The organism is Pseudomonas sp. B1(2018) (genome assembly GCF_003097365.1).
Taxonomy (GTDB): domain Bacteria; phylum Pseudomonadota; class Gammaproteobacteria; order Pseudomonadales; family Pseudomonadaceae; genus Aquipseudomonas; species Aquipseudomonas laurylsulfatiphila.
The window spans coordinates 338,409-551,125 of record NZ_PYUK01000002.1 but is presented as its reverse complement, the minus strand read 5'-3'; the positions used below and the strand labels follow the sequence as shown (position 1 = coordinate 551,125).

Annotated in this window: 196 protein-coding genes and 1 pseudogene (1 of these 197 only partly in view); 104 read left to right on the top strand and 93 right to left on the bottom strand. The window is 59.7% G+C overall.

Translation table 11 applies throughout. The features are described 5' to 3' along the window. Positions 1-550 precede the first annotated feature (550 nt). Both C9422_RS05065 and C9422_RS05060 read right to left on the bottom strand, forming a co-directional pair. A complete protein-coding gene (locus tag C9422_RS05065) occupies positions 551-1,771 on the bottom strand; it encodes a CaiB/BaiF CoA-transferase family protein (RefSeq protein WP_116579889.1) in 1,221 nt (406 codons plus the stop codon). 13 nt (positions 1,772-1,784) lie between these two features. After that, positions 1,785-2,966 carry an acyl-CoA dehydrogenase gene (locus tag C9422_RS05060; RefSeq protein WP_007969743.1) on the bottom strand — a complete coding sequence of 394 codons (1,182 nt, stop codon included), beginning with the start codon at positions 2,964-2,966 and terminating at the stop codon, positions 1,785-1,787. Positions 2,967-3,123: 157 nt separating this feature from the next. Here C9422_RS05060 and C9422_RS05055 point away from each other — a divergent pair, with 157 nt between their 5' ends. From C9422_RS05055 to C9422_RS05005, 11 genes are all read left to right on the top strand, one after another. After that, positions 3,124-4,023: a LysR family transcriptional regulator gene (locus C9422_RS05055; RefSeq protein WP_116579888.1), complete on the top strand. Its 900-nt coding sequence runs from the start codon at positions 3,124-3,126 to the stop codon at positions 4,021-4,023. Positions 4,024-4,458: 435 nt separating this feature from the next. Then, the gene (locus tag C9422_RS05050; RefSeq protein ID WP_116579887.1) at positions 4,459-5,580 is read left to right on the top strand and encodes a Re/Si-specific NAD(P)(+) transhydrogenase subunit alpha; all 1,122 of its coding nucleotides are present in this window, start codon (positions 4,459-4,461) and stop codon (positions 5,578-5,580) included. 11 nt (positions 5,581-5,591) lie between these two features. Continuing rightward, the gene (locus C9422_RS05045; RefSeq protein WP_053152987.1) at positions 5,592-5,942 is read left to right on the top strand and encodes an NAD(P) transhydrogenase subunit alpha; all 351 of its coding nucleotides are present in this window, start codon (positions 5,592-5,594) and stop codon (positions 5,940-5,942) included. Continuing rightward, on the top strand, positions 5,939-7,372 hold the full coding sequence (locus tag C9422_RS05040; RefSeq protein ID WP_007969748.1) for an NAD(P)(+) transhydrogenase (Re/Si-specific) subunit beta: 1,434 nt from the start codon (positions 5,939-5,941) through the stop codon (positions 7,370-7,372). Before C9422_RS05045 ends, C9422_RS05040 begins: the two co-directional genes overlap by 4 nt. A gap of 213 nt (positions 7,373-7,585) precedes the next feature. Continuing rightward, positions 7,586-9,079: an acetyl-CoA hydrolase/transferase family protein gene (locus tag C9422_RS05035; protein WP_095967831.1), complete on the top strand. Its 1,494-nt coding sequence runs from the start codon at positions 7,586-7,588 to the stop codon at positions 9,077-9,079. Between the two features lie 320 nt (positions 9,080-9,399). Continuing rightward, the gene (locus C9422_RS05030; RefSeq protein ID WP_007969750.1) at positions 9,400-9,615 is read left to right on the top strand and encodes a DUF1127 domain-containing protein; all 216 of its coding nucleotides are present in this window, start codon (positions 9,400-9,402) and stop codon (positions 9,613-9,615) included. A gap of 258 nt (positions 9,616-9,873) precedes the next feature. Then, on the top strand, positions 9,874-10,083 hold the full coding sequence (locus C9422_RS05025) for a DUF1127 domain-containing protein (RefSeq protein ID WP_116579896.1): 210 nt from the start codon (positions 9,874-9,876) through the stop codon (positions 10,081-10,083). 145 nt (positions 10,084-10,228) lie between these two features. Continuing rightward, entirely contained in the window at positions 10,229-10,549 is a 321-nt protein-coding gene (locus tag C9422_RS05020) for a DUF2388 domain-containing protein (RefSeq protein WP_095967832.1), read from the top strand. A gap of 107 nt (positions 10,550-10,656) precedes the next feature. Further along, the gene (locus C9422_RS05015; protein WP_116579886.1) at positions 10,657-10,974 is read left to right on the top strand and encodes a DUF2388 domain-containing protein; all 318 of its coding nucleotides are present in this window, start codon (positions 10,657-10,659) and stop codon (positions 10,972-10,974) included. A 28-nt stretch (positions 10,975-11,002) separates the two neighbouring features. Further along, the gene (locus C9422_RS05010) at positions 11,003-11,323 is read left to right on the top strand and encodes a DUF2388 domain-containing protein (protein WP_007969755.1); all 321 of its coding nucleotides are present in this window, start codon (positions 11,003-11,005) and stop codon (positions 11,321-11,323) included. Continuing rightward, the gene (locus C9422_RS05005; RefSeq protein WP_116579885.1) at positions 11,320-13,281 is read left to right on the top strand and encodes a DUF4105 domain-containing protein; all 1,962 of its coding nucleotides are present in this window, start codon (positions 11,320-11,322) and stop codon (positions 13,279-13,281) included. The genes C9422_RS05010 and C9422_RS05005 overlap by 4 nt, the downstream gene beginning before the upstream one ends. Before the next feature lie 82 nt (positions 13,282-13,363). Here C9422_RS05005 and trpA read toward each other — a convergent pair whose 3' ends face one another. Together trpA and trpB are read right to left on the bottom strand one after the other, a co-directional pair. After that, positions 13,364-14,176: a tryptophan synthase subunit alpha gene (gene trpA / locus C9422_RS05000; RefSeq protein WP_015092933.1), complete on the bottom strand. Its 813-nt coding sequence runs from the start codon at positions 14,174-14,176 to the stop codon at positions 13,364-13,366. Further along, entirely contained in the window at positions 14,176-15,411 is a 1,236-nt protein-coding gene (gene trpB, locus C9422_RS04995) for a tryptophan synthase subunit beta (RefSeq protein ID WP_116579884.1), read from the bottom strand. The genes trpA and trpB overlap by 1 nt, the downstream gene beginning before the upstream one ends. A gap of 124 nt (positions 15,412-15,535) precedes the next feature. On the opposite strand from trpB, the gene C9422_RS04990 reads away from it, so the two are divergent. Next, positions 15,536-16,429 carry a LysR family transcriptional regulator gene (locus C9422_RS04990; protein WP_116579883.1) on the top strand — a complete coding sequence of 298 codons (894 nt, stop codon included), beginning with the start codon at positions 15,536-15,538 and terminating at the stop codon, positions 16,427-16,429. Here the strand turns inward: C9422_RS04990 and C9422_RS04985 are convergent. Next, entirely contained in the window at positions 16,426-16,749 is a 324-nt protein-coding gene (locus C9422_RS04985) for a YqjD family protein (protein WP_007969764.1), read from the bottom strand. The two genes, C9422_RS04990 and C9422_RS04985, sit on opposite strands and share 4 nt — an antisense overlap. 157 nt (positions 16,750-16,906) lie before the next feature. On the opposite strand from C9422_RS04985, the gene C9422_RS04980 reads away from it, so the two are divergent. Together C9422_RS04980 and C9422_RS04975 are read left to right on the top strand one after the other, a co-directional pair. After that, positions 16,907-17,122, top strand: a complete 216-nt coding sequence (locus tag C9422_RS04980) for a dodecin (protein WP_015092929.1) — start codon at positions 16,907-16,909, stop codon at positions 17,120-17,122. Positions 17,123-17,243: 121 nt separating this feature from the next. Continuing rightward, complete coding sequence (locus C9422_RS04975) at positions 17,244-17,468, top strand: DUF1161 domain-containing protein (protein WP_116579882.1); 225 nt, start codon at positions 17,244-17,246, stop codon at positions 17,466-17,468. A gap of 68 nt (positions 17,469-17,536) precedes the next feature. Here C9422_RS04975 and C9422_RS04970 read toward each other — a convergent pair whose 3' ends face one another. After that, positions 17,537-18,538 carry an LLM class flavin-dependent oxidoreductase gene (locus tag C9422_RS04970; RefSeq protein ID WP_116579881.1) on the bottom strand — a complete coding sequence of 334 codons (1,002 nt, stop codon included), beginning with the start codon at positions 18,536-18,538 and terminating at the stop codon, positions 17,537-17,539. 239 nt (positions 18,539-18,777) lie between these two features. Here C9422_RS04970 and C9422_RS04965 point away from each other — a divergent pair, with 239 nt between their 5' ends. Then, positions 18,778-19,209, top strand: a complete 432-nt coding sequence (locus tag C9422_RS04965; RefSeq protein WP_116579880.1) for an OsmC family protein — start codon at positions 18,778-18,780, stop codon at positions 19,207-19,209. A gap of 180 nt (positions 19,210-19,389) precedes the next feature. Then, entirely contained in the window at positions 19,390-19,623 is a 234-nt protein-coding gene (locus C9422_RS04960) for a DUF1161 domain-containing protein (RefSeq protein WP_116579879.1), read from the top strand. 4 nt (positions 19,624-19,627) lie between these two features. Here the strand turns inward: C9422_RS04960 and C9422_RS04955 are convergent, their stop codons facing one another. Then, the gene (locus tag C9422_RS04955; protein WP_116579878.1) at positions 19,628-20,047 is read right to left on the bottom strand and encodes a hypothetical protein; all 420 of its coding nucleotides are present in this window, start codon (positions 20,045-20,047) and stop codon (positions 19,628-19,630) included. 40 nt (positions 20,048-20,087) lie between these two features. Then, complete coding sequence (locus C9422_RS04950; protein ID WP_116579877.1) at positions 20,088-20,510, bottom strand: hypothetical protein; 423 nt, start codon at positions 20,508-20,510, stop codon at positions 20,088-20,090. 59 nt (positions 20,511-20,569) lie between these two features. Between C9422_RS04950 and C9422_RS04945 the strand changes: the two genes are divergently transcribed. Further along, on the top strand, positions 20,570-21,667 hold the full coding sequence (locus tag C9422_RS04945) for an aminopeptidase (RefSeq protein ID WP_116579876.1): 1,098 nt from the start codon (positions 20,570-20,572) through the stop codon (positions 21,665-21,667). On the opposite strand, the gene C9422_RS04940 is transcribed toward C9422_RS04945, so the two are convergent. From C9422_RS04940 to C9422_RS04925, 4 genes are all read right to left on the bottom strand, one after another. Then, complete coding sequence (locus C9422_RS04940) at positions 21,649-22,878, bottom strand: nucleoside recognition domain-containing protein (protein WP_116579875.1); 1,230 nt, start codon at positions 22,876-22,878, stop codon at positions 21,649-21,651. The two genes, C9422_RS04945 and C9422_RS04940, sit on opposite strands and share 19 nt — an antisense overlap. Positions 22,879-23,091: 213 nt before the next feature. Further along, complete coding sequence (gltP, locus tag C9422_RS04935) at positions 23,092-24,423, bottom strand: glutamate/aspartate:proton symporter GltP (protein ID WP_007969779.1); 1,332 nt, start codon at positions 24,421-24,423, stop codon at positions 23,092-23,094. 842 nt (positions 24,424-25,265) lie between these two features. Then, positions 25,266-25,430 carry a DUF1328 domain-containing protein gene (locus C9422_RS04930; protein WP_003177151.1) on the bottom strand — a complete coding sequence of 55 codons (165 nt, stop codon included), beginning with the start codon at positions 25,428-25,430 and terminating at the stop codon, positions 25,266-25,268. A 72-nt stretch (positions 25,431-25,502) separates the two neighbouring features. Further along, positions 25,503-25,790 carry a hypothetical protein gene (locus tag C9422_RS04925; RefSeq protein ID WP_116579874.1) on the bottom strand — a complete coding sequence of 96 codons (288 nt, stop codon included), beginning with the start codon at positions 25,788-25,790 and terminating at the stop codon, positions 25,503-25,505. 438 nt (positions 25,791-26,228) lie between these two features. Between C9422_RS04925 and algB the strand changes: the two genes are divergently transcribed. Then, the gene (gene algB, locus C9422_RS04920; protein WP_007969783.1) at positions 26,229-27,575 is read left to right on the top strand and encodes a sigma-54-dependent response regulator transcription factor AlgB; all 1,347 of its coding nucleotides are present in this window, start codon (positions 26,229-26,231) and stop codon (positions 27,573-27,575) included. A 10-nt stretch (positions 27,576-27,585) separates the two neighbouring features. Continuing rightward, positions 27,586-29,376, top strand: a complete 1,791-nt coding sequence (locus C9422_RS04915; RefSeq protein ID WP_116579873.1) for an ATP-binding protein — start codon at positions 27,586-27,588, stop codon at positions 29,374-29,376. A gap of 7 nt (positions 29,377-29,383) precedes the next feature. On the opposite strand, the gene C9422_RS04910 is transcribed toward C9422_RS04915, so the two are convergent. The 7 genes from C9422_RS04910 to C9422_RS04875 all read right to left on the bottom strand — a co-directional run bounded on the left by C9422_RS04910 (position 29,384) and on the right by C9422_RS04875 (position 36,648). After that, positions 29,384-31,000: an EAL domain-containing protein gene (locus C9422_RS04910; protein WP_116579872.1), complete on the bottom strand. Its 1,617-nt coding sequence runs from the start codon at positions 30,998-31,000 to the stop codon at positions 29,384-29,386. Positions 31,001-31,076: 76 nt separating this feature from the next. Then, entirely contained in the window at positions 31,077-31,856 is a 780-nt protein-coding gene (locus tag C9422_RS04905) for an N-acetylmuramoyl-L-alanine amidase (RefSeq protein WP_116579871.1), read from the bottom strand. A gap of 104 nt (positions 31,857-31,960) precedes the next feature. After that, positions 31,961-33,952 (bottom strand): GGDEF domain-containing protein, encoded by a 1,992-nt coding sequence (locus C9422_RS04900; RefSeq protein ID WP_116579870.1) that lies wholly within the window; start codon positions 33,950-33,952, stop codon positions 31,961-31,963. Beyond that, the gene (locus C9422_RS04895) at positions 33,949-34,827 is read right to left on the bottom strand and encodes an endonuclease/exonuclease/phosphatase family protein (RefSeq protein WP_007969788.1); all 879 of its coding nucleotides are present in this window, start codon (positions 34,825-34,827) and stop codon (positions 33,949-33,951) included. The genes C9422_RS04900 and C9422_RS04895 overlap by 4 nt, the downstream gene beginning before the upstream one ends. Positions 34,828-34,841: 14 nt before the next feature. After that, on the bottom strand, positions 34,842-35,483 hold the full coding sequence (locus tag C9422_RS04890) for a thiol:disulfide interchange protein DsbA/DsbL (RefSeq protein ID WP_116579869.1): 642 nt from the start codon (positions 35,481-35,483) through the stop codon (positions 34,842-34,844). 199 nt (positions 35,484-35,682) lie between these two features. Next, on the bottom strand, positions 35,683-36,312 hold the full coding sequence (locus tag C9422_RS04880) for a cytochrome c (RefSeq protein WP_116579868.1): 630 nt from the start codon (positions 36,310-36,312) through the stop codon (positions 35,683-35,685). Between the two features lie 45 nt (positions 36,313-36,357). After that, positions 36,358-36,648: a cytochrome c5 family protein gene (locus tag C9422_RS04875; protein ID WP_104450419.1), complete on the bottom strand. Its 291-nt coding sequence runs from the start codon at positions 36,646-36,648 to the stop codon at positions 36,358-36,360. A gap of 191 nt (positions 36,649-36,839) precedes the next feature. On the opposite strand from C9422_RS04875, the gene yihA reads away from it, so the two are divergent. After that, on the top strand, positions 36,840-37,484 hold the full coding sequence (gene yihA, locus C9422_RS04870) for a ribosome biogenesis GTP-binding protein YihA/YsxC (protein ID WP_102674491.1): 645 nt from the start codon (positions 36,840-36,842) through the stop codon (positions 37,482-37,484). A 347-nt stretch (positions 37,485-37,831) separates the two neighbouring features. Here yihA and polA read toward each other — a convergent pair whose 3' ends face one another. Beyond that, a complete protein-coding gene (polA, locus tag C9422_RS04865) occupies positions 37,832-40,636 on the bottom strand; it encodes a DNA polymerase I (protein WP_116579867.1) in 2,805 nt (934 codons plus the stop codon). 74 nt (positions 40,637-40,710) lie between these two features. Between polA and C9422_RS04860 the strand changes: the two genes are divergently transcribed. Both C9422_RS04860 and C9422_RS04855 read left to right on the top strand, forming a co-directional pair. Continuing rightward, positions 40,711-40,998, top strand: a complete 288-nt coding sequence (locus C9422_RS04860; RefSeq protein WP_007989414.1) for a DUF2782 domain-containing protein — start codon at positions 40,711-40,713, stop codon at positions 40,996-40,998. 60 nt (positions 40,999-41,058) lie between these two features. Continuing rightward, positions 41,059-42,009 carry a homoserine kinase gene (locus C9422_RS04855; protein ID WP_007989412.1) on the top strand — a complete coding sequence of 317 codons (951 nt, stop codon included), beginning with the start codon at positions 41,059-41,061 and terminating at the stop codon, positions 42,007-42,009. Between the two features lie 84 nt (positions 42,010-42,093). Here C9422_RS04855 and znuA read toward each other — a convergent pair whose 3' ends face one another. Next, on the bottom strand, positions 42,094-43,014 hold the full coding sequence (gene znuA, locus C9422_RS04850) for a zinc ABC transporter substrate-binding protein ZnuA (RefSeq protein WP_178082411.1): 921 nt from the start codon (positions 43,012-43,014) through the stop codon (positions 42,094-42,096). 66 nt (positions 43,015-43,080) lie between these two features. Here znuA and zur point away from each other — a divergent pair, with 66 nt between their 5' ends. Genes zur through C9422_RS04830 form a run of 4 tightly spaced genes read left to right on the top strand, consistent with a single transcriptional unit; the run spans position 43,081 to position 45,883 of the window. After that, the gene (gene zur / locus C9422_RS04845) at positions 43,081-43,563 is read left to right on the top strand and encodes a zinc uptake transcriptional repressor Zur (protein ID WP_007969799.1); all 483 of its coding nucleotides are present in this window, start codon (positions 43,081-43,083) and stop codon (positions 43,561-43,563) included. Then, a complete protein-coding gene (gene znuC / locus C9422_RS04840; RefSeq protein ID WP_007969800.1) occupies positions 43,563-44,348 on the top strand; it encodes a zinc ABC transporter ATP-binding protein ZnuC in 786 nt (261 codons plus the stop codon). Before zur ends, znuC begins: the two co-directional genes overlap by 1 nt. Continuing rightward, positions 44,341-45,129, top strand: coding sequence for a zinc ABC transporter permease subunit ZnuB (gene znuB, locus C9422_RS04835; protein ID WP_007969802.1), 789 nt, complete (start codon positions 44,341-44,343; stop codon positions 45,127-45,129). Before znuC ends, znuB begins: the two co-directional genes overlap by 8 nt. Positions 45,130-45,166: 37 nt before the next feature. Further along, positions 45,167-45,883, top strand: coding sequence for a PA5502 family lipoprotein (locus C9422_RS04830; RefSeq protein WP_116579865.1), 717 nt, complete (start codon positions 45,167-45,169; stop codon positions 45,881-45,883). Positions 45,884-46,004: 121 nt separating this feature from the next. On the opposite strand, the gene katE is transcribed toward C9422_RS04830, so the two are convergent. Continuing rightward, complete coding sequence (katE, locus tag C9422_RS04825; RefSeq protein WP_116579864.1) at positions 46,005-48,143, bottom strand: catalase HPII; 2,139 nt, start codon at positions 48,141-48,143, stop codon at positions 46,005-46,007. Positions 48,144-48,353: 210 nt separating this feature from the next. On the opposite strand from katE, the gene C9422_RS04820 reads away from it, so the two are divergent. The 3 genes from C9422_RS04820 to C9422_RS04810 are packed head-to-tail and all read left to right on the top strand — an operon-like array spanning position 48,354 to position 50,869. Continuing rightward, positions 48,354-49,361: a methionine ABC transporter ATP-binding protein gene (locus tag C9422_RS04820; RefSeq protein ID WP_102701561.1), complete on the top strand. Its 1,008-nt coding sequence runs from the start codon at positions 48,354-48,356 to the stop codon at positions 49,359-49,361. Beyond that, positions 49,361-50,035, top strand: coding sequence for a methionine ABC transporter permease (locus C9422_RS04815; protein ID WP_104450411.1), 675 nt, complete (start codon positions 49,361-49,363; stop codon positions 50,033-50,035). Before C9422_RS04820 ends, C9422_RS04815 begins: the two co-directional genes overlap by 1 nt. Positions 50,036-50,095: 60 nt before the next feature. Next, complete coding sequence (locus C9422_RS04810) at positions 50,096-50,869, top strand: MetQ/NlpA family ABC transporter substrate-binding protein (protein ID WP_007969811.1); 774 nt, start codon at positions 50,096-50,098, stop codon at positions 50,867-50,869. 172 nt (positions 50,870-51,041) lie between these two features. Here the strand turns inward: C9422_RS04810 and C9422_RS04805 are convergent, their stop codons facing one another. Genes C9422_RS04805 through C9422_RS04785 form a run of 5 tightly spaced genes read right to left on the bottom strand, consistent with a single transcriptional unit; the run spans position 51,042 to position 54,944 of the window. Continuing rightward, positions 51,042-51,677 (bottom strand): SCO family protein, encoded by a 636-nt coding sequence (locus C9422_RS04805; protein ID WP_116579863.1) that lies wholly within the window; start codon positions 51,675-51,677, stop codon positions 51,042-51,044. Beyond that, positions 51,674-52,573, bottom strand: a complete 900-nt coding sequence (gene cyoE, locus C9422_RS04800; protein WP_007969813.1) for a heme o synthase — start codon at positions 52,571-52,573, stop codon at positions 51,674-51,676. Before cyoE ends, C9422_RS04805 begins: the two co-directional genes overlap by 4 nt. Then, positions 52,561-53,634: a heme A synthase gene (locus tag C9422_RS04795; RefSeq protein ID WP_116579862.1), complete on the bottom strand. Its 1,074-nt coding sequence runs from the start codon at positions 53,632-53,634 to the stop codon at positions 52,561-52,563. The genes cyoE and C9422_RS04795 overlap by 13 nt, the downstream gene beginning before the upstream one ends. A 10-nt stretch (positions 53,635-53,644) precedes the next feature. Next, positions 53,645-54,238 carry a hypothetical protein gene (locus tag C9422_RS04790; protein ID WP_116579894.1) on the bottom strand — a complete coding sequence of 198 codons (594 nt, stop codon included), beginning with the start codon at positions 54,236-54,238 and terminating at the stop codon, positions 53,645-53,647. Next, a complete protein-coding gene (locus C9422_RS04785; RefSeq protein WP_116579861.1) occupies positions 54,204-54,944 on the bottom strand; it encodes an SURF1 family protein in 741 nt (246 codons plus the stop codon). The genes C9422_RS04790 and C9422_RS04785 overlap by 35 nt, the downstream gene beginning before the upstream one ends. 72 nt (positions 54,945-55,016) lie before the next feature. Here C9422_RS04785 and C9422_RS04780 point away from each other — a divergent pair, with 72 nt between their 5' ends. Then, positions 55,017-55,220 carry a twin transmembrane helix small protein gene (locus C9422_RS04780; protein WP_102702117.1) on the top strand — a complete coding sequence of 68 codons (204 nt, stop codon included), beginning with the start codon at positions 55,017-55,019 and terminating at the stop codon, positions 55,218-55,220. Positions 55,221-55,253: 33 nt separating this feature from the next. Here C9422_RS04780 and C9422_RS04775 read toward each other — a convergent pair whose 3' ends face one another. From C9422_RS04775 to coxB, 4 genes are all read right to left on the bottom strand, one after another. After that, positions 55,254-56,141, bottom strand: coding sequence for a cytochrome c oxidase subunit 3 (locus C9422_RS04775; protein WP_007969818.1), 888 nt, complete (start codon positions 56,139-56,141; stop codon positions 55,254-55,256). A 25-nt stretch (positions 56,142-56,166) separates the two neighbouring features. Further along, entirely contained in the window at positions 56,167-56,718 is a 552-nt protein-coding gene (locus C9422_RS04770; RefSeq protein WP_116579860.1) for a cytochrome c oxidase assembly protein, read from the bottom strand. A gap of 138 nt (positions 56,719-56,856) precedes the next feature. Then, positions 56,857-58,449 (bottom strand): cytochrome c oxidase subunit I, encoded by a 1,593-nt coding sequence (gene ctaD / locus C9422_RS04765; RefSeq protein WP_007969820.1) that lies wholly within the window; start codon positions 58,447-58,449, stop codon positions 56,857-56,859. Positions 58,450-58,531: 82 nt separating this feature from the next. After that, positions 58,532-59,659, bottom strand: a complete 1,128-nt coding sequence (gene coxB / locus C9422_RS04760) for a cytochrome c oxidase subunit II (protein WP_007969821.1) — start codon at positions 59,657-59,659, stop codon at positions 58,532-58,534. A gap of 369 nt (positions 59,660-60,028) precedes the next feature. Here coxB and C9422_RS04755 point away from each other — a divergent pair, with 369 nt between their 5' ends. Next, entirely contained in the window at positions 60,029-60,679 is a 651-nt protein-coding gene (locus C9422_RS04755) for a hypothetical protein (RefSeq protein ID WP_116579859.1), read from the top strand. Positions 60,680-60,788: 109 nt separating this feature from the next. Here the strand turns inward: C9422_RS04755 and C9422_RS04750 are convergent, their stop codons facing one another. From C9422_RS04750 to C9422_RS04740, 3 genes are all read right to left on the bottom strand, one after another. Further along, complete coding sequence (locus tag C9422_RS04750; protein ID WP_116579858.1) at positions 60,789-62,315, bottom strand: SulP family inorganic anion transporter; 1,527 nt, start codon at positions 62,313-62,315, stop codon at positions 60,789-60,791. Between the two features lie 90 nt (positions 62,316-62,405). Further along, a complete protein-coding gene (locus C9422_RS04745) occupies positions 62,406-63,137 on the bottom strand; it encodes a carbonic anhydrase (protein ID WP_007969824.1) in 732 nt (243 codons plus the stop codon). Positions 63,138-63,381: 244 nt separating this feature from the next. Then, complete coding sequence (locus C9422_RS04740; protein ID WP_116579857.1) at positions 63,382-64,440, bottom strand: PA0069 family radical SAM protein; 1,059 nt, start codon at positions 64,438-64,440, stop codon at positions 63,382-63,384. A 208-nt stretch (positions 64,441-64,648) separates the two neighbouring features. Here C9422_RS04740 and C9422_RS04735 point away from each other — a divergent pair, with 208 nt between their 5' ends. Next, positions 64,649-64,954, top strand: coding sequence for a hypothetical protein (locus tag C9422_RS04735; protein ID WP_116579856.1), 306 nt, complete (start codon positions 64,649-64,651; stop codon positions 64,952-64,954). 221 nt (positions 64,955-65,175) lie between these two features. After that, on the top strand, positions 65,176-65,820 hold the full coding sequence (locus C9422_RS04730; RefSeq protein WP_178082410.1) for a dual specificity protein phosphatase family protein: 645 nt from the start codon (positions 65,176-65,178) through the stop codon (positions 65,818-65,820). Between the two features lie 205 nt (positions 65,821-66,025). Here the strand turns inward: C9422_RS04730 and C9422_RS04725 are convergent, their stop codons facing one another. Then, positions 66,026-66,313 carry a YheV family putative zinc ribbon protein gene (locus tag C9422_RS04725; protein ID WP_007969831.1) on the bottom strand — a complete coding sequence of 96 codons (288 nt, stop codon included), beginning with the start codon at positions 66,311-66,313 and terminating at the stop codon, positions 66,026-66,028. Then, entirely contained in the window at positions 66,310-68,361 is a 2,052-nt protein-coding gene (gene prlC / locus C9422_RS04720; protein WP_116579854.1) for an oligopeptidase A, read from the bottom strand. The genes C9422_RS04725 and prlC overlap by 4 nt, the downstream gene beginning before the upstream one ends. A gap of 88 nt (positions 68,362-68,449) precedes the next feature. Between prlC and C9422_RS04715 the strand changes: the two genes are divergently transcribed. From C9422_RS04715 to C9422_RS32470, 3 genes and pseudogenes are all read left to right on the top strand, one after another. Continuing rightward, positions 68,450-68,995: a gamma carbonic anhydrase family protein gene (locus tag C9422_RS04715; protein ID WP_056726737.1), complete on the top strand. Its 546-nt coding sequence runs from the start codon at positions 68,450-68,452 to the stop codon at positions 68,993-68,995. 26 nt (positions 68,996-69,021) lie between these two features. Further along, positions 69,022-69,669 (top strand): HAD family hydrolase, encoded by a 648-nt coding sequence (locus tag C9422_RS04710; protein ID WP_116579853.1) that lies wholly within the window; start codon positions 69,022-69,024, stop codon positions 69,667-69,669. A gap of 35 nt (positions 69,670-69,704) precedes the next feature. After that, a pseudogene (locus C9422_RS32470) lies at positions 69,705-69,782 on the top strand (outer membrane lipoprotein carrier protein LolA); the annotation flags it as partial. A gap of 18 nt (positions 69,783-69,800) precedes the next feature. Here C9422_RS32470 and C9422_RS04705 read toward each other — a convergent pair. From C9422_RS04705 to C9422_RS04660, 9 genes are all read right to left on the bottom strand, one after another. Beyond that, complete coding sequence (locus tag C9422_RS04705; protein WP_116579852.1) at positions 69,801-70,427, bottom strand: ABC-type transport auxiliary lipoprotein family protein; 627 nt, start codon at positions 70,425-70,427, stop codon at positions 69,801-69,803. Continuing rightward, complete coding sequence (locus C9422_RS04700; RefSeq protein ID WP_116579851.1) at positions 70,424-71,362, bottom strand: MlaD family protein; 939 nt, start codon at positions 71,360-71,362, stop codon at positions 70,424-70,426. The genes C9422_RS04705 and C9422_RS04700 overlap by 4 nt, the downstream gene beginning before the upstream one ends. A gap of 1 nt (position 71,363) precedes the next feature. Then, positions 71,364-72,167, bottom strand: coding sequence for an ABC transporter ATP-binding protein (locus tag C9422_RS04695; RefSeq protein WP_007969839.1), 804 nt, complete (start codon positions 72,165-72,167; stop codon positions 71,364-71,366). Next, a complete protein-coding gene (locus tag C9422_RS04690; RefSeq protein WP_116579850.1) occupies positions 72,164-73,312 on the bottom strand; it encodes an ABC transporter permease in 1,149 nt (382 codons plus the stop codon). The genes C9422_RS04695 and C9422_RS04690 overlap by 4 nt, the downstream gene beginning before the upstream one ends. Before the next feature lie 54 nt (positions 73,313-73,366). Next, positions 73,367-74,395 carry a DUF5924 family protein gene (locus C9422_RS04685; protein WP_116579849.1) on the bottom strand — a complete coding sequence of 343 codons (1,029 nt, stop codon included), beginning with the start codon at positions 74,393-74,395 and terminating at the stop codon, positions 73,367-73,369. 246 nt (positions 74,396-74,641) lie between these two features. Further along, complete coding sequence (locus C9422_RS04680) at positions 74,642-76,018, bottom strand: pitrilysin family protein (RefSeq protein WP_116579848.1); 1,377 nt, start codon at positions 76,016-76,018, stop codon at positions 74,642-74,644. A gap of 56 nt (positions 76,019-76,074) precedes the next feature. After that, entirely contained in the window at positions 76,075-77,733 is a 1,659-nt protein-coding gene (locus C9422_RS04675) for a Na/Pi cotransporter family protein (RefSeq protein WP_116579847.1), read from the bottom strand. 293 nt (positions 77,734-78,026) lie between these two features. Further along, a complete protein-coding gene (locus tag C9422_RS04665; protein WP_102669504.1) occupies positions 78,027-78,794 on the bottom strand; it encodes a TerC family protein in 768 nt (255 codons plus the stop codon). Positions 78,795-78,879: 85 nt separating this feature from the next. Continuing rightward, a complete protein-coding gene (locus C9422_RS04660) occupies positions 78,880-80,187 on the bottom strand; it encodes a CitMHS family transporter (protein ID WP_116579845.1) in 1,308 nt (435 codons plus the stop codon). 397 nt (positions 80,188-80,584) lie between these two features. On the opposite strand from C9422_RS04660, the gene C9422_RS04655 reads away from it, so the two are divergent. Continuing rightward, positions 80,585-80,986, top strand: a complete 402-nt coding sequence (locus C9422_RS04655) for a GFA family protein (protein WP_116579844.1) — start codon at positions 80,585-80,587, stop codon at positions 80,984-80,986. Here the strand turns inward: C9422_RS04655 and C9422_RS04650 are convergent, their stop codons facing one another. Then, positions 80,987-81,313, bottom strand: a complete 327-nt coding sequence (locus C9422_RS04650) for a DOPA 4,5-dioxygenase family protein (protein ID WP_007969848.1) — start codon at positions 81,311-81,313, stop codon at positions 80,987-80,989. An 83-nt stretch (positions 81,314-81,396) separates the two neighbouring features. Here C9422_RS04650 and C9422_RS04645 point away from each other — a divergent pair, with 83 nt between their 5' ends. After that, complete coding sequence (locus tag C9422_RS04645) at positions 81,397-82,062, top strand: NAD(P)-dependent oxidoreductase (protein ID WP_007969850.1); 666 nt, start codon at positions 81,397-81,399, stop codon at positions 82,060-82,062. Positions 82,063-82,105: 43 nt separating this feature from the next. Here C9422_RS04645 and C9422_RS04640 read toward each other — a convergent pair whose 3' ends face one another. After that, complete coding sequence (locus C9422_RS04640; RefSeq protein WP_116579843.1) at positions 82,106-83,056, bottom strand: LysR family transcriptional regulator; 951 nt, start codon at positions 83,054-83,056, stop codon at positions 82,106-82,108. Between the two features lie 114 nt (positions 83,057-83,170). On the opposite strand from C9422_RS04640, the gene betC reads away from it, so the two are divergent. From betC to C9422_RS04625, 3 genes are all read left to right on the top strand, one after another. Next, positions 83,171-84,685, top strand: a complete 1,515-nt coding sequence (betC, locus tag C9422_RS04635; protein ID WP_116579842.1) for a choline-sulfatase — start codon at positions 83,171-83,173, stop codon at positions 84,683-84,685. Between the two features lie 15 nt (positions 84,686-84,700). Beyond that, complete coding sequence (gene choX / locus C9422_RS04630) at positions 84,701-85,621, top strand: choline ABC transporter substrate-binding protein (protein ID WP_116579841.1); 921 nt, start codon at positions 84,701-84,703, stop codon at positions 85,619-85,621. Between the two features lie 155 nt (positions 85,622-85,776). Further along, the gene (locus C9422_RS04625; RefSeq protein ID WP_116579840.1) at positions 85,777-87,345 is read left to right on the top strand and encodes a SulP family inorganic anion transporter; all 1,569 of its coding nucleotides are present in this window, start codon (positions 85,777-85,779) and stop codon (positions 87,343-87,345) included. A 78-nt stretch (positions 87,346-87,423) separates the two neighbouring features. On the opposite strand, the gene aroE is transcribed toward C9422_RS04625, so the two are convergent. Beyond that, positions 87,424-88,245: a shikimate dehydrogenase gene (gene aroE, locus C9422_RS04620; RefSeq protein WP_116579839.1), complete on the bottom strand. Its 822-nt coding sequence runs from the start codon at positions 88,243-88,245 to the stop codon at positions 87,424-87,426. A 13-nt stretch (positions 88,246-88,258) separates the two neighbouring features. Then, a complete protein-coding gene (hemF, locus tag C9422_RS04615) occupies positions 88,259-89,173 on the bottom strand; it encodes an oxygen-dependent coproporphyrinogen oxidase (RefSeq protein ID WP_007969862.1) in 915 nt (304 codons plus the stop codon). Between the two features lie 163 nt (positions 89,174-89,336). Here hemF and C9422_RS04610 point away from each other — a divergent pair, with 163 nt between their 5' ends. Beyond that, positions 89,337-90,314 carry an NADPH:quinone reductase gene (locus C9422_RS04610; RefSeq protein ID WP_007969863.1) on the top strand — a complete coding sequence of 326 codons (978 nt, stop codon included), beginning with the start codon at positions 89,337-89,339 and terminating at the stop codon, positions 90,312-90,314. A gap of 116 nt (positions 90,315-90,430) precedes the next feature. Here the strand turns inward: C9422_RS04610 and C9422_RS04605 are convergent, their stop codons facing one another. The 3 genes from C9422_RS04605 to C9422_RS04595 all read right to left on the bottom strand — a co-directional run bounded on the left by C9422_RS04605 (position 90,431) and on the right by C9422_RS04595 (position 93,055). Then, the gene (locus tag C9422_RS04605) at positions 90,431-90,988 is read right to left on the bottom strand and encodes an L-threonylcarbamoyladenylate synthase (protein ID WP_007969864.1); all 558 of its coding nucleotides are present in this window, start codon (positions 90,986-90,988) and stop codon (positions 90,431-90,433) included. Positions 90,989-91,042: 54 nt separating this feature from the next. Further along, positions 91,043-92,149, bottom strand: a complete 1,107-nt coding sequence (gene dprA, locus C9422_RS04600) for a DNA-processing protein DprA (protein ID WP_116579838.1) — start codon at positions 92,147-92,149, stop codon at positions 91,043-91,045. 81 nt (positions 92,150-92,230) lie between these two features. Further along, positions 92,231-93,055: a peptidoglycan-binding protein gene (locus C9422_RS04595; RefSeq protein ID WP_116579837.1), complete on the bottom strand. Its 825-nt coding sequence runs from the start codon at positions 93,053-93,055 to the stop codon at positions 92,231-92,233. 187 nt (positions 93,056-93,242) lie between these two features. Here C9422_RS04595 and def point away from each other — a divergent pair, with 187 nt between their 5' ends. The 5 genes from def to C9422_RS04570 all read left to right on the top strand — a co-directional run bounded on the left by def (position 93,243) and on the right by C9422_RS04570 (position 97,900). Beyond that, entirely contained in the window at positions 93,243-93,749 is a 507-nt protein-coding gene (gene def / locus C9422_RS04590) for a peptide deformylase (protein ID WP_007969867.1), read from the top strand. A 57-nt stretch (positions 93,750-93,806) separates the two neighbouring features. Then, positions 93,807-94,766 (top strand): methionyl-tRNA formyltransferase, encoded by a 960-nt coding sequence (gene fmt, locus C9422_RS04585; protein WP_116579836.1) that lies wholly within the window; start codon positions 93,807-93,809, stop codon positions 94,764-94,766. Next, positions 94,763-96,073, top strand: coding sequence for a 16S rRNA (cytosine(967)-C(5))-methyltransferase RsmB (gene rsmB / locus C9422_RS04580; protein WP_116579835.1), 1,311 nt, complete (start codon positions 94,763-94,765; stop codon positions 96,071-96,073). The genes fmt and rsmB overlap by 4 nt, the downstream gene beginning before the upstream one ends. 22 nt (positions 96,074-96,095) lie before the next feature. Further along, positions 96,096-97,472: a Trk system potassium transporter TrkA gene (gene trkA / locus C9422_RS04575; protein ID WP_116579834.1), complete on the top strand. Its 1,377-nt coding sequence runs from the start codon at positions 96,096-96,098 to the stop codon at positions 97,470-97,472. A gap of 110 nt (positions 97,473-97,582) precedes the next feature. Continuing rightward, the gene (locus tag C9422_RS04570) at positions 97,583-97,900 is read left to right on the top strand and encodes a tetratricopeptide repeat protein (protein WP_116579833.1); all 318 of its coding nucleotides are present in this window, start codon (positions 97,583-97,585) and stop codon (positions 97,898-97,900) included. Here C9422_RS04570 and C9422_RS04565 read toward each other — a convergent pair. The 3 genes from C9422_RS04565 to C9422_RS04555 all read right to left on the bottom strand — a co-directional run bounded on the left by C9422_RS04565 (position 97,891) and on the right by C9422_RS04555 (position 99,688). Further along, positions 97,891-98,130 (bottom strand): PilZ domain-containing protein, encoded by a 240-nt coding sequence (locus tag C9422_RS04565; RefSeq protein WP_015092855.1) that lies wholly within the window; start codon positions 98,128-98,130, stop codon positions 97,891-97,893. The two genes, C9422_RS04570 and C9422_RS04565, sit on opposite strands and share 10 nt — an antisense overlap. A 72-nt stretch (positions 98,131-98,202) precedes the next feature. Then, the gene (locus C9422_RS04560) at positions 98,203-99,090 is read right to left on the bottom strand and encodes a lysophospholipid acyltransferase (RefSeq protein ID WP_116579832.1); all 888 of its coding nucleotides are present in this window, start codon (positions 99,088-99,090) and stop codon (positions 98,203-98,205) included. A gap of 40 nt (positions 99,091-99,130) precedes the next feature. Further along, positions 99,131-99,688 carry a DNA-3-methyladenine glycosylase I gene (locus C9422_RS04555; RefSeq protein WP_116579831.1) on the bottom strand — a complete coding sequence of 186 codons (558 nt, stop codon included), beginning with the start codon at positions 99,686-99,688 and terminating at the stop codon, positions 99,131-99,133. Between the two features lie 81 nt (positions 99,689-99,769). Between C9422_RS04555 and glyQ the strand changes: the two genes are divergently transcribed. The 4 genes from glyQ (at position 99,770) to C9422_RS04535 (ending at position 104,190) form a co-directional block, all read left to right on the top strand. Beyond that, positions 99,770-100,723 (top strand): glycine--tRNA ligase subunit alpha, encoded by a 954-nt coding sequence (glyQ, locus tag C9422_RS04550; RefSeq protein ID WP_003187265.1) that lies wholly within the window; start codon positions 99,770-99,772, stop codon positions 100,721-100,723. Beyond that, a complete protein-coding gene (gene glyS / locus C9422_RS04545) occupies positions 100,720-102,774 on the top strand; it encodes a glycine--tRNA ligase subunit beta (protein WP_104450371.1) in 2,055 nt (684 codons plus the stop codon). Before glyQ ends, glyS begins: the two co-directional genes overlap by 4 nt. A 6-nt stretch (positions 102,775-102,780) precedes the next feature. Next, entirely contained in the window at positions 102,781-103,320 is a 540-nt protein-coding gene (gmhB, locus tag C9422_RS04540) for a D-glycero-beta-D-manno-heptose 1,7-bisphosphate 7-phosphatase (protein WP_007969879.1), read from the top strand. A 90-nt stretch (positions 103,321-103,410) separates the two neighbouring features. After that, complete coding sequence (locus C9422_RS04535; RefSeq protein ID WP_104450370.1) at positions 103,411-104,190, top strand: 1-acyl-sn-glycerol-3-phosphate acyltransferase; 780 nt, start codon at positions 103,411-103,413, stop codon at positions 104,188-104,190. Positions 104,191-104,514: 324 nt separating this feature from the next. Here C9422_RS04535 and gyrB read toward each other — a convergent pair whose 3' ends face one another. The 4 genes from gyrB to dnaA are packed head-to-tail and all read right to left on the bottom strand — an operon-like array spanning position 104,515 to position 110,728. Beyond that, positions 104,515-106,932, bottom strand: a complete 2,418-nt coding sequence (gene gyrB, locus C9422_RS04530; protein WP_007969881.1) for a DNA topoisomerase (ATP-hydrolyzing) subunit B — start codon at positions 106,930-106,932, stop codon at positions 104,515-104,517. A 5-nt stretch (positions 106,933-106,937) separates the two neighbouring features. Beyond that, the gene (gene recF, locus C9422_RS04525; protein WP_007969883.1) at positions 106,938-108,041 is read right to left on the bottom strand and encodes a DNA replication/repair protein RecF; all 1,104 of its coding nucleotides are present in this window, start codon (positions 108,039-108,041) and stop codon (positions 106,938-106,940) included. 20 nt (positions 108,042-108,061) lie between these two features. Next, positions 108,062-109,165, bottom strand: a complete 1,104-nt coding sequence (gene dnaN, locus C9422_RS04520) for a DNA polymerase III subunit beta (RefSeq protein ID WP_007969885.1) — start codon at positions 109,163-109,165, stop codon at positions 108,062-108,064. A 39-nt stretch (positions 109,166-109,204) separates the two neighbouring features. Continuing rightward, positions 109,205-110,728 carry a chromosomal replication initiator protein DnaA gene (gene dnaA, locus C9422_RS04515; RefSeq protein WP_116579830.1) on the bottom strand — a complete coding sequence of 508 codons (1,524 nt, stop codon included), beginning with the start codon at positions 110,726-110,728 and terminating at the stop codon, positions 109,205-109,207. Positions 110,729-111,294: 566 nt separating this feature from the next. Between dnaA and rpmH the strand changes: the two genes are divergently transcribed. From rpmH to glmS, 21 genes are all read left to right on the top strand, one after another. Continuing rightward, positions 111,295-111,429 (top strand): 50S ribosomal protein L34, encoded by a 135-nt coding sequence (gene rpmH, locus C9422_RS04510; RefSeq protein ID WP_003213577.1) that lies wholly within the window; start codon positions 111,295-111,297, stop codon positions 111,427-111,429. A 16-nt stretch (positions 111,430-111,445) separates the two neighbouring features. Continuing rightward, positions 111,446-111,847, top strand: coding sequence for a ribonuclease P protein component (rnpA, locus tag C9422_RS04505; RefSeq protein ID WP_015097448.1), 402 nt, complete (start codon positions 111,446-111,448; stop codon positions 111,845-111,847). Next, the gene (gene yidD, locus C9422_RS04500) at positions 111,840-112,085 is read left to right on the top strand and encodes a membrane protein insertion efficiency factor YidD (protein ID WP_010207715.1); all 246 of its coding nucleotides are present in this window, start codon (positions 111,840-111,842) and stop codon (positions 112,083-112,085) included. The genes rnpA and yidD overlap by 8 nt, the downstream gene beginning before the upstream one ends. A gap of 2 nt (positions 112,086-112,087) precedes the next feature. Continuing rightward, positions 112,088-113,767, top strand: coding sequence for a membrane protein insertase YidC (yidC, locus tag C9422_RS04495; protein ID WP_116579829.1), 1,680 nt, complete (start codon positions 112,088-112,090; stop codon positions 113,765-113,767). A gap of 79 nt (positions 113,768-113,846) precedes the next feature. After that, the gene (gene mnmE, locus C9422_RS04490) at positions 113,847-115,217 is read left to right on the top strand and encodes a tRNA uridine-5-carboxymethylaminomethyl(34) synthesis GTPase MnmE (RefSeq protein WP_116579828.1); all 1,371 of its coding nucleotides are present in this window, start codon (positions 113,847-113,849) and stop codon (positions 115,215-115,217) included. Between the two features lie 551 nt (positions 115,218-115,768). Then, positions 115,769-117,667: a tRNA uridine-5-carboxymethylaminomethyl(34) synthesis enzyme MnmG gene (gene mnmG / locus C9422_RS04480; RefSeq protein WP_116579893.1), complete on the top strand. Its 1,899-nt coding sequence runs from the start codon at positions 115,769-115,771 to the stop codon at positions 117,665-117,667. Then, positions 117,664-118,308, top strand: a complete 645-nt coding sequence (rsmG, locus tag C9422_RS04475) for a 16S rRNA (guanine(527)-N(7))-methyltransferase RsmG (RefSeq protein ID WP_007969895.1) — start codon at positions 117,664-117,666, stop codon at positions 118,306-118,308. Before mnmG ends, rsmG begins: the two co-directional genes overlap by 4 nt. An 18-nt stretch (positions 118,309-118,326) precedes the next feature. Further along, positions 118,327-119,124, top strand: coding sequence for a ParA family protein (locus C9422_RS04470; RefSeq protein ID WP_007969897.1), 798 nt, complete (start codon positions 118,327-118,329; stop codon positions 119,122-119,124). Between the two features lie 9 nt (positions 119,125-119,133). Further along, on the top strand, positions 119,134-120,006 hold the full coding sequence (locus C9422_RS04465) for a ParB/RepB/Spo0J family partition protein (RefSeq protein ID WP_102700984.1): 873 nt from the start codon (positions 119,134-119,136) through the stop codon (positions 120,004-120,006). A gap of 148 nt (positions 120,007-120,154) precedes the next feature. Continuing rightward, the gene (locus C9422_RS04460; protein WP_007969901.1) at positions 120,155-120,562 is read left to right on the top strand and encodes a F0F1 ATP synthase subunit I; all 408 of its coding nucleotides are present in this window, start codon (positions 120,155-120,157) and stop codon (positions 120,560-120,562) included. A gap of 16 nt (positions 120,563-120,578) precedes the next feature. Then, positions 120,579-121,448 (top strand): F0F1 ATP synthase subunit A, encoded by an 870-nt coding sequence (gene atpB, locus C9422_RS04455; protein ID WP_104450363.1) that lies wholly within the window; start codon positions 120,579-120,581, stop codon positions 121,446-121,448. A gap of 134 nt (positions 121,449-121,582) precedes the next feature. Continuing rightward, positions 121,583-121,840 (top strand): F0F1 ATP synthase subunit C, encoded by a 258-nt coding sequence (atpE, locus tag C9422_RS04450; RefSeq protein ID WP_003097235.1) that lies wholly within the window; start codon positions 121,583-121,585, stop codon positions 121,838-121,840. A gap of 58 nt (positions 121,841-121,898) precedes the next feature. Next, entirely contained in the window at positions 121,899-122,369 is a 471-nt protein-coding gene (locus C9422_RS04445; RefSeq protein ID WP_007969903.1) for a F0F1 ATP synthase subunit B, read from the top strand. Between the two features lie 12 nt (positions 122,370-122,381). Further along, positions 122,382-122,918 (top strand): F0F1 ATP synthase subunit delta, encoded by a 537-nt coding sequence (locus C9422_RS04440; RefSeq protein WP_007985049.1) that lies wholly within the window; start codon positions 122,382-122,384, stop codon positions 122,916-122,918. Positions 122,919-122,939: 21 nt separating this feature from the next. Further along, positions 122,940-124,484, top strand: a complete 1,545-nt coding sequence (atpA, locus tag C9422_RS04435) for a F0F1 ATP synthase subunit alpha (protein ID WP_007969905.1) — start codon at positions 122,940-122,942, stop codon at positions 124,482-124,484. Positions 124,485-124,534: 50 nt separating this feature from the next. Then, on the top strand, positions 124,535-125,395 hold the full coding sequence (gene atpG, locus C9422_RS04430) for a F0F1 ATP synthase subunit gamma (RefSeq protein ID WP_007934344.1): 861 nt from the start codon (positions 124,535-124,537) through the stop codon (positions 125,393-125,395). Positions 125,396-125,422: 27 nt separating this feature from the next. Beyond that, a complete protein-coding gene (gene atpD / locus C9422_RS04425; RefSeq protein ID WP_007969907.1) occupies positions 125,423-126,799 on the top strand; it encodes a F0F1 ATP synthase subunit beta in 1,377 nt (458 codons plus the stop codon). 45 nt (positions 126,800-126,844) lie between these two features. Next, positions 126,845-127,270 (top strand): F0F1 ATP synthase subunit epsilon, encoded by a 426-nt coding sequence (locus C9422_RS04420; RefSeq protein ID WP_007969909.1) that lies wholly within the window; start codon positions 126,845-126,847, stop codon positions 127,268-127,270. 113 nt (positions 127,271-127,383) lie between these two features. Next, positions 127,384-128,751 (top strand): bifunctional UDP-N-acetylglucosamine diphosphorylase/glucosamine-1-phosphate N-acetyltransferase GlmU, encoded by a 1,368-nt coding sequence (gene glmU / locus C9422_RS04415; protein ID WP_116579827.1) that lies wholly within the window; start codon positions 127,384-127,386, stop codon positions 128,749-128,751. Positions 128,752-128,953: 202 nt separating this feature from the next. Further along, a complete protein-coding gene (locus C9422_RS04410; RefSeq protein ID WP_007969913.1) occupies positions 128,954-129,730 on the top strand; it encodes a DeoR family transcriptional regulator in 777 nt (258 codons plus the stop codon). 1 nt (position 129,731) lies between these two features. Beyond that, entirely contained in the window at positions 129,732-131,564 is a 1,833-nt protein-coding gene (glmS, locus tag C9422_RS04405) for a glutamine--fructose-6-phosphate transaminase (isomerizing) (protein WP_116579826.1), read from the top strand. Between the two features lie 45 nt (positions 131,565-131,609). Here glmS and C9422_RS04400 read toward each other — a convergent pair whose 3' ends face one another. Genes C9422_RS04400 through C9422_RS04385 form a run of 4 tightly spaced genes read right to left on the bottom strand, consistent with a single transcriptional unit; the run spans position 131,610 to position 136,419 of the window. Then, positions 131,610-132,635, bottom strand: coding sequence for a DUF2955 domain-containing protein (locus tag C9422_RS04400; RefSeq protein ID WP_116579825.1), 1,026 nt, complete (start codon positions 132,633-132,635; stop codon positions 131,610-131,612). Then, a complete protein-coding gene (locus tag C9422_RS04395) occupies positions 132,625-133,743 on the bottom strand; it encodes an HlyD family secretion protein (RefSeq protein WP_116579824.1) in 1,119 nt (372 codons plus the stop codon). The genes C9422_RS04400 and C9422_RS04395 overlap by 11 nt, the downstream gene beginning before the upstream one ends. Beyond that, the gene (locus tag C9422_RS04390; RefSeq protein WP_007969917.1) at positions 133,736-135,247 is read right to left on the bottom strand and encodes an efflux transporter outer membrane subunit; all 1,512 of its coding nucleotides are present in this window, start codon (positions 135,245-135,247) and stop codon (positions 133,736-133,738) included. The genes C9422_RS04395 and C9422_RS04390 overlap by 8 nt, the downstream gene beginning before the upstream one ends. 14 nt (positions 135,248-135,261) lie before the next feature. Beyond that, positions 135,262-136,419, bottom strand: coding sequence for an AI-2E family transporter (locus tag C9422_RS04385; RefSeq protein ID WP_116579823.1), 1,158 nt, complete (start codon positions 136,417-136,419; stop codon positions 135,262-135,264). Positions 136,420-136,994: 575 nt separating this feature from the next. On the opposite strand from C9422_RS04385, the gene C9422_RS04380 reads away from it, so the two are divergent. From C9422_RS04380 to C9422_RS04360, 5 genes are all read left to right on the top strand, one after another. Then, entirely contained in the window at positions 136,995-137,897 is a 903-nt protein-coding gene (locus tag C9422_RS04380; protein WP_007969919.1) for a LysR family transcriptional regulator, read from the top strand. Between the two features lie 126 nt (positions 137,898-138,023). Continuing rightward, complete coding sequence (locus C9422_RS04375) at positions 138,024-138,650, top strand: glutathione S-transferase family protein (protein ID WP_116579822.1); 627 nt, start codon at positions 138,024-138,026, stop codon at positions 138,648-138,650. A gap of 63 nt (positions 138,651-138,713) precedes the next feature. Continuing rightward, positions 138,714-140,744 carry a pyridoxamine 5'-phosphate oxidase family protein gene (locus C9422_RS04370; protein ID WP_116579821.1) on the top strand — a complete coding sequence of 677 codons (2,031 nt, stop codon included), beginning with the start codon at positions 138,714-138,716 and terminating at the stop codon, positions 140,742-140,744. Between the two features lie 287 nt (positions 140,745-141,031). Continuing rightward, complete coding sequence (locus C9422_RS04365) at positions 141,032-142,228, top strand: DUF3142 domain-containing protein (protein WP_116579820.1); 1,197 nt, start codon at positions 141,032-141,034, stop codon at positions 142,226-142,228. Next, the gene (locus tag C9422_RS04360; protein ID WP_116579819.1) at positions 142,215-144,332 is read left to right on the top strand and encodes a hypothetical protein; all 2,118 of its coding nucleotides are present in this window, start codon (positions 142,215-142,217) and stop codon (positions 144,330-144,332) included. The genes C9422_RS04365 and C9422_RS04360 overlap by 14 nt, the downstream gene beginning before the upstream one ends. Positions 144,333-144,335: 3 nt before the next feature. Here the strand turns inward: C9422_RS04360 and C9422_RS04355 are convergent, their stop codons facing one another. Continuing rightward, positions 144,336-144,965, bottom strand: a complete 630-nt coding sequence (locus C9422_RS04355) for a LysE family translocator (RefSeq protein ID WP_116579818.1) — start codon at positions 144,963-144,965, stop codon at positions 144,336-144,338. A gap of 146 nt (positions 144,966-145,111) precedes the next feature. Between C9422_RS04355 and C9422_RS04350 the strand changes: the two genes are divergently transcribed. Then, positions 145,112-145,585, top strand: coding sequence for an Lrp/AsnC family transcriptional regulator (locus tag C9422_RS04350; protein WP_116579817.1), 474 nt, complete (start codon positions 145,112-145,114; stop codon positions 145,583-145,585). Positions 145,586-145,696: 111 nt separating this feature from the next. Here the strand turns inward: C9422_RS04350 and lpdA are convergent, their stop codons facing one another. After that, positions 145,697-147,097 (bottom strand): dihydrolipoyl dehydrogenase, encoded by a 1,401-nt coding sequence (gene lpdA / locus C9422_RS04345; RefSeq protein ID WP_116579816.1) that lies wholly within the window; start codon positions 147,095-147,097, stop codon positions 145,697-145,699. 210 nt (positions 147,098-147,307) lie between these two features. On the opposite strand from lpdA, the gene hflK (C9422_RS04340) reads away from it, so the two are divergent. The 5 genes from hflK (C9422_RS04340) to cfaB all read left to right on the top strand — a co-directional run bounded on the left by hflK (C9422_RS04340) (position 147,308) and on the right by cfaB (position 154,671). Further along, positions 147,308-149,266, top strand: a complete 1,959-nt coding sequence (gene hflK / locus C9422_RS04340; RefSeq protein ID WP_116579815.1) for a protease modulator HflK — start codon at positions 147,308-147,310, stop codon at positions 149,264-149,266. Then, positions 149,263-150,306 (top strand): protease modulator HflC, encoded by a 1,044-nt coding sequence (gene hflC, locus C9422_RS04335; protein WP_116579814.1) that lies wholly within the window; start codon positions 149,263-149,265, stop codon positions 150,304-150,306. The genes hflK (C9422_RS04340) and hflC overlap by 4 nt, the downstream gene beginning before the upstream one ends. Continuing rightward, positions 150,303-151,361, top strand: coding sequence for a protease modulator HflK (hflK, locus tag C9422_RS04330; protein WP_116579813.1), 1,059 nt, complete (start codon positions 150,303-150,305; stop codon positions 151,359-151,361). The genes hflC and hflK (C9422_RS04330) overlap by 4 nt, the downstream gene beginning before the upstream one ends. Next, the gene (locus tag C9422_RS04325; RefSeq protein WP_116579812.1) at positions 151,358-153,268 is read left to right on the top strand and encodes a cation-translocating P-type ATPase; all 1,911 of its coding nucleotides are present in this window, start codon (positions 151,358-151,360) and stop codon (positions 153,266-153,268) included. Before hflK (C9422_RS04330) ends, C9422_RS04325 begins: the two co-directional genes overlap by 4 nt. 218 nt (positions 153,269-153,486) lie before the next feature. Continuing rightward, positions 153,487-154,671, top strand: a complete 1,185-nt coding sequence (gene cfaB / locus C9422_RS04320; RefSeq protein WP_116579811.1) for a C17 cyclopropane fatty acid synthase CfaB — start codon at positions 153,487-153,489, stop codon at positions 154,669-154,671. Here the strand turns inward: cfaB and cls are convergent. After that, positions 154,668-156,107 carry a cardiolipin synthase gene (cls, locus tag C9422_RS04315; protein WP_116579810.1) on the bottom strand — a complete coding sequence of 480 codons (1,440 nt, stop codon included), beginning with the start codon at positions 156,105-156,107 and terminating at the stop codon, positions 154,668-154,670. The two genes, cfaB and cls, sit on opposite strands and share 4 nt — an antisense overlap. A gap of 131 nt (positions 156,108-156,238) precedes the next feature. On the opposite strand from cls, the gene C9422_RS04310 reads away from it, so the two are divergent. Then, positions 156,239-156,760, top strand: coding sequence for a DUF3617 domain-containing protein (locus tag C9422_RS04310; protein ID WP_116579809.1), 522 nt, complete (start codon positions 156,239-156,241; stop codon positions 156,758-156,760). Between the two features lie 97 nt (positions 156,761-156,857). On the opposite strand, the gene C9422_RS04305 is transcribed toward C9422_RS04310, so the two are convergent. From C9422_RS04305 to C9422_RS04290, 4 genes are all read right to left on the bottom strand, one after another. Then, positions 156,858-157,736: a His/Gly/Thr/Pro-type tRNA ligase C-terminal domain-containing protein gene (locus C9422_RS04305; protein ID WP_116579892.1), complete on the bottom strand. Its 879-nt coding sequence runs from the start codon at positions 157,734-157,736 to the stop codon at positions 156,858-156,860. A gap of 145 nt (positions 157,737-157,881) precedes the next feature. Then, the gene (locus C9422_RS04300) at positions 157,882-158,442 is read right to left on the bottom strand and encodes a DapH/DapD/GlmU-related protein (protein WP_116579808.1); all 561 of its coding nucleotides are present in this window, start codon (positions 158,440-158,442) and stop codon (positions 157,882-157,884) included. Next, the gene (folE2, locus tag C9422_RS04295; protein ID WP_116579807.1) at positions 158,439-159,365 is read right to left on the bottom strand and encodes a GTP cyclohydrolase FolE2; all 927 of its coding nucleotides are present in this window, start codon (positions 159,363-159,365) and stop codon (positions 158,439-158,441) included. Before folE2 ends, C9422_RS04300 begins: the two co-directional genes overlap by 4 nt. 180 nt (positions 159,366-159,545) lie before the next feature. Next, positions 159,546-159,923, bottom strand: coding sequence for a glutamine synthetase (locus C9422_RS04290; protein WP_116579806.1), 378 nt, complete (start codon positions 159,921-159,923; stop codon positions 159,546-159,548). 141 nt (positions 159,924-160,064) lie between these two features. On the opposite strand from C9422_RS04290, the gene zigA reads away from it, so the two are divergent. Continuing rightward, positions 160,065-161,270: a zinc metallochaperone GTPase ZigA gene (gene zigA / locus C9422_RS04285; protein WP_116579805.1), complete on the top strand. Its 1,206-nt coding sequence runs from the start codon at positions 160,065-160,067 to the stop codon at positions 161,268-161,270. A gap of 15 nt (positions 161,271-161,285) precedes the next feature. On the opposite strand, the gene C9422_RS04280 is transcribed toward zigA, so the two are convergent. Beyond that, entirely contained in the window at positions 161,286-161,642 is a 357-nt protein-coding gene (locus C9422_RS04280; protein WP_116579804.1) for an NADH:ubiquinone oxidoreductase, read from the bottom strand. 27 nt (positions 161,643-161,669) lie between these two features. On the opposite strand from C9422_RS04280, the gene C9422_RS04275 reads away from it, so the two are divergent. Then, a complete protein-coding gene (locus tag C9422_RS04275; protein ID WP_116579803.1) occupies positions 161,670-162,641 on the top strand; it encodes a GTP-binding protein in 972 nt (323 codons plus the stop codon). Between the two features lie 4 nt (positions 162,642-162,645). Here C9422_RS04275 and C9422_RS04270 read toward each other — a convergent pair whose 3' ends face one another. Continuing rightward, the gene (locus C9422_RS04270) at positions 162,646-163,059 is read right to left on the bottom strand and encodes a DUF3301 domain-containing protein (protein WP_007971681.1); all 414 of its coding nucleotides are present in this window, start codon (positions 163,057-163,059) and stop codon (positions 162,646-162,648) included. Positions 163,060-163,178: 119 nt separating this feature from the next. Between C9422_RS04270 and pdxY the strand changes: the two genes are divergently transcribed. Continuing rightward, positions 163,179-164,051: a pyridoxal kinase PdxY gene (gene pdxY, locus C9422_RS04265; RefSeq protein WP_116579802.1), complete on the top strand. Its 873-nt coding sequence runs from the start codon at positions 163,179-163,181 to the stop codon at positions 164,049-164,051. A 145-nt stretch (positions 164,052-164,196) separates the two neighbouring features. Here the strand turns inward: pdxY and C9422_RS04260 are convergent, their stop codons facing one another. After that, complete coding sequence (locus C9422_RS04260; RefSeq protein ID WP_007971685.1) at positions 164,197-164,679, bottom strand: acyl-CoA thioesterase; 483 nt, start codon at positions 164,677-164,679, stop codon at positions 164,197-164,199. 286 nt (positions 164,680-164,965) lie between these two features. Here C9422_RS04260 and C9422_RS04255 point away from each other — a divergent pair, with 286 nt between their 5' ends. Next, positions 164,966-166,729 carry a cation:proton antiporter gene (locus C9422_RS04255; protein ID WP_116579801.1) on the top strand — a complete coding sequence of 588 codons (1,764 nt, stop codon included), beginning with the start codon at positions 164,966-164,968 and terminating at the stop codon, positions 166,727-166,729. Between the two features lie 22 nt (positions 166,730-166,751). On the opposite strand, the gene C9422_RS04250 is transcribed toward C9422_RS04255, so the two are convergent. From C9422_RS04250 to uvrD, 4 genes are all read right to left on the bottom strand, one after another. Continuing rightward, positions 166,752-167,159: an SMI1/KNR4 family protein gene (locus C9422_RS04250; RefSeq protein WP_003187120.1), complete on the bottom strand. Its 408-nt coding sequence runs from the start codon at positions 167,157-167,159 to the stop codon at positions 166,752-166,754. Between the two features lie 138 nt (positions 167,160-167,297). Next, positions 167,298-168,176, bottom strand: a complete 879-nt coding sequence (locus C9422_RS04245; RefSeq protein WP_095964377.1) for a Tim44 domain-containing protein — start codon at positions 168,174-168,176, stop codon at positions 167,298-167,300. 179 nt (positions 168,177-168,355) lie between these two features. Beyond that, positions 168,356-168,796, bottom strand: coding sequence for an EamA family transporter (locus C9422_RS04240; protein WP_116579800.1), 441 nt, complete (start codon positions 168,794-168,796; stop codon positions 168,356-168,358). 146 nt (positions 168,797-168,942) lie between these two features. Beyond that, a complete protein-coding gene (gene uvrD / locus C9422_RS04235; protein WP_007971693.1) occupies positions 168,943-171,126 on the bottom strand; it encodes a DNA helicase II in 2,184 nt (727 codons plus the stop codon). 257 nt (positions 171,127-171,383) lie between these two features. On the opposite strand from uvrD, the gene C9422_RS04230 reads away from it, so the two are divergent. Continuing rightward, positions 171,384-174,254, top strand: a complete 2,871-nt coding sequence (locus C9422_RS04230) for an EAL domain-containing protein (protein ID WP_116579799.1) — start codon at positions 171,384-171,386, stop codon at positions 174,252-174,254. A gap of 63 nt (positions 174,255-174,317) precedes the next feature. On the opposite strand, the gene C9422_RS04225 is transcribed toward C9422_RS04230, so the two are convergent. Next, entirely contained in the window at positions 174,318-174,632 is a 315-nt protein-coding gene (locus C9422_RS04225; protein WP_116579798.1) for a hypothetical protein, read from the bottom strand. 351 nt (positions 174,633-174,983) lie between these two features. Between C9422_RS04225 and hexR the strand changes: the two genes are divergently transcribed. Continuing rightward, positions 174,984-175,850, top strand: a complete 867-nt coding sequence (gene hexR / locus C9422_RS04220) for a transcriptional regulator HexR (protein WP_007954250.1) — start codon at positions 174,984-174,986, stop codon at positions 175,848-175,850. Positions 175,851-176,065: 215 nt separating this feature from the next. Further along, positions 176,066-176,275, top strand: a complete 210-nt coding sequence (locus C9422_RS04210) for a PA3496 family putative envelope integrity protein (RefSeq protein WP_116579797.1) — start codon at positions 176,066-176,068, stop codon at positions 176,273-176,275. Here C9422_RS04210 and C9422_RS04205 read toward each other — a convergent pair. Continuing rightward, entirely contained in the window at positions 176,217-177,179 is a 963-nt protein-coding gene (locus C9422_RS04205) for a LysR family transcriptional regulator (RefSeq protein WP_116579796.1), read from the bottom strand. The genes C9422_RS04210 and C9422_RS04205 overlap by 59 nt on opposite strands. Before the next feature lie 192 nt (positions 177,180-177,371). Here C9422_RS04205 and C9422_RS04200 point away from each other — a divergent pair, with 192 nt between their 5' ends. The 4 genes from C9422_RS04200 to C9422_RS04185 all read left to right on the top strand — a co-directional run bounded on the left by C9422_RS04200 (position 177,372) and on the right by C9422_RS04185 (position 182,561). Further along, positions 177,372-178,787, top strand: a complete 1,416-nt coding sequence (locus C9422_RS04200; RefSeq protein WP_007971702.1) for an acetyl-CoA carboxylase biotin carboxylase subunit — start codon at positions 177,372-177,374, stop codon at positions 178,785-178,787. Between the two features lie 11 nt (positions 178,788-178,798). Further along, a complete protein-coding gene (gene oadA / locus C9422_RS04195) occupies positions 178,799-180,607 on the top strand; it encodes a sodium-extruding oxaloacetate decarboxylase subunit alpha (RefSeq protein ID WP_116579795.1) in 1,809 nt (602 codons plus the stop codon). A gap of 326 nt (positions 180,608-180,933) precedes the next feature. Further along, positions 180,934-182,286, top strand: coding sequence for a HipA domain-containing protein (locus tag C9422_RS04190; protein ID WP_116579794.1), 1,353 nt, complete (start codon positions 180,934-180,936; stop codon positions 182,284-182,286). After that, complete coding sequence (locus tag C9422_RS04185) at positions 182,283-182,561, top strand: helix-turn-helix domain-containing protein (protein WP_116579793.1); 279 nt, start codon at positions 182,283-182,285, stop codon at positions 182,559-182,561. The genes C9422_RS04190 and C9422_RS04185 overlap by 4 nt, the downstream gene beginning before the upstream one ends. 123 nt (positions 182,562-182,684) lie before the next feature. Here the strand turns inward: C9422_RS04185 and C9422_RS04180 are convergent, their stop codons facing one another. Genes C9422_RS04180 through C9422_RS04170 form a run of 3 tightly spaced genes read right to left on the bottom strand, consistent with a single transcriptional unit; the run spans position 182,685 to position 184,454 of the window. Further along, the gene (locus C9422_RS04180; protein WP_116579792.1) at positions 182,685-183,356 is read right to left on the bottom strand and encodes a GNAT family N-acetyltransferase; all 672 of its coding nucleotides are present in this window, start codon (positions 183,354-183,356) and stop codon (positions 182,685-182,687) included. 17 nt (positions 183,357-183,373) lie between these two features. After that, a complete protein-coding gene (locus C9422_RS04175) occupies positions 183,374-183,820 on the bottom strand; it encodes a GNAT family N-acetyltransferase (RefSeq protein WP_116579791.1) in 447 nt (148 codons plus the stop codon). Between the two features lie 10 nt (positions 183,821-183,830). Further along, positions 183,831-184,454, bottom strand: a complete 624-nt coding sequence (locus C9422_RS04170; RefSeq protein ID WP_007971713.1) for an FMN-binding negative transcriptional regulator — start codon at positions 184,452-184,454, stop codon at positions 183,831-183,833. Positions 184,455-184,546: 92 nt separating this feature from the next. Between C9422_RS04170 and C9422_RS04165 the strand changes: the two genes are divergently transcribed. Next, complete coding sequence (locus C9422_RS04165; protein ID WP_116579790.1) at positions 184,547-186,100, top strand: PLP-dependent aminotransferase family protein; 1,554 nt, start codon at positions 184,547-184,549, stop codon at positions 186,098-186,100. A gap of 35 nt (positions 186,101-186,135) precedes the next feature. Here the strand turns inward: C9422_RS04165 and C9422_RS04160 are convergent, their stop codons facing one another. From C9422_RS04160 to aspA, 8 genes are all read right to left on the bottom strand, one after another. Continuing rightward, complete coding sequence (locus tag C9422_RS04160; protein WP_116579789.1) at positions 186,136-190,671, bottom strand: hypothetical protein; 4,536 nt, start codon at positions 190,669-190,671, stop codon at positions 186,136-186,138. Between the two features lie 22 nt (positions 190,672-190,693). Next, a complete protein-coding gene (locus C9422_RS04155; RefSeq protein WP_116579788.1) occupies positions 190,694-195,298 on the bottom strand; it encodes a dermonecrotic toxin domain-containing protein in 4,605 nt (1,534 codons plus the stop codon). Between the two features lie 161 nt (positions 195,299-195,459). Further along, a complete protein-coding gene (locus C9422_RS04150; RefSeq protein WP_116579787.1) occupies positions 195,460-196,560 on the bottom strand; it encodes a polyamine ABC transporter substrate-binding protein in 1,101 nt (366 codons plus the stop codon). Between the two features lie 12 nt (positions 196,561-196,572). Beyond that, positions 196,573-197,604, bottom strand: a complete 1,032-nt coding sequence (locus C9422_RS04145) for a histone deacetylase family protein (RefSeq protein ID WP_116579786.1) — start codon at positions 197,602-197,604, stop codon at positions 196,573-196,575. 172 nt (positions 197,605-197,776) lie between these two features. Continuing rightward, a complete protein-coding gene (locus C9422_RS04140; protein WP_116579785.1) occupies positions 197,777-198,769 on the bottom strand; it encodes an AraC family transcriptional regulator in 993 nt (330 codons plus the stop codon). A gap of 163 nt (positions 198,770-198,932) precedes the next feature. Beyond that, positions 198,933-199,937: an asparaginase gene (locus tag C9422_RS04135; protein WP_116579784.1), complete on the bottom strand. Its 1,005-nt coding sequence runs from the start codon at positions 199,935-199,937 to the stop codon at positions 198,933-198,935. 167 nt (positions 199,938-200,104) lie between these two features. Next, positions 200,105-201,556, bottom strand: a complete 1,452-nt coding sequence (locus tag C9422_RS04130; protein WP_116579783.1) for a sodium:alanine symporter family protein — start codon at positions 201,554-201,556, stop codon at positions 200,105-200,107. Positions 201,557-201,980: 424 nt separating this feature from the next. Continuing rightward, positions 201,981-203,405: an aspartate ammonia-lyase gene (aspA, locus tag C9422_RS04125; protein WP_003229645.1), complete on the bottom strand. Its 1,425-nt coding sequence runs from the start codon at positions 203,403-203,405 to the stop codon at positions 201,981-201,983. Positions 203,406-203,585: 180 nt separating this feature from the next. On the opposite strand from aspA, the gene C9422_RS04120 reads away from it, so the two are divergent. After that, the gene (locus C9422_RS04120) at positions 203,586-204,497 is read left to right on the top strand and encodes a LysR substrate-binding domain-containing protein (RefSeq protein ID WP_116579782.1); all 912 of its coding nucleotides are present in this window, start codon (positions 203,586-203,588) and stop codon (positions 204,495-204,497) included. A gap of 59 nt (positions 204,498-204,556) precedes the next feature. Here the strand turns inward: C9422_RS04120 and C9422_RS04115 are convergent, their stop codons facing one another. Then, on the bottom strand, positions 204,557-205,117 hold the full coding sequence (locus C9422_RS04115) for a hypothetical protein (RefSeq protein ID WP_116579781.1): 561 nt from the start codon (positions 205,115-205,117) through the stop codon (positions 204,557-204,559). A gap of 395 nt (positions 205,118-205,512) precedes the next feature. Here C9422_RS04115 and purE point away from each other — a divergent pair, with 395 nt between their 5' ends. The 4 genes from purE (at position 205,513) to C9422_RS04095 (ending at position 208,074) form a co-directional block, all read left to right on the top strand. Beyond that, a complete protein-coding gene (gene purE / locus C9422_RS04110; RefSeq protein WP_046818578.1) occupies positions 205,513-206,004 on the top strand; it encodes a 5-(carboxyamino)imidazole ribonucleotide mutase in 492 nt (163 codons plus the stop codon). 11 nt (positions 206,005-206,015) lie between these two features. After that, positions 206,016-207,098 carry a 5-(carboxyamino)imidazole ribonucleotide synthase gene (locus C9422_RS04105; protein ID WP_116579780.1) on the top strand — a complete coding sequence of 361 codons (1,083 nt, stop codon included), beginning with the start codon at positions 206,016-206,018 and terminating at the stop codon, positions 207,096-207,098. Positions 207,099-207,204: 106 nt separating this feature from the next. Next, positions 207,205-207,450 carry a GlsB/YeaQ/YmgE family stress response membrane protein gene (locus tag C9422_RS04100; protein WP_095964360.1) on the top strand — a complete coding sequence of 82 codons (246 nt, stop codon included), beginning with the start codon at positions 207,205-207,207 and terminating at the stop codon, positions 207,448-207,450. Positions 207,451-207,537: 87 nt separating this feature from the next. Beyond that, positions 207,538-208,074: a DUF3299 domain-containing protein gene (locus tag C9422_RS04095; protein WP_116579779.1), complete on the top strand. Its 537-nt coding sequence runs from the start codon at positions 207,538-207,540 to the stop codon at positions 208,072-208,074. Positions 208,075-208,136: 62 nt separating this feature from the next. On the opposite strand, the gene C9422_RS04090 is transcribed toward C9422_RS04095, so the two are convergent. Both C9422_RS04090 and C9422_RS04085 read right to left on the bottom strand, forming a co-directional pair. Continuing rightward, positions 208,137-209,036: a D-hexose-6-phosphate mutarotase gene (locus C9422_RS04090; RefSeq protein WP_116579778.1), complete on the bottom strand. Its 900-nt coding sequence runs from the start codon at positions 209,034-209,036 to the stop codon at positions 208,137-208,139. A 68-nt stretch (positions 209,037-209,104) separates the two neighbouring features. After that, positions 209,105-209,509 carry an acyl-CoA thioesterase gene (locus C9422_RS04085; protein WP_007942704.1) on the bottom strand — a complete coding sequence of 135 codons (405 nt, stop codon included), beginning with the start codon at positions 209,507-209,509 and terminating at the stop codon, positions 209,105-209,107. A 363-nt stretch (positions 209,510-209,872) separates the two neighbouring features. Between C9422_RS04085 and C9422_RS04080 the strand changes: the two genes are divergently transcribed. The 3 genes from C9422_RS04080 to C9422_RS04070 all read left to right on the top strand — a co-directional run. Then, positions 209,873-211,171, top strand: coding sequence for an MFS transporter (locus tag C9422_RS04080; protein ID WP_116579777.1), 1,299 nt, complete (start codon positions 209,873-209,875; stop codon positions 211,169-211,171). A gap of 258 nt (positions 211,172-211,429) precedes the next feature. Further along, a complete protein-coding gene (locus tag C9422_RS04075) occupies positions 211,430-212,431 on the top strand; it encodes a phosphate ABC transporter substrate-binding protein PstS (protein ID WP_116579776.1) in 1,002 nt (333 codons plus the stop codon). A gap of 238 nt (positions 212,432-212,669) precedes the next feature. Next, positions 212,670-212,717, top strand: the 5' portion of a protein-coding gene (locus C9422_RS04070) for an ABC transporter permease subunit (RefSeq protein ID WP_116579775.1). Its footprint extends 2,235 nt past the window's final position; 48 of the gene's 2,283 nt are visible here — the first part of the coding sequence; the start codon lies at positions 212,670-212,672; its stop codon lies beyond the right edge, outside the window.

Below are 212,717 nucleotides of genomic sequence, written 5' to 3'. Positions count from 1 at the left end.
GCTCAGCAATCGTTGGTTACATCTTTGATTTCTCGCGGAGTAACTTGTGATGCTGATAATCTGTTGACTAGCAGTCTGACTCCACAAGCACCCACACGAATTGCTTGATTCAGTTGTTAAAGAGCGGTTGGTTAAGAGCTTTTCGTCTCAACCGAGGCGCGCATTCTACAGCAGCCTCATTTACTGTCAAGTGATTTTTTTCAGAAGTTTTCAAGGAATCCTTAACAACTTTAACCACTTGCGCCTTCGATCTCTCGTCAGCGGGAGGCGAATTCTACAGCGTTACTCGCTGCTGTCAACACCTCTTTTTCAACTTCCTTGGCGCTTCGATGACCTGAAGCAACCTGCTGCCGAAAACTGCGTAACTCTTTGTTTATCAAGGAGTTTTCCGTTTCGACTGCGCCGGAAGTGGGGCGAATTATAGGCCTCCAGAATCTGCCGTCAAGCACTGATTTTGCTTTTCTATCAACAACTTGCAGAAAGCGCCAAAACGCCAGATTTGAAGGCTATATAGAGAAGCAAAAACGCTTCCCTATATAGAAGAGAGCAATCAGAGCACGCCAGACGCCTTGAGCGCAGACACCGCTCCAGCATCCAGCCCCAGGACCCGATGCAATACCTCCTGCGTATGCTCACCCAGCAGAGGTGGCGCAAACCGGTACTCCACCGGGGTTTCGGACAGGCGAATAGGGCTCGCCACCTGAGGCACCATTCCCGCCAGCGCGTGCGGCAGCTCGATGGCCAAGCCGCGCGCCTTGACCTGAGGATCGGCAAACATCTGCGCCAGGTCATTGATAGGCCCGCAAGGCACGCCCGCCTGCTCCAGCTGCGCCACCCATTCAGCGGTGGTCTTGAACACCGTTGCCTGGCGGATCAGCGGAATCAGCAGCGCGCGGTTCGCCACCCGCAACTTGTTGGTGGCAAAACGCGGATCGTCCGCCCACTGCGACTGCCCGGCCACTTCCGCGAACTTGCGGAACTGCCCGTCGTTCCCGACGGTAAGGATGAAATCGCCATCCGCCGTAGGAAAATCCTGATAGGGCACAATGTTCGGATGAGCATTACCCAAGCGTTTAGGCGCATTGCCTGTCGTCAGGTAGTTCATGGCCTGGTTGGCCAGGCAGGCCACCTGCACGTCCAGCAGCGCCATGTCGATATGCTGACCACCGCCGTCGTGATCCCGATGCGCCAGCGCAGCCAGGATCGCCACAGTCGAGTACAGCCCGGTCAGAATGTCCGTCAGCGCCACGCCAACCTTCACCGGCCCCGCGCCTTCTTCGCCTTCAGGTCGCCCCGTGAGACTCATGAGACCGCCCAGCCCCTGGATCATGAAGTCATAACCCGCACGCTTGGCGTAAGGACCGGTCTGGCCAAACCCGGTGATCGAGCAATAGATCAGGTCCGGATTGATCGCCTTCAGCGATTCATAGTCCAGGCCATAGGCCGCCAGACCACCAACCTTGAAGTTTTCGATCAGGATGTCCGACTTCGCCGCCAGCTCACGCACCAGCTTCTGCCCTTCGGGGCGAGTGAAGTCGATGGTGACCGATTGCTTGTTGCGATTGGCCGACAGGTAATAGGCGGCCTCGCTGGTGTTTTCCCCATAAGCGTCTTTAAGGAAGGGTGGCCCCCAGGCGCGCGTGTCATCACCGTTACCGGGGCGCTCGACCTTGATCACTTCAGCGCCGAGGTCGGCCAGGATCTGCCCGGACCAAGGCCCGGCCAGCACCCGCGATAAATCCAGTACCCGTAGATGCGATAGCGCGCCCATGGACGTCCTCCTGTTAATAGAAGGCCTGGATGCCGGTTTGCGCACGACCGAGGATCAGCGCGTGGACGTCATGAGTACCTTCATAGGTATTCACCACTTCCAGGTTCACCAGGTGGCGAGCAACGCCGAACTCATCGGAGATGCCATTGCCACCCAACATATCGCGAGCCATGCGCGCGATGTCCAGGGACTTGCCGCAGGAGTTGCGCTTCATCATCGAAGTGATTTCGACCGCCGCAGTGCCCTCATCCTTCATACGACCCAGACGCAGGCAGCCTTGCAGCGCCATGGTGATTTCGGTCTGCATGTCGGCCAGCTTCTTCTGGATCAACTGAGTGGCTGCCAATGGACGGCCGAACTGTTGACGATCCAGGGTGTACTGGCGAGCGGTGTGCCAGCAGAACTCGGCCGCACCCAGTGCGCCCCAGGAGATGCCGTACCGTGCCGAGTTGAGGCAGGTGAAAGGACCTTTCAGGCCACGGACATCCGGGAAGATGTTCTCTTCCGGCACGAACACGTTGTCCATGACGATTTCACCGGTGATCGATGCCCGCAGGCCAACCTTGCCGTGAATCGCCGGAGCGCTCAGGCCTTTCCAGCCTTTCTCCAGAACAAAGCCGCGGATGTCGCCGGCATCGTCCTTGCCCCAGACCACGAACACATCGGCAATCGGGCTGTTGGTGATCCACATCTTGCTGCCAGTGAGGCTGTAGCCGCCTTCCACTTTGCGTGCACGAGTGATCATCGCGCCCGGGTCGGAACCGTGGTTAGGCTCGGTCAGGCCGAAGCAGCCGATCCACTCGCCCGAGGCCAGTTTCGGCAGGTACTTCTGCTTCTGCGCTTCGGTACCGAACTCATTGATCGGCACCATCACCAGCGAGGACTGAACGCTCATCATCGAGCGATAACCGGAGTCGATACGCTCGACTTCACGGGCGATCAGTCCATAGCTGACGTAGTTCAGGCCGCTGCCACCGTACTGCTCCGGGATGGTTGCACCCAACAGACCCACTTCGCCCATTTCGCGGAAGATCGCCGGATCGGTCTTCTCATGGCGGAAAGCTTCAAGAATGCGCGGCGCCAGGCTCTGCTGCGCGAACTGCGCAGCCGTGTCGCGAATCATGCGTTCTTCTTCAGTGAGCTGTTGATCCAGCAGCAGGGGATCGATCCAGTTGAAGCTAGCTTTACCGCCCATGAGTGTGTCCTCTCGAATCGGGTCAAATAACGTGGAGTGATCCTAGGCCTGGATCGACGCTACGGCAAACGAGGATTTCGCATACTGTTGTGCTAATTTCTCACTCCGAAACGTCGCAAAAGAGCTTTTATGCGATGCATTAGTGAGGTTGACGTACATGCGCAGGAAGATACCCAGCACCACCGCCCTGATCAGCTTCGAGGCCGCGGCGCGCCATGAAAGCTTCACCAAGGCCGCCCAGGAGCTTTCGCTGACCCAGGGGGCGATTTGCCGACAGATCGCCAGCCTTGAAGAGTTCCTCAGCGTAGAACTGTTCCGACGTTCGCGGCGTGGAGTGAAGCTGACGGAGGCCGGACTTTCCTACAGCCGCCGGGTCGCCACTCAACTGGATGCGGTTGAGCGCGACACCCTGTCCGTGATGGGCCAGCAGGGCACCAACGTAATCGAATTGGCCGTGGTCCCGACATTCGGTACCCAATGGCTGCTGCCACGACTCAAGGACTTCCAGCACAAGCACCCGGAAGTGACGGTCAACCTGACCAACCGCACACGCCCGTTCCTGTTCGCCGACACTGATTTCGATGCCGCGATCTACTTCGGCGACGCGGATTGGTCGGGTACAGAATCTCACAGGCTGATGGGTGAAAATCCGATGCCCGTTTGCAGCCCCAACCTGCTCGCAAACAAGACCAGCCTTACGCCCGGCGAAATCGCCGATTTGCCCCTGCTGCAACAAACCACCCGTCCTTATGCCTGGCGCCAGTGGTTCGATTCCCAACACCTGAATGTCCCGCGAGACATGACAGGCCCCCGCTACGAGCTATTCTCCATGCTCGCCCAGGCGGCCATGCATGACATGGGCATTGCCCTGATTCCGCCGTTCCTGATTCAAAGGGAGTTGAAAGAAAAACGCCTGGTAATCGCCAACCCGCAAGCACTGTCCAGCATCAAGGCTTATTACCTGATGATTCCTGAGCGAAAGGTCGAATCCGCGTCTTTGAGGGCATTTCGTGACTGGCTGGTAAACCAGGCGCACAGCTACAGCTTAGAGGAGTAAAGGCTCCCCCACGTTACTTGACCCCGTAGTCAGCAAAATAAAAGCCCTACAGATATACGGATTTGTCGCATAACAGCAAACTGTATCGAGAAGTCGTACAAACGTCCCACAAGCGCCTGATCATGCGGCTTTGCGCCACTATTTCGAGGCGATGCCGCATCATTCATACGGCCGATGTATAAATTCTTCAATTTCGACCAGAATCCTTGTAAAGCACGGTCTGCAAGGGATCGAGCCGGTTGGTTGCGACATTCGGTCACGGGGTGACTTGTAGTTAATTTTCCGTCACCCGTCATAATCCCTTGAAGGGCACAAAGTTCGCCTGCAAAATGCCGCGCCCCGCCCTGATTTGGCGGGATCGTGCTGATCGGCCGCCCCAGCCGCACCATCCGTAGTGCATGGGTTTACTCAATAAGATCACGCAGGAGATTTGACGTGCACATTGGTGTTCCTCTCGAAACCCAGACCGGTGAAACACGGGTTGCTGCAACCCCGGAAACCATCAAGAAGCTGATCAGCCAGGGTCATAAGGTCACTGTACAAAGCGGCGCCGGCGTTAATGCCAGTGTTGTCGACAGTGCCTATGAAGCGGCAGGCGCAACCATTGGCAGCGCCAATGATGCGTTTGGAGCAGAGCTGATTTTGAAGGTGGTCGCCCCCAGCGACAGCGAGCTGGCGCTGATTAAAAGCGGCACCGTTGTGGTGGGTATGCTCAATCCGTTCAACAACGAAACCATCGCCAAGATGGCCGAGTGCGGCATTACCGCCTTCGCCCTGGAGGCTGCGCCACGTACCTCCCGCGCCCAAAGCCTGGATGTGCTGTCGTCGCAAGCCAACATTGCCGGTTACAAGGCTGTCTTGCTGGCCGCTCACCATTACCCTCGTTTCATGCCGATGTTGATGACGGCTGCGGGCACCGTGAAAGCGGCGCGCGTGCTGATCCTGGGTGCCGGCGTGGCCGGATTGCAGGCCATTGCTACGGCAAAACGCCTGGGTGCGGTGATCGAAGCCTCCGACGTGCGTCCTGCGGTGAAAGAGCAGATCGAATCCCTCGGCGCGAAATTCGTCGACGTGCCTTACGAGACCGACGAAGAGCGTGAATGCGCCGTTGGTGTCGGTGGTTACGCCCGGCCGATGCCGGCCAGCTGGATGCAGCGTCAGGCCGCAGCCGTGCACGAGCGCGCCAAACAAGCTGACATCGTCATCACCACAGCACTGATTCCCGGCCGCAAGGCACCGACGCTGCTCAGCGTAGAAACCGTGGCACAGATGAAACCGGGCTCGGTGGTCATCGACCTCGCGGCCGCCCAGGGCGGTAACTGCCCGCTGACGGTGGCCGATCAGGTGGTCGTCGAAAATGGCGTGACCATTGTTGGCCCGACCAACCTGGCGGGCGCAGTGGCGGCCGATGCTTCGGCGCTGTACGCACGCAACCTGCTGGACTTCATGAAACTGTTGTTCGATAAAGAAGGACAACTGGTGATCAACCTTGAAGACGATATCGTCGCCGCGTGCCTGATGTGCCGCGACGGCCAGATCGTGCGCAAGAACGGCTGAGGATAAAAACAATGGAAGACATGCTGATCTCTCACGGTATCTACAACCTGATCATCTTCGTGCTGGCCATCTATGTCGGCTACCACGTGGTCTGGAACGTTACACCTGCACTGCACACGCCTCTGATGGCTGTCACCAACGCCATCTCGGCCATCGTGATCGTCGGCGCCATGCTCGCCGCCGCCCTCACTGTGACCCCGCTGGGCAAGACCATGGGCACCCTGGCCGTGGCCCTGGCCGCGGTCAACGTATTTGGTGGCTTCCTGGTCACCCGGCGCATGCTGGAAATGTTCAAGAAGAAAGCGGCCAAAGCTCCGGCTGCCAAGGCCGAAGCAGTCAAGGCTGAGGTGCAGCAAGCATGAGCATGAACCTGGTTACGTCCCTGTATTTGATCGCCTCGGTCTGCTTTATCCAGGCGCTCAAGGGCCTTTCGCACCCCACCACGTCGCGTCGCGGCAATCTGTTCGGCATGCTCGGCATGGGCCTGGCGATCCTCACCACGGTCGGCCTGATCTACAAGCTCGGTGCCGAGCTGGCCCATGACGGCATCGTCTACGTGATCGTCGGCCTGCTGATCGGCGGCACTGCCGGTTCGATCATGGCCAAACGCGTTGAAATGACCAAGATGCCCGAGCTGGTCGCCTTCATGCACAGCATGATCGGCCTGGCTGCGGTGTTCATCGCCATTGCGGCGGTCGTCGAGCCGCAGTCGCTGGGCATCGTTGCGCAACTGGGTGACGCGATCCCGGCCGGTAACCGCCTGGAACTGTTCCTCGGTGCCGCCATTGGTGCGATCACCTTCTCCGGTTCGGTAATCGCCTTCGGCAAGCTGTCGGGCAAGTACAAGTTCCGTCTGTTCCAGGGCGCACCGGTACAGTTCACCGGTCAACACAAACTGAACCTGCTGCTGGGCGTGGCTACCCTGGGCCTGGGCATCACCTTCATGTTGACCGGCGACCTCAGCGCCTTCGCCTTGATGCTGGCCCTGGCCTTCATCATGGGTGTGCTGATCATCATCCCGATCGGTGGCGCGGACATGCCAGTGGTCGTGTCGATGCTCAACAGCTACTCCGGCTGGGCAGCCGCAGGTATCGGCTTCTCGCTGAACAACTCGATGCTGATCATCGCGGGTTCGCTGGTAGGTTCGTCCGGTGCGATCCTCTCGTACATCATGTGCAAGGCGATGAACCGCTCCTTCTTTAATGTACTGCTCGGCGGTTTCGGCAATACAGCCGATGCAGGTCCGGCAGGCGCCAAGGAAGCCCGTCCGGTGAAATCCGGTTCGGCTGACGACGCGACTTTCCTGCTGACCAACGCCGACACCGTGATCATCGTTCCGGGCTATGGTCTGGCGGTAGCACGGGCGCAGCACGCGTTGAAGGAACTGACCGAGAAGCTGACCCATCGCGGCGTGACCGTGAAGTACGCGATCCACCCGGTTGCCGGTCGTATGCCGGGCCACATGAACGTGTTGCTGGCCGAGGCCGAAGTGCCTTACGACCAGGTGTTCGAGATGGAAGACATCAACTCCGAGTTCGGTCAGGCCGACGTGGTGCTGGTGTTGGGCGCCAACGACGTGGTCAACCCGGCCGCGAAGAACGATCCGAAATCGCCGATTGCCGGCATGCCGATCCTCGAGGCGTTCAAGGCCAAGACCATCATCGTCAACAAGCGTTCGATGGCCAGCGGCTATGCCGGCCTGGACAACGAACTGTTCTACCTGGACAAAACCATGATGGTGTTCGGTGACGCCAAAAAGGTCATCGAAGACATGGTAAAAGCCGTCGACTAAACCTCTGCGGCACACAGAACGCCCCGACTCGTCGGGGCGTTTTTGTTTGCGCAAATCGTCGGACAAACTATTCTTTTATTACCGATCCGGTAACGGTGTTTTGCTTGAAAGGCCCGGAATAGACGCCTCGATTGCGACCTTGGTAGCGGGACAGAAGTCGACGCAATTCACTAGACTGCACGTCCTGCTACCTGTTGCCCGAGATAACAATCCATGTACCGTGACCGTATTCGCCTGCCTTCGTTGTTGGACAAAGTGATGAGCGCTGCCGACGCTGCCGCTCTGATTGAGGACGGCATGACCGTCGGCATGAGTGGCTTCACTCGCGCTGGCGAAGCCAAGGCCGTTCCTCAGGCGCTGGCCGAGCGCGCCAAGGTCACGCCGCTGAAGATCAGCCTCATGACTGGCGCCAGCCTGGGCAACGACCTCGATAAGCAGTTGACCGAAGCTGGCGTACTGTCGCGACGCATGCCGTTTCAGGTCGACAGCACCCTGCGCAAGGCGATCAACGCCGGTGAAGTCATGTTCATCGACCAGCACTTGTCGGAAACCGTGGAGCAATTGCGCAACCAGCAATTGAAACTGCCGGACATTGCCGTGATTGAAGCCGTTGCGATCACCGAACAAGGGCATATCGTGCCAACCACCTCGGTAGGCAACTCGGCCAGCTTCGCGATTTTCGCCAAGCACGTGATCGTCGAGATCAACATGGCGCACAATCCGAACCTCGAAGGTCTGCACGACATCTATATCCCGACCTATCGCCCGACCCGCACTCCGATCCCATTGGTCAGAGTCGACGACCGCATTGGCAGCACCGCCATCCCGATTCCGGCGGAAAAAATCGTCGCCATCGTGGTCACCAATCAGGCTGACTCACCCTCCACGGTGCTGGCGCCAGACGCCGAAACCCAAGCCATTGCCGACCACCTGATCGACTTCTTCAAACAGGAAGTGGCCGCCGGACGCATGACCAACAAGCTCGGTCCGCTACAAGCCGGTATCGGCACTATCGCCAACTCGGTGATGTGTGGCCTGATCGACTCGCCGTTCGAAGACCTGACGATGTATTCCGAGGTGCTGCAGGACTCGACTTTCGACCTGATCGACGCCGGTAAGCTGAGCTTTGCTTCGGGTAGCTCGATCACCCTGTCGAGCCGGCGCAACGCCGATGTGTTCGGCAACCTGGAGCGCTATAAGGACAAACTCGTCCTGCGCCCGCAGGAAATCTCCAACCACCCTGAAGTCGTGCGCCGCCTCGGCATCATCGGCATCAACACGGCGCTGGAGTTCGACATCTACGGCAACGTCAACTCCACCCACGTCTGCGGCACCCGGATGATGAACGGCATCGGCGGCTCGGGCGATTTTGCGCGCAACGCGCACCTGTCCGTGTTCGTGACCAAGTCGATCGCCAAGGGCGGTGCGATCTCCAGCGTGGTGCCGATGGTCAGCCATGTCGACCATACCGAACATGATGTCGACATCCTCGTGACCGAAGTGGGCCTGGCAGACTTGCGAGGCCTGGCGCCCAGGGAGCGTGCCCGGGTGATCATCGACAAGTGCGTGCACCCGGATTACCGCCAGGCGCTGAATGATTACTTCACTGCAGCGTGCGCCATCGGCGGACACACCCCGCACATCCTGCGTGACGCACTCAGTTGGCACATAAACCTGGAAGAAACCGGGCACATGCTGAAGAAGTAATTGCTACAGATAGCAGCTGGCGCAAACACAGTTTCGCCAGCTTGCCCTTGCCGCCCTCGCAATATGAAAAAAACTGTACTGCTGTACTGGTCATTTCCTACGGAAAATTCCTACCTCATCGGGGTAAAACAGCATTTTTGCACTTAAACAGTGCAGACAAGTACAGTTGCCTCAATTTCGACCAGTACACCCCCTATAAACAGTTAACTGAGCTCTCACAATACAGATGAACTGTATCTACAGAGACTAGGCAAACAAGAGGATCATGGGCACCAGTTAAACCACTACCTAATCCCGCCACAAGCGGAAGGATGACCACCATGGAACGTACACTCAGTTCCGATCTGTTTTTCGAAGACACTGCTGCAAAAACCCAGGCTTCCCTGCCTCTGCGCGTTATCGCCAACCTGATGTTGTGGCAGCGCCGCATTACCAGCCGCCATCAACTGGCTCGCCTGGATTCGCGTCTGCTGGCTGACGCCGGGATTAGCGAAGCACAACGCTACGAAGAGCTGAGCAAGCCGTTCTGGCGCTAAGTTAGCGTCGCTGGCTCTGACCTTAAGGTCCACCGCCAGCAACCCGAATTGAAAAAACAGAACCCGTCGTGGGCAACCACGACGGGTTTTGTCGTTTTGGCCCGGCAAACCCGGTCTTACAGAAGACTATCCTGACAACCAGTACAGTTTTCAATAACAACAAACTGCATGAGTACAATTTAGCCTCTGTGTGTCTGTAGTGACTATTCGGCGGGTGTCAGCATGGAGCTCTCCACTTATCAGGACAGGGACCGTGCCATGAAGAACGTACAGGATTTTTCCATTCCATCGGTTCAATCGAGACCTTGCCAGCAGAGGCTTCGAGGGCTGCTCAAAGGGCTCTGCGCCAGCCTGGAAAGGGCGAGAACGCGACGTTTGCTGGCTCAACTCGATGATCGCCAGCTAGCGGATCTGGGTATCAGCCACGCCGACCGCAGCAATGAATTGGATAAACCGTTCTGGCGCTGACTTCCTGCGTGCAGGGCCGGGACTGTTCGAACCGACACAGACAGGCCTAATATCACTTCAGAACGTGGCGAACGCCGAGTGCCTGGCGTCTGACTTTGCAGACACTGCGCCATATTTCAAATGGTCTACCAAAAGGAGTTACCCCATGTCCCGTCTTCGCCTGCTTAGCGCCGCGGCCCTGTTTGCCGTGGCTGCCAGTGCCCAAGCCACCAGCTTCATCGTGACCACGGATGCTGTGGTCAACGCGCTCAAGGCCACTTCCGATGCGACCACCAACATCGTTTCGTCGTCGTTCAAGGATGACAAGATCGTCCTCGCCGCCCGTGACGACGCCGCCAGCTTCGTCGCCAGCGAAGGCTCCATCCGCGGTGTGAAGCTGGAAAGCGCCCTCGATCACATTCGCCATAAGGCGCCACAACTGAGTGCAACAGACGCACAACTGGCGCAGGCGATCCTGACGATCTAAACGGCGGTACAGACATGGGGCACGTCCGGCGTGCCCCAATGTTTCGGCGCTGGCTCTAGACCGGCCCTTGCGCTAGCCTTGGGACTCACTTTCAACTGTCGAGCCTCATGCGTTTTCCTTCCCGCTTCCTGATCACGCCAGTCTTTCTCGCCCTCGGTTACTGCGCATCAGCCCACGCTTATGACGCCTTCAACCTGTCCACCCAGGGCACCGTCGCCAGTGGTTACGCCACAAGCCTCGTGACCTCCGCCCCCTTCGACCATAAACTACTGCTCGCCGCCCACGATGATGCCGCGGCATTCATTGCCAGTGACGGCCAACTGAGAGGCGCACGATTGGAGTCGGCCCTTCGGTATCTGCGCCAGACCCAGGCAAAACTTCATGCCAGCGACCTTGAACTGGCGCAAGCAATTCTCGTCCAATAGTTATCCCTGCTTTTCTGGAGTTCGTTCCATGCGTAACCCGCTGATTGCTGCCATCCTCGGCCTGTTGCTGTTGGCCGATGTGGCCCAGGCACATACTCTGGTTGCCACCAGTAACATCCTGATCCGTGCGACCCAGCGCACCCTCGATTTCACCTCCGACACCACCACGTCCATTCGCGATTCGAAAATCGTACGCGAAGCCCAGGACGACGCCGCCAGTTTCGTCGCCAGCGATGGCGACATTCGTGGCGCTCACCTGGAGTCCGCTTTCAACTTGCTGCGCACCCGCGTGCCGGAAGCGCGCGACGCCAGCGATCAGGATCTCGCCGAAGCCATCCTCGCACTGTGAGGTGTCCACGCGCCTGGCTGCTGACCGGGGCCCTGTTGCTGCTCGGCAACACGGCCCACGCAGGCCTGCAGTTACAACTCAAGACCGAAGGCCTGACGCCCGCGCAACAGCAAGCCAGCCAGGCGTTGCTTGATGAAGCCATGCAGGCGCTGCCACCACGCTTCATCGAGCAAATGGACCGGCGTATCGTCGTCGGCTGGACCGATGACATGCCGCGCAATGCCTACGGCCAGGCATCGCTGGTGTCCCAGCTCGATCTGAACCGCAACCTGCTGGACGGCCTCACCGATGGCAGCGCCGCGAGCAAAAAAACCCATCGCCCCCATGGCACCGTGCGCCGGGAAATGCTGGCCACTGTGTTGCACGAGCTGACTCACATCTACGACCGTTCGCGCCTGTGGCCGGATGACGAGCGCAAGCTGATTCAGCGCTGCACCCGGCGCAACAACAGCTCAGGGCTGGTTGGCATACCCGACCAATGTCGGGGCCAGTCCGATCGGCGCTTTACCCTCAGCGACGATCCGCGCCTGCTCGACCTGGCCGGCTGGCAGCAATACGTAGGCCGTCGGGGTGAACGCGAACAGCACAATCGCCAGATCGCCCGCAGTCCGGATATCTACGAGACCAGCAGTCCCAAGGAGTTCGTCGCGGTCAACATGGAGTATTTCCTCCTCGACCCGAGCTACGCCTGCCGCCGTCCCGCACTGTATCGCTACTACAAAGAGCATTTCGGCTGGGCACCTGCCGCCAGTGATACCTGCAGCAAAACCGTCGCGTTCCTCAATGCCGGCAACGACTTCGCCAAGACACCGCTGGGGCAGGTCGATCCGGAGCGGGTCTATGCCGTTGACTATCTGCTGGCCGAGGCCAACCAGAACCTGTTCAGCCGCTGGGGCCACAGCATGCTGCGTCTGGTGATCTGCGCGCCGGGCCGCCCCCGTGGCCCGGATTGTCGGCTGGACCTGGACCAGCATCTGGTGCTGTCGTATCGCGCCTTCGTCGGCGACGTACAGTTGTCGAGCTGGGATGGCCTGGTCGGCAAATACCCGTCGCGGTTGTTTATCCTGCCGCTGTCCCAGGTCATCGACGAATATACCAAGACCGAACTGCGCAGCCTGGCCTCCGTGCCCCTGAACCTGTCGCGCACAGAAATTGAAGACGTGGTGGAACGTGCTGCCGAGATGCACTGGAGCTACGACGGCAACTACTTCTTCCTGTCGAACAACTGCGCAGTGGAAGAACTGAAATTGCTGCGTGGCGGCACCAACAACCCGAAACTGGTAGGGCTCGACAACATCATGCCCAACGGTTTGCTGGAAGTGCTCAAAGGTCGAGGGCTGGCAGACACCAGTGTGCTGGACGATCCGCGGGAAGCCTTGCGCCTGGGTTATCGTTTCGATTCCTTCCGCGAACGCTATCAGGCGATGTTCGAAATCCTGAAAAAGCACTTGCCGATCAAACAGGAAACCGTCGAAGAGTGGCTGGACTTGAAAGCCGCGGAACGTCGGCAATGGTTCGAGCAGGCGGACCTGCGCACCAGCGCGGCGTTGCTCCTGCTGGAACAGGCCAGTTTCCGTCAGCAGTTGCTGCTGGCTCAGGATGAAGTGAAGCAGCGCTATCTGGGCGCCCGGGAACTGCAAAATGGCGGCATGGACAAGGCCAACGAGACGCTCAAGGACATTCTCGCCAACAGTGGCTTCCTCAGCCGTCCTGCGGAACTGCTGGGCACCAACGGTTATGGCTTGCCACAGCCGAGCGAGTGGGAGCATCTGGAATCGGAAAGCAGCCAGCGCCAGAAGCAGCTGCTGGCGCTGTCCGGAGACCTGGACAAGGAGGTGAGAGCGTTGCTCGAACCGGGTCGTGCCGCCGAAATGGCTGCCAACGAAGCCAACGTGAAGCAGATCGGCGAGCACCTGCGCAAACTGCACAAGGCAGCAGGCGGCATAGAGTTGCCTTGACCCGCAACCTTGTAGGAGCAAGCTCGCTCCCACAAGGTTTACAGCGTTTTGCTGTTCAGTCTCTTAATCAGGAGCGTTGCCTTCAGCTCACGCGGGCCTTACGCACGCCTTCGGCCAATGCCGAGCACAGGCTCAGCACGCCATCCACGGCTTGTTCCGGGGACGTGGCATTGGCGATGTGATCGATCAACGCCGAGCCCACCACCACGCCATCAGCCAGGCGTGCAATGGACGCTGCCTGTTCCGGAGTCCGGATACCGAAACCGATGCTGATCGGCAGGTCGGTATGGCGGCGCAGACGGGCGACCGCTTCCTCGACGTGTTCCAGCGTGGCGGCACCGGCGCCGGTCACACCGGCCACCGAGACGTAGTAGACGAAACCGGAGCTGCCGTTGAGAACGGTCGGCAGGCGCACATCGTCGGTGGTCGGCGTGGTCAGGCGGATGAAGTCCAGGCCCGCAGCCTGCGCCGGGTCACACAGCTCGCCGTTATGCTCCGGCGGCAGGTCGACCACGATCAGGCCATCAACGCCGGCCTCTTTGGCTTCGGCGATGAAGCGCGGTACACCGTACATGTGGATCGGGTTGAAATACCCCATCAGCACCAGCGGCGTTTCGTTGTTGTCCTGGCGGAACTCGCGAACCATTTGCAGGGTTTTCGCCAGATTCTGCTTGGCACCCAACGCACGGATGTTGGCGAGCTGGATAGCCGGCCCGTCAGCCATCGGGTCGGTGAAGGGCATGCCCAACTCGATCACATCGGCGCCAGCCGCCGGCAAGCCCTTGAGGATGGCCAGGGAGGTGTCATAGCCCGGGTCGCCAGCGGTCACGAAAGTCACCAGGGCGGCGCGGTTCTGTTCCTTGAGTTCGGCAAAACGCGTTTGCAGGCGGCTCATCAGTGTTTCTCCTGCTTGGATTGCTCGTGTTGAGAGTGTTCCATGTGGTGCATCACGGTCTGCATGTCTTTGTCGCCACGGCCGGACAGGTTGACCACCATCAGGTGATCCTTTGGCAGGGTCGGTGCACGCTTGAATACTTCAGCCAGGGCATGGGCGCTTTCCAGGGCCGGGATGATCCCTTCCAGGCGGCAGCACTGGTGGAATGCGGCGAGGGCTTCGTCGTCAGTCACCGAGGTGTACTGAACGCGGCCGATGTCGTGCAACCAGGCGTGCTCCGGGCCGATGCCCGGGTAGTCGAGGCCGGCGGAGATCGAGTGGGCATCGATGATCTGGCCATCGTCGTCCTGCAGCAGGAACGTGCGGTTGCCATGCAGCACGCCTGGAACGCCGCCGTTCAGGCTGGCCGCATGCTTGCCGGTCTCGATGCCGTAACCGGCCGCTTCAACGCCGATGATCTCGACACTCTTGTCGTCCAGGAACGGATGGAACAGGCCCATGGCGTTGGAGCCACCGCCAATGCACGCTACCAGGCTGTCCGGCAGGCGACCTTCCTGGGCTTGCAACTGCTCGCGGGTTTCCTTGCCGATCACGGCCTGGAAGTCGCGGACCATCGCCGGGTAAGGGTGCGGACCGGCCACGGTGCCGATCAGGTAGAAGGTGCTGTCGACGTTGGTCACCCAGTCACGCAGGGCTTCGTTCATTGCATCCTTCAGCGTGCCGGTGCCGGCGACCACCGGGATAACCTCGGCGCCCAGCAGCTTCATGCGGAACACGTTGGCCTGCTGGCGTTCGATGTCAGTGGTGCCCATGTAGATCACGCAATCCAGGCCGAAACGCGCAGCCACGGTGGCCGTCGCCACGCCGTGCATGCCGGCGCCGGTCTCGGCGATGATGCGCTTCTTGCCCATGCGCCGCGCCAGCAGGATCTGGCCGATGCAGTTGTTGATCTTGTGCGCGCCGGTGTGGTTCAGCTCTTCGCGCTTGAGATAGATCTTCGCGCCGCCACAGAACTCGGTCAGACGCTCGGCGAAGTACAACGGGCTTGGACGTCCGACGTAGTCGCGCTGGAAGTAGGCCAGTTCTTCCTTGAATGCAGGATCTTCCTTGGCCAACTCATATTCACGGGCCAGGTCGAGGATCAACGGCATCAGGGTTTCGGCGACATAGCGGCCACCGAACGCGCCAAACAGGCCGTTGGCATCAGGGCCGTTGCGCAGATTAGTCTGGGTCATTTGGCGCTCCAGTTGAATGCGTGAAGTGATGCATAAAGAGATAGTGGGCTTCACTCTACCCCTGACGCCCCGGCCTGAAAACCGATAAGATCGCCACAACCTGTCAGGAAAACTCACAGATCCCATGAGCCATGACCTTCCTCCGCTGAATGCGCTTCGCGCCTTCGAAGCCACTGCCCGCTTGAACAGCGTCAGTCAGGCCGCCGAGCAGCTGCATGTCACCCATGGTGCGGTCAGCCGGCAGCTCAAGGTGCTTGAAGAACACCTCGGCGTCAGCCTGTTCATCAAGGACGGTCGCGGCCTGAAACTCACAGATGCCGGCTTGCGCCTGCGTGACGCCAGCAGTGAAGCCTTCGAGCACCTGCGCAGCGTCTGCGCGGAACTCACACAAAGCACGGCCGATGCTCCGTTCGTGCTCGGTTGTTCGGGAAGCCTGCTGGCGCGCTGGTTTATTCCGCGACTGGGGAGACTCAATGCCGACCTGCCGGACCTGCGCCTGCACCTGTCGGCCGGAGAAGGCGATCTCGATCCGCGAAGACCGGGACTGGATGCCTTGCTGGTCTTTGCCGAGCCCCCCTGGCCGGCGGACATGCAGGTTTTCGAACTGGCCAGCGAACGTATCGGTCCGGTCATGAGCCCTCGGTTCGCCGGCTACGAGCGGCTCAAGCAAGCGCCGGAAAGCGCACTGCTGTACGAACCCTTGCTGCACACCACCTCACGCCCGCAAGCCTGGCCAAACTGGGCGCAACAATGCGGCCTCGACGCCAGGGCACTGAAGTACGGTCAGGGATTCGAACATTTGTATTACTTGCTGGAAGCCGCCGTCGCGGGGCTGGGCGTGGCGATTGCCCCCGAACCCTTGGTGGCGGAGGACTTGAAGGCCGGCCGCCTGGTTGCGCCATGGGGCTTCAGTGAAACCCCGGCACAACTGGCGTTGTGGCTACCCAAGCGCGCCGCGGACGGACGCGCCCGGCAACTGGCGCAGTGGCTGAAAAACGAGCTGCGCCGGGTAGATTAATCGCGCTTGCACAATAGATAAGCGGCCAGCAGGCCCAATGCGCCCACGGCGACACCGGCTGTAGTCCAGGGGTGCTCCTGGGCGTAGTCCCGGGTGGCAATCCCTGTTTCGCGGGTTTTGACCTTGACCTCTTCATAGGCGTCGGCCAGCAGATGGCGCGAGTGCTTCAAGGCATTCTCGGCGTTGCTTTTCAGGGTCTTGAGGGTTTTACGCGACTCGTCCGAGGCGTCGTCCTTCAGGCTTTCCAAAGACTTGAGCAGACTCTCGATCTCGGCTTCCATGCTTTGCAATGAGGCTTTGCGTAACGAGGTGTTGGCCATGGTGGCTCTCCTGCATTGGTGATGAGTGGCGTGTGTTGGTTGGGACTTCAGAGGTTCGAGAAAGTGCAGAAAATCTGAACTTCACTCTCAGAACGGCCAACAGAAGAAATAGGAAAAATCACTGCTAGGCTGTAATTCACACGCCAAGGAGAACGCCATGTCTGACCATCACACCTACAAGAAAGTCGAGCTGGTCGGCTCGTCCACCAGCAGTATCGAAGATGCGATCAACAACGCCCTGACCGAAGCCAGCAAAAGCATCAAGTACATGGAATGGTTTGAAGTCACCGAGACCCGTGGGCACATCAGGGACGGCAAGGCTGCGCACTTTCAGGTGACCCTGAAAGTCGGATTCCGGATTGCCAGCAGCTGACTTTGGGCTAATCTTCTGAACTTGCACGCCAGCCGAATGCCATAGGGAAGGGCAAAGCGCTGCATGAGTGCGTCCGGCTGACGGCTGGTTACCCCTATGATCCGACCAGGGAATGCAACCGATGAAGAAGTTTATGTTGGTAGTAGGTTTGTTGAGCCTTGCGGGGACCGCATTGGCGGATGGTGGCAAGCCATGCGAAGAGTTGAAAGCCGAAATCGCAGCGAAACTTGATGCCAAGGGCGTTTCCGGTTATTCGCTGGAGATTGTCGATAAAGGTAGCGCCGCTGGCGGAAAAGTTGTTGGTAAATGCGAAAAGGGCGCCAAAGTAATCGTCTATAAAAAGTAGGCCGATTCTCGCCTGAAAGAAAAAGCCGACGCCCTGGCGCCGGCTTTTTCATGCCTGTCGTTTGTGTATCAGCCGCGCATGACCTGCGCCAGCAGCTCGTAGGAATGCAGGCGATCCGCATGCTCGTACAGGTCACAGGTGAAAATCAGCTCGTCAGCCTGGGTCTGTTCGATCAGGACCTCGAGTTTGGCGCGGATTTTCTGTGGGCTGCCAATCATGGCCAGACCCAGAAAGTCGTGCACAGCCTCTTTCTCATGGGGCAGCCACAGGCCGTCCATGGTCTTCACCGGCGGACGCTGTACCAGGCTTTGGCCGCGCATCAGGGCGAGAATCCGCTGGAACACCGAAGTTGCCAGGTAATCGGCCTGCTCGTCGGTATCGGCTGCCACCAATGGCACGCCGAGCATTACGTAGGGTTTATCCAAAACGGCTGAGGGCTTGAAGTGATTGCGGTAGACCCGAATCGCTTCATGCATGTAGCGCGGCGCGAAATGCGAAGCGAAGGCGTAGGGCAAACCGCGCTCACCGGCCAGCTGTGCACTGAACAGGCTCGATCCCAACAACCAGACCGGCACATTGGTTCCGGTTCCCGGCATGGCGATGATCCGCTGATCCGGGGTACGTGGCCCGAGGTAGCGCACCAGTTCCGCCACATCTTCCGGGAAGTCGTCGGCACTGCCGGAGCGCTCGCGGCGCAATGCACGTGCGGTCATCTGGTCGGAACCGGGGGCGCGCCCCAGGCCCAGATCAATCCGGCCCGGATAAAGGCTTTCCAGGGTGCCGAACTGCTCGGCAATCACCAAGGGTGCGTGGTTGGGCAACATCACCCCGCCTGAACCGACTCGAATGGTCGATGTACCACCGGCCAGATAACCGAGCAGTACCGAGGTCGCGGAACTGGCGATGCCGTCCATGTTGTGGTGTTCAGCCACCCAGAAGCGGTTGTAACCGAACTTCTCGACATGCTGCGCCAGGTCCAGCGAGTTGCGCAGCGACTGGGCCGCGCTGCCGTTCTCGCGCACCGGCACCAGATCGAGGGTCGAGAACTTGATATCGGACAGTCGTTTCATAAACCTGCTTCTCCAATTGAGGGCGCAGGTTTGTTCTTGCGAACGCAAACCTGCCGAATCCTAAAGCGTGTTCATGCAATGTGGGCATATACCCGAGTTTCAATAGCCAGGTAAAAAATCCCGCGAAAAAAGCAGATTGATCGGACGAAGTGAACTTTGACCCTTCGTCTATCCTCACAACCCTGGCAACCGAAAACCCTGCAGGCGTGACCTTTCGCGCCGACCTTTAGGAGACTGGCATGGCTATCGTCAAGAAAGCATCGGCCCATTGGGAAGGTGACCTGAAAACCGGCATCGGCTCGATTTCCACAGAAACCGGAGTGCTCCGGGAAGCCCCCTACGGCTTCAAGGCACGCTTCGAAGGCGGCCGGGGCACCAACCCGGAAGAGTTGATCGGCGCAGCCCACGCCGGCTGTTTCTCCATGGCGTTCTCCATGATCCTCGGTGACGCCGGCCTGAAGGCCGATAGCATCGATACCCAGGCAGAAGTCACTCTGGATCAAGTGGACGGCGGTTTTGCGATCACCGCAGTGAAATTGATTCTGCAGGCGAAAATCCCCGGGGCCAGCCAGGCGCAGTTCGAAGAACTCAGCAACAAGGCCAAAGAGGGCTGCCCGGTGTCCAAAGTGCTGAATGCAAAGATCAGCCTGGAGGCAACATTGGTCAGCTAGATCTTCATTGAATCGAAAAGATCGCAGCCTTGCGCAACCTGCCGGGATCATTCGGCAAGAGATGCCCAAGGCTGCGATCTTTTTTGCGTCGTGACAGATTTGCCCGCTAATAATATGGTCGAATAAATGACAGCAGCGAAAACCCGTGTATAGGCGTGCTGCCTCAAAGGAGCTTCAACCATGAAACGTTTTACCTTGGCGGTTATCTGTTGCGCACTGGCCACGTCGGCCCTTGCAGCACCGAAACCCTGCGAAGAACTCAAGGCCGAGATCGAAGCCAAGATCCAGGCCAGTGGCGTCACTTCCTACACGCTTGAAATCGTCACCAACGACGAAGTGCACGACCAGAACATGGTCGTTGGCTCGTGCGAAAACGGCACCAAAAAAATCATCTACCAGAAGAACGACCGCTGACATCTCACATCAGGCAGTAGGCTTCGACGTCTTCAGCGACGATCTCGCGCTTGGCGTTGTACAGCCGGGCGCCGGGGGTAAGCGCAATGGAGCGGCCCTCGAGCACATAACGCTGACCGGCTTCGAAATGATCGTAACGGATGGTCAGGTAGCACAGCCGTTCAGAGGGACCGCTCATCATGCCCAATCCGCCGCCGGGGACTTCAAAGTCGAAACGCACGATCAGTTCGTGGCTGCCGGGCATCACTTCAAAATAACGCCCATCGGGCAATCGTTGTTTGTCCAGGCGTTCAGCCATCAACAACTTGTCGTTAGGGAAGGGCGTCGAAAAATCAACCCAGGCCATTTTTGGATCAGGTGTCGGCATCGGGCTTTGACAGCCCGCGACAACACCGACGGCGAGTAACAGCATCAACCTGCGCATGATGGATGTCCCAGGGGATATGCACCCAGCATAACGCCGATCAGGTTCGTTGGCAGCCCGCAGGGGTGCCATGGCCGATCACTTTTCGCTGCTGATCATAGAGCTTGGCCCACGGCCGAAAACCAATGTTCCCCGCTTGCAGTTGATAACGTTCGCCGGCGTTGAAATCCTTGAATTTCACGTTCAGCTGACAATCGCGCCACAACGGCTCGGCGTCGGGGCCGATGTTGGTGGGCTGCACCGGAAACTGGTAGCGGACTGTCAATTCATGGCTACCGGGCTGAACCTCGAAGTAGCGCTTGTCGTCGGTAGCCTTGTCATCGACCTCCAGTGCCTGTAACGCCGTATCTTCTTGCTTCGAGTCCAGGTCGATCCAGGCTTGCGCAGGATCAGGGCGGGGTAAACCGAATCCGGCACAGCCGGCCAGCAACAGCAGACTTCCTGTCAGTATCATCGTGCGCATAGCGGAGCTCCAGTCAGGCGGGATAGTCTTGCGGGAAGACTCTCCAAGGAAGAATTATTGTGATCAGGCCGCTTCCTAGCCTTGGGTTACTTGATCGCGTTTTTCGCGTTTTGTTTCCGGGCGTGCTGTTTTTGTTGCTCAACGGTTGCACCAGCATCAGCTATTACAGCCAACTGGCCAGCGGCCAACTGCAGTTGCTGCGGGACAGGGAGCCGGTTTCCAGCGTGATTGCCGACCCGGCGCGCGACCAGAAACTGCGTATACACCTGGAGCAATCACAAAAGGCCCGAACGTTCGCCAGCCGGCAATTGCACCTGCCGGATAACCAAAGTTACCGCTTGTACGCGGACATTGGCCGTCCCTTCGTCGTCTGGAATGTCTTCGTCACGCCGGAATTTTCCCTCAAGCCTGTAAACCACTGCTTTCCCATTGCCGGCTGCGTGGCCTACCGCGGGTACTACAGTCAGAGCGCAGCGCGCGGCGAAGCAGCCTTGCAACGCTTGCAGGGCATGGACGTGTCGATTGGCGGCGTCGAGGCCTATTCGACACTCGGCTGGTTCAACGACCCGATCATCAGTTCGATGATGGGCTGGGGGGATGAGCGACTGGCCACGCTGATCTTTCACGAGCTGGCCCATCAGCGCGTCTATGTAAAGGACGACACGGAGTTCAACGAATCCTTTGCCACCTTCGTCGAGCAGGAAGGTACCCGCCAATGGCGTGCCTATCGCCACCTGCCACCGGATAACAATGCACAGGCGCGTCAGCGCGACCAGTTTACAGAGTTGGTGCTGGACACCCGCGCCCGGCTGGAAAAGCTCTACGCCTTGCCGTTGCCAACCGAACAAATGCGCCAGCGCAAGGCGGCCGAGTTCGAGCGCTTGCGCAGTGAATACCGGCAACTGCGCGACAGCCAGTGGGCTGGAGACAAACGCTACGACACCTGGATCCATGCCCCCATGAACAATGCCCGGCTATTGCCGTTTGGCTTGTACGACCAGTGGGTACCGGCATTTGACGCGCTATTCCATCAGATGGATGGCGATTGGCCCAGGTTCTATGTCGCCGTGGAAAAGCTCGGCAGCTTGCCGACGGATGAGCGCAAGGCCGCGCTCAAGACGCTGGCTGACGGCGCCGATCAACCAAAGAACCAGTAGCAGACGCCGATTGCACCCAGCACCCCGGCAAACTCCGCCAGCAAGGCGCAGCCAACCGCATGGCGTGCACGCTGGATGCCCACGGCACCGAAGTACACCGCCAGCACATAGAACGTCGTTTCGGTACTGCCCTGGATTGTCGCCGCGACCAGCGCCGGGAAGCTGTCCACGCCCGAGGTCTTCATGGTTTCAATCAGCATCGCCCGGGCGGCACTGCCGGAGAAGGGTTTGACCATCGCCGTCGGCAGCGCATCGACGAAGCGCGTGTCCCAACCGGCCCACGCCACCAGATGACGAATCCCGTCCAGGCCGAAGTCCAGCGCCCCGGAGGCCCGCAGGACACCCACCGCGCAGAGCATCGCCACCAGATAAGGCAGCAGGTTCTTGGCGACGTCGAAACCCTCCTTGGCACCTTCAACGAAGGCCTCGTAGACCTTCACTTGGCGCAGCGCGCCGATCAGCAGGAACAGCATGATCAGGCCAAACAGCGTCAGGTTGCCGAGGATCGATGACAAGCCGGCCAGCGCGGTCGCCGAAAGGGTCGCCAGCAACGCCATGAAACCACCGAGGGCGAGGGCGCCGGGGATCAGGTAGGCCAGCACCACCGGATCCCAGACGCGCAGGCGCTGCATGAACGCCACCGACAGGAAGCCGACAATGGTCGAGCAACTGGTCGCCAGCAGGATCGGCAGGAACACCAGCGTCGGGTCAGGCGCGCCTTGCTGGGCGCGATACATGAAGATGGTCACCGGCAGCAAGGTCAGCGAAGAGGCATTGAGCACCAGGAACAGGATCTGTGCGTTGCTGGCGACGGTAGCGCTGGGGTTGAGTTCTTGCAGCGCTTTCATGGCCTTGAGGCCGATAGGCGTGGCGGCGTTGTCCAGACCGAGGCCGTTGGCGGCGAAGTTCAGGGTGATCAGGCCGATGGCCGGATGACCCGGCGGGACTTCAGGCATCAGACGCAAAAACAACGGTCCCAAGGCCTTGGCCAACCATTCGACGATGCCGGCCTTCTCGGCAATGCGCAGAAAACCCAGCCAGAGGGTGAGGGTGCCGAACAGCAGCACCATGACCTCGACCGACAGCTTGGCCATGGCAAAAATGCTCTCCACCATCGCCGCGAATATCCCGGCGTTGCCGCCAATCAGCCACTGCGCCAGCGCTGAAACGGCTGCCACGATGAAGAAGCCAAGCCAAAGGCCATTGAGCATCAGTCAAATCCCCCAAAAGATCCGCGAATGATAGCGGGGTGGCCAGAAACGACAAACCCCGGATTTCTCCGGGGTTTGTCTGGTGCGGCTTTCGTAGATCACTGTGGGAGCAGCCGGTCGACGCTCGATTGCTCGCGATAGCGGTGTATCAGTCGACATCAATGTCGGCTTTAGTCGGTCATCGCGAGCAAGCTCGCTCCCACAGATTTTGTATCAGTTGCTGGAGGTTTCACCCGCCGGCAGTTTTTCCTTGCTACGCCAGTGCGGCAGGGAGTTCCAGTAACGCTGGCCCTTGGCATCGTCGTACATGCCTTCCCAACGAGCGATAACCAGAACGGCCAGGGCGTTGCCGATCACGTTCAGTGCGGTACGGGCCATGTCCATGACGCGGTCGACACCGGCGATGAACGCCAGGCCTTCCAGTGGAATACCGACGCTGCCGAGGGTAGCCAGCAGGACCACGAAGGACACGCCCGGTACGCCGGCGATGCCTTTGGAGGTGACCATCAACGTCAGGACCAGCAGCAGTTGCTGGCTGATCGACAGGTCGATGCCATACAGCTGGGCAATGAAGATCGCCGCAATGCTTTGGTACAGGGTCGAACCGTCGAGGTTGAACGAGTAACCGGTCGGTACCACGAAGCTGCAAATGGCTTTCGGTGCGCCGTAGGCTTCCATCTTCTCGATCACGCGCGGCAGCACGGTTTCGGAGCTGGCGGTGGAGTAGGCCAGTACCAGCTCATCCTTGAAGATGCGCATCAGCTTGATCACCGAGAAGCCGAACAGGCGGGCGATCAGGCCCAGGATCACGAACGCGAAGAAAGCGATGGCGAAATAAACCAGGATCACCAGTTTGGCCAGCGGCAACAGCGACGCGAAACCGAAGTTGGCCACGGTCACCGCGATCAGTGCGAACACGCCGATCGGGGCGTAGTTCATGATCATGTGAGTGACCTTGAACATGCTTTCCGACACGCCCTGGAACATCTTCACCAGCGGCTCGCGCAGGTCCGCCTGCAGGCTCGACAGCCCAAGACCGAACAATACGGAGAAGAAGATGATCGGCAGCATTTCGCCGCGAACCATGGCCGCGAAGATGTTCGACGGGATCAGGTTGAGGATGGTTTCGATGAACGCGTGTTCATGCTGGACCTCGGCGGCAGTCGCCTGGTACTTGGAAATGTCCACAGTGCCCAGGGTGCTCATGTCGATGCCGGCACCCGGATGGAACAGGTTGGCCAGCAGCAGACCGACCACGATGGCGATGGTGGTGACGATTTCGAAGTAGATGATGGTCTTGAAGCCGATGCGCCCCAGCTTCTTGGCGTCACCGACGCCGGCAATGCCGACGATCAAAGAGGAGATGACGATCGGGATCACGATCATCTTGATCAGACGGATAAAGATATCGCCTGCTGGTTGCAGGACGTTGCTGATCCACCAGGCTTTTTCGGCACTGAAATGGTTGAGCAGCGCACCGATTGCTATCCCCAATACCAGACCGATGAGGATCTGCCAGGCGAGGCTAAGCTTTGCCTTCTTCATATCTTTACCCTTACTTGCGTTTGACTCAGGGAGATGCGCGAACTGGAACGCTCGTGGCGAAAAAGTCTAGTGCATCTACCCCCCGTATAAGGTGCCCCGGAACGCGTGTTTGCGGCTCTCTGGCAGGCGAAAAAAGGCGCAACTATTCCGATGCAAGGAAGCGCCGTCTAATGCCGTAAACGCCTACCCTATGCCGAATCGGCATGAGGTTTTTTCACTGAATGCGACGTCGCAATCGGTTCGAATGCGACATTTCGGCAGGCATAAGTGCCGTGAACCGGTCATCACAGAGCAGATTGAATGTTTTTTGAGCAGTGGCCGAGCGTTGATTTTTCAGCAGAATCCCGCAGGACAAAGCGAAAAATCGTGGCCAAAAAAAAGGGATTTTTCTCGATATACGGTCGCCTGTGAAACACCGGGAAAAGTAATTTCCGGCGTAACAGGGACAAGGATGCGATAACAGTGATGAAATCGAGACGAACGCTCTATTTCAATGTGTTGCATGATCCAGCCCTTCGCAAGCTCGTCGAGCCATGGTGGTCCGGCGAACTTGCGCAGCAGCTTTTCCTGACCCGGCCCTTACGCAGGTACTCCCTGTACCCGTAGGTCACTCCACCCCTGAAACAGGCAGAACGTCCCGACCCCTTGGTCATGCGCCAGCCTTCCTCAGGTGACGCAGATAGAAAGAGGCGCTGTGACCTCCTTCGTGTACAAATTCTGTTCTATCGACAAGCCTTGCATGAAGGCCTCAGGCATGCCGGAGAGCAACCTCAGCCCGCATGCCGTGGCACTACCGCCCTGATAGCAGGGCGGCTGCCATTGTCTTGAACAAACCGTTCATGTCAGCCTCGACCGCGACGGCCAAAGAAGAAGGAAGCAATGAACATCACCAGGAACACGACAAACAGAATCTTGGCGATTCCCGTGGCGGTGCCCGCGATACCACCGAAGCCCAGTACTGCAGCGATGATGGCAATGATCAGGAATGTGATTGCCCAGCTCAACATGGTGATTCTCCTTACGCTTCTATTTAGAGGTGTTGCATTTCCCGGCACATCGCTGCGGCGGAATTTTTTTACCTAGAACACCCAGCGCTCCTGATGACGTATCTCGCCAGCAGGCGCGGCCTGGTCGACGTCCATCATGCGCATCGGGGTGCTATCGGCCTGAAGGCTGCCAACAGCACTGAAATGGGTTTGGGTCGGATGCTGAATCGACAGGTGTGGCGCTTGCGGCTGCTGACTCTGCTCCCAGCGCAGAAACTGTTGGCCGCCGATGAGAGTGAGCAACAGCGCCAGTACAGCAAACAGTCCTTGCTGAATATGCACAGGCGAGAGGTGCAGGTGGGCGGCACGTTGACGGTTCATCCTGGAGCTCCTACCACTCGGGTCGGTATTCGATAGCGGGCGCTTGTTTTTGAATGCCCTGGTCAACCAGACAATTGCAGCCCGCATGCCAGCATTGAAATGAATTAATTTCCTTTAATATCAATATCTTAAGATCATCAAAGAAATCACATCGTACGCATCCTGCACGATGCCCCTTGTGCAGTCGTGCGTATTGCACGATTCATTTGAATGAAGGCGTAAATTTTTTGAATTGAGAGGAGGACGCGGATGTCAGAAATACACGCTGGCCGATGTCGGAAACCGGGCTTCTATTAAAAGACCCGCTAAATCAGCAGGCAAACCGATACATCGGATGAAAGCTACCCTGCCACGACAGGAATGGCTCAGAATCAATCATGCAACTTGCCCGATTTCTCCGGGACTAAATCAAGATCATTCATTAAGGAGCGTAGGAAAATGGAATCAGCCACTGAGCACCAAGGCCGCATTCTGCTGGTGGATGATGAGTCCGCCATCCTGCGTACTTTCCGTTACTGCCTCGAAGACGAAGGCTACAGCGTGGCCACCGCCACCAGCGCCGCGCAGGCCGAAGCCCTGTTGCAGCGCCAGGTCTTCGACCTGTGCTTCCTCGATTTGCGTCTGGGTGAAGACAACGGCCTGGATGTGCTGGCCCAGATGCGTATCCAGGCGCCCTGGATGCGGGTGGTGATCGTCACTGCACACTCAGCCGTCGACACGGCGGTGGATGCGATTCAGGCCGGTGCCGCCGACTATCTGGTCAAGCCGTGCAGCCCCGATCAATTGCGCTTGGCAACCGCCAAGCAACTGGAAGTGCGGCAGCTGTCGGCGCGGCTGGAAGCCCTGGAAGGTGAAGTGCGCAAGCCCAAGGATGGTCTGGACTCCCACAGCCCGGCCATGAAAGTGGTACTCGAAACCGCGCGCCAGGTGGCCACGACCGATGCCAATATCCTGATCCTCGGTGAGTCCGGCACCGGCAAGGGCGAGCTGTCCCAAGCCATTCACGGCTGGAGCAAACGCGCGAAGAAATCCTGCGTCACGATCAACTGCCCGTCGCTGACCGCCGAGCTTATGGAAAGCGAACTCTTCGGCCACAGTCGCGGCGCCTTCACCGGTGCCAGCGAAAGCACCCTGGGCCGAGTCAACCAGGCGGATGGCGGGACGCTGTTTCTCGACGAAATCGGCGACTTTCCGCTGACATTGCAGCCGAAATTGCTGCGTTTCATTCAGGACAAAGAATATGAGCGCGTCGGTGATCCGGTGACCCGCCGTGCCGATGTGCGCATCCTTGCAGCCACCAACCTCAACCTCGAGGACATGGTCCGCGATGGTCGTTTCCGTGAAGACCTGCTCTATCGCCTGAATGTCATTACCCTGCACCTGCCGCCACTACGCGAACGCCGTGAAGATATTCTCAACCTGGCCGATCGTTTCCTGGCGCGTTTCGTCAAGGAGTATGCCCGTCCCGCGCGCGCGTTGAGCGACGAGGCCCGGGAAGCCCTGCTGGGCTATCGCTGGCCAGGCAACATCCGTGAACTGCGCAACGTGATCGAGCGCGCGAGCATCATCTGTCCGCAGGAGCGGGTCGAGATCAGTCATCTGGGCATGGCCGAAACCCCGGTCAACAACGCACCGCGCATCGGCGCAGCGCTGAGCCTGGATGAGCTGGAAAAGGCTCACATCGGCGCGGTCCTCGCCACCGCCGACACGCTGGATCAAGCGGCCAAAACCCTGGGCATCGATGCTTCGACGCTGTACCGCAAACGCAAGCAGTACAACTTGTGAGCAATAGCCGATGAAACTGGCGATGAAATTGCGGACCCGGCTTTTCTTGAGCATCTCCGCACTGATCACCGTCGCCTTGCTCGGGCTCCTGCTCGGGCTGGTCAGCGTGATGCAGATGGCCGGCAGCCAGGAAGCACTGACCCGCAGTAACTTCATCACCCTGGACCTGGGACTCAAGCTGCGCCAGACCCTGGGTGACCAACTGATCATCATGCTCAGCGAGAAGCCTGACTCCGCCGCTTTCGCCGCCTCGAAGCAGCGTTACTTCGAATTGCTGGAGGAAGGCATCGCCCAGGAACCCGAGCAGAACGCAAGCGAGTACGGCTTCAGAAAAGCCAAGGCTGACTACGAGCGCTTTATCGAAGCTTATGAGGCGTCCCCGGACCCTTCGACTGTGCTCAGCAGCCATGACAACCTGACGGAAAAATTCAACTCACTGCGCAATGGTCTGATCGCCGAGCACAAGCGCGCGCTGGATACCATCAACGATACCGAACGCCAGGCCCGGGAGCGGGCACTGCTGATCGCCGGGTTGCTCGCCCTGGTGGGGCTGGCGGTGCTGATCATCGGCTTCGTGACCGCGCAGGCCATTGCCCGGCGTTTCGGGGCGCCCATCGAAGCCTTGGCCAAGGCAGCGGACAATATCGGCCAGGGCAATTTCGATGTCACCCTACCGATCTCCTCGGCAGTGGAGCTCAACCAGTTGACCCGGCGCTTCGGGATCATGGCCCAGGCGCTGCGTGAACATCAGGCCACCAACGTCGATGAGTTGCTGGCCGGCCAGCAGCGTTTGCAGGCCGTGCTCGACAGCATCGACGACGGGCTGCTGATGATCGACCGTCAGGGCCATCTGGAACACCTTAACCCTGTGGCCCAGCGTCAGCTGGGCTGGGAATTCGATCGCCTGGGACAGGGATTGGGCACGGCGCTGGAGCGCCCTGAACTCGATGAGCAGCTGCAACTGGTGCTGCGCGGCGGCACTCTGGAGCGGGCGCCGGAGGACTTGAGTGTCGAGGTCGACGGCGAGTCGCGACTGCTGACCTATAGCCTGACCCCGGTCAGCCACACCCAGGGCCATATTCTCGGGGCCGTGATGGTGCTGCATGACGTCACGGAGCAGCGTGCCTTCGAACGGGTACGCAGCGAATTTGTGTTGCGCGCCTCCCATGAATTGCGCACACCGGTCACCGGCATGCACATGGCCTTCGGATTATTCCGCGAGCGCGCGCACTTTGCCCCGGACTCCCGGGAAGCCGACCTGCTCGATACCGTGAATGAAGAGATGCAGCGGCTGATGCAGCTGATCAATGACCTGCTGAATTTCTCGCGTTACCAGAACGGTTTGCAAAAACTCACCTTGGCGCCGTGTTCCATCGAGGCGCTGCTGGAACAGGCTGAGTCACGCTTTGCCGCATCGGCCGCCGAGAAGGACATCAGTCTGCTGGTGGAAGTGCAGGGGCCTTTGCCGCGTTTGCAGGCCGATCAGCCACAACTGGAGCGGGTACTCGATAATTTGCTCGACAACGCCTTGCGCCACACCGGTTCCGGCGGGCGGATACGCCTGCACGCCCGGCGCCACGGCGACCGCGTCATCATCAGTGTCGAAGACAACGGCGAAGGCATCGCCTACGGTCAGCAGGGACGGATCTTCGAGCCGTTCGTGCAGGTCGGACGCAAGAAAGGCGGAGCCGGTCTCGGCCTGGCATTGTGCAAGGAAATCGTGCAATTGCATGGCGGGCGGATGGGCGTCTATTCACGGCCGGGGCAGGGTACTCAGTTCTACATGGCGCTGACGGTCTAGATCGCGGTCACGCTTCGTCATCCAGGCGCCGCCCGCCCGCTCGACGTCGCCCCCGGGTTATCAATTCAATGAACTGAACCGCGCTCAGCGCGTGGGCGAACAGCCAGCCCTGGCCGAACTTCACGCCTTCACTGCTCAGGAACTCGGCCTGGGCCTCATGTTCGATGCCCTCGGCAATCACCTTCAAATGCAGCGATTGGGCCATGTGAATGATGTGCGGGGCCACACCGCTGCTGGCGGCATCATGGCCCAACGCATCAATGAACGCCTTGTCGATTTTCAGGCAGTCCACCGGCAGGGTTTGCAAATAAGCGAGGCTGCAGTAGCCGGTGCCAAAATCATCGATCAACACCTGGTGCCCGACATCCCGCAGCGATTGCAGGTTTTCCCGGGCCACCACCACATCGACCAGCCCACGCTCGGTAACCTCGAAGGCGATTTGCCGCGCAGCGACGCGGTGCAGGGTCAGCAGCCTCGCCATCACCTGGCCGATTCGCGGGACCATCACATCACACGCCGCGAGATTGACCGAGATGTACAGTTGCGGGTTGGCACGCAGCAACTGACCGAGTTGCTCGAGCAAACGTTGCAAGACGAAATCCGTCATCTGGCGAATCTGCCCGGTGTCCTCCGCCATCGGAATGAACAGGTCGGGACTGGTCAGGGTGCCGTCCGGCCTGCGCCAGCGCAGCAACGCTTCAGCCCCGACACAGTTGCGGCTATCGAGGTCGAAGATCGGTTGATACAGCACCTGCAACTCACCCCGGCGAATCGCCCCGGCCAGTTCGGCATCCAGCGACTGCCGCTGTTGCACCAGCAGGAACACCAGGAACCCGACGCATATGCCCAGCGCAAGGCTGGCCGGCAGCAGCCACCACCAGACCGACGGGATATGCATGCCCGTACGCAGGCTGATCAACACCAATTGATACTCCGGGTTGTCAGTGGGCATGCGGTATATCAGGCGTGTCTGGGTGATCTGCAGCGCATCACGGTTTTTCGGTGGCCAGGCCTCGACCGGCGGCCAGATCTGGGAAGAGCCCAATACCGGAATCGCGCGCGTACCATGGTCCAGCACTACCAGCAGGCTGCTGCCCGGCGACAGGTCGACCATATCGGTCAAATGCCCGCGAGAGGTCGCGACCCGGAAATTCCCGCGCCCCAGCATCAGGGCGGCGCGGTTTTCATCGGGTTCGGTGGTGGTGTTGAGCCAATAGCTGTAGGTCGGGCCTTTGATGTCTGGCGCTCGAATCAGCGACAGCCCTTCCTGGCGAGGGCGATTGGAGCAGATTCGCGAAGAGTCCATATAGGCGGCTTCGTAGACGAAGCGATAATTGAACGTAACCTGTTGCAAGGTCGCGATCATTTCAGCATCGCAACCGCGCAACGGCTGCGCTTCAAGGTCGTCGAGGCTTTCACGCAGTTGCCCGAAGAGCTGTTCCAGGCGGGCGAGAAAGCGCTCACCCTGAGCATTCATTTCTTCGCTTTCGTTTTGCTCGACCTGATGAATGGCGACGAACAGGCTGCCGGCCATCAACAACGTTGCGCTCAAGACAGCCGACATCAGCCCCAGGAACCAGGGGCGATGGAACCAACTACGGAAGGTCTCTCGAGCAGCAGTCATTGCGCAATATCCGATGGATTACCAATGAGTTATAGCTGCTGATTGGGAAAAAGCCCTGACCGCCGGGCGGGCGCCATTATTTTGTCTGGTTCAACACCAAAAGCAGCGCGGCTGTTTGCGCGTCCGGAGTGCCATCGAAACGTGCCGGGCGGAAATGCATCTGGAAGGCTGCTATCACATGTCGTGTCGCAACATCGAGCTCGCCGGTTTGTGGCGAGGCATAACCCAGGCGGGCCAATTGCCCCTGAAACCAGCTGATGCTTGGCAACTGTTCGGCGAACAGCATTTGCTGGCGCGCGACCGCCTGCTCGTTCGGCCAGATGCCCAGACCTTCGGCAGCCAGACGCTTCCAGGGGAACAGCGGCCCCGGGTCCAGTTTGCGCAACGGCGCAATGTCGCTATGGCCAATGATGTCGCGAGGCTTGATACCCTGACGCTTGCTGATGTCCTTGAGCAATACGATCAAGGACTGAACCTGATCTTCGCTGTAGGGGTACCAAACGCGCCCGGTTGGAGTGTCCTTGAACCCCGGGTTGACGATTTCGATACCGATGGAACTGGAATTCAGCCAGGTCCGGCCATCCCATTCGCTCTCCCCGGCGTGCCAGGCGCGAACGTTTTCATCCATCAGCTTGTAGATGGTGGCGCCCTCGTCGTCACCGATCAGGTAATGACTGCTGACTTCGCCGTGGGTCAACAGTTGCAGCGAACGCTCCAGCGAGGCGTTGGTGTAATGCACCACCACGAACTGCACACGGCTGTCGTAATTGGCTGAAGGATGACTGGTATCAAAACGGGGACCGCTGGCGCAGCCGGCCAGCACAACAAGTGACACGATCAGAGCAAGATATTTCATGGCGAAAGGCAGTACACACAAGACAATAATGCAACAGTGTAACGTAATGCCTTGCGGGCTGAGGGCAATCGCCGCGAATTAAACAAAAATGGAACAAATAATACTCAGCCCGGCTCCACGCGGTTGCGTCCAGCATTTTTTGCTCGGTACAACGCCTGATCGGCTCTTTTAAGCACTTGATCGCTGTGCTCACCCGGCCTGAACGCCGACATTCCGACAGACACGGTAATGGTCACCGGCTCTCCCTTGAAGTGGAACGGACAGGCTTCGATGGAGGCACGCAGGCTTTCCAGCAACTTCAGCCCCGCCGCCGGCACCGTGGATGGCATTAACAGCACAAACTCTTCACCGCCGAACCGGGCAATGAAGTCCGTTCCGCGAAGACGCTTGCGCAACACGCTGGCAATAATCTTCAGCACCTTGTCACCGGCCAGGTGCCCGTAGTTATCGTTGATGCGCTTGAAATGATCGAGGTCGAGCATGGCCAGCAACAGCGTATTGCCATGTTGCTGCCATTGTTTGACTTCATGATCCAGGCGCTCGCTCCAGGCCGCGCGGTTGGGCAGGCCGGTCAACGGGTCGACCAGCGCCTTCTGCCGTTGCTCCTCAAGATGCTCACGGTAACCCTGGGCCTCCTGCTCCATATGGGCAACGCGCTCGGCCAGACTGTGCAGGCGCGCAGCGACCTCTTGCTCGCGCTCATCGCGTTGTTTCTGGTGCTGGTCCATGGTGCCCAGCAAGCCTTCGAGATGGTTTTCCAGAACGTGCTTGAGATCTTCCAGGTCCGCGGCGTCCTGCATGCTGCTTTGCAGGCCATCAACCTGTTCGCGGATCTGCGTGTCCATCTGCCGCGCAGCCGAACGGTTGTCGGCGTGTCCTGCGGTGGCGGCCTGCAGGTTGCTCTGGAACGATTCGAGGCGCTCGTTCAGTCGTTGCAGGTAGGCTTCGAACTCATGCTGGCCGCTGTCGGTAATGGCCAGCATCAACGTGGCGAAGTCGTCGAGAATCGGTAGTAATTCGTACCAGTTCAGACCATTTTTCAGACGATCGCGCATGGATTCGGCTTGCGGGCGATGACGCTCGGGCAATGTCAGGTCTTCGAGCAGCCCCAGCAGCGTGTCTTCGATGTGGCTGGCCACCGAGCTGTAGGAGGGCTCTGGGGAATCCGGGAGTGCGTAGAAAGTGTCGCGCCCGGATAGCGGCTGATCTGCGGCGACCACCTCCGCTGTCGGATTCGCAAGCAAGGCCAGGCTATCCGGTGATGCTGACGCGGTCAGCTCGTCGGGGTTCACTTGCGACTCAAGAGGTGTTTCCGGGGTCGGCTTCTCGGCTTGCTCGGTTTCTGCCGCGTCAGCAATGACGGCTTGAAGCGGCGCGACGGCAGGTGCCAGGGCCACGGCTGCCGGAGCAGGGGAAACCTCGCCTGGCTCGGTCGGCGCGGACTCCTTTGCAACTGGCTCCGCCATGGACACTTCGCAGATTGCCGTCTCAATCGCGACCGGGGCCGACTCGATAATCGCCGCAGGGCTCTCGGCTACGAGGGCCGCTGTCGATGCCACCGCTTCGTCTGCTTCACGACCGCCGAACAATCGCTGGAGCAGGCCCGGCCGACCAGGTTCCGTCGGTGTCTCCAGCTGGCTCAGGGCCTTGCCTTGCAAGCCACTCAGCTCGCTGAGCAACAAGGGTATCTCACGCGCCTGACTGACCCGCGCATCCAGTTGCTTGGCGAAACTCTTGAGTGGCCGGCTCACATCCCGTGGCAGCGGCAATGTTTGCAGTTGAGTGACCAGTGCGGTCAGGGCGGCACTGGTCTGATTGATTCGGGTTTCCCGACGCTGTTCGGAGTCGAGCACGGCTTTTTCCAGGCGAGGAATCAGCGCGGCCAGGCCGGCGTCCATGTCATCGGTACGCACGACCTCGCGCATTTCCTTCATGCATTGGTCAACCGCGCGGTCAGTACCTTCCGCCGCCAGGGTGCTGCGCACCAGCCCGCGACGCAGCAAGTCGAGCCGCGCGTCCCAGCGACGTTCGAGCTTTTCCTGCTGTTCGATGCTTTTGAGGTATTTCTCTTTCCAGCGCTGTGTTTCGTCGCTCATTCATGGGTTCCGCGAGGGGCAGGACTCAACGCGGGCAATGCATCGGCCGTGAGCGAACCCGGCAGACGAATCTCTACCGCGACCGGCAGGTGATCGGAAATAGGCTGTGCCAGCACCTCGACCTTTTCCAGGGTCAGGCTCGGGCTCAGCAGGATATGGTCCAGGCAGCGCTGTGGACGCCAGCTGGGGAACGTTGCTTCCATTTGCGGCGCGAGCAGGCCGAGATCGCGCAACGCGGAATTTTGCAGCAGGTCACTGGCATGGGTATTCATGTCGCCCATCAGTACCTGGTGTTTGTAGTCGCCGATCAGATCGCGGATGTAGGCCAGTTGCAGGCTGCGCGCACGGGCGCCCAGCGCCAGGTGCATCATGACGACCACCAGTGCTTCCGGGCCTTCGCCGAAGCGTACCAGGATGGCTCCACGCCCCTTTGGGCCCGGCAGCGGATGATCTTCAATGGCCCACGGGCGCAAACGGCTGAGCACGCCATTGCTGTGCTGGGCCAGGCGTCCGAGATTGCGATTGAGTTGTTGATACCAGTAGGGGAAGGCGCCGAGCTGGGCCAGATGCTCAACCTGATTGACGTAGCCTGAACGCAGGCTGCCACCATCGGCCTCCTGCAAGGCGACCAGATCGAAGTCGCCCAGCAGATTGCCGATCTTCTGCAGATTGTCGGCACGCCCGGTGTGCGGCAGCAGATGCTGCCAGCCCCGGGTCAGGTAATGCCGGTAGCGCTCGGTGCTGATGCCGACCTGGATATTGAAACTGAGCAAGCGCAGACGACTGTCTGCGGGCAGGCCCGTGGACTCCAGATGATGCTCGTTGACCCGCGGATCATGCAGGCCAACGATGCGTTCAGTACCCCATCGGCGCATGGCAGTGACTGCCCTTAGTTGGCGGCAGCCTTGTTAGCCGCTCGCTCTTTGTCGATCAGTTTGTCGGCCAGTTGCAGGGCCTGTTCGGCACCGCCGGCGGAGCCTACGTCAAAGCGGTACTTGCCGTTGACGATCATGGTTGGAACGCCGGAGATTTCATACTTCTTGGCCAGTTCGCGAGCCTTGATGATCTGGCCCTTGATAGCGAAAGAGTCGAAAGTCGCGAGGAACTTGTCCTTGTCCACGCCTTGGGTAGCGAGGAAGTCGGCCATGTCATTCTTGTCGGTCAGTTTCTTGTGCTCTTTCTGAATCGCGTTGAACACCGCAGCGTGAACGCTGTGCTCGACACCCATGGCTTCAAGGGTCAGGAACATCTGGCCGTGAGCATCCCACGGGCCACCGAACATGGCTGGAATGCGCACGAAGTTCACGTCCGAGGGCAGCTTCTCGGCCCAGGGATTGATCACCGGTTCAAAGGCATAGCAATGCGGGCAGCCGTACCAGAACAGCTCTACCACTTCGATCTTGCCAGGCACGGCGACCGGAACCGGATTGCTCAGTTCGACATAAGGTGCAGCGGGGGCTTCAGCGGCCTGGGCAGTCATGCCGAACAGGCTGGCAGCGGCAAAAACGGCGCTGATGATCAGATTACGCATGCTTCACTCCTGGACAAATTTTTCGCCTCGCGCGACGTGTTTTCAGACAGGTCCTGGCGGGCTTGAGTTCTGTAGTGTAACGGCAGCGGCCACAAAAAAGGGCGGCCAAGGCCACCCTTTTTATACTCGTTGCAACGGATTAATCGAGCGTTAACGTTGCGGGCGATATGTACCCCGTTCAACGCCCGATCCGCCGGCCTTAGTGCAGGCCCTGAATGTAGCTGGACACCGCGGCGATGTCTTCGTCGCTCAGCTTCTTGGCAATGGTCTGCATGGTCTTGGCGTCGCCATCGTTGGTGCGGCCGCCTTCTTCCTTGCGGAAATCGGTCAGTTGCTTGGCGATGTATTGAGCGTGCTGGCCACCCAGGTGCGGGAAGCCGGCGGCTGCGTTGCCGGCGCCGTTCGGAGAGTGGCAACCGGTGCAGGCTGGCATGCCCTTGGCCAGGTCACCGCCACGGAACAGGGCTTCACCGCGAGCGACGACTTTAGGATCGGCGGCACCGACGCTGCCTTTCTGGCTGGCGAAGTAGGCGGCGATGTCCGCCAGGTCCTGATCGCTCAGGTTGGTCAGCAGGCCGGTCATTTCCAGAACGGTGCGCTTGCCCGACTTGATGTCGTGCAATTGCTTGGTCAGGTAGCGTTCACCCTGACCCGCCAGCTTTGGAAAGTTTGGCGCCATGCTGTTGCCATCCGGGCCGTGGCAGGCGCCACAGACGGCGGCTTTGGCCTGTCCGGCTTTAGCATCACCCGGTTGTACTGCCTCACCTGCAGCATGGGCTATGCCGGAGATGCCCACGGTCAACAGCAGACTCACGATCAATTTCTTCATCAGCTAATCCAACTACGGCTAAGGGTTAAGAGTTATGGACCGGGCTTACTCGCTCATCCAATGGATGATGGCTTGGTAATCCTCGGCACTGCAGTCCATGCACAAACCACGCGGCGGCATCGCCTTGAAACCCTGGGTCACGTGTTGCACCAGCGTCTCCATACCTTTCGCCAACCTCGGCGTCCAAGCATCCTGATCGCCTTTTTTCGGCGCCATGGGTAATTGGCCGGAATGACAGGCACCACAAACACGGTTGTACACAGCTTCCGGATCCTGTGTAGCCTGAGCGCTGTAAAGCGGCATCAAGACACCGGCAGCTAGCAGCCATTTCGTCATAAAACGACCTTTTCAGGGTTGAGAGCGTGCTGCGTTCTAGTGCGCAATCAAGGTCTGTCGCTCTCGTGAACTTCATCCTACGCTGGGACAAAGCGCACACAAAATCTGCGGCATTATATACTGGCGTCACTGAAACGGAAGCGACACTGCTTGCCGCACCCATTCCTGGCGCCGCCCACATCGGAAATCCCATGCAACTCAAGAATCCCATCCTCGGTCTGTGCCAACAGTCCACCTTCATGCTCAGCGCCGCCAAAGTCGACCAATGTCCGGATGACGAGGGCTTCGAAGTCGCCTTCGCCGGGCGTTCCAACGCCGGCAAATCGAGTGCCTTGAACACCCTGACCCACGCCAGCCTGGCGCGCACCTCGAAAACCCCGGGGCGCACGCAACTGTTGAATTTCTTCAAGCTAGACGATGAACGCCGTCTGGTCGACCTGCCGGGCTACGGTTATGCAAAAGTACCGATCCCGCTCAAGCAACACTGGCAGCGTCACCTGGAAGCGTACTTGGGTGGCCGCGAGAGTTTGAAAGGCCTGATCCTGATGATGGACATCCGCCATCCGATGACCGATTTCGACCTGCTGATGCTCGATTGGGCCGTGGCTGCCGGCATGCCAATGCACATTCTGCTGACCAAAGCGGACAAGCTGACCTATGGCGCGGCCAAGAACACGCTGCTCAAGGTTCAGGCGGAAATCCGCAAGGGCTGGGGCGATCTGGTGACGATTCAGTTGTTCTCGGCCCCGAAACGCATGGGCCTGGAAGAAGCCTATACCGTACTGGCAGGCTGGATGGAGCTGGCGGACAAGGGTGTCGAGGTAGAAGCCCAGTAAGGCTGCGAAAGCTGTCTGGGGCACTCCAGACAGCTTTCTGCAGGCAAAAAAAACCCCGGACTTCATATGGGGAGGGAGAAGTTCCGGGGTTCAAGCTCTAGACCGCTAGGGCGGGGTCCAGATATCTGCCAACACTTAACACAACATAGGAGCATCGAAGGGCTTCACCAGCCATTCAGTACCTCTGAGTAGCGCTTCGCAAGATTAGTTCAGATTTTTTTCAAATAGCTTTGAAATAACCCCGATAACCTTCCGGACTAAGTTGTTTGCGCTCTTCTGCCGCGGCACTATGCCGCAGCAGAACACGACTCTTTTCTGTAGGAGCGAGCTCGCTCCTACAGGAAGGCTCAGTGAGCCTCATCCCAGTTATTTCCAACACCCACTTCCACCAGCAACGGCACATCCAGCTTCGCGGCCTCGCTCATGTGTACGCGAATTTCATCGCGAACCTGGTCGACCAGGTCCTCACGCACCTCCAGCACCAGTTCATCGTGCACCTGCAAAATGACTTTGGCGTCGAGACCGGAGGCGGTCAGCCAGTTATCCACAGCGACCATGGCTTTCTTGATGATGTCCGCAGCGGTGCCTTGCATCGGTGCGTTGATCGCCGTGCGTTCGGCGGCGGCGCGTTCTTGCGGCTTGTTGGAGTTGATGTCCGGCAGGTACAGGCGACGACCGAAGAACGTCTCGACATAACCTTGCTCGGCGGCCTGGGCCCGCGTGCGGTCCATGTACTGGCGTACGCCGGGGTATCGGGCGAAGTAGGTATCGATGTAGGCCTTGGCGGTCTTGGTGTCGACGCCAATGTCCTTGCCGAGCTTCTGCGCCCCCATGCCGTAGATCAGACCGAAGTTGATCGCCTTGGCGCTGCGGCGCTGGTCGGAGGTCACGTCGGCCAGTTCGACCTTGAACACTTCGGCGGCGGTCGCGGTGTGCACGTCCAGATTGTGGCGGAAGGCGTTCATCAGCCCCTCATCCCGTGACAGGTGCGCCATGATCCGCAACTCGATCTGCGAGTAGTCCGCCGCCAGCAGCTTGTAGCCGGCCGGGGCCACGAAGGCCTGGCGGATACGACGCCCTTCGGCGGTGCGCACCGGGATGTTCTGCAGGTTCGGATCGCTGGAGGACAGGCGCCCGGTGGAGGCGACAGCCTGGTGGTACGACGTATGGATCCGCCCGGTACGCGGGTTGATCTGTTCCGGCAAACGATCGGTGTAGGTGCTTTTCAGCTTGCTCATGGAGCGATATTCCATGAGCACTTTCGGCAATCGGTAGTCGTCTTCCGCCAGCTTGGCCAGCACCTCTTCGGCGGTGGACGGCTGACCCTTGGCAGTTTTTTTCAGTACCGGCAGGCCGAGTTTCTCGTAGAGGATCACGCCGAGCTGCTTGGGCGAACCGAGGTTGAATTCCTCGCCGGCAATCTCGAAGGCTTCGCGTTCAAGTGCGACCATCTTGTCGCCCAGTTCGATGCTTTGCACACCCAGCAGGGCGGCGTCGACGAATGCGCCCTGGCGCTCGATGCGCGCCAGCACCGGCACCAACGGGATTTCGATGTCGGTCAGCACACTGGCCAGGCTCGGAATGGCCGAGAGCTTTTCGAACAGGACCTGATGCAGACGCAGGGTGATGTCCGCATCTTCGGCGGCGTAAGGCCCGGCCTGCTCAAGGGCGATCTGATCGAACGTCAGCTGTTTCACGCCTTTGCCGGCGATGTCCTGGAAGCTCACCGTGGTGTGGTCCAGATACTTCTGCGCCAGGCTGTCCATGTCATGGCGCGTGGCCGTGGAGTTGAGCACGTAGGACTCGAGCATGGTGTCGAAGGCGATGCCGCGCACGGTGATGCCGTTGTCCTGTACGCCGCCGATGGCACAGTTGGCCAGGATGTTCATGTCGAACTTGGCGTGCTGGCCGACCTTGAGCTTGTTCGGGTCTTCCAGAATCGGCTTGAGCGCGCGCAGGACCGTGTCGCGGTCCAGTTGCTGCGGCACGCCGATGTAGGAATGGGTCAACGGGATGTAGGCCGCTTCGTTAGCCTGAACCGCGAACGACAGACCCACCAGTTGCGCCTGCTGCGCGTCGATGCCGGTGGTTTCAGTGTCGAAGGCGAACAGCCTGGCGTTGTTCAGCTTTTCCAGCCAGGCATCGAAACGCGCCTGATCAAGGATGGTTTCGTAGGCGGCTTCAGCAGCGGCGGCCGGTGCGGCGGCCTCGGGTTCGCTGAACAGATCGACGGCCGGTGCAGGCTCGGCGGCTGCGCTCAGTTCCAGGCGCTTGGCGTCGCGATCAAGGTCGTTCAGCCAGCTCTTGAACTCCAGCAGGCTGTACAACTCGTAGAGTTTCGCCGGATCTTCCGCGCCCATTTGCAAGTCGTCGAGACCAATGTCCAGCGGCACGTCGACCTTGATGGTCGCCAACTGATAGGACAGGAAGGCCATTTCCTTGTGCTCTTCGAGCTTGGCCGGCAGGGTCTTGGCACCACGAATCGGCAGGGTCGGTACGATGTCGAGCTGCGCATAGAGCTCGGTCAGACCGCCGTTCACACCGACCAGCAGGCCGGAAGCGGTCTTCGGGCCAATCCCCGGAACGCCCGGAATGTTGTCGGAAGAATCGCCCATGAGCGCCAGATAATCGATGATCTGCTCGGGAGCGACGCCGAATTTCTCCTTCACGCCCTCCACGTCCATGCTGCTACCGGTCATGGTGTTGACCAAGGTAATGTGACCATCGACCAGTTGCGCCATATCCTTGTCGCCCGTGGAGATGATCACCGGACGATCCGCCGCCGCGCTGCTGCGGGCCAGGGTGCCGATCACGTCATCAGCCTCGACGCCCTCGACGCACAGCAGCGGGAAGCCCAGGGCGATCACGCTCTGGTGCAGCGGCTCGATCTGCACGCGCATGTCGTCGGGCATACTCGGACGGTTGGCCTTGTATTCGGCGTACATGTCATCGCGAAAAGTCCCACCCTTGGCGTCGAACACCACGGCGAACGGACTGTTCGGATATTGCTTGCGCAGGCTCTTGAGCATGTTCAACACGCCCTTGACCGCGCCGGTCGGCAGGCCTTTGGACGTGGTCAACGGCGGCAGCGCGTGAAAGGCGCGGTACAGGTAAGAAGAACCGTCCACCAGGACGAGGGGGGCTTGGCTCATGAGCAGGATCAACCTTTTCGGCGGGTCCGGCGCTAGAATAGCGGGACCGTTGACGACAAAGGGACAAGGTTATCATGCGCACACCAAATCGCCTGTTGCTGGCTGGCTTGTTTGCAATCGCCCCATTGGCCGTGATGGCGGCGGACGATGCGCCGACACCGGAGCCAGATGTCACGATCCGCACGGAAGGGGACAAGCTCATCCAGGAATACCGCCAAAACGGTTTTCTGTATGCGATCAAAGTCACGCCCAAAGGCGGCAAGCCGTATTTCCTGGTACGCGCCGACGGATCAGAAGGTAACTTCATCCGCTCTGATTACCCGGATATGCTGATTCCGGCGTGGGAAATTTTTAAGTGGTAAGTCGTCCTTAACTTTAATCGGCGCTGGCTCAACAGCGGCGCCCGTACTGGCAGTTTAAACATGTCTGTGTTCACCCCCCTGGCTCGGCCCGAGCTGGAAGCTTTTCTCGCCCCTTATGGCCTCGGCCGCCTGCTTGATTTCCAGGGGATTGCCGCCGGTAGCGAAAACACCAATTTCTTTATCAGCCTGGAGCAGGGCGAATTTGTCCTGACCCTGGTCGAGCGCGGTCCGGTTCAGGAAATGCCGTTCTTCATCGAGCTGCTCGATGTGCTGCACGGCGCCGACCTGCCAGTGCCTTACGCCCTGCGCACCACCGACGGCGTGGCCTTGCGCGAACTGGCGGGCAAACCGGCGTTGCTGCAACCACGCCTGGCCGGCAAGCACATCAAGCAAGCCAACGCGCAACATTGCGCTCAGGTCGGTGAACTGCTCGGCCATCTGCACCTGGCGACCCAGGCCAACATGATCAAACGCAAAACCGATCGCGGCCTGGACTGGATGCTGGAAGAGGGCACGCAGTTCCTGTCGCACCTCGGTGCCGAACAGAAAGACCTGCTGCAACGGGCGCTGGAAGAAATCACCCGACAGAAAGAAAAAATCCTCGCTCTGCCGCGGGCGAACATTCACGCCGACCTGTTCCGCGACAACGCGATGTTCGAAGGCACACACCTGACCGGACTGATCGACTTCTACAACGCCTGCTCCGGGCCGATGCTCTACGACGTGGCGATTGCCTTGAACGACTGGTGCTCGGACGACGATGGCGTGATCGATGGACCGCGAGCACGGGCCTTGCTGGGTGCTTATGCGGCCTTGCGGCCGTTCACCGCTGCCGAAGCCGAGTTGTGGCCGACCATGCTGCGGGTGGCTTGCGTACGGTTCTGGTTGTCACGCCTGATCGCAGCGGAGTCGTTCGCCGGGCAGGACGTGTTGATTCACGATCCGATGGAGTTCCAGCTGCGCCTGGCGCAGCGGCAGACGGTCAATACGCCGTTGCCTTTCGCCCTTTAAAAAGCAAAAGATCGCAGCCTTCGGCAGCTCCTGCACCGATCTCTGTAGGAGCTGCCGAAGGCTGCGATCTTTTTGTTTCAGCAGTTACAACGACTCCAGACACCCCGCCAGATCATTCCCCAATTTCTCCAGGACCTGCTCATAGCCCTGGGCCGTCGCCGGCGTGTACCCGCCCAACGCATCCAGTTCCGCCAGCTTCACCGGCAAACCCGCCACCAGGGTTTCCGCCAGGCGCGGACGCAGCGGTGGCTCGCTGAATACGCAGGTCTTGCCGACTTCCTGCAAGCGTGCGCGCATCGCCGCGACATGCTGGGCACCGGGTTGCACTTCGGCCGCGACGCTGAACACACCCACGTGCTTGAGGCCGTAGGCGTCTTCGAAGTAATCGAACGCTTCGTGGAACACGAAGTAAGGCTTGCCCTGAACATCGGCCAGGCGTTTCTTCAGGCGCGCATCCAACGCATCGAGACGCTCGTCGAAAGCTTTCAGGTTGGCCTGATAGCGCACGGCATTGTCAGGATCGGCGGCACTCAGGTCAGCCGCCATTTTCGTGGCGATGACCCGGGCGTTGACCGGCGACAGCCACAAATGCGCATCCAGGCTGCCTGGGCGATGATCGTGGTCGTGGTCGTCGGCTTCTTCGGCGTGGGAGTGGCTATCTTCGGCAAAACGGCGCAGTTTCATGTTTGGCAAATCCTGCACGGCGACGCTGGGCAGCGTACGACCATTGAGCACGCGAGGCAGGAAACCTTCCATGTCCGGACCAATCCAGTACAGCAGGTCCACCGATTGCACCTTGCGAACGTCGGAAGGGCGCAGCGCATAGTTGTGCGGCGAGGCACCCGGTGGCAGCAAGACCTCAGGAATCGCCACGCCGTCCTGCACCGCCGCTGCGATCAACTGCAGTGGCTTGATGCTGGTAAGGACCTTGACCTCGGCCTGCGCCGGACCGATCAGCAGAAAACTTGCGAAAAATGCGACAAAGATAGAAAAAAGACGGGACACGATGACCACTCGAAGAGGCGAGAACGGGTAACATAATAACGTCTCTCACAAAACTCGTCGCCGCTCATGCTAAAAACACCGATTGCCAGCCGCCCCCACGACCACTCGCATTGCGTTCATAGCGCTTTGTCCGAGGCCGATGCCCTGTGCGCTCGTCAAGGCCTGCGCCTGACCGCATTGCGTCGGCGGGTGCTGGAACTGGTGTGGCAAAGCCACAAGCCGCTGGGTGCCTACGACATTCTCGCGGTCCTCAGTGAGCAGGACGGTCGCCGCGCCGCGCCGCCGACGGTATATCGCGCGCTGGATTTCCTGCTGGAAAACGGCCTGGTCCATAGGATTTCCTCGCTCAACGCCTTCATCGGCTGCAATCACCCGGAACATGCACACCAGGGTCAGTTCCTGATCTGCCGTGTGTGCCACGCCGCCATTGAGCTCGAGCAAAAGTCCATCAGCGACGCGATCATCGCCAGCGCCAGGGATGTCGGGTTTATCGTCGAAGGCCAGACCGTCGAAGTGGTCGGTCTGTGCTCGGGTTGCCAGGGGGCTTGATGAGCAACGCGCTGATCCGTCTCGAGCAGGTTGCCGTCACGTTCGCCGGGCAACCGGTGCTGGACAACATTGAGCTGAGTGTCGAGCCGGGGCAGATCGTGACCCTGATCGGCCCCAACGGCGCCGGCAAAACCACACTGGTACGTGCCGTGCTCGGGCTGTTGAAACCGGACAGCGGCAACGTCTGGCGCAAGCCGAAACTGCGGGTCGGCTACATGCCGCAAAAACTCCATGTCGACCCGACCCTGCCGCTGTCGGTATTGCGCTTCCTGCGCCTGGTGCCAGGCGTAGACCGTGCGATGGCCTTGGCGGCACTCAAGGAAGTCGGCGCCGAACAGGTCATCGACAGCCCGGTGCAAAGCGTTTCCGGTGGCGAAATGCAACGCGTGCTGCTGGCCCGGGCCTTGTTGCGCGAACCGGAACTGCTGGTACTCGACGAACCGGTACAGGGTGTCGACGTGGCCGGGCAGGCTGAGCTGTACAGCCTGATCACCCGCCTGCGCGACCGTCACGGTTGCGGTGTGCTGATGGTCTCCCACGATTTGCATCTGGTGATGAGCACCACGGATCAAGTGGTTTGCCTCAATCGTCACGTCTGCTGTTCAGGCCATCCCGAGCAGGTCAGCGGCGATCCGGCGTTCGTCGAGCTGTTCGGGAAAAACGCACAAAGCCTGGCGATTTATCACCACCATCACGACCACGCCCACGACTTGCATGGCTCGGTGGTCAAGGCGCCCGCACCGGGCCAACCCCATGTTCACGGAGATGGCTGCAAGCATGGCTGATTTTCTGCTCTACGCCCTGCTTGCAGGCCTGGCCCTGGCCGTTGTCGCAGGCCCGTTGGGGTCTTTCGTGGTCTGGCGGCGCATGGCTTATTTTGGCGACACCCTGTCCCACGCGGCATTGCTCGGTGTGGCCCTGGGCTTCCTGCTGGATGTCAGCCCGACGGTTGCCGTGACCGTTGGTTGCCTGCTGCTGGCGGTGTTACTGGTGACCTTGCAACAACGTCAGCCCTTGGCATCCGATACGCTTTTGGGAATTCTCGCACCCAGCACGCTCTCTCTGGGCCTGGTGGTACTAAGCTTCATGCACGAAGTGCGGATTGACCTGATGGCCTATCTGTTCGGCGACCTGCTGGCAATCAGTCCAACCGATCTGGCCTGGATTCTTGGCGGCAGTGCGGCCGTGCTGGCCTTGCTGATTGCATTGTGGCGGCCATTGCTGGCAATCACGGTGCATGAAGAACTGGCCAGGGTCGAAGGCCTTCCAGTGGCCGGATTGCGTCTGGCGCTGATGTTGCTGATCGCCGTGGTGATTGCCGTGGCGATGAAAATCGTCGGCGTGTTACTGATCACTTCGTTGCTGATCATCCCGGCGGCCGCGGCACAACGTCACGCCCGCTCGCCGGAGCAGATGGCACTGGGCGCGAGCCTGCTGGGCATACTCGCCGTGTGTGGCGGGCTGGCGTTGTCCTGGTTCAAGGACACCCCGGCCGGTCCATCGATTGTGGTGGCAGCCGCCGCGCTGTTTCTGCTGAGTTTTGTTCTGCCCCGTCGAGGGGTGTAGACTTGCTCGTTTTTTGCGCAAATAGAGAGTCGCAGGAATGAAGTCGTTCGCCTCCCGTTATCTGCTCCTTGTCGCATTTTCTTTGCTGCTGGGCGCCTGCCAAAGCACGCCACCGGCGGCCACCGAGGCCGCCAATGCGCGAGCCACGGCCATCGTGCAGCTGGAACAAAACATCGCCAGCGATGAACTGGCCACCGCCGAAGACCAATTGGCGGCCTTGCAGGCCGAATCGCCCAACGATGCTTCCCTTGAGCAGTACCAGCGGCAACTGGCCGAAGCCTACCTGCGCCGCAGCCAGATCGTGCTGCAAAAGGGTGATGTGGATGCCGCTGCGACCGCCCTGAGCCGTGCCCGCGCGCTGATGCCCAAGGCTCCGGCACTGACCGGCGGAGTCAACGGCTCGATCGCCCAGGCACGCAAGGCCGAACTGGAAAAAGCCGAAGCGGCCCTGAAAGCTGCCGAAGCCAAGCCAAAGGCCAAGGTCATCGATCTGACGGCTGAAAGCACCACGGTCTCGCTGAATATCAACGATATGGGCAAACTGCGTCGCCAACTGGATGCCATTGCCGCCGATGTGGTGAATTTTCAGTGCGACGTGAGCATTCAGGCTCCACGCACCAATGATTACCCTTGGCTGGCGACATTGCTGACAAAACGGGTGAAAAAGCTCGATCCCGAGTTTGACCTGAAGCTGGAGCGGCAGATTTTGCGCAGTGTTCCGGCGCAGATGGTTCTAACACCCCGCAAATCTTAAAAGCATCGCGAGCAAGCTCGCTCCCACAGTAGAGACGTGTTGGCCACAAGATTTGTGGCAACTCGGATCCCTGTGGGAGCGAGCTTGCTCGCGATGGCGGCCTCTTTAACTCCAAAGATCCTCAGGCCGGAATCGCCCTGGTCTTCACCTCCCTCTCCCAAACCCGATGCTGTCCGATCGCGGCGAAAAACCCTTTGATCAGCTTCGCATCCGTCCCCACGATCAATCCCGCATCAGCCTCCAGCTTCAACACATCCAGCAACTGCTTCGCTTCACCCTGCAAAGCGATAGCCTTGAGATGCTTGTACGCCTCCAGTAGGTAATGCAACGCCACGCCGTCCGTACTCAGCGCCTTGATCGACGCGGCTCCGCCCGGCACGAACACCGCGTCGAATGCCACCGACGGCGAGCCCTCCATCGAAGCATCGACCGCCAGGGTTTTGCCATCGGCGGTTTTCACGGGTGCAGAGGTCGGCCCCAGTAACTTCGCGTGAGCCCCCTGCGCTGCAAGCGCTTTCTTCATCGCATCAATCGCAGCACTATCAACACCATTGGCCGCTAGAATCGCGACTTTTCGCGTCTTGATGTTCTCCGGCAACAGATTGGCCTGGCTCAATGCCGGAGAGTGATCCGGTGCGGTTTTGCGCACCTCGACGGTTCCTCGAGCTGGCGCAGGCAATCCAAGGTTCTGCGCCACGCGCTTGGCCAGCTCCAGATCGATATTGGCGAGAATTTCGTTCACTTCCCGGACGCGAATCGCCTCACGCTCAACCTTGCCCAACTCAAAGCTGTAGGCCGAAATGATGTGCTCCCGCTCATGCTCACTCATGCTGTGGAAAAACAAGCGAGCCTGGGAGAAGTGGTCAGCGAACGACTCGCTGCGCTGGCGAATTTTATTGGCGTCGATACGCTCCGGATAACTCTCGAATCCTCCATCCTGCGCCGAAACAGGCGTTTCCTTTGGCCAGCCGCCATCGATGGAGTTCGGCTCATAAGACGCACGCCCCTTGTCGATGGTGGTGCGGTGCTGGGCGTCCCGCTGGCCGTTGTGGAACGGTGACACCGGACGGTTGATCGGGATTTCGTGAAAGTTCGGCCCGCCGAGTCGACTGATTTGCGTGTCGGTGTAGGAAAACAATCGGCCTTGCAGCAGAGGGTCGTTGGAGAAATCGATCCCCGGAACGATATGCCCGGGGCAGAAGGCAACCTGCTCGGTTTCGGCGAAGAAGTTGTCCGGGTTGCGGTTCAGCACCATCTTGCCCAACGGCGTGATGGGCACGAGCTCTTCAGGAATCAGCTTGGTCGGGTCGAGAATGTCGAAATCAAAGGCGTGTTCATTTTCTTCTTCGATGACCTGCACTCCCAACTCCCATTCCGGGTAGTCGCCGATCTCAATCGACTCCCACAGATCACGCCGATGGTAGTCGGCGTCCTTTCCCGCAAGCTTCTGCGCTTCGTCCCACACCAGGGAGCAAGTGCCGGCCGTAGGGCGCCAGTGGAACTTGACGAAGCGCGACTTGCCCTCGGCATTGATCAGGCGAAAGGTGTGCACGCCGAAGCCCTGCATGCTGCGCAGGCTTTTCGGGATCGCCCGGTCGGACATAGCCCACATCACCATGTGCGCCGACTCCGGCACCAGCGAAACGAAGTCCCAGAAAGTGTCGTGGGCCGAGCCACCGGTAGGGATCTCGTTATGCGGCTCGGGTTTGACCGCGTGCACGAAGTCGGGAAACTTGATCGCATCCTGTATGAAGAACACCGGCATGTTATTGCCCACCAGGTCGAAGTTGCCTTCGTCGGTGAAGAACTTCACGGCGAAGCCCCGCACATCACGCACGGTGTCGCCTGACCCTCGCGGCCCCTGTACCGTGGAAAAGCGCACGAACACCGGGGTTTTCTTCGCGGGGTCCTGCAGGAAACCGGCCTTGGTCAGCACCGAGTGGTTTTCATAGCTCTGGAAATGACCATGGGCGCCGGTGCCGCGGGCGTGAACGATGCGTTCGGGAATGCGCTCATGATCAAAATGCGTGATCTTTTCACGCATGATGAAATCTTCCAGCAGCGACGGCCCGCGGGCCCCGGCCTTCAGGGTGTTCTGGTTGTCCGCCACCTTCACGCCCTGGTTGGTGCGCAAGGCCTGCTCAGAGGCATCGGAGCGAAATGTTTCCAGGCTGTCGAGCTTGGCATTGGTGTTGTGGCGATCCGGGGTATCGGTCCCGGCCAGAACGCTCTTGGTGGCGGCAGGCTTCTTGGTACTCATCAGGCGTGAACTCCTCAGGCATATTCCAGTGGCCTAAGTAGTGACTGACGAGCTTATTCAGCCGTTCCTTTTTTCTGACCTTTGATCGCGTTATTGCCAAATGACAGGACAAATGCGAAATAAATGCTAAGAACCTCTATACGGACAGGCTAAAATGCGCGCCCGGCTAACCGCTGACCCTTTTCCAACGCGCCCCACAAGGTTCGCTACGTGATCGAGTTTCAAAACGTCCATAAAACCTACCGCGTCGCCGGTAAGGAAATCCCCGCGCTGCATCCGACCAGTCTGACGATTGAGAACGGGCAGGTTTTCGGCTTGATCGGTCATTCCGGTGCAGGAAAAAGTACCCTGCTGCGTCTGATCAATCGCCTGGAAAACGCCAGTGGCGGCAAGATCACCGTCGACGGTGAAGAAGTCACCGCGCTCGACGCCAACGGCCTGCGCCGCTTCCGTCAGCAGGTCGGGATGATTTTCCAGCACTTCAACCTGCTGGCATCCAAGACCGTCGCCGACAACGTCGCACTGCCGCTGACCCTGGCCGGCGAACTGTCGCGCAGCGAGATCGATTCGCGCGTGGCCGAGTTGCTGGCGCGAGTCGGTTTGTCCGACCACGCGAAAAAGTACCCGGCGCAATTGTCCGGCGGGCAAAAGCAGCGTGTCGGCATTGCCCGCGCCCTGGCGACCAAGCCAAAAATCCTGCTGTGCGATGAAGCCACCAGCGCCCTCGACCCGCAAACCACTGCATCGGTCCTGCAATTGCTGGCCGAGATCAATCGCGAGCTGAAACTGACCATCGTGTTGATCACCCACGAAATGGACGTGATCCGCCGGGTCTGCGACCAGGTGGCCGTGATGGACGCCGGCGTGATCGTCGAGCAAGGCTCGGTGGCCGAGGTGTTCCTGCATCCGAAGCACCCGACCACCAAGCGCTTTGTGCAGGAAGACGAGCAGATCGACGAAAGCGAACAGCGTGACGACTTTGCTCACGTACCGGGTCGCATCGTGCGTCTGACCTTCCAGGGCGAAGCGACCTACGCGCCGTTGCTGGGCACCGTCGCCCGGGAAACCGGAGTGGACTACAGCATCCTGGCCGGTCGTATCGACCGCATCAAAGACATCCCTTACGGGCAACTGACCCTGGCCGTGACCGGCGGTGACATGGAAGCGGCGTTCGCCCGCTTCATCGCAGCCGACGTCCACATGGAGGTGCTGCGCTAATGGAAGCCCTGACAAGTTTCTTCGCCAATATCGACTGGCTCGAAATCTGGCTGGCCACTGGCGACACCCTGCTGATGCTCGGCGGTTCGCTGTTGTTCACCGTGCTGCTCGGCTTGCCGCTGGGCGTGCTGCTGTTTCTGTGCAGTCCGCGCCAGTTGCTGGAAGCCAAAGGTGTCTACGCGATGTTGTCGCTGGTGGTGAACGTTCTGCGTTCGCTGCCGTTCATCATCCTGTTGATCGTGATGATTCCGTTCACCGTGTTGATCACCGGCACATCCCTCGGTGTTGCCGGTGCGATCCCGCCGCTGGTGGTGGGTGCCACGCCGTTTTTCGCGCGTCTGGTGGAAACCGCCCTGCGTGAAGTGGACCGCGGCATCATCGAAGCCACCCAGGCCATGGGTGCGACCACGCGACAGATCATCACCAATGCGTTGCTGCCTGAGGCTCGTCCGGGCATCTTCGCGGCGATTACGGTGACTGCAATTACACTGGTGTCCTACACGGCGATGGCGGGTGTCGTCGGCGCCGGTGGCCTGGGCGACCTGGCGATCCGCTTCGGATACCAGCGCTTCCAGACCGATGTGATGGTCGTGACGGTGGTGTTGCTGCTGGTCCTGGTCCAGGTACTACAAACCGTTGGCGACAAGTTGGTCGTCCACTTTTCCCGTAAGTAAGACATGAGCCGGCCATTCGCTGGCAGGCGCCAAACGGGCGCCTCACAAGGAGTTAGCTGAATGAAAAAACTACTCGTCGCCTTCGCTGCCGTTGCCGCCTTCTCGGCCCACGCGGCTGACACCCTGACCGTCGCGGCCACCCCGGTGCCACACGCCGAGATCCTCGAATTCGTGAAGCCGACCCTGGCCAAAGAAGGCGTGGACCTGAAGGTCAAGGTCTTCACCGACTACATCCAGCCGAACGTGCAGGTTGCGGAAAAGCGCCTGGACGCCAACTTCTTCCAGCACCAGCCGTACCTGGATGAATTCAACAAGGCCAAGGGCACAAACCTGGTATCCGTCGCCGGCGTGCACCTGGAACCCCTGGGCGCTTACTCCAGCAAGTACAAGACCCTCGCTGAACTGCCTGGCGGCGCCAACGTGGTGATCCCTAACGACGCCACCAACGGCGGCCGTGCTCTGCTGCTGATGGCCAAGGCCGGACTGATCAAGTTGAAGGATTCGAACAACATCCTGTCGACCGTGAAGGACATCACCGAGAACACCAAGGACCTGAAAATCCGCGAACTGGAAGCCGCAACCATCCCGCGCGTGCTGACCCAGGTCGACCTGGCACTGATCAACACCAACTACGCGCTGGAAGCCAAGCTTGATCCGGCCAAGGACGCGCTGGTCATCGAAGGCAACGACTCGCCGTACGTGAACATCCTGGTGGCTCGCCCGGATGACAAGGACAGCGACGCGATGAAGAAGCTGGTTGCCGCTTTGCACAGCCCGGAAGTGAAGGCCTTCATCCTCGAGAAGTACAAAGGCGCGGTAGTGCCGGCGTTCTGACCGACTGAAAGCAACAAAAAAGGGCGCATCGAATGCGCCCTTTTTTTGTGCCAGAAACACCGCCCCCTGTGGGAGCGAGCTTGCTCGCGATGGCGGTGTATCAGTCAATGTAGATGTTGAATATTACGGCCTCATCGCGAGCAAGCTCGCTCCCACAGGTTTAGCGGTGTCTTTAGTTGCGCTTGAGCATCACCGGCAACTGCGCCACCAGCTTCGCGTTGTTCAACGGCGCCCGGATGAAGCCGCGCTGCGTGCCGTCCGGCCCGATCACCGCGAGGTTGCCACTGTGGTCGACCGTGTAGTTTGGCTTGTTGGTGTCCGCCGGAATGAACGGAATGCTCACCGCGTTGGCGACCTTTTGCAGCTCATCGATCGACTTTGGCGCGAGGCCGACAAACTGCGGGTCAAAGTAGCTCAGGTACTGCTTGAGCTGCTGAGGCGTGTCGCGATGGGGATCGACGCTGACCAGCACGATCTGCAGCTTGTCCACCGCCTCGGGCGGCAACTCGCTCTTGATCTGTCGCAGCTGGGCGAGGGTGGTCGGGCAGACGTCCGGGCAGAAGGTGTAGCCGAAGAACAGCAGGCTCCACTTACCCTTCAATTCATTGATCGTGACCGGCTGACCATCCTGATTGGTCATCGTCACGTCCGGCAGATTGCGGCTCTGCGGCAGCAAAATGATACCGGCGTCGATCAGCGCCGTCGGATCGCCCTGGTTTTTTCCGGACAGCACCTTGTTGACGGTCAGGCCCAGGATCAGTGCGACCAGGGCGACGAGGATGAAGACGGTTTTCTGGGTTCGAGTCATAGGTTCAACAGTAAGTAGTGGTCTACGAGCAGGGCGATAAACAGCAGGAACAAGTAGTAAATAGAGTACTTGAACGTGTTGATCGCCGCGTGCGGCCGAGTGCCACGGTACAACACCACGGCCCATTGCAGAAACCGCGCCCCCAACCCGAGCGCGCAGACCAGGTAGAGCGTACCGCTCATGTGAATCACGTAGGGCATCAGGCTGACGGCGAGCAGCGCAAAGGTATACAGCAGGATATGAATCTTGGTGTAGTGCTCGCCATGGGTGACCGGCAGCATCGGGATGTCGGCCTTGGCGTATTCCTCCTTGCGATGGATCGCCAGCGCCCAGAAGTGCGGCGGGGTCCAGGCGAAGATGATCAGCACCAGCAGCAGCGGTTCGGCGCTGACGTGACCGGTGGCGGCGGTCCAGCCGAGCAAGGGCGGCGCGGCACCGGCCAGACCGCCGATGACGATGTTCTGCGGGGTCGCACGCTTGAGGAATCCGGTGTAGATCACCGCATAACCGAGCAGCGAGGCGAGAGTCAGCCACGCGGTCAGCGGGTTGGTAAACGCCAGCAGCATGGCTTGTCCGAGGGCTGCCAATACCAGCGCGAACGTCAGCGCGGCGGTCGGAGATATCCGGCCTTCGGCGAGCGGCCGTTTGTGGGTGCGCGCCATCACCGCGTCGATGCGCCGGTCCACCACATGATTGACCGCCGCGGCGCCACCGGCACACAGGGCGATGCCCAGGTTGCCGAACACCAGCACCGTCCACGGCACCCCGGCACGGGTCGCGAGGAACATCCCCACCAGTGAAGTGATGAGCATCAGCACCACGACCTTGGGTTTGGTCAGTTCCAGGTAGTCACGCCAGATCGCCTGACTGGGACGTTCGCCGATCAGAATCGCCATGGCATCTCTCCTTTTATTGTTATGGGCCCGGCTGAGTGTTTACGCAGGCTGAAGCGCCAGCGCGTTGGCTGCTTGACCCGGACCAGACTGGTTCGGGCGTGGTAGTTGACCAGCACCATGGTCAGCAACAGCGCGGCGCCGCCCGCGTTATGCGCGACGGCCACCGGCAGCGGCAGATGGAACAGCACGTTGCTGATGCCCAGGGTGATTTGTGCGCCAAGGGCAATCAGCACCAGGCCTGCCAGGCGCGTCATGCCGACCGCCTTCAATTGCCAGGCCAGGCCGAGCAATACCAGGGTGACCAGCAAGGCACCGATGCGATGGGTCAGGTGGATGGCCGTACGGGCGTCGCTGTCCAGTTGCCCGCCGAGGTAATTCGGGCCGATGTGCTGGGTCAGATGAAAGCCATTGGCAAAATCGGCAGGCGGCAGCCATTGGCCGTGACAGGTTGGAAAGTCGATGCAGGCCACGGCGGCGTAGTTGGAACTGACCCAGCCACCGAGGGCAATTTGCCCGATCACCAGCAACAGCCCCGCCGTCGCCCAGTGCTGCAAACGTCGTGGCACGGTCAGCGCCGGCAGTACGCCGGACAGGCGCAAGGTCAGCAGAAACAACAGGCTCAAGGTCGCGAAGCCGCCAAGTAAATGCCCGGTGACCACCTGCGGCCAAAGCTTGAGCGTTACCGTCCACATGCCGAACGCGGCCTGGCCAAAGACCACCGCCAACAGAAACAACGGCAACTTCACCGGTTGCCCCGGATGACGGCGATGCAACCACGCGCGACCGGCCGACACCGCGATCAACACGCCCAGCGTGCCAGCGAAGTAGCGGTGGATCATCTCGTTCCAGCCCTTGTGGGCCTCGACCGGAGCGTCCGGGAAATGCAATTCGGCATGGGCCAGCTGGGCTTCGCTTTTCGGCACGCTGATGAAACCGTAGCAGCCAGGCCAGTCCGGGCAGCCGAGGCCGGCGTGGGTCAGGCGGGTGTAGGCGCCGAGCAATACCACGATCAGTGCCAGCAAGGTGGCAAACAACGCGAGACGAAATCCAGGCTTGGCCATGACGATGCCCTTATCCGATGTTCGACAGTTTCAGCAGGTGGCGTAGATCGTTCAGCAGGTCCTTGCCCTTCACCGACGGGTCGTAGCGCAGTACCAGATTGCCGTGGGGGTCGATGATCCACAGGTGCGGCGCGTCATTGCTCTGAGCGCCTTTTGTGTAGGCAGGCAAGTCCAGTGGATAGCGTTGCAACTGCGGGTACTCGCGTTGAAGTTTAGTCTCGTAATCGCTGTTCAGCGTCTGCGCGGCGGCCAATGCATGGCTGGCGCGGGACGCATCGCGGCCGAGGCCGATCTGGATCTGCCGCGCCAGGTACACCAGTTGCTGGCAGTCCACCGCGCAATCCTTGGGCGCGGTCACCAGGATCTGCCAACGCTCTTCCTGGGCGTGCACGCCAATGTCCGCGCGGGTCTGACCGTTGCCGATGAGTTCGCCGTGATAACTGCGGCCCTCGGGCACCCAGAAATTCAGCTTGTACATGCCGGTGGCAAGGATCATCGGACCGATCACCCCGAGCAGGATCAGCAACAGTTGCATACGGCCCTTGCGCCGGTTCACCGAAGGTTTCGCCTCAGACATGCTGGGTGGATTCATGGCCGCTCCCATGGTGTTTCTCCTTTGCGTTGTGCCAGCCGAGATAGAGATAAAGACCGAACAGGGCGATCGCCATGGCGAACCACTGCACGGCATAAGCGATGTGTTTTTCCGGGCCCGTGGCGACCACCGGCCAGTCGGCCTGATAGGTGGCCGGGCCGGTTTCGGCGCGTAGCTCAAAGGCAAAGCCTTCGCGGTTCAGCGTCTTCCAGAGACTGGCCGGTTCAACGGCGGTAATCAGCTTCGGCCACGTCGCTGTCGCCGGGTCTGCATGCAACTGAAACGGCGCACCGGGGGAGACGTAGACCCACGCGTCGAGGCTGACGGCCTCGGCAGGTGTCTTGAATTGCACGGGTATGCGGCGTTCCGGCCAGGGCAGCCAGCCGCGATTGACCAGCAGCCAGAGCCCGCTGGTCTGATCATGAAAGGGTTGCAACAGCTCGACGCCGACCCTGCCGTTACGTTGACTGTTGTCGAGCAGCAGGCTGTGTTCGGCATCGAAGCGGCCGTGCAGGCGAACCCGGCGGAAAGCCGGGTCAGCGGTGTATTGCAATTCGGTGCTGGCCATCGGCTCGGCGGCCCGGCGCTCGGCGTAGGTTTGCAGCAGCGCGCTTTTTTCTGCGCCCCGGCTCAATTGCCAGAACCCCAGGGACACCAGTAGCGGCAACAACAGTGCGACCACCAGCGTTGGCACGATACCCGGCCGAAAGCGCTTCATGGCATCGCCAGAAAGTCGGTCATCGCGATAGCTATACTCAAGTCCATCGCTTATCCCCCCCGGAGTCCCACCATGCTCAAAGCAGCCATCGTCCTGATGCTGATTGCCACGGTTGTCAGCCTGTTCAGCGGCCTGTTTTTTCTGGTCAAGGACGACAGCAGCTCAAACCGCCTCGTCATTGCCTTGAGTGTGCGTGTCACGCTGGCCGCCATTACCCTCGGTCTGATCACCTGGGGGTTTTTCAGCGGCCAGCTGGTGTCCCACGTGCCGTGGTAGCTCAAAGCTTCAAGCTTTTAGCTTCAAGCTGCTTCAAAGCACATAGACAAAAACGAACAACCCGATCCACACCACATCCACGAAGTGCCAGTACCAGCTCGCCGCTTCGAAGCCGAACTGGTGCTCGCTATCGAAGTGCCCGCGCATGACCCGCATCAGCATCACGAACAAGATGATGGTGCCGATGGTCACGTGGGCGCCGTGGAACCCGGTGAGCATGAAGAAGGTCGCGCCGTAGATGCCCGAACCCAGGGTCAGGCCCAGTTCGCGGTAGGCGTGCATGTACTCTTCGGCCTGGAAGGTGAGGAATGCACAGCCCAACACTACGGTGAGCGCCAACCACAGCTTCAGTGCGCCGCGATGGCCCTTTTTCAACGCGTGGTGGGCGATGGTCACAGTCACGCTGGAGCTCACCAGCAACACGGTGTTGAGCAGCGGCAGGCCCCAGGGGCTGATGACCTCCTTGGGCGGCGGAAATAGTTTCGAGTCGGGGTTGTCCAGCAGCGGCCAGGTGAACTGGAAGCTCGGCCACAGCATGTGCGCGATGCCTTTGGCACCTTCACCGCCAAGCGCCGGCCCGGAGATGTGACGCACATAAAACAGTGCGCCGAAAAAGGCGATGAAGAACATCACTTCCGAGAAAATGAACCAGCTCATGCCCCAGCGAAACGACCGATCCATTTGCGCGCTGTACAAGCCGCCGCGACTTTCCTTGATCACCGTGCCGAACCAACCGAACAGCATGTAGGCCAGGAGTAACCCGCCGACGAAAAAGATCAGTGGCCCGTGGGATTCCGGGCGCGCCGCTTTCAGATCGTTGAACCAGGTGGCCAGGCCAAACACCGTGACGAACATGCCAACCGTGGCGATGATTGGCCATTTGCTCTGGGCCGGTACGTAATAATGTTCATGAGTTGCCATTTATTGTTCTCCTTATCGGGCACGCTCAGCCGCCAGTGTTTACAGCTACCGGTGGATGTCGGGCGGTGATATCGAACAGCGTGTAAGACAGCGTCAGGTGCTTCACATCCTTGGGCATGTCACGGTCAACGATGAAACGTACCGGCATCTCGATCCGTTGACCGGGCTGCAGCACTTGCTGGGTAAAGCAGAAACATTCGGTCTTGTGGAAGTACGCCGCCGCGGCGCTTGGCGCGATGCTCGGCACGGCCTGGGCACTCATCGGCTTATCGGTGGGGTTGTGGGCGATGAAGATCATCTCGTTCACCGCCCCCGGGTTAGCGGTCAGCTCGTCATGCTTGGGGTAAAAATCCCATGGCATATCGGCGGTATTGGTCGACAGGAACTGCACACGCACCTGCCGCGAGGTGTCGACCGTCTGCTCCCCCTCGTACTGCCCGGCGGTCTTGCCATTGATGCCGAAGGCCTTGCACATCACGTCGTAGATCGGCACCAGCGCAAACCCGAACACAAACATTGCCCCCACTACCAGCAATAGACGGGTGACCAGTTTCTTCAGCGAAATCGAGTCAGCCATGATTGCAAACCTCTACACCAACCCCTGTAGGAGCGAGCCCGCTCGCGAAAAATCGGAGAACGCCGCGGGGCATCAGGCTTCCAGCGTTATCGTTGACGACCATCGCGAGCGAGCTCGCTCCTACAAAGGGGCAGGCGTTCATTTCACTTCCGGCGGCGTGGTGAAGGTGTGATACGGCGCCGGCGACGGGATGCTCCACTCCAGGCCTTCAGCCCCATCCCACGGTTTGGCCGGTGCCGGCGGGCCGCCGCGAATGGTCTTGATCACGATGAACAGGAAGAAAATTTGCGTGGCCCCGAACATGAATGCGCCGATCGACGACACCATGTTGAAGTCGGCGAATTGCAGGTTGTAGTCCGGAATCCGTCGCGGCATGCCCGCCAGTCCCACGAAGTGCATAGGGAAGAAGGCCAGGTTCATACCGATGAACGACAGCCAGAAATGCAGCTTGCCGAGGGTTTCGTCGTACATGTGGCCGGTCCATTTCGGCAACCAGTAGTAGGCCGAGGCGAAGATCCCGAAGATCGCCCCCGGTACCAGCACGTAATGGAAGTGCGCGACCACGAAGTAGGTGTCCTGGTACTGGAAGTCCGCCGGGGCGATGGCCAGCATCAGTCCGGAGAAACCGCCGATGGAGAACAGGATCACGAACGCCACGGCAAACAGCATCGGTGTCTCGAAGGTCAACGAGCCCTGCCACATGGTGCTGGCCCAGTTGAACACCTTCACGCCCGTTGGTACCGCAATCAGCAGGGTGGCGTACATGAAGAACAGCTCGCCCACCAGCGGAATGCCGACCACGAACATGTGGTGCGCCCAGACGATGAACGACAGGAACGCGATACTCGCCGTGGCGTAGACCATCGAGGTGTAGCCGAACAGCGGCTTGCGCGAGAAGGCCGGAATGATCGAGCTGACGGCGCCGAAGGCCGGCAGGATCATGATGTACACCTCGGGGTGGCCGAAGAACCAGAACACGTGCTGGAACAGCACCGGGTCACCGCCACCGGCGGCGCTGAAGAAGCTGGTGCCGAAGTGGATGTCCATCAGCATCATGGTCACGCAACCGGCCAGCACCGGCATCACCGCGATCAGCAGGAACGCGGTGATCAGCCAGGTCCAGACGAACAGCGGCATTTTCATCAGCGTCATGCCGGGGGCGCGCAGGTTGAGGATGGTGGCGATCACGTTGATCGCACCCATGATCGAGCTGATCCCCATCAAGTGAATGGCGAAGATGAAGAAGGTCACGCTTTCCGGTGCATAGGTCGTCGACAGTGGCGCGTAGAACGTCCAGCCAAAGTTCGGCCCGCCACCGGGGGTAAACAGGGTCGAAACCAGTAGCAGGAACGCCGCCGGCAACAGCCAGAAGCTGAAGTTGTTCATTCGCGGCAGGGCCATGTCCGGCGCGCCGATCATCAGCGGGATCATCCAGTTGGCGAGGCCGACGAAGGCCGGCATCACCGCGCCGAAGACCATCACCAGACCGTGCATGGTGGTCATCTGGTTGAAGAATTCCGGCTGGACGATCTGCAGCCCCGGCTGGAACAACTCGGCGCGAATCACCATCGCGAACGAGCCGCCGAGCAGGAACATGGAAAACGCAAACCACAGGTACAGGGTGCCGATGTCCTTGTGGTTGGTGGTCAGCACCCATCGCATCAGGCCTTTGGCGGGGCCGTGGGCGTGGTCGGTGGCGGTATGAACATGTTCATCGATTACAGCAGTCATGTCCTGTCTCCTGCAAACAGATGGGCTGGGCAGGTCGGGATGCGTAGCCCCGACCGGTTCCTTACGTGCGCAATAGACTGGGTCATTTGCTTTCCGCCTGTTTCAGCTCCAGCACTTCTTTTGGCGTGACCATGTCGCCCTTGTTGTTGCCCCAGGCGTTACGTTCATAGGTCACGACCGCTGCGATATCGACTTCCGAGAGCTGTTTGCCGAACGCGGCCATGGCGGTGCCAGGCTTGCCGTGGAAGACAATGCTCAGGTGACCTTCTTTCGGTCCGGTGGCGATTTTCGAGCCCTTGAGTGCCGGGAACATCGGCGGCAGGCCCTGGCCTTCGGCCTGGTGACAGGCCACGCAGGTAGTGTGATAGACCTTGTCGCCGCGCTCCTTGAGCTCGTCGAGGGTCCATTCCTTGCTGGTCAGCTCTTTGAGCTGCGCGGCCTCGACCTTGCGATCGGCCAGCCATTTTTCGTAATCGGCCTTTTCCTTGACCTCGACCACGGTCGGCATGAAGCCGTGATCCTTGCCGCACAACTCGGCGCACTGGCCACGGTAGATGCCGGGCTTGTCGATGCGGGTCCAGGCTTCATTGACGAACCCGGGTATCGCATCGCGCTTGACCGCGAAAGCCGGCACCCACCAGGAGTGGATCACGTCGGCGGAAGTCACCAGGAAGCGCACTTTGGTGCCGACCGGCAGCACCAATGGCTTGTCGACCTCGAGCAGGTAGTGCTCGCCCTTGGCTTCCTTGTTGTGGATTTGATCCTGGGGGGTGGTCAGGTTGCTGAAGAACTCGACGTCCTGGCCCAGGTATTTGTAGTGCCACTTCCACTGGTAGCCGGTGACCTGGATATCGATCTCCGGCTCGCTGGCGTCGTACATCTTGATCAGGGTCGCGGTAGCGGGAACCGCCATGGCCACCAGGATCAGGAAGGGCACGATGGTCCAGAGGATTTCGACGGTGGTGCTTTCATGAAATTTGGCGGCCACCTGCCCGGTCGAGCGGCGGTGGAGAATCATCGACCAGAACATGGCACCAAAAACGATGATGCCGATCACCACACAGATCCAGAAAATGGTCATGTGCAGGTCGAATACTGCGTGACTGATTTCAGTCGCTCCAGGCGCCATATTCACAGTCCAGGCCGCTTGCGCCTGACTGAAAATCGACCACAACAGGAGGCCCATCCAGACATGTGGATGTCGCATCATTGCGGGTTCCCCTTATCGTTCTTGTTATCCCGCCGGCTTTCACCTGCGGCAAGGGAGCGGCTGCATCAGACTACGAACTTGAGCACCGGGCCTTGCTGCATATGCAGTCGGGCGTCATCAGCTAACTCCATTCCACCCCGAGTATAGACAGCACCTCCGACCTCGCAATGCGAAGGCGTAAATCATCTGAAACAGCATTAACTTGCATTGCAGGGCACGAATGGAGAAGGATGCAGACGAATGGTGGCAAACCGATATAACGGGGCCGTCTCAAGGATGAAATAATTATGACAAATGCGTCTTAGCATTTTTCGTAAGCCAGCTAAGTTATGTCTTCCCTATTTCATTGCCTTGTTTCCTGGAGTTTTCATGAACACCGCCGCATTGCGCGAGCAGATCCAAAAAGCCCAACACCACGAAGCCGAGACCGGCCTGCTGACGCGTCAGCTGGAAAGTAAATTGCCTCATCTGCACCCGGCGATCCAATTGCCGGAGGCCGATACCAACGGCGTATTGACGCGATTTGTCGCCGCCTACATCGAAGAAGTGCCCGATCTGCTGGATGCAGCCAATGAAGTCGCCAGGGAAGCGGGCATCGAGTCACAGATCAAACCGGTGCTGAAAATCGCCGAGCAGTACTTCCTCCAGCCTCCAGCCATCATGGCCGGCCATGTCGGGCTCGACAGCCTGTTGGATGAAGCCTATCTGGCGCACCGGTTTGTCGAAGAGGTCAACGACCTGTACATCAAGCATTTCGGCCAGCCACTGATCCCCTTGGACATGACTGTCGCCAACCTGATTGCTCACCAATTGATCGGTGAGTCGTTCGCCAACCAACTGGACGAAGTGGTGCATCACGCCATCGACGAGATGCTCAACGACGAAAGCTTCGCACTGGAGTCGGTGGAAGCCTACCGCGAGAAGCTCAACAGCCCGGACACCGGCGCCGCATGGAAACGCTGGCCGTGCATGTCCCGCCGCCTGGGCGTAGGCCTGGAGCTGGATCAGCCGGCTGCCTGATCCTTGAAACCTGTGGGAGCGGGCTTGCTCGCGAATGCGGCGTGTCAGTCGACATAAACGTTGAATGATTGACCGAATTCGCGAGCAAGCCCGCTCCCACACAGGTACCTCAGCCAGTCGCACCGACGCCGCTATTCGTCCGCACCCGCCCCTCAAGCCGACGCTTCAACCCTCGCGACTCAATCAACAGCTTCGAACCCTTGCCCGCATTGGCTCGTCCCCATTCCTCCAGCAACTCCAGGCACGAGTGATCGATGTAGCTCAGGTTATTGAGCGGCACATGCACCGTCGTACCCACCGGAATGCTGCCCAGCACCTGGGTCAGCGCCGGTACTTTGAGGAAGGTCGCCGCGCCCGTCAGGCGCAACTCCATTTCCCCTTCCCGAGGCAGGTCGATCAGGCTGATCTTCAAGCGCGAAGCTTTCAGTGCCAGTTTCACCAGGGTCAGGCCAAAGCCAATCAACACGCCCGTCAGCAGGTCGGTAAAAACGATGGCCAACGCGGTTGCCGCGTAAGTGAACATCGGCGCCCGACCATACCGGCCCAACCCCCGAAAGACCTTGAGATCCACCAGTTTGAAGCCGGTGTACACCAGCACACCCGCCAGGCTTGCCACCGGAATGCTTTGCAAGACGCTGGACAGCAACAGCACGAACGCCAGCAGCCACAGGCCGTGGAATATGGTCGAAAACCGCGTGGTTGCCCCGGCCTGGACATTCGCCGAACTGCGCACGATAACGCCGGTCATCGGCAATGCCCCAAGCAGACCACACAGCATGTTGCCGATACCTTGCGCCGACAATTCCCGGTCAAAGTCCGAGCGCTGGCCGCTGTGCATGCGATCAACCGCCGCGGCTGAGAGCAAGGTTTCGGCGCTGGCGATAAAGGCCACGGCAAACGCCGCAATCAGCAATGTCGGATCGGCGAGGTTGAGCAGGTCCGCCGGCTTCAGCCAATCGATAGCCTCCGCCAGGTTGGCCGGTACCTCAACCCGTTTGACCTGCAACGCCAGCACCAGGCTGGCAAGCGTGGCCAGACCGACACCCAGTAGCGCTCCAGGAATGAAGCGCAGGGATTGCGGACGGAATTTTTCCCACAGCCACATGACAGCAATCGTCGACAGACCGAGCAAACCGGCTTGCCAGCCAAACGTGGGCAATGCCTGAGCCAGCGCCGCCGGGAAGGCTGCCAGGTTATCGAGGCCCGAGGGTTTGGGTACGGCATCCAGCATGACATGCACTTGGGACAGGACGATCAGCACACCAATCCCGGCCAGCATGCCGTACACCACCGCAGGCGCCGTCACCCGAAACCAGCATCCCAGCTTCAATCGACCCGCCACCAGTTGCAGCAAACCCGCCAGTAACAGGATGGGCCCAAGCATGGCGATACCATGTTGGCGGACCAACTCGAAGACCAGAACCGCCAGACCCGCCGCCGGGCCACTGACTTGCAGCGGCGAGCCGGCCAACCAGCCGACCACCAGACCGCCGATGATGCCGGTGATCAGGCCTTTGGCGGGTGGCAGCCCCGAGGCAATAGCGATGCCCATGCAAAGGGGCAGGGCGACAAGAAACACGACCACCGAAGCCAACAGCTCCCGTGGCAGAACAGCTTTGAGTCGAGCAGCACGCATGATGAGTCTCCCGAAGTTTTCTTCAGGCATGGCAAAGCCAGGCTGCCTGAACGGCAGCCTCGGCTAAACCACACAACGATTTAGGAGGAGTTAAAAGCGCGCTTTGGGCGTCGCCACGGGAATTGGCAGGCTGCCATTGAGCGGCAGGAAACAGCCTTGATCGGCGTCGTACGCTTTGATTTCGCTGGTTTCGATGTTGTAGACCCAGCCGTGGATAAACAGCTGACCGTTGGCCATGCGCGAGGCAACCGACGGATGAGTACGCAGGTGCTGCAATTGGGCGATCACATTTTCCTCGGTGAGGATGTGCATGCTTTCGCTTTCGTTAGAGCAGTTGCAGTTCTCCTGCACCATGGTCTTGGCCACTTCGGCATGACGCAGCCAGGCTTTGACCGTGGGCATTTTCTCCAGACTGTCCGGATTGAGTACCGCGCGCATGGCGCCGCAGTCGGAATGCCCGCAAATGATGATGTGATGCACCCCCAGGGCCAGTACGGCGTACTCGATGGCCGTGGAGACACCACCGTTCATTTGTCCGTAAGGCGGCACAACGTTGCCGACGTTACGGGTCACGAACAGGTCGCCCGGGGAGCTTTGTGTGATCAGTTCAGGAACGATGCGCGAATCGGCGCAGGCGATGAACATCGCTCGTGGCCGCTGGGCCGTGGCGAGTTTCTTGAAGAGCTCTTCCTGCTGAGGAAAGATCTCGTGATGAAAATGCAAAAAGCCATCAACGATATGCTGCAACGCTGCATCGGCGGTTTCGGCCTCGGGTTGGGCTGAAGCCGACGCAGCCAACGGCTGTTTATCCTTGTCACTCATCAATTCATCCTCGTTGGCGGGCTCAGGGAGTCATCCCGTGCGGTCCGGTGTGAAGCCAGTGGCTGGTTAAAAAACATCCAGGCCAAACATCTCGACCCATCAGTCACTCGATGAACAAGGTAGCGGCCGAATCTTAATTGAAACTGAATAAAACGCTCTAGAATGCGTGTTCCAGATCACAAAAAACGTGACCCGCCTAAGGCGCGAGCGCGATCTTCAGTACTCAACCATAGGTCAATTGTCCTCAAATCAACGACATTTGGCGACCGGGCGGACAGAAGGCATTGCAGTCCAGGTCAAAGCCTTCCCGGTGATTGAGCCCCAGGCGCTTGATGGTTTTGGCAAAGCGCTGTGCCAGCAGGTCGGCGAAGGGACCTTCGCCGCGCATTCGGGCGCCAAAGCGGCTGTCATAGAGTTCACCGCCACGGCTCTGGCGAATCAGGCTCAGCACATGCGTCGCCCGTTGCGGATAGTGGGCACCCAGCCATTCTTCGAACAACGGCGCCACCTCCAGCGGCAAGCGCAGCATCATGTAGGCGGCACTCTGCGCCCCGGCCGAATGGGCCTCGGTTAGCAGGCTTTCAAGCTCGCTATCGTTGATCATCGGGATCATCGGTGAACACAGAACGCCGACCGGGATACCCGCCTCGCGCATCACCCGGATCGCCCGCAACCGCGCCTTGGGCGCTGCGGCGCGGGGTTCGAGGATGCGCTTGAGTTCGTCGTCCAGGGTGGTCAGGCTGATCATGACCGCCACCAGTCTTTGGCTGGCAAGCTCGGTCAGCAGGTCCAGATCACGAAGAATCAGCGATCCCTTGGTCACGATGGTCACCGGGTGCCGATAGCGCAGCAGCACCTCAAGGGTCTTGCGAGTGATCTGGTATTCGCGCTCGATCGGCTGGTAAGGGTCGGTGTTGGAACCGAGGTTGATCGGCGCACATTGATAGCCACGTTTGGACAACTGCTCCTCCAGCACATCCACGGCATTGGTCTTGGCAATCAGTTTTGTCTCGAAATCCAGTCCGGGCGACATGTCCCAATAGGCATGGCTGGGGCGCGCATAGCAATAAATGCAACCGTGCTCGCAACCGCGATAGGGGTTGATCGAGCGATCGAAGGGCAAGTCCGGCGACGTGTTGCGGGTGATGATGGTTTTCGCCGTTTCAATGCGCACCTCGGTGCCTTGGGTGAGCGGTACTTCCTGGTACCAGCCGTCGTCTTCGGCCACCGAATGACTGGGGGCGAAACGGTTGTGCGGGTTGGTCGCAGTGCCGCGGCCCCGGGGAGGAAATGGCGTGTGCATGAAAAACACCCGATAACTGTATGCGCATACAGTACATCGATCAAAGCCACTCGACCAGCGCCGTTCGGCACTATCTGATTATTTGTCATGCACGCTTGCGTGATGCAACCGGGAGAAACATATAAAGCCTGGATGTTGCGACAAAACTGCATGTACCATTTTTTCGCTGCAAAACATAAACACCGATATTCTATAAAAGGATTTATTTATGTCGTTTTTTAATCGCCGCGGTATTTTTTTGCAAAAACTTGGACCGACTGTAGTTGACCCCGATGAAGTACTGGTATCGATGCAGTTCGCACTCAAGGAAGAAGGCTGGGATGAAGAAAACTCGGTCGCGACCACCTCTTTGCTGGACTCCACCACGCTGATTGCGTCCTCATACGACGGCGGCCAGACATTTAATATTGGCAGTGTCGACAAAGATATTGATGGTAACGGGACCATCAATTCCGATGATAAGGAAAAACTGCTGGCTCTGGCCAAAGCGTACGCCGGCATTGCGAAACCTTGAACCAAAGGTCTAGGCAAATATATTGTGATTAATCAGGTCCGGTCGAAGTTAATAATCGATCGGGTTTGATTTTTTATCGCCTATAACATTGTTCTTTCAATGAACGAGGCTCGAATCCCGTCAGCTTCACGATTCTTTGACGGTCCGCTCACAGGCCTTTGACCGTGCCTGCCTGATCCTTGCCAGCATCTTCCCGTCCCTTTCAGAACGGTCGCTCAAGCATGCCTCTATCACGTTTTTTATCTGCAATATGCCTGTCGCTGGTCACACTCGTTAACCTGACACCGGCATTTGCTGACGACAGCGCGATGCACCGTCCAGCAGACTGGGCTCAACCGATCGAGAAGCAATACAACCTCTTTCAAATGTCGCCAACCCTCTACCGCAGCGCCTTGCCGGACAAGGACGCGATGCCGTTGCTGGAGAAACTCAAGGTCGGCACGGTGATCAACTTCCTGCCTGAAGCAGACTCCAGTTGGCTGTCCACGCCAGGCATCACGCAAGTACAACTGCCTTATCGCACCAACCATGTGGATGATGCCGATGTGCTCAAGGCCCTGCGCGCCATCCAGTCTGCCGAAGCCAAAGGCCCGGTGCTGATGCATTGCAAACACGGCTCTGACCGTACCGGCCTGATGGCGGCCATGTATCGGGTGGTCATCCAGGGCTGGAGCAAGGAAGAGGCCCTGAACGAAATGACCCAGGGCGGCTTTGGTGACAGTACCCACTTCAAAGATGGCATCCGCTACATGATGCAGGCCGACGTCGAAAAACTGCGCACGGCCCTGGCCAATGGCGATTGCAGCACCAGCCCGTTCGCCGCTTGCTCGATGAAGAGCTGGTTCAAGTCCGCTCATATCGAATAAAAAGGTTCTTCACGTAATTCCGGGAAACTGTAGGAGCTGCCGAAGGCTGCGATCTTTTGATCTGGATCTTCAGAAATCTCCAGATCGCAAAAGCAAGGTCAAAAGATCGCAGCCTTCGGCAGCTCCTACAGATATTTCGTAATCTGTGCCGTGATGAACCTAAAAAAAGCCCCCGTTGCATGGAGCAACGGGGGCTTTTTTTCACTCAGTGCTGTTCGTCGGGCTTTTTCTTCAGCTTCGGATTCGGGAAGAACTGAACCGCCTGAACCTTGGTGTCCGGGGCTTTGGGTGCGGTGGTGTTGACCCGCGTGCCAAGCTCCTTGGGCACCGACAGCCCTTGCTCATTGAGTGTGTCGGAGTAACCGCAGGCCACGCACTCCCGGTGCGGGACCTGGTCTTCGTTCCACATCATCAACTTGTCCGGCTCGCTGCATGCCGGGCAGACCGCCCCGGCGATAAAGCGTTTTTTCGTAATCACAGGTCCCTCACTCATGCTGCCGCGTCCTCACTCAGGCCGCTGTGGCGCAAGAGTGCGTCAATCGATGGCTCACGGCCACGGAAGTCGACGAACAGCACCATTGGCTCCTGGGAACCGCCACGGGCGAGGATCGCTTCGCGGAAGGCACGGCCGGTGTCGGCGTTGAGCACGCCTTCTTCTTCGAACTTCGAGAACGCATCGGCCGAGAGCACTTCAGCCCATTTGTAGCTGTAGTAACCCGCGGCATAACCGCCGGCGAAGATGTGCGCAAAGCTGTTGGGGAAGCGGTTGTAGGCCGGCGGACGCATCACCGAGACCTCGTCGCGCACGCCTTCGAGCACTTGCAGCACGCTGCGGCCGTCGCCATGGGTTGCGTGCAATTCGAAGTCGAACAGCGAGAACTCCAGTTGGCGGACCATCATCAGGCCGGACTGGAAGTTTTTCGCCGCGAGCATTTTCCCGAGCAAGTCCTGAGGTAGTGGCTCGCCGGTTTCGTAATGACCGGAAATCAGCGCCAGGCCTTCCGGCTCCCAGCACCAGTTTTCCATGAACTGACTTGGCAGTTCGACGGCATCCCAGGCCACACCGTTGATGCCGGACACGCCAGCATGCTCGACGCGGGTCAGCAGGTGATGCAGGCCGTGACCGAATTCATGGAACAGGGTGGTGACTTCATCGTGGGTCAGCAGCGCAGGTTTACCGCTGTCAGCCGGAGTGAAGTTGCACACCAGGTTCGCCACCGGGCTTTGCAGCACGCCGCCAGCCGTGCGGCGACGGTCGCGGGCGCCATCCATCCAGGCACCACCGCGCTTGTTGGCGCGAGCGTAGAGGTCGAAGAAGAAGCGGCCGACGTGCTGGCCGTTTTCCTTGATTTCGAACAGGCGGACATCCGGGTGCCATGTGTCGAAGCCTTTGAGTTCGGCAATCTCGATGCCGTACAGGCGCTGGACGATGGCGAACAGGCCGCTGAGCACCTTGTCGATCGGGAAGTAGGCACGCAGGGCTTCCTGAGCCACGCTGTAACGTTGTTCACGGAGTTTTTCGCCGTAGAAACCGCTGTCCCAGCTTTGCAGGTCCGGGCAACCTTGCTCGGCCGCATAGGCCTTGAGCTGTTCCAGATCCTGGGCGGCGAACGGCTTGCTGCGCTTGGCCAGGTCGCGCAGGAAGCTCAGCACCTGATCGCTGGATTCGGCCATTTTGGTCGCCAGGCTCAGCTCGGAGAAACTGCTGAAACCCAACAGCTTTGCCAACTCCTGGCGCAGGTCGAGGATTTCTTCCATGACCGGGCCGTTGTCGTTCTGGCCGGCATTCGGCCCCTGGTCCGACGCACGGGTGCAGTATGCCGCGTAGACTTCTTCGCGCAGTGCGCGGTCCTGGGCGTAGGTCATCACCGCGTAATAGCTCGGGAATTCCAGGGTGATCAGCCAGCCGTCCAGGTCCTTGGCCTGTGCCGCGGCAGCCATTTGCGCCTTGGCCGAATCGGTCAGGCCGGCGAGGGCGGCTTCATCGGTGACGTGTTTGGTCCACGCCTGAGTGGCATCGAGCAACTGGTTGGAGAAACGGCTGCCCAGTTCCGACAGCTTGCTCTGCACTTCGGCGTAACGTTTCTGTTCGGCTTCCGGCAGGTCGATACCCGACAGACGGAAGTCACGCAGGGAGTGTTCCAGGATAGTTTTCTGCGCCACGTCGAAACCGGCGGCTTCAGGACTGCCGGCCAGGGCTTCGAAGGCCTGGAACAGCTCGCGGTTCTGGCCCATTTCGGTGGAGTAGGCGCTCAAGGCGGGCAGGCAGGACTCGTAGGCTTCACGCAGTTCGGCGCTGTTACACACGGCATTGAGGTGGCTGACCGGGCTCCAGGCGGCACCCAGGCGGTCGTTGAGTTCGTCCATCGCCAGCACCAGGCCGGCCCACGTTGGCTGCTTGGCCTGGGTCTTGAGGATCTCGACAATGGCGGCGCGGTTGTCAGCCAGGATCTGTTCAATGGCCGGTTGTACGTGTTCGGCGCGGATGGCGGAGAACGGCGGCAGGTCATAGGACTGCAAAAGAGGGTTGTTCACGCTCACGGTTGATACCTTGGCTGGAGAAACATGCAGCCATCTTAATTACAATCGACGTTCACCGCAGCTATCAGCAACAGAGAGAAACCCTATCGTGAACCTTCGCAAGTATCAGAACCACACGCCGCTGCTGGGTAAAGGCGCTTTTGTCGATGGCTCGGCGGTGGTGATCGGCGACGTCGAAATCGGCGAAGACAGCTCGGTCTGGCCGCTGACGGTGATCCGTGGCGACATGCACCGCATCCGCATCGGCGCGCGCACCAGCGTGCAGGATGGTTGTGTGTTGCACATCACCCACGCCGGTCCGTTCAACCCCGATGGCTTTCCATTGCTGATCGGCGATGACGTAACCATCGCCCACAAGGTCATGCTGCATGGCTGTTCGGTGGGCAGCCGGGTGTTGATCGGCATGGGCAGCATCGTCATGGACGGCGCCGTGGTCGACGATGACGTGATCATCGGCGCTGGCAGCCTGGTGCCACCGGGCAAGCATCTGCAAAGCGGCTTCCTGTATGTGGGCAGCCCGGTGAAACAGATTCGCCCGCTGACGGACAAAGAGCGCGCCTTTTTCACCTACAGCGCGGCGAACTACGTGAAGCTCAAGGACCTGCATCTGGCCGAAGGCTACGACCAGCTTTGACCTGGCTCCCTTATTCAGGACTCAACATGCATTACCAAACCGTTTTGTTCGACCTCGATGGCACCCTGACCGACCCGCGCGAGGGCATCACCCGTTCGATCCAGTTCGCCTTGGGCAAACTGGGTATCGATGAACCGGATCTGGGCAAACTCGAACACTTCATCGGCCCGCCACTGTTGCAGGCTTTCATGCAGTTCTACGACTTCGATGAAGCCAGGGCCTGGGAGGCGGTGAATTTTTACCGCGAACGCTTCAAGGTCACCGGACTCTACGAGAACCGCGTGTTCGACGGCGTCACACCGCTACTGGAAACCCTGAGCGGACAAGGCCGGCAGCTGTACATTGCGACCTCGAAACCCTGGGTGTTCGCCCGTGAAATCGCCCGGCATTTCGATTTTTCCAGGCACTTCAAGGTGATTTACGGCAGCGAACTGGACGGCACCCGGACCAACAAGGTCGATCTGATCGCTCACCTGATGGCCGAAGAAAAGCTGGACCCGGCCAATACCTTGATGATCGGCGACCGCAAGCACGACCTCATCGGCGCGCGCAGCAACGGCCTGGATGCAGCGGCGGTGGGTTACGGGTTCGGCAGTCACGAAGAGCTGAGCGCCGAAGCGCCGGCGTATCACTTTGAAACGCTGGCAGAGTTGCATCAGGCGTTTTTGCGCTGATACGACGTCTCCCTGTAGGAGCGAGCCTGCTCGCGATGGTCGTGAACGATAACGCTGGAAGCCTGACGCCCCGCGGCGCTCTCAGGTTTTTCGCGAGCAGGCTCGCTCCTACAAAGGAATTGCGCAGGCCTTCATGGCCGTGGTGGTGGCGCCAGTTTCTGTCCTTGCTCCACCGCCCAGTTCACCACCTGCGTGGTCAACTGATCATTCGCCTGACCGAACCCGACCACCACCGCCGGGACCTGCACATCGCTCAACGGCTGGCGCACTTCGAAGCGGCGACTGGCGAGGATTCGCTGGTCGTAACTGCGCACCAGCAATGCATCCAGACGCACGACCACGCTGGCATTCGGGCCCTGGTACTCAGTCTGGAACGCCTGCAGGCTGCCGCCCAATTCAAGATCGGTCTGGAAAATGCTGTCATCAGTGCTCAGCAGTATCACCCGTCCGTCATGTTGGAAACCTTGCAGCAGGCGATTGCGCACCAGCACCGGCGCCGGGTCGCTCCAGCGCGAGCCCTTGTAGTGGCTGATCACGTCGCCCTGAGGAATGACTGCAATGTTCGGACTGTTCAACGCTTCACTGGACTGGAACTTGGTCAGGCGTAGCGACCAGTGCTGCGGCGTGCCATGGCTGGCCGGCGTGCTGCTCTGGGCTGAGGGCAATCGATAGACCTCGAAAAGCTCTGGCTTGGGCAGGATCGAGCACGCGCCGATCAGCGTGAAGCCAGCGAGGAGGGCGATCCGAATCAGCTTCATGGCGTGAATTCCTTGGTCTTGTCACTGCCCAGCAGGTAACCGCTGGGGTCGGCCTCCAGACGTTTGGTAATGACGCGCAACGAGGACAGGGTTTCGCGCATCTCGCGCACGGCCGGGCCCAGGCCATTGAGGCCTTGCATGCCGCTGTTGAGCGAATCCTGATTGGCGCTGATCAGTGTGTTGAGGGTGGCGCTGCTTTCCTGCAGCGACTTCATCGCCTGCTCGGCGCTGCCCAGCGCTTCCTTGCCATGCTCGTTGAGCAGCCCGTTGGCATTGCGCATCAGCGTCGTGGTCTGCTCCAGCATGTTGTTGGCCTGTTTGCCCACCGAAGCCAGTTGTTGCATGGCCTGGCGGATATCGCCGCGCTGATCGGCGATGGTTCCGGTGGTTTGCTCCAGATGCTCCAGGGTGTTGCTGATGCGCGCGATGTTTTCCGTGGAGAACATCAGGTTGGCGTTATGCATCAGCGTGCTCACACCGGCCATCAAGTCTTCGCTGTCATTGAGCAGGCGGGCGATGGGCGAGGGCGAGGCGACTATGGTCGGCAGGTTGCCGTCCTTGCCCTTGAGCGTCGGGCTCTGTGGCGTGCCGCCGCTGAGCTGGATGATCGAGGTCCCGGTGACGCCGGTCAGGGCCAGTTTGGCCTGGGTGTCTTCCTTGACCGGGGTATCGCCGGCCAGGCGGATTCGCGCCAACACCCGGCGCGGGTCTTTCGGGTCCAGGCGCAGCGAGATCACATCGCCGACCTTGATCCCGCTGTACTGCACTGAACTGCCCTTGGACAAACCGCTGACCGCCTCGTTGAATACGACCTCGTAGTCCTTGAACTCGGTGTCGACACTGGACTTCGCCAGCCACAGACCGAACAACAGCGCGGCCGTCACCACAATCACGGTGAACAGGCCGATCAATACATGATGGGCTCGGGTTTCCATGTCAGACCTCGTTGAGCTGTTGGGCGGCCGTCAACGCCGCGCGGCCGCGAGGGCCATGGAAGTATTCGTGAATCCACGGATCGTTGGTTTCCGAGACCTTGTCGATGGCGTCCGCCACCAGCACCTTTTTCTGCGCCAGCACCGCCACCCGGTCGGTGATGGTGTAGAGCGTGTCGAGGTCGTGGGTCACCAGAAAGACACTCAGGCCCAGGGCATCGCGCAGGGTCAGGATCAATTGGTCGAACGCGGCAGCGCCGATCGGGTCGAGACCGGCGGTGGGCTCGTCGAGAAACAGGATGTCCGGGTCCAGCGCCAATGCCCGGGCCAGCGCGGCACGCTTGATCATGCCGCCGGACAGCGACGCGGGGTACTTCTCCGCCGCCGACAGCGGCAACCCGGCCAAGGCCATTTTCACCGCCGCCAGATGCTCGGCGTCGCTGCGGCTCAAGCCGGCGTGCTCGATCAGCGGCAGGGCAACATTCTCGGTCACGGTCAGCGAAGAGAACAGCGCGCCTTTCTGGAACAGCACACCGAATCGCCGCTCCACCAGCGAGCGCTCGTGCTCGGACAAGCTTGGCAGGTTCTTGCCGAAGACTTTCACCACCCCTTCGCTGGGCTGGCGCAGCCCGACAATGCTGCGCAGCAGCACCGATTTGCCGCTGCCGGAGCCGCCGACCACGGCGAGGATTTCACCCTTGTACAAATCCAGATCGAGGTTTTCGTGCACGCTCTGGCTTCCAAAGCGGTTGCACAGTCCACGGACTTCAATCACCGCCTCGGAAGGCGCTCTGGGGATACGACTCACCAACCCATCTCCATGAAAAACATCGCGGCGACCGCATCCATCACGATCACCACGAAAATCGACTGCACCACACTCGACGTGGTGTGCGCGCCGACAGACTCGGCGCTGCCGCTGACCTTGAAGCCTTCTAGGCAACCGATGGCGGCGATGAGGAAGGCGAACACGGGCGCTTTGACGATCCCCACCAAAAAGTGCTGTACGCCGATGTCCGTTTGCAGCAGCGACAGGAACATCGCCGGCGAGATATCCAGCGCCACCGCGCAGACCACGGCACCGCCGATAATCCCCGACAGCATCGCCAGAAAGGTCAGCATCGGCAGGGCGATCAGCAACGCCAGGACCCGCGGCACCACCAGCAACTCCACGGGGTCGAGGCCCAGGGTGCGGATGGCATCGATTTCCTCGTTGGCCTTCATCGAACCGATTTGCGCCGTGAACGCACTGGCGGTGCGCCCGGCCATCAGGATCGCGGTCAGCAACACACCGAATTCGCGCAGGAAGGCAAATCCCACCAGGTCCACGGTGAAGACCGTGGCGCCGAAGGTGGCCAGCACTGTCGACCCGAGGAACGCCACGACGGCGCCCACCAGAAAAGTCAGCAACGCAACGATGGGCGCGGCGTCGAGACCGGTCTGTTCGATGTGGGCGATCATCGGCGTGACGCGCCAGCGCTTGGGACGGAACAAGCCGCGGACGATGGTTTCGATGATCAGGCCAACGAAACCCAGCAGTTGCAGGGTGTCCTGCCAGACGGCGTCCACCGCCCGACCAATGCGGGTCAGCAACTGAATGGAAACGCTGATTTCCGGTTCCTTGATCGGTACGCAGAAATCGGTCAACGAACAGTAGACGGTTTGCAGCAACGCCCGATCGGCGGCGGAGAGTGTGCAATCAGGATGTTCGGCGGAGCGACCGAGGCGCTCGGAGCCGAGCAGTTCGACCAACAGCGAGGCGCCAGCGGTGTCGAGGGCGCCGAGACCATTGAGGTCGATAGGGGTGTTGGCGTCGTACTGGCCGTGGAGTTTTTCGCTCACCAGCTTGAGGTCAGCGTAATGGGCAAGCGTCCAATCGCCCGTCACCCGCAACCGTGCAGGGGTGAGCGACGTGTCCAACTGGGCGTTGCCGGCCATCGTGCTGCTGATCATAAGCTCCGTGCTTGTTCAGTGATTACGCAGCTCTACGTAATAGCACGAACCGTACTACTTTTCTTTGATCGCTGTGCTGTCCGTGACCTTGAAACGCAGCACGCCGATGACCTGGCCATCTTCGGTCAGCACCCGGACCTGCCATTTGCCGGCCGGGTTGCCCGGGAAATTCTGCTTGTGGGTCCAGGCACGGTAACCTTCCTTGCGCCCGCCGTGAATATCCAACGGGATGCGGTCGACTTCTTTGCCGTTGAACTGCCAGACGTGATAAATCCGCTCGTCCAAACCCCGCGGGGCATTGATCGCGGTGTAGGCATAAAGCCCGCCATTGCGAATCTGCTCGGCGCTGACTTCCTCGAGGCTGGCGCCAGGCGTTCGGTCCTGCATTTGCGTACTGATGGCCACATCGGTCATCCACAGCGTCGCCGGTGGGACCCACGAGCGCAGCTCCCACCCGACGGCGCCAATGCCCAGAGTGATACTCAAAATCGCCAGCGCGCTGCGCAGGGTACGAATCGGGAAGATCGACGCCAGGCTCGGGAACGACAGCAGCACCGAGATACCCAGCGCCCATTTGAAACTTTGCGCGGTGGTCAGGTGCATGATCACCGGCAACGCGGTGAGCAGCGCGGCGAACAGGGTCAGGGTGTGCAGGGCCAGAAACGCCCAGCGTCGTGGCGCCAGCCACTTGTAGTACAGCGGGTCGATGATCGAAATCAGTGCCGCGACGCCCAGCAGCCCGGTGAAAAACAACTGGCCGCTGTTCCACGTCGTGGTGATGAAGAAGAACGGCAGGACAAAGAACAGGCTTTCCTGATGGATCATCTGCGTTGCGTAACGCAGCAAGGGTTCCGGGATTTCGCGCTTGAAAATGCGCGCGAACAGCTTGGTCAGGCTGTTCTCCAGCATCAGCCAGATCCAGCTGATCAGCATGATGGTGGTGATCCAGCTCGCCAGGCCTTGCTGGCGATCGACCAGGATGAAGCTGCCTACCCCGGAGATGAAACCAGCGAGCGCAATGACCCCGGGGTAGCGCTTCATCAATTCGAGGATGCGCTGTACGAAACGGGTCAGGTTTTGCATTCGGCGGTTTCACAGTGGTTGTAGGAAAAAACCTCGACAGAGTACCGCTGGTGTGGCGCTGTGGCGAGGGTTCACGGTCAGTGACACCACGCCCCCTGTGGGAGCGAGCTTGCTCGCGATGGCGGCGGATCAGTCAACTTTGATGTTGAATGACATGGCCTCATCGTCGGAACGCCGCCCGGAGCAAGCTCGCTCCCACAGGGGGATTGTGTTTCCCACAGGGAGTTTTCTTGCCAAACAGAGTGGTTACTTCCTGCGATGCAAACGCCAGCCCACCAGCATCAACACGATCAAGCCCACCCCACCAACCACCAACCACATCAACTGGTCATAGCTGAACAACGGCTTTTCGATCCGCAAATACCCCGGCTGCAACAGCAGTTCACGCACCGCCTTGTTCGCCTCTTCCAGCGTCACCCCCTGCAGCTCCCTGGCCGGATTGGTGAAGCGACCGTCCTCGTAGTCGCCGATGGCACTCCAGTAGTAGTCGGCCAACGCACTGTTGCCTTGTACGGCCCAGGCCTGCCGGGCGATCGCGGCCTGCTTCAGGCGGTTGAAGGTGTCGGCATTGAGGCCGTCCCTGAGCAGTTCGGCCTTCAAGTCATCGAGCACTTGTTCGGCCTCGGGCACGTCGTCGCGTTCAAGGTCGGCATTGAGGCTCATGAAACCCACGCCGCCGAACACTTCGCGTTCCGCCCACGGGCCATAGGACAAACCATGAGCCAGGCGCAGTTGGCGATAGAGCGCCCAATCCAGATAGTCCTTGAGTAAATCGAAGGTTTGGTCGTGACCGTCTTCCAGCACCGGCTCCGGTACCAGCCAGTGCAACTTGGCGCCGTTGCCGACCAGACCGTGGGGCAAGGTGCGCTCATGGGCGGCGCTGGCCCGGATTTGCGGCAGCGGCGGATGCTCGCCGGGGGTGATCGCTTCCAGCGCGCCATACGCCCGCTCCAGATAGGCTGGCAGCAACTTGTCGAGGTCGCCGACCACGATCAGGGTCATGTTGTTCGGCGCATACCAGTCCTTGCGCACCTGCTCCAGTTGTTCACGGGTCAGGCCATCGACTTGCGCACGCTCCGGGCATTTGAGGCCCAATTCGACGGCCAATTGGTTGCTGGCTGTGTGGCCGAGGTCCTGGCGATCGAGCCAGCGTTGCAGGTGCGAGTAGTGACCACCGTCTTCACGCTCGACCACCTGCTTGGCCGCGTTGATGGCGCTGTCGTCGAAGCGGGTCTGGGTCAGCAGCGCCAGCAACAGGTCGAGTACCTTGCGCTGGTTTTTCGCCGGGGCCTCAATGACAAAAGTCGTATCGGCATTGCTGGTGAAGGCATTCCACTCACCGCCCAAGGCCTGCATGCGCTCCTCCAGGCCACCTTCGCCACTGGCGTCGATGCCGCTGAAGAGCAGGTGTTCCAGCAAATGCGGCAGTTCCTTTTCTTCACAGCCGAAATCATCCAGGCCAACGCCGACCACCAGCCGGATCGCCACATGCCCGCGATCAGTGCCGGGTTTGAGCATCAACTGCAAGCCATTGCGCAGCGTGTAGCCCTCGACCTGAAAGCGATCCAGGGCGAATGACGGGAGTGAACCAAGCAACAGGCAGGCGAACAACAGACAACGCATAACAAGCTTCCATACGACCAGCGTAAGTTCAACAGACTTCAGGCGACTGTGGACGTTCAGGGTGAATGAGTGATGTCGCTCAAATCGTCGACCACCAACGCACCGGTGTCCGATGTTTCCAGCACCACGTAGGCACTGCTGCAAAACAGCGAATTCAGACGCTTCATGTCGGCGATCAGCTCCAGGTGCAACGAGCTGGTTTCGATACTTTGCACGATTTTACGTTGCAAACGGCTGACATGAGCGTGGGCCAGGCGCCGTTCCTGTGCGCGGAAACGACGTTTTTCACGCACCAGTTGGCGCGCACTTTCCGGGTCACCACTGAGAAACACCGACATCCCGAGCCGCAGGCTGGAAATCAACTGAGTGTGCAGTCCGGTCAGTTCGTCCAGCCCGACTTCGGAAAACGACCGGCGCTGCGAGGTTTTCTGCTGCTGAATCTTGCGCAGCATGCGTTCGATCAAGTCGCTGGAGAGCTTCAGGTTGATGGCCAACTCAATGATTTCCGCCCAGCGCCGGCTGTCCTGATCGCTGAGGTCTTCCCGGGGCATTTGCGCCAGGTACAGCTTGATTGCGCTGTAGAGCGCTTCGACATCGTCGCACAGGCGGCGGACTTCCTGGGTGACGGCGGTTTGCTTGCCACGCAACACGTCGAGCATGGCTTCGAGCATGTTGTCGATCAGGTCGCCCATGCGCAAGGTTTCCCGGGCCGCGTTGGCCAGCGCCAGACCGGGCGTGACCAAGGCCGTGGGGTCAAGATGCCGGGGCTTGGCCGTGCCGTTGGCCTGTGGATGCTCCGGCAGCACCCAGGCACAAAACCGGGCCATCGGTTCGAGGCTGGGCAGCAGGATCAGGCAACGCACGGTGTTGTAGAGCAGGTGAAAGCCAATGACCATTTCCTGAGGGCTGAAATCCAGGCCATCGAGCCAGTGCACCAGTGGGTCGAGCACCGGAATGATCAATAAAAGACCAATCATTTTGTACAGCAGGCTGCCCAGCGCCACTTGGCGTCCGGCGGCGTTCTGCATGCTGGTGCTGAGGAAGGCGAGTATGCCGCTGCCGATATTGGCGCCGATCACCAGCCCGATGGCCACCGGCAGGCTGATCACATTGGCACCCGCCAGGGTCGCTGTCAGCAGCACGGCGGCCAGGCTGGAATAGGAAATCATCGCGAACAGTGCCCCGACCAGGGCGTCGAGCAGGATGTCGCCAGTGAGTGAGGCGAAAATTACCTTCACTCCTTTGGCGTGGGTAATCGGATGCGCCGCCTCGACAATCAGTTGCAACGCCAGAATGATCAACCCCAAGCCAATGGCAACACGGCCCAACTGCCCGAGTCGGGTCTGTTTGCGCGACAGAAAGAAAATCACCCCGACAAAAATCAGCAATGGCGACAGCCACGACAGATCGAACGTCAGCACCCGCGCCATCAGCGCCGTACCGACGTCCGCACCCAGCATGGTGGCCAGCGCCGGGGTCAGCGCCATCAGGCCCTGGCCGACAAAGGAGGTGACGAGCATGGCAGTGGCGTTGCTGCTCTGGACCATCGCCGTCACGGCGATCCCGGAGGCGAACGCCAGCCAGCGGTTGGCCATGTTATGGCTGATGACATGGCGCAAATTGGTGCCGTAGACCCGCAGGATGCCGGTTCGGACGATGTGCGTGCCCCAGATCAGCAGGGCCACGGCGGAAAGCAAATTGAGCAGGGTGAGCATAATGACCCCCTGTGGTGTAGCGCCCCAAAGGAGCAAGTTAACAGTGCCGCGCGACGTTCTACGTTCTGTACTTAAGCTGTAGTTGGCTAACGGTCTGCGCGCCAGCATCGCACAGCCAAAGAAGGGATTGAAACAAAACTGTCATGAAAACGGCGATCTTCCAGCCACACAAAGCACTGTGGGAGCGAGCTTGCTCGCGATGAGGGCATCAGATCCAACATCGATGTTGACTGACGGACCGCCATCGCGAGCAAGCTCGCTCCCACAGGTTTTGCGTATTTAGCGCTACCGGGTTACTGGCCCGGAATGTCCTTGCGCAGCTTTACCGGATCCTGCTGTTTCTTCTTTTTCGCGATGGCCGTGCGCATCCTGATGTTGATCGCTTCCACCGCCAGCGAGAACGCCATGGCGAAGTAGACGTAGCCTTTTGGCACGTGCACGTCGAGGGATTCGGCAATCAGCACGGTACCGACGATCAACAGGAACGACAGCGCCAGCATCTTCAGCGACGGGTGCTTGTCGATGAACTCGCTGATGGTGCCGGAAGCCCACATCATCACCAACACCGCCACGATGATCGCCGCGACCATGACCGGTACGTGGGAGACCATGCCGACCGCGGTGATGACCGAGTCCAGCGAGAACACGATGTCGATGATCGCGATCTGGATGATGGTGTAGAGGAAGTTGCCGCCCTTGCCCGAAGGCTCTTCGTTGGTTTCGTCTTCACCTTCCAGGGCGTGGTACATCTCTTGCGAGCTCTTCCACAGCAGGAACAGACCACCGAAGAACAGGATCAGGTCACGTCCGGAGATGCCCTGGCCGAACACGACGAACAGGTCGGCGGTGAGGCGCATGACCCAGGTGATCGACAGCAGGAGCAGGATTCGCGTGATCATGGCCAGCGCCAGACCGAAAATCCGGGTGCGCGCCTGCATATGTTTGGGCATGCGGCTGACCAGGATCGAAATCATGATGATGTTATCGATGCCCAGAACGATTTCCAGGGCGGTCAGGGTAAAGAAGGCAACCCAGATTTCAGGGTTGGTCAGCCATTCCATGTGTATTCCTTTGAGCGATTGTTAAACCACAAAGGGCCCGGGCTTCAAACAGCGAAGCCTGGACCCGAAGTGGTGAGTCTTGGGCTTATAGAGTGCTGAACATCGGGAAAGTCCCCAACAGCAGTGCAGCAATCAGTATGCAGATACAAACCAGCACTGCCCACTTCAGGGTGAAGCGCTGGTGGTCACCGAAATCGATACCGGCCAGGGCCACCAACAGATAGGTCGATGGAACCAGCGGGCTCAACAGGTGGACGGGCTGACCGACGATCGAGGCACGTGCCATTTCCACCGCGGTTATACCGTAGTGACTGGCGGCCTCGGCAAGCACCGGTAACACGCCGTAATAAAATGCATCGTTCGACATGAAGAAGGTGAACGGCATGCTTACCAGCGCCGTGATCACCGCCAGGTACGGGCCGAGGAAATCCGGAATCACCGACAACAGGCTTTTCGACATGGCATCGACCATGCCGGTGCCCGACAGGATACCGGTGAAGATGCCGGCCGCAAAGATCAGCCCGACCACGGCCAGTACGCTACCGGCGTGAGCCGCGACGCGATCCTTCTGCTGTTGCAGGCAAGGATAGTTGACGATCATGGCGATACTGAATGCCACCATGAACAACACCGGCAACGGCAGCAGGCCGGCGATCAGGGTGCACATCAGGCCCAGTGTCAGGGCACCGTTGAACCAGATCAGCTTCGGACGACGGGCATCCGGGAACTGCGAGACACTGATTTCGCTGTGGTCGATTTCATCGCCCACCAGGTGCAGTTCACCCAGGCGCGCACGTTCACGTTTGCCGTAGAAGTAAGCGATGGCCAGGATCGCCACCACACCGGCCAGCATCGCCGGGATCATCGGGACGAAAATAGCCGACGGGTCCACGTGCAGTGCACTGGCGGCACGAGCGGTCGGGCCGCCCCATGGGGTCATATTCATCACGCCACCGGCGAGGATGATCAGGCCGGCCATGATCCGCGGGCTCATGCCGATGCGGCTGTAGAGCGGCAGCATGGCGGCCACGCAGATCATGTAGGTGGTCGCGCCGTCACCATCGAGGGAAACGACGAGCGCCAGTACAGCGGTGCCGACCGAAACTTTCAGCGGGTCGCCCTTGACCATTTTTAGGATCTTGCGCACGGCCGGGTCGAACAGGCCGGAGTCGATCATCAGGGCGAAATACAAAATAGCGAACATCAGCATCACGCCGGTCGGCGCGAGCTTGGTAATGCCTTCGAGCATCATCGGGCCGATTTTGGGGCCGAAGCCGCCGAACAGGGCGAAGATGATTGGAATGAGGATCAGGGCGATCAGCGCAGACAGGCGCTTGGTCATGATCAGGAACATGAACGTGATGACCATGGCGAAGCCAAGGAAAGTCAGCATGGGAATACTCCAGGCGTAGCGCGGCTAGGGAATGGGCGGATCGGGCGGGATCAGCGCAGAACGGGAAGCACGAGAGGTACGGACGGAGGCACAGCGAAGTGGCGGGTAGAAGAGAACATCAGAATCACCATTGTTGTTGTTAAATGGGCCTTTCGAGCAATCGAACACTCGCATTGGCCACCGGTCTTTTGCCGGTAGTGGCGGCGATCCTAATCGGGGAAGCTTTCAGCCAGCTTTCGCAGTTGAAAGCTTTGACCGGATGCACGACCGGTCGTCGGACCAGGGCAGGGAGGCGAACCGGGTTACGCCCTTCGCGAGCAAGCCCGCTCCCACAAAGCCAATGTGGGAGCGGGCTTGCTCGCGAAGGCGTCAGTCATAACGCAGCAGGAGGAATGTCATGAACAACGTTCACACCGGCGGCTGCCACTGCGGGCAACTGCGCTATCAATTCAGCGGGCAACTGCGAGATATCGTCCACTGTCATTGTTCGATTTGCCGACGGGTCAGCGGCGGCATCGTGACCACCTGGATCACCGTGCCGGCATCCGCCTTTCAATGGTTGGCCGGGACGCCATCGCGGTACGATTCTTCATCCACCTGCGCGCGTTATTTCTGCGGTCACTGCGGGGCGCAGCTGGCGGTGGTAACGCACCTGAGCCCGGACAGCATCGACCTGACCATCGCCACCCTCGACCACCCCGAGCAGGCACCGGCGCAGCGACACATCTGGACCGACAGCCGCTTGCCGTGGCTGCATCTGGACGAACACTTGCCCGGCGAGGCTGAAGAAACACTCTGATCAAAAAATAGACAGATCCAGCGGTCGAATCGCGCCCATCCAGATCGCATGCTCGGTGTGGTCGCGCAGATCGTCGCCGGTGTCCGGGTGTAAAAACACCACCAGGCCCTTGCGGTTGAGCGCCAGCCACGGCAGCACTTCACCCAGCACCTGCGGCTCGAACGCCAACTGGCAGCTCCAGTCCGGGTGCGGGCCGACCGGGCGCTCGTGCACACGGCCCATTTTCACTGGAAACAATTGCGCCGCCTGCTCACACAGCGCCCGCGCCTGCCCGATCGAGTCGGCATCGAAGTAAACATGGGCGTGATAGCCCGTGATCTGCTGCATTGCAATCCCTCTGAAAGCTGTTCGAACCCTCACCCTTTCCTGCGGGTCACACGTCATATAGACGCTGGAAAAAGGGTTCAGCCATGAAAAATGCCGAAACCCCCGTTGTGAAAGTGGTGCTTTATGGTGCCATGAGTAGCCTGGGCAGTGCGCTGATGGCTGAAATGCTGCGACGCCAGCATGAAGTGATCGCGATTCTCGATGACCTCAATGCGCTGGCACCCCGTCCGGGGCTGCGCACCAAGACTGGCGACCTGTTCGACGCGCAACGGGTCAAGCAGAGTGTGGCTGGCAGCTCCGTGGTCATCTGTTTGCTGGACGCTCCTGGCTTACCGTTCAACAGCGAACACGTGGAAAAAACCATCGTACCGGGTCCGGTCGAGCAAGTGCTGGCAGTCGACGCCTTGATTGAAGGCCTGCAGGGGGCAGGCGTTGCCCGGTTGTTTCTGGTGGGAGATTTCGCGGTGCTGGACGAGCCGGAGCTCGAGGACAGCCTGCAACGTCACGCCGCAGAGGAAATTCGCGAGGCACTGCAAAGCAGTCCTTTGCAGTGGACGCTAGTCAACGAACCGCGCGGGGTACCGGGGCTGACCATCGAACATTTCGCCAAACCCGGCGGCAACCTCGAGCCGGGACTGGCCGAACCGCTCGGGCGATTGGCCCGTACCGCCGTGGGCATTGCCGATGAATTGCACCTGAAACTGCACATCGGCGAGCACGTCAGTTTCATCGCGACCTCGGAACCTTGAAAGATCGCAGCCTTCGGCAGCTCCTACAGCGATCTTTTGACACTCAAACCGCAATCGAAGGAAACGCCAACCCCGTCAACGACTCCGCGCTGCCCGCCTGCTCAGCCATCAACCAATCCACAAACTGCTGGATCAACACCCCGCGCCGTTTACGCTGGGGCAAAACCACGTAATAGCCCAGCCGGGACATCACCGTTTCGCCGATCGGTCGACACAACAACCCTTGCGCCAGCAAGTTATCCACAAGGTGGCGCCAGCCGATGGCCACGCCCTGACCACCAATCGCAGCCTGAATCAGCAAGGTGTAGTTGTCGAAACGCAGTTGCCCGGGTGCCGGGGGCGAGGTGATGCCCAATTCGCGGAATACGCCGCTCCAGTCGAACCAGTTACTGCTGTGTTCCCCACGCAGATGCAGCAACGGAAACTCGAGCAAGGCCTGGGGGGGCAAGGGCAGGGAACGTTCACCCAGCAACTGCGGGCTGCACACCGGAAACACTTCCTCACTGAACAGCCAATGGCTTTCACCCTGCTTGAAGCGGCCATCACCGAACAGTATCGCTACGTCGATATCGGTACGTAGCATGTTATGGCTGCGTTCACTGGTGACCAGGCTGACATCCACCTGCGGATTAGCCGCGTGAAAGCGGTGCAGACGCGGCATCAACCAATAGGCGGCAAAGGCAAAATCCGTGGCCACCTGCAGCACCTCATGCTGTTGCTGGGCGCTAATTGCGCTCAATCCTGCATCGATATTCTGCAATCCGAGCTGAACCTGCTGAAAAAGTATCAGCCCGGCCTCAGTCAACTCGATACCGCGATAAATGCGGTCGAACAATCGGGTCGCCAGTTGTTCTTCAAGGCGCTTGATCTGCTGGCTGATGGCCGGCTGCGTGGTGCCGAGTTCAACCGCCGCCGCGGTGAAGCTGCGCTGACGGGCTGCCGCTTCGAAGGCACGAAGCAGATCCAGTGACAGGTCACCAAGGGCGTCATACATAAGCTGTGCTTATCCTAGTCATTGCCGTGCATGGGCTTTACCGCGAAGAGCTTGGGTTTCATTCTCGAAGCCAGCACTCTCGCATAAACATCCACTATGGAATGCCGCGATCACATGAAGCGCAAGAACATTCTTTTCATCATGGCCGATCAAATGGCCGCGCCAATGTTGCCGTTCTACGGTCCATCGCCCATCAAATTGCCCAATCTGAGCCGCCTCGCCGCACAAGGCGTGGTGTTCGACTCGGCTTATTGCAACAGCCCGCTGTGCGCGCCGTCGCGTTTCACCCTGGTCAGCGGCCAGTTGCCGAGCAAGATCGGCGCCTATGACAACGCCGCCGACTTCCCCGCCGACGTACCGACCTATGCCCATTACCTGCGCCGCCTCGGTTACCGCACCGCCCTGTCGGGCAAGATGCATTTCTGCGGGCCGGACCAATTGCACGGCTACGAAGAGCGCCTGACCAGTGACATCTACCCGGCCGACTACGGCTGGGCAGTGAACTGGGATGAGCCGGACGTGCGTCCGACCTGGTACCACAACATGTCCTCGGTTCTGCAAGCCGGACCCTGCGTGCGCACCAACCAGCTGGATTTCGACGAAGAGGTGGTATTCAAGGCCCAGCAGTACCTGTTCGACCATATCCGCGAGGACGGCGACCAGCCGTTCTGCCTGACCGTTTCCATGACTCACCCACACGATCCGTACACGATTCCCAAGGCTTTCTGGGATTTGTACAACGATGCCGATATCCCGCTGCCTGCAACCCCGGACCCGCATGACCTTGATCCGCACTCGCAGCGTTTGCTCAAGGTCTATGACCTGTGGGACAAGCCACTGCCTGTGGACAAGATTCGCGATGCCCGCCGTGCCTATTTCGGCGCGTGCAGCTATATCGACAGCAACGTCGGCAAACTCCTGCAAACCCTCGAGGACACAGGGCTGATAGATGACACCATCATCGTGTTTTCCGGTGACCACGGCGACATGCTCGGCGAGCGCGGCCTCTGGTACAAAATGCACTGGTATGAAATGGCCGCACGGGTGCCGCTGCTGATCAGCGCACCGGGGCAGTTTGGCGCTGGCCGGGTCAGCGCCAGTGTTTCCACGGCGGACCTGTTGCCGACATTCGTCGAACTGGCCGGCGGCTCGCTGGAACCGGGCCTGCCGCTGGATGGCCGTTCGCTGGTGCCGCACCTGCAAGGGCAGGGTGGCCACGATGAAGTGTTCGGCGAATACATGGCCGAAGGCACCATCAGCCCGCTGATGATGATCCGCCGCGGTGCCTATAAATTCATCTACAGCGAAGACGATCCTTGTCTGCTCTTCGACGTAAACAATGACCCTCGCGAACTGGAGGAACTCAGCCATTCGCCGCAACATCGCCAGCTGTTCGACGATTTTCTCGCTGAGGCGCGGGCGAAATGGAACATTCCGGCGATCCACCAGCAGGTGCTCGCCAGCCAGCGACGCCGGCGTTTCGTGGCCGAGGCGCTGACCCTCGGCAAGCTGAAGAGCTGGGATCACCAGCCGCTGGTAGACGCCAGTCAGCAGTACATGCGCAACCACATCGACCTCGACGATCTGGAACGTAAAGCACGTTATCCACAACCCTGCCAAAACCAATAATGTAAGGGGAAGTCCATGCAAAGGTTATCCACAGTACTGACGGTCGGGCTCCTGGCTCTGGGCAGCGCATCGGCGTTTGCCGACCAGAGTTGCGAGACCGTGAAGATGGCCGACCCGGGTTGGAGCGACATCGCCGCGACCAATGCCATCACCGGGTTCCTGCTGGACGGCATGGGCTACAAGGCCAAGGTCGACACCCTCGCGGTGCCGATCACTTTTGGCGGGCTCAAGGATGGCCAGGTTGATGTGTTCCTGGGTAACTGGATGCCGGCGCAGCAGGGCTTCTATGACAAATTCGTCGCCAATGGCGATGTCACGCAACTGGCGAAGAACCTCGACGGCACCGAGTTCACCCTTGCCGTTCCAGACTATGTGTGGGACGCGGGTGTGCATAACTTTGCCGACCTGAACAAATACGCCGACAAGTTCGACCGCAAGATTTACGGCATCGGCTCCGGTGCACCGGCGAACATCTCGCTGCAAGAGATCATCAAGAAAAACGATTTCGACATGGGCCAGTGGAAACTGGTCGAGTCCAGCGAGCAGGCCATGCTGGCGGAAGTGTCCCGCGCGGTGAAAAAGCAGAAATTCGTGACCTTCCTCGGCTGGACCCCGCACCCGATGAACGTGCAACTGAAAATGCATTACCTCAAGGGCGGCGAGAAGTACTTCGGTGACACCGGCAGCGTGCACACGCTGACCCGCAAAGGTTATGCACAGGCCTGCCCGAACGTCGGCAAACTCCTGACCAACCTGAGCTTCACCCAGGACATGGAAAACAGCATCATGGCCGAGGTGGTGAACAACAAGGTCAGTAACGCCGACGCAGCCAAGGCATGGATCAAGGCCAACCCGGCGGTGTTGGACCAGTGGCTTGATGGAGTGAAGACCGTGGATGGCAAGGACGCGCTGCCGGCGGTCAAAGCCAAGTTGTAACCGTCAAGGACGCCATCGCGGGCAAGCCCGCTCCCACAGCTTTTCGGAGATCCTTGTGGGAGCGGGCTTGCCCGCGATTCGATGGTCGCCCTTGCACAACTGGTTCTGACCCACCACCCTGACATAATTGCGCCGTCTATTCACCGAGAGGCCCCATGGCCCTGCCAAGCCGCCATTCACTCTTTCCATTCCTCAGTTGGTTGCCCAAGCAAACCCGCACCAGCGTCGGCCGGGACCTGGTCGTCGGCCTCAGCGGCGCGATTCTGGCGTTGCCGCAATCCATTGCCTACGCGCTCATCGCCGGTCTCCCACCGGAATACGGCCTGTACGCCGCAATCATCCCGGTGCTGATCGCCTGCCTCTGGGGCTCGTCTTGGCATTTGATCTGTGGTCCTACAGCGGCCATTTCGATTGTCCTGTACGCCAGCGTCAGTCCTCTGGCCGTTCCGGCGACGCAGGACTACGTCATGTTGATCCTGTTGCTGACGTTTCTTGCCGGCATCTTTCAATGGCTGCTGGGTTTGCTGCGATTTGGCGCGCTGGTGAATTTCGTCTCGCACTCGGTGGTACTCGGCTTCACCTTTGGTGCTGCCGTGGTGATTGCCATCGGTCAGTTGCCTAACCTGCTGGGACTGGACTTACCCAGCCAAGCCACCGCGCTGGACAGTTTCATCACGTTATTGCGCCATCTCGGCGAAATGGACAAACCTTCGCTGGCGCTGGGACTGGCAACAGTGGTGGTGGGCGTGATCCTCAAACTGTGGTTGCCACGCTGGCCGACGCTGCTGATCACCCTGATCCTTGGCGGATTGCTGGTCTGGCTTTGGCCGTCGATGTTCGGGCACGTGCAACTGGTCAGCGCCTTCACCGGCAAGCTGCCGCCTTTCAGTCCTTTGCCGCTGGATCTCGATCTGATCCTGCGCCTGCTGCCCAGCGCCGTGGCGGTCGGCATGCTCGGGCTGGTCACCAGTCTGTCGATTGCCCGCTCGATCTCTGCACGTTCGCAGCAATTACTCGACGCCAACCAGGAAGTTCGTGCTCAGGGCTTGTCGAACATGGTCGGCGCGTTTTTTTCCGGATCGCTGTCCGCTGGCTCCTTCACCCGCTCGGGTCTCAGCTACGAGGCCGGCGCCTGCTCACCGCTGGCGGGGATTTTTTCGGCACTGTGGGTGGCGATGTTCGCCCTATTCGGCACGCAGTTGATCGAACACATACCGATTCCAGCCATGGCCGGCAGCATTTTGTTGATCGCCTGGGGCCTGGTGGACCATCGCGGCATTCGCGCGTTGTTGCGGGTCAGCCGCGCCGAGTTCGTGGTCATGGCGCTGACCTGCGTCGCCACGCTGCTGCTGGAATTGCAGACGGCGATCTACGCCGGCGTATTGGCCTCGCTTTTTTTCTATCTCAAACGCACATCGCAGCCACGGGTGCAGCACGTACGCGATGGCGAGGAGGACATTCTGCGGGTCGGCGGCTCGATCTTTTTCGGTGCCAGCCACTACCTGCAAGTACGCCTGCAACGCATGCACGGCGCGCGCGTGGTGATCGAGGCGCAGCAGATCAACTTCATCGATTACTCAGGGGTGGAAATGCTGCACCAGGAAGCGCGACGATTGCTGCGCCAGGACCGCAGCCTGACGTTGCGCAGGGCACGACCGCAGGTGGTGGAAGAACTGAGGAAGCTCGAAGGGGCCGAGAAATGCCCGATCCGGTTTGAGGATTAAACAGATCGCAGCCTTCGGCAGCTCCTACAAGGTTTTGTGAATGTCTGTAGGAGCTGCCGAAGGCTGCGATCTTTGAAGTTAAAGGGCCAACTGCCGACGTAACTCAGCCAACACCGGCGCTGTGTCCGGTCGCACCCCACGCCACAGGAAAAACGCCTCGGCGGCCTGCTCGGCCAGCATCCCCAAGCCATCCATCGACACCGCAGCCCCGTGTTCGCTGGCCCAGCGGCAGAACGAGGTCGGCTCCTTGCCGTACATCATGTCGTAACACACCGTTTTGCCTGGTTCGATCAGGCTCGGTGCAATCGGCGGCACATCGCCCGTGAGGCTCGCGGAAGTCGCGTTGATGATCAGGTCCACCGACTCCTGCAACCAGTCGTAGCCACTGGCCGAGACCGGCCCCAGATCGCAGAACAGCTCCGCGAGCAACTCGGCCTTGTCCACCGTGCGGTTGGCGATGATCACCGAGGCGGGTTCTTCGGCCAGCAACGGCTCCAAAGCACCGCGCACCGCGCCGCCAGCGCCGAGCAGCAGGATGCGTTTGCCCTTGAGGCTGAATCCGGCGTTGACCGTCAGGTCCCGCACCAGCCCGGCACCGTCGGTGTTGTCGCCCAGCAGGCTGCCATCGGCCAGTTTGCTCAAGGTATTGACCGCACCGGCGCGCTGCGCCCGCGCCGTCAGGCTGTTCGCCAGCCGGTAGGCTTCTTCCTTGAACGGCACCGTCACATTGGCGCCGCGTCCTTCAAGGAAAAACGTCCGGGCACAGGTGGAAAAGTCGTCGAGTGGCGCCAGCATTGTGCTGTAGTCCAGCTTTTGCGCGGTCTGCTCGGCGAACAGGCGGTGGATCAACGGTGATTTGCTGTGGCCAATCGGGTTACCGAATACGACATAACGGTCCATCAGGATTCCTCGTTCAAGCTTCGGCCAACCAATCGCGGTCCTGCAGGAAGTACTCGGTCAGGCGCGCTTCTTCGCTGCCAGGCTCGGCCTTCCAGTCGTAGCCCCAGCGAACTTGCGGTGGCAGCGACATCAAGATCGACTCGGTACGCCCGCCCGATTGCAGGCCGAACAACGTCCCGCGGTCGTAGACCAGGTTGAATTCAACATAGCGGCCACGGCGGAACTCCTGGAACTCGCGCTGTTTAGCCGTGAACGCGTCGTTCTTGCGGCGCTGCACGATCGGCAGGTAAGCATCGATGTACGCGTCGCCAATGGCACGCATGAAGGCGAAGCTGGTGTCGAAATCCCACTCGTTCAGGTCGTCGAAAAACAACCCGCCGATGCCACGCGGCTCGTGACGATGCTTGATGTGGAAGTAGCTGTCGCACCAGGCCTTGTAACGCGAGTAGACGTCCGGGCCGAACGGTGCGCAGGCCTGCTCGGCGATGCGATGCCAGTGGATGCAGTCTTCCTCGTTACCGTAATACGGGGTCAGGTCAAAGCCGCCGCCAAACCACCAGACCGGTTCTTCACCTTCTTTTTCAGCAATGAAAAAGCGCACGTTGGCGTGGGAAGTCGGCACATGGGGGTTGTGCGGGTGAATCACCAGCGACACGCCCAAGGCTTCAAAGCCACGGCCCGCCAGCTCCGGCCGGTGGGCGCTGGCTGAGGGTGGGAGACCGCTGCCAAAGACGTGGGAAAAGTTCACGCCACCCTTTTCAATCACCGTGCCGTTTTCAATCACGCGAGTGCGACCGCCACCGCCGGCCGGCCTGGTCCAGGCGTCTTCGACGAATTGCGTGCCACCGTCTTCGGCTTCCAGGGCGGCGCAGATACGGTCTTGCAGGTCGAGCAGGTAGGCTTTTACGGCCTCGGTGCGGGTCGTCATGTCATCACCTTGAATCGGGCAAAACAACGCGGCGCTCCATTGGAGCTCAGCCTGCGCAAATGGGCGCGTAGCATAACATCGCAAGTTACCCCTTCGCAGTTGACGAAAATCAAGCTTAGGAGTCCGATAGGGCGCTTGGTAAAACGACCTATGGAGAGTTTCGATGGCAAAGCGTATCCAGTTCCGCGCCCATGGTGGCCCCGAAGTGCTCGAGTATGTGGATTACCAACCCGCCGAGCCAGGTCCGAAGGAAGTGCGCGTGACCAACAAGGCCATCGGCCTGAACTTCATCGACACCTATTACCGTAGCGGCCTGTACCCGCCGCCATCCCTGCCATCTGGCCTCGGCTCGGAGGGTGCGGGCGTGGTCGAGGCGGTCGGCAGCGACGTGACCCGCTTCAAGATCGGCGATCGCGTGGCCTATGGCAGCGGCCCTCTGGGCGCCTATAGCGAAGTTCATGTGTTGCCCGAGGCCAATCTGGTGAAACTGCCGGACGCCATCAGCTTCGAACAGGCCGCTGGCGTGATGCTCAAGGGCCTGACCGTGCAGTACCTGCTGCGTCAGACTTATGAGCTCAAAGGTGGCGAAACCATCCTGTTCCACGCCGCGGCCGGCGGGGTAGGCTCACTGGCCTGCCAGTGGGCAAGGGCCTTGGGCGTGAAGCTGATCGGTACGGTCAGTTCGCCTGAGAAAGCCGCACTGGCCAAGGCCAACGGCGCTTGGGCAACCATCGACTACAGCCATGAAAACGTCGCCCAGCGCGTGCTGGAATTGACCGACGGCAAAAAAGTCCCGGTGGTGTATGACGGCGTTGGCAAGGACACCTGGCTGACATCACTCGACAGCGCCGCACCGCGTGGCCTGGTGGTGAGTTTTGGCAATGCGTCCGGTGCGGTCGACGGCGTGAACCTGGGGATCCTGGCGGGGAAAGGCTCGCTGTACGTGACCCGGCCAACCCTGGGCACTTATGCGAACAACGCCGAGAACCTGCAACGCATGGCCGACGAGTTGTTCGAGATGATCATCAGCGGCAAGCTGACCGTGGACATCAGTCAGCGTTTTCCACTGGCTGACGCGGCGAAGGCGCAGACCGAGTTGTCGGCACGGCGTACGACGGGTTCGGTGGTTCTGTTGCCCTGAATGGGTAGTTGACTGGTAGGGCCCCTTCGCGAGCAAGCCCGCTCCCACACTGGATCTGTATCGTTCACAGATCCAGTGTGGGAGCGGGCTTGCTCGCGAAGGAGGTCAATCCGGTCTCAGTCCGGGCGCACAACCTTGCCGGTCGCCAGATCGCGAATCACGCTCGGGTTCTTGCGCCCGCCCAGATTGCCACCCAGTACCAGATCCAACTGCCCACGGAAGTACTGCTCGACGCGAAGCCGCGTGCGTGCCGCCGGGCGTCCCTGCGGGTTGGCCGACGTCGACACCAGCGGCCCGACCAGTGCGCACAAGTCCCGCACCAGTGGGTGATCACTGACCCGCAGCGCCACGGTTTCATGCACACCGGTAATCCACTGCGGCAGCAGGTTCTGGTGCGGCACCAGCCAGGTGTTCGGACCTGGCCAGGTACTGGCCATGCGGTCCATCCACAACTCGGGGAAGTCATCGAAGAGGAAATCGAACTGACGGATGTTGTCCGCGACCAGGATCAGCCCTTTATCCTCGGACCGCCCCTTGATCAGCAGCAGACGCTCCACCGCTTCCTCGTCCCACGGGTCGCAACCCAGGCCCCAGACTGCTTCGGTTGGGTAGGCAATCACCGCCCCGGCGCGAATTGCTTGCGCGGCTTGTTGCACACGCCAACTGTTGACCATGAAAAACTCTCCAGAATAAGGCTCTGCGCAGTTTACCGATCTTGTTTATAAAACCTAGCTCACCCGTGCAAACCAGCGCCCGCTTTCGCAAATAGCGCGACCGTCCATTTCAAGTTCGGTCAACGCCGCCAGCACTTTCGGCAAGGCCCAGCCGCTTGCGTCGGCTAACCCTTCACTGGTCAGAGGTGCCGCATGCAGCAACTTCAACAGGGGGTGAGTCGTTTCAGGGGTAAAGGATTCTGTGGATAACGGCAGTCGTTGCCAGCCGCGCAAGGCTTCGAGGATATGTTCGATGGTTTCCACCAGCACCGCACCGTCGCGAATCAACTGATGGCAGCCGCGGGCACCGGGATGATGGATCGACCCGGGCATCGCAAACACCTCGCGCCCCTGTTCCGCTGCCAGCCTCGCGGTAATCAGTGATCCGCTGGCGACACTGGCTTCGACCACCAGCACCCCGAGGGACAAACCACTGATGATCCGGTTGCGCCGAGGGAAGTTGCCGGCGCTGGGGCCTGCATCCAGCGGGAACTCCGAAAGTACCGCGCTGCCCGAGGCGATCATGGCGTCCGCCAGGCGTCTATTTCGCTGTGGATAAAACTTCTCGAGCCCCGTGCCGAGCACACCGACCGTTTGCCCGCCAATGTCCAATGCGGCCTGATGTGCGGCGGCGTCAATGCCCAGGGCCAGGCCGCTGGTAATGACAAAACCGGCACCCGCCAGGCTGCGGGAAAACGCGGCAGCGGTGTCCATCCCCGGCCGGGAAGCGCGACGACTGCCGACCATCGCCAGTTGTGGTTTTTCCAGAATGCCGGGATCGCCGGCGACAAATAACAGCGGTGGTGCATCGCTGATTTGTGCCAGCAGCGCCGGGTAGTCCGGTTGGTCCCACATCAGTAAATGCTGGGCCGGATGCTCCAGCCAGGCCAATGCATGGCTGGCACCGTCCCGGATCTCAGCGCTACGCCTGGCCTCGGAACAGGCCAGTGGCAAACCCAGCGCACGCCAGGCACTGGCAGGTGCACTGATGGCTTTGGATGCCGAGCCGAAGGCTTCGAGCAATTTCTTGAAACGCGCCGGGCCGAGTTCCGGCAAACGGTGCAGACGTAAACGAGCTTCCAGTTCCGCGGGGGAAACCGGTGTAACGGCAGGCAGCGACATGGATCATCCTTGATCGTTATGAGCACCCGTACAAACGGGAATAAGCTGTGGATAACTCTGTTGGTAACTTGTGAAGCACTCTTACGGATTTCGTACCTTGTCCATCACCGACAGCGAGCGTGAAGCGCTGAGCACCAGCCCATAACTGAGTTTGTCGTAGGTACGGAAAACCATCAGCAGACCGGCGCGCTCATCGGGAATCTTCAATGGCTGGCCGGTGATCCGGTCGCGCACTGTTTCGCCGGTTTTCATCACTGCCAGCAGATTGCCTTCGACCAGACCGTCGCGCTGCCCCTTGTTCAGGGTAACCACGTCCAACTCGCCGATCTGCGTGACCCCGCGCGGAACATCGATGATCAGACCGTTGATTTCGTGGCTCGGTGCCCTGGGCGTGAAGGTCGAGTTGATCGCCTGCTCTTCACCGCTGAACAAGCGATCGCCGAGGCGGACCTCCTGGGTCGTGCGTTGCAATTCCAGGGTGGCGACGTCACCCTCGATGGCCACGACATCGCCGCCGCCGATGTCGTCGGCGTTGATCCCCAGGATTTCCTTGCTCTGCGGATCGGTGTAGACCTTGCCTTGACGGAAGATGCCGTACGCCGGTTGCGCCGGATCGAATTGGCCGCGGGCAAAGATGCGATCACCCGCGCCGCTGAGCACCCGCTCGGAATCACCAGCGACAATGTAAGGCGCCTTGGTGAAATCCTCGGCCTTGTCGACGATGCGGTTGCTCAGCAGAAAGCTGTTTATCGATTTGAGCGCAATGCTGGGGATAACCTCGGTCACCGGGCTGCTGCGAACCTGAGGCGACAGCTTTATGGTGGGAATATCTTCCCGAAGTTGCACCTGCCCGTACGCCCAGCCTGCCGAAGCCAGGAGCAGCAGGGCGAGTAGTGATTTCCTCATGCGGTGAATCCCTTTATTATGTGCATTCGCGTGAAACGCCAGAGCCGTCAGTGGCTCGCTCCCGGCTTGCTTGTCAAAACTTGCTTGTCAACAGAAGGGAGCTACGTTTTACAACGGTAGCCTGCATTTCTTCGGACCCGCCAGGCCATCGACCCGACCTTACTTCACACGTGCACTGATCAAGCTTATGGCCATTTTAAACATCCTCGAATTCCCTGATCCGCGTCTGCGCACTATCGCCAAGCCAGTGGCCGTAGTGGACGACGAAGTGCGTCAGTTGGTCGACGACATGTTTGAAACAATGTATGAAGCGCCTGGCATCGGCCTCGCCGCTACCCAGGTCAACGTGCACAAACGTATCGTCGTGATGGACCTCTCCGAAGACCGCACCGAGCCTCGAGTGTTCATCAACCCCGAGCTCGAACCGCTGACCGACGACATGGGCCAGTACCAGGAAGGCTGCCTGTCGGTGCCGGGCTTCTACGAAAACGTCGATCGCCCGCAACGGGTCAAGGTCAAGGCACTGGACCGCGACGGCAAGCCATACGAACTGATCGCCGAAGATTTGCTCGCGGTGTGCATCCAGCACGAATGCGACCACCTCAATGGCAAATTGTTCGTCGATTACCTGTCCACGCTCAAACGCGACCGCATCAAGAAGAAACTGGAAAAGCTTCATCGCCAGAACGCCTGATGCCCATCTTCAAAGGCTTGCTGCGGCAAGCCTTTTTCTTTTCAAGAGACGTCACCCATGACTGAGCCACTGCGCATTGTCTTTGCCGGCACCCCGGAATTCGCCGCCGAACATCTCAAGGCCCTGCTGAGCAGCCCTTACGAGATCGTCGCGGTCTACACCCAACCGGATCGTCCGGCCGGTCGCGGGCAAAAACTGATGCCGAGCCCGGTCAAGCAGCTTGCGCTGGAGAACAACATTCCGGTGTTGCAACCGCCAACCCTGCGCAACGAAGACGCGCAAGCCGAACTCGCCGCGCTGAAACCGGACTTGATGGTGGTGGTCGCCTACGGCCTGATCCTGCCGCAAGTGGTGCTGGACATTCCGCGCCTGGGTTGCATCAACAGCCACGCCTCGCTGTTGCCGCGCTGGCGCGGTGCGGCGCCGATCCAGCGTGCCGTGCAAGCAGGTGATGCCGAAAGCGGCGTGACCGTGATGCGCATGGAAGCCGGCCTCGACACCGGGCCGATGCTGCTTAAAGTCACTACGCCTATCAGCGCCGAAGACACTGGCGGCAGCCTTCACGACCGTCTGGCCGAAATGGGCCCACCGGCCGTGGTTCAGGCAATTGCCGGCCTCGCCGCGGGTACGCTGGAAGGCGAAGTGCAGGACGACAGCCTGGCCACCTACGCGCACAAATTGAACAAGGACGAAGCGCGCATCGACTGGAGTCGCCCGGCGCTTGAACTGGAGCGTCTGGTGCGTGCCTTCAACCCGTGGCCGATCACCCACAGCACCTTGAATGGCGAAGCCCTGAAAGTGCTGGCCGCAAACCTGGCCGAAGGCAAAGGTGCACCCGGTGAAATCCTCAGCGCCAGCAAGGATGGCCTGATCGTCGCGTGCGGCGAGCAGGCGTTGTGCCTGACCCGTCTGCAATTGCCCGGCGGCAAGGCGCTGAACTTCAGCGATCTGTTCAACAGCCGCCGTGAGAAATTCGCCACCGGCACTGTCCTCGGTCAAGCGGCGGACGTTCAATGAATCCGCGTCTGGCCGCCGCCAAGGCACTTGCCGCCGTCCTGAGCGGAAAAGCCTCGCTCAACAGTTCGCTGCCAACGCAGTTGGACAAGGTCGAGGACCGTGATCGCGGCTTCACCCAGGACCTGGCGTTCGGTACCGCACGCTGGCAGCCACGCTTGTCGGCGCTGGCGGCCAAGTTGCTGCAAAAGCCGTTCAAGGCTGCCGATGCCGATGTCGAGGCGCTGCTGCTGGTCGGCCTCTATCAGTTGCTCTACACCCGCGTCCCGGCCCATGCCGCGATTGGCGAGACGGTCGGTTGCGCCGACAAGTTGAAAAAGCCATGGGCCAAGGCCTTGCTCAACGCTGTCCTGCGTAACGCTCAGCGCGAAAGCGAAACGATTTTCGCCGAACTGGAACGCGATCCGGTGGTGCGCACGGCCCACCCGCGTTGGCTGCAGAAATCCCTGAAGGCGTTCTGGCCAGAGCAATGGGAAGCCATCTGCGCCGCCAACAACGCGCATCCGCCAATGATCCTGCGGGTCAACCGTCGCCATCACAGCCGGGATGCCTACCTCGGTTTGCTGACCGACGCCGGTATCGCCGCCACACCCTGTGTCTACAGCCGTGACGGTATCGTGCTCGAAGCCGCCGCCGACGTGCGCAGCCTGCCGGGTTTCGCCGAGGGCTGGATCAGCGTGCAGGACGAAGCGGCACAACTGGCCGCTGATCTGCTCGACCTGGCACCGGGCCAACGGGTACTGGACGCCTGCTGCGCACCCGGCGGCAAGACCTGCCATATTCTCGAAGCCGAGCCAAAACTGGCCGGGGTGGTGGCGGTAGACCTGGAAGCCAAGCGTCTGGTGCGAGTGCGGGAAAACCTCGAACGCCTGAAACTGAGCGCCGAACTGATTGCCGCCGACGGCCGCGACACGCAGGCGTGGTGGGACGGCAAGCCGTTCCAACGCATCCTGCTGGACGCACCATGCTCGGCGACGGGCGTGATCCGTCGTCATCCGGACATCAAGCTGACCCGCCAGCCCGACGACATCGCCGCGCTGGCTCTGCTGCAAGGCGAGCTGCTCGACGCCATGTGGAACACCCTGGAAGTCGGCGGCATTCTGCTATACGCCACCTGCTCGACGCTGCCGACCGAGAACACCGAAGTTATCGAAGCGTTCCTCGCCCGCACGCCGGGCGCCCGTGAACTGGACCTCGCCACGACGGCCGGCATCAAGCAGCCCCATGGTCGCCAGTTGCTCGCCCAGGAAGGCGGCCACGACGGGTTCTACTACGCCAAGCTGATCAAGATCGCCGCCGCGCGCGGTTAAACGGATTCAATGGAGTGACTGGATGAAAATCATCATCCTCGGCGCAGGGCAGGTCGGCGGTTCGCTGGCGGAACACCTGGCCAGCGAAGCCAACGACATCACCGTGGTCGACACCGATGGCGAACGCCTGCGCGACCTTGGCGACCGCCTAGACATCCGTACGGTGCAGGGCCGCGGTTCGTTTCCGACCGTGCTGCGCCAGGCCGGCGCCGACGACGCCGACATGCTGGTCGCCGTGACCAACAGCGACGAAACCAACATGGTCGCCTGCCAGGTCGCCCATACCCTGTTCCACACCCCGACCAAGATTGCCCGGGTTCGTGAGGCTGCGTACCTGACCCGCGAAGAGCAGTTGTTCCAGAACGAAGCGATTCCGGTGGACGTGCTGATCAGCCCGGAACAAGTGGTCACCAACTACATCAAGCGTCTGATCCAGCATCCGGGTGCCTTGCAAGTGATCGACTTCGCCGACGGCAAGGCGCAACTGGTCGCGGTTCGCGCCTATTACGGCGGGCCGCTGGTGGGTCAGCAACTGCGACAGTTGCGTGAACACATGCCGAACGTCGAAACCCGCGTGGCCGCCATTTTCCGCCGCGACCGGCCGATCCTGCCCCAGGGCGATACCGTGATCGAGGCCGACGACGAGGTGTTTTTCATCGCCGCCAAAGCGAACATTCGCGCGGTCATGAGCGAAATGCGCCGTCTCGACGAAACCTACAAGCGCATCGTCATCGCCGGTGGCGGGCAGATCGGCGAGCGTCTGGCCGAGGCCATCGAAAGCCGTTATCAGGTAAAGATCATCGAGATGAATCCGGCACGCTGCCGTCACCTCTCGGACCACCTCGACAGCACCGTGGTGTTGCAAGGCAGCGCCTCGGACCGCGACCTGCTGCTGGAGGAGAACATCGCCGACGCCGACCTGTTCCTCGCCCTGACCAACGACGACGAAGCCAACATCATGTCGTCGCTGCTGGCCAAGCGCCTCGGTGCGAAGAAGGTGATGACCATCATCAACAACCCGGCCTATGTCGATCTGATCCAGGGCGGCGACATCGACATCGCCATCAGCCCGCAACTGGCGACCATCGGCACCTTGCTGGCCCACGTGCGCCGGGGCGACATCGTCAGCGTGCACTCGCTGCGCCGTGGCGCGGCGGAAGCCATCGAGGCGATTGCCCATGGCGATGCGAAATCCAGCAAAGTGATCGGCAAGGCCATCGAGAACATCGGCCTGCCGCCGGGCACCACCATCGGTGCGATTATCCGCGACGAAGAAGTGATCATCGCCCACGATGACACCGTGATCGAAGCGGGCGACCATGTGATTCTGTTCCTTGTGGATAAAAAACATATTCGCGATGTGGAGAAGCTGTTCCATGTGGGGCTGAGCTTCTTCTGATCCAACATCGCCAAGATCGCAGCCTTCGGCAGCTCCTACACCGATCCATGTAGGAGCTGCAAGGCTGCGATCTTTTGATCCTCGCTTTCAACACTCAAAGGAATCCACCCATGATCGAATCCCTGGAAAAAATGCTCGCCAAGGGTGTGGATAACTCATTGCTGCGCTTCGGCCTGGGCAAGGGTTATCTGGATCTGGGGGAGAACGCCAAGGCCGCGGAGCATTTTCAGCGCTGCGTCGAATTCGATCCGAAGTATTCGGCGGCGTGGAAACTGCTGGGCAAGGCCCATCTGGCGCTGGCGGACTTTGCGGCCGCGCGCCAAGCCTGGGAACAAGGCCTGGAAGCCGCTCGCAACCATGGCGACAAGCAGGCAGAAAAGGAAATGACGGTGTTTCTGAAAAAGCTGGATCGCACCGTTCAGAGATAGCGCAAGCCAATCCCTTCGGCATCCACCAACACCACTTCCATGCGTACCCGCGGTGCGCCTGTGGGTAAGTCTTGCACCTGCCCGTAGACCACCGCCCCCCGGGGCAACGCCGACAGTTTCGGATGCTTGACGTAAACCCCGGTGGTCGACAGGTTGCGCGTCTGGCCCAGGCATTCGCCGATGTTTTCGTGACTGATCTTGATGCGGAATGACTTGCGATGTTCGGACATCTTCTGCGCCCTTTGATGAACGGTTGTGGATAACCCCGAATTCAGGGTTATCCACAGATCATGCCAATTGAATCAATACCAGCGCTCTTCACCCGGTGGCCGCTTCTTGAAGCGCTTCATGCTCCACATGTACTGGCTCGGGTAGGCCCCGACATAACGCTCGACCACTTTACTCATGGCCGCACAGGATTCCGCCGTATCGGTGCTGTACATGGCCTCCGGCGCGGCTTCGAGGATCACTTTGTAGCCTGAACCGTCGGGCAGGCGCAGCGCATGCAGGAACACGCCGACCGCTTTGCCGCCGGCGAGCATGTTGGGTACGAATTTGCTGGTCAGTGCCTGGGTGGCGAAGAACGGCACGAAGATCCCGGCGGATTCGGCCGGTTCCGGGTCAGCAGGAATGCCCACTGCACCACCTTTGCGCACTTCCTTGATGACGCTGAGGATGCCTTCCTTGGTGGAAGCGGCGACTTTGTTACCCAGTTGCACCCGTTGCTTTTGCAGCAACTCGTCCACCGCCTTCAATTTTGGCGGGCGGTAGAAAATGATCGGTTTGCACTGGCTGCAATAGAAGTGATTGAGCACTTCCCAATTGCCCAGATGGCTGGTGATGCCAACCACGCCTTTGCCGGAGGCGAGGGCGTCCTTCAAAATGTCGAGGCCTTCGACCTCGCGCACCAGGTCGATGGAGCGCTGGGCCGGCCAGATCCAGGCGCAGGCGCTTTCGGTCAGGGACTTGCCGATGTCTTTCAGGCTCTGTCCGACTAAACGTTCACGCGCGGCGGGGTCCATGTCCGGGAAACACTTGGACAGGTTGATCCGTACCACGTCGCGGGAACGGTTCGGGGTTTTCCACATGACCCAGCCAATCGCCGAGCCCACGGCCTGCACGGCCCGCCACGGAAGCAGGGCAAACAGCCGCAGAGCGCCTACCAGCAAGGCGCCTTTAAACTTATCCACAGGTCACTCCTGATCTTGTGCTGTGCGCGAGGCGGCTATTCTAACCGCCGTTCGCCAACTGCGCGTAGCGGTCGCAGTCCCGGGTGTGATCCATGACCATGCCCGAGGCCTGCATCAGCGCGTAGCAAATGGTCGGCCCGACGAAGGTGAATCCGGCCTTTTTCAGGCCTTTGCTCATTTCCACGGCCGTCGACGTCACGGCCGGGACTTCGCTGCGGTCCTTGAAATGATTGATCACAGGCGTGCCACCGACGAACGACCAGAGAAACGCCACCGGGTCCTCCAGCGCCAGCCAGGCCTGGGCATTGCGCCGGGCCGCGTTGAGCTTGAGGCGGTTGCGGATGATCCCCGGATCGAGCATCAACTCGTCGATTTCGGCATCGCTCATCTGCGCCACGCGCTGGACATCAAAACCGAACATCACCTGACGATAATGCTCGCGTTTGCGCAGCACAGTGATCCAGGAAAGCCCGGCCTGGAACCCTTCGAGCAAAAGCAACTCGAACAATCCCTGCGCATCGCGTAGCGGCGTGCCCCACTCCTGATCGTGATAAGCCATGTACAGCGGATCTTCGGAACACCAAAAGCAGCGTGGCATAAGGCTCCAGGGGGCGTGCGCAGCAATGAATCGGGTATACTCCCGCTCTTTAAATCGCAGCCCAAGAAACAGGTGAATTTCGTGAGCCAGCCTACGCCAGCCGTGCGTACCTTCCAAGACTTGATCCTCGCCCTCCAGCAATACTGGGCAGAGCAAGGTTGTGTGGTACTTCAGCCCTACGATATGGAAGTAGGCGCCGGCACTTTCCACACTGCTACATTCCTGCGCGCCATTGGCCCGGAAACCTGGAACGCCGCCTACGTGCAGCCAAGCCGCCGTCCGACTGACGGCCGCTACGGCGAAAACCCGAACCGTCTGCAGCACTACTACCAGTTCCAGGTGGTCCTGAAGCCGAACCCGGACAACTTCCAGGAACTGTACCTGGGCTCCCTCAAGCATGTCGGCCTGGACCCGCTGGTCCACGACATCCGCTTCGTCGAAGACAACTGGGAATCGCCGACCCTCGGCGCCTGGGGTCTGGGCTGGGAAGTCTGGCTCAACGGCATGGAAGTGACCCAGTTCACCTACTTCCAGCAAGCGGGCGGCATCGAGTGCTACCCGGTGACCGGCGAGATCACCTACGGCCTCGAGCGTCTGGCCATGTACCTGCAAGGCGTGGACTCGGTCTACGACCTGGTCTGGGCTGACGGTCCGTTCGGCAAAGTGACCTACGGCGATGTGTTCCACCAGAACGAAGTGGAGCAATCGACCTACAACTTCGAACACGCCAACGTCGACAAGCTGTTCGAACTGTTCGATTTCTACGAAAGCGAAGCCAAGCGCCTGATCGAGCTCGACCAGCCGCTGCCGTTGCCGAGCTACGAAATGGTGTTGAAGGCTTCCCATACCTTCAACCTGCTGGATGCGCGCCGGGCAATCTCGGTGACCGCGCGTCAGCAATACATCCTGCGTGTGCGCACCCTGGCGCGTTCCGTTGCGCAAGCCTACCTGCTGGCTCGCGCCAAGCTGGGCTTCCCGATGGCGACCCCGGACCTGCGTGACGAAGTACTGGCCAAGCTGGAGGCTGCACAATGAGTGCTCTGGATTTTCTGGTTGAACTGGGCACTGAAGAACTGCCACCCAAAGCCCTGAATACCCTGGCCGAGGCGTTTCTTGCCGGTATCGACAAGGGCCTGCAAGCTGCCGGCCTGAACTACGAGACCAAAACCGTTTATGCCGCGCCACGCCGCCTGGCTGTGCTGATCACCTCGCTGGCCACCCAGCAGCCGGATCGCAGCATCAACCTCGATGGCCCGCCACGTCAGGCTGCATTCGATGCCGAAGGCAACCCGACCCAGGCAGCCCTGGGTTTCGCCAAGAAGTGCGGCGTCGAACTGAGCGAAATCGATCAGAGCGGCCCGAAACTGCGCTATAGCCAGAGCATCGCCGGCAAGCCGACCGCGAGCCTGCTGCCGACCATCGTCGAAGATTCGCTGAACGACCTGCCGATCCCGAAACGCATGCGTTGGGGTGCGCGCAAGGAAGAGTTCGTGCGTCCGACCCAATGGCTGGTGATGCTGCTCGGTGACCAGGTCATCGACTGCACCATCCTCGCCCAGAAAGCCGGTCGCGATTCCCGTGGTCACCGCTTCCATCACCCGGAAAGCGTGCGCATCGGTTCGCCGTCCAGCTACCTGGCCGACCTGCGTGCCGCCTACGTGCTGGCAGATGCCAACGAGCGTCGCGAGATCATCAGCAAGCGCACCGAAGAGCTGGCCACCCGCCAGGAAGGCACGGCAATCGTTCCACCGGCCCTGCTCGATGAAGTGACCGCGCTGGTTGAATGGCCGGTGCCGCTGGTGTGCTCGTTCGAGGAGCGTTTCCTCGATGTGCCGCAGGAAGCCCTGATCACCACCATGCAGGACAACCAGAAGTACTTCTGCCTGCTGGATGCCGACGGCAAGTTGCTGCCACGTTTCATCACCGTGGCCAACATCGAAAGTAAAGACCCGCAGCAGATCATCGCCGGTAACGAGAAAGTGGTTCGCCCACGCCTGACCGACGCCGAGTTCTTCTTCAAGCAAGACAAGAAGCAGAAGCTCGAAGACTTCAACCTGCGCCTGCAGAACGTGGTGTTCCAGGAAAAACTCGGCAGCGTCTACGACAAGGCCGAGCGCGTATCCAAACTGGCCGCGTTCATCGCTCAGCGCATCGGCGGCAACGCCGCATGGGCCGCTCGTGCCGGCCTGCTGTCGAAGTGCGACCTGTCGACCGAAATGGTCGGTGAGTTCCCGGAGATGCAAGGTGTCGCCGGTTACTACTACGCCCTCAACGATGGCGAGCCGGAAGATGTCGCACTGGCCCTGAACGAGCAGTACATGCCGCGCGGTGCCGGCGCTGAACTGCCGTCCACCCTGACCGGTGCGGCCGTGGCCATCGCCGACAAGCTCGATACGCTGGTCGGTATTTTCGGCATCGGTATGCTGCCAACCGGTAGCAAGGACCCGTATGCCCTGCGCCGTGCGGCACTGGGCGTGTTGCGCATCCTGATCGAGAAACAACTGGATCTGGACCTGACCGAGGCCGTGGCCTTCGCCGTGGATGCGTTCGGTACCAAGGTCAAGGCTGCCGGCCTCAACGACTCGGTGCTGGAATTCATCTTCGACCGTCTGCGTGCCCGTTACGAAGACGAAGGCGTCGATGTCGCCACCTACCTGTCGGTACGTGCCCTGAAGCCGGGCTCGGCCCTGGACTTCGACCAGCGCGTGCAAGCGGTAGAGGCCTTCCGCAAATTGCCGGAAGCCGCTGCCCTGGCCGCGGTGAACAAGCGTGTGTCGAACCTGCTGAGCAAGGTCGAAGGTTCGGTGCCTACGGTCGTGGAAGCCAAGTACTTCGACAATGCCAACGAGTTCTCCCTGTACTCGGCGATCCAGCAGGCTGACCAGGCTGTACAGCCAATGGCCGCCTCGCGTCAGTACAGCGAATCCCTGGCACGCCTGGCCGCCCTGCGCGAGCCGGTGGATGCGTTCTTCGAAGCGGTGATGGTCAACGCGGAGGACGCAAAAGTCCGCGCCAACCGTTATGCGTTGCTGGCGCGTCTGCGTGGGTTGTTCCTCGGCGTCGCCGATATTTCGTTGCTGGGGTAAGACTGTTTGAAACTGCTGATTCTCGATCGGGACGGAGTGATCAATTACGACTCCGACGCTTACATCAAGTCGGTGGAGGAGTGGATTCCACTCCCCGGTTCGATCGAAGCCATCGCGCAGTTGAGCAAGGCCGGCTGGACGGTAGCCGTCGCTACCAACCAGTCGGGCATCGCTCGCGGCTACTACGACCTCGCTACCCTGGATGCCATGCACGAGCGCTTGCGCGCGCTGGTGGCGGAGCAGGGTGGTGAAGTCGGCCTGATCGTCTACTGCCCCCACGGGCCGGACGAAGGCTGCGATTGCCGCAAGCCGAAACCCGGGATGTTGAAAAACATCGCCGCACATTACAACGTGTCGCTGACTGATCTATGGTTCGTCGGCGATAGCCTTGGTGACCTGGAAGCCGCTAAAGCCGTCGATTCACAGCCAGTTTTGGTAAAGACCGGAAAAGGCGAAAAGACTTTGGGCAAGACCCTTCCGGCAGGCACCTTGATTTTTGACGATCTGGCGGCGATTGCCGCAGAACTTATCCACAACTGCCGTTAATAAGTGGTGCGCTTCGATTGTTCCTGACAAAGGATGAAAGGGAAGTGCGCTTTATATAGACGGGCATTGCCCGCATTGGTAAACGTCACCATGTCGATACTGCAGGCCATCAGAACATTCCTCTTTTACCTGCTGCTGGGCACCAGCTCCTTGCTGTGGTGCAGCCTGAGCTTTTTTATCGCGCCGTTTCTGCCGTTCAAGGCGCGCTATCGCTTCATCAACGTGTACTGGTGCCGCTGCGCCTTGTGGCTGAGCAAAGTGTTTCTGGGTATCCGCTACGAAGTGAAGGGTGCCGAGAACGTCCCTGAACGGCCTTGCGTCATTCAGTCGAACCACCAGAGCACCTGGGAGACGTTCTTTCTCTCTGCCTACTTCTCGCCGCTGAGCCAGGTGCTCAAACGTGAATTGCTCTATGTGCCGTTTTTCGGTTGGGCCATGGCCATGCTGCGACCGATCGCCATCGATCGCGACAACCCGAAAGCCGCACTCAAGCATGTAGCGCAGAAAGGCGATGAGTTGCTCAAGGACAATGTCTGGGTGCTGATCTTCCCCGAAGGCACGCGCGTTCCTTACGGCACCATCGGAAAGTTCTCGCGCGGTGGCAGCGCATTGGCGGTCAACGCCGAATTGCCCGTGCTGCCGATTGCGCACAACGCCGGCAAGTTCTGGCCGAAAACCGGTTGGGCGAAGAAGCAGGGCGTCATCACTGTGATCATTGGCACACCGATGTATGCCGAAGGCACCGGACCGCGAGCCATTGCTGAATTGAACGACCGGGTCCAGGCCTGGAACGAGCAGATGCAACGGGAAATGGGCTCACTGCCACCGGCTCCGCAAGCGCCGGTTTCAAACGATCAGGTGACTGTCTGAGATTCTGTGGATAACCTGTGTACCGTTTCCTTTAAAACCGTTGTTATTTGCACGTAACTTTATGATTCTTTTACATATTTCTTAGAATGATAAATCCCATAAAAACGTGCATAAGTTTTTTCGGACGTAAAAAAACCGGCTGATATAGCCGGTTTTTTTATGCCTGTAGATGGGGAAAAATCAAAAGATCGCAGCCTTCGGCAGCTCCTACAGGGATATCGATTTCTGCCTGTAGGAGCTGCCGAAGGCTGCGATCTTTTGACCTCAACAAATAAAAAGGCCAACGCATGAGCGTTGGCCTTTTGTATGGCGGGGCGACCGGAATCAGAAGTCCAGGTTGGATACCGCCAGAGCATTGCTCTCGATGAAGTCACGACGAGGCTCGACCGCATCACCCATCAGGGTGTTGAAGATCTGGTCCGCGCCAATGGCGTCTTCGATGGTCACTTTCAGCATGCGGCGCGAGCCCGGGTCCATGGTGGTTTCCCACAGCTGATCCGGGTTCATCTCGCCCAGTCCTTTGTATCGCTGGATGGTGTGGCGCTTGGTGCTTTCGGCCATCAACCACTCAAGGGCTTCCTTGAACTCGGTGACCTGCTTCTTGCGCTCGCCACGCTGGATGTACGCGCCGTCGTCCAGCAAGGTGCTCAGTTGAGCGCCCAGGGAAACCACGGTCTTGTAGTCGTTGCTGCCGAAGAAGTCGCGGTTGAAGGTGACGTAGTTGGACAGGCCATGGGAGATCAGTTCGACCTCTGGCAGCCAGACGTTACGCTCACGGTCTTCACGCAGGCTGGCCTTGTAGACCAGACCCGACTTCTCGACGGTGCGCAGACGCACTTCGTACTGGGCCAGCCAATCCTGCATCGCTGCGTGATCGGACAGTTGATCCATGCTGACCGCCGGCAGGTAGATGAAGTGCTCGGTCAGCTCCTGTGGGTACAGGCGCGACAGACGCTTGAGGGTCTTCATGACCAGACGGAAGTCATTCACCAGACGCTCAAGGGCTTCGCCGGAGATACCCGGTGCTTCCTCGTTCAGGTGCAGGCTCGCATCTTCCAGGGCCGACTGCGTCATGTACTCTTCCATGGCGTCGTCGTCTTTGATGTATTGCTCTTGCTTGCCTTTCTTCACTTTGTACAGCGGCGGCTGGGCGATGTAGATGTAGCCACGCTCGATCAGCTCCGGCAACTGACGGAAGAAGAAGGTCAGCAGCAAGGTACGGATGTGCGAACCGTCGACGTCAGCATCGGTCATGATGATGATGTTGTGATAGCGCAACTTGTCGATGTTGTACTCTTCGCGACCGATGCCGCAGCCGAGCGCGGTGATCAAGGTGCCTACTTCCTGGGAAGAGATCATCTTGTCGAAGCGTGCCTTCTCGACGTTCAGGATCTTACCCTTGAGGGGCAGAATCGCCTGGGTCCTGCGGTTACGTCCCTGCTTGGCAGAGCCGCCCGCGGAGTCACCTTCCACGAGGTACAGTTCGGACAGGGCAGGGTCCTTTTCCTGGCAGTCCGCCAGTTTGCCCGGCAGGCCGGCGATGTCCAGTGCGCCTTTGCGACGGGTCATCTCACGGGCCTTGCGCGCTGCCTCACGGGCACGGGCCGCGTCGATCATCTTGCCGACGACCAGCTTGGCTTCGTTCGGGTTTTCCAGCAGGAAGTCGGAGAAGTACTTGCCCATTTCCTGTTCGACCGCAGTCTTCACTTCGGAAGACACCAGCTTGTCTTTGGTCTGGGAGCTGAACTTCGGATCCGGTACCTTTACCGAAATGATCGCGGTCAGGCCTTCACGGGCATCGTCACCGGTAGTGGCGACCTTGTGCTTCTTCGCCAGGCCTTCTGCTTCGATGTAGGTGTTCAGGTTACGCGTCAGTGCGGAACGGAAACCCACCAGGTGAGTACCGCCGTCGCGCTGAGGAATGTTGTTGGTGAAGCACAACAGGTTCTCGTTGAAGCTGTCGTTCCACTGCAGGGCGATTTCCACGCCGATGCCGTCTTCACGCTGGATGTTGAAGTGGAACACCTGGTTGACCGGGGTCTTGTTGGTGTTCAGGTATTCAACGAACGCACGCAGGCCGCCTTCGTACTTGAACAGCTCTTCCTTGCCGCTGCGCTCGTCCTTGAGGACGATGCCGACACCGGAGTTGAGGAAGGACAGTTCACGAATCCGCTTGGCCAGGATGTCCCAGCTGAAGTGGATGTTCTTGAAAGTTTCGCTGGAAGCCTTGAAGTGGATCTGCGTGCCGGTGGTTTCGGAGTCGCCAACGATTTTCATCGGCTCTTGCGGAACACCGTGGACGTAAGTCTGTTCCCAGATCTTGCCACTACGGCGAACGGTCAGGACCAGCTCTTCCGACAGGGCGTTAACGACCGACACACCCACACCGTGAAGACCACCGGAAACTTTGTAGGAGTTATCGTCGAATTTACCGCCGGCGTGCAGCACGGTCATGATGACCTCGGCTGCCGAAACGCCTTCTTCTTTGTGTACGTCTACCGGGATGCCACGGCCGTTGTCGCGAACGGTGATGGACTCATCCGGGTGGATGATGATGCTGATGTCGTCGCAGTAGCCGGCGAGCGCTTCGTCGATCGAGTTATCGACCACCTCGAACACCATGTGGTGCAGACCGCTGCCATCGTCGGTATCACCAATGTACATACCGGGACGTTTGCGTACGGCATCCAGGCCTTTCAGCACTTTAATGCTCGTTGAGTCGTACGTATTTTCTTCGCTCAATGCCTTCACTCCCGATGGTCGTGGGTCTGGGTGATACGGCCCTGTTCCACGTGGAACAGAGCGACTGGCGTTTCCGTCTGCCAGCCTTCCCTCAATAATTCGTGATCTACACAGGTGATAAATACCTGGCAGCGTAAGTCTTCCAACAAGCGGCAAAGCGCGCGACGGTGGTGCTCGTCCAGCTCGGACGGCAAGTCATCCACCAGATAAATACACTGACCGCGTCGAGCCTGGCTGACCAGGTGCCCTTGGGCAATCCGCAATGCGCAAACCACCAACTTCTGCTGGCCGCGGGACAAGATGTCCGCGGCGTTGTGTGCGCCCAGTCTGAGACGCAAATCAGCACGTTGTGGTCCGGCCTGGGTATGCCCCATTTGCTGGTCCCGCTGCAGAGACCCGGCGAGCACAGCACTCAATTCACGGTCCTTGTCCCAGCCGCGGTAATAGCTGAGGGTCAAGCCTTCAAGCTCAACCAGTTCGCTCAAGGTTTGTTCAAAGACTGGTTTCAAGGCTTTGATATAAGCGCGGCGGTATTCATCAATTTCAGCGCTGGCCTGGCACAGTTCCCTGTCCCAAACCGCTTGCGAAACGGCGTCAAGTGTACCATGCCGCAGCCAAGAGTTTCTCTGGCGCAGGGCCTTCTGCAAGCGCTGCCAGGTCGACATGAAGCGCGGTTCCACGTGGAACACGCCCCAGTCGAGAAACTGCCGGCGAATCTTCGGCGCACCTTCCAGCAATCGAAAACTGTCCGGGTTGATCAGTTGCAGCGGCAATATCTCCGCCAGCTGCGCGGCACTGCGAGCGTTCTGCCCATCGATACGGATCTGGAACTCGCCTTGGCGATCCCGCGAAATGCCCAACGCGCTGTGCCCACCCTCGGCCAGTTCAACCTGGCCAAAGACCGTGCACGCCAGTTGCTCGTATTGAATGACCGGCAACAGTCGGGTGCTGCGAAACGAACGGGCAAGCCCCAGCAGATGGATGGCTTCCAGAACACTGGTTTTGCCGCTGCCGTTGGCGCCGTAAAGGATATTGATTCGAGGGGAGGGGGAGAAGGTCACCGGGTGCAGATTGCGCACCGCGGTGACCGAGACGCGACTTAAGGACATCTAGCTTCTGCTGGGCATGATTACAGACGCATCGGCATGACAACGTAGGCCGAGTCGTCGTTATCCGATTCCTGCACCAGCGCACTGCTGTTGGAGTCGGACAGGATCAGACGAACCTGCTCGGTGGTCATCACGCCCAGCACGTCGAGCAGGTAGCTCACGTTGAAGCCGATTTCCAGAGAGCCACCGTTGTATTCAACGCCCACTTCTTCTTCCGCTTCTTCCTGCTCCGGGTTGTTCGCCTGGATCTTCAGCTGACCGCTGGCCAGTTGCAGACGGATACCACGGTACTTCTCGTTGGACAGGATCGCGGTACGGCTGAACGCTTCGCGCAGCGCCTGGCGATCGCCCAATACCAACTTGTCGCCGCCTTTTGGCAGAACGCGTTCGTAGTCCGGGAATTTGCCGTCGACCAGTTTCGAGGTGAAGGTGAATTCACCGGTGGTGGCGCGGATGTGGTGCTGCCCCAGAACGATGCTGACATTGCCATCCGGCTCGGTGAGCAGGCGTGCCAGTTCAAGGATACCTTTGCGCGGTACGATGACCTGGTGACGATCCGGTTGGCCGATATCGGCCTGCATCGAGCACATGGCCAGGCGGTGACCGTCGGTGGCCACGGCGCGGATCACACCAGCGGAAACTTCCAGCAGCATGCCGTTGAGGTAGTAACGCACGTCCTGCTGGGCCATGGCGAAGCTGGTGCGCTCAATCAGACGGCGCAGTTTGCTTTGCTCAAGGCTGCAGGTCAGCGAGCCCGGGCCTTCTTCCACGGTAGGGAAGTCGTTGGCCGGCAAGGTCGACAGGGTGAAGCGGCTACGGCCGGCCTTGACCACAAGCTTCTGCTCATCGACCTTGATGTCGATCAGCGCATCGTTTGGCAGGCTCTTGCAGATGTCCATCAGCTTGCGCGCAGGCACGGTGATGGAACCCGGATCCGCCGGCTCTTCGAGTTGAACACGACCAACCAGCTCGACTTCCAGGTCGGTACCGGTCAGCGACAATTGCTGGCCTTCGACAACCAGCAGCACGTTGGAGAGCACCGGCAAGGTCTGGCGGCGTTCGACGACGCCTGCGACCAGTTGCAGGGGTTTCAACAGGGCTTCGCGTTGAATGGTGAAATGCATGGTCTAGTCCCTTGCCTTAATTAGCTGCGCTGGTGTTCATCAAGTGGTCAGTGTACGCAGCAGGTTCTTGTAGTCCTCGCGGATGTCCGCGTCGGATTCCTTAAGTTCGTTGATCTTGCGGCAGGCGTGCAAAACAGTCGTGTGGTCGCGGCCGCCAAACACGTCGCCGATTTCCGGCAGGCTGTGGTTAGTCAACTCTTTGGACAAGGCCATTGCAACCTGACGCGGACGTGCGACCGAGCGAGAACGACGCTTGGACAGCAAGTCGGAGATCTTGATCTTGTAGTACTCGGCGACGGTGCGCTGAATGTTATCCACAGAGACCAGTTTATCCTGCAACGCCAACAAGTCCTTCAGGGATTCGCGAATCAGCTCGATGGTGATATCGCGCCCCATGAAGTGCGAGTGGGCGATCACGCGTTTGAGCGCGCCTTCCAGCTCACGGACGTTGGAGCGAATACGCTGGGCAATGAAGAACGCGGCGTCATGCGGCAGCTCAACCTTGGCCTGATCGGCCTTCTTCATCAGGATCGCCACGCGGGTTTCCAGCTCCGGTGGCTCGACCGCTACGGTCAGGCCCCAGCCAAAGCGGGATTTGAGACGTTCTTCAAGGCCTTCGATTTCTTTCGGGTAGCGGTCACTGGTGAGAATGACCTGCTGGCCACCTTCGAGCAGGGCGTTGAAGGTGTGGAAAAACTCTTCCTGGGAACGCTCTTTACGGGCGAAGAACTGAATGTCATCGATCAGCAACGCATCCACCGAACGGTAGAAACGTTTGAACTCGTTGATCGCGTTCAGTTGCAGGGCCTTGACCATGTCCGCCACGAATCGCTCGGAATGCAGGTACACCACCTTGGCATTCGGGTTCTTCTTTAATAGATGGTTACCCACAGCGTGCATCAAGTGGGTTTTACCCAGGCCGACGCCACCATAAAGGAAGAGCGGGTTGTAACCGTGCTTGGGGTTGTCGGCCACCTGCCAGGCGGCGGCGCGCGCCAACTGGTTGGATTTACCTTCAACGAAATTCTCGAAGGTAAAGGTGCGGTTCAGATAACTGGTGTGCTTGAGCGCACCTTCGACCTGCACGGTACGTTGCTCGGCGCGAACCGGGGCCTGTTGCGAACTGGCGCCGGCCATCGGGTCGAAGCTGTCACGGGAAGGTTCTTCCTCGGTGACCTCAGTCACTTTTTGCGTGGCGCGCTTGGTCGAAGCCGCAGCAGGTGCTGGCGGCGGCGGGCTGGCAAGTGTTTGAGCAGCCTGGGCCTGAGAAGCCGCGGCTGCCAGGGGAGCATTTGGCGCGGCACGCGGTGCCGAACTGCGTTTGCTGCCTATTAATAAGGAAAGCGCAGGCGCCATGCCATTGCCGTGCTCATCGAGCAATTCGAGAACACGCCCCAGGTACTTTTCGTTGACCCAGTCCAGAACAAAACGATTGGGTGCATAGACACGCAACTCGTCGCCTTCGGCTTCGACCTGTAGTGGACGGATCCAAGTGTTGAATTGTTGGGCAGGCAGCTCATCGCGCAGAAGCTCCACGCACTGCTGCCAAAGTTCCACTGACACGGATATCCCCTAAGTTGAAAGCCGGTGAGGCAAAAACAAGCGGCCATTGTAGCGACCAGACGCCGACTTATCCACACGAAGGTGGTTCATCGACCAAGAAGAATCGCCGTTTCATACGCAAAAAAGACGACCAGTGGTCTGTGCATAAGCTCTGTGGATAACCGGGGTTAAGGTCATTGCACAAGTGGGGGCGAAACTCGGTGGATAACCAGCCTGTGGATAAGCCGGCATTCCACACACAGCTTATCCGACAGCGCAGCACAGGCTGAACACGGTTTTCCACTGTAGTTGTCATTCTCTGTACAGCAGGTAAAACAAGGCATGAAGCCACTTATCCACAGAAGAGTGCGAGCCTAGCTTTTATAAGCTTTACAGAAAAGCTTTAAATACTTTCCTTTCTTATTTTTATATTTACCCGCGGTTCGTTCAGCGCAAAACGCCTGGAGATCTATTTATAAGGAAACGCTGGTTGGAAATTGACCTGAAGGCTTGCTTTCTCTAGAATCCCCGGTCTCTTAAAACGGGGGCCATTCCGGCCCGTTGTGGACGAACCAGGTAACACGACAATGAAACGTACTTTCCAACCAAGCACTATCAAACGCGCTCGTACCCACGGTTTCCGTGCTCGCATGGCTACCAAGAACGGTCGTGCCGTTCTGTCGCGTCGTCGCGCCAAAGGTCGTGCGCGTCTGGCAGTTTGATAAGCCGGCACTGGAGGTGAGTCAGGACTTCAGTCGGGAAAAGCGTCTGCTTACTCCCCGGCATTTCAAGGCAGTCTTTGACTCCCCTACCGGCAAGGTTCCGGGGAAAAATCTCCTGCTCCTTGCGCGCAACAACGATCTTGATCACCCCCGTCTCGGGTTGGTTATCGGGAAAAAGAGCGTAAAGCTCTCCGTCGAGCGCAATCGCCTCAAACGTCTGATGCGCGAATCGTTTCGCCTGAACCAGGATTCACTGGTCGGTTGGGACATTGTTATCGTCGCGCGCAAAGGTTTGGGTGACGTAGAAAACCCCGAATTGATTCAGCATTTCGGCAAACTCTGGAAACGCCTGGCTCGCAGTTCGCCGGTACCAGCAGTCAAAACCGAAACTGTAGGGGTAGACAGTCCAGATGCGTAAACTGGCACTCGTTCCGATCCAGTTTTATCGCTATGCCATTAGTCCCCTGATGGCCAGTCACTGTCGTTTCTACCCCAGTTGTTCCTGCTACGCGTTAGAAGCCATCGAAAATCATGGCCTTCTTCGCGGTGGCTGGCTGACCTTTCGTCGTTTAGGTCGCTGTCATCCGTGGAATCCCGGTGGTTATGACCCGGTTCCACCTATCCCTACCTCCCGTTCTTCTTCGATGGCCGAGTAATCATGGATATCAAACGCACGATCCTGATCGTCGCCCTGGCAATCGTGTCCTACGTAATGGTTCTTAAATGGAACCAGGACTATGGCCAGGCTGCCCTGCCGACTCAGAATGTTGCCACCAATACGACTGCATCGGGCCTGCCGGATACGGCACCTGGCTCCAACGCTTCCGCCAGTGACGACATTCCACGTGCTGCAAGCGACACCAGCGCACCTGCCGAAACACCGGTGGCTGTGAGCAAGGACCTCATCCAGATCAAAACGGATGTACTGGACCTGGCTGTCGACCCACAAGGTGGTGATGTTGCCCTGCTGACCCTGCCGCTGTATCCGCGTCGTCAGGATCATCCGGAAATTCCGTTCCAGCTGTTCGATAACGGCGGCGAACGTACTTATCTGGCACAAAGCGGTCTGATCGGCACCAACGGTCCGGATGCAAATCCGGCCGGTCGTCCGGTTTATTCCTCGGAGAAGAAGGTTTATCAACTGGCTGATGGTCAGGACCAATTGGTCGTGGACCTGAAGTTCAGCAAGGACGGCGTCAACTACATCAAGCGTTTCACCCTGAAACGCGGCCTGTATGACGTAACCGTTTCCTACCTGATCGACAACCAGAGCGCCCAGCCCTGGACCGGTGCGATGTTCGCCCAGTTGAAGCGTGACGCCAGCGCCGATCCTTCGTCGACCACGGCGACCGGCACCGCGACTTACCTGGGCGCCGCCCTGTGGACAAGTTCGGAGCCGTACAAGAAAGTGTCCATGAAGGACATGGACAAGGCGCCGCTGAAAGAAACCGTCACTGGCGGTTGGGTTGCCTGGTTGCAGCACTACTTCGTGACCGCATGGATTCCGGCCAAGGGCGAAAACAACGTCGTCCAGACCCGTAAAGACAGCAAAGGCAACTACATCATCGGCTACACCGGCCCATCGATGAGTGTTGCCCCGGGTGCCAAGGCCGAGACCAGCGCTGTTCTGTACGCCGGCCCGAAAAGCCAGGCCGTGCTGAAAGAGTTGTCCCCAGGCCTGGAACTGACTGTCGACTACGGCATTCTGTGGTTCATCGCCCAACCGATCTTCTGGTTGCTGCAACACATCCACGCCATTGTGGGTAACTGGGGCTGGTCGATCATCTTCCTGACCATGCTGATCAAAGGGATCTTCTTCCCGCTGTCGGCTGCCAGCTACAAATCCATGGCGCGCATGCGTGCAGTGGCACCGAAACTGGCCGCGCTGAAAGAGCAACATGGCGATGACCGGCAGAAAATGTCGCAAGCCATGATGGAGCTGTACAAGAAAGAGAAGATCAATCCGCTGGGTGGTTGCTTGCCAATCCTCGTGCAGATGCCGGTTTTCCTCTCGCTGTACTGGGTTCTGCTGGAAAGCGTTGAAATGCGCCAGGCGCCGTTCATGCTGTGGATTACTGACCTGTCGATCAAGGATCCGTTCTTCATTCTGCCGATCATCATGGGTGCAACCATGTTCATCCAGCAGCAGTTGAACCCGACGCCTCCGGATCCGATGCAGGCCAAGGTAATGAAGCTGATGCCGATCATCTTCACCTTCTTCTTCCTGTGGTTCCCGGCGGGTCTGGTGCTGTACTGGGTAGTGAACAACTGCCTGTCGATCGCCCAACAGTGGTACATCACTCGTAAAATCGAAGCGGCTACCAAAGCAGCTGCCTGATTTACACTGTGGATAACCACTCAAGACGCCCCCTAGTGGGGCGTTTTGCTATCTGTCACTTTTGTCTGGATACCGGTTTATGAGCGTTCCTCGTGAAACCATCGCCGCCGTCGCCACCGCTCAAGGTCGTGGCGGTGTAGGCATCGTGCGTATTTCCGGGCCGTTGGCCAGCGTTGCGGCCAAGGCTTTCAGTGGTCGCGAGCTCAAGCCGCGATTTGCCCACTATGGTCCGTTTTTCAGTGAACACGATGAGGTACTGGACCAGGGCATCGCGCTGTATTTTCCGGGGCCAAACTCGTTTACCGGCGAGGATGTGCTGGAACTCCAGGGGCATGGTGGCCCGATCGTTCTGGATATGTTGCTCAAGCGCTGCCTGGAACTGGGTTGCCGGCTTGCCCGGCCGGGGGAGTTCAGCGAGCGCGCGTTCCTCAACGACAAGCTTGACCTCGCCCAGGCCGAGGCAATTGCCGACCTGATTGAAGCCAGTTCTGCCCAGGCTGCGCGAAACGCACTGCGCTCCCTGCAGGGGGCTTTCTCGTCACGTGTGCATAACCTCACCGAACAACTGATCGGCCTGCGCATCTATGTCGAAGCGGCCATCGATTTCCCGGAAGAGGAAATCGACTTCCTCGCCGATGGCCATGTCCTGAGCATGCTCGACAAAGTGCGCGACGAGTTATCCACTGTCATGCGCGAAGCCGGGCAGGGTGCCTTGCTGCGTGATGGCATGACCGTGGTCATTGCCGGTCGTCCGAATGCCGGTAAATCCAGCTTGCTCAATGCACTGGCCGGGCGTGAAGCGGCGATCGTGACTGAAATCGCCGGCACCACCCGGGACGTACTTCGTGAACATATCCACATCGATGGCATGCCGCTGCATGTGGTGGATACCGCCGGTCTGCGCGATACCGATGACCATGTGGAAAAAATCGGCGTCGAACGTGCCCTGAAAGCCATCGGTGAAGCGGATCGGGTACTGCTGGTGGTCGACGCCACCGCGCCGGAAGCCCTCGATCCGTTCGCACTGTGGCCGGAATTTCTCGAAACCCGTCCCGATCCCGCGAAAGTTACCCTGATTCGCAACAAGGCCGACCTTACGGGCGAAGCCATTGCCCTGGAGATCAGCGACGACGGCCACGTCACCATCAGCCTGAGCGCCAGGTCCGGAGGTGCCGGTCTGGAACTGCTGCGTGATCACCTCAAGGCCTGCATGGGCTACGAGCAAACGTCCGAAAGCAGCTTCAGTGCTCGCCGGCGTCACCTGGAGGCGCTACGTCATGCCAGTGCTGCCCTCGAGCATGGTCGTGCCCAGTTGACCCTGGCCGGTGCTGGCGAGTTGTTGGCCGAGGATCTGCGCCAGGCTCAGCAGTCGCTGGGAGAAATCACCGGCGCCTTCAGCTCTGACGACCTGTTGGGGCGAATTTTCTCCAGCTTCTGTATCGGCAAGTAGCCCTCCTGCTGTTCACAGACAGGCCGTTCGTGCCTGTCTGCTCTCTCTTTTTCTGAATAAACCCTTCCAGTGCCGAGCGGACTTTGTCTGCTTGAGCGGAATTCTCGAGCCTGAATTTCGGGAAAGCGACACTTTTCTGTGGATTAAGCCCTGTGAATAACCGCCGCTAAGGTCAGTTGATAACAGGGCCAGAAAACTGAACATAACCGCCTCTGTGGATAACCACCCCTTTCATCCACAGGCTTACACCGGTTATCCAAGGGCCTCATTGGCACATGAACACAGGGTTTTGAATCGCTGTACATATTGAAAATAAAGGCCTGTAGCGATCTATCCACAGAAAGGCAGGTGCATAGAAATAAACATAAAAACAAAGATTTAATAAATTTCTCTCTTTTTAATTTCTATAACTCTGACTTTTCCACAGCTGGTTAAATTTTGTGCAAAGGGTTCTTTAGGAAGGGCGAAGTCCCTATACTTGTCGACCAGGTCCAAAAACCTGAGCTCAAACTATTCCTGAATTACCTACTTAAGCAGGCACGAGGTGCGTGGTGGATTTCCCTTCCCGTTTTGAAGTGATCGTCATCGGCGGCGGTCATGCCGGTACCGAGGCAGCACTGGCCTCAGCACGTATGGGGGTGAAAACCCTGTTGCTGACGCATAACGTGGAAACCCTCGGTGCCATGAGTTGCAACCCGGCCATTGGCGGGATCGGCAAAAGCCACCTGGTCAAGGAAATCGACGCCCTCGGCGGCGCGATGGCCATGGCTACCGATAAAGGCGGCATCCAGTTTCGCGTGTTGAACAGCCGCAAAGGCCCGGCCGTGCGTGCAACCCGTGCACAGGCAGACCGGATTCTGTACAAGGCCGCTGTCCGCGAAATCCTGGAGAACCAGCCGAACCTGTGGATATTTCAACAGGCCGCCGATGACCTGATCGTCGAGCAGGAACAAGTGCGCGGCGTAGTGACCCAGATGGGCCTGCGTTTCCTCGCCGACTCGGTGGTATTGACCACCGGCACCTTCCTCGGCGGACTTATCCACATTGGATTGCAGAATTTCTCCGGCGGCCGTGCCGGTGATCCACCGTCGATTGCCCTGGCTCACCGTCTGCGTGAATTGCCTTTGCGGGTCGGCCGCCTGAAGACCGGTACGCCGCCGCGTATCGACGCCCGTTCCGTGGATTTCTCGGTGATGACCGAGCAGGCCGGCGATACGCCGATCCCGGTGATGTCGTTCATGGGTTCCAAAGAGCAGCATCCACGGCAGATCAGTTGCTGGATTACCCACACCAACGCCCGTACCCACGAAATCATTGCGGCCAACCTCGACCGTTCGCCGATGTATTCCGATGCAGGCGAGATCGAAGGCATCGGCCCGCGTTACTGCCCGTCGATCGAAGACAAGATTCACCGCTTTGCCGACAAGGAAAGCCACCAGGTCTTCATCGAACCGGAAGGTTTGACCACGAACGAGCTGTACCCGAACGGGATATCCACATCCTTGCCTTTCGACGTGCAATTGCAGATCGTGCAATCGATCCGCGGTATGGAAAACGCACACATCGTGCGTCCTGGCTACGCCATCGAGTACGACTATTTCGATCCGCGCGACCTGAAGTACAGCCTGGAAACCAAAGTGATCGGCGGTCTGTTCTTCGCCGGGCAAATCAACGGCACCACCGGTTACGAAGAAGCCGGCGCCCAGGGTTTGCTCGCCGGAACCAACGCGGCACTGCGCGCGCAGGGCAAAGATGCCTGGTGCCCGCGTCGCGACGAGGCCTATATCGGCGTGTTGGTCGATGACCTGATTACCCTCGGCACCCAAGAGCCGTACCGGATGTTCACCTCCCGCGCCGAGTACCGTTTGATCCTGCGCGAAGACAACGCCGACCTGCGCTTGACCGAAAAAGGCCGCGAACTGGGCCTGGTGGATGACGCGCGTTGGGCGGCTTTCTGCAAAAAACGCGAGAGCATCGAACTGGAAGAGCAGCGCCTGAAAAGCACCTGGGTTCGCCCGGGCACTGAACAGGGCGATGCGATTGCCGAAAAATTCGGCACGCCGCTGACCCATGAATACAACCTGCTGAATCTCTTGAGCCGTCCGGAAATCGACTACGCTGGTCTGATCTCAGTGACCGGTGGCGGTGCAGAAGATCCACAAGTCGCCGAACAGGTCGAAATCAAGACCAAGTACGCCGGCTACATCGATCGTCAACAGGATGAAATCGCCCGCCTGCGCGCCAGCGAAGACACCAAACTGCCTGTGGATATCGATTACACGAATATTTCCGGTCTCTCCAAAGAGATCCAGAGCAAGCTCGGTGCGACCCGCCCTGAAACCTTGGGCCAGGCTTCGCGTATCCCGGGCGTAACGCCAGCAGCCATTTCGCTGTTGATGATTCATTTGAAAAAACGCGGCGCGGGCCGTCAGTTGGAGCAAAGCGCTTGAGTTCGTTGGTCACTTCGCAACATGCAGAAGAGTTATCCACAGGTGCCCGCCAGCTTGGCGTCACACTGACAGAAACCCAGCACGCGCAACTGCTGGGTTATCTGGCCCTGTTGATCAAATGGAACAAGGCTTACAACCTCACCGCCGTGCGTGATCCGGACGAAATGGTCTCCCGTCACCTGCTCGACAGTCTGAGCGTGATGTCATTCATCGAAAACGGACGCTGGCTCGACGTCGGCAGTGGCGGCGGCATGCCCGGCATTCCGCTGGCTATCCTGTTTCCCGAGTCCCAGGTGACGTGCCTGGACAGCAACGGCAAGAAAACCCGCTTCCTGACCCAGGTCAAACTCGAACTCAAACTGGATAACCTGCAAGTTATCCACAGTCGCGTCGAAGCGTTCCAGCCTGCCCAACCCTTCAACGGGATCATTTCCCGGGCGTTCAGCAGCATGGAAAACTTCAGCAACTGGACTCGCCACCTCGGCGATAGCGAAACACGCTGGCTGGCAATGAAGGGCGTTCATCCGGCCGATGAGCTGGTAGCATTGCCGGCAGACTTCCACCTCGATAGCGAACACGCCCTGGCCGTACCTGGTTGCCAAGGCCAACGCCATCTGCTGATACTGCGCCGCACGGCATGATTGGGAACACAAGCAAGAATGGCTAAGGTATTCGCGATAGCGAACCAAAAAGGTGGCGTGGGCAAAACCACCACCTGCATCAACCTCGCAGCATCCCTGGTCGCGACCAAGCGTCGGGTGCTGTTGATCGACCTCGATCCACAGGGCAACGCCACCATGGGTAGCGGTGTGGATAAACATGGCCTGGAAAACTCGGTCTACGACCTGTTGATCGGCGAGTGCGACCTGGCCCAGGCCATGCACTTCTCCGAACACGGTGGTTACCAGCTGTTGCCGGCCAACCGCGACCTGACCGCGGCCGAAGTGGTGCTGCTGGAAATGCAGATGAAGGAAAGCCGTCTGCGCAGTGCGCTGGCGCCGATCCGGGAAAACTACGATTACATCCTGATCGACTGCCCGCCGTCGCTGTCGATGCTGACCTTGAACGCACTGGTTGCCGCCGATGGGGTCATTATCCCCATGCAGTGCGAGTACTTCGCACTCGAAGGCTTGAGCGACCTTGTGGATAACATCAAGCGTATCGCTGAACTGCTCAATCCGAACCTCAAGGTCGAAGGCCTGCTGCGGACGATGTACGACCCGCGCCTGAGCCTGATGAACGATGTCTCGGCGCAGCTCAAGGAACACTTCGGCGAACAGCTCTACGACACCGTCATTCCGCGCAACATCCGTCTGGCCGAAGCGCCAAGCTACGGCATGCCGGCGCTGGCGTACGACAAAGCGTCGCGAGGTGCCGTTGCCTATCTGGCATTGGCGGGCGAAATGGTTCGTCGTCAACGCAAAAACTCACGCATCGCCGCCGCTCAGGCAACTTAAGGAATCCCCATGGCCGTCAAGAAACGAGGTCTCGGACGTGGACTGGATGCTCTGTTGAGTGGTCCGACTGTCAGCTCGCTGGAAGAACAAGCGGCGCAAGCCGATCAGCGTGAGCTGCAACACCTTCCCCTGGATCTGCTCCAGCGCGGCAAATACCAGCCGCGCCGTGACATGGACCCGCAGGCGCTGGAAGAATTGGCGCAGTCGATCAGGGCCCAGGGCGTCATGCAGCCCATCGTGGTGCGCCCGATCGGCAGCGGTCGTTTTGAAATCATTGCGGGCGAACGTCGCTGGCGCGCCAGCCAGCAGGCCGGGCAGGAAACCATCCCGGCGATGGTTCGCGATGTACCCGATGAAACCGCGATCGCCATCGCCCTGATCGAGAACATCCAGCGCGAAGACCTGAACCCGATTGAAGAGGCGGTGGCCCTGCAGCGTTTGCAGCAGGAGTTCCAGCTGACCCAGCAACAGGTGGCCGAAGCCGTGGGCAAGTCCCGGGTGACCGTGGCCAACCTGCTGCGCCTGATTTCCTTGCCGGAAGTCATCAAGACCATGCTGTCCCACGGCGACCTGGAAATGGGTCATGCCCGTGCTTTGCTCGGTTTGCCGGAAAATCAACAGGTTGAAGGGGCGCGACATGTTGTCGCACGCGGGCTGACCGTGCGCCAGACTGAGGCACTGGTTCGCCAGTGGTTGAGTGGCAAACCGGAGCCTGTTGAACCTGCAAAACCGGACCCGGATATCGCCCGCCTCGAACAGCGCCTGGCCGAGCGCCTAGGCTCTGCGGTGCAGATCCGCCACGGTAAGAAGGGTAAAGGGCAGTTGGTGATCGGCTACAACTCCCTGGATGAACTCCAAGGTGTGCTCGCACATATTCGCTGAAACATTTCCTCATGTAGCGCGTAGTCGGAAATCACTACCTGACAGTTGAATAGGGGCAGAACCGCCCCTATACTCTGCGCGCATTTTGTCGGCACAAATTATGCCAAGTTATTGAATTCTGGCAGCCGACCATTGGAGAGCAAAAGTGATGGAAACCCGCACGCCAAACCGCTTGCCCTTCCATCGCCTGGCAGTTTTTCCGGTGTTAATGGCTCAATTTGTCGTTTTGCTCATCGCTGCTTTGGCGCTCTGGCAATGGCGGGGAGTCGTTGCCGGGTACTCGGGACTTTGCGGAGGCCTGATAGCCTTGCTGCCCAATGTTTATTTCGCTCACAGGGCATTTCGGTTTTCCGGCGCCCGAGCAGCCCAGTCCATCGTCCGGTCTTTTTATGCCGGCGAGGCAGGCAAACTGATTTTGACGGCAGTGCTATTTGCACTGGTGTTTGCAGGTGTGAAGCCATTGGCGCCGATTGCAGTATTCGGTGTCTTCGTGCTGACTCAGTCAGTCAGCTGGTTCGCTCCCCTGCTGATGAGAACAAGACTTTCGAGACCTTAGGGCGTTTGAGGCAACCATGGCAGAAACAACCGCTTCGGGCTATATCCAGCACCACTTGCAGAACCTGACCTTCGGTCAGCTCCCTACCGGCGGCTGGGGCTTTGCCCACACCGCAGCAGAAGCCAAGGAAATGGGCTTCTGGGCTTTCCACGTCGATACGCTCGGCTGGTCGGTCGCATTGGGTCTGATCTTCGTTCTTCTTTTCCGCATGGCGGCAAAGAAGGCGACTTCCGGTCAGCCTGGTGCTTTGCAGAACTTCGTTGAAGTACTGGTCGAATTCGTCGATGGCAGCGTGAAAGACAGCTTCCATGGCCGTAGCCCGGTGATTGCACCGCTGGCACTGACCATCTTCGTCTGGGTGTTCCTGATGAACGCCGTCGACCTGGTACCGGTCGACTGGATTCCTCAACTGGCCATCCTGATCTCCGGCGACCACCACATCCCGTTCCGTGCCGTGTCGACCACCGACCCGAACGCGACCTTGGGCATGGCGTTCTCGGTTTTCGCACTGATCATTTTCTACAGCATCAAGGTCAAGGGCCTCGGCGGCTTCATCGGCGAGCTGACCCTGCACCCGTTCGGCAGCAAGAACATCTTCGTTCAGGCCCTGCTGATCCCGGTGAACTTCCTGCTGGAATTCGTGACCCTGATCGCCAAGCCGATCTCCCTGGCTCTGCGTCTGTTCGGCAACATGTATGCCGGCGAACTGGTCTTCATCCTGATTGCTGTGATGTTCGGCAGCGGTCTGCTCTGGCTCAGCGGCCTGGGCGTCGTTCTGCAGTGGGCGTGGGCTGTGTTCCACATCCTGATCATCACCCTGCAGGCGTTCATCTTCATGATGTTGACCATCGTCTACCTGTCGATGGCGCACGAAGAAAACCATTAAGACCAGTCTCGACTAGTCTGATGTCCTTCCCGGTCAAACGGGAAGGGGCTCTTCACGGGGCCTCTGAAACGATTTGTTTTACCGCTTTAAATTAAAAAAACCTAAACCATACGACGTAAAAGTCGGGAGGAAAGATGGAAACTGTAGTTGGTCTAACCGCTATCGCTGTTGCACTGTTGATCGGCCTGGGCGCACTGGGTACCGCAATTGGTTTCGGCCTGCTGGGCGGCAAGTTCCTGGAAGGCGCAGCGCGTCAGCCAGAAATGGTTCCAATGCTGCAAGTTAAAATGTTCATCGTTGCCGGTCTGCTCGACGCCGTAACCATGATCGGTGTTGGTATCGCTCTGTTCTTCACCTTTGCGAACCCGTTCGTTGGTCAGATCGCTGGCTAATTACTCGGATCTTCCGGGTAATTTGGTGTGATGGACAACGTAACTGCGAGGTGTTGGCGTGAACATTAATGCGACCCTGATTGGCCAGTCCGTTGCGTTCCTGATTTTTGTACTGTTCTGCATGAAGTTCGTATGGCCTCCGGTCATCACGGCTCTGCACGAACGTCAAAAGAAGATCGCTGATGGTCTGGACGCTGCCAGCCGAGCAGCTCGCGACCTGGAGTTGGCCCAAGAGAAAGCGGGTCAGCAACTGCGCGAAGCGAAAGCTCAGGCAGCTGAAATCATCGAGCAAGCCAAGAAACGCGGTACCCAGATTGTCGACGAAGCCCGTGAACAGGCTCGCGTCGAAGCTGACCGTGTGAAGGCTCAGGCTCAGGCCGAGATCGAACAGGAACTGAACAGCGTCAAAGACGCGCTGCGCGCCCAAGTGGGTAGCCTGGCCGTTGGCGGTGCTTCGAAGATCCTGGGCAAAGCAATCGATCAAAACGCGCACGCAGAGCTGGTTAACCAACTGGCTGCTGAAATCTAAGCGAGGGCGATCATGGCAGAACTGACCACGTTGGCCCGACCTTACGCTAAGGCGGCCTTCGAGCACGCTCAGGCCCACCAGCAACTGGCCAATTGGTCAGCCATGCTCGGCCTGGCAGCAGCGGTGTCGGAAGACGACACCATGCAGCGCGTGCTCAAGGCCCCGCGACTGACGAGCGCAGAAAAGGCCGCCACGTTCATTGACGTGTGCGGCGACAAGTTTGATGTAAAGGCACAGAACTTCATTCACGTCGTTGCCGAAAACGACCGTCTCCCGCTGTTGCCGGAGATCGCCGCTCTGTTCGACCTGTACAAGGCCGAGCAAGAGAAATCGGTAGACGTTGAAGTGACCAGTGCCTTCGCATTGAACCAAGAACAGCAAGACAAACTCGCCAAGGTTCTCAGTGCACGACTCAACCGGGAAGTGCGCCTGCAAGTCGAGGAAGATTCATCCCTTATTGGGGGTGTTGTCATCCGCGCCGGCGACCTGGTTATCGATGGCTCGATTCGCGGCAAAATCGCGAAACTTGCCGAAGCATTGAAATCTTGAGTTTGAAGGGGCAGCAGAGCAATGCAGCAACTCAATCCTTCCGAAATAAGTGAAATTATCAAGGGCCGCATCGACAAGCTCGATGTGACCTCCCAAGCCCGTAACGAAGGCACTGTCGTCAGCGTATCTGACGGCATCGTGCGGATTCACGGTCTGGCCGACGTAATGTACGGCGAGATGATCGAGTTTCCGGGCGGCGTCTTCGGCATGGCCCTCAACCTGGAGCAAGACTCTGTAGGTGCCGTTGTATTGGGCGCATACCAGACTCTGGCTGAAGGCATGAGCGCCAAGTGCACTGGCCGCATCCTGGAAGTTCCGGTTGGTAAGGAACTGCTGGGTCGCGTAGTCGACGCACTGGGTAACCCAGTTGACGGCAAAGGTCCGCTGAACAACACCGAGACCGACGCGGTCGAGAAAGTTGCTCCAGGCGTGATCTGGCGTAAGTCGGTAGACCAGCCTGTACAGACTGGCTACAAGGCTGTCGATGCCATGATCCCTGTCGGCCGTGGCCAGCGTGAGCTGATCATCGGTGACCGTCAGATCGGTAAAACCGCTCTGGCGATCGACGCGATCATCAACCAGAAAGACAGCGGCATTTTCTGCGTATACGTAGCGATCGGTCAGAAACAATCGACCATCGCCAACGTTGTTCGCAAGCTGGAAGAAAACGGTGCACTGGCTAACACCATCATCGTTGCAGCGAGCGCTTCGGAATCTGCAGCACTGCAGTTCCTGGCTCCGTACTCCGGTTGCACCATGGGCGAATACTTCCGCGACCGCGGTGAAGACGCGCTGATCGTTTATGACGATCTGTCCAAGCAAGCAGTGGCTTACCGCCAGATTTCCCTGCTGCTGCGCCGTCCACCAGGCCGTGAAGCTTACCCAGGCGACGTGTTCTATCTCCACTCCCGTCTGCTGGAGCGCGCATCCCGCGTTTCGGAAGAGTACGTAGAGAAGTTCACCAACGGCGCAGTGACCGGCAAAACCGGTTCCCTGACCGCACTGCCGATCATCGAAACCCAGGCTGGCGACGTTTCCGCGTTCGTTCCGACCAACGTGATTTCCATCACCGACGGTCAGATCTTCCTGGAATCGGCCATGTTCAACTCGGGCATCCGCCCTGCAGTGAACGCCGGTGTTTCGGTATCCCGTGTGGGTGGTGCCGCTCAGACCAAGATCATCAAGAAGCTGTCCGGTGGTATCCGTACCGCTCTGGCTCAGTACCGTGAACTGGCGGCATTCGCCCAGTTCGCTTCTGACCTGGACGAAGCGACCCGTAAGCAACTTGAGCATGGTCAGCGCGTTACCGAGCTGATGAAGCAGAAGCAATACGCGCCAATGTCGATCGCCGACATGTCGCTGTCGCTGTATGCCGCTGAGCGTGGGTTCCTGACCGACGTTGAAATCGCCAAGATCGGCAGCTTCGAACAAGCGCTGATTGCTTACTTCAACCGCGATCACGCCGACTTGATGGCGAAGATCAACGTGAAGGGTGACTTCAATGACGAAATCGATGGCGGCCTGAAAGCCGGTATCGAGAAGTTCAAGGCCACCCAAACCTGGTAAGCCGCAGCGGGAGCCTAGCGGCTCCCGCTTGCTAACCTGATAGGTGTTACATGGCAGGCGCAAAAGAGATTCGCAGTAAGATTGCGAGCATCAAAAGCACGCAAAAGATTACCAGCGCCATGGAAAAAGTGGCGGTCAGCAAAATGCGCAAGGCACAAATGCGCATGGCTGCTAGCCGTCCTTATGCGGAGCGCATCCGCCAGGTTATTGGTCATCTGGCCAACGCTAACCCGGAATATCGCCACCCGTTCATGATCGACCGTGAAGTAAAGCGCGTCGGTTATGTCGTAGTGAGCAGTGACCGTGGTCTGTGTGGTGGCTTGAACACCAACCTGTTCAAGGCTTTGGTCAAGGACATGGCGGTAAACCGCGAAAACGGCGTCGAGATCGATCTGTGTGTAGTTGGTAGCAAGGGTGCGGCTTTCTTCCGCAACTTCGGCGGTAACGTCGTTGCAGCTATCAGCCACCTGGGTGAAGAGCCGTCGATCAATGATCTGATCGGCAGCGTCAAGGTGATGCTGGATGCCTACCTGGACGGCCGTATTGACCGCCTGTCCGTGGTGTCCAACAAGTTCATCAACACCATGACACAACAGCCTACCGTGGAGCAGTTGATTCCACTGGTGGCAACCCCGGATCAAGAACTCAAGCACCACTGGGACTATCTCTACGAACCGGATGCCAAGGAGCTGCTCGACGGCTTGATGGTCCGTTACGTGGAGTCGCAGGTCTACCAGGCGGTGGTCGAGAACAATGCGGCTGAACAAGCTGCGCGGATGATCGCGATGAAGAACGCTACCGACAACGCCGGTGATTTGATCAGCGATTTGCAGCTGGTCTACAACAAGGCGCGTCAGGCTGCGATCACCCAAGAGATCTCGGAAATCGTCGGCGGCGCTGCCGCGGTTTAACGGTTCAAATATTCAGAGGATCCAGCTATGAGTAGCGGACGTATCGTTCAAATCATCGGCGCCGTTATCGACGTGGAATTCCCACGCGACAGCGTACCGAGCATCTACGACGCCTTGAAAGTTCAAGGCGCCGAAACCACTCTGGAAGTTCAGCAGCAGCTGGGCGACGGCGTGGTTCGTACCATTGCGATGGGCTCCACCGAAGGCTTGAAGCGCGGTCTGGACGTCAACAACACTGGCGCAGCCATCTCCGTACCGGTCGGTAAAGCGACCCTGGGCCGGATCATGGACGTACTGGGCAACCCGATCGACGAAGCTGGCCCGATCGGCGAAGAAGAGCGTTGGGGCATTCACCGTCCTGCGCCAACCTTCGCTGAACAAGCCGGTGGCAACGAGCTGCTGGAAACAGGCATCAAGGTTATCGACCTGGTTTGCCCGTTCGCCAAGGGTGGTAAAGTCGGTCTGTTCGGTGGTGCCGGTGTAGGCAAGACCGTAAACATGATGGAACTGATCCGTAACATCGCCATCGAGCACAGCGGTTATTCCGTGTTCGCCGGTGTGGGTGAGCGTACTCGTGAGGGTAACGACTTCTACCACGAGATGAAGGACTCCAACGTTCTGGACAAAGTGGCACTGGTTTACGGTCAGATGAACGAGCCGCCGGGAAACCGTCTGCGCGTAGCACTGACCGGCCTGACCATGGCCGAGAAGTTCCGTGACGAAGGTAACGACGTTCTGCTGTTCGTCGACAACATCTATCGTTACACCCTGGCCGGTACTGAAGTATCCGCACTGCTGGGCCGTATGCCTTCGGCAGTAGGTTACCAGCCGACCCTGGCTGAAGAGATGGGCGTGCTGCAAGAGCGCATCACTTCGACCAAGCAAGGTTCGATTACTTCGATCCAGGCGGTATACGTACCAGCGGACGACTTGACCGACCCGTCGCCAGCGACCACCTTCGCCCACTTGGACGCCACCGTCGTTCTGTCCCGTGACATCGCTTCCCTGGGTATCTACCCGGCGGTAGACCCACTGGACTCGACTTCGCGTCAGCTGGACCCGAACGTGATCGGCAACGACCACTACGAAACCGCTCGCGGTGTTCAGTACGTGCTGCAGCGTTACAAAGAACTGAAGGACATCATTGCGATCCTGGGTATGGACGAGCTGTCGGAAGCTGACAAGCAGTTGGTAAACCGTGCTCGTAAGATCCAGCGTTTCTTGTCGCAGCCGTTCTTCGTGGCTGAAGTCTTCACCGGTGCATCGGGTAAATACGTTTCCCTGAAAGACACCATTGCTGGCTTCAAAGGCATCCTCAACGGTGACTACGACCACCTGCCAGAACAAGCGTTCTACATGGTTGGCGGCATCGAAGAAGCGATCGAGAAAGCCAAGAAACTGTAATCCCGGCGCCCGGCAACGGGCGCTAATTTAGGTTGAGGCAATCAGATGGCTATGACAGTCCATTGCGATATCGTCAGCGCGGAAGGGGAAATCTTTTCCGGTCTGGTCGAGATGGTGATTGCGCACGGTGCACTGGGTGATCTTGGTATCGCCCTGGGTCACGCGCCGCTGATCACTAATCTGAAGCCAGGTCCGATCCGCCTGGTCAAGCAGGGCGGGGAAGAGGAGGTGTATTACATCTCCGGTGGTTTCCTCGAGGTTCAGCCGAACATGGTCAAGGTACTTGCCGACACCGTGCAACGTGCTGCCGATCTGGATGAAGCCTCCGCTCAGGAAGCCGTTAAGGCTGCCGAGAAGGCCTTGCATGAACGTGGCGCTGAATTCGATTACGGTTCTGCTGCCGCACGTCTGGCCGAGGCTGCAGCCCAGCTGCGCACCGTCCAGCAGATCCGCAAGAAGTTCGGCCACTAAGGTTGCGCTTGTTGTGCGATTGATTAAAAAGGGTAGCCTCGGCTACCCTTTTTTCTTTTCCGATTTTTACAACCTGGTCGCAGCCGCTGACCACCCAGGATTGGTAGCCAGTCATGTCTCTTGAAATCGTTATCCTCGCTGCTGGCCAAGGCACGCGCATGCGTTCCGCTTTGCCGAAAGTTTTGCACCCGATTGCCGGCAACTCCATGCTCGGCCATGTTATCCACAGCGCCCGGCAACTTGATCCACAACGCATTCACGTGGTGATCGGCCATGGCGCCGATGCCGTACGCGAACGCCTGGCGGCGGATGATCTGAACTTCGTCCTGCAGGATAAGCAACTGGGTACCGGTCACGCCGTCGCTCAAGCCGTGCCGTTCATTCAATCCGACAACGTGCTGGTGCTTTATGGCGATGTGCCGTTGATCGAAGTCGATACCCTGCAACGTCTGCTCAAGCAGGTGGGGCCAGAGCAATTGGCCTTGCTGACCGTCGAACTGGATGACCCGACCGGTTACGGCCGCATTGTTCGTGATGTGCAGGGCAAGGTCACGGCGATTGTCGAGCAGAAAGATACCAATGAAGCCGAGCGCAAAATCACCGAAGGCAATACCGGCATTCTGGCGCTGCCTTTTGCCCGTCTTGGCGACTGGATGAGCCGTCTCTCCAATAACAACGCCCAGGGCGAGTATTACCTGACCGACATCATTGCCATGGCCGTGAGCGATGGTCTGGTGGTGGCCACCGAGCAACCGCACGACGCCATGGAAGTGCAGGGCGCCAACGATCGCAAGCAGCTTTCCGAACTGGAACGGCATTATCAATTGCGCGCCGGTCGTCGTTTGATGGCTCAAGGTGTGACGCTGCGTGACCCGGCTCGTTTCGACATTCGCGGTGACGTCACGGTTGGCCGCGACGTGCTGATCGACATCAACGTGATCCTCGAAGGCAAGGTCGTCATCGAAGACGACGTGGTGATCGGCCCGAACTGTGTGATCAAGGACAGCACCCTGCGCAAAGGCGTGGTCATCAAGGCCAACAGCCATATCGAAGGTGCCATCCTGGGTGAAGCCAGCGATGCCGGTCCGTTCGCTCGTTTGCGTCCAGGTACCGTGCTGGAAGCCCGCGCGCATGTGGGTAACTTCGTCGAGTTGAAAAACGCGCACCTGGGCGAGGGCGCCAAGGCCGGTCACCTGACTTATCTGGGCGATGCCGAGATCGGCGCGCGCACCAACATTGGTGCCGGCACCATCACCTGCAACTACGATGGTGTGAACAAGTGGAAAACCGTGTTGGGTGAAGATGTGTTCATTGGCTCCAACAACTCGTTGGTGGCGCCTGTGGATATCCTCGACGGTGCGACCACCGCGGCTGGTTCGACCATTACGTCGACTGTGGATAAATCCCAGTTGGCTATCGGGCGAGCGCGCCAGAAGAACATCGATGGCTGGAAGCGGCCGGAGAAGGTCAAGAAGGGCTGAGTTATCCACAGACCTTTGAAATCAAAAGATTGCAGCCTTCGGCAGCTCCTACATGGGTTTTATGTTTTCCCTGTAGGAGCTGCCGAAGGCTGCGATCTTTTTTCGTTTATCCACAGGTCTTTTCATCACTCCGCGCTTGACGAAGTTTCGCCGATAGGTTTTTATTACTTCCGTTATCTTTCGAATCGAAACTTACCAAGTCATGTCGAAGCGCAACACACCTCAACGTCGCCACAACATCCTCGCCTTGCTCACGGAGCAGGGCGAAGTCAGTGTGGATGAGTTGGCCAAGCGCTTCGAAACGTCGGAAGTTACGATTCGCAAGGATCTGGCGGCACTTGAAAGCAATGGTCTGTTGCTGCGTCGTTATGGCGGGGCGATCACCATGCCTCAGGAACTGGTGGCCGACCTTGGCCAGCCGGTTTCCAAGTACAAACAAGCCATCGCTCGCGCCGCCGTCGCGCGGATTCGCGAGCATGCGCGCATCATTATCGACAGTGGCAGTACCACCGCTTCCATGATCCCGGAACTCGGCCAGCAACCCGGCCTGGTGGTGATGACCAACTCGCTGCATGTCGCCAATGCCTTGAGCGAACTTGAGCACGAACCGGTGCTGTTGATGACCGGTGGCACCTGGGACCCGCACTCCGAGTCCTTCCAGGGCCAGGTTGCCGAGCAGGTACTACGCTCCTACGATTTCGACCAGCTGTTTATCGGTGCCGATGGCATCGATCTGGTTCGCGGTACAACCACCTTCAATGAACTGCTCGGACTGAGCCGAGTCATGGCCGAAGTCGCCCGTGAAGTGGTCGTGATGGTGGAGGCCGACAAGATCGGCCGCAAGATTCCCAACCTGGAGCTGCCCTGGAGCAGCGTCCATACCCTTATTACCGATGAACGCCTGCCGCTTGAGGCTCGCGATCAGATTCAGGCCCGCGGCATCAATTTGATATGCGCGGCTGTCAGTCAGGAGAAATAACATGTGTGGAATTGTCGGCGCAGTCGCAGAACGTAATATCACCGCCATCCTCGTCGAAGGCCTGAAACGCCTCGAATACCGTGGGTATGACAGCGCTGGCGTGGCGGTCTACACCAATGATGAAAAACTCGAGCGCCTGCGTCGCCCGGGCAAGGTCAGTGAGCTGGAGCAGGCATTGACCACCGAGCCGCTGGTTGGTCGCCTGGGCATCGCCCATACCCGCTGGGCTACCCACGGTGCCCCTTGCGAGCGTAATGCCCACCCGCATTTCTCCGGTGACCTGGCGGTGGTGCACAACGGCATCATCGAAAACCACGAAGCCCTGCGTGAGCAACTCAAGGTCCTGGGTTATGTGTTCACCTCGGACACCGATACCGAAGTCATCGCCCACCTGCTGAACCACAAACTCAAGGATCTGAGCGACCTGACCGTGGCCCTCAAGGCGACCGTCAAAGAGCTGCACGGTGCTTACGGCCTGGCAGTGATCAGCGCCAAGCAACCTGATCGTCTGGTCGCGGCCCGCAGCGGCAGCCCGCTGGTGATCGGCCTGGGCCTTGGGGAAAACTTCCTGGCCTCCGACCAGTTGGCCCTGCGTCAGGTCACTGACCGCTTCATGTACCTGGAAGAAGGCGATATCGCCGAAATCCGCCGCGACAGCGTGCAGATCTGGGACGTTGACGGCAAGGCTGTCGAGCGCGAAGCCGTGCAATACCGTGATGGCGCCGAAGCCGCTGAAAAGGGCGAGTTCCGCCACTTCATGCTCAAGGAAATCCACGAGCAACCGTCCGTGGTGCAGCGCACCCTGGAAGGTCGCCTGAGCCAGAACCAAGTACTGGTACAGGCATTCGGCCCACAGGCGGCCGAGCTGTTCGCCAAAGTGCGCAACGTACAGATCGTCGCGTGTGGCACCAGTTACCACGCCGGCATGGTCGCGCGTTACTGGCTCGAAGAGCTGGCCGGCATTCCTTGCCAGGTCGAAGTCGCCAGCGAATTCCGCTACCGCAAGGTGGTGGTGCAGCCGGACACTTTGTTCGTGACCATTTCCCAGTCCGGCGAAACCGCCGACACCCTGGCCGCGCTGCGCAACGCCAAGGAGCTGGGCTTCCTCGCCAGCCTGGCGATCTGCAACGTCGGCATCAGCTCGCTGGTGCGTGAGTCCGACCTGACCCTGTTGACTCAGGCCGGCCGCGAAATCGGTGTGGCCTCGACCAAAGCCTTCACCACGCAATTGGTCGGCCTGTTGTTGCTGACGCTTTCCCTGGGCCAGGTTCGTGGCACCTTGGCCAAAGACGTAGAAGCAACCCTGGTCGAAGAACTGCGTCGTTTGCCAACCCGCCTGGGCGAAGCGCTGGCCATGGACAGCACTGTGGAAAAAATCTCCGAGCTGTTCGCCGAAAAAAACCACACGCTGTTCCTCGGTCGCGGCGCGCAGTTCCCGGTAGCGATGGAAGGCGCACTCAAACTCAAGGAAATCTCCTACATCCACGCCGAAGCCTACCCGGCCGGCGAGCTGAAACACGGCCCGTTGGCGCTTGTGGATAACGACATGCCAGTGGTGACCGTGGCGCCGAACAACGAGCTGCTGGAGAAGTTGAAGTCAAACCTCCAGGAAGTTCGCGCCCGCGGTGGCCAGTTGATCGTCTTCGCTGACGAAAAGGCCGGCATGACCAACGGTGAAGGCACCCACGTGGTGCACATGCCGCACATCCACGACATCCTGTCGCCGATCCTCTACACCATCCCGCTGCAGCTGCTGTCGTACTACGTTGCCGTGCTCAAAGGCACCGACGTTGACCAGCCGCGCAACCTGGCGAAGTCGGTCACTGTGGAATAAGTTATCCACAACGAAAAACCCCCTCTTCAGGGGGTTTTTCTGTTTCTAGGAGAGCGTAATTCGCCGTTGCCGCCGCGTATCCAGCAAATACACCATCAAACAGGCATACAAAGTCACCAGAATGAACAGCCCCATGCGGATGGCGAAGGCGGTGTAGACGTCCTTGCCCGCTGCGCTGTCCTGTACCGATTGGCCGAGCAGAATGATCAGGGTTGCCAGGCTGTTGAGCCAGAAACTCGGTGGTTGTCGGGTTTTGGCCAGGCCGTAGAGTTTTCTGGCCGCCAGCAAACCGAACAGCAGCATCCACAGAAAAAACATCCACAGATTCACGAACAGGCTCAGCGCGCACCAGAAAAGGATCGCCATCAGGCCGCCGAGCAGGGTCGAGCCGAGCAATTCCTGGCCGGCGCTGCGGGCGCTGGTTGCGCAGCTTTGTTGGCCGAGGCTGACGGCTTTCATGATGATCGGCAGATAGCTGGCCGGGTCGATCATGGCCAGCAGGAACGTCGGCAGCACCACCAACGTGGCCCGTAGCGCCAGCCAGCTGCTTTCGGTGGGCGTAAGGTTCGGTCCGGGCTTGGCCGGTGGGGCGCTGGCGGGGTCGGGAAACAGCCAATGGCTGATGGTCAGTGTCGTGACGGCCAGGAACAGTCCCTTGACCAGGGCCACGATCACCTCGAGCGCCAGGGCGAATTCAGCGGTTCCGGCGGCACTGATCAAGGTCAGGCCCACCACCAGGAACGTCGCCACCAGCGGGTTGCCACCACGCAGGCCGTAACCGAAAGCCATGAACAGGCACAGTCCGACCAGCAACACGCCACTGAACGGGTAGTAACGCAGCAGGGGGATCAGCAGCAGGCCGGTCCCGGTGGTCAACATCAGGATCAGGATCAGACCCAGGCTGGCCTTGAACGGCAACGGCCGGTTCATCGCTGCCAGCATCATCAGCGCCAGCATCGGCGCGAGGAACGGGATGGGCAGGGCCAGACCGAAGCTCGCCGCCAGGCACAGCGCCGTACCGAAGCCCAGGCGCAGCGCGCGCTGGACCCGGGCCGGGCGCTCAATACGCATAGGACATCCAGCTCATCAGGCGCAGAAACACGCGCCCAAGAACATTCAACGGGTTGCCTTCGCTCGGAAAGGCCATGACTTCGGCCTGTCCGCCGGAGCGGATGCCTTGTGGACCGGTCAACTCACCGGGTTCGAACTCGATAATGACCGGAAAGCGCTGGGCCGGACGGAGCCAGTCGCGGCTGTTCTCCACTTTCGGCAGACTGCCCGGCTGGGTGGTCTGGCCGATATCGACGCCATAGCCGACACTGCGCACATGGCCTTTGTAGATTTTCCCTGGCAGGGCATCGAGGACAATGGACACCGGCGTCCCGGGCTGGACACTGCCGAGGTTGTTTTCGGTCATGTCGGCGCTGATCCACACGTCGTGGATGGCGATCAGGGTCATCACCGGTGCACCGGCGGCGGCGAACTGGCCGACATCGGTGCGCAGATCGGTGATCAGGCCGGCCGAGCGCGCGTGGACTTTGGTATTGCTCAAGTCCAGCTCGGCTTTTTCGAGGTTGCTGGCGGCGCTGAGCAGCTGGGCGTTTTCGTTTTCGTTACCGCCCTGTTGTTCCCGCGCCCGTTGCACTTCGGCCTTGGCCGCGGCGACCTGACTGATGGACTCTTCCAGGGTGGCGCGGGAGATCTCGAGGCGGCGCAGCGAGATGGTGCCCGGGTCTTCGCGATACAGCCGCTCAAGCCGCTGGCTATCCTGGCGAGCCTTGAGCTCATTGGCTTGGGACGCGCGCAGGGACGCCAGCTTGGAGTCGACGCCAGCCGTGTTGGCGCCCACCTGGCGACGGGTCGACTCAAGGTCGGCGCGGGCGCGATCGACGGCAATCTGGTACTGCTCCGGATTGACTTCGAACAGCAATTCGCCAGCCTTGACGTCCTGGTTGTTGCGCACGTGCACCTTGGTCACCCGGCCGGATACCTCGGCCGCCACCGGCACTATGAAGGCCTGTACCCGTGCCTGTTGTGTGTAGGGCGTGTAACGGTCGGCCATCAGGTACCAGACCAGGCTCAGGATGATCAGCAGTACTACCCAGTTGATGGCTTTTCTGGCCGGGTCGGCGGCGGGTGCCGAGGTGTTCTCGGCGGCCGATTGTGGGCTGTCAGTCATGGGCATTTTCCTTCGGTTCGTCGAGCAGGTCGCCCCAATCGGTCCGTTGTTGCATCTGTTGGCGGGTGGCCGGGTCGATCATCGGCTGGTCGCTGTACCAGCCACCGCCCAGCGCCTTGTACAGGGCGATCAGGCTGTTGACGGCGGTGCCACGGTTGACCAGGTAGATATCCTGCTGGGCAAACAGGGCGCGCTGGGCATCCAGTACGCGCTGGAAATCCGAATAGCCTTCGCGGTACTGGGCATTGGCCAGGGTCACCGAACGTTCGGCGGCCACCGATGCATCGCTGAGGATCCGGTCGCGCTCCAGCGCCTTGATCAAACCGGTCGCGGCATCGTCAGCCTCGCGTGCAGCCTGGCGTACGCTGTCCTGGTAGATAACGATCAACTGCTGCAAGCGCGCATCCTGAACGCGGACGTTGTTGGTGATCCGGCCATGGTCGAAGATATTCCAGCGCAGGCTGGGACCGGCCACCATGTCGAGGGTATTGGATGCACCGTTGAGCGAGCTGGCAGACCAGACGATGCTGCCCAACAGGCTGATGGAGGGGTACAGGTCAGTCTCGGCCACACCGATCAATGCCGACTGCGCCGCCACTTGCAACTCGGCCGCACGAACATCGGGACGCCGCACCAACAGGTTCGCCGGTACATCCTGCAGCACCGCCGTATCGAGCAAGGGCACCACCCCGGTGTTGCGATCCAGGTCAGGGATGGAGCCGGGTGGCTGGCCGGTCAGGGTGGACAACGCATTTCGCAAGCTCGCCACTTGGCTCTCGAAATCCGGGATGGTACTCAAGGTGCCCAGGTACTGGGTCTTGGCCTGTTGCAGGTCGAGTTCAGCCTCGGCCCCGCTTTTGAACAGGCGCTCGGTGATCTCGTAGCTGCGTTTTTGCAAGGCGGCGTTACTGCGGGCGATGGCCAGGCGTGCCTCGGCGGTGCGCAGGGCGTAGTAGTTTTGCGCCAGCTGCGCGTGCAACAGCACCAGGGCATTTTCATAGTTGGCCTGGGCGGCGAACCAGGACGCGTCGGCAGACTCGATGGCACGGCTGAAACGACCCCAGAAATCCAGCTCCCAACCAATATCGAAGCCGACGCTGTGTTGCCAGAAATGCGTGTCCTGTGGGTTGGCGCCGCCCGATTGTCGACGGTTCAGGTACAGGCTGTCGGCGCTGGCCTGTTGCAATTGCGGGTAGCGTCCACTCAGGGCGATGCCCAATTGCGCTCTCGATTCCATGACCCGCAGGCCAGCGACCTGCAGGTCGGGGTTGTGGGCATCGGCTTCGGCCATCAAGTGGTCCAGCACCGGGTCGTTAAACACGCGCCACCATTGGCGGCTGTCAGGTTGCGCGTGTTGTTGGCCGGCGAGCTCCAGGGCCGGGCTGTTCCAGTGATCGACCCAGGGCTGGGCCGGCGACTGGAAATCCGGGCCCAGTTGCACGCAGCCCCCCAGCAAGGCGGTCCCACAGAGCAGCAGCCGGCTGATGCGAGCAGGACGTGGCATCAAGCGCAACCTCCTCAGAGGGGACGCTGATCGTTCATGGCCTCGATGTGCGGTGTCTCGTTCAACGCCTCGATCTCTGGTGTTTCGTTCAGTAGCTCGGCGGACGGTTGGTCCTGGACCCATTGCCAGAACAGTTGGTAGCCCACCGCCAGCGCCACCGGGCCGATGAACAAACCAATGAAACCGCCACTGACCATGCCGCCCAGGGCGCCAATCAGAATCACCGGCATGGGGACATCGACGCCGCGGCCAAGCATCAACGGTTTGAGGACGTTGTCGGCCATCCCGGCGATAAGGCTATAGATGCCAAACACGATGGTGCCCAAGGTGGTGCCATCGGTGGCGAAGACATAAGCGATCACCGGAAGGGTCACCAGCAGCACCGGCAATTGCATGATCCCCATCAGCAGCGCAACCATCGCCAGCAAGCCGGCACCGGGGACACCCATGAGCACGAAACCCACACCAACCAGCAACATCTGAATGAACGCGATGCCGACCACGCCCTGGGCCACCGCGCGGATGGTTGCGGTGCAGAGCTCGGTGATGCGTGGGCCGCGCTCCGGTCCGGAAAGGCGCGAGGTGATGGCCAGGGCGCTTCTTTCGCCGTTTTCGCCATAGGCCATGAACACGCCGGCAATGATCAGGGCGCCGATGAACAACAGAAAACCCACACCAACGTCGGCCATTTTGCCCAGCAAGGTCAGGCCGATGGACTTGATATAGGGCATCAGCTTCATGAGCACGCTGCTCATGTTGGTGGCGGCCTGCATCCAGTAGTCGTAGAGCGGCTGGCCAACAAGTGGCAGGGACGCGATTTTTTCGCTGGGTAGCGGAATATGCAACGTATCGGACTTGAGGATCGCCAGGGTGCCCTGGATCGATTCACTGATCGAGGTGCCCAGCAGGTAGATCGGCACCATCAGCAAGGCCAGGGCGACCACCACGATCAGGGTGGCGGCACGACCGTCCTTGTTGACTACCTTGCGCTTGATCAGCGCATGCAGGGGATACAGGGTGATCGCCAGAATCAGTGCCCAGAGCATGAGGTTGAGGAAGGGGTGGAAGATCTGGAAGCAGAACAATACCAGCACCGTAATCAGCCCGGCGCGTATCAGTACATCGAGCAAACCCCCGGACAGTGCTCTAGCGGAAATGTTAGTGCGCAACATTTTCGAACTCCTTGCGGTGTCACCAGGTTAGCCAGCCAGTTGAAGTTAACTCTTCCCTACCGGTGAATCTTGAAAGCGGGATCGATGGACCGTCGTTCCAGCGTCAACAACTAACGCCTTCTTTCATGTAGGGAAAAGTCAACGAGGTACCTACTAAAACTCAATAGGTAACAGGGTGGTTTGTAGTATAGGAGCAGTCGAATATTCCGCCTGATTACGCAGGCTGCAATTCTGCCGCTGTGGATAGTGTCCGCTGATGAACCCATGCCGGAAGCGAGTAGGGAGTGGAGCCAAAGGCGCTTTTTCCCGGTCCGGCATTAGCCGCTTCAGCGGGCGGGGCCGGATCATTGCGGACAGTCGCATCCGTCGCAAGAAAATAACCCTCATTAATTATCAAAAATCCCCGCTCCACTCTTTGAGGTGTGTGCCACGCTTCGTTTTTACGGTGGAGGCGCTAGAGTGCAGTAGCCCGTTGATTTAGTTGATGGTCGGGTGCCCAACTATGTTGTTGGGCGCTCGCGTTTAACATCCCGGTCTTCGGTTGCGATTTATTTATTTGAAATGAGGACATGCCCATGGACCGCTTCCAGGAAATGCAGGTCTTCGCTGCCGTCGCCCAGGAACAGGGTTTTTCGGCGGCGGCGCGGCGTTTGGGTCTGTCGGCGGCCAGTGTCACCCGAGCGGTGGCGGCGCTGGAGCAACGGATTGGCACGCAATTGCTCACGCGTACGACGCGCAGCGTGTATTTGAGTGAGGCCGGTCAGCGATATCTGGAGGACTGTCGGAGAATTCTCGCCGAGGTGCAGGAAGCCGAGGACTCGGCAGCAGGCAGCCATATCCATCCTCGTGGGCAACTGACCATCACCGCACCGGTCTTGTTTGGCGAGCTGTTTGTCACGCCGCTGATGGTGAGCTACCTGACGCAATATCCCGAGGTCTGTATCAACGCGCTGCTGGTGGACCGGGTGGTGAGCGTGGTCGAGGAGGGCGTCGATGTGGCCATCCGTATCGGCGAGCTGCCTGACAGCAATCAGCATGCAATCCGCGTGGGTGAGGTTCGGCGGGTGATCTGCGCCTCGCCTCGGTTTCTGGCCAGCCATGGTCGGCCCAGGCATCCACAGGAACTGGCTCAGGCACCGATCATTGCGACATCGGCCATTGGCCAACTCAGGAGTTGGCCATTCATTGAAGACGGCGAAACCCTGAGTGTGCGGGCTGAACCGCGACTGGTAGTGACAGCGAATCAGGCGGCCATCACGGCAGCCAGTCTGGGGTTGGGGTTCACGCGGGTGCTGTCTTATCAAGTGGCGAGCAAGGTGGCCGCCGGTGAGCTGGAGATTGTTCTGGCTGACTTCGAACTGCCGCCATTGCCCATCCACGTGCTCTATCAGGGCGGGCGCAAAGCCCCGGCCCGGGTGCGCAGTTTTGTGGATTTCGCGGTGAAGACGCTGCGCGAGCACCCGGCGCTCGAGCGTTGAATTGTTTCATTCAGTGAAATAATGGATTGCGTTTGCTGGTGATTCTGTTGTTTTGCTTGGGAGTGGAAGATACGACCCACCGGCGCTGGTCTTCCTGAGCAGCACCACTGACCCGAGGTGTCGACCATGCAAGCGATCAAACTCTACAACTTCCCACGTTCCGGCCACGCGCATCGTGTCGAGTTGATGCTGTCCCTGATGAAATTGCCGACCGAATTGATCTTCGTGGACCTCGCCAAAGGCGAACACAAGCAACCGGCGTTCCTGGCGCTCAATGCATTCGGTCAGGTGCCGGTGATTGATGACGAGGGTGTGGTATTGGCCGACTCCAACGCGATTCTGGTGTATCTGGCGCAAAAGTACGGCAACGGCCGTTGGCTGCCGGCTGATCCGGTGGGGGCGGCCAAGGTCCAGCGCTGGTTGTCGGTGGCCGCCGGCCCGATTGCCTTCGGTCCGGCCCGGGCCCGATTGATCACTGTATTTGGTGCGCCTTACAACGCTGAAGAAGTGATTGCCTACGCGCATACCGTGCTCAAGGTGATCGATCACGAACTGGCCGATACAGCGTATCTGGTCGGCACTGAACCGACGATTGCCGACGTCGCCGCCTACAGCTACATCGCCCATGCGCCGGAGGGCAATGTGTCGCTGGACGAGTACCCCAATATTCGCGCGTGGCTGGCCCGTATCGAAGCCTTGCCAGGTTTTGTCGGCATGCCGCGCACCGTCGCCGGTCTGCAAAAAACTGCCTGATGCTCGCGGCCCGGTGTTGCCGGGCCGCCCCGATCTGCGCCAGTGGCGCAAGGGAGAAGCCGTATGGACCGTTCACCCTGGCATGCCGGCGAGAAACAATTGCAGGCGCATGTGGGCGTTGCCGAACGAATGGAGATTTTCGGTCGTAAGGTGATTCGCAGCGAGATGCCGGACCAGCACCGTACCTTCTATCAGCAGTTGCCGTTCATGCTGTACGGCGCGGTAGATGCCGACGGTCATCCCTGGGCCAGCATCCTTGAAGGCCAGCCCGGATTCGCCCACTCGCCAGCACCTGGCTTGTTGCAGTTCAGCAGCCTGCCTGCCTTTGATGATCCCGCGCAGTTGAGTGACGGCACGGCCATCGGCCTGTTGGGTATCGAGTTGCATACCCGCCGGCGCAACCGCATCAATGGACATGTGCGTGCCATGACGACCGGCGGTTTCGCGGTGACGGTGGATCAGTCCTTCGGCAATTGCCCGCAGTACATTCAGTTGCGCCAGTTTCGTTCGGTGCCGCTGGCCGACCCTGCGACGCGCGTCGCGCAACACTTCAACGGATTGGATGACGCGGCCAAGGCGATGATCGCCGAGGCGGACACGTTCTTCGTTGCCAGTTATGTGGAGGTCGACGGCGAGCGCTCGGTGGATGTATCGCACCGTGGCGGTCAGACCGGTTTCGTACACGTGGAAGGCAATCGCCTGACCATTCCGGACTTCGCCGGCAACCTGCATTTCAACACCTTGGGCAACCTGCTGCTCAATCCCCGGGCCGGGTTGTTGTTCATCGATTTCAATACCGGTGACTTGCTGCAGCTCAGCGGGCGCACCGAAATCATTCTCGATGGCCCGCAGGTCGAAGCGTTCCAGGGAGCCGAGCGCCTGTGGACAATCGATGTCGAACACGTCGTACGTCGCCCGGCTGCCCTGGCATTGCGCTGGCGCTTCGACGGCGTATCACCCACCAGTTTGCTCACCGGCACCTGGGAGCAGGCCGCGGCGCGTTTGCAGGCCAAAGCCCTGGGCGATCAATGGCGGCCGTTGCGGGTGACGCGCATTGAAGCGCAAAGCCACAGCATTCGCTCGATTTACCTGGAACCCGCCGACGGAGCCGGATTACCGCTTTTCCAGGCCGGGCAGCATTTGCCCCTGCGCTTGAACATTGACGGTGAAGTGCACATCCGCACGTACAGTTTATCGAGCGCCCCGTCCGATGATTTTTTCCGCATCAGCGTGAAGCGCGACGGGCGGGTTTCTACCCATTTGCATGAGCGGATTCGGGTCGGCGACCTGTTGGAGGCGCGGGCGCCGCAAGGGCATTTCACCGTGGCGCCCCATGAGCGTCGGCCATTGGTGTTGCTGGCGGCCGGGGTGGGCATCACGCCGCTGCTGTCGATGCTGCGCGAGGTGGTTTACCAGGGGTTGCGCACCCGGCGTATCCGCCCGACGTGGTTTATCCAGAGTTCGCGCACGCTGGCCGATCAGCCGTTTCGCCCTGAACTGGATCGCCTGCTCGAAGACGCCGGTGATGCAGTGCGGGTGGTGCGTCTGCTCAGCCAACCGGAAGCCGAAGCGGTGCAAGGCGCGGACTTCGACCTCAGTGGACGGATCGACGTCACGCTACTCAAGGAGCTGCTGACCGTCGAGGACTACGATCAGCCGGACTTTGTCGTCTGTGGCCCCGGAAGTTTTACCCAGGCGCTGTACGACGGCTTGCGCGAGCTGGACATTCGCGACTCGCGGATTCACGCCGAAACCTTCGGCCCTTCCACCTTGCGCCGGCGCCCGGACCCCGATGCAGTCGTCATCGAGCAACCACCTGCCGCCACTACGTCGGTGCCCGTGGTGTTCCAGCGTTCGGCCAAGGAAGCGCGTTGGCAGCCAGAGGGCGGCAGTTTGCTGGAGTTGGCGGAAAGCCGTGGCCTGCGCCCGGAATTCAGTTGTCGCGGCGGCTCCTGCGGCACTTGCAAGACGCGCCTGGTCAGCGGTCAGGTGCATTACCCGCTGCCACCGGCGGAGGTGCCGGATGACGGACAGGTGCTGATTTGCTGTGCGATTCCGGCGCAGGGCGCGCAGCCGTTGGTGCTCGATATCTGAAGGAAGATTACCCGTGAACATTGCCCGCCGGTCGATGGCTGGGTAGGGTAGGGGCAGAACGAAAAAGGGCCGCAGAGGCTAAGACCGATCAGTTAAGCCGAGACCCTGAACCTGTGGCGAGGGAGCTTGCTCCCGCTGGGCAGCGAAGCTGCCCTAACAAATGGGCCTGCTGCGCAGTCCAGCGGGAGCAAGCTCCCTCGCCACAGGTCAATCAGCGCTGGTCAATCCCTTAACTGATCGGCATTAGCCGCAGAGGCCCTTTCTGCATTTCAGGAACAGGCGTTTCAATGGTTTTTTTCACTCGCTCGATCGCCTTGCTGCTGGCGCTGGTGCTGACCGCTGGATGCGAAAGGCACGACGCACCGCCGCTGGATCAGCAACTCTACGTCTGGCAGCGGCAATGGACGCCGGCCCACGACGCCGCGCTCAGGGACAGCCATGCCGACTTTTCAACGTTGCGGGTGCTGGCCTTGCAGGCCTTCCCCAATGCCGGCTGGAGCCGTGCCCGCATCGACCCGGTATTGCTCACGCGCGATGGTCGGCCGGTGATTGCGGTGGTGCGCCTGGATGGGCAGCTCAAGGCACTCGATCAGCAAGAGATCACCGCGCAGATCCGCCAGGTGATCAGCGATTGGCAGGGGCAAGGGTTGAACCTCGCCGGCGTGGAAATCGACCACGATGCCGGCAATGCCCGGCTACCTTCGTACCGCGAATTTCTCGCGCATCTGCGTGAAGCGTTGCCGACTTCGCTGCCGCTGAGCATCACGGCGCTGCCGTCCTGGCTCGACAGTCGCGAACTGCCGGCATTGTTATCCACAGTCGACAGCAGCGTGTTGCAGGTGCACGCGGTGAGCGATCCGCGTCGTGGCTTGTTTGATGCCGATCAGGCCCGGCAATGGGCGAAGGCCTGGAGCCGCGTCACGACAAAACCTTTCTATCTGGCGCTGCCAGCCTACGGCGTGGCGTTGCTGCCGTCGGCGGAGGGCGCACCGGTTGTGGAGAGCGAAGTGACGCTGGAGCGCGAAGGCCTGCGCCGGGAATTACTCGCCGATCCGCAGTCACTGCGCACCCTCGGCACCGAACTGCGTGCCGATCCACCCGAGCATCTGACGGGCCTGATCTGGTTTCGCCTGCCATTGGCCAACGACCGTCGGGCCTGGAGCCTGACCACCTTGCGCGCCGTGGCGCGTGCTGATGTCCTCGACAGTCAGTTGACGCTGCAACTCTCGGCCGACAATGGGCTCTATGACATCGGCATCAGCAACCAGGGCAACCTCGACAGCCCCTGGCCCGAACGCCTGACACTCGCCGTCAGCGGCTGTGAAGGGGCCGATGCCTTGGCCGGTTACGCGTTGCAACAGCGACCGGATCTGCTTACCTTCACCCGCCTGCGCGATGGCCGAATTCCGGCCGGCGGACAGCGTGCCATTGGTTGGGCTCGCTGCGCACACATTGATCAAGGAGGTTCGAATGTTCACCCGTAACTGGCCGCGTCATTTGCTTTGCCTGAGCCTCAGCCTGCCACTGGGCTCGGCGCTGGCCTGCGGCCCGGACTTCCCCATGCGCCTGCTGGATAACCGTGGCCAGTCGCTGACGGAACTGCCCGAAGGCAATTTCAGCTTTGAAATCAGCCGTCTCGGCCACGCCATCAGCGGCTTGAAGAACGTCACTGCTGGTGCCGACTACGGCGATCAACCCGACGCGGTAGCGCTGCGGCAACAGGCCGAGCAGGCGGGACTTTCCGCTGAGCAACAAGTGCTGGTGAAACACCTGCGCGGCCTGACGAATGCCCATCAGGTTGAAACCGAAGGCGCGCAACTGCCGCCCGAGCTCAGGTGGTACCTGGCGGGCGCTGTGGCATTTGGCGCGGGTGATAATGCCTTGGCCGCCGGGTATTTCAAGAAAGTCCTGGCCTTGCCCACCGAGCAACGGGCTTCGCGCAGCACCTGGGCGGCTTACTCGTTGGGGCGCGCGTTGTTCGCCATGAGTGCCGAAGCCGATGCGGCGCCGGATCTGCTCGAACAATCGGCAAAGGCCTTCGAGCAAACCCGGCAACTGAGCATCGACGGCTTCAGCGATCCGCTGGAACTGGGTGTCGCCAGCCTCGGCGAAGAAGCCCGGGTGGTGCGCACTGGCGGCGACTGGAACCGAGCCATCGAGCTGTACGCCACGCAGAACCTGCACGGCTCCGCGGTGGGTTACACCTCGTTGAAGCTGTTGATGGCGGACCTGATGACGCTGCCGGATGATCAAGTGGCCGAGTTGCTCAAGGGCCAGCCCGTGCAGCAGTTGGTGACCGCGTCCTTGATCAGCCGCTTGGGTTGGTCGTTTGGCGAGCAACCACCGAACGAACAGAAAATGATCAAGCTGTTGCAAAACAGCACGCGCGGCAGTCTCGAAAACGCCGACCGCCTGGCGGCGATGAATTATCAACAGGGCGATTACGCCAGCGCCAAGGCGTTCCTCGAGCATGCCGGCGATGGCGGGTTGGCCTGGTGGCTACGGGCAAAACTGGCGGTGCGCGACGGCGACAAAACCGCGGCCGCCGCAGCCTATGCCAAAGCGGCTCAGGCCTTTCCGCAGAATGAATCCTGGGGCGAGCGACGGACTCCGGACTACGACTACGAAACGCTTCAGCCCAAATGCCGGGTCGAGGGTGAAAGTGCGATCCTCGCCCTGCAGCGCGGGGATTACCTGCAAGCCTTCGATCAGCTGTATCGCAGCCAAAGCATTTACTGGTTCGACGCCGCCACCGTTGCCGAACGCGTGTTAACCCTCGAAGAACTCAAGCACTACGTCGACACCCAAGTGCCGGCCCCGCCACCGCTCACCCAGCAGGAACGTGACAACTACGTGCCCTTGCCAGTGGCAGCGAGCCTGCGCAATCTGCTGGGGCGGCGTTTGTTGCGCGAAGGCCATTACGAGCAAGCGCTGGCGTACTTCGAAAATGACGGCTTGCGGCACAAGGCCAGGTTGTACGGCGAGCAACGCCAGGCGGCAGATTCAGCCTGGTGGCCGACCCGTCGGGCCGCTGCATTGTTCAATGCCGCCTGGACGGCGCGTGAGTGGGGCATGGATATTCTGGGCTACGAAATGGCGCCGGATTACGCCACGTTCGGCGGTAATTACATCCTTGAAAACGCTGAACTCAAAGTCGGTCCATTGATGGCCGAAGATGAAGTGAAGCGTCAGCAGGCCAGCGCCGCCCAGCCCGATCAGCGTTATCACTATCGCTTCGTGGCCACGGCGCTGGCGAGCAGGGCGGCGGATAACTTGCCTCACACCAGTCAGGCGTTTGCGGCGGTGCTGTGCGAGGCCTCGGGGTGGAACAGCAGCCTTGAGGAGCAACGTGCGATTTATCAGCGTTATGTCAAAGAAGGGCCTTACGTGGAATGGGCCGCCGACTTCGGCCACCAGTGTCCGTACCCCGACTTCGAGAACGCCGACAAGCGCTACGTGACTCAAGTCACCGACGCGGCGCGTTCAGCCTTGCGCCCCTACAAGACGCCGTTGCAGGTCGGTAGCGTACTGGCATTCGCGGCAGTCGCGCTGTGTCTGTTCAAGCGTCGCCGCCGCAAGGCGCCGTGAGGTTCAAGCCTGTTGCACAAAGGTCAGCCGCACGGCGAAACCGATCAACAGGCTGCCGAACAACCATTGTTGCAGGCGCTGAGCTGAAGGGCTGCGTTGCAGCCAACGGCCGAGTGCCGCGCCGATCAGGGCGTAAGCGCTGTCGAACAGCAGACCGACACCGACCAGCACCACGCCCAGGGTCGCAAACTGTCCGAGCACCGGCCCGGCTTGTGGGTTGATGAATTGCGGCAGCAGCACCGAGCAGAACAACAATGCCTTGGGGTTGAGCAGGTTGGTCAGCAAGCCACGCCGGATGGCGATGCTCCAGCGCGGTTTTTCGCCGGTTGTGTCGGCGCTGCCGAGGCTAGGCAGCATCGTCGTCCGCAGGCACTGAATGCCGATCCACAGCAGGTACGCGGCGCCTGCCAGGCGCACCACATCGAAAGTCCAGGGCGCCGCCCTGAACAGCGCCGCCAGCCCCAGCGCCGCCAATCCCACATGACAACCCCGGGCGATGCCCAACCCCACGGCGGTGGCCAGCGCGGCGCCTTTGCCCTGGCGGGCACCCGTCTGCAACAGCAGGATCATGTCAGGCCCCGGCAACAGATAGACCACCGCCAGCGCCATGAAAAACATCCAGAGTCCGTCCACGTTGCACCCCCATTCGTTGTCGATTCGGTCGTGCCAGTCTAGGGTCGGAGGGCAGGGCAGGTGCTTGCGTTGTCAGCTTCTATCGGCGGCTGTATTGGCATAATCTGCCACTTTCTTTCGCATGTACCATCGGAATCTGCCAAGCCATGAAACTCGACGCCTACGACCGCAAGATTCTCGCCGCACTGCAACGGGACGGCCGCCTGAGCAATGTGCAGCTGGCAGACGAGATCGGCCTGTCGGCATCGCCGTGCTTGCGCCGGGTTCGGATGCTTGAAGAGGCGGGGGTGATTCGCGGCTATCAGGCCAATCTGGATCGCGACGAAGTGGGGTTGGGGCTGACGGTGTTTGTCGGGGTCAAGGTCGAGCGCCATAACGACGAACAGGCCGAAGCCTTTCGCCTGGCGGTGACGGCATTGCCCGAGGTGATTTCGGCGTTCCTGGTATCAGGGGAATCGGATTTTCTGCTGCAGGTGGTGGTGCCGGACTTGCGTGCCTATGACCGGTTTCTCACCGGGCGTTTGCTGAAGCTGCCGGGGGTGAGCGACATCCGCAGCAATTTTGCGATTCATACGGTGAAGTCGCCGGGGGCGTTGCCGTTGGAGCATTTGCCGCTCTAAACCGAGTCGCCCGATTCGCGAGCAAGCCCGCTCCCACAGGAGTTGCGCTGTACCTGTGGGAGCGAGCTTGCTCGCGAAGGCGATAGATCAGTCACTGCAACGCTTCAAGTCTTACATCTGCGTTGCCATCCCCTCCACATTCATCGCCGCCTGGCGCAACGCCTCGGAGCGGGTCGGGTGTGGGTGGCAAGTCAAGGCGATGTCTTCGGCCGAGGCGCTGAATTCCATGGCCACGCAATACTCGCCGATCATTTCACTGACGCTCGGGCCGACCAGATGCACGCCGAGGATTTCGTCCGTGCGCTCATCGGCCAGCACTTTGGCGAAGCCTTCGGTTTCATGGTTGATCTTCGCCCGGCTGTTGGCGGTGAACGGAAATTTGCCCACCTTGTACGCCCGGCCTTCGGCCTTGAGCTGCTCCTCGGTCTTGCCGACGCTGGCCAACTCCGGCTTGGTGTAGACCACGCTGGGAATCAGGTTGTAGTTGACCTCGCCAGCCTTGCCGACCATCTGTTCGACGCAGGCCATGGCTTCGTCCTCGGCCTTGTGCGCGAGCATGGGGCCGGAGGTCACGTCACCAATTACCCAGACCCCGGCGGCTTCGGTGCGATGTCCCCTGTTGGCAAGCATGCCGCGCTTGTCCGTGGCGAGGCCGACGTTCTCCAGGCCCAGGCCCTGTGTATAAGGTCGGCGCCCGATGGCCACCAACACATAATCCGCTTCCAGCAACTCGGCAGTGCCGCCTGCGGCAGGCTCGATGCTGAGTTGTACACCGTTGGCGGAGGTGGTGGCGCTGGTCACTTTCGAACTCAACTTGAAGCTCAAGCCTTGCTTGCTCAGGGAGCGTTGCAGGGTTTTGCCGGCTTCGATGTCCACGCCGGGGCAGATCCGGTCAAGGAACTCGACTACCGTCACCTGTGCCCCCAGGCGTCGCCATACCGATCCCAGCTCCAGGCCGATCACGCCGGCGCCGATCACCACCAGATGTTTGGGCACCTCGGTCAGCGCCAGGGCGCCGGTGGAGTCGAGGATGCGCTTGTTATCGATGTCTACGCCGGGCAGGGGAGTGGGTTCGGAACCAGTGGCGATGATGATGTCTCTGGCGTTCAACTCAGTCTTGCCGCCGGCGCTGTCGGTCACCGTGACTTTGCCCGGCCCGTCGATGTGGCCCCAGCCCTTGATCCAGTCGACTTTGTTCTTGCGGAAAAGAAACTCGATGCCCTTGGTCAGTCCGGTAACGCTTTCATCCTTTTGCTTCATCATCTGGGCGAGGTTGAGGCTGGGCTTGACGTCGATCCCCAGGTTGGCGAATTCCGCGCCCATGGCCGCGTCGTACAGTTCGGAGGCATGCAGCAATGCCTTAGATGGCATGCAGCCGACATTCAGGCAGGTGCCGCCGAGTGTGGCGCGCCCTTCCACGCAGGCCGCCTTCAGACCCAGTTGTCCGGCGCGGATCGCCGCGTTGTAACCGCCGGGGCCACCGCCGAGTATCACGACGTCATAAGTGCTCATGAATGTACTCCTGGATCGAAAAGAGGATGGGTAAAGGTAGTTCCTGAGCAATATTACGATCGTAATATATGGGCGCCGCAACCTTTCGGTCAAGGCTTCAGGTTAGCGACAGGTTGGGCATCTTTAGATAGCGCGCTTGAATACGGAAATTTCACTTTTTCCGTTATATCGTAACGAATTGTCCTGTAAGCGAAGACGTTCTGGGGTGGTATGCAAGTCGATCTCGATGTTGATGAAACGCCGCTGGACGGATTGCCGCGCTTTCAGCAGGCGTTCATTCAAGGGCGGCGTTTGCGCCAGTTCGCCATGGGTGCGGGCGTACTCGCCACCGTGGGTGCGTTGCTGGCGTTTTTTGCCGGGCTGTTCGCCTCGAAAACGTTGTGGCCAGCGTTGTTGCTGAATTTGAGCGCTGCGTTTGTGGTGTTGATGGCGGGCTTGCAATCGGCCTGGTGGGTCGCCCAATGGCGTGCCCGCGCCATGAATCCCGTGGCGCCGGTGGTCGTTGTCGACGAATCTGCCGAGCCTTTGGGCTGGTATGAACGTTTGCTGGACCGGATCAGTCGGCAATCGCAAAACCTGCTCGGGCAAATTGGCGCGCCGACGCTGTGGCTGGGCGGTTGGGCATTGCTGGCGGTATTAGGCGTCGAACAGACCTGGGACTTTTCGTTGCCCCCGGCAGCGCAGGGGTTGGCGGCCACTGTCGGGGCGGCGTGCTCATTGCTGTTGGCCTTCGGCCTGTTGGTGATGGAGCGTCATCTGGCACAGGAAAACACCGCGCAATGGCCTGAGGCCGCCGCGTTGGCGCAATTGATCCGTGTACCGATCATCAGCCTGCTACTCGCTGCGTTTTGTCTGTTGTTTGCCGATGAATCGTCGATATGGCCCGTACGCCTGGCGGTGTTGTCCGGACTGTTGCCGGGGCTGGTGGCGGCAGAATTGTTGCTGCGTGCGGTGTTGTCATTATTCAGTCCGCGCCGCGAACGCCTTGAGCCGGAGTTACTGGCGCGCAGCTTTGTCGCCGATATGCTGCGTTGGCCACCACAGCCATTGCTGGCGTTGCAGCACGAATTACACAACCGCTTCGGTATAGATCTGCGGCAGATCTGGGCCTTCACTTACATGCGTCGGGCGTTCCTGCCGGTTTTGGGGGTGGTTACGCTGGTTGGCTGGTCGCTGACGGGCATTCACGAAATTGCGCTGCAAGGACGTGGCATTTATGAACGATTCGGCAAGCCGGTGGAGGTGTTTGGCCCAGGTTTGCATATCGGCCTGCCTTGGCCATTGGGCCGGGTATTGAGCGTCGAGAATGGCGTGGTTCACGAGTTGGCCACCAGTGTTGGCGAAACCACCGCCCCTGCCCAGGCTGACCCTGCCGAAGGCCCGGCCCCGGCAATTGCCAATCGCCTGTGGGACGCCAGCCATGTGAACGACAAATCCCAGGTGATCGCCAGCAGTCGAGCCGACAGGCAGAGCTTTCAGATCGTCAACATGGATGTGCGCTTCGTCTATCGCATTGGTCTGAGCGATGAGGCGGCATTGGCCGCGACCTATAACAGTGCCGATGTGCCGATGTTGATTCGCAGCACGGCCAGCCGAATCCTGGTCCACGATTTTGCTTCGCGCACACTCGACGGTTTACTGGGTGAGGACAGGGTAGGGCTGGCGGAAGAAATCGGCCGCGCTGTGCAGGCGGACCTGAAAAAACTCGACAGCGGCGTGGAGATTCTCGCCACGGTGGTCGAGGCGATTCACCCGCCGGCCGGTGCCGCCAACGCCTATCACGGCGTGCAAGCGGCACAGATTGGGGCGCAAGCCTTGATTGCCCGTGAACGCGGTGCCGCCGCCGAAGCCACTAACCAGGCGCAGTTGCAGGCCAACATCGCCCGCGATCAGGCGACGGCCAGCGCCCGTGAAATCAATGCGGGCGCCCAGGCTGCGGACCTGAAATTCAACGCCGAGCAGAAAGCCTATGCCAGCGCTGGCCAGGCCTTCGTGCTGGAGCAGTATTTCAGTCAGTTGTCCCAGGGTTTGGCCAACGCCAGATTGCTGGTGCTCGATCATCGTCTGGGTGGCAGCAGCAATGCGCCGACCATCGACCTCCGTACTTTCACGCTGCCGGTTGACCCCGCGCCGTCGCGTAAAACCGTTCAGCCAGGAGCTGCCAATTGAGCCAGTCCCAGACGCACGATCACGATGACCACAGCGGCCACGACCTCGGCCATGGCGGGCATCACCATCACGGCCATCACCATCATCACCACGGCGATCCGCAAGAGGCCGGTCCATTCCCGTGGCGCCGCATGGGCTGGGCGGCATTGTTGGTGGCGTTTGCAGTCGCCGCCGCGAGCCTGGTGCAGGTGCGTTCGGGGGAGGCCACGGTGATCACGCGCTTCGGCAACCCTTCACGGGTCTTGCTGGAGCCGGGGCTGGGCTGGCGCTGGCCGGCACCGTTCGAGGCGGCGATCCCGGTGGATCTGCGACTGCGCACCACGTCCAGCGGTTTGCAGGATGTCGGCACCCGGGACGGTTTGCGCATCATCGTCCAGGCCTATGTGGCGTGGCAGGTGCAGGGCGATCCGGACAATGTGCAACGTTTCATGCGGGCGGTGCAGAACCAGCCTGATGAGGCGGCGCGGCAGATTCGTACCTTTGTCGGCTCCGCACTGGAGACCACCGCCAGCAGTTTCGATCTGGCGAACCTGATCAATACCGATGCCGGCCAGGTACGCATCGCCGATTTCGAAGCGCAACTGCGCAAGCAAATCGATCAGCAGTTGCTCACCACGTATGGCGTGCGCGTGTTGCAGGTCGGTATCGAACGACTGACGCTGCCTTCGGTAACGCTTACCGCGACTGTCGACCGGATGCGCGCTGAGCGTGAAACCATCGCCACTGAACGCACGGCCATCGGTAAGCGTGAAGCCGCACAAATTCGTTCTGCCGCCGAACGTGATGCGCGAATTGTGCAGGCTGATGCCACAGTGAAAGCGGCCGATATCGAAGCACAATCGCGCGTCGAAGCGGCGCAGATTTATGGTCGCGCCTATGCGGAGTCGCCGCAGCTTTACAACTTGCTGCGCTCGCTCGACACCTTGGGCACGGTGGTGACCCCGGGTACCAAGCTGATTTTGCGTACCGATGCCGCACCGTTCCGGGTGTTGGTCGACGGTCCGCCGAGTCTCGACAACAAGTCTGGATCGCAGCCATGAGTTTGGTTCCACGTGGAACAAATGAGTTGAGCAGCCCCTGGATTCAGGCCGGGCGCCTGGCGTTTATTGCGCTGTATGCGGTGACGGTATTGGCGGCATTGGCCTGGGCGTTTTCCAATGTGCGGCAGATCGATCCACAAAATCGCGCCGTGGTTTTGCATTTCGGTGCGCTGGATCGGATTCAGAATGCCGGGCTGCTTCTGGCTTGGCCGCAACCTTTCGAGCAGGTGATTTTGTTGCCGGCGGCGGATCGGGTGATCGAGCGTCGAGTGGAAAGCCTGTTGCGAAGTGATGCCGCGACTCAGGCTGATCGCGTGGCGAGTTTTGCCACGCCCATCAGCGATGCCCTCGCCGGCTCCGGCTATCTGTTAACGGGTGACGCCGGCGTGGTGCAACTCGATGTGCGGGTTTTCTACAAGGTCACCGAGCCCTATGCGTTTGTGCTTCAGGGCGAACATGTGTTGCCGGCTCTGGATCGGCTGGTGAACCGCAGCGCGCTGGCGCTCACGGCCGCACGGGATCTGGACACCATTCTGGTCGCTCGTCCGGAACTGATCGGCGCCGATAGCCAGGCGGCGGAACGACGTGAGCGCCTGCGCGGTGATCTGGTGCAGGGCATCAATCAACGGCTGGCCGAACTTGCTGCCACAGGGCAAGGCTTGGGCATCGAAGTGGCACGGGTCGATGTGCAGTCGAGTTTGCCCAGTCCTGCGGTGAACGCTTTCAACGCGGTACTGACCGCCAGCCAGCAAGCCGATAAGGCGGTCGCCAATGCACGCACCGAAGCCGAGAAGCTGACGCAAACCGCCAACGAGCAAGCCGACCGTACGCTGCAAGTGGCCCATGCCCAGGCGAGTGAACGGCTGGCCAAAGCGTCTGCCGATACGGCCACCGTGTTGAGCCTGGCCAAGGCGGAGCAGCGAGGTATCGAACCGCAGATGTTGCTGCGCATCTATCGCGAGCGCATGCCGAAAATTCTTGGCCAGGCCGGTTCGGTCACCACGGTCGATCCCAAAGACGATTCCCGCCTGATCATTCAGGGAACTGCACAATGACTGCTCAAACCGCCGCCGCACCGAGCCTGTTGTCTTCGGCTGAACAGCGCCGCGCCGCACGCCAGCTGACCCTGGCCATGCTCGCATTGGGCCTGCTGGCGCTGGGCCTGATCTGGCGTTGGCTGGCGCCGGAGCAGACCGGTGTCAGTCAGTTGCTGCTGGGGTTTGCTTCGTTGCTGGTTGCTGTACCGGTCATGCGCTCGGCGTGGTACAGCCTGCGTTATCCAAGCCTGCACGGCATCACTGATCAATTGATTGCCCTGGCCATGTTGGGCGCCTGGGCCACCGGGGATCTGCTGACGGCGGCCCTGTTGCCGATCATCATGATCTTCGGTCACGTGCTGGAGGAGCGCAGCGTGATCGGTTCCCAGGAGGCGATTCACGCCCTCGGCAAACTGACCCGCAGCCACGCGCGAAAGATTCAGGCGGACGGCTCCATCATCGAAGTCGACAACGGCACGCTCAAGGCCGGTGATCGAGTCGAGGTGCGCGCCGGGGACCGGGTACCGGCGGATGGCCGGGTGTTGTCCGGCCAGGCCAGTCTGGACACTGCCTCCATTACCGGCGAATCGGTACCGATGGAGGCCGGTGCCGGCATGTCGGTGTTCGGTGGCGCGATCAACCTCGATGGTCTGTTGCGAATCGAAGTGACCCGCACCGGCCATGAGTCGACCCTCGGCAAAGTGATTGCCCTGATGCAAAACGCCGAACGTTCGAAGCCGCCCATTACCCGGTTGCTCGAGCGCTACGCCGGCAGCTACATGGTGCTGGTATTGCTGCTGGCCGCCGTGACCTGGTTCATCACCAACAACGCCCAGGCAATGCTCGCGGTGTTGGTGGCGGCTTGTCCTTGTGCGCTGGTGTTGTCGGCGCCGGCCACGGCGATTGCGGGTGTGGCGGTGGCGGCACGCCACGGGATTCTGATCCGCAGTTCTGCGTTCCTCGAAGAGTTGGCGGACCTCACCTCGCTGGTGGTCGACAAGACCGGGACGCTGACCTTCGGCACCTTGCGCCTGCAATCCATCGACAGCCCGCTGGAGGATCGCAGCCACGTCCTGACGCTGGCGGCGAGCCTCGGCTCGGCCAGCAGTCATCCGGTCAGCCGCGCCCTCGCGGGGTTGGTGGCCCAGGAAGATTTTCTGCTGCTGACCGACATTCATGAACGCCAGGGACTTGGTGTGGTTGCGATGACCGGGCAGGGCGAAGCGGCGCTCGGCCGGCCGGAGTTGTTCGCACAACTGGGCATCAGTACAACGGCGGTTCCCGATCACGATGGTCCGATTGCCGGGCTGGCGCTCAACGGGGATTTTCTTGCCTGGCTGTTGCTGGCCGACAGCGTAAAACCCGAGGCGCAGTTTGCCTTGGGTGAGTTGCGTGAACTGGGTCTGGGTCGCCAGTTGTTGCTCACCGGCGATCGACACAGCGTCGCACAGACGCTCGCCCGGGATGTCGGAATCAGTGACGTCGAAGCGCAAGCCCTGCCCGAAGACAAACTCAACCGCGTGCTCAAGGAAATCAACAGCGGCTTCCGGCCGATGGTGGTTGGCGATGGCATCAATGATTCACTGGCCCTCAAGGCGGGTGTGGTCGGTGTAGCCATGGGCGCGGGCGGTGCAGACATCGCCCTGGCATCGGCCGACATCGTGCTGATCGGCAGTGACCTGCGGCGCCTCGGCACCTGCGTGCGCCTGAGTCGCCAATGCCGCCAGACATTGCAGGTCAATGTGATCATCGGGCTGGGCTGGACCCTGGCCATTGTGGCCTTCGCCGCGTTCGGCTGGCTCGGCGCTGCCGGGGCGATGATCGCAGCGTTGTTGCATAACCTCAGCACCTTGCTGGTCCTGGGCAATGCCGGTCGATTGCTGCGATTTCAGGAGCCATTGCTCAAACTCAAGGACGAAGTCTGAAGGCGAATGCTCTAGATCAGGTGATTAAGGGTCTTCAAATTTTTAGAACTGTGGGCGTGGTGTGTAGTCATTGGAAGTGAGGGCACATCATTTTGTGCGTTCGCGGCGGTCGGTTCTGGCGTCGCGAATCATTGAAAATGGCTATTAATTCGATAGCCAGCTATTTTTCAAAGATGGTCTACCCTCTGATCAGACGTCTGAAACAAGGGGGATTCTCCATGCTCGCGCAACTTCCACCGGCCTTACAGAATCTGCAGTTACCACTTCGCCTGAGACTCTGGGACGGCCATGAATTCAATCTGGGGCCGACGCCCAGCGTCACGATTGTGGTCAAGGACCCACAAATGGTTTCCCAGTTTACCCATCCAAGCCTGGATGCCCTCGGCGCTGCTTATGTCGAAGGCAAACTGGAACTCGAAGGCTCGATCAGCGATGTGATCCGCGTCTGTGATGAGTGGAGCCAGGCGTTGCTGGACGAAGACGATGACAATCAGCCTGTCCGTACGGTCCACGACAAAGAGACAGACGCCAAGGCGATTTCCTACCACTACGACCTTTCCAACGCGTTCTATCAGCTGTGGCTCGACAGCGACATGGCGTATTCCTGCGCGTACTTCGAGACCGGCAGCGAAAGCCTTGAGCAGGCGCAGCAAGCCAAGTTCCGTCATCTGTGCCGCAAGCTGCGCCTGCAGCCCGGCGAGTATCTGCTGGATGTGGGGTGCGGGTGGGGCGGGTTGGCGCGTTACGCGGCGCGGGAGTTTGGCGCGAAAGTGTTTGGTATCACCCTCAGCAAGGAGCAGTTGGCCCTGGCCCGGGAGCGCGTAAAAGCGGAGGGCCTGGAAGACCTGGTCGAACTGCAACTGCTCGACTATCGAGATCTGCCGCAGGATGGCCGTTTCGACAAAGTGGTCAGCGTCGGCATGTTCGAACACGTCGGCCACGCCAATCTTGCCGAGTACTGCAATACCTTGTTCGGCGCGGTGAAAGAGGGCGGGTTGGTGATGAACCACGGGATCACCGCCAAGTACACCGATGGCCGTCCGGTGGGACGCGGTGCCGGTGAATTCATCGAGAAGTACGTGTTCCCCAACGGCGAGCTGCCGCATCTGTCGATGATCTCTGCGGAGATCAGTGAGGCCGGGCTGGAAATCGTCGACGTCGAAAGCTTGCGCCTGCACTACGCCCGTACGCTCGATCACTGGAGCGAACGCCTCGAAGACAATCTCGAAGCGGCCTCCAAACTGGTACCGGAACAAGCCCTGCGTATCTGGCGGCTGTACCTGGCCGGTTGTGCCTACGCGTTCGCCCGCGGCTGGATCAACCTGCACCAGATTCTCGCCGTGAAGGCCCACGCCGATGGCAGTCATGAACTGCCATGGACCCGGGACGATATCTACCTTTAAAGAATCGGTGAAATCAGCCGGGCGACTCGCATGCCGAGCTGTTGAACGCGGCGGGTCTCCCGGCCTTCTTCTTTGGCGATTTCGTGGGCGATGGCAAAGTCATCGTTGAGCATCTGCTCCACCTCAGCAGCAAATGCGCGGTCGACGGTCAACAACATCACTTCGAAATTCAGCCGGAACGAACGGTTGTCCATGTTGGCGCTGCCGATGGCGCTGATTTCGCTGTCGATCAACACCACTTTCTGATGCAGGAACCCGGGTTCGTAACGGAATACCCGCACACCCGCGCGCACGGCTTCGAAGGCGTAGAGGCTGGAGGCGGCGTAGACGATTCGATGGTCCGGCCGCGACGGCAACAGCAGACGCACATCCACACCGCGCAGGACTGCCAGGCGCAATGCCGCGAACACGGCTTCGTCGGGGATGAAATACGGGCTGGTAATCCAGACCCGCTCGGTCGCGGCATGGATGGCCTCGACAAAGAACAACGAACAGGTTTCGTAGGCATCGGCCGGCCCGCTGGCGAGCAACTGGCAGAGCACGCCGTCTTCCGGATAAACCTCGGGCAGGATCAGCGGCGGCAGTGCACGAGCCACCCAGAACCAGTCCTCGGCGAAAGACTCCTGCATGCAGGCCACCACCGGCCCGCGTACTTGCACGTGGGTATCGCGCCAAGGGGCCAGGGGCGGTTTCTCGCCCATGTATTCGTCACCGACGTTATGCCCGCCGACGAAACCGAGTATGCCGTCCACCACCACGATCTTGCGGTGGTTGCGAAAATTCACCTGAAAGCGATTGAGCCAGCCACTGCGGGTGGCGAAGGCTTTGACCTCGACTCCGCCATCACGCAAGGCCTGCACGTAGCTATGGGGCAGGGAGTGGCTGCCGATCCGGTCATACAACAGGTAAATCGCCACGCCCTCGGCGGCTTTCTTCAACAGCAGGGTTTGCAGGCGTTGGCCGAGGCGGTCGTCGTGAACGATGAAAAACTGGATCAAGACGGCTGCTTTCGCCTGGCTGATCGCCTCGAAAATGGCCTCGAACGTCGACTGACCGTTGATCAACAGCCGCGTCTCGTTATTGGCCAGGCACGGCATGTGTCCCAGCTTCGGCATCGCTCTGAGTGAGGCGTACGCCGAGGAAGCGCGGGCGGTGAGGGCTTCTTCTACCCAGGGTCGCCAATTTAGTTCGGAAACAGCCTTGCGCATTTGCTCGTTGGCCTGCCGCCGGGCCTTGATATAGCCGTCGAAGGTGCTACGGCCAAACACCAGGTACGGGATCAGCGTGAGGTAAGGGATGAAAAATAGCGAAAGGGCCCAGGCGATGGAGCCTTGGGCAGTACGGACGGTCAACACGGCGTGGATGGCCGCGATCATCCCCAGCGAGTGCAACAGGGCGATGGTATAACCGAAAATATGCGGTCCGAAATAATCCATGGGGCTGCCTTGCTCCTGAAGATTCAGTGCTTAACAGACCATGTTCCGTGCAGAATGTCGCTAATTAATTGGCCCATGAACCGAAGCCTGCGGCTGACGTCTAACGGCCACTACTGATCAGGAGTTACTCGATGAACGTTCGTCTGCTGGGTTTGGCCATGGCACTGGGTTTGGCACTTCCTGTGGCGGCTCACGCGCAAATGCTGCAACCGGGATTGTGGGAGCTGACCACGAGCAACATGAAGGTCGATGAGCAGAATATGCCGGACCTGCAATTGATCCTCGGTCAGCTCCAGAGCCAGATGACCCCTGAGCAGCGCGCGCAGCTGGAAAAACAGGGGATCACCATGGGGGGCAAAGGGATCCGGGCGTGCCTGACGCCAGAGCAGGTCAAGACCGATGACATTCCACTGACCGATCCGCAGTCGGGCTGCAAGCAGGAAATCACCGACCGCTCAGGCAACCAGTGGAAATTCCGCTTCAGCTGCCCGAGAGCCCAGGGTGCCGGCGTGGCGACATTCCTCAGTGACCGCGAGTTCACCACCAAGGTCAATGGGACGTTCAACGCCACCGGCATTCAGCAGAAGGGCAGCCTTGAATCCCGCGCCGTCTGGTTGGGGCAGGATTGCGGTACGGTGAAGCCAAGAGCTTAAAAGCTTCGCGAGCAAGCCCGCTCCCACACTGGATTTGTGAACGACACAGATCCAGTGTGGGAGCGGGCTTGCTCGCGAAGGCGTCCATCCAGCCTCCCTAGATCCCAGGCCGGCTCAACCACTCACACGCCGCCTCGACAGCCATCCGGCCAAAATCCTCCCCCGTGCGGCTGCGCACACTGACAAACCCTCCGGCCTGTTCTTTTTCGCCGACCACCACCAGGTACGGCACGGTCCGGCTGTGCTGGCGAATCTTGAAGTGGACTTTTTCGTTGCGCAGGTCAGCCCTTGCGCGCACCCCCCTTTGGCGCAAGGATTCGGTCACCGCCTGTGCATAAGTCGTCTGGCGGTCATCCATGCTGACGACGACCACATGGGGTGGAAGGCTCCAGTGCTGCAGTTCCTGATGGCTGGACCAGCATGTGCCATAGATCCGTTGTTGCAACGTGCCGCTGATGTGATCGAGGGCAAATGCCTGCAAGACTTTGGTGGTGGGGACGTGCGGTCCATGGCTCTGGTATTCGGTGTCCCCCAGACGGTACATCGACACCTCCTCGCGCGGTGGCCGACGGCGTATCGAGTGATTGGTCGCTGCCAGTGACTGCATGCGCGCTTCGATAAGGGGTAGGTCAGCCGGAGTCAGCGGACGCTCGACGACAAACTCGTAAAAGAAACCATCGCCCAACTCCCTTCCCGCACGCATTTGCGCATGCGGGTAGAGTTGCTTGACCGCCATGGCCAGCATCAAGGCACAGGAGCGGCGCAGGATCTCCAGTCCGTCCGGCTCGCGGGGGGTGACAATACTGACCCTGGCATCCGCCTCGATCATGTATTCGCAGTCCACCAGTACACCATCGACCCGGCCCGCTACGGCCGCGCTGGCCAGTTCGGGGCCGATGCTGGCGGCCAACTCGTGCACGGAGAGCGGTTGGTCGTATTCACGCAATGAACCATCGGACAGAGTGATCTGGATCATGGTCGGCATACTCGGGTGCTGCTAACGAGCGTTATCGGATAAACCTAGTGCTAATTGCTGGCTGTTGTCATTAAGACCTTTGTCGTGCCAGGCAATTTGTATCGGTGCGTTCTTCCGTCGGGCATTGCCAGCACGTTGCTCATGGTCAGAACTCGTTTTGCAGGGCTTTATAGCCGCGCACCAGATCGACGTTGGTGCGCGCCACATCTTCGGAAAACTCCGAAGCACTGACGCTCACCGGCGGGTATTGCGAGAGGTCGGTGGTGGGGCCGATCCGAGTGGTGGAGGGCACGTAGAAGGCTTCAGGCAGGTCACGCCCGTCGACCACCGAGTTGTGACGCACCACGCAACCGTCACCGACCACGCAGTTGAACAACACGCTGTTGAAGCCGATGAACACCCGGTCGCCCACGGTGCAGGGGCCATGCACGATCGAGCGGTGGGCGATGGAACTGAACTCGCCAATGGTCACCGCCGCGCCGGATTTGGAGTGGATCACCACGCCGTCCTGGATGTTCGAGTTGGCGCCGATAGTGATCGGCTGCATGTCGCCCGACTCGTCGACTTCGTCAGCTCGGATCACCGCGTAGGGCCCGACGAACACGTTCTCGCCAATCACCACTTTGCCGCAAATGATGGCCGTCTTGTCGACGTACGCCGACTCGGCAATCAGCGGTAAATCTCCGGATGGATTCTTGCGGATCATGGCTTGTTCAACCCGTTGTACAGGGTGTTGAGGTTGTCCCAGTTGAAACGGCTCTCGGCAACGGCGTCATGGGCGTGCAGGCTTTCGGCGTGGATCACACGAATGTGGAAGGCATTGATGCCTGTGGAACGCTGCATGGCCAGATTCAACCGGCGTGCGGCGTCTTCGCAGAACATCAGGTTCTGGCCGTTGGCCAGGGCGAATGCCTGTTCGTCTGCGCGTTTTACCGCTGTTTGAACGGCTGTGCCGAGTGCAGCTTCGGCGTCGTTGATGATGGCGATTAGCGGTAACTCATACAGGAAATCAGCCAGCCGTACGCGCAACTCTGCTTGGCTACGTTGGCTGTGAGGTGTGGCGACGATGCCGTTCGTGGAGCCGAGCCACGCTAAAACGTCGGCGTGTTGCAGTGACTTGTTGGCGAAATCATCGACGAATTGCTGCTGTATCAACTGCCGAGAAAGGGCCGCGGAGCATGGACAGGTTGAGGAATAAGGCACGTCGATTTTTAGTTCCACGTGGAACATCGCGTTTTTCAAACGCGCTTCGATGCTCACCGGATAGCTTTTCCAGCCTGCCAATGGACTGATTAGCGCCGGTCTTTTCAGCAGCACTTCGGCGTGAATGGTTAAGTGCGCACTGTTGGACAGACCTTCATGACTCTCAAGAAAACGCTGCAAAACCCGCCGCAATAAAGCCGGTGAAAGGCTTTCCTGCTCCAGCAATTCAAGCGCCAGATAGAGCCGTGACATATGAATGCCGCGCGCATTGCCATCGTCGAGGCTCACGCCGGCATCGGCCTTTGCATTCAAGCGTTGGCCATCAAACAAAACAGGAAGAGCAATGCCGCACATGCCCACCCACTCCAGTGGCAGGGCTTGGCGTGAGGCCTGCGCGGCGATATCCGGCAGAGTCAGCGCATTCATGAGCAGGTCCATCGTGGAAGTTGATTTGACATGTTATAGTATAACAATCAAGTCGACGATGCCTTTTTCATGAACAGGTTTTCATCATGCCCGGGCGCCATGTGCTTGACCTGATTCTGGCCGGTGCGGTCTTTGCCCATTGTTGCGTCGGCTACGCAGTTCGAAGAAAAACGGGCGGGCCTAACAGCCAGTGATCCGGTTGCAGGTGAACTTCGCACTGCTGCCACCGGAACTGGAAAACCGGTTGATCGTGGTCCAGCCGACGCGCTGGTTGTAGCCAACCCAGGCCTCGCCATCGGAAGCGATGCCGGTGAAGAACGTGAGCTGACCGTAGCGGCTGTTGGTCTGCACCCAATAGCGCTTTCCAGCTATTTCGAAACCCCGCAGATAGATTGTGTTTCCGGCGGTGTTGACGCTGTAGGCGTTGCCATCCGCGTCCACGCAGGCCAGCAGGTTGGCGCTGCGGGTGCACCTGGCCAGGCTCGGGACCTGCGCCATCGCGTCGGCAGCCACCAGCAGGGAAAGCATGATCAATGCAGTTTTTAGGGTGTTGCGCATGGGCTTTCTCACGTCGGAAGCGGCATTCAGCGTCCTGCCCTTTACCCGGCCGGGCAAGAGGGATGGTTTATTTATGTTGTTACAGTATAACATTATGTAAGCCCGACACAGCGACCGGGCATCCCTGTGAGGAATATGTAGATGTCCAATCGACTCCCCGTGACCGTTCTCTCCGGCTTTCTTGGTGCCGGAAAAAGTACACTTCTTAATTACATACTACGTAATCGCGATGGTTTGCGGGTTGCGGTCATCGTCAACGATATGAGCGAAATCAACGTAGATGGTACCGAAGTCCAGCGTGATGTCAGCCTTAATCGGGCTGAAGAACGGTTGGTGGAAATGAGCAACGGGTGTATTTGCTGTACGTTACGTGAAGACTTGCTCGAGGAAGTGAGCCAACTCGCCAGGGAGGGTCGCTTCGACTATCTGCTGATCGAATCCACCGGCATTTCCGAACCGCTGCCGGTGGCGGAAACCTTCACCTTTCGCGATGAAAACGGCCAGAGCCTCAACGACATCGCACGTCTCGACACCATGGTCACGGTGGTCGACGGCATGAACTTCCTACTCGATTACCAGGCTGCCGAAAGCCTGGCCTCCCGGGGAGAAACACTTGGCGAAGAAGATGAACGTTCAATTACCGATTTGCTGATAGAACAGGTCGAGTTCGCCGATGTGATTTTGCTCAGCAAGATCGACTTGATCAGCAGCCACCAACGCGAGGAATTGATCGCCATCCTCGAGCGGCTCAACGCCCGGGCGGAAATCATTTCGATGACGATGGGCGAAATCCCCTTGGATAAAATCCTCAACACCGGTCGTTTTGATTTCGAAAAGGCTGCCCAGGCGCCGGGATGGTTGCAGGAGCTGCGCGGGGAGCACGTGCCGGAAACCGAAGAATACGGCATTGCTTCCAGCGCTTACCGGGCACGTCGGCCGTTCCATCCACAGCGTTTCTTCGACTTCATCGACGGCCCTTGGGACAACGGCAAGCTGTTGCGTTCAAAGGGCTTTTTCTGGCTGGCGAGCAAGCATATGGACGCCGGCAGCTGGTCCCAGGCCGGCGGTTTGATGTGCTATGGTTTTGCCGGGCGCTGGTGGCGTTTCGTACCGAAAAACCAATGGCCGCAGGACGAAGAAAGTACCACCGGGATCATGAAAAACTGGACCGCCGACAGCGGGGATTGTCGTCAGGAACTGGTGTTCATCGGCCAGAACATCGACTTCACGCAGCTCACCGCCGAACTGGACGCCTGCCTGCTGACCGATGAGGAAATGGCGTTGGGCGTAGAGGGCTGGCGTTTGCTGCCTGATCCATTCGGCCCTTGGTACGAAGAAGCTGCCTGATCCTCTGATGGCGCTTCAAGGCTTGAGCCAGGTGCCCTGGCTCTGGGCCTCGCAGTACGGCTGTAAATATGCCGCGTCGGTGGCAACGCCGTAATAGTGAATATCCTGGCGGTAGGGCATATTGGCGACTTGGGCGTTGCTGCAGATGCCAAATGCTCCGCCGGGGCATTGATCGACATACTGCACATCGACTTTCTGCCCTGTCAGGTTCGGCTGGCAGAAACCATCGGCGAAGAGTTTTGGCGGGATGTTGCGGTTCTGCTGGCAAACCTGGACATCAAGCCGCTCGGCCTGGCTGTGAACCACGCAGGCCTGGGCCAGCGCCTCGCCTGAAACGAGTGCCAGGAGCAACGACAAGCCAATCAAGCGCATCCATTTCCTCCTCAGAAATCATCGAACATGCTGCAGAATATCCCCACTCATGTCATTGCCGGTCCGTTGGGCGCCGGCAAGACCAGCCTGATCAAGCACCTGTTGGCCCAGCGCCCGGCAGGCGAGCGGTGGGCGGTATTGATCAACGAGTTTGGCCAGATCGGTCTCGACGCTGCGCTACTGACCCGGGACGCCGATGGTATCGCACTGGGTGAAGTGGCCGGGGGCTGCCTGTGTTGCGTCAACGGTGCACCCTTTCAGATTGGTCTTGGGCGTTTGTTGCGCAAGGCGCAACCGGATCGGCTGTTCATCGAGCCCTCGGGCTTGGGGCATCCGGCGCAGTTGCTCAGGCAATTGAGCGAAGCGCCGTGGCAAGGCGTGCTGGCTGTTCAGCCTTGTGTGCTGGTGCTGGACGCCCAGGCGCTCGCCGCTGGCAAACCGTTGCCGGATGCACAACAGCAAGCCCTGAGCCATGCGGGACTGTTACTGCTGAACAAGTCCGAAGGTCTCGAGGAAGACAGCCGCCAGCGAGTCGCCGCGCTATTGCCGCCGACCCCTCTGTGCTGGACGCAACAGGCGGTATTACCCTTGAGCGAGTTGCCGGGGCTGAATGCCAAAGCGCGGGCAGGTGTGGATAACTTCGTCGTGCCCAAGGGATTGGCGCAGTTGCCGGCGGTCTGGAGCGATCCCGCGTTGCCCATTTGTTTGAGTCAGGAACAGGACGATGGCTGGAGTATCGGATGGCGTTGGCACCCAAGCCAGGTATTGGATGCCACGCTGGTTGGCCGGTGGCTTGAAGGCCTTGGCTGGAGGCGGGCGAAGCTGGTTATCCACAGTGTCGACGGATGGATCTCGGCGAACGCGGTGGATAACTCGGTGCTGGACTGGCAGCCCAGCGAGTGGCGGCAGGATTCGCGCATCGAGCTGATTTTCAGTGAGCCCCAGGATGCAGGGCGGTTGCAGAGTGAACTGGCAGCGTGCCGAGCCGAATCGGCTTAACGGCTCACGGCCGCCACTTGGTATGTTCCTGACGCCACTGGCTCAGCTCAATCACTTCTGCGCGAGGCTTTACCACATCGACCACCGGTTCGGTTTCGTCGAACGGGACCGGGTAGGGCGCCAGTTCAATCTGTGCGCTGTGAGCGCCGAACTGGGTGATGGTGCCGTTGTGGCGGGTTTCGCCAGTCACGGTGAACTCGAAGTTATACACACGGGCCAGGCGTCGCCGACCACTGGCATCCCTGATGAACGCGATTCTTTTCAACGCCACGTTGCCGTCCAGCAATTCGATCCCGAGCTTGGTGCAATGCTGCTTGACCCGCTCCAGCGCGCGCTCGCGCAAGCCATGGTTGTGCCATAGCCATGCGCCAGCAGTGGCGAACAGCATCAGCACGAATATATTTCCAAGGGTCAGCATCAACAGGGTGCTCCAACAAGATAGTGTCAGCTTAACTGCGTCGCTGGCCTGTCGTACAGGCTGCGTTTAGTCGCATACTGCGCGGCTAGAATTTCAATCGTTTTACGGAAATCCACCGCATGAAACGTACACCGCATTTGCTCGCTATCCAGTCCCACGTGGTATTCGGTCACGCCGGCAACAGTGCCGCGGTTTTCCCGATGCAACGGGTCGGGGTGAATGTCTGGCCGCTCAACACCGTGCAGTTCTCCAATCACACCCAGTACGGTCAATGGGCCGGTGAAGTGCTGGCACCGCACCAGATACCTGAGCTGGTCGAGGGTATCGCGGCGATTGGCGAGCTGGGCAACTGCGATGCGGTGCTCTCCGGTTACCTCGGCAGTGCGGCCCAGGGCCGGGCGATCCTGACGGGCGTGGCGCGGATCAAGTCGATGAATCCCAAGGCACTGTACCTGTGTGACCCGGTCATGGGGCATCCGGAGAAAGGCTGCAGTGTTCCGGCGGAAGTCAGTGATTTTCTGCTGGAGGAGGCCGCCGCCGTAGCGGACTTCATGTGCCCGAACCAGCTGGAGCTGGACAGTTTCTCCGGGCGCAAGCCGCAGTCGCTGTTCGATTGCCTGGCCATGGCGCGTGCGTTGCTGGTGCGCGGCCCGAAAGCGGTGCTGGTCAAGCATCTGGACTACCCAGGCAAGTCGGCAGAGGTCTTCGAGATGCTGCTGGTGACAGCCGAAGGCAGCTGGCATTTGCAGCGCCCGTTGCTGGCGTTCCCGCGTCAGCCGGTGGGCGTGGGCGATCTGACGTCCGGGCTGTTCCTGGCGCGTGTGCTGTTGGGTGACAGCCTGGTGGCCGCGTTCGAGTTCGCGGCGTCGGCGGTGCACGAAGTACTGCTGGAAACCCAGGCCTGTGCCAGCTACGAGTTGGAACTGGTTCGGGCTCAGGACCGGATTGCCCATCCGCGGGTACGGTTCGAGGCGACCTCGATCAGCCTCTGATTGAGCGTTGAGCCCATTCGCGAGCAAGTCGGATCGCCGCACCGCCGCTCCCACATTTGATCTTTGGTGTTGCATAGATCCAGTGTGGGAGCGGGCTTGCTCGCGAAGGCTCTCTAGAGAACAGCATCAACCTGACTGAACAAACTCAGGCGTCGCCCTTGATCTCCTGATAACGCTTTTCCAGTTCCTGGCGAATCTGCCGGCGCTGCTGGGCCTGGATGAAGCGGCGCTTGCTCTCGCTGTTGTCCGGTTGCAGCGGCGGTACCTGGGCAGGTTTACGCTGGTCATCCACCGCGACCATGGTGAAGAAGCAGCTGTTGGTGTGACGCACCGAACGCTCGCGAATGTTCTCGGTCACCACTTTGATGCCCACCTCCATGGAGGTGTTGCCGGTGTAGTTGACCGAGGCGAGAAAGGTCACCAGTTCGCCGACATGGATCGGCTCACGGAAAATGACCTGGTCCACCGACAGGGTCACCACATAGCGGCCGGCATAACGGCTGGCGCAGGCGTAGGCCACTTCGTCGAGGTATTTGAGCAGGGTGCCACCGTGAACATTGCCAGAGAAGTTGGCCATGTCAGGGGTCATCAATACCGTCATCGACAGCTGGGCGTTTCCGGGTTCCATAGCATTCTCACGGGTCAAGGCCAGGTTTGAGGGATGCACCTCTGCGGGTGCCTCGGCGGTTTTTTCAAACCAACAGTTATCGGGACGCCGGGCGCAGAGCCGCCGTCACGCCGGATCGATCTGTTTCCATATATTGCACCGCCTTTCTGCCAGAAGTCGCGGTGTTACCCTGCAAAAAGCCCGGACACAGGGACATTTCCTACGCGCAAAGCAGACTTTTGCTCGGCTCGATCAGACCATTCCTGCGTCTGTGAGTCGGGCAACTTCAATCAGGGAGCCGCTCGCCATGCATGCCATCAGTTTCATTCAGGATCTGGCAGTGATCATGTTGATCGCAGGTGTGGTGACCGTGGTTTTTCATCGCCTGAAACAACCGGTGGTGCTGGGCTATATCGTGGCCGGTTTCATCATTGGCCCGCACACCCCGCCATTCGGCCTGATCCATGACGAAGAAACCATCAAGACCCTGGCCGAACTCGGGGTGATATTCCTGATGTTCTGCCTGGGCCTGGAGTTCAGCCTGCGCAAGTTGTTCAAGGTCGGTGCCACGGCCTTCATCGCGGCATTCCTGGAAATCGTGCTGATGATCTGGATCGGCTACGAGATCGGTCGCTGGTTTGACTGGAACACCATGGATTCACTGTTCCTCGGCGCGATTCTGGCGATTTCCTCAACCACCATCATCGTCAAGGCACTCAATGATCTGAAGTTGAAGAACGAGCGGTTTGCGCAGTTGATATTCGGTGTGCTGATCGTTGAAGACATTCTGGGCATCGGCATCATCGCGCTTCTGTCCAGCATCGCCGTCAGTGGTACGGTCAGCTCGGGCGAAGTGTTTTCTACAGTGGGCAAACTGTCGCTGTTCATGATCGTCGCATTGGTCATCGGCATTCTGTTGGTGCCGCGGTTGCTGGCCTACGTGGCCAGGTTCGAGAGCAACGAAATGCTGCTGATTACCGTGCTGGGCCTGTGTTTCGGCTTCTGCCTGCTGGTGGTCAGGCTTGAATACAGCATGGTCCTCGGCGCGTTCCTGATCGGCGCGATCATGGCTGAATCCCGGCAACTGCTGAAAATCGAGCGCTTGATTGAACCGGTTCGAGATCTTTTCAGCGCGATTTTCTTTGTGGCCATCGGGCTGATGCTCGATCCGGCGATCCTGCTTCAATACGCCTGGCCAATCGCCGTAATCACTGTAGCCGTGGTGCTTGGCAAGATGCTGTCCTGCGGCCTTGGGGCGTTTATCGCCGGTAATGACGGACGCACCTCGCTGCGGGTCGGGATGGGTCTTTCACAGATTGGCGAATTCTCTTTCATCATTGCTGCACTGGGCATGACGTTGCAGGTCACCAGTAACTTTTTATACCCGGTGGCTGTGGCAGTGTCGGTGATCACGACCTTGCTGACGCCCTATCTGATTCGCGCGGCTGATCCATTGTCGATCAAGCTCGCGAGCGTCATGCCGGAACGCCTGGGACGGGTATTGGGGATGTACGGCGAATGGCTGCGCAGCATCCAGCCTCAGGGTGAGGGGGCGTTGCTGGCGTCGATGATCAGAAGAATTTTGCTGCAGGTCGGGGTCAACCTGGCTTTGGTAATCGCGATTTTCTTCTCGGGCGCGTACTTCGCCGAACGCATGTCGGCTTACGTGCAAGGCTGGATCAACGACCCGAGCTGGCAGAAGGCATTGATCTGGGGTGGGGCGCTTTTGTTGTCGCTGCCTTTTTTGATTGCGGCGTACCGCAAGCTCAAAGCCCTGTCGATGTTGCTGGCGGAAATGGGCGTCAAGCCGGAGATGGCCGGGCGCCACACGCAGCGAGTGCGCAGGGTGATCGCCGAAGTGATCCCGATCCTGTCGCTGCTGGTGATCTTTTTGCTGTTGGCAGCCTTGTCGGCCAGTATTCTGCCGACCAACAAGTTGCTGGTACTGATCGCCGTGGTCGCGGCCGCCGTGGCGGCGCTGCTGTGGCGCTGGTTCATTCGTGTGCATACGCGGATGCAGGTGGCATTGCTGGAAACCCTCGACAATCACAAGGAGTCGTCCGGGCATTGACCACCCAGCGGCGTTGACTGGATCAGCTTTCCAGCCAGACGTCCCGTGCCCAGTGCCACACCGACTCCCAGGTTTCTTCGGCGATCAGCTCTTCTTCGGCCTGCCAAAGCACCACGGTGCCGTCCTCTTCGACGCAGTAGTAGTCGTCACCGTCCTGGCAGATCGGGATCAGGCTGCGATCAACGCCGGCGTCCCAGGCGTTGGCGGCAACGTCGGGCAGGTAGGTGTGGGATTGCGGATCGGTCACGGTGACCGGCTCCAGGCTACCGTAGACCACGTCGCTGACGGTCAGCAGAAACTCTCTGAAGACAAACGGAATGTCGATGAACAGTTGTTCTTCGATTTCGACCAGCAGGTCTTCGTCAGGCAATTCCAAGGGGACCGGTACCGGTTCGTTGGCTTCACGCAGTTGTTCGATGATTTCTTCCACGTCCGGGATCCTCTTGCTTGTATGGCGCGGTTTATATGGGGCGGTTTATACAGTAGCTTGCTATAGATGCAACCGCGAAATAGAAAACCCCGGCCGAGGCCGGGGTTTTTATTGCAGCAGGTGAAACGTGGAGGGTGATCAGCCGTTCTGGCGGATACCGGCCACCAGCCAAGGCTGGTTTTCGCCCTGTGCACGTTCCATGTTCCAGCTTTCGCTGAAGACTTCGCCCTGGTCGAAACGCGAGGTTTTCGACACGCCGGTGAAGGTCAGGGTGGCAATGGTCTTGTCGGCGCGATCATCCACACCGTCCAGTTGTACATTGAGGTTATCAATGTAGGTGGACTGGAAACCGTCGCCCAGGTCGGCACGCTCACGCTTGAGGAACTCCAGCATTTGCGGGGTCACGAACTCGGCGATCTTGTCCATTTCGTTGGCGTCCCAGTGCTGCTGCAGGGACTGGAAGTGATTGCGCGCCGCTTCGACGAAGTTTCTTTCATTGAACCAGGCTGGAGCGTTGATCACTGGACGAGCGGCAACAGGCGCAGGCGAACCACCGAAGATCGAACCGCCGGCAGGTTTTTGTTCGAACGCTTCACGTTGCATCGGCGCGTGGCCGGCCGGCGCGTAGTGCTCCTGCTGCTTGCGACGACGGGCGGCGATAAAGCGGAACACCAGGAATGCGATGACAGCCATGATCAGGATGTCGAAGATCTGCATGCCCTGGAAGCCGTCGCCCATGAACATGGATGCCAGCAGGCCGCCGGCTGCGATACCGGCCAGAGGGCCGAGCCAGCGCGAAGCGCCACCGGCCTTGGCAGCGGCGCCAGCGGCACCGGCAGCACCAGCGGTCGCCGCAGCGCCGCCCATGCCTGGAGAAGAAGGAGCCATCTGGCTGGTCTGGTGCGTCGGCGCAGCGCCTGCGCTTTTGCCACCACCGAAGCGCTTGGCGGCATTGACGTCGAGACTCATCGTCAGGCCGATGCACAACGCCATGGCGATGCTAAGAAAACGTTTCATAAAGGGAATTCCCATTTGTGGAAGGCACGCGCGCCATGTTGCACAGCTGAAGTGTTACTGGCTAGCGGCAGAGTGTTTCGGGCTTTTGCCTGACAGGTTTCATTCAGCTTCAGTCAGTGCAATAGGGCCTTTTGACTTTGATCTGTCAGATGAGTGGATGAGTTCTGTAGGACGTTCGCCTAGCGACGTAATGCCAGCATGACGACTCCGGCCGTGATCAGACCGATTCCGCCCCATTGGCGCAGGTCGAGTTTTTCACCCAGCAGGACTACGCCAAGAACGGCCACCAGCACCACGCTGAGTTTATCCACCGGGGCAACCAGTGACGCCGGACCTACCTTTAGTGCACGGAAATAGCAGATCCACGACGCACCGGTGGCCAGACCCGACAACAGCAGGAACAGGTAGCTCTTGGCCGAGATCGATCCTAAAGACTGATATTGGCCCGTGGCGTACAAAATCAAGGCCAGGCTGACCAATACCACGATCGTCCGCAGCAGGGTGGCGAAGTCGGAATTGACGTTTTCGATGCCGACTTTCGCGAAAATGGCGGTCATCGCCGCGAATGCCGCCGATAACAGGGCCCAGAATGTCCAGGAGGAAAAAAAGCCTGTGCCCATGTCCATCGCACCTTTAAATTCAGATATAGGCCTGGAACCTACCTACAACCTGTGGGAGCGAGCTTGCTCGCGATGACGGACTGACAACCAGAAATAATGTCGACTGATCTACCGCTATCGCGAGCAAGCTCGCTCCCACAGAAAAGCTAGATCGCTTCCAGCTTGGCGTAACCCAGCATCAGCCACTTGCTGCCTTCGCTGAAGTTCACCTGCACCCGGGCCTGGGCACCGGCGCCCTCGAAGTTGAGGATCACGCCGTCACCGAAGATCGAATGGCGGACAGTCTGACCCAGACTGAAGCCGGTTTCCGGAATTTCGCTGCCGCTGAACAGGTTGCTGCCGCTCATCGACTGGTTGCCACCAAACGGCCGGCTGACGCTGTTGGACAGCCGTACTTCCTGAATGAGGCCTTTCGGCACTTCGCGTACGAAGCGCGATACCTTGTTGTAGGTCTCGCTGCCATAAAGGCGTCGGGTTTCAGCGTAAGTCATCACCAGGTTCTGCATCGCTCGAGTAATGCCGACGTAGGCCAGTCGACGCTCTTCCTCAAGGCGGCCGGGTTCTTCCAGGCTCATCTTGTGCGGAAACAGGCCTTCTTCCATGCCCACCAGGAACACGTAAGGGAATTCCAGGCCCTTGGCGCTGTGAAGGGTCATCAGTTGAATGCTGTCTTCGTGCTCGTCGGCCTGGGTATCGCCGGCCTCCAGCGACGCGTGACCGAGGAACGCGGCCAATGGCGTCAGGTCTTCGTCTTCTTCGCTGTTTTCGAAGTTGCGTGCGGCGCTGACCAGTTCCTCAAGGTTTTCCACCCGGGCCTGGCCTTTCTCGCCTTTTTCCGCTTCGTGATAGGCGATCAGCCCCGATTGCTCGATGACGGTCTGGGTCATCAGGTGCAGCGGCATTTCCATGCACTTGGCGGCGAGGTTCTCGATCAACTCGATAAACGCGCCAAGGGCGCCGGCCGCACGACCGGTCAGGCCTTTGTTGGCCACCAGTTGGCGCATCGCTTCCCACATCGACACATCGCTGTGGCGCGCATGGTCGCGGATCGCTTCGACGGTTTTCTCGCCGATGCCGCGGGCTGGCACGTTGATCACCCGTTCCAGCGCGGCGTCGTTGCCCCGTCCTTCGAGCAATCGCAGGTAAGCCATGGCGTTCTTGATTTCGGCGCGCTCGAAGAAGCGCTGGCCGCCATAGATGCGGTACGGAATGCGTTCACGCAGCAGTGCTTCTTCCAAAACCCGCGATTGGGCGTTGGAGCGGTACAGAATCGCGATATCGCTGCGAGACAGGCCGGTTTTCAGCGCGCTTTCGATGGTTTCGACAACGTAACGTGCTTCGTCGTGTTCGTTGAAGGCGGCATACAGATTGATTGCCTCGCCGTCGCCACCGTCGGTCCACAGCTCTTTGCCCAGGCGCCCGGTGTTGTTGGCGATCAAGGCGTTGGCTGCTTTCAGGATGCCGGCGGTGGAGCGGTAGTTCTGCTCCAGGCGAATGGTTTCGGCGTCCGGGAAGTCTTCGGAATACTGGTAGATGTTCTCGATTTTCGCGCCACGCCAGCCGTAGATCGACTGGTCGTCATCGCCCACCACCATCAGGCTGTCGCCACCCTTGGCCAGCAGGCGCAACCAGGCGTACTGCACGGCGTTGGTGTCCTGGAACTCGTCCACCAGGATGTGCCGGAAGCGCTTTTGATAGTGAGCGAGCAGGCCTGGGTGGTCGCGCCACAGATCGAGGGCGCGCAGCAACAGTTCGGAGAAGTCGATGACACCGGCGCGCAGGCACGCGGCCTCGTAGGCCTCATAGATGCCGCGCATGGTCGCCAGGAACAGATCGCCACTGGCTTGAATGTGTTGCGGGCGCAGACCTTCGTCTTTCTGCCCATTGATGAACCATTGGGCCTGACGGGCCGGCCAGCGTTGCTCGTCCAGGCCGAGTTCGCGGATCACCCGCTTGACCAGCCGTTGCTGGTCATCGCTGTCGAGGATCTGGAAAGTCTGGCTCAAGCCTGCTTCCTGCCAGTGCGCCCGCAGCAAGCGGTGCGCCAGGCCGTGGAAAGTGCCAACCCACATGCCGGCCGGGTTGATACCCATCAGTTGCTCGATGCGCTGGCGCATCTCGGCAGCAGCCTTGTTGGTGAAGGTCACCGACAGGATGGAGTGGGGCGAGGCGTTTTCAACCTGGATCAGCCAGGCGATACGGTGCACCAGCACTCGGGTTTTACCGGAACCAGCACCGGCCAGGACCAACTGACGACCCACGGGGGCCGCTACGGCCTGGCGTTGGGCATCGTTGAGGGAGTTCAGCAGAAGGGAGAGATCATCGCGCATCGGGGCATTCTAGGGGGCCGCGTCACACCGGGCAAACCCCGCTTCGCATTAACCGATGAAAGTTATGCGAGGGACGACCGGTCAGTCATCGGCCGCAGGCGTTGGCGGGGCGTGCCTTGAGCGTTTTCAGGGTGAGGCGGCAGCTGAAAAATTTGGCGATTTATTGATCAGCAGCAGTTTGGTCCGGGCAATTGCTTGTGTATGCTCCGAGCAGTTTCGGGCCCATGCTCATCATTATAAGAACAAGAACATCGCCTATGACCCTCAGCTTCGACCTGTCGGGCCCCACTGTGGAGCCCCGGGTTATCAGAAAGCAATACGCCATGGAAATGGCGGTCGAACGCACGCGCCTGTTGTATCAGGGGTCGCTGCTGCCCACGTTGTTCATGTTGATCAATGGCCTGGTCTGTGCCGGGTTGCTCTGGAGTCCGCAGCGCTATTTCCTGGTCAGTGTCTGGCTGGTGTGGTTGTTGTCGTTAGTGGCATTGCGGGTGATTCAGGTCGCAGCCTTCGATTCGGCCATCCCCAATCGTCAAGCCCAGCCCATTTGGCGACGGATGTTTTTGCTGGGTTCCGGCCTCACAGGTCTGACCCTGGCCGGTGCCGGCATTGCCCTGGTTCCCGCCGATAACTTCATTCAGCAAGCCTGGGTCTTCGGCCTCATCGGCGCCGCAGCGCTCTCGGCCAGCGTGGCTTATGCAGTCAGTTTGCCGGCCTTTCTGTCTTTCACCTTGCCCTGTCTGCTACCGGCCATCGCCTATATGTTTTGGGGCGGTGACGAGCAGCAACAGGGCTGGGGCTGGTTCGGGCTGATTCTGCTCGGTGCATTGAGCGTGGTGGCCTGGCAGGTCAATCGATTGATCGATCGGGGCTTGATTCGACGCTTTCAGAATCAGGCATTGATCGAACATTTACAGCAGGCGCAAAGCAGCAGTGATCTGCTCAATCAAAAGCTGGCCAAGGAGATCGAACAGCGTCGACGCGCCGAGAACGAATTGCGAGAGATCCAGGTCGACCTGGAAAACCGCGTCGCTCAGCGCAGCCTGGAGCTGGACGCCGCCAACCAGGCGCTGAGCAAGAGCGAAGCACGCCTGGCACTGGCATTGAAGGCCAGCGAGTTGGGGTTGTGGGACTGGAATCTGCAAACCGACGAAGTCCATCACACGCAGATTCAGGAATTGTTCGGCCTGGAGCCGGATCAGGTCACGGCAATCCTGCGTCACCTCAAGCCGCGCCTTCACCCCGAGGACCTTCCAGCGCTGAAAAGGGCGCTGGTTGAGCATCTGAAGGGCCGCACCGAGGACTATCAAATCGAGTATCGCGTGCGCCATGGCGATGGCCACTGGGTCTGGATCGAGGACCGTGGGCGGGCGGTCGAGCGTGCCGAGAACGGACGGGTTTTGCGCATGGTCGGCACTCGTCGCGACATCAGCGTCAGCAAAAACCTGGAAGAGCAGCGGCAACTGGCGGCGACCGTATTCGAGGCGGCCAGCGAGGGGATTGTGATTTTCGACCCGAACTACGTCCTTATCGCGATCAATCAAGCCTTCAGTCGGGTGACCGGCTATGCCATCGAAGACATGATCGGACGCAATGTCGTTGAGTTGCCCTGCAGTCGAGATGCGCGTCGGCATTACGCCACGATCCATCAGGCACTGGAGCAGCAAGGCAGCTGGCAGGGCGAATTGGTGGAAACCCGCAAGAACGGCGAGATGTATCCGCAGTGGCTGCAATTGAATGCGGTGCGCGACAGCCGGGGAAATGTCAGCCATATCGTAGGCTTCTTCGCGGATCTTTCTGCCCGCCGGGAATCCGAAGAGCGAATGCGCTACCTGACCCATTACGACGAACTTACCGGTCTGGCCAACCGCGCGATGTTCCGCGAACGCCTCAGCGAGGCTCATCAACGGGTACGACAGGGCGGTTATCGCAGCCTGGCCTTGTTGCACATCAATCTCGACCGGTTCAAGCAACTCAACGACAGCCTGGGGCATGAAGTCGCCGACCAGTTGTTGCAGAAAATGGCCCGGCGACTGGTGAATGCATTGCCTGAAGCAGACACCATCGCGCGCCTGTCCGGCGATGAGTTTGCCGTGCTGTTCAACGCCTACGGCAACCTTTCGAGCCTGGCGCGGGTGGCGACTCGTCTGGCGACCAAGTTGCGCGTGCCGGTGACCATTGACGGCCATGAGCTGGTGGTCAGCGCGTCCATGGGCATCAGCCTGCTCCCGGATAACGCCCGGGAAATTTCCGCGTTGGTCAGTCAATCGAACATGGCCATGCAGCACGCAAAGCATTTGGGCGGCAACAACTTCCAGTTCTATACCGACAGCCTGCAAGCCAGCACGCTGGAGCGTTTGCAGCTGGAAAACCACTTGCGCAAAGCCATCGAAGAGAAGCAGTTGAAGGTGTTCTACCAACCCAAGCTGTGCCTCGCCACGGGCAAGCTGAATGCTGCCGAGGCGCTGGTGCGTTGGGATCATCCGACCATGGGCCGTGTACCGCCGGGGGATTTCATCGGTCTGGCTGAAGAAACCGGATTGATCGGCCCGATCGGTGAGTTCGTGCTGCGTCAGGCCTGTTGGCAAGCTTGTGAGTGGCAGCGACAGGGGCTCGATGCGATTCGGGTGTCGGTCAATCTGTCGGTGCATCAATTGCGCCAGGGCAAGCTGGTCAGTCTGGTACGGCAGGTGCTGGAGGAAACCGGGCTGGAGCCACATTTCCTGGAGCTGGAGCTCACCGAAAGCCAGTTGCTGGACAGCGTCGAACACATCATCGCAACCTTCCAGCAGTTGCGTGATCTCGGGGTGAAACTGGCGATCGATGATTTTGGCACCGGGTATTCGTCTTTGAGTTATCTCAAACGCATTCCGGTGGATTACGTGAAGATCGACCAGGCATTTATCCGCGGACTGGGCGAAGGCACCGAAGATGCGGCGATTACCCGGGCCATCATCGCCATGGCCCATGGCCTGTCGTTGAAGGTTGTCGCGGAAGGGGTGGAACACCAGGAGCAGCTTGAGTTTCTCAAGGCTGAGCGCTGCGATGAGGTGCAAGGTTATCTGATCAGTCGGCCGGTCGAGGCGCAGGTCCTGGCCGTTCTGCTGCGAGAGAATGGTGTGGATTGACCGAAATGGCTTCCCGTCAGGCCCTTTGGCGGTCTGACGGGAAGTTTGCAGCGGGTAATTTTTTTAATCGGTGATCAGTACTTTATCAATATGGTGAAGTAACTTTCCTGCGAAAAAAATACTGACGCCGGTGACACTGGAAGGCCCCATTTTTTTATATTCGACAAACTTGTCTGTCAGGACTTGCAATGCAATTTCGTGGGTTGTTTCAAGTTCCAGGTCGAGTCGCAAATCAAAAGACTTGTCCTGGATTTCGCTCAATACCAGCCTCGGCGTAATGCCAGAGTTTGGAACGGTTACCGTGCCAAAGGCACGGAAGGAAGCCGCACCGGGCATGCGGTCAATTTGGGCGGTCCAATTTTTAGTTGTAATGGTCATTGTGTGTAACTCCTGTAATTAAGATGATTGCGTCCTGCCTGTTTAATATATCCCTCTCTGTTTGATTGGTGGATGGCGATACTTGACTTGTTTGTAAGTTGATGTGGGCTATACGTTGTTGGTGAGAAAACCAGTTTTGATGTTTGCAAGAAAGGCTCATTTTTGCCGCAACGCGAATAGGCGGGCATTGATGAGCAACGGGAAAGCTCGCAATGAGCGCTACATGGGGCACGCGTGCCTGAATGCCGAGGGATGTGGTTACGCATTGAGGAGGCAAAAAGCCGATTCATGTAGTATAACTACAAGCGTGCTACATCCCCGGCACCTGCCAATAACAAAGAGTCCAGCCCTTTGAATCTGCTGCAACACATCGCCCAGTCTCGTCACCTGTTACGCAAGTCGGAGCTCAAGGTCGCCGACCACGTGCTGCTTGATCCTGCGGCCGTGATGCACAGCTCCATGGCCGACCTGGCCCACAGCGTGGGCATCAGTGAACCGACCATCGTGCGATTTTGCCGTGCCATCGGTTGTTCCGGCTTTCAGGACCTGAAGCTGAAGCTGGCCCAGAGCCTGGCGGCCGGTGCGAGTTTTGGCCAGTTTGCGATCCACGAAGACGATTCGGTCGCCGACTACAGCCTGAAAATTTTCGACACCACCCTGCATACCCTGATGGAGGTTCGCGAGAAACTCGATCCGCTGGAGTTGCAGAGGGCGGTGACGCTGATGTCCCAGGCCCAGCGCGTCGAGTTCTATGGTTTTGGCGCCTCGGGTGCGGTCGCGGCGGATGCGCAGCACAAATTCTTCCGCTTGCTGCTCACCGCAGCGGCGTACTCCGATCCGCACATGCAGGCGATGTCGGCCGTGACATTGAAGCCGACTGACGTGGCCATCTGCATTTCCCAGTCGGGTCGTTCCAAGGACCTGCTGATCACCGCCAACCTGGTGCGCGAAAGCGGTGCTTCGTTGATCACCTTGTGCCCGAGCCAGACGCCATTGGCCGAGTTGTCGACGGTCAACCTGGCGATCGATGTGCACGAAGACACTGAAATCTATACGCCGCTGACTTCGCGCATTGCTCACCTTGTGGTGATCGACGTGTTGGCGATGGGCGTGGCCATGGCCCGTGGCCCGAGTCTGGTCAATCACCTCAAGAGCGTTAAACGCAGTTTACGCAGTTTGCGGTTGTCGCCCAAGTCGGTGAAAGCGCTGGACGACTGACTTCAAGGCCGGCGCGACCCCCTGTGGCGAGGGAGCTTGCTCCCGCTGGGTCGCGAAGCGGCCCCAGAATTGTGCGACTGCTGCGCAGCCGAACGGGAGCAAGCTCCCTCGCCACAGGACCAAACAACATTCATCGGTCTGTAACCATCAAGCCGCCAAACCGTCATCCCTCGCGCCTATCTTGAAACTCCCGTACTCGCCTTGGGAGACTCGAAATGGCCATGCCTTACGAAGAACGCAACAGCGCTGTCAAAACCCGTCGTCAACAAGAAGACCAGCGCCGTATGGAATTCCGTCGCGCCATCGAAGATCGCTGCGAACGCCGTCAGCTTCTGGCCGAAATTGGCGACTTTCCGGAGTTGGAACTCAACTTCTGGCAGACATCTCCCTCGACTTCCCGTCGAAACGCTCAACCAGCGCGCTGATCTGGATCCGTTCGCTGCGGATAAACGCCAGGAAGGCGTGAGCCACCGGTGACAGGCGTTTCGCCTTGGCCTGCACCAGGCACCAGCTGCGAAACAATGGCAGCTCTTCGATGGGTAGCTCGATCAACCCACCGGTTGCCAGCTCAAGGTTCAGGGCGTGGCGCGTCAACAGCGCAACGCCCAGGCCTGCCAGTACGCATTCACGCTGAGCTTCGGCAGACGAGACCTCCTGGGTCTGGTTGAAGTGCACGCGCTTCTCTTTGAAGTATTCTTCGCATGCCAACCGCGTCCCGGAGCCTGGCTCACGCAGCAACAGGGTGTAGGGCTCGAGATCCTGCAGGCGCAGCGGCCCCATATGACACAGCGGGTGATCCGGTGGCGCCACGGCGACGATCGGGTTGTTCAGGAACGGCAGGAACTCCAGGCCCATGTCCTGGGGCACCATGGACATGATCACCAGGTCGTCGCGGTTGTCCGACAGACGCCGAATCACCTGGCCGCGATTGACCACCGTCAGTTGCAGGTTGACCTCCGGGTGCTGGCGTTTGAATGCGGCAAACAGATGCGGCACGAAGTATTTGGCACTGGATTCCACCGCCAGTTTCAGTTGCCCCTGCAACGAGCCCTGCATGTCCGACAGCTGCATGTCGAGGTTTTCCAGGCGTCCGAAAATATCCCGGCTGGCTCGCTGTAACGCTTCAGCGGCTTCGGTCATGTAGAGCTTTTTGCCGACATAATCGAACAAAGGCTGGCCAATCAGCTCTTCGAGCTGACGAATCTGCAGGCTGACGGCAGGTTGTGTGAGCGACATTTCGTCGGCCGCGCGGCTGTAAGAGCGCAAATCACAGACCTCATTGAAGATCTGCAATTGACGCAAAGTCATACGCATCAATGACTTACGCATTATTCTGTCACTCTCGTCGCTGGCTGGTGAATCAACTATAAGTCTTTACTTATGCACGACCCAATTTTTATTCATTTTTGTTAATCCCTTGTGGGCGCTAGTGTGGACCTGCGACCAAATTGAAACATTTGGTCACGCGTCGACCTGGGTCTAGCAGGTCGTGGGTACCACCGGCCTCAAGGGAAACTCCAAGTGATAACAAAGATCCTGATCGCCAACCGTGGTGAGATTGCCGTACGAATCGTACGTGCCTGTGCCGAAATGGGCATTCGCTCGGTCGCGATCTATTCCGACGCCGACCGCCATGCCCTGCATGTGAAGCGTGCAGACGAGGCCCACAGCATCGGTGCCGAACCGCTGGCCGGTTACCTGAACCCGCGCAAGCTGGTGAACCTGGCTGTGGAAACCGGTTGCGATGCGCTGCACCCCGGTTATGGCTTCCTTTCGGAAAACGCCGAACTGGCGGAGATCTGCGCCGAGCGCGGGATCAAGTTCATCGGCCCATCGGCTGAAGTCATTCGCCGCATGGGCGACAAGACCGAAGCGCGCCGCAGCATGATCAAGGCCGGCGTGCCGGTCACCCCGGGCACCGAAGGTAACGTGTCGGGCATCGAAGAAGCCCTGACCGAAGGCGATCGCATTGGCTATCCGGTGATGCTCAAGGCCACATCCGGTGGTGGTGGTCGCGGTATTCGTCGCTGCAACAGCCGTGAAGAACTCGAACAGGCTTTCCCTCGCGTGATTTCCGAAGCCACCAAGGCATTCGGTTCCGCGGAAGTGTTCCTGGAAAAATGCATCGTCAATCCCAAGCACATCGAAGCGCAGATCCTTGGCGACAGCTTCGGCAACGTGGTGCACCTGTTCGAGCGCGACTGCTCGATCCAACGCCGCAACCAGAAGCTGATCGAGATCGCCCCGAGCCCGCAACTGACCCCGGAACAGCGCGCCTACATCGGCGACCTGTCGGTGCGTGCAGCCAAGGCCGTGGGCTACGAGAACGCCGGCACCGTGGAGTTCCTGCTCGCCGAGGGCGAGGTGTACTTCATGGAGATGAACACCCGGGTGCAGGTGGAACACACCATCACCGAAGAAATCACCGGTATCGACATTGTCCGCGAGCAGATTCGCATTGCCTCCGGCCTGCCGCTGTCGGTGAAACAGGAAGACATCCAGCACCGTGGTTTCGCCCTGCAATTCCGGATCAACGCCGAAGACCCGAAGAACAACTTCCTGCCGAGCTTCGGCAAGATCACCCGTTACTACGCACCCGGCGGCCCCGGCGTGCGTACCGACACGGCGATCTACACCGGCTACACCATTCCGCCGTTCTACGACTCCATGTGTCTGAAACTGGTGGTGTGGGCGCTGACCTGGGAAGAGGCGATGGACCGTGGTCTGCGTGCCCTCGATGACATGCGTCTGCAAGGGGTCAAGACCACTGCCGCGTACTACCAGGAAATCCTGCGTAACCCGGAATTCCGTAGCGGCCAGTTCAACACCAGCTTCGTTGAAAGCCACCCTGAACTGACCAACTACTCGATCAAGCGCAAACCCGAAGAGCTGGCCCTGGCCATCGCCGCCGCCATCGCCGCCCACGCAGGCCTGTGAGGAATAGAACAATGAGCAAGCAAATCCACGTTACCGACACGATCCTGCGCGACGCCCACCAATCGCTGCTCGCCACCCGCATGCGCACCGAAGACATGCTGCCGATCTGCGACAAGCTCGACAAAGTCGGCTACTGGTCGCTGGAATGCTGGGGCGGCGCGACCTTCGACGCCTGCGTACGTTTCCTGAAGGAAGACCCGTGGGAGCGTCTGCGCCAACTGCGCGCCGCGCTGCCTAACACCCGCCTGCAAATGCTGTTGCGCGGCCAGAACCTGCTGGGCTACCGCCACTACAGCGACGACGTGGTCAAGGCCTTCGTCGCCAAGGCCGCGGTCAACGGCATCGACGTGTTCCGCATCTTCGACGCCATGAACGACGTGCGTAACCTGCGCGTGGCCATCGAGGCGGTGAAAGCCGCCGGCAAACACGCCCAGGGCACCATCGCCTACACCACCAGCCCGGTGCACACCATCGAGGCCTTCGTGAACCAGGCCAAGCAAATGGAAGCCATGGGTTGCGACTCGGTGGCGATCAAGGACATGGCCGGTTTGCTGACCCCGTACGCCACTGGTGAGCTGGTCAAGGCCCTGAAAGCCGAGCAATCGCTGCCCGTGTTCATCCACTCGCACGACACCGCTGGCCTGGCCGCGATGTGCCAGATGAAGGCCATCGAAAACGGTGCTGACCATATCGACACCGCGATCTCCAGCTTCGCCTGGGGCACCAGCCACCCGGGCACCGAGTCGATGGTCGCCGCCCTTAAAGGCAGCGAGTTCGACACCGGCCTGAACCTGGAGCTGCTGCAAGAGATCGGCCTGTATTTCTACGCCGTGCGCAAGAAGTACCACCAGTTCGAAAGCGAATTCACCGCCGTCGACACCCGTGTGCAAGTCAACCAGGTACCGGGCGGAATGATTTCCAACCTGGCCAACCAGTTGAAAGAGCAGGGCGCGCTGAACCGCATGAGCGAAGTGCTGGCCGAAATCCCGCGCGTTCGCGAAGACCTCGGCTTCCCGCCGCTGGTGACCCCGACCTCGCAGATCGTCGGCACCCAGGCGTTCTTCAACGTGTTGGCCGGCGAGCGCTACAAGACCATCACCAACGAAGTGAAGCTGTACCTGCAAGGCGGCTACGGCAAGGCGCCGGGCACTGTCAACGAACAACTGCGTCGCCAGGCCATCGGCAGCGAAGAAGTGATCGACGTGCGTCCAGCCGATCTGCTCAAGCCGGAAATGGCCAAGCTGCGCGCCGATATCGGTGCACTGGCCAAGTCTGAAGAGGACGTGCTGACCTTCGCGATGTTCCCGGACATCGGTCGCAAGTTCCTCGAAGAGCGCGCGGCCGGAACCCTGACACCTGAAGTGCTGTTGCCGATTCCGGAAGCCGGCACAGTGGCTTCGGCGGGCGGTGAAGGCGTGCCGACCGAGTTCGTCATCGACGTTCACGGCGAAACCTACCGCGTCGACATCACCGGTGTTGGCGTCAAGGCTGAAGGCAAGCGTCACTTCTACCTGTCCATCGACGGCATGCCGGAAGAAGTGGTGTTCGAGCCGCTCAACGAATTCGTCGGCGGCGGCAGCAGCAAGCGCAAGCAAGCCACTGCACCGGGCCATGTCAGCACCACCATGCCGGGCAACATCGTCGATGTGCTGGTCAAGGAGGGCGACACCGTCAAGGCGGGCCAGGCCGTGCTGATCACCGAAGCGATGAAGATGGAAACCGAAGTCCAGGCAGCCATCGCCGGTAAAGTCACTGCCATTCACGTGGCCAAGGGCGACCGGGTGAACCCGGGCGAAATCCTGATCGAGATCGAAGGCTGATTTAACAGCCTCGATACAACGCTTTAAACCTCGGGGGGGCATGTGCTCCCCTTTTTTTATGCTCTGGATTTGGCGATCAGACGCTCATCCCCTGTTGTCGCGATCGACGTTTCCGGCATCGTCCGTAAAGCATTTTCTGATTTTGTGGCTTTCGAACTATTGGTTCGGCGTGATCTGCATTATTTTGCGTTTTTTTGCCGCGCAAGTGGTTAGATCTGCATTTTAATACACATAGCCACTGTGCCTGCGCTCTTTGTGTGCACTATATTGCATTCATCGCGATAACCAGCCTTGATAATATGCATTTAAATGCAGGTGGTGACGACATGTACGATCTGACTTTACAGATCTATTGGGCGGGAAACTGGCACGACGCCATGACTTTGAGCTTCGACAGTCCTGAAAAAGGCTTCGAAAGTCGCTGCAATTTTGGCTACCAGCAAACGTATCTTTTTGAAAATTACGAAGATATTGGAACTCCGTTCGCCAAGGCAGTGAGCGCGAGATTCCCTCTGGATTGGGATGGCAGACGATCCAATGCGCCAGCATTTGTACATGATGTTGCACCCGCAGGTGCAGCCAAAAGGTTCCTTTTGGCGCATATAGGCAAAGACAAACCCGCGGACGTAAGTGCAGACCTTTACCTGCTGGCCAGAAGCACGCCGGCCCCGATTGGAAATATGCGGGTCAAGGCGTCTGCCGAAGCAGTGGATCAGCGTGAGCCAATTGGTTTTGAGCGCCAGGACGTCATCAGTCGCAATAATCGATTTCTTGAGTATGCCTATGAGCAGGGGGCTGCCATTGGTGGCGCAACAGGTGCAGGTGGCGAGGCTCCGAAGCTTTTGTTGGCCCAGAACAAGGCCGGGCTACTGTACCCGGATGCAGTACTTGGGGACGCCGACGTCACTCAACACTGGTTTGTGAAGTTCGCCCGCAACAAAGGGCTGGAAACTGATCAGGTAATCCTCAGAAGCGAGTATCACTACTACAGGGCTCTCCAGAGTCTGGGGATCGAGACTGTGGCCGTCGAGGGGCTTGCACTGGAAGAAGCGACCAAGCCCAGCTTGTGGGTGCAGCGTTTTGACCGTCAAGTGACCGACCAGGGCGTCGAGCGCTTTGCCGTGGAGTCAATTTACTCGCTGGCAAACATTACGACGCCGGGTAGTGCTTTGGACCACATGGACGTTATCCGCTTGTTGGCAGGACTATGGCGTGAGGGGGGGCAGACGGATCAAATCCCGGATCTCGTTGCCGATTATCTTCGTCGGGATCTGATCAACAAAATTCTCGGCAACTCGGATAACCACGGACGCAATACCGCAATCATCCGAGATGACGCCTCGTTTCGTCTTGCACCCATTTATGATTTAGCGCCCATGGTGATGGACGACGAAGGTGTGACACGGACCACCAAGTGGCCAAAAGATCTGGAGAGAGCGGGTGACGTTGATTGGCGCGGGGTGTGCCGTACATTGGCCGACATCGCTGACCCGGATGATCCATTAGCCGCTTTGAGTGACGTGCGGGATCTATTTGAGCGCCTGCGTGAAGATGCAAATCGTTTGATGGCGCTCCCCGATATTCTCTCGGCCAGCGGTCTGCCTGGACAGACAATGAATCACCCACAAATTGCATTGAAAAATCTGGAGCAACGCTTGAAAGAGTGGGACTTGAAATGAGCATGACCGTTGCAGAGCGCACAGTGCTCATAGAAAGCATTCAAGAGGCTTTGGCTCTGGGCACTCTTGAAATTGGCGAAGCGGTTCGCCGTTTGCGAGTCGAAGTCACCGGTTTGCACCAGACCCAATTCGCCAAAATGTGCAAAATCTCGGTGCGCACGCTGGTGCACATTGAACATGGAGAAGGGAATCAGACGCTGAAGTCTCTGAACGCAGTGTTCCGTCCGTTTGGACTGAAAATGGGTGTGGTGCGGATTCGACGGGATATCAGCTGAAACTGCTCCGATCGCACATCTTGATTCGGCTTGATAAAGCGGCGTATTGAAGATCAGAAGATCGCAGCCTACACCACCCCTGTAGGAGCTGCCGAAGGCTGCGATCCTTTGCTTTTGATGCTTTTAGCCGCGGCACTCAACGAGGCTTTTCAACTGCCCCGACCCCGTCTGGTTCTCATCACTCAACCAACGCTCGAACCCAGCCCCAATCGCCGGCCATTCCGAATCCAGGATCGAGTACCACGCCGTATCGCGGTTCTGCCCCTTGACCACCATGTGCTGGCGAAACACACCCTCAAAACTGAAACCCAAACGCTCGGCCGCATATTTGGAGCGGGCGTTGGCGTTGTTGCATTTCCATTCCAGGCGACGGTAGCCGAGGGCGAAGGATTCCTTGGCCAGCAGGTAAACCGCCTCGGTGCTTTTCGGTGAGCGCTGCATTGGCGCACCGAAAGTGACGTGGCCGATTTCGATGCGGCCCTGGGCTGGGACGATGGACATCAGGCTGAGGATGCCCTGGACCTCGCCGCTGGCGCGATCGATCACGCTGAAGAAGTACGGGTCGCTATTGGCCGCGTGGTTGTTCAGCCAGTCGTTGAAGACGCTGCGCTCCGGGAAGGGGCCGTATGGCAGATAGTCCCAAAGTTTCGGGTCGGCGCCCGGGCCTTGCAGGGCTTTGAACAGGTCGTCGCCGTGGCGCGCCGGGTCGAGTTTTTCCAGGCGGATGAAGCGCCCTTCGATCAGTTGCGTCGTGGGGGCCGGGACGCCTTTCCAGTTGGCGAGTGAAGTCGACATGTTGTTCTCCTTGAACTTTAAATGGCTTTGCGAAACTGGATGAAACCGGGGCGTTCGGCGATGCGCTCGTAGAGCTGGATCGCGGTGGCGTTGGTTTCGTGGGTCAGCCAGTGCACCTTGTTGCAGCCGTCGGCCTTGGCCGTGGCGTAGACGAACTCGATCAGTTGCCGGCCGACACCGGTGCCTCGGGTTTCCGGGACCACCAGCAAGTCTTGCAGGTAGCAGGCGTTTTCGATGGCCCAGTTCGAACGATGGTAGATGAAGTGCACCATGCCCACGGCTTTGTTGTCAGCCCAGGCGAGGGCGGCGTGGGTCGGTTCGTTCGGGTCGAGCATGCGCAGCCAGGTGCTTTGGGTGACGGCCTCCGGCAATTCGGTTTTGTAGAAGCGCAGGTAGGCCTGCCAAAGCGGCAGCCACGCCGCGTGATCACCGGCGGTGACTTGGCGAATGTCGATTTGACTCATGGTGATTTCCTTAGCGCATCAATTGGGCGAGGGTCTGGTCGTTGACGTCGGGGCTGGCGGCCAGGCCTTCGCGTACACCGGCGATGTCGGCGGGGCTGCGGTTCTGGCTGAGCTTGCGCTTGCCTTCCAGACGGTCGATGGGAATGGCGAAACCGACGATGGCCTTGAGCATGCCGTCGATGTAATCGGCGGGGGCATCGGCCACTGACCACGGTTGGGCGCGGCCAGCTTCATGACGGTCGGTGAGGGTGCTGACGATGTCGAGCAGCCGCCCGCCATCGCTAAAGGTTTCGGCTCGGCCATAGGCGTGTACGGCGACGTAGTTCCAGGTTGGCACGACCTTGCCGTGTTCGGCCTTGCTCGGATAGAAGCCGGGGCTGACGTAGGCGTCGGCACCGGCAAAAATCAGCAGGGCTTCGGCACCGTCGCGCAGGTCTTTCCACTGTGGATTGGCTTTGGCCAGATGCCCGTACAACGTGCCGTTCAAGCCTTGTTCGCAATGCAGCAGCACCGGCACATGACTGGCTTGCAGGCCGCTTTCGCCGTGGGTCACCAAGATGGCGAGACGGGTGGCGAGGATCAGTTCATGCAGTTGGGACAACTCGTCGATGGCAAAAGCGCGTGGCGTGTACATGGAGATATTTTCCTTGGCGAATGTCTTCATCCTAGGCAGGCTATTGGTCTGTTGTAAGAGCCATTAATGAGCAATTTCATGGGTCCATTGTCATGACGGATGCGCCGCTTTCCTTGTCTTTCAACCCGGCCGGTATCGAACTCGACCGTCGCCAGGGGTTGAGTCGCCAGCTCTATCAGGCCTTGCGCCTGCGCGTCCTCGACGGACGATTGGCCAGTGGAACGCGTCTGCCGGCCAGTCGTGACCTGGCCGCCGCGCTGGCGATTTCCCGTAACAGCGTGGTGCGTGCCTACGATCAGTTGTACGCCGAAGGCTTCATTGAGGGACGAGTCGGGGACGGCACTTATGTTGCGCAACTGCCTCAGGCGGCGTTGCCGGCAAAAAAACTATCCACAAAAGTATCCACAGGCTTTTCAACAGGGTTATCAACAACCTTATCCACAAATTGGCTGGATTTACCTGTGGATCCATCCAGCAAAGTTATCCACAACGATCCGTTGGCCAGGGTGAAAAACAACCATTTACCCAGTCCGCCGAGCGGTCCGCCCCGGGCATTTCGGGTCGGTGTTCCGGCGTTCGACCTGTTTCCATTCGAGGTCTGGGCCAAGCTGAATGCGGCTTTCTGGCGCAAACCGGATTTGCAGCAACTGTGCTACGGCGACCCGGCTGGCGATGCGCGCTTGCGCGGGATGATTGCTGCGTATTTACGCAGTTCCCGTGGCATGCAGTGCACGGCTGAACAAATTGTGATCACCAGTGGCGCGCAGCAGGGAATCAGCCTTTGTGCACAGCTGCTGGTGGAGCCCGGTGATGGGGTAGCGATTGAAAATCCCGGGTATCGGGCGGCCGGTCATGCGTTCGCCGTGGCAGGTGCGAAGTTGCATGGGGTGGCGGTGGATGGCGAGGGCATCGACTGCGCTGAACTGGCACAGCTGCGTGATTGCCGTTTGACCTACGTCACCCCGTCCCATCAGTACCCGACTGGGGTGGTGATGAGCCTGGCTCGCCGTCTGGAGCTGCTGGCCTGGGCCGAGCGCACCCAGGGCTGGATCGTCGAGGATGACTACGACGGCGAGTACCGCTACAGCGGGGCGCCGCTGGCGCCTTTGGCGGCACTGGATCGGCAAGGCCGGGTGCTCTACGTCGGCACGTTCGGCAAAGTGGCGTTTCCGGCGTTGCGCCTGGGTTACCTGGTGCTGCCGACAGGGCTGGCGCAGGCTTTTGCTCAACGCCGTGCCGTGGACGTACGCCATTCCGAGGTCAGTACCCAGGCGGTGATGGCCGAGTTCATGGCGGCCGGGCATTTCCAGCGACATATCCGCCGCATGCGCCGTGCGGCGTTGAGTCGCCGTAATACATTGCTCAATGGCTGGCCGGCGGAGATTCCCGGGGTCGGACCATTACCCACCGTTGCCGCCGGGCTGCACATGACCGTGCCGGTCGGTAGCGTGGCGCGGGAACGTGAGTTGATCGAGTTGGCGCAAAGTGTCGATGTCGAGATCAACGGCTTGAGCAGCTATTGGTTGCCCGACTCCACGACGCCGATGGATCAGCGAGCGGGGCTGGTGCTGGGCTTCGCCGCCGTGCCCGAAAAAGCAATCGAGTCAGCGCTGGAGCGATTACGCAGCGTGTGGAGGGTGCTCTGAAGCGGGCGGCTTTTCAGTCCGCCCGCCAGGCTGTCTCAGGGTTGAGCTTCGAGTTTGAAGAATAGCGTCGGGTCGCTGATGCGCCTCAACACGTAGTCGATCGGTGCCAGGCTGGTGAGTGTCTGACGGCGCTCGGCGCTGAATGTCTGCAAGTAAGGTTCGGCGATTTTAAGGTGTGCAGCGGTGAACTGCTCCGGCGGGGCATTCACTGAATCGTAGTGAAAGTGCGCCAGCCACAACGGCTGATCGTTGTTCGTGATATCAAGAATCCGGTATTCCTGAAAATAGTCCTGGCGCTTCCTGGTCCTGATCCGTCCCTGGTCGTTTCTTTCGATCCGCACCTGATGGTGGTCCAGCAGCCATTGCAGATAGGCCTGTCGGGGTTGGCGCTCTTTCAGCAGACCGGCACGAGTAGCGATGCCTTTGGCGCGTAACTGCACAGCGGCGCTGTTAAGTTCTGCGGCCAGGGTAGCCACCGGCGGGGGTGTTTGCCCTGCGGCGCGCAGACGCGCCATGGCCTGTGTGACATTGATGGCAGCCTGTTCCAGCCGTTGAGCCTGCAAATCGAACAAGTCCTGCATGTCTGCCGGTATGCGGTTGGGTTTGAGGGCATCTTTTTGTGTTCGCTTGATGAAGTCCTGAACATTCGCGTTGAGGTCCAGACCTTCGGCGATGATGTCGATATCGCCCAGGGCCGGCTGCGCCGCGGGTTTTGGTCGGGCCGGAAGCATTTCCTTGAGGCTGGGCTCCTCGGGTGGCGGGGCCTTGGCCGGCATCGGGTCACGTGGTCGACTCTTGGTGACCTTGGTGGTTGGCCGCGAGGGCCCTGCAATGGCAGGTTCGGGCAAGACCGACGGGAGGCTTTTGCCGCTCTCGGGCAATAGCGCGCTCAGTTGCTCCTGGGCCAGTTGGCGAAACTCGCCGATCAAGCCACGCACTCGCTCAAGTTCACTGGGCTCCACTTGGCCAGGGTATTCACCGGGAAGGTCTTCAAGGCGCTGATCGGCATCGGCGTAGACATCGATCAGCCTGCTCAGATCGTCGATGCGAAGCGCTGCACCGTCAGCACCTTGCGGGCTGCGGTTCAAGACCGCGTGCCGGTGCGTGGCCGTCGCCGCCTCGATAATCAGCTCTCCTACCACTGTGCGGGCCGCTTCATTGTCCAGGTGGGCGTCGTCGCGCATGCACAACTCATGGGACATGCCGATTTCGTTGGACTTCAAATCCCACTGGTTGAAGGTCGGCATCAGTTGGCGCAAGCGTTGTGCGGCGACCAGGCCGGCACTGCCAATGGCGTCGAGCGACTCCAGGGAACTGGCGGACACTTGCAGGCGGGCGATCATGTCCTGGCTCAGCGCCAGCGCCTGCCGGACGTCCTCGACGTGGGCCTGCAATAACGTGTTTGAATCAATGAGGGTGTTCTGCGCAAGCCTGTCCGTCAGTATTGCGTAGGCGTTGCGCTTGAGGACGAACCACAGGCTGAGGTTCTTTTGCAGGTGGGTGGTCATGCTCAGCAGATCATTGAGATAGCCTTCGCTTGCGCCCAGGAGGCGCCTTTGCTGCAGATTTTTCAGGGCCTGGCTGTAATCGCCGATCAACGTTTCCAGCTGGCTGAGGTAGCGCTCGGTCGCCTGCTCATGGGCTGACCCGGTTGTGCCCATCATTTCGGCCTGGGCCTTATTCAGTGCGGCATTGCCGGCGGCTTCCTGACGTTTGAAGTTCTCCAGCGCAACGCTCAGCGCTTGCTTCTGCTGAGCCTTTTCCCTGCGCCGGGCCTTGAGTTGGCTTTGCAAGCTGCTACCACCGGCACCGCCGCGCAGGCGCAACCGGGTATCCACAAACCACTGGCCTTGTCGGTTGTGAATCAATAGCGGGCCGGTTTTCGAGGGCTCGTGCGGATACACGAGTTGTACCTGTTGATCGTCGTTTTCCACCACGCAAAACCAGCGTTCACCGACTTTTGCGTAGGTCTTGCCATCCAGGCGATACAAGAACGCGGTATCCCGCTGGAGTGTTTCCAGAGTCGGGAGCGTGAGGTCAGGTGCTGATACGGCCAAAGTGTCCAGATACGTGGCCAATGCCGTGAGCGATCGACGGGGCACCGAGCCGCTGGCCTCCAGTGAGGAGTAATGGCTGGAGGGCAGTTCACCGGTCAAACGGGTGGGAATGAGAGTTGCGGTGAGCCGTGCCGGCCTGGTCGTTGGCGTCTCGGGCTTGAGCATCCCGCTGTCGATTCGTCGTGGCATCGATCGCGCGCCGGTCTTGCGGCGCACGGCGGCATGATGAGCGAGAAGGATGCCCAGGCTCAGCAGCATGTCTGCGACCGTACTCCACTCAGTGAGCTTGTCGTCATGCTGGTGGGCATCCAGCACCTGCTCGATGTCGCTGATGCTTTGCCAGACCCACACCGCAGCCCCTGCCGGACCGCTGAGAAAATTCGCGGCGACGTTGAACAGTGCCCAGCCGCTGTCTCGCAGCAATGCCCATCGGCGTTGCGCATTGGACAGTGACTGTCGGTCAGCGAGTTCGGCCATGGCCTGAGCGTGGGTCTTGAACAGGACGGGGAAAACATCGCCGGTCAGCTCATTGGCCGAGAGCTCGACCGGGCCAGCCCAGTTCACGGAGGTCCAGGGCTCGGAAAGTAGTTGAGCTTCCAGCCATGGGCTGGGAAAGCCGACCGGGAAGGTGTACTGGGCGTATTTGAAGCTGGTGGCCGAGTCGGGCAGCCAGGCCAGAACCGAGTCTCTAAATTCGCCCGGTTGATGCAAGGCGTACAGCAGGTTTTGCGCCGAGGGGAATTGCAACAACGGCTGTTCAAACAACGGGCGATACAGCAGGCACGGCCCACCTTCCGGCTGGCGTGGAGCGATTATGAACATGTTCGCCACAATGTCTGCGTTGGTGTCCCAGGCATGGAGGAAGGCGAGCGGGCGGATGGCGATCGGTTGCGGGTAACCTGGCGTTGGGTTGAGCCATTGGCGAATATAGCCGTAACCCCGTTGATCGATGCCGCCGATGCGACGGATCTTGCACTCCAATGCAATCAGCGGCAGCAAGGCACGCAGTTGACTGATGTAGAAGTGCTGCTGCAAGCCGGCCTGCACGGTGTCCTCGATCAACTTTTCCTTGATCAGTTTGGGGTAGTTCGCGCCGATATCGACGTTGCTCGCCATTTGCGTCAGATAGGCCACAGTCAGCCAATCAGGTACAGGCTGTGGTGGGTTGAATCGAACGCTGGCCTGATACGGTGCCGTGTTTTGCAAGGCGTATTCGCCCAGGGTTTCAGTGTGGACGTCATGCGGGTTGGGCAGCGTCAACCCGCCGGATTCGAAACTGTGGGTGATCGTGATTTCAAGTTTATCCAGGGGTAGCGTCGCCGCAGAGGGCGTGTCGGCAATGATCGCTTCACGCATGCGTTGCTGGGCGAACGTGTTGATGGGCTGAATCCGGAACAGGTTGTTGTCGGCCTGCTTGTACAGTTTGCCCAGCGCATTCACGGATTGGCTGTAGGCATCCAGGTCGGCGGCCGAAGCACCGAACAGCCAGTCGGGAATGGAATCGTCGAGGCCAATGAGGGTGTTTTTCTCCTGAGCGTTGGTGCTATCGGAGGGGAAAGCAGGCTCGGCAGGATCATCCGTTTCGGCACCCTCGGCGGTGATTGCGGTGATGGTATCGAGCTGGCTGGTGATCAGGGCCCAGGCCATGTGGTCGAAAAAATTTCCCTCGGGCTCGAACAGCTGCCACTTCATGTTGCGGCCGGCCAGGCGCGTCTCGATGCGCGCCGGTAATGAGTCACCCAGTTGCTTCAGGGAGTCGAACGATTCGTACCCGTCTTCCACGGTGTACATCATCACCAGGTCACGTTGTTCGTAGCGCCCTGTGAGCACGGCGGCGCCGCCCAATAACAGATGCCGGGTGCCGCCATTGGCATCGACAGTGTCGATGTCGATCAGGCAGGTCTGGATGGCCGACAGCGTCGGATCACTCGATTGCCGTTGCGTTTTGTCAGGTTCAAGCGAGACGGCCCTGGCCACGCGACACTGGGCATCATCCCAGCCGGTGACGTGCTGCACGTCGAGGGCTTTGCGCAACGCATCGGACAGTTCCTGCCAGTGCGGTGCGTGTTTTCCAGGGCTGTTCCAGTAGGCCAACTGGCGCTCGCCAAACGCAATGAACAGCAGGGGAGCGTAGTCGTTGAGCATCTCGGCGATGGCTTCGATGCTGATGTCCAGATGCACCACGGGCGTGGCCTGCGGGTTCGACGTCAGGAAGTGTTCGCCTTCCAGGTAATTGGCGCTGGTGGAGGTAAAAAACTGCCGCACGAGTGCCTGGGTCAGCGACTCGAACCGTGTCGGCAGCGCCACGAACGCGCCCTCGAGCGTTTGCCATTGCGGTGTGCCGATCAGCGTATGGTCGGGATCGAGATCCCGCTCGGGAAACTGCGTTTTCAGGGCCTTGCGCAGCATTTGAGCGGCGACTTCATCGACGGTCGGCCCTTGGCTCGTCTGGTGGATCACCAGGCTCTTGGTCAGCAGGGCCGGGGACTCCGTATTCTCGGGATGTGGGTTCATCGTCATTGTCCTTTTTGACGTTTCAGTGCTGCGAGAAGAACAGCGTACGCGCCAGTTGCGGGCTGATTTCGCTGCGATAGATGGCAATCAGTTGCGGATTGGTGGCAGCCGAGCGCAGGTCGAGGGCGCCGGCCAGCAGCCGTTGATCACGCAGCTTCAGGTGGGCAGCGGTAAAGGTGTCGAGGGCGGCGTTCTTGACGGGGTAGTGAAAGTGCGCGTACCACAGCACCTGCCTGGACTTGCGCTCGCGGATTTCGTATTCCTGCAGGAAATCCTTGCGCGGACCCTTGAGGCGACGTTGTTCACCGTTGCGCACAATGTCGACTTCACCTTTGCCGACAAGCCATTCGACGCGCGCTGCCGTGGGCGGTTGCTGCTTGATCATCTGGACCCGTAACCGATATCCCTCGGTGTACAACCGGTCGCGTGCTTCGTTGAGTTCCCGGGTCAGGGTTGTCGCGGCAACTTCCGGGCTTTCGGTGGTGTTCGATTCGGTCAGGGACCGCTCCAGCGTTCGGGCAGCCTGGTCGAGCAGATCGGCTTTGTGTTGAAGCAGTTCCTCGATTTCAACCGGGCTACGCCCCGGTTTTTTAGCGCTTGTTTCGGTTTGCCTGATGAAGGTTTCCACGCCATCGAGCAGCGCCTGACCCTGGGTGATCTGCACATCGAGTGCGGGAGGTTGCGCAGTTGGCCGGGGACGTTTTGCGGGCACTCGCTCAACCCAGACGCCGGGAGTCTTTTCATGAAAGGTGGCGATGACCTTGCCGGTCACGGGAGCACGCACATCCAGCAACACCGGTTCTCCCGGAGCCGAGCGACGGACTTCACCCACGACGGTGCCCTTGAAGCGTGTCTTGATCACGCGTTTGCCGGGCGTCGGTGCCGGCCTTGAGGGACCGGGCTGAGGTGGCGGCGGCTGTTGCTCGCGCAGTAGCTGCCCGAGGCAACTTTCAGCGTGCTGCTGGAATTCGCTGACCCGCGCGCGCAAATGCTTGAGCGGTTGCTCCACCACGGCGTCCTTGTGGCTGACAGCGAAGTCTTCGAATGACTGGTCGATGGCGACAAACTGTTCAAGCATGCCGTTGAGTGCTTCAGTACGTTCACCGTCATTCCAGACACTGCCTTCGAGCATCAGCTCTTGTGAGGTCTGGATCACCAGGTTGGCGGAGTCGAGTAACCGGGCGAATTCGCCTCGGGCTTCGCTCAGCGCAACGCTGTCACCTTCCTTCAGACAGGCCTCGCGCGCCAGCGAAACCTGTAGCGCCTTGAGATCGTTGAGGCTGTAGACCGGCAGTTTGGCTTTGTAGGTGTTGGCGACCTCGGCGGCACTTCTGCCCAGTCGGCTCAGTTCCTCGAACCGCGATCGGGCAAACTGGATCTTGTCGATCACACCCTCGGTCAGGTTGATCATTTTCTGGTACGTCACACGATCGCCAGTCCCTCCCGGCGTTTCTTCCGCCTCAAGCAATGCCAGGGTTTCACGCAGGGTCTGGGCGAACACCGCATTCTGCTGGTCAAGCCAGGTCTGGTTGAAAAACAACTGGGTGCCGAGCATCTCGACCATGGCCGCGCGGTAATTGGGGACCGAGTCCAGCAGGTTCAGTGATTTCAACTGTTCGATGGGGGCGGCATAGTCGTCGGTTCGCCGGTCGAGCTTGTCCATAAACTGCTGTTTTATCCCGGCGCGTGCATCTTCGCTGGCCGCTTTCAATTGGTTGTAGGTGCCGATCAATTCATCCCGTGCGCGCTCGCGTTCGTTATCGAATTCGGCCAGTTGCCGTTTGAGTTCGGCAATGCGTTGGCGGTTTTGCTGTTTCAACGCTTTGCGCCGGGTCGACAAGCCGCCGCCACGCAAGCGCAGGCGCGTGTCGACAAACCACTGACCGCGCTGATTGCTGATCAATGCAGGACCATTGGCCGGGGACTCAGGCCTTGAGTCGACGATCGACACTTCACCGGTTTCTTCAACGGCTACTTCGAACCAGCGCTCGCCGATGGGGGCGTAAAAGCGGTTTTCGAGCTGATAGAGGTGTTGATGGATGCCGGGGGTACTGATGGCTGACGTGAGACTTTCCGGTTTGGCGATCTTGAAGCGATCCAGGGTGCGGGTCAGGTTCAGAACGGCATCGGTCGTGACTGAAATGCGGTGCTGTGTTTCGGTAGGTGCGCCGATGATATCGGGCAGTTGAACGAAGGCTATGGTTGTGGCTGTCGGTTTTTCCGCCGGTTCGGCCGATGGCTCTCTCGTGGGATTTTTCTCGGTTCTGCGGGCCATTGAGCGGCGCGTACTGGCGTGATGGGCGAGGACCATGGCCAAGGTCAGCAACAGGTCGGTGATGGCGGTTTTCTGTTGTTCGTCGTTGCCGGCCTCGTTCGCGTCGAGGGTCTGTTGCAGGTCATCGAGGACCTGGTAGATCCACGCGGCTGTGCCGACGGTCCGACCAAGAAAAGGCAGTGCCCCGTTGAGGATTTTCCAGGCTGCCTGCTTGAGCGTTGCCCAGCGACTCTGCGCGTTGGACACCGACTGCCGTTGTGCCAGCTCAACAAGCGCATTGACGTTGGCCTTGTACAGGTTGGCCAGGTAGTCGGTGGCCAGGACCCGCGAGCCTAACGTCAGCGGGCCGCTCATTTGCAGGGACGTCAGCGGGTCGGCCAGCAGTTGCGAGACACTCCAGACCGAAGGCAGCTCGCCGGTGAACACGTAGTTGGCGTAATTGGCGCGAACCCTGTCCGGCAGCCAGGCGAGCACGGATTGGCGCAGCTTCGGAGCGTGCCGGATGGCATAGATCAGGTTGGCCGGCGTCGGGTACTGGATCAGGGGAGGCTCGAGCAAGGGCCGATAGAGCAGGCACGGTCCCTTGTCCATCTGGCGCGGCCCGATCACGAACATGTTGCTCACTTCGTCCGTGGATGATCCCAGGCGCCAGGCGGGGCTGAACGCCAGCGGGCGAATGACGATTTCCTGGCCGTCGACCCAGCGATTGGCGTCGAGAACCTGAACCACGGCTGCGACGTAGCGGTAACCCCGTTCATCGATCCCGCCCTGAGTCCGGATTTTTTGCTGCAAGGCCAGCAGCGGTAACTCAACGCGCAGTCGGCTGGTGAACAGGTTCTGACGGCGCAGGCTTTCAAGGGGATCGTCGAGCAGTTTGCTTTTGATCAGCGTCGGATAGGTTTGACCGATGTTGACGCTGACGATCAATGCTTCCAGGTAGCTGACCGTCAACCAGGCCGGCAGCTCCATGGTGCCGGTACTGCGTACGGATTTGTTTCCCGGTGGCAGGGCGATCAGGTTTTGCAGTGCCAGCTCGACCAGGCTCAGCGTAGTGCGCTCAGGCTCCTCTGGCGGTACAAAGCTGCCCCAGACCACGACGCTGTCGACCACGATCTCGATGTCCGCCAGTTGCAAGCCTGTGGCCTCGGGATGCTCGGCGAGCATGGCCTCGCGCAGTTGATCGAGGGCGAATTCGCGGATTGGTTTGATACCGTCCTGGAAGGACTGCCCGGCGTTCTGGTTCTGTACGGTTACCAGATCCATCAGGTGACGGCTGTACGCGGTGAGATCGCCCGATGACGCGTTGGCCATCCAGTCCGGCAGCGCCTGCTCGACCAGGTTGAAGCGCGAGGGCGCCTGCTTGTCCGCTGGGTCCAGCTCGTTGGTGGTGCGGCTGATGTGAGGTGCAAGGTCGGGGTTTTCGTCTGCGGACTCGTTTGCCAGCGCGGCAATCGAGTCCGCTTGCAGGGCGATCAGGGTGCACGCCAAGTGGTCGAAAAAGTTGCCCTCTGGTTCGATCAGACGCCATTGCAAGGTATCACCGGGTACTTGCCCGTTGGTGTAAGTCAGCAGGGACTTGCCCAGCTCCTCTAGCGACTCGTAGGTCTGGAAGCCCTGGGTGATGGTGTGGCTGAGGATTAACGTGCGGTTGCCCAGCGTCCCGATCAATACGGCCATGTCCAGGGTGTTGAGGTGGGTCGAGGCACCCTCATTCCGGTAGTCCAGATCGATCAGGCAGGCGCGGGACCGGTAGGGGTCGTGGTTCATGCGCGTGCTGTTGTCCGGGTAGGCGAAAAGGTTGCGGGCCATCGCAGACTGGTCGTTCTGCCAGCTCGGCTGGGTCTGGATGTTCCACAGTTCGCGCAGCGAGAGGGACAGGCCTTGCCAGCGCGGGGTCGAGGGGGCGGTGAACTGGTTCCAGTAGTCGACCTGCTGCTCTTGAAACGCGTCGAACAGCAGTGGCGCCAACTCATTGAGCAGGCGCCCGATGGCTTCGATGCTGACGGGCAGTTGTGCTGGTGTCCTCTCCAGTGGTTGCAGGGTGAGGTAGTGCTCGCCATCCAGGTACACCACTGGTGTTTTCGCGACACCGTGGCGCACAAGGGTGTCGGTCAGTGATTCGAAGTGTCGTGGCCCGGCGATGACGCGCTGCCCGTGCAGCGTCCAGGTCGGCGTCACCACTATCGCCAGTCGCGGGTCGATCGACAGCTGCGGGTATAGCGTTTTCAACGCCGGTTGCAGTGCGTGGGTGGCAACCTCCCTGATTGTCGGCCCGGCCACCAATTGGGTGAGCAGGGCATCCTGATCGGCTGGGAGGCCGGGTAGGGCGGGAGGGCTGGAAACGTCGGTCATGGTCACATCCTTTGTGAGGCGGCAGGCACCGTCGAAGGGGCGGTGCGCAATCCGTTGCAAAGTAGTGACGGGCAGCGTGCGGTTGGCGGTAAATAAATATCGCGGGCAAAAAAAGACCTGCGCGAGCGCAGGTCCTGGTGAGGGTGCAAACCAGACGGTTGTCAGGTGCCGGACTTGATCTTGGTCCAGGCCCGGGTCCGCGCACGTTCGGCATCGCGCGGCAACGGTTGCAGGGTGTAGAGCGTGCTCATTGCCGTGTCGGTCGGGTACAGGTTCGGGTTGTTGCGGATCGCCGGGTCGACCAGTTCCGTGGCGTCCTTGTTCGGGTTCGGGTAGCCGACGAAGTCACTGACTGGTGCAATCACCTGGGGTTGCAGCAGGTAGTTGATGAAGGTGTAGGCGTCTTCCGGATTCTTCGCGCCCTTGGGTATTGCGAGCATGTCGAACCAGATCGGCGCGCCTTCCTTCGGCAAGCGCATGTCGACGATCACACCGTTCTTGGCTTCCTTGGCGCGGTTGGCGGCTTGCGAGAAGCTGCCGGAATAACCGACCGCGACGCAGATGTCACCGTTGGCAATGTCGGCCATGTACTTCGATGAGTGGAAGTAGGTGATGTACGGGCGGATCTTCATCAGCAGCGCTTCAGCCTTGTCGTAGTCGGCCGGCTTTTTGCTGTTGGGATCGAGGCCGAGGTGTTGCAGGGCCAGCGGCAAGATCTCCGAGGGCGAGTCGAGCAGGGCGACGCCGCACTGCTTGAGCTTGCTGATGTTCTCTTCCTTGAAGATCAGGTCCCAGCTGTCCACTGGCGCATTGTCGCCGAGTACGGCCTTGACCTTGTCCGGGTTGAAGCCGATCAGGATGGTCCCGTACATGTACGGCACGGCGAATTTGTTGCCTGGGTCGTTGGCTTCGATCAGCTTCATCAGCTTGGGATCGAGGTGGTTCCAGTTCGGCAACTTGCTGCGGTCCAGTGGCTGGAACACGCCGGCTTCGATCTGCTTGGCGAGGAACACGTTGGACGGCACCACCACGTCGTAGCCGGAGTTGCCGGTCAGCAGTTTGGCTTCCAGTGCTTCGTTGGTGTCGAAAATGTCGTAGACCAGCTTGGTCTGGCTGTTCTGGGCCTTGAAGTCTTCCAGGGCCTTGGGGGTGATGTAGTCGAACCAGTTGTAGACACGCAACGTTCGTTCTTCAGCATGGGCAACGCCACTGAGCATCAGGGCGCCCAGGGCTGGAACGATCAAACGCTTGAGCCTTTTCATTGTTCTAATTCCTCATTGGGCGCTTTCGAAACCTTCGAGAACGTTCACGGCGTTGATGCCGATTTCTTCTACCGCGTAGCCGCCTTCCATCACGAACAGCGTCGGTTTGCCGAGAGCCGCAATGCGCTTGCCCATGGCCAGGTAATCCGGGCTGTCGAGTTTGAATTGCGAGATAGGGTCGTCCTTGAACGTGTCGACGCCCAAGGAGACCACGACGATGTCGGCGCCGTAGCTTTCGATCTCTTTGCAGGCCTGTTCCAGCGCCGCGCTCCAGGTGTCCCAGCCCGAACCCGCGGCCAGAGGATAGTTGAAGTTGAAGCCCTCGCCGGGGCCTTCGCCCAATTCGTCTTCATAGCCGAGGAAGAACGGAAACTCGGCTTCCGGGTGGCCATGGATCGAAGTGAACAGTACGTCGCTGCGCTCGTAGAAAATCGACTGGGTGCCGTTGCCGTGGTGGTAATCGACGTCGAGGATCGCGACCTTTTTGTGGCCCTGATCGAGGAAGGCCTGGGCGGCAATAGCCGCGTTGTTGAGGTAGCAATAACCCCCCATCAAATCGCTGGCAGCGTGGTGTCCCGGTGGACGGCACAGGGCGAAGGCCGAACGGGCGCCGCGCTGGATTTCCGCCTGGGCGGTGAGGGCGACTTGCGCTGCGCTATACGCCGCCTGCCACGTACCGGCAGTGATGGGCGCGCCGCCGTCGAAGCTGTAGTAACCGAGTTCGCCGTGCAGGCTGGCGGGTTTGATCCGGCGCAGGGTGCGGGCAGGCCAGGTGTAGGGCAGCAAGTCACCGTCGGTGTTGAACTCGGTCCAGCGTGCCCAGGCGCCTTTGAAGAAGTCGAGGTAGTCGCGGTTGTGAATGCGTTCGATCGGTCCGAGGCCGAAATCCTTCGGCGCTTCGACAGGGCCGAGATTTTGATTTTGCACCCGTGCCAGCACGTGGTCGGCGCGCGAAGGCATTTCGAAGCAGGGCTTGAGTTGCCCGTCTATCAATTCACAACGGCCGTGGTGCAGGTGGTGATCGTTCGAGTAGATCGTCAGCATTTTGTTGTTCTCCGCAGGCTGATTCGGTTGAACACAGTCTTGCGGTGCAGACGGTTTAGGAGAACGGCAGGAAAGGCCAAAAGGGGATCGATATGGCCAAAACATTTGACCGAAATTCGCCCCTTTGAAGATCAAAAGATCGCAGCCTTCGGCAGCTCCTACAAAGGCTGGATCAAGGTCGGAACTGGCTCGGCGCCACACCACTCCAGCGCACAAATGCATGGCGAAAACTTGCGGTCTCGCTGAAGCCCAACGCTTCGGCAATCTGATAGATCGGCAATTGATCCTCACACAGCATTTGCTTGGCCTGTTCGAAGCGCAGTTCGTCGAGCAATTCCTGATAGCTGCAGCCCATGTCCTTGAGATGCCGACGCAAGGTTCGCGCCGAGCAATTCATCTGTTCGGCCAGGCCCTCCAGCCCCGGCGCCGCATTCAATTGCGCGCTGAGCAATTGGCGGATCCGTCCGAGCCATGCCTGACGCCCGGTGAACTCGATGTTCTGTTTGCGGCAGCGCTCGGCCATGGCTTGATGGGTGATGACATCGGCCAGCGGCAACGGCTGGTCGAGCCAGCGTTTGTCGAAGGCGAAGGCATTGTTGCGCGCCCCGAAATCCAGCGGGCAGTTGAAGTGTTCGGCGTAGCTCGGCTCGTAGTCGGGCGCGGCATGTTCGAAGCGTGCGCCGAGCAAGGGCAGGGGATGGCCAAGCAGGTCATCGCAGGTGACTTTCAGCGACACAAGGCAGAATTCGGCGTTGAACACCGCCATGGCCGGGCTTTCGCGGTAATCGGCGGCGGCGAACCAGATGCGCTCGCCGTCGTCCTCCAGGCTCAGCTCGAAAAGTGTTCCCAGCAGCGCCGGATAGCGTATCGCCAGGCGCAATGCGTCACCGAAGGTGGCACTGGTGAGCAGGGCGTAACCGAGCATGCCGTAGCAGGAAACGTGCATCCGTCGACCCAGTTCCAGGCCGATGTCGCGCTTGAGGGCAACGGCGTTGGCACAGACCTGCATCTCTTGATTGGTGGTGATGCGCGTGTCGGCACGGTTCAGATCCGCCACACTGATGCCGCTGCCGGCCAGCAGCGCTTCGCTGGACAAGCCTTGTGCCTTGAAGGCATCGAGTACCAGGGAGACCGCGTTGAGGGTGGTGAGGTGGGAGTGGAGCATAAGGACTTCCAGCCTTGGGGATGATTGGAAGGCAGCAAGTTACATGCCGGGTGAAGGACCTGTGGGAGCGAGCTTGCTCGCGATGACGGTGGGTCAGTCACATCAATGTGAATGGAAGACCGCTATCGCGAGCAGGCTCGCTCCCACAGGGAGGACGAGGGCGTCAGATGAGCTCGCCGCAAAGGTCGAGCTCGACAAGCCGACGGACTTCGTCCGTTTCAAGCCCTGCCCCCAACAACCCGTGCAACTTGCCGAATGCCGCTTCACGGGTCATGCCGCCACCGGACAGCACACCGACACCGCGCAAGCGACTGCCGGCCTCATAGACGTCCAGTTCAACCCCGCCTTCGTGGCATTGCGTGACTGCCACCACCACCAGGCCCTTGTCCCGCGCACGGCCGAGGCTGGCGAGGAACTCCGGGTTGTCGCTCGGCCCGGTGCCGCTGCCGTAGCACTCCAGCACCAGACCTTGAATGCCGCTGTCGAGCAGGCCATCGAGGATCTCGGCAGCGATGCCAGGGAACAGCGGCAACACCGCAACCTTCGCCAGTTGTCTTGCCTGGTTGTAGTTCAACGCTGCTGGCAGCGAAGAGGCTTTCACACCACCGCCCTGACGCTCCAGGCGCTTGAACGGATGACGGCCAAAACTGCGGACCTTGGCGCAACGGGTCGGGTCCAGCAGTTCGCCGTGGAAGTACAGATGCACACCCGGCGCGAGGCCCTGACCCAGTGCAACCAGCGCGCCGCCGAGGTTCTCCCAGGCGTCGCTGTCGGTGACACCGGCCGGCAGCATGGAACCGGTAAAACACACGCGGGCATGCAGGCCGAGCAACTGGAAGCTCATGGCGGCGGCACTGTAGGCCAGCGTGTCGGTGCCATGCAGGATCAGCACGCTGTCGCAGCCCTGAACATCCACCGCATCGACCACCGCTTCACGCAACTGCTGCCAGTACGCCGGGGTCATGTTGGCGCTGTCGATCAGCAGCGACATCTCGCGAAAACGCCACTGCGGCACGACAAGTTCCGGCTGGCTGTGCAGGTATTCGCGCATCCGCGCTTCAAAACCGGACGCCGGCGCCAGGCCGTGGGCGCTGGCCTGCATGCCGATGGTGCCACCGGTGTAGAGCACCATGACGTGCTGGGCGGCAGGATAGGTCGACGAATTCATGAAGATTCTCCGAGAGGAAGAGTTCCTGTGGGAGCGAGCTTGCTCGCGATAGCGGTATGTCAGACATCGCTATGTTGACTGACAGTGCGCCATCGCGAGCAAGCTCGCTCCCACAGTTTTTCGAACTTTAACTGACGGGCGCGCGAGATGCGCCCGTCATTCACCTGTCAGCGTTGCGCTGCGGGTACACCTTGCGGCTCAACTTCAGTCTTGCCGGCAGCGGCTGGCGGGTTGGCCGGCCATGCCTGGCGATCCAGATCCAGGTCCGGGAACTTCGCGGAGTCGAACACCGGGGTCTTGATGCCGGCGGCGCGCTGGTCATCGTAGTCACGCAGGATGCGCATGCCGACCTTGAACAGCAGGAACAGCGCGATCAGGTTGACGAACGCGAGCATGGTCATGGTGATGTCGGCGAAGGCAAATACGGTACCGAGGTTTTCGATGGCGCCCCAGAAGATCAGCACCAGTACCAACGCGCGATAGCCCATCAGCGCCTTGCGGTTTTCACCGATCAGAAAACGCAGGTTGCTCTCGCCCAGGTAGTAGTTGTAGAGGATCGAGGTGAACACGAACAACGCCAGGGCCACGGAGATGAACATCCGGCCCCAGTCACCGACCACGGCGGCCAGGGAGTTCTGGGTCAGGGCAATGCCGTCGCCTTCGAAGCCTGGGGTGTAGAAGCCCGAAAGCAGGATCAGCAGCGCGGTGCAGGTGCAGATCACGAAGGTGTCGAGGAACACGCTGAACGCCTGCACCACACCCTGTGCCACCGGGTGCTCGACCGCCGCCACCGCCGCCACGTTAGGCGCGCTGCCCAGGCCTGCTTCGTTGGCGAACACGCCACGTTTCACGCCCATGACGATGGCGCTGCCGATCAGGCCGCCGAAGGCCTGGTCCAGACCGAAGGCGCTCTTGACGATGGTCATCAGCATGCCCGGCACCTGGTCGAATTGCAGCACGATCACGTAGATGGTCACGCCGATATACACCAGGGTTTTCACCGGTACCAACAGGTCGGCAACCTTGGCGATGCGCTTGATCCCGCCGATGAACACCAGACCCAGCAGCACGGCCAGACCGATGCCGGTGTAAGTGGTGTCGAGGCCGAACGCGTTGTTCAGCGAATGCGTCACGGCGTGGGCTTGCAGGCCGTTGAAGGCGAAGCCGAACGTCACCAGCAACAGGAACGCCATGAGCATGCCCAGCCAGCGCTTCTGCAGACCGTGCTGGATGTAGTAGGACGGGCCGCCCCGGAAGGTGCCGTCGGAGTCGGTGCGTTTGTACAGTTGACCAAGGGAGCATTCGAAGAAGCTGCTGGACATGCCGACCAGTGCGGTCACCCACATCCAGAACACCGCGCCAGGTCCACCGAGTGTCACGGCAATGCCGACACCGGCAATGTTGCCCGCACCGACGCGGCCGGCGAGGCTCAGCATCAGGGCCTGGAACGAACTGAGTTGCCCGGCGCTGCTTTTGAGGCTGTCGCGGAACACCGCGAACATGTGGAAGAAGTGACGCAATTGAACGAAACGCGAGCGGATCGTGAAGTAGCTACCGAGCCCGACAATGAGCACGATCAGTACTTTCCCTGAGAGGAAGTCGTTAATGACTTCGAGCATGGATTATTCCTCGCTGTTTTTTGTGTTGGCAAATGCTTGCCGGTCAGACACATCGAGTTACACCGCTGGGCGCACGGCACAACGGGCGGTTCGAAGTTCGTCCCGGTTTCATATCGCGGGTTTGTTATTAGTTCGGGTTTCGCATGGGTTGTGGTCTCGCTACCGACGACCGCTCACGCGAAGAGGGGCGGCACTATACCGATGACAGTGCCGTCCGTCTGCACGGTTGTGGTGCAAGATCAAAAGATCGCAGCCTTCGGCAGCTCCTACAGGGGGCCGCATTTCAAATGTAGGAGCTGCCGAAGGCTGCGATCTTTTCCGCCGGTTAAAAAAAAGGGCCTGGAGAATGATCTCCAAGCCCTCAAAAGGTGAGAGGTGTCTAGTCCCTCGACCTGGTGAGCGGTGCTACAGGTAACGCGTCGGGTTAGGCCTTCAGGGGCACCAGACGCGGAGCAATCATGTTTTCCGGGCGCAGGATGTCGGCGAGCATGGCTTCGTCGAGCAGACCTTCTTCGCGCACCAGTTCCAGCACGCCGCGGCCGCTTTCAAGGGCGATACGGGCTATGCGGGTGGCGTTTTTGTAGCCGATGTACGGGTTCAGTGCGGTAACCAGACCGATCGAGTGTTCGACCAGTTCACGGCAGCGGGCTTCGTTGGCGGTGATGCCGACGATGCAGTGCTCGCGCAGCATGTCCATGGCGCGTTGCAGCAGGCGGATCGAATCGAGGATCTTGAAAGCGATCAGCGGTTCCATCACGTTCAGTTGCAGCTGGCCGCCTTCGGCCGCCATGGTCAGCGCCAGATCGTTACCGATGACCTGGAAGGCCACCTGGTTAACGGCTTCCGGAATAACCGGGTTGACCTTGCCGGGCATGATCGAGCTGCCTGGCTGACGCGCTGGCAGGTTGATTTCGTTGATGCCGGTACGTGGGCCGCTGGACAGCAGGCGCAGGTCGTTGCAGATTTTCGACAGCTTGACCGCAGTACGCTTGAGCATGCCGGAGAACAGCACGAAGGCGCCCATGTCGGAGGTAGCCTCGATCAGGTCGGCGGCCGGAACCAGCGGCTGACCGCTGATCAGGGCCAGGCGTTGTACTGCCAAGGCCTGATAGCGCGGGTCGGCGTTGATGCCGGTGCCGATCGCGGTGCCGCCCAGGTTCACTTCAGTCAGCAGTTCCGGGGCCAGCGTCTTCAGGCGGGCCAGGTCTTCGCCCATGGTGGTGGCGAATGCACGGAACTCTTGACCCAGGGTCATCGGTACGGCGTCTTGCAGCTGGGTACGACCCATCTTCAGGACGTGGTTGAATTCTTCACCCTTGGCCGCGAACGCCTGAATCAGGCTGTCGAGGCTGGCGAGCAGGGCGTCGTGACCGAGCAACAGACCCAGGCGGATCGCCGTCGGGTAGGCGTCGTTGGTCGACTGCGCCATGTTCACGTCGTCGTTCGGGTGCAGGTACTGGTACTCGCCTTTCTGGTGCCCCATGGCCTCCAGCGCGATGTTGGCGATCACTTCGTTGGCATTCATGTTGGTCGAAGTGCCAGCGCCGCCTTGAATCATGTCCACCACGAACTCTTCGTGGAAGTCGCCGCGGATCAGACGTGCACAGGCTTCGCTGATGGCAGCGTGCTTGGCTTCGCTCAGGTGACCCAGCTCACGGTTGGCGTCAGCAGCGGCCTGTTTGACCATGGCCAGACCGACAACCAGTTTCGGGTAGTGCGAAATCGGAACGCCCGAAAGGCGGAAGTTGTTCACCGCTCGCAGGGTCTGGATACCGTAATACGCTTGAGCCGGTACTTCGAGGGCGCCAAGCAGGTCATTTTCTGTGCGGAATGATGCAGCGGAGGACATGATAGAAATCATCTCAATATGGACCCGGTCTGTGCCGGAACGCTGTGAATGCTAGGCTTGTGCGAAATTTTGGGCCAATGCTGTTAAACACTAGCCTATGCACATTCGGCATAATGCCCGTGTGACGCCGGCTTGACGGCGAGCGTGTGACCTAAATTGGTGCGTGTCCGGGAGGACGTGATGAATCTGGAAAGCAAATGGCTGGAGGACTTTAGTGCCCTGGCTGCCACCCGCAGCTTCTCCCAGGCAGCCGAACGGCGCTTTGTGACGCAACCGGCGTTCAGCCGGCGAATCCGCAGCCTGGAGGCGGCGCTGGGGCTGACTCTGGTCAACCGCTCGCGTACACCGATCGAACTGACGGCGGCGGGACAATTGTTTCTGGTCACGGCACGCACCGTGGTCGAGCAGCTCGGCGAAGTATTGCGCCATCTGCATCATCTGGAAGGCGGGCAGGGCGAAGTGATGCAGGTAGCGGCCGCTCACTCCCTGGCGCTCGGCTTCTTTCCGCGGTGGATTGCGCAGTTGCGCAACGAAGGCTTGAACATCGCCACGCGACTGGTGGCGACCAACGTCGGCGACGCGGTGCATGCCTTGCGCGAAGGCGGTTGCGATCTGATGCTGGCCTTCTACGATCCGGACGCCGCGATGCAGATGGATCCGGAAATCTTCCCCTCCCTGCACCTTGGTCACACCGAAATGCTGCCGGTCTGCGCGGCGGACGCCGACGGCAAGCCGTTGTTCGATCTGGAAGGCGAAGCCAGCGTACCGCTGCTGGCATATAGCGCCGGGGCATTTCTCGGCCGCTCGGTGAACATGCTGCTGCGCCAACGGGCGCTGCGCTTCACCACGATCTACGAAACCGCCATGGCCGACAGCCTGAAAAGCATGGCCCTGGAAGGCCTGGGCATTGCCTGGGTGCCCCAACTCAGCGTGCGTGCCGAGCTGGCGCGTGGTGAACTGGTGGTATGCGGCGGCCCGCAATGGCATGTGCCGCTGGAGATTCGTCTGTATCGCTGTGCGTTGGTGCGCAAGGCCAACGTGCGTTTGCTCTGGCGCAAACTCGAAGGTGGCGCGGCGAGCGCGGCATCCTGACGAAAGCAAAAGAGTGAAAGCAAGGCCTTCACTCTTTGAAAAGGGGGCTTTATCGCATTTCAATCGAACTGTTCGAGATACTGGCGAATGTTTTCTCTGTTCTTGTCGCTGAAACGGTTGGCGTTGCCTCTGAGGGGAGAAAACCCGGTCCCTGGGGCCATAATGGTTTCGTTCCACCAGCCGTCATAAAGAACTTCATAATCTTCGTGCCGTGCATCGAACATATGGCCCACTTCATGAGCGGGTGCTCGATAGTTTATTGATGCAATAGCATAAGGTCCACTTGGAGCAGCAATGCCCGAAGTGCTGCTGTTGATATTATGGCGGGTCAACAAAAGGAATTTGTGAAGGTTGTCATCGTATTTATAGGGTGATGAGGCTTTATAAAAGTCGATCTCTTTTGAATAAGCGTACAGCACATGTGGTGCATCACTGTCGATATAGTTGAAGTCGCTGATCCCCGGTGCTTCTGAGGGCGGTACAAATACAAGGGTCATTCGACGGCCGGAAATCTCTTCAATCTCGGCGACCACCCAGTCAAACTGCTCGCGCAGATCTCGCATTTTGTAATCTGTCAGATCTTCATGAACAAAAACCGTCAATATTAATGAGCGTGGCATAAATAATTCCTTGGAAAGTTATAATTCAAATAAGAAATCAAAGTAGTGATCAAGAGTTGTTCGCCGGCTTCGGTGGTTATATATCAGGGTCGGATATAAATGGCTCTTGGAATGGCTTTTCTTATATTTCTTTGTATGTTTTAAATAATCAGTAATGATGCGATTTATTGTCTGTGACGGCGCTCGCCAATCCTGATTCTCGGGTCAGTAAAATCGTGTTTCATGGCAAATGACAGTTGGTCGTAACGGGGGCTGTTTATCTGCCGTATTGCGGTATACTGCGCGGCCTTCGGCCGGTTGCGACTGGCCATAATTCGTACAATCAAGCCACGCATCCTGCGTGGCTTGTTGTTTTTTGATGCGCCTGCGGGCGCCCAGAGAGAAGAGGCACGACGATGAGTGCACTGGTTGGCGTGATCATGGGCTCCAAGTCCGATTGGTCCACCCTTAGCCACACCGCCGATATGCTGGAAAAGCTCGGCATCCCTTACGAGGTGAAAGTGGTTTCTGCCCACCGCACCCCGGACCTGCTGTTCCAGTACGCCGAAGAGGCCGAATCACGGGGCATCGAGGTGATCATCGCCGGTGCCGGCGGCGCGGCCCACTTGCCAGGCATGTGTGCAGCCAAGACCCACCTGCCGGTGTTGGGCGTTCCCGTTCAGTCCGCAATGCTGTCGGGCGTTGATTCGCTGCTTTCCATTGTGCAGATGCCGGCAGGCATTCCGGTTGCCACCCTGGCCATCGGCAAGGCCGGTGCGATCAACGCAGCGCTGCTGTCGGCGAGTATCCTTGGCGCCAAGCACCCGCAGTTTCATGCGGTGCTGAAAACCTTCCGTGCTGAGCAGACAGACAGCGTCCTGGAAAATCCAGACCCACGCATCGCCTGAGGTTGTTGACGATGAAGATCGGTGTAATCGGTGGCGGCCAGTTGGGTCGCATGTTGGCGTTGGCGGGCACTCCGCTGGGCATGAACTTCGCTTTTCTGGACCCGGCGCCGGATGCTTGCGCAGCCGCGTTGGGCGAACACCTGCGAGCCGACTACGGCGATCAGGATCACCTGCGCCAGCTGGCCGATGAAGTCGATCTGGTGACCTTCGAGTTCGAAAGCGTTCCGGCGGAAACCGTCGCGTTCCTCTCGCAATTCGTCCCGGTCTACCCGAGCGCCGAAGCCCTGCGCATCGCCCGCGACCGCTGGTTCGAGAAGAGCATGTTCAAGGACCTGGGGATTCCTACCCCGGCGTTCGCTGACATCCAGTCCCAGGCCGACCTGGACGCCGCCGTGGCCTCCATCGGCCTGCCGGCGGTGCTCAAGACCCGTACCCTGGGTTACGACGGCAAGGGCCAGAAAGTCCTGCGTACCCCTGAAGATGTGGTCGGCACCTTCGCCGAGCTGGGTAGCGTGGCCTGCCTGCTGGAAGGCTTCGTGCCGTTCACCGGTGAAGTCTCGCTGATCGCCGTGCGTGCCCGCGACGGTGAAACCCGCTTCTACCCATTGGTGCACAACACCCACGAAAGCGGCATCCTCAAGCTGTCCGTGGCCAGCACCGATCACCCGTTGCAAGCCCTGGCCGAAGACTACTCCAGCCGTGTGCTCAAGCAGCTGGATTACGTCGGCGTGATGGCGTTCGAGTTCTTCGAAGTCGACGGTGGTCTCAAGGCCAACGAAATCGCCCCGCGCGTGCACAACTCCGGGCACTGGACCACCGAAGGCGCCGAGTGCAGCCAGTTCGAAAACCACCTGCGGGCCGTTGCCGGTCTGCCGTTGGGTTCGACGGCCAAGGTCGGCGAAAGCGCGATGCTCAACTTCATCGGCACAGTGCCAGAGACCGAGAAGGTCCTGAACATCGCCGATTGCCATCTGCATCACTATGGCAAGGCGTTCAAGGTCGGCCGCAAGGTCGGTCACGCCAACCTTCGTTGTGCAGACCGCGAGACGCTGGCGGCCCAGATTCTCAAGGTTCAAGCACTGATCGCCGAATAGTTTTCTCTGGCAATGGCGGAACCTTCGGGTTGCGCCGTTCTCTCATGGCAGGTTGCGAAAGTCTGACTAGGCTTTCGGATAGCTACTTCATTGAGAGGAGAATGCCATGGGAATTATCGGAACCATCTTTATCGGCTTGATCGTCGGTCTGCTGGCTCGGTTCCTGAAACCGGGCGATGACAGCATGGGCTGGATCATGACGATCCTGCTCGGTATCGGCGGTTCGCTGGCGGCTACCTATGGCGGTCAGGCCCTGGGTATCTATCAGGCTGGCCAAGGTGCAGGCTTCATCGGGGCACTGGTGGGCGCCGTTGTGTTGCTGGTGGTCTACGGACTGATCAAAAAGAACTGATCCAGGCGACAAAGCCCTCTCCGCCAAGCCGGTCGGGAGGGCTAGAATGCTCGGCGTTTCCTGTTCTTCCCTTTGCCGAGCACTTTCATGCGCCGTCTTTTGCTGACTCTTGTTTTACTGGGTACGGGCTTTGCCCACGCCGGCGAACTGCCGGAGACCGACTGGCTCGAACTGATGCCCAAGTCGGACCAGAAGGCCCTTGAGGCCATGCCCGAAATCGACCACGACTCCCCTGAAGCCAATGGCACCTTCACCGACAAGGGCGGGATGAAACAGGCCAAAGGCTTGCCGGCGGTGATGTACTCGACCAAGACCGTTGCGTCGATGAACGACAGAAATATCCGCATTGGCGGTTATCCAGTGCCGCTGGAGTCCGACGCCAAGGGCCGCAGTACGTTGTTCTTCCTGGTGCCGTACCCGGGTGCCTGCATCCACGTGCCGCCACCGCCACCCAATCAACTGGTGCTGGTGCGTTATCCCAAGGGCCTGAAGCTGGATGATATCTACACGCCGCTGTGGGTGACCGGCACGCTGAAGATCGAGAAGGTCAGCAATGACCTGGCGGATGCGGCGTATGCGCTGGATGCGCAGAAGGTGCGGGTGGTGCAGGAATCGGATCTGTAATCGAGTGAAGCAAAAAGATCGCAGCCTTCGGCAGCTCCTACAGAGGCTGCGATCTTTTGATCTTAAAGCGGTTTGCTACCGATGCTCACGCCCAGGGTATGGCTTGCCCCTGGTTTCAGGCTCACCACATCGCCCATCACGTTCGCCGTCTCGATGCACAGCATGCGCTGCCAGCCGTCGTCGGTCATGTCGCTGAACGCAGCGGCGCGGTCGGTCCACGGGTTCCAGATTACCGCCGTACGCGATCCGCTGCTGGTCAGTACGATGCGCCGTTCCCAGGCTGGATCGACGATGCTCAACTGTGGCGGGGCGTCGAGGTAGATGCGGTCGGTCTCGCCGGTAAAACGCAGATCCCCGGTCTGGGTGACAGTTTTCCAGTTGTCCAGGGTTTCGATGTAGTCGAGGCCGTCCACACCTTCGACGTGCACCTCGCGCACATCGCTGACGGCAAAGTAACTGTGCAGCGCCTGGCTGATGCTGACGGTATCGGTGCCCCGGTTGTGGCTGGCCAGCTGGATGTGCAATTGCTCGTCGAGGCGGATGGTCAGGGTCAGATCCACCTGGTGCGGCCAACCGGGAAAGCCGCCTTCGGGGTAGGGCAGGAGGAATTCGACCTTCAGGCTTTCGCCTTCGGCTTCGATGCCACCCAGTTCCCAATCCATCGCTCGCACGAAGCCGTGAGCCGATGGCGCGTCATTGCTGACACGCATCGCCTTGACACTTTGCGGGTTGCGGTCGAAGACACCGAACCACGGCCAGCACACCGGCACGCCGGCACGGATGCTCTTGCCGGTCTTGAAGACGGCCTCGTCGTTGAGCCAGATCAGCGGCGGCTGGCCGGCCAGCTGATAGCTGAGGATGTGCGCACCTTGCTGGGCCACCAGTAATTCGGCTTGACCGTGGCGGATGCGCCAGCAGTTCAGTTCATCCAGTTTTACGGCTTCAACATTGGGCGTGCTCATGGGACAGCTCTCGATCAGTAACGTGGACGACTATCGACCGCAAAACGGCTTCCAGGTTTAGAAACTCTTTATCGAGCCCTGGGCGGAACCGAGCGGGTGCGGCCGCTGCCGTCGATGGCAACGAACACAAACACCGCTTCGGTTACTTTACGCCACTCGCTGGACAGTGGATCGTCGCTCCAGACCTCGACCATCATCTTGATCGAGCTGCGGCCGATTTCCAGGGCCTGGGTATAAAAGGAAAGCTGAGCGCCCACCGCCACCGGAACCAGAAATGCCATGCGGTCGATGGCAACGGTGGCAACGCGCCCGCCGGCGACCTTGCTGGCCATCGCAGTGCCCGCCAAATCCATCTGCGCCACCAGCCAGCCGCCGAAAATGTCGCCAAAGCCGTTGGTTTCGCGAGGGAGTGCAGTGATTTGCAGGGCCAGGTCGCCTTGCGGGATCGGATCTTCTTGTTCGAGCTCTATCATGCCGGGGGTGCCTCTGACCCGTGACTCTTCGTTGGTATTGCTGGTGGTAGCCGTCTTCGGGAAAAACGATTCAGCACCGAACATACTACGTTCGTCACGTTTTCCATAAGGCGCCTAAAGGGAAACTCTGCGAAATCGCCTATGAACCTGACAGGCGCTTTCGCACAGCAACCCTCAAAAACCGGAGCAAGGCTGCGAGTATATCGGTCGGTAGACTCCGCGACGACCGTCCGGTTCTCATTTTGACCGTCAAAAACGCACCTCTATGTGCTTTTTCGAACAATTTGCTATCGTGCCGGACCTGCCCAGGCCTCAACCAGCGTTGTTGAGGTTGCAGATCCGACTATAAGAGAAGCCCTTGCCATGACCACAGCGCCCTCGAGCATCGCGCAGCCAGAACAACCCGCACGTCCGCTGACCCGCAACGACTACAAGACTCTATCGCTGTCTGCCCTGGGTGGTGCGCTGGAGTTCTACGACTTCATCATCTTCGTCTTCTTCGCCACGGTGGTGGGCGACCTGTTCTTCCCGGCGGACATGCCCGAGTGGCTGCGTATGATGCAAACGTTCGGCATTTTCGCCGCCGGCTACCTGGCGCGGCCGCTGGGCGGCATCGTGATGGCGCACTTTGGTGACCTGCTGGGCCGCAAGAAGATGTTCACCTTGAGTATCTTCATGATGGCCGTGCCGACCCTGATCATGGGCTTGTTGCCGACCTACGCGCAGATTGGCCTGTGGGCACCGATCCTGCTGCTGTTGATGCGGGTGATCCAGGGCGCGGCCATTGGCGGTGAGGTGCCGGGGGCGTGGGTTTTCGTTTCCGAGCACGTGCCGCAGCGTCATATCGGCTACGCCTGCGGCACCCTGACCAGCGGTCTGACGGCAGGCATCCTGCTTGGCTCGCTGGTTGCCACGGCAATCAACAGCATTTATACCCCAGAGGAAGTCGCGGACTACGCCTGGCGGATTCCGTTCCTGCTGGGTGGCGTGTTCGGCCTGTTTTCGGTGTATCTGCGTCGTTGGCTGCACGAAACGCCGGTATTTGCCGAACTGCAACAACGCAAGGCGCTGGCCGAAGAAGTGCCATTGCGAGCGGTGTTGCGTGACCATCGCGGTGCCATCGCCATTTCGATGCTGCTGACCTGGCTGCTCTCTGCTGCGATCGTGGTACTGATTCTGATGACGCCGACCGTGCTGCAGAAGGTCTACCATTTCTCACCGACCACGGCTCTGCAATCCAACAGCGTGGCCATCGTCTTTTTGAGCTTTGGCTGCATTATCGCCGGCGCGCTGGCGGATCGCTTTGGTGCGGGGCGAGTCTTCGTCCTGGGCTGCGCCGCGTTGCTGGCCAGCTCCTGGACCTTCTATCACAGCCTGGCTGACCATCCGGACTGGCTGTTCCCCATGTATGCGCTGACCGGTCTGTTGGTCGGCACCATCGGTGCGGTGCCGTACGTGATGGTCAAGGCGTTCCCGCCGGTAGTGCGCTTCAGCGGCCTGTCGTTCTCCTATAACGTGGCCTACGCCATTTTCGGTGGTCTGACGCCGATGATCGTCAGTCTGTTGCTCAAGGAAAGCCCGATGGGGCCGGCCTACTACGTGGCGGTGCTGTGCGGGGTCGGGATTGTGGTGGGGGCGTATCTCTGGAAGAAGGGTCGCTAACCACAGGTATCGGCTGGCGCCAGAAGATCGCAGCCTGCGGCAGCTCCTACAGAGAATGCGTGCTTTTGTAGGAGCTGCCGTAGGCTGCGATCTTGGCAATCTGTGCATCACATACATCTGAAGTTACACACCAAAGGCCAGGCTTCCTGATGGAATACTGGCCTTTCATCCAATTGTCATATTTCAGCCATAGAGTGTTCACACGGCCTGCTGATACTTGGCCCCGACTTAACACACCCTATCTGCTAGGAGTAAGGCATGAAACTGAAGCGTTTGATGGCGGCAATGACTTTTGTCGCTGCTGGCGTTGCGACTGCCAACGCGGTTGCCGCTGTTGACCCTGCTATCCCGAGCTACACCAAGACCACTGGTGTGTCGGGCAACCTGTCCAGCGTCGGCTCCGATACCCTGGCCAACCTCATGACCCTCTGGGCTGAGAACTACAAGAAAGAATACCCGAACGTAAACATCCAGATTCAGGCCGCTGGTTCCGCCACCGCGCCACCTGCGCTGACTGAAGGCACCTCCAACCTGGGCCCGATGAGCCGCAAGATGAAGGACACCGAACTGGCTGCCTTCGAACAGAAGTACGGCTACAAGCCAACCGCAATCCCGGTTGCCGTGGACGCCCTGGCGGTATTCGTACACAAGGACAACCCGATCCAGCACCTGACCATGGAACAAGTCGACGCGATCTTCTCGTCCACTCGTCTGTGCGGCGCTAAAACCGACGTGAAAACCTGGGGCGACCTGGGCGTGACCGGCGACCTGGCCAACAAGCCGGTTCAGCTGTTCGGTCGTAACTCGGTATCCGGCACCTACGGCTACTTCAAGGAAGAAGCCCTGTGCAAAGGCGACTACAAGCCTAACGTGAACGAGCAGCCAGGTTCGGCTTCGGTCGTGCAGTCGATCAGCTCCTCGCTGAACGGTATCGGTTACTCGGGCATCGGTTACAAGACCGCTAGCGTGAAGACTGTGGCCCTGGCCAAGAAAGGCAGCCAGGACTTCATCGAAGACACCGAAGAAAACGCCCTGAACGGCAAGTACCCGCTGTCCCGCTTCCTCTACGTATACGTCAACAAAGCCCCGAACAAGCCTCTGGCCCCGCTGGAAGCCGAGTTCGTGAAACTGGTTCTGTCGAAACAGGGTCAGGAAGTTGTAGTGAAAGACGGCTACATCCCACTGCCGGCCAAGGTTGCTGCCAAAGCTCTGGCTGACCTGGGTCTCGCGGAAGGCGGCGCTGAAGTCGCAAAAAAGTAAAACCCTGAATCCGGGGTAATCCCGGATTCCTGTGCAGGAGCTGTCGAGCGGAGCGAGGCTGCGATCTTTTGATCTGGCTTTTCTCAACGGCAAGATCAAAAGATCGCAGCCTCGGTTCCCTCGACAGCTCCTACACAACCCCCAAATTCCCGATCCACTGCTGGCTACCACCAGCGGCGGATTTGTTGCGTCACTGCACTGTCATCTTTCTGTCATACAGGATCGCTAGGGTGTGCGAATGAATGATCTGGCCAATTCCACAATGACTACTAATCCCCCCAAGCGA

What these genes read in the sequence shown, in the direction of transcription:
- C9422_RS05010 (WP_007969755.1), top strand. Translation starts at nt 11,003, where the DNA reads ATGCGTAACCCGCTGATTGCTGCCATCCTCGGCCTGTTGCTGTTGGCC.
- gltP (WP_007969779.1), bottom strand. Translation starts at nt 24,423, where the DNA reads ATGAAGAAGGCAAAGCTTAGCCTCGCCTGGCAGATCCTCATCGGTCTG.
- trpA (WP_015092933.1), bottom strand. Translation starts at nt 14,176, where the DNA reads ATGAGCCGCCTGCAAACGCGTTTTGCCGAACTCAAGGAACAGAACCGC.
- C9422_RS04645 (WP_007969850.1), top strand. Translation starts at nt 81,397, where the DNA reads ATGAAAAATGCCGAAACCCCCGTTGTGAAAGTGGTGCTTTATGGTGCC.
- C9422_RS04960 (WP_116579879.1), top strand. Translation starts at nt 19,390, where the DNA reads ATGAAACGTTTTACCTTGGCGGTTATCTGTTGCGCACTGGCCACGTCG.
- C9422_RS04610 (WP_007969863.1), top strand. Translation starts at nt 89,337, where the DNA reads ATGGCAAAGCGTATCCAGTTCCGCGCCCATGGTGGCCCCGAAGTGCTC.
- trkA (WP_116579834.1), top strand. Translation starts at nt 96,096, where the DNA reads ATGAAAATCATCATCCTCGGCGCAGGGCAGGTCGGCGGTTCGCTGGCG.
- C9422_RS04910 (WP_116579872.1), bottom strand. Translation starts at nt 31,000, where the DNA reads ATGACTGCTGCTCGAGAGACCTTCCGTAGTTGGTTCCATCGCCCCTGG.
- C9422_RS04710 (WP_116579853.1), top strand. Translation starts at nt 69,022, where the DNA reads ATGCATTACCAAACCGTTTTGTTCGACCTCGATGGCACCCTGACCGAC.
- C9422_RS04555 (WP_116579831.1), bottom strand. Translation starts at nt 99,688, where the DNA reads ATGCCACGCTGCTTTTGGTGTTCCGAAGATCCGCTGTACATGGCTTAT.
- C9422_RS04690 (WP_116579850.1), bottom strand. Translation starts at nt 73,312, where the DNA reads ATGATCAGCAGCACGATGGCCGGCAACGCCCAGTTGGACACGTCGCTC.
- glmU (WP_116579827.1), top strand. Translation starts at nt 127,384, where the DNA reads ATGTCTCTTGAAATCGTTATCCTCGCTGCTGGCCAAGGCACGCGCATG.
- C9422_RS04465 (WP_102700984.1), top strand. Translation starts at nt 119,134, where the DNA reads ATGGCCGTCAAGAAACGAGGTCTCGGACGTGGACTGGATGCTCTGTTG.
- C9422_RS04905 (WP_116579871.1), bottom strand. Translation starts at nt 31,856, where the DNA reads ATGAAATATCTTGCTCTGATCGTGTCACTTGTTGTGCTGGCCGGCTGC.
- def (WP_007969867.1), top strand. Translation starts at nt 93,243, where the DNA reads ATGGCCATTTTAAACATCCTCGAATTCCCTGATCCGCGTCTGCGCACT.
- C9422_RS04255 (WP_116579801.1), top strand. Translation starts at nt 164,966, where the DNA reads ATGCATGCCATCAGTTTCATTCAGGATCTGGCAGTGATCATGTTGATC.
- C9422_RS04660 (WP_116579845.1), bottom strand. Translation starts at nt 80,187, where the DNA reads ATGCTGACTTTCCTTGGCTTCGCCATGGTCATCACGTTCATGTTCCTG.
- C9422_RS04965 (WP_116579880.1), top strand. Translation starts at nt 18,778, where the DNA reads ATGGCTATCGTCAAGAAAGCATCGGCCCATTGGGAAGGTGACCTGAAA.
- C9422_RS04795 (WP_116579862.1), bottom strand. Translation starts at nt 53,634, where the DNA reads ATGGCCAAGCCTGGATTTCGTCTCGCGTTGTTTGCCACCTTGCTGGCA.
- oadA (WP_116579795.1), top strand. Translation starts at nt 178,799, where the DNA reads ATGAGCAAGCAAATCCACGTTACCGACACGATCCTGCGCGACGCCCAC.
- C9422_RS04180 (WP_116579792.1), bottom strand. Translation starts at nt 183,356, where the DNA reads ATGTCGACTTCACTCGCCAACTGGAAAGGCGTCCCGGCCCCCACGACG.
- C9422_RS04925 (WP_116579874.1), bottom strand. Translation starts at nt 25,790, where the DNA reads ATGAACCGTCAACGTGCCGCCCACCTGCACCTCTCGCCTGTGCATATT.
- C9422_RS04780 (WP_102702117.1), top strand. Translation starts at nt 55,017, where the DNA reads ATGCTCAAAGCAGCCATCGTCCTGATGCTGATTGCCACGGTTGTCAGC.
- C9422_RS04980 (WP_015092929.1), top strand. Translation starts at nt 16,907, where the DNA reads ATGTCTGACCATCACACCTACAAGAAAGTCGAGCTGGTCGGCTCGTCC.
- C9422_RS04085 (WP_007942704.1), bottom strand. Translation starts at nt 209,509, where the DNA reads ATGATAGAGCTCGAACAAGAAGATCCGATCCCGCAAGGCGACCTGGCC.
- C9422_RS04930 (WP_003177151.1), bottom strand. Translation starts at nt 25,430, where the DNA reads ATGTTGAGCTGGGCAATCACATTCCTGATCATTGCCATCATCGCTGCA.
- C9422_RS04370 (WP_116579821.1), top strand. Translation starts at nt 138,714, where the DNA reads ATGGACCGTTCACCCTGGCATGCCGGCGAGAAACAATTGCAGGCGCAT.
- znuC (WP_007969800.1), top strand. Translation starts at nt 43,563, where the DNA reads ATGAGCAACGCGCTGATCCGTCTCGAGCAGGTTGCCGTCACGTTCGCC.
- C9422_RS04895 (WP_007969788.1), bottom strand. Translation starts at nt 34,827, where the DNA reads ATGCGCCGATGGGGTACTGAACGCATCGTTGGCCTGCATGATCCGCGG.
- C9422_RS05065 (WP_116579889.1), bottom strand. Translation starts at nt 1,771, where the DNA reads ATGGGCGCGCTATCGCATCTACGGGTACTGGATTTATCGCGGGTGCTG.
- C9422_RS04805 (WP_116579863.1), bottom strand. Translation starts at nt 51,677, where the DNA reads ATGACTCGAACCCAGAAAACCGTCTTCATCCTCGTCGCCCTGGTCGCA.
- C9422_RS04275 (WP_116579803.1), top strand. Translation starts at nt 161,670, where the DNA reads ATGCTGCAGAATATCCCCACTCATGTCATTGCCGGTCCGTTGGGCGCC.
- rpmH (WP_003213577.1), top strand. Translation starts at nt 111,295, where the DNA reads ATGAAACGTACTTTCCAACCAAGCACTATCAAACGCGCTCGTACCCAC.
- pdxY (WP_116579802.1), top strand. Translation starts at nt 163,179, where the DNA reads ATGAAACGTACACCGCATTTGCTCGCTATCCAGTCCCACGTGGTATTC.
- C9422_RS04985 (WP_007969764.1), bottom strand. Translation starts at nt 16,749, where the DNA reads ATGGCCAACACCTCGTTACGCAAAGCCTCATTGCAAAGCATGGAAGCC.
- folE2 (WP_116579807.1), bottom strand. Translation starts at nt 159,365, where the DNA reads ATGAATGCGCTGACTCTGCCGGATATCGCCGCGCAGGCCTCACGCCAA.
- C9422_RS05020 (WP_095967832.1), top strand. Translation starts at nt 10,229, where the DNA reads ATGTCCCGTCTTCGCCTGCTTAGCGCCGCGGCCCTGTTTGCCGTGGCT.
- C9422_RS04975 (WP_116579882.1), top strand. Translation starts at nt 17,244, where the DNA reads ATGAAGAAGTTTATGTTGGTAGTAGGTTTGTTGAGCCTTGCGGGGACC.
- hemF (WP_007969862.1), bottom strand. Translation starts at nt 89,173, where the DNA reads ATGACGACCCGCACCGAGGCCGTAAAAGCCTACCTGCTCGACCTGCAA.
- C9422_RS04185 (WP_116579793.1), top strand. Translation starts at nt 182,283, where the DNA reads ATGAGCATGACCGTTGCAGAGCGCACAGTGCTCATAGAAAGCATTCAA.
- C9422_RS04130 (WP_116579783.1), bottom strand. Translation starts at nt 201,556, where the DNA reads ATGCTCGAAGTCATTAACGACTTCCTCTCAGGGAAAGTACTGATCGTG.
- ctaD (WP_007969820.1), bottom strand. Translation starts at nt 58,449, where the DNA reads ATGACTGCTGTAATCGATGAACATGTTCATACCGCCACCGACCACGCC.
- C9422_RS04460 (WP_007969901.1), top strand. Translation starts at nt 120,155, where the DNA reads ATGGAAACCCGCACGCCAAACCGCTTGCCCTTCCATCGCCTGGCAGTT.
- C9422_RS05035 (WP_095967831.1), top strand. Translation starts at nt 7,586, where the DNA reads ATGTACCGTGACCGTATTCGCCTGCCTTCGTTGTTGGACAAAGTGATG.
- C9422_RS04970 (WP_116579881.1), bottom strand. Translation starts at nt 18,538, where the DNA reads ATGAAACGACTGTCCGATATCAAGTTCTCGACCCTCGATCTGGTGCCG.
- C9422_RS04665 (WP_102669504.1), bottom strand. Translation starts at nt 78,794, where the DNA reads ATGGAATGGCTGACCAACCCTGAAATCTGGGTTGCCTTCTTTACCCTG.
- C9422_RS04160 (WP_116579789.1), bottom strand. Translation starts at nt 190,671, where the DNA reads ATGAACCCACATCCCGAGAATACGGAGTCCCCGGCCCTGCTGACCAAG.
- lpdA (WP_116579816.1), bottom strand. Translation starts at nt 147,097, where the DNA reads ATGAGCACTTATGACGTCGTGATACTCGGCGGTGGCCCCGGCGGTTAC.
- C9422_RS04080 (WP_116579777.1), top strand. Translation starts at nt 209,873, where the DNA reads ATGACCACAGCGCCCTCGAGCATCGCGCAGCCAGAACAACCCGCACGT.
- C9422_RS04605 (WP_007969864.1), bottom strand. Translation starts at nt 90,988, where the DNA reads ATGGTCAACAGTTGGCGTGTGCAACAAGCCGCGCAAGCAATTCGCGCC.
- rsmB (WP_116579835.1), top strand. Translation starts at nt 94,763, where the DNA reads ATGAATCCGCGTCTGGCCGCCGCCAAGGCACTTGCCGCCGTCCTGAGC.
- C9422_RS04470 (WP_007969897.1), top strand. Translation starts at nt 118,327, where the DNA reads ATGGCTAAGGTATTCGCGATAGCGAACCAAAAAGGTGGCGTGGGCAAA.
- C9422_RS04135 (WP_116579784.1), bottom strand. Translation starts at nt 199,937, where the DNA reads ATGAATTCGTCGACCTATCCTGCCGCCCAGCACGTCATGGTGCTCTAC.
- C9422_RS04150 (WP_116579787.1), bottom strand. Translation starts at nt 196,560, where the DNA reads ATGAAAAGGCTCAAGCGTTTGATCGTTCCAGCCCTGGGCGCCCTGATG.
- C9422_RS04915 (WP_116579873.1), top strand. Translation starts at nt 27,586, where the DNA reads ATGAAACTGGCGATGAAATTGCGGACCCGGCTTTTCTTGAGCATCTCC.
- C9422_RS04685 (WP_116579849.1), bottom strand. Translation starts at nt 74,395, where the DNA reads ATGCAAAACCTGACCCGTTTCGTACAGCGCATCCTCGAATTGATGAAG.
- C9422_RS04350 (WP_116579817.1), top strand. Translation starts at nt 145,112, where the DNA reads ATGAAACTCGACGCCTACGACCGCAAGATTCTCGCCGCACTGCAACGG.
- C9422_RS04385 (WP_116579823.1), bottom strand. Translation starts at nt 136,419, where the DNA reads ATGTTGCGCACTAACATTTCCGCTAGAGCACTGTCCGGGGGTTTGCTC.
- C9422_RS04105 (WP_116579780.1), top strand. Translation starts at nt 206,016, where the DNA reads ATGAAGATCGGTGTAATCGGTGGCGGCCAGTTGGGTCGCATGTTGGCG.
- yidC (WP_116579829.1), top strand. Translation starts at nt 112,088, where the DNA reads ATGGATATCAAACGCACGATCCTGATCGTCGCCCTGGCAATCGTGTCC.
- C9422_RS04305 (WP_116579892.1), bottom strand. Translation starts at nt 157,736, where the DNA reads ATGATCCAGATCACTCTGTCCGATGGTTCATTGCGTGAATACGACCAA.
- dnaN (WP_007969885.1), bottom strand. Translation starts at nt 109,165, where the DNA reads ATGCATTTCACCATTCAACGCGAAGCCCTGTTGAAACCCCTGCAACTG.
- C9422_RS04880 (WP_116579868.1), bottom strand. Translation starts at nt 36,312, where the DNA reads ATGAAGAAATTGATCGTGAGTCTGCTGTTGACCGTGGGCATCTCCGGC.
- C9422_RS04755 (WP_116579859.1), top strand. Translation starts at nt 60,029, where the DNA reads ATGAACACCGCCGCATTGCGCGAGCAGATCCAAAAAGCCCAACACCAC.
- C9422_RS05060 (WP_007969743.1), bottom strand. Translation starts at nt 2,966, where the DNA reads ATGGGCGGTAAAGCTAGCTTCAACTGGATCGATCCCCTGCTGCTGGAT.
- coxB (WP_007969821.1), bottom strand. Translation starts at nt 59,659, where the DNA reads ATGATGCGACATCCACATGTCTGGATGGGCCTCCTGTTGTGGTCGATT.
- C9422_RS04375 (WP_116579822.1), top strand. Translation starts at nt 138,024, where the DNA reads ATGCAAGCGATCAAACTCTACAACTTCCCACGTTCCGGCCACGCGCAT.
- aspA (WP_003229645.1), bottom strand. Translation starts at nt 203,405, where the DNA reads ATGTCCTCCGCTGCATCATTCCGCACAGAAAATGACCTGCTTGGCGCC.
- C9422_RS04830 (WP_116579865.1), top strand. Translation starts at nt 45,167, where the DNA reads ATGAAGTCGTTCGCCTCCCGTTATCTGCTCCTTGTCGCATTTTCTTTG.
- C9422_RS04115 (WP_116579781.1), bottom strand. Translation starts at nt 205,117, where the DNA reads ATGCCACGCTCATTAATATTGACGGTTTTTGTTCATGAAGATCTGACA.
- C9422_RS04570 (WP_116579833.1), top strand. Translation starts at nt 97,583, where the DNA reads ATGATCGAATCCCTGGAAAAAATGCTCGCCAAGGGTGTGGATAACTCA.
- C9422_RS04420 (WP_007969909.1), top strand. Translation starts at nt 126,845, where the DNA reads ATGGCTATGACAGTCCATTGCGATATCGTCAGCGCGGAAGGGGAAATC.
- C9422_RS05030 (WP_007969750.1), top strand. Translation starts at nt 9,400, where the DNA reads ATGGAACGTACACTCAGTTCCGATCTGTTTTTCGAAGACACTGCTGCA.
- atpE (WP_003097235.1), top strand. Translation starts at nt 121,583, where the DNA reads ATGGAAACTGTAGTTGGTCTAACCGCTATCGCTGTTGCACTGTTGATC.
- C9422_RS05015 (WP_116579886.1), top strand. Translation starts at nt 10,657, where the DNA reads ATGCGTTTTCCTTCCCGCTTCCTGATCACGCCAGTCTTTCTCGCCCTC.
- yidD (WP_010207715.1), top strand. Translation starts at nt 111,840, where the DNA reads ATGCGTAAACTGGCACTCGTTCCGATCCAGTTTTATCGCTATGCCATT.
- C9422_RS04750 (WP_116579858.1), bottom strand. Translation starts at nt 62,315, where the DNA reads ATGCGTGCTGCTCGACTCAAAGCTGTTCTGCCACGGGAGCTGTTGGCT.
- algB (WP_007969783.1), top strand. Translation starts at nt 26,229, where the DNA reads ATGGAATCAGCCACTGAGCACCAAGGCCGCATTCTGCTGGTGGATGAT.
- glyS (WP_104450371.1), top strand. Translation starts at nt 100,720, where the DNA reads ATGAGTGCTCTGGATTTTCTGGTTGAACTGGGCACTGAAGAACTGCCA.
- C9422_RS04815 (WP_104450411.1), top strand. Translation starts at nt 49,361, where the DNA reads ATGGAAGCCCTGACAAGTTTCTTCGCCAATATCGACTGGCTCGAAATC.
- C9422_RS04225 (WP_116579798.1), bottom strand. Translation starts at nt 174,632, where the DNA reads ATGACCATTACAACTAAAAATTGGACCGCCCAAATTGACCGCATGCCC.
- atpB (WP_104450363.1), top strand. Translation starts at nt 120,579, where the DNA reads ATGGCAGAAACAACCGCTTCGGGCTATATCCAGCACCACTTGCAGAAC.
- C9422_RS04400 (WP_116579825.1), bottom strand. Translation starts at nt 132,635, where the DNA reads ATGCGTATTGAGCGCCCGGCCCGGGTCCAGCGCGCGCTGCGCCTGGGC.
- C9422_RS04950 (WP_116579877.1), bottom strand. Translation starts at nt 20,510, where the DNA reads ATGCGCACGATGATACTGACAGGAAGTCTGCTGTTGCTGGCCGGCTGT.
- yihA (WP_102674491.1), top strand. Translation starts at nt 36,840, where the DNA reads ATGCAACTCAAGAATCCCATCCTCGGTCTGTGCCAACAGTCCACCTTC.
- cyoE (WP_007969813.1), bottom strand. Translation starts at nt 52,573, where the DNA reads ATGGCGATTCTGATCGGCGAACGTCCCAGTCAGGCGATCTGGCGTGAC.
- fmt (WP_116579836.1), top strand. Translation starts at nt 93,807, where the DNA reads ATGACTGAGCCACTGCGCATTGTCTTTGCCGGCACCCCGGAATTCGCC.
- C9422_RS04390 (WP_007969917.1), bottom strand. Translation starts at nt 135,247, where the DNA reads ATGCCACGTCCTGCTCGCATCAGCCGGCTGCTGCTCTGTGGGACCGCC.
- C9422_RS04855 (WP_007989412.1), top strand. Translation starts at nt 41,059, where the DNA reads ATGTCTGTGTTCACCCCCCTGGCTCGGCCCGAGCTGGAAGCTTTTCTC.
- polA (WP_116579867.1), bottom strand. Translation starts at nt 40,636, where the DNA reads ATGAGCCAAGCCCCCCTCGTCCTGGTGGACGGTTCTTCTTACCTGTAC.
- C9422_RS04675 (WP_116579847.1), bottom strand. Translation starts at nt 77,733, where the DNA reads ATGCTCACCCTGCTCAATTTGCTTTCCGCCGTGGCCCTGCTGATCTGG.
- C9422_RS04260 (WP_007971685.1), bottom strand. Translation starts at nt 164,679, where the DNA reads ATGGAACCCGGAAACGCCCAGCTGTCGATGACGGTATTGATGACCCCT.
- C9422_RS04410 (WP_007969913.1), top strand. Translation starts at nt 128,954, where the DNA reads ATGTCGAAGCGCAACACACCTCAACGTCGCCACAACATCCTCGCCTTG.
- C9422_RS04625 (WP_116579840.1), top strand. Translation starts at nt 85,777, where the DNA reads ATGGCCCTGCCAAGCCGCCATTCACTCTTTCCATTCCTCAGTTGGTTG.
- C9422_RS04565 (WP_015092855.1), bottom strand. Translation starts at nt 98,130, where the DNA reads ATGTCCGAACATCGCAAGTCATTCCGCATCAAGATCAGTCACGAAAAC.
- C9422_RS04650 (WP_007969848.1), bottom strand. Translation starts at nt 81,313, where the DNA reads ATGCAGCAGATCACGGGCTATCACGCCCATGTTTACTTCGATGCCGAC.
- C9422_RS04875 (WP_104450419.1), bottom strand. Translation starts at nt 36,648, where the DNA reads ATGACGAAATGGCTGCTAGCTGCCGGTGTCTTGATGCCGCTTTACAGC.
- C9422_RS04190 (WP_116579794.1), top strand. Translation starts at nt 180,934, where the DNA reads ATGTACGATCTGACTTTACAGATCTATTGGGCGGGAAACTGGCACGAC.
- glmS (WP_116579826.1), top strand. Translation starts at nt 129,732, where the DNA reads ATGTGTGGAATTGTCGGCGCAGTCGCAGAACGTAATATCACCGCCATC.
- C9422_RS04140 (WP_116579785.1), bottom strand. Translation starts at nt 198,769, where the DNA reads ATGCTCCACTCCCACCTCACCACCCTCAACGCGGTCTCCCTGGTACTC.
- C9422_RS04240 (WP_116579800.1), bottom strand. Translation starts at nt 168,796, where the DNA reads ATGGGCACAGGCTTTTTTTCCTCCTGGACATTCTGGGCCCTGTTATCG.
- C9422_RS05040 (WP_007969748.1), top strand. Translation starts at nt 5,939, where the DNA reads ATGAGCATGAACCTGGTTACGTCCCTGTATTTGATCGCCTCGGTCTGC.
- C9422_RS04170 (WP_007971713.1), bottom strand. Translation starts at nt 184,454, where the DNA reads ATGTACACGCCACGCGCTTTTGCCATCGACGAGTTGTCCCAACTGCAT.
- C9422_RS04360 (WP_116579819.1), top strand. Translation starts at nt 142,215, where the DNA reads ATGTTCACCCGTAACTGGCCGCGTCATTTGCTTTGCCTGAGCCTCAGC.
- C9422_RS04165 (WP_116579790.1), top strand. Translation starts at nt 184,547, where the DNA reads ATGACGGATGCGCCGCTTTCCTTGTCTTTCAACCCGGCCGGTATCGAA.
- zigA (WP_116579805.1), top strand. Translation starts at nt 160,065, where the DNA reads ATGTCCAATCGACTCCCCGTGACCGTTCTCTCCGGCTTTCTTGGTGCC.
- C9422_RS04740 (WP_116579857.1), bottom strand. Translation starts at nt 64,440, where the DNA reads ATGCACACGCCATTTCCTCCCCGGGGCCGCGGCACTGCGACCAACCCG.
- C9422_RS04955 (WP_116579878.1), bottom strand. Translation starts at nt 20,047, where the DNA reads ATGCGCAGGTTGATGCTGTTACTCGCCGTCGGTGTTGTCGCGGGCTGT.
- atpA (WP_007969905.1), top strand. Translation starts at nt 122,940, where the DNA reads ATGCAGCAACTCAATCCTTCCGAAATAAGTGAAATTATCAAGGGCCGC.
- C9422_RS04595 (WP_116579837.1), bottom strand. Translation starts at nt 93,055, where the DNA reads ATGAGGAAATCACTACTCGCCCTGCTGCTCCTGGCTTCGGCAGGCTGG.
- betC (WP_116579842.1), top strand. Translation starts at nt 83,171, where the DNA reads ATGAAGCGCAAGAACATTCTTTTCATCATGGCCGATCAAATGGCCGCG.
- zur (WP_007969799.1), top strand. Translation starts at nt 43,081, where the DNA reads ATGCTAAAAACACCGATTGCCAGCCGCCCCCACGACCACTCGCATTGC.
- recF (WP_007969883.1), bottom strand. Translation starts at nt 108,041, where the DNA reads ATGTCCTTAAGTCGCGTCTCGGTCACCGCGGTGCGCAATCTGCACCCG.
- C9422_RS05045 (WP_053152987.1), top strand. Translation starts at nt 5,592, where the DNA reads ATGGAAGACATGCTGATCTCTCACGGTATCTACAACCTGATCATCTTC.
- C9422_RS04730 (WP_178082410.1), top strand. Translation starts at nt 65,176, where the DNA reads ATGCCTCTATCACGTTTTTTATCTGCAATATGCCTGTCGCTGGTCACA.
- cls (WP_116579810.1), bottom strand. Translation starts at nt 156,107, where the DNA reads ATGGATTATTTCGGACCGCATATTTTCGGTTATACCATCGCCCTGTTG.
- C9422_RS04900 (WP_116579870.1), bottom strand. Translation starts at nt 33,952, where the DNA reads ATGAGCGACGAAACACAGCGCTGGAAAGAGAAATACCTCAAAAGCATC.
- mnmE (WP_116579828.1), top strand. Translation starts at nt 113,847, where the DNA reads ATGAGCGTTCCTCGTGAAACCATCGCCGCCGTCGCCACCGCTCAAGGT.
- C9422_RS04155 (WP_116579788.1), bottom strand. Translation starts at nt 195,298, where the DNA reads ATGACCGACGTTTCCAGCCCTCCCGCCCTACCCGGCCTCCCAGCCGAT.
- purE (WP_046818578.1), top strand. Translation starts at nt 205,513, where the DNA reads ATGAGTGCACTGGTTGGCGTGATCATGGGCTCCAAGTCCGATTGGTCC.
- C9422_RS04775 (WP_007969818.1), bottom strand. Translation starts at nt 56,141, where the DNA reads ATGGCAACTCATGAACATTATTACGTACCGGCCCAGAGCAAATGGCCA.
- C9422_RS04175 (WP_116579791.1), bottom strand. Translation starts at nt 183,820, where the DNA reads ATGAGTCAAATCGACATTCGCCAAGTCACCGCCGGTGATCACGCGGCG.
- trpB (WP_116579884.1), bottom strand. Translation starts at nt 15,411, where the DNA reads ATGACCCAGACTAATCTGCGCAACGGCCCTGATGCCAACGGCCTGTTT.
- C9422_RS04655 (WP_116579844.1), top strand. Translation starts at nt 80,585, where the DNA reads ATGAACAACGTTCACACCGGCGGCTGCCACTGCGGGCAACTGCGCTAT.
- C9422_RS04735 (WP_116579856.1), top strand. Translation starts at nt 64,649, where the DNA reads ATGTCGTTTTTTAATCGCCGCGGTATTTTTTTGCAAAAACTTGGACCG.
- C9422_RS04940 (WP_116579875.1), bottom strand. Translation starts at nt 22,878, where the DNA reads ATGCTCAATGGCCTTTGGCTTGGCTTCTTCATCGTGGCAGCCGTTTCA.
- C9422_RS04325 (WP_116579812.1), top strand. Translation starts at nt 151,358, where the DNA reads ATGACTGCTCAAACCGCCGCCGCACCGAGCCTGTTGTCTTCGGCTGAA.
- C9422_RS04270 (WP_007971681.1), bottom strand. Translation starts at nt 163,059, where the DNA reads ATGCTGACCCTTGGAAATATATTCGTGCTGATGCTGTTCGCCACTGCT.
- C9422_RS04535 (WP_104450370.1), top strand. Translation starts at nt 103,411, where the DNA reads ATGTCGATACTGCAGGCCATCAGAACATTCCTCTTTTACCTGCTGCTG.
- C9422_RS04440 (WP_007985049.1), top strand. Translation starts at nt 122,382, where the DNA reads ATGGCAGAACTGACCACGTTGGCCCGACCTTACGCTAAGGCGGCCTTC.
- C9422_RS04860 (WP_007989414.1), top strand. Translation starts at nt 40,711, where the DNA reads ATGCGCACACCAAATCGCCTGTTGCTGGCTGGCTTGTTTGCAATCGCC.
- C9422_RS05055 (WP_116579888.1), top strand. Translation starts at nt 3,124, where the DNA reads ATGCGCAGGAAGATACCCAGCACCACCGCCCTGATCAGCTTCGAGGCC.
- C9422_RS04075 (WP_116579776.1), top strand. Translation starts at nt 211,430, where the DNA reads ATGAAACTGAAGCGTTTGATGGCGGCAATGACTTTTGTCGCTGCTGGC.
- C9422_RS04745 (WP_007969824.1), bottom strand. Translation starts at nt 63,137, where the DNA reads ATGAGTGACAAGGATAAACAGCCGTTGGCTGCGTCGGCTTCAGCCCAA.
- C9422_RS04230 (WP_116579799.1), top strand. Translation starts at nt 171,384, where the DNA reads ATGACCCTCAGCTTCGACCTGTCGGGCCCCACTGTGGAGCCCCGGGTT.
- C9422_RS04290 (WP_116579806.1), bottom strand. Translation starts at nt 159,923, where the DNA reads ATGCGCAACACCCTAAAAACTGCATTGATCATGCTTTCCCTGCTGGTG.
- atpD (WP_007969907.1), top strand. Translation starts at nt 125,423, where the DNA reads ATGAGTAGCGGACGTATCGTTCAAATCATCGGCGCCGTTATCGACGTG.
- C9422_RS04100 (WP_095964360.1), top strand. Translation starts at nt 207,205, where the DNA reads ATGGGAATTATCGGAACCATCTTTATCGGCTTGATCGTCGGTCTGCTG.
- dprA (WP_116579838.1), bottom strand. Translation starts at nt 92,149, where the DNA reads ATGTCGCTGCCTGCCGTTACACCGGTTTCCCCCGCGGAACTGGAAGCT.
- C9422_RS04790 (WP_116579894.1), bottom strand. Translation starts at nt 54,238, where the DNA reads ATGGGAGCGGCCATGAATCCACCCAGCATGTCTGAGGCGAAACCTTCG.
- C9422_RS04145 (WP_116579786.1), bottom strand. Translation starts at nt 197,604, where the DNA reads ATGCTGACGATCTACTCGAACGATCACCACCTGCACCACGGCCGTTGT.
- znuB (WP_007969802.1), top strand. Translation starts at nt 44,341, where the DNA reads ATGGCTGATTTTCTGCTCTACGCCCTGCTTGCAGGCCTGGCCCTGGCC.
- C9422_RS04300 (WP_116579808.1), bottom strand. Translation starts at nt 158,442, where the DNA reads ATGATCCGCAAGAATCCATCCGGAGATTTACCGCTGATTGCCGAGTCG.
- C9422_RS05025 (WP_116579896.1), top strand. Translation starts at nt 9,874, where the DNA reads ATGAAGAACGTACAGGATTTTTCCATTCCATCGGTTCAATCGAGACCT.
- uvrD (WP_007971693.1), bottom strand. Translation starts at nt 171,126, where the DNA reads ATGCGCGATGATCTCTCCCTTCTGCTGAACTCCCTCAACGATGCCCAA.
- hflK (WP_116579813.1), top strand. Translation starts at nt 150,303, where the DNA reads ATGAGTTTGGTTCCACGTGGAACAAATGAGTTGAGCAGCCCCTGGATT.
- C9422_RS04205 (WP_116579796.1), bottom strand. Translation starts at nt 177,179, where the DNA reads ATGCGTAAGTCATTGATGCGTATGACTTTGCGTCAATTGCAGATCTTC.
- C9422_RS04280 (WP_116579804.1), bottom strand. Translation starts at nt 161,642, where the DNA reads ATGCGCTTGATTGGCTTGTCGTTGCTCCTGGCACTCGTTTCAGGCGAG.
- C9422_RS04640 (WP_116579843.1), bottom strand. Translation starts at nt 83,056, where the DNA reads ATGTATGACGCCCTTGGTGACCTGTCACTGGATCTGCTTCGTGCCTTC.
- hflK (WP_116579815.1), top strand. Translation starts at nt 147,308, where the DNA reads ATGCAAGTCGATCTCGATGTTGATGAAACGCCGCTGGACGGATTGCCG.
- C9422_RS04770 (WP_116579860.1), bottom strand. Translation starts at nt 56,718, where the DNA reads ATGGCTGACTCGATTTCGCTGAAGAAACTGGTCACCCGTCTATTGCTG.
- C9422_RS04210 (WP_116579797.1), top strand. Translation starts at nt 176,066, where the DNA reads ATGGCCATGCCTTACGAAGAACGCAACAGCGCTGTCAAAACCCGTCGT.
- C9422_RS04990 (WP_116579883.1), top strand. Translation starts at nt 15,536, where the DNA reads ATGAGCCATGACCTTCCTCCGCTGAATGCGCTTCGCGCCTTCGAAGCC.
- C9422_RS04090 (WP_116579778.1), bottom strand. Translation starts at nt 209,036, where the DNA reads ATGAGCACGCCCAATGTTGAAGCCGTAAAACTGGATGAACTGAACTGC.
- C9422_RS04095 (WP_116579779.1), top strand. Translation starts at nt 207,538, where the DNA reads ATGCGCCGTCTTTTGCTGACTCTTGTTTTACTGGGTACGGGCTTTGCC.
- katE (WP_116579864.1), bottom strand. Translation starts at nt 48,143, where the DNA reads ATGAGTACCAAGAAGCCTGCCGCCACCAAGAGCGTTCTGGCCGGGACC.
- cfaB (WP_116579811.1), top strand. Translation starts at nt 153,487, where the DNA reads ATGCTCGCGCAACTTCCACCGGCCTTACAGAATCTGCAGTTACCACTT.
- C9422_RS04680 (WP_116579848.1), bottom strand. Translation starts at nt 76,018, where the DNA reads ATGCGTTGTCTGTTGTTCGCCTGCCTGTTGCTTGGTTCACTCCCGTCA.
- atpG (WP_007934344.1), top strand. Translation starts at nt 124,535, where the DNA reads ATGGCAGGCGCAAAAGAGATTCGCAGTAAGATTGCGAGCATCAAAAGC.
- C9422_RS04700 (WP_116579851.1), bottom strand. Translation starts at nt 71,362, where the DNA reads ATGGAAACCCGAGCCCATCATGTATTGATCGGCCTGTTCACCGTGATT.
- C9422_RS04810 (WP_007969811.1), top strand. Translation starts at nt 50,096, where the DNA reads ATGAAAAAACTACTCGTCGCCTTCGCTGCCGTTGCCGCCTTCTCGGCC.
- C9422_RS04395 (WP_116579824.1), bottom strand. Translation starts at nt 133,743, where the DNA reads ATGACTGACAGCCCACAATCGGCCGCCGAGAACACCTCGGCACCCGCC.
- C9422_RS04380 (WP_007969919.1), top strand. Translation starts at nt 136,995, where the DNA reads ATGGACCGCTTCCAGGAAATGCAGGTCTTCGCTGCCGTCGCCCAGGAA.
- C9422_RS04890 (WP_116579869.1), bottom strand. Translation starts at nt 35,483, where the DNA reads ATGCGTAATCTGATCATCAGCGCCGTTTTTGCCGCTGCCAGCCTGTTC.
- C9422_RS04245 (WP_095964377.1), bottom strand. Translation starts at nt 168,176, where the DNA reads ATGAAACGTTTTCTTAGCATCGCCATGGCGTTGTGCATCGGCCTGACG.
- choX (WP_116579841.1), top strand. Translation starts at nt 84,701, where the DNA reads ATGCAAAGGTTATCCACAGTACTGACGGTCGGGCTCCTGGCTCTGGGC.
- C9422_RS04785 (WP_116579861.1), bottom strand. Translation starts at nt 54,944, where the DNA reads ATGAAGCGCTTTCGGCCGGGTATCGTGCCAACGCTGGTGGTCGCACTG.
- C9422_RS04120 (WP_116579782.1), top strand. Translation starts at nt 203,586, where the DNA reads ATGAATCTGGAAAGCAAATGGCTGGAGGACTTTAGTGCCCTGGCTGCC.
- C9422_RS04725 (WP_007969831.1), bottom strand. Translation starts at nt 66,313, where the DNA reads ATGAGTGAGGGACCTGTGATTACGAAAAAACGCTTTATCGCCGGGGCG.
- C9422_RS04705 (WP_116579852.1), bottom strand. Translation starts at nt 70,427, where the DNA reads ATGAAGCTGATTCGGATCGCCCTCCTCGCTGGCTTCACGCTGATCGGC.
- C9422_RS04310 (WP_116579809.1), top strand. Translation starts at nt 156,239, where the DNA reads ATGAACGTTCGTCTGCTGGGTTTGGCCATGGCACTGGGTTTGGCACTT.
- C9422_RS04365 (WP_116579820.1), top strand. Translation starts at nt 141,032, where the DNA reads ATGGTTTTTTTCACTCGCTCGATCGCCTTGCTGCTGGCGCTGGTGCTG.
- aroE (WP_116579839.1), bottom strand. Translation starts at nt 88,245, where the DNA reads ATGGACCGTTATGTCGTATTCGGTAACCCGATTGGCCACAGCAAATCA.